Consider the following 230,686-nt stretch of genomic DNA (forward strand, 5'->3'; position numbering starts at 1 on the left):
ATGAGCGGCAATATGTGCCATTAATATTTCAGGTGCTGTACTAGCGAGCCCTCTTGTGCTGTGGTGTTCAGCAAACCAATAACGCTCATATCCAAGCGTTTCCGCAAGCTGAGCCAGCTGCGTTGTGTGAATCAATGTCTCTTGCGCTGTCTGACCTTTAGGAATAGCGACTTGATCTAATATGTGAAGTGATGGCATCATCAACATCCTTTCGATAATACGTTGGATATAAGTATAAAGAAATCCACGGATGGAAGGAAACGAAAGGGTTTATCCTTTGATCTCATGCTTTATCTTTTCTATATCAACATATGAAACCACTTCAATACGCTATTTATCAGCAAGAGCTGTGGACGAGAATTTTCGACAATGTTTCACATGAAACACTTCATTTACGACATGAACCATTTTCAACATGGATCTTTCGTTAAAAAAATATCATCTGTTTGAAACCTATCTTGAACGTAGATCGTATATACTAGTAAATAGAAAAAAGAGTAAGAGGCTCCAATGTCATTTCATGAATTTTGTCGAATTTTCATGTATGATGATTTTAATAGGGTCCATCGCTTAATAAATAGATTTTTATTATGCTGGAGGAGTGATTGATTTGGCGATTACATTAGAAAAAGGTCAACGTATTGATTTAACAAAAGGGAAGGCAGGACTAACGAATATTCTAGTTGGACTTGGCTGGGACCCTGTATCACAAGGCGGCGGATTTTTAGGAAAGCTGTTTGGCGGCGGAGGCGGCGCTGATATTGATTGTGATGCTTCAGTGCTCATGCTGAAAAATGATAAGTTTACGGAAAATAAAGATTTGATTTATTTTGGCAACTTGAAAAGCAAATGCGGCAGTGTCGAGCATACAGGCGACAACCTGACTGGTGAAGGAGACGGAGATGATGAACAAGTCCTCGTCAACTTGAGCAAGGTGCCGGGCAATGTGAATAAATTGGTGTTTGTTGTGAACATCTATGATGCACTAAGAAGAAATCAACACTTTGGTATGATTCAAAATGCGTACATTCGCATCGTTGATCGTTCAAACAATCAAGAATTAGTGAAGTATAATTTAAAAGATGAGTATGAAGGGAAAACATCATTAATCGTCGGAGAGCTTTATCGTCATGAGAATGAGTGGAAGTTTGCGGCTGTTGGGGACGGTACAAATGATGCGAAGCTTGCCGATATTACGAGAAACTACATTTAATTAGAAGGGAGAGGTTCCTAGTGGGAATTTCTTTAGCGAAAGGTCAAAAAATTGATTTAACAAAAACAAATCCAGGTTTAACAAAAGTGGTCGTTGGTCTTGGCTGGGATGTCAATAAGTATGACGGCGGACAAGACTTTGATCTAGACGCAAGTGTATTTCTTTTAGATGCGGCAGGTAAGGCAAGCTCACCATCTGATTTTGTCTTTTACAATCAAACAACTGGCGGTGGCGGCAGTGTCGTTCATACAGGCGATAACCGCACTGGTGAAGGCGACGGAGATGACGAGCAGGTCAACATCGACTTATCAGCTGTACCAGCGAGTATTGAGAAGATTTCATTTGTCATCACGATTCATGATGCAGAAGCGCGCAGTCAAAATTTCGGACAAGTCACGAACGCATATGTGCGCATTTTAAATGCAGCATCAAATGAAGAGCTCATTCGCTATGATTTGGCGGAGGACTTTTCAATTGAAACAGCGATTATTGTAGGTGAATTATACCGTCATGGCGGAGAATGGAAATTCTCGGCTGTTGGATCGGGCTATCAAGGCGGACTTGCCCGCATTGCAACAGACTTCGGTTTAGATATCGGGTAACGACCCGTTTTCATATTTTCAGGAGACAGGAGAGATACGAATATGGCGATTCAGCTTTCAAAAGGACAACGTGTCGATTTAACAAAAACCAACCCAGGACTGACGAAAGTGATGATCGGTCTTGGCTGGGATACGAATAAATATTCTGGCGGAGCCGAATTTGATTTGGACGCTTCGGCATTCTTAGTGGATGCAAACAATCGTTGTCAGCAAGACACAGATTTTGTTTTCTATAATAACCTTCAGCACCCAAGCGGCAGTGTCACTCATACAGGTGATAACCGGACGGGTGAAGGAGATGGAGATGACGAGCAAATTCTCGTTGATTTCTCAAAAATTCCTGCTAACATTGATCGTATCGGAATTACAGTGACGATTCATGATGCAGAGACGCGCAGCCAGAATTTTGGACAAGTCTCAAATGCATTTGTTCGTGTTGTAAATGAAGAGGGCGGGGAAGAATTGATTCGCTTTGATTTAGGGGAAGACTTCTCAATTGAAACGGCTGTCGTAGTGTGTGAATTGTACCGACACGAAAGCGATTGGAAGTTTAACGCGATCGGAAGCGGATTCTCTGGCGGACTTGCAGCTCTTTGTCAAAATTATGGGTTAGAAGTATAAACGAGAGAAACAAAATTCAAGAGGCGCTGCCAATGACTCATATGAGGGCCTTTTCCAAAGTGAGAAAGAAACAGCGATCAAGAATAACAGCAGGCGAAAGCCTGCTGATGCTTCTACACTTATAGGAGGAAAACCAGTTGGACATTTTGAAACATATGTGGGCAGAGGTATTAACAAACCCTGTCTCTTGGGGGCTCATTGGGACCCTTGTTGTGCTTGAAGGATTGTTATCAGCAGATAACGCACTTGTATTAGCTGTCATGGTGAAACATTTACCAGAAAAGCAGCGTAAAAAGGCATTAACCTACGGATTAATTGGCGCTTATTTCTTCCGTTTTCTATTCATTGGCGTGGGGATGCTGCTTATTAAGTTCTGGTGGATTAAGGTTCTCGGAGCTGCATATTTAGCATGGCTTGTCATTAAGCATTTCTGGTTAGGTGACGGCGATGACGAAGCGAAGGAATTGAAAAAAGAAGGCTGGATGATTCGCGTATTTGGCGTGTTCTGGGCAACCGTTATTTCTGTGGAAATTATGGACCTTGCCTTCTCGGTGGACAGTATTCTTGCGGCATTCGCTGTATCTGAGGAAGTATGGATTCTTCTATTAGGCGGAATGCTTGGCATTCTCATGATGCGTACAGTGGCACAGTTATTCCTTGTCCTCATTGACCGTATCCCAGAGCTTGAGAATACCGCGTTTATTCTCATCGGGATTATTGCCATCAAAATGGGCTTAAGTGCTGCACATATTGAAATTCCGCATCTTGCATTCTTTGCGATTATTATTCTAGCGTTTATCGGAACGTTTATTGTTCATAAAATCAATAAGAAGAAACATCAAGATGTGACAAACGAAGCTGCGGCTTCAAAAGAAGAATAGAATAGGACGATCAAAAAGGAATGGAGTTGACTAGCGGCTCCATCTTTTTTGAATCATCAGGTTATTGATTTTCTCTAAACAACAGGAGGTGGCACAGCATGCGGTATTTTCGTTTTTTATCAGAGGCGAGGCAGCACGATCTTTTTTTCAAGCGGCCGGGGGCGATGCATTCACTGACACCGAGGCATGTACTTGCGCATGCATTAGGTGCTACTTTGTATATGCCTGCGACAAGACAAGATATAGCAGATATGCTGCTGTCGCAGAAATATGAAGCGCTTTGCTCTGTTGTATTTTGCTTGGAGGATGCCATCGGTGATCAAGAAGTGGACATGGCTGAACAGAATCTAGTGGCACAACTGGCCAGTCTCAAAGAGAAAGTCACGCATGCGCCTGAAACGGCTGAACATTTGCCTCTTATATTTATTCGCGTTCGTTCGCCGAAACAGCTGCTCAAAATGGCAGACTTGCTCGGTTCCTCTCTTCAATTACTTACCGGTTTTGTGTTCCCGAAGTACTCGGTTCATAATGCGAAGGATTATTTGGACAGTCTGAAACAGGCATCGTCCCAAACGCAGACAACACTTTATGGGATGCCCATTTTGGAAACACCTGATTTACTAGAAAAAGAAACAAGATATACGGTGTTGTCAGAGTTAAAGCAGATCTTGCTGAATGACGAGGAATATATTTTGAATATTCGCATTGGGGCAACAGATCTTTGCGGTTTGTACGGGATTCGCCGTGATCGTGACACGACCATTTATGAAATTAATTTAATTGCTGATCTGATCACAGATATCATCAATTATTTTGGCCGTTCCTTTGTGGTATCAGGTGCTGTGTGGGAGCATTTTGGCCCTGCACGAAAGGAACAAAAGCCATTCATCCGGGCACTTTCTCATAAGAGTGGTGAATCGTCTTCATCTGAATTTGATGACGTACAAGGTTTACTCAAGGAGACAAAACTCGATGTGGCTAACGGCATTCATGGAAAGACGGTCATTCATCCAACACATCTCAAGCCGGTTCAAAGCATGTATGTTGTAACGAAGGAAGAGTATATGGATGCAATAAGCATTCTGGAACATGCAGACGGCACAGTTGGCGTAATGAAGAGTACCTTCTCTAATAAAATGAATGAAACGAAGCCCCATTACAGATGGGCAGAGCACATTTTAATGAAGTCAGATATTTACGGGGTGTTTCATGAAAATAGAAGCTATATCGACATACTCACAGAAGCAGAAGCCGCATACGCTGAGCATCTTGGAACATATGGAAGTTGAACTTGTTCTCAAAGAAGGTGCGCTTCAGCTAGAAAAAGAGCATCTTTTTGACATGGCTGCAAGGGTGAACAAAAAAAGAGCCTTTTTATTCGTTAGTAAGGTGCTCGGTAAGCACATTCCTGTTCATCCAGTAAAACCGCTCCTTGTCTCGGGTCTTTTAGCCATGGCGTATGCCAAAGAGCAAACAGGCAAGACGTCTCCATATCAAGAGCTTTTAGTAGAAGCACTCAAGACGGATGACCACACGGTATTAACTAAAGCCTACGAAGCGCTCAAAAAAGAGAAGCTTTTAATAGGAAAACAGCCGATCGTGATCGGCTTTGCAGAAACAGCCACAGCTCTTGGTCACGGTGTGTATGACGTATTAGAAGGAGCATCTTACATTCATACGACACGTGAACAGCTGCTGGATCTTGATCCTTCATTGGTATTTGAAGAAGAGCATTCGCATGCAACGGATCAGCTTTGTTATGCAGACGAAGCATTACTTCGCACAAACCGTCCCATCGTGCTAGTAGATGATGAAGTCACGACAGGTCGTACGAATATCAATATCATTCAGGACCTTCATGCAAAGCACCCACGGCATTCTTACACGATTCTTTCTATTTTAGACTGGCGGACAGAGGAGCACGAGAAAGCCATGTGTGAGCTTGAAAAGGAGCTTGGTATTCACATCACCTCATTGTCTTTATTAAAAGGGCAAATGGTTTTTCGAGGCAAAACGCTGGATGAACCAGCTTATTCGTATGAGATAGCTGAGCAAAAGGATCTGCCAAGTCTCTCTGTTCACTCCCTTCAATCTTTCTTTCAGCAAGAGCCATATGCACGTTCTCATGCAACCAATTCGGCTGGTCATTCGCCATATATACATGAAACGGGTCGTTTTGGTTTAAACGCAGCAGATACGGCAGTCATCGACCAAGCAGCTGCAGAGGCTGGACTGAAACTGAAGAAGGAACGCAAAGGAAAGCAGACACTTTGTTTAGGAACTGGTGAGCTGATGTATGTGCCGATGAGAGTGGCTGCACATATGGGAGAAGGTGTTCTCTTTCATTCAACGACGAGAAGCCCAATTCATCCCGTTGAAAAGGATGGATACGCTGTTCAAAATGGGTTCACCTTTGTGAGTCCAGAGGATGCTCGAATTCAGCACTACGTGTACAACATACCAAAAGGTCAATACGATGATGTATTTCTCTTCTTTGAGAAAAAGGTCTCTCAGGAGGTATTGCTTCCGCTTGTTCATTTATTTGCCGAGCGGCATGTGAAGCATGTGCATATTGTGACTTTATCAGACGAGGTGAAGGTGAATGGCTAATGTGTATACAAAGATGGGAAGCTATCCAGAGCAGGATGTAACCTTCTTACTCAAAGATTTATCATCCATTGAGATGGAAAAAAGTACAGAGGAGCGGGAGCGTTCGATTCAGAGTGGTGCGCATTATTCAGAAATGCTGCCGATTGAATATAAACCAACGGAATCTTATATGGATTTATTCTATGAATCTCTGAAAGAAAGTAAGGAGAAGGTAGCAGAAGCGGTAGCTGTTGTAGCAGAACAGATTGTGAAAAAGCGAGGCTTCCAAACGGTGCTTTGCAGTTTGGCTAGAGCGGGAACGCCGATCGGGGTACTCATCAAACGATATATTCGAAAGACATATGGTCTTGAACTGCCTCATTACAGCATCTCGATTATTCGTGATCGAGGAATAGATGAGAATGCGCTACATTATATGCTCAAGGAACATCCGGGCTATGAGATTGCCTTTATTGATGGATGGACCGGAAAAGGTGCGATTTCGAGAGAGCTCCAAAAAGCGGTGATTGATTTTGAAAGAAAGTACGGTATCCGTCTTTCTAGTGAACTAGCTGTACTCGCTGATCCTGGCTATTGTACACATGTCTACGGAACGAGAGAGGACTTTCTCATTCCAAGTGCTTGCCTGAATTCGACTGTATCTGGACTTGTTAGTCGTACGGTACTAAACAACCGCTGGATCAATGCCGATGATTTCCATGGGGCAAAATATTATGAAGAGCTGCTTGATGAGGATGTGTCCAATCTGTATGTGGATACAATTGAAGAAGCATTTTCTAGCCTCGAACCAAATGTAGGAGAGAAAGCAGAGACCATCCTCACGCAAGGAATGCCTGCGGATTGGCGGGGAATGGCGTCCATTGAAGCGATCGGTCAGGAGTTTCAAATTGAAAATACCCATTTGATTAAGCCGGGTGTTGGTGAGACGACCCGTGTGCTGCTGAGAAGAATCCCTTGGAAAATCTTGATACAGCCTGGGTCTCAGGAGAAGCTAAAGCATATTTTGCTTTTGGCAGAGGACAGAGGCGTTCCTGTCATTGAATATGCCAATATGTCCTATACGTGCTGTGGACTCATTCGTCCGCTGGAGCAGACGTCATGAAGACAAGTGCGTTTGCCAGCGATTTAGACCGGACACTGATTTACTCACATCGAGTGCTGGATCAGTATGTGTATGAAGGAGATTATGCTTTAGTTGAGATGCTGGATGAACGTCCGCTTTCCTATATGTCGGTTGAAACGAAGAAGTCTTTGCAGACGATTCATCAATTGGGCTGGTTCATTCCAGTGACGACAAGAACGACCGCTCAGTATGAACGGATCACCTTCTTTCAGCAAGAGCTCAAACCGGAGTATGCTATCACGACAAATGGGGGCTGTATCCTTCATCATGGCAAGCCGCTTGAGGATTGGCAGGTCATTGTTGATGAGAGGCTCAAATTGTGTATGTCAGTCAGACAGATGCTAAGAGCCATCTCCGAACTGCCAGTTGCAGCATGGGTGAAGCGTACCCGGACAGCAGAGGGAAGATTTCTTTATTTGATTATGAAAGATGAGTATCTTTCTCGCATTCCACTTGCTGAATTGAAGCAGTGGGGCGAGGAAAGAGGCTGGCAGGTGTCTCTACAAGGGCGGAAGCTTTATTTTATTCCGGCACCGCTCAATAAGTGGGATGCTGTTGCTTTTCTAAAGGAGCGGCTGGAGCTTGAATATGTATATGGTGCGGGTGATTCCCTCTTAGATGCAGGTCTCATTCGTCAGGCAGATATGGGCTTTGCCCCAAGGCATGGAGAAGTGCTCGACTTTGATCCATTGCTTGAGCCGACAGCAGCATCTGGCATGGCAGCAGCAGATGAAATCACCGCTTGTGTCATGAACCAGATGACGACCGCAAAAAAGCCTTCGATTCGATAGCAGAAGTAGAAGGGTGAATGATATGATAGTAGTAGCTTTCGAGAAAATATAGGAGAAAGGAAGGAGCGGCGTGAGTTATAAAGAAATCAATGTTAACCAAACACGGGCGGAGCAGGAAGCCTGGAAAAACGTGCTGAAAAAGCCGCTCCCTGAAAGAGACGGTTATGTAAAGGACGAGCATACATTGTCCTTGCCGCGTCTCGCCGCCCGGGTCCTTGGAACTCCGCATGATGCAACCGATTATTTTATTTATTTACATGAATTATATGAAACAGATGGCGTTCACATTTTAAGTGAAACGCTCAATCGTCATATTGAGCCGGAGCATTTTCAAGCGCTTCAACGCATTCATTTGATTAACCAAGAAGAAAAGGGATTATCTGTGAATCGCTTTGTGGCTTTCTTAGATGGTGAACAGCTGATTGTACGCCATCCAAACCCTGTGATGAACCGGCATATCCGCCTTTCATTGATCAAGGTGTTTGAGCATTTCAAACAGCTGCATGAAGGGGGATTTCAGCATCCCGATTTCCGCCGGGTACTCCTGGATGTAGTGAAGTTTTCAAATAATCATCTAGGTCCATGGCTGAAGGAAGTCAATATAGAAGAAAAAATGCCGGCTGTCATTTGGTATGGAGAGGCGAATAAAAGTCAGCTTTATTTTCTTTACTATGTCATGCTGATTGGCTGTGATGTTGTGCTATTTCATCCAGAGGGCGAGGATTCGTTCCGCGAACTAGATCCAGAAGAAAAGCTGACTTTTATTGATCAGTATCCGGGGACTTCAAAGCTGGAACCGTTCCCTACTGAAAAGCCTGAGAGGAAGTCAACGGTGGCGTACCGCTCGACAAGAGAGCTTGAAGAGGTGCTCCACACGGAAGATTCAATGCTGTATAAGCCTTGGCAATTCAGAGATCATACTCCTCATTCTATTACGCTGAAGACAACGTATGATGAGCTGTTTTTAATTGCAAAGGAACGTTCCTTTATCCGCCCTAATTTTCAAGCAGACCGCGACACGATACAGATTCCGAATCTCTTTGCGAAAATGATGGGAGTCACACGAGACAAGCGTGAATACTGGGATCGTATCCACACGTTAATGGAATGGAAAGAGACGAAGACCATTCGCCATTTTCCTTTTACGAAAGAAGTGTCTTCGAATTATCAATTTCATTATCAGCATGCCCTTTCGTCTGCTGGAGAGATTGATCCTGAATTATTAATGAAAAGCAACGTGTGGCAGTTTTCTCATCTATATGAGGGGACGCAGCGTGCGATAGCAGAGGCGATATCTCGAATCTGTCAGCATCCGAAGCTATTAAAAGAAGGCAATGAGACTGAATTAGATGTCCGTATTTATTTATTCAAACAGGTACTGCATATCGGCCAGGAGCTCATTGAACTCATTCAAACCTTTGATTATGCACAAACCGTACCGAAAGTGATTTTATATCATACGGAATATAATGGTGAGCTGACTCGTTCTGATGCGGCTGCCCTGATTTTTCTAAATGAAATGGGTGTGGATCTCTTCGTGTATCATCCGGCGGGATACCAGTGTATTGAGCGGTATATAGATGACCAATTATTTGATACCCATTGGCTTGATGAGATGGTTATGAACCAGGAGTTTAAAGAGCCGTCCATCGTTAGAAAATTATTTCAATCCATTAAAAACCGATAAGGAGATCAAAGCTTATGACAAATACAAACGGAAATGACATCATTTCAATTGATAAAGAGGAAATCTCCATTGAGAAGGCAGACGATATTCGCGTTCAGCTTCGAAATGAACCAGAAGTGCAAAATATTGCGAGACAGATCGATGCGAAAAATCAGCTGGAGCTGCTTGAATACGGAAAACAGCCGGCCGTTGAAATCTCTAAGTTCTCTGATCGTATTCTTTCGATGATGCGTTCAACTAGTGTCACTGACTCAGGAACGATGCTGACGCAGCTTGGAAAAATTATGGATCGTTTTGATAAAAATGATTTTGACGAGCCAAAGGGTGGTTTACTGTCAAAAATCTTTAAGCGCGGCGGCAGCATGATTGAAAAGATTTTCAGTAAATATCAAACGCTCGGTGCAGAGATTGAAAAAATTAATGTAGAGATCAGTAAATATAAAGACGAAATGACCAAATCGACTGTGACGCTTGAAGAAATGTATGAGCATAACATTCAATACTATATGGAGCTTGAAAAGTATGTCGTTGCAGGTCAAATGAAAATCGAGGAATTAAAGCAATTGGTTCCTTCTTATGAAGAAAAAGCAGCTAGTGGAAACCAGCTCGCACAAATGGAGCTTGATACACTTCGTAACGGCATTCAAGCGTTGGAAGAGCGTGTATATGACCTTGATATGGCACGGATGGTGGCTCTTCAAACAGCACCGCAAATTCGTTTGCTGCAGCGTGGGAATACGAAACTAATCGGTAAAATCAACTCAGCGTTCATTATCACGATTCCGATCTTTAAAAATGGCATCATTCAAGCTGTGACAGCGAAGAGACAAAAGCTTGTGGCTGATTCAATGAGTGAGCTGGATAGAAGAACAAATGAAATGCTGAAACGAAATGCTGAAAACATCTCAAGCCAAAGTGTAGAGATTGCCAAATTGTCTGGACGTCCAAGTATCGACATTGAAACGATCGAATCTTCCTTTAATACGATTGTACAAGGGATGAAAGAGACAAAACAGATCGAAGAAGAAAACAAACGATTACGCGAAGATGGAACAAAGCGTATGCTTGAATTGCAAGATAATATTAAGCGAGCTGCACTAGAGTCCTAAAAAATAAGCTGTCTGTAACTAAAGTTGCAGGCAGTTTATTAATATTTTAATTAAAATTTGAATGAAAAAGGTTTCTATGTGACCATTTTCGGGTAAATCCTGTTCAGGGGAATGGTTCACCCATGTTCGAAAAAGTTCGCTATGGTGAGGATTTGAGTTATTTTTTAGCACAATTAGGAATTTCAAGTAAAATATTGTCTGATGAGAGGAAATACCCCGTAAAATATGTTGTTTATGAAGCATTCTATAGGATTTACGAGTAATACGGCGTATAAACTCTAATCACCAGACCTCTTATATGGAATTCATACATATTGTGCGGAAATAAGCGAATTCTAAAGATTGTTCGCATCATAACGCTTATGTTACGGTTATAAAGATGCTAATTTGGAGGGAAAATATGAATTCTGAAGAGAGAAATATCAAAATCAAGATAAATAATGTATCTAAAATTTTCGGTAAAAATGCTAAAAAAGCAACTCAAATGCTTGAAAAAGGAAAAACAAAAAGAGAGATCCTAAAAGAGACCGGCGCAACAGTTGGTGTCAATCGAGCAAATTTTGATGTGTATGACGGCGAGATATTTGTCATCATGGGGCTATCAGGGAGCGGAAAGTCCACACTTGTGCGGCTGCTAAATAGGTTAATCGAACCAACCTCCGGCGAAATATATATTGATGGGGATATGATAACAAATATGTCAAAGGATCAATTGCGTGAAGTCAGACGGAAAAAGATCAGCATGGTCTTCCAAAACTTCGCATTGTTCCCGCACCGCACCATTCTTGAGAACACAGAGTATGGTCTTGAATTACAAGGTGTAGACAAAGAAGAGCGCCACTCAAAAGCGCTTGAATCTTTAAAGCTTGTTGGACTTGAAGGCTTTGAAGAGCAATATCCAAACCAATTAAGTGGTGGGATGCAGCAGCGTGTTGGATTGGCACGTGCATTAGCAAATGACCCTGACATCTTATTAATGGATGAAGCATTCAGCGCACTCGATCCATTAATTCGTAAAGACATGCAGGATGAATTGCTTGAGCTTCACACATCTGTAGGAAAAACGATCATTTTCATTACCCATGATTTAGATGAGGCGCTTCGGATTGGCGACCGCATTGTGCTCATGAAGGACGGGAATATCGTCCAAATCGGAACACCAGAAGAAATTTTGATGAACCCATCGAATGAATATGTTGAACGTTTCGTTGAAGATGTCGACCTTTCTAAAGTATTAACCGCTGGTCATATTATGAAACGTGCAGAAACAGTCCAGCTCGACAAAGGGGCACGTGTTGCGCTCACGCTCATGAAAAACCTTGGAATTTCGTCAATCTATGCAGTTGATAAGAAAAAGCATTTATTAGGTGTTATTTCTGCACAAGCGGCAAAAAAGGCTGCAGAAATGGGAGCATCGCTTGAAACTGTTCTTGATAAAGAATTCACGACAGTATTGGAATCTACGTATTTGACAGAAATCTTTGATGCAGTGTCTGATGCGGCAAACATTCCAATTGCCGTTGTCGATGAGAAAAACAGAATGAAGGGTATTGTGGTCAGAGGTGCATTAATTGGTGCGTTATCAGGTAATGATGAGTATATCAACATGTCTTCTAACAAGCTTGAGGAAATTAAAACACAAGAGCCTTCTGCACAGGAGGTAGAATAAGATGTTTAGTATGAGTGATTTACCTAGAATTCCGTTCGCGGATTACATCGATCAATTTGTTGACTGGTTAACATTAACGTTTGGCGGTTTCTTTGATGGCATCACAAATGGATTAGCAGGTACAGTAAATGGAATTGTGGCAGTACTTGGTGTGATTCCATCCATTATTTTAACCCTTATTTTTGCCGGCATTGCTTGGTGGATCAGTACAAGAGGAATTGCTCTTTTCACACTTATTGGATTCTTGCTGATTGACTATTTAGGCTACTGGCATCCAATGCTTCAAACCCTTGCGCTCGTTTTGACAGCTGTGGTCATTTCCATCGTAATCGGGGTTCCGATCGGTATTTGGGCATCACAGAAGGAAACTGTGCGTAAAATTGTGACACCGATTTTAGATTTAATGCAGACAATGCCTGCATTCGTTTATCTATTACCAGCCATCTTCTTCTTTAACATTGGCGTTGTGCCTGGAGTTGTGGCGTCGGTTATTTTCTCTATGCCGCCAACGATTCGTATGACGATTCTCGGTATTAAACAAGTACCAGCTGATTTAATTGAAGCAACAGAAGCATTTGGTTCAACGACATTCCAGCGTTTGTTCAAAGTTCAGCTTCCACTTGCAACAAAAACCATCCTAGCTGGTATTAACCAAAGTATCATGCTTGCTCTATCAATGGTCGTCATTGCGGCAATGGTAGGTGCACCAGGACTTGGTTCAGAAGTATATAGTGCGGTAACGCAGCTGAAAACAGGAATTGGATTTGAAGCAGGTATTGCCATTGTCATTGTGGCGATTACACTTGACCGTATTACACAAAACATTAAAACGAAAAAAACCAGGGGGAATGCTTAATGTGGAAAAAGTCTCTCTACATTGGGATGACCGCCCTGCTTGTCTTTTTACTAGCCGCTTGTGGCGCAAAGTCGGACTCAAATGCGAGTGCAGCACAGCAGGTGAATAAAACCATTATCGGTATTGATCCTGGTTCAGGGATTATGGCGCTAACGGATCAAGCGAAAAAGGATTACGGCTTAGAGGATTGGACGGTTGTGTCTGCATCAAGTGCAGCCATGACTGCAACGCTCAAGAAATCTTACGACCGTAAAAAGCCAATCATCATCACTGGCTGGAATCCACACTGGATGTTTTCTCGATATGATTTAAAATATTTAGAGGACCCAAAGAAATCTTACGGTGAAGCGGAAGAGATTCATACGATTTCACGTAAAGGGTTTGCAAAGGATCAGCCGGATGCAGCCAAAATGCTTGGTCAGTTTAAATGGTCTCAAGATGACATGGGCGAAGTCATGATGGATATCCAAGATGGTATCAATCCAAAGGATGCCGCCGTTAAATATGTGAAGAAACATAAAGACCAAGTAGCGAAATGGACAAAAGGCGTGAAAAAGTCGAATGGTGACAAAGTCAATCTTGCCTACGTTGCGTGGGATAGTGAGATTGCAAGTACCAATGTTGCTGCAGAAGTACTGCGTGAGCTCGGATTTAAAGTGACCTTGACTCAGGTGGAAGCAGGTCCAATGTGGACAGCAATTGCAACTGGAAGTGCGGATGCCTCGTTATCTGCTTGGCTGCCAAATACGCATAAAACGTATGCAGCGAAATTTAAAGGGAAATATGATGATCTAGGCACAAGTATGAAAGGTCTTCGCATGGGTCTAGTTGTTCCGACATATATGAAGAACGTCAACTCGATTGAGGATTTGAAAAAATAGCCAATTATGATGAGGTTCCCTTATAATAGAAGGGAGCATATGAAAAAGCAGTCTGCTCAAAAAGCGGCTGCTTTTTTCTTATATATAAGGAAGGTGGACGAGTTGTCGATGATGGTTAAGCCAATCATGATTTTCCTGCATGGCGGAGGAGTAAGTAGCTGGATGTGGCAGGAGCAGATAAAAACATTCAAAGAAGCGTATGAATGCTATACGCCTGATCTCATTGGTCACGGGACTAGAGCAGATGAACAGTCCTTTTCCATGCGAGAAAGTGCTCTTGAAGTCATCTCATGGATCAAGCAGCATGCGCACGGACATAAAGTAATACTCGTTGGCTTCTCTCTAGGTGCACAGGTTGCCGTTGAGGTGTTATCAAAAGAGCCTGACATCGTAGACATAGCCGTCATCAATAGCGCTCTTGTAATGCCGCTGCCATGGCTTTACTTGATGGTGAGACCTCTTTTACCTCTTACGTATCCATTATTAAAGAAAGATTGGTTTATCGAGCTCCAAGCTGAAAAAATGGGGCTTCCAAACGATGTACTCAATCACTATGTGGCGGATTCGAAGAATTTGCAGAAGAAAACCCTTCTGACGATGTTTCAAGAAAATCTCCATTACAAGCTCCCAGACACGTTTCAACAAGCGAAGGCACGAATTCTTGTCACAGTGGGGGAAAAGGAAAAAGGCATCATGAAACGGTCAGCAAAGAAAATAACGAATTCACATCCGCAGGCAGCAGGTGTCGTCGTTCCCGCTATTGGACATACATTTACGTTTGAGAAGAAAGAACTGTTTATGGATATGGTTCAATGCTTTATAGAGGAACGCGCATTACCAGTGGAATTAAAGGAAATCAAGTAACCGAAAGTAAAGACAGGCATAAAAGAGGCAGCCAAATCTTAGAACCTATATGATAGAGGTATAAAACGCTTACAGATGAGCTACTGTCTGACTGAAAGCTCATGAGACGTAGAAGGAGGAGCTATGAGTAAAAACTATATCATATTCGGTGCAAGTCAAGGATTAGGGGATGCTTTTGTTAAAGGTCTTCCTTCAAGCGGAGATACAGTTTGGATTGTGTCTCGAAGTGAACCGAGCAGTTTGAAATTAGATGACGGTGTACATAGAATTTGGCTGAAAATTGATTTATCAAGCCAATCTCATATCCCATACATGATCGAAGCATTGGGGGACAAAACCATTGATGTCCTGATCTATAACGTCGGCTTATGGGAAAAACGAGGCTTTGAAGATGATTATTCATTTGATCACGATCAGCCAGAGGATATCGCTCATTTAATCAATGTGAACGTCACGTCTACGATTACATACATCCAAGCACTGCTTCCAAACGTCAGAAAATCGAAGAATGGAAAAATCATTGTGGTTGGTTCAACGGCGGGACTTGATCATACAAACCTACCGCAAGTTTCTTTTGTTGCATCTAAATTTGGCCTGCGCGGAATTGTGAATGCACTAAGAGAGCATGTGAGAAAAGATAAAATATCTGTCACCTGTATTAATCCAGGAGAGCTGGCGGCAGAGGTACCATATGAAGATGGTGCCGAAAAAGCCATCGCTCTATATGATGAAACGAGAATTCCTGTACAGGATATAGTAGAGCTTGCGAGATGTGTGATTCATTTATCAAGGGTATCCTGTGTAAAAGAAATCAACGTCCCAGCCATGACAGATTTGAATGCGTAAAACAATCAGACCACCCGTTTAAAGAAAAAACGGGTGGTTTTTTGATTTTATGATGAATGCTGCTGAAGGGTTTGATAAACAGCTTCAGTCAAAATCTCAATGCCGGTAAAAATAGCAGAGCGGTCGAATGTCATATATGGATGATGTAGACCGGGCTTTAGATCACAGCCTAAACCAAGCATCGTCGATTTGATATGCGGAAGCTTTGCTGCATAAAAGTGAAAATCCTCTCCACCTGTCGTTACAAGCGGAGGATCGAGCTGCTCTTTGCCTAAAACCTTTTCAATGGCTTGAGACATCATCTGAACGGCTTCCTCATTTAAGGTGGCGGCAGGCAGACGATGATCTGTTGAAAGGGTAATGGAAGCACCAAAGGCATCCGCTACAGCATGTACGGCTCTTTCAATTTCTTTTTCTAGTTCATCCATCACTTCATTTGTTTGTGCTCTGACATCTAATGTAAAAGAAGCTTTGCCAGGGATGATGTTTGAACTGCCTCCGCCAGCATGTAGGTTGGTCATTTTCACAGAATGTGCAACTCTTGGGTCGACATGAATATGCGCGAGTCTTTGAACGAGGGTAGAAGCCACTTCAATGACGTTGACCCCTAGATGCGGGCGTGCACCGTGGGCTTCCTCACCAATAATTGTGCCGATGTAATGATTACTCGATCCATGCAAGATCGCAGGTGCGCAGCGTCCGTTTAATGTTTCTTGAATTGGGCGCACATGTACTCCGTATAAGTAATCAACGTCTGCTAGCACACCTTTTTCAATCATTTTCAGCGCACCGCCGCCTTTTTCCTCAGCAGGCTGAAAAATGAACCGGATGGTGCCGTTTGGGAGCTCCTTTTCTTTTAATGCCATGAAGGTGCCGAGAGCCATTGTCATGTGTGCATCGTGACCACATGAATGATTGGCTTGAAACTCACCATCTACTTCCTGCCAAAGTGCATCAATATCGGCTCTCACAGCGACCACTGGTGAACCTTCTCCCATTTCACCGATCACTCCTGTACAGTCGTCAAATGTTCGAGTTTGACAGCCCATTTTCTTTAATAAGTCCTCAAGATAAGCCGTCGTATTCGTTTCTTCCCAGCTGATTTCAGGGTGGGCGTGAAGGTGATCAAAGATGTCTTTCATTGTTTGCTGCATGTCGTTTGTCAAAGTTGTCATGAATAGCCTCCTTGCTGACAGAAAATCTGTCAAAATATTCTTTTAGTGAAATAATATTGATCTTAAATATCATCAGTGTTTATAATATAACACATCATTTGATTATTCAGAAAATTAAGTGAAATTCCAATCGGGACAAAGGGGTTTTGACACATGAAAACAGCAGCAGTATTACCACCAGAGAAACAAAAAAGAAAACTTCAAATGCCGGATGCGTATGTTCTCTTATTTATCATTGCGCTCATTTGTACCGTTGCAACGTATTTTGTGCCAGCAGGTGAATTTGACCGAAAGACGTCAGGGGAAATTACAACAGCTGTTCCTGGCAGCTATCACCGCATTGATCAATCACCCGTAAGTCCAGTGGGCTTTTTTACAGCCATTCAGGAAGGGATGGTAGGGTCTTCTTCTATTATTTTTCTCATTCTATTTACTGGTGGAACCATAGCCATTTTGGAGAAAACAGGTGCCATTAACGGAATGATTCACCATGTCATCAGCAGATTTCAAACAAAGCAATTGTTGTTTATTTGCATTGTTGGAGGATTATTTTCAGTGCTTGGAACGACCGGAATTGTCGTGAACTCTGTTATAGGATTTATTCCAATCGGGATCATTGTGGCAAGATCCTTGAAATGGGATGCTGTGGCAGGAGCTGCGGTCATTTATATCGGCTGTTATGCCGGGTTTAACGCAACCATATTGTCTCCATCTCCACTGGGGTTATCTCAGACGATTGCAGAGCTGCCGATTTTTTCTGGCATTGGCCTGCGTGTCATTATTTATCTTTGTTTTCTTATATCTAGTATTGTGTACATCTATTTATATACAAGACGCCTAAAGAATAAAGAGAAGGGAAGTCTTCTTGGAGATGAATGGTTTCCTGCGAAGGGACTTGGCGGATCTGATGCAGAATCTGTGGACAAGCCTGCATTTACGGGCAGGCATAAGCTGATTTTAGCAGTGTGTGGATTGTCTCTTGGGGGCTTCTTATATGGCGCGCTTCAGCTTGGCTGGACCGATAAGGAAATGGCAGGAGTCTTCATTTTCATGGCCATTGCTGCTGGATTGCTTGGCGGATTAGCAGCCAATGATATTGCGAAAACGTTTATCATCGGCTGTCAAAGTCTTGTTTACGGCGCACTCATTGTTGGGATGGCACGCTGCATTTCTGTCATTTTGGAAAACGGTAAGCTGCTTGATACTGTGGTTAATGGCTTGGCGAGTATGCTGACAGGATTTAGTCCAATTGCTGGTGCGATCGGGATGTATATTGCGAGTGCACTTCTTCACTTTTTGATTTCATCAGGATCAGGAGAAGCGGTTGTCTTTATTCCAATTCTTGCGCCGCTGGCTGACTTAATGGGCATCACAAGACAGGTCGCTGTAGAAGCGGTGATGCTTGGCGAAGGGGTGGTTAACTGTATCAATCCGACGTCAGGTGTGCTCATGGCTGTGCTTGCTGCAAGTGGTATTCCTTATGTGAAGTGGCTTCGTTTTATGGTGCCGCTTGCGCTCATTTGGTTTGTCATTGGCCTTGTCTTTATTTGCATCGGCGTGATGATCAATTGGGGACCTTATTAACATGTATAAAGCTGCTGACAATGGCTTGGCAGCTTTTTTCTTGTGGAAATATGCATGGAGACAGCGCTTTGAAAGCACAATAAGAGTGTTCACAAATTCGCTACATATTTTTTTTCAGAAACCCCCTTGAAAAAGTTTGTGAAGTGTTGCACAATAAGAATGTGAAATACTTCACATACGAAAAACAACCTAGTTTTACTCAGGAGGATGAGATAAATGACAAACGAAAAAGTAAACAAAGTAGCACTTATTGGAGCAGGTTTTGTAGGTAGCAGTTATGCCTTTACATTAATAAATCAAGTGATCACAGATGAATTGGTTGTCATCGATTTGAATCAAGATAAAGCAATGGGTGACGTCATGGATTTAAACCACGGGAAAGCATTTGCTCCGCATCCGGTGAACACATGGTATGGAGATTATGAGGATTGTAAGGATGCGGACATTGTGTGTATCTGTGCTGGAGCGAACCAAAAGCCAGGTGAAACGAGACTTGACCTTGTTGAAAAAAACTTAAATATATTTAAAGGCATTGTAGACAATGTGATGAAAAGTGGATTCGATGGTATTTTCTTAGTCGCCACAAACCCTGTTGATATTTTAACATATGCGACTTGGAAATTCAGTGGACTGCCAAAAGAACGAGTGATCGGCAGTGGAACTACACTTGATACTGCAAGATTTAGATACATGCTTAGTGAGTACTTTGACGCAGCGGCACACAATGTGCATGCGTACATCATTGGAGAGCATGGGGATACAGAGCTTGCTGTTTGGAGTCATGCGAATATCGGAAGTGTACCGATTACAGAATTAATGAAGAAAAATGATCAATACAAACAAGAAGATTTAGATGAGATGATGGAAAATGTCCGTCATGCCGCTTATCAAATCATTGAGAAAAAAGGCGCTACTTACTACGGCGTAGCGATGAGTTTGGCCCGCATAACAAGAGCGATTCTGCACAATGAAAACAGTATTTTGACTGTCAGCACTTACTTAGATGGAGAGTACGGAGCAGAAGATGTCTACATTGGTGTACCTGCCCTTGTGAATCGAAATGGCGCAACAGAAGTGATAGAGCTTGCACTGAATGATACAGAAAAAGAACAATTCGCGCACAGTGTGAATGTGTTAAAAGAGATTTTGGCTCCTCATTTTTAATCAAAAGCAACCTATCTGAGCAGAAAAGGATGAATCACTATGTGGCAGCAAATATATAATCCGTTTGGTAATGAGTTCGTGAGTGCATTGGTAGCAATGCTTCCAATTTTGTTTTTCCTACTTGCATTAACCGTATTTAAGTTAAAAGGTGTTTTAGCCGCTTGTTTTACCTTAATCGTCAGCTTTGTAACAGCGGTTTTCTTCTTTCACATGCCAATTGAAAAGGCATTATCTGCTGTGCTGCTCGGTATATCTAATGGGCTGTGGCCGATTGGATATATCGTCATCATGGCGGTGTGGCTCTATAAAATTGCTGTGAAATCTGGTAAATTCGATGTTATTCGTTCTAGTATTGCAGGAATCTCTCAAGATCAACGTCTTCAGCTCTTATTAATTGGTTTTAGTTTTAACGCATTTTTAGAGGGAGCCGCTGGGTTTGGTGTACCGATTGCGATTAGTGCCGCTCTCTTAACAGAGCTTGGGTTTAAACCGCTGAAAGCTGCGATGCTCTGCTTAATTGCCAATGCTGCGTCTGGCGCATTTGGTGCTGTGGGTATCCCAGTCATTACAGGGGCGCAAATGGGCAATATGACGCCGCTTGCATTATCTCAAACCCTTGTGTTTACGATTCCGTTTATTTCATTCTGTATTCCGTTCCTACTCATTCTCATTGTGGACGGATTCAAAGGGATTAAAGAAACGCTCCCTGCCTTGCTTGTTGTGAGTGGAAGCTATGCCATTTTGCAAGCTGTCACAATGGTGACAATGGGTCCTGAGCTTGCCAATATTATTTCAGCTTTAGCAAGTATGGGGATTTTGGCTTTATTTCTTCGAAAATGGCAGCCGAAACATATTTATCGTGAAGAAGGGGCACCAGACATTGAACAGAAACAAACGTATCGCGGCGTTGAAGTGCTGAAAGCATGGTCTCCATTCTATATTTTAACTGCCGTGATTACGGTATGGAGTCTGCCAGCATTTAAAGCATTGTTTGCTGTAGGAGGCCCGTTCAACTGGACAACCATTTTAGTAAAAATGCCATTTTTGCATCAGCAAATTGTAAAATTACCACCAATTGCACAAACAGCAACACCTATTGATGCGATCTTTAAAATTGATGTGATCAGTGCAACGGGTACTGCCATTCTGATTGCGGTGATGCTGACAGGTTTGTTTAGCAGACATATTACATTAACAGAAGGCGCTGCCTGCTTAAAAGCATCAGTGAAAGAGCTTTGGGTACCAGTTCTCACTATTTGTTTTGTCATGGGCTTTGCCAACTTGGCGAACTTCGCTGGACTAAGTTCAGCCATTGGGCTTGCACTTGCCAAAACAGGCGATTTGTTCCCGCTTGTCAGCCCAGTGCTTGGCTGGATCGGGGTGTTTATTACAGGATCTGTCGTGAGTAACAACGCCTTATTCGGTAACCTTCAAGCAGTTACTGCTTCTCAAATCGGCTCTCAAGCAGGTTTGTTAATCGGAGCAAATACAACAGGCGGGGTCATGGCGAAATTAATTTCTCCACAATCTATCGCCATTGCTACAGCAGCAGTTGGAGAAACAGGTAAAGAATCTGAGCTCTTCCAAAAGACTGTGAAGTACAGCTTCATCCTGCTCGGCATAGTGTGTGTATGGACATTCATTCTTGCTCAATTTATATAGGTTTAAAAAAAGACTGAGACAGCTCTCAGTCACAGCGTGTAGACAAACCTTCGCATTCTTTGTCAGGCCTGTGCTCCGGTGCTCACGAATGTCAAATTCGCTCCGCTCCGTTGCTCGTCCTTCCTAGACTGCAAAGGTTTTCTATCACGCTGAAAAAAGGAAAACAAAGGGCTAAAATAAAGATCATTTTAGCCCTTTGTCACCAAAAAAGACTGAGACAGCTCTTAGTCTTTTTTGTTTATGTCGATTCCCTTGTCACGAGCCGGGTAGGCAGCTGGATATGTTCACGCTGTAATGGTTTTTGGTCTTGCAGGATCTCGATTATTTGCTGCACAGACCGCTGGCCAAGCTCTACGATCGGGATGTCGATTGTGGTGATCGTTGGAGCTGTCACCTCGCAAATGTCTTGATTGTCATAGCCGATCACCGCTAGATCCTTAGGAATTTGATAACCGTAAGAAATGGCCTGTTTAATGAGCCCTGCTGCGACTTGATCATTACCGGTGAATATGGCATCAGGTGCATTCTTCATGTCATGAATGACATCCATTAAGCGAAAACCGTCTTCAATGGTGAAGGCCTCGCCGAACAGCCAATCGTCATGCAGCGGCAAGCCGTGTGCAGAAAGAGCATCGAGATAGCCCTGTTTCCTTTGTTTCTGTGCTTCACTGCTTTCTGTATCAAAGCAAAACCCGATCGATTTCCGCCCCGACTGAATCAAGTAGTCAACTGCTTTATAGGCAGCTTCCCGCTCATCGTATCCAATAATCGGGATGTCTGCTGTTTGATGATATTCATTCGCCATGACAATAGGGCCGTTCGTTAAAAATGGCTCGATCTTTTCCCACGGATTTTCTAATGCCCCTAATATGACCCCATCTACTTCTCTTCTTTTTAATAATTGAAGCCCTTCAAGCTCTAATGATTCCTGATAAAACGTCTGAAGCACGATGGCTTTATAGCCTTGATCCAGTGCTTCTTTTGAAATTCCTTTAATGAATTGTGCAAAAAAAGGATGGTCCACAGCCGGGACAGACACAGCAATGGTTTTTGTCTGATGTGAACGAAGGGTGCGAGCCGCTGAACTCGGTGTATATTCCATTTCTTTCATCACCTGTAAAATGAGCTGGCGCTTTTCCTCTGACACATATGGATGATGATTCAGCACTCTGGAAACGGTGGTGGTTGAAACCCCGCAGCGTTTGGCAATTTCATAAATTGTACACATATTAACAAATCCTTTACACAAAGTTATTGTTCTGAAATCGATAACATCATTTACAATGTGAAACAAGTTAAATATTAACAAATGGAATTGATTAATTGGAGGGAATGGAATGCAAATATTGACGAAGATATCAGGTAAAAGCAAGGATTATCTTCCTTTGCTGGATATGATCAATCAAGGTGTTCAAGTAAAGTCTGATTCAGTTGAGAAGCACCTAGCAAATGAAAAGCTGGTGACGTTCCTCGAGCAAGATATAGGGCACACAGGATTGGAAAAAATTCTCTTCCATTATAAACAAAATAAGGAAAAAAAGATACCGTTTCTGCCAGTTGATAAACTGATTTCAGAGGATGAAATCGATGATATTATGCAGGTGCTGAAAGAAGTATTGAGTTCTGGCCGTTTTACTTCAGGGCCATATATCCCGGCGTTTGAAAAGCAGCTCGCTGAGTACTTAGGGAAGAAATATGTCATTGCCACGTCAAGTGGAACAGATGCCCTAATGATCAGCCTTATATCAGCAGGTGTCACTCCAGGAGATGAGGTCATTTTGCCAGCGAATAGCTTTGCTGCAACAGAAAATGCAGTGCTTGCGATTGGTGCTGTTCCAGTCTATGCCGATATTGATCCAGATACTTACTGCTTGGCACCGAGTGAAATAGAGAAGCATATCACAGATCAAACGGCATGCATTCTTCCGGTTCATTTATATGGAAAACAAGCGGATATGAAGGCCATTTCGGCGATTGCAAAAAAGCATGGGCTAAAAATCATTGAAGATGGCTGTCAGGCGATCGGGAGCACTGGCCTTGGAGCATATGGAGATGGGCTTGTTCTCAGCTTTAATCCATACAAAAATCTTGGTGTCTGCGGCAAGGCCGGAGCCATCGCGACAAATGATGAAGCCTTAGCGGAAAAATGCATGGAGATCAGCTATCACGGCTTTGAAGTAGGAAAGAAAAATGTCAAACGCAGTGACTATGGCTTTAATTCGAAAATTGATAATTTGCAGGCAGCGATCGGACTCGAACGTATGAAGTATTTAGGATTACAAAACTTTAAACGTTTCTACTTAGCAAAGCGATACATTGACCAGCTACAAACGCTTGAGGAAGAAGGATACTTGAAGCTTCCGAAGCTAACGGATGACCACGTCTGGCATCTGTTCCCGATTAGAGTGATGAAGGGAGAGCGAGATGAGCTTGCAGCAAAATTGCTGAAAATGGGCATAGAAACAGATGTTTATTACCCGATTCTATCGCATCAGCATCAAACAAATCTTGTTTCTCAAAAGTATAAACAAACGACACTTCCACAAACGGAAAAAGCAGCACAGGAATTACTTCACTTGCCGCTGTATCCAGGCATGCCGCTGCAAGATCAGGAGAAGGTCATCGAGGGGGTTCATCATGTTATCAAGTCTTCCATTCAATAAAAAGCTGCTGAATCAGCCGGATAATCCGAAGTGGATCGTCTTCTGTGACTTTGATGAAACCTATTATTCTCACAAAATGACCGATGAGCAGAGAGAGGATGTCAAGCGGCTGGAAGCCTTTGTGGCAGAAAAGAGTGAAGCAGGACAGCTCATGCTTGGCTGGGTCACGGGAAGTAGCCTCGATTCTGTCACAAGTAAAATGGAAACAGGCGGTTTTTATCAATTCCCGCATTTTATTGCGTCGAACTTAGGGACTGAGATTGTGTATACATCGGATGCTCGTTTTGGACAGCCAGATGCGGAGTGGATGAAGCGGCTGGATGCACAGGGCTTCTCAGATGAAAAAATTGAAGACATCCTCGAAACCATACGTGAAAAGGGAATTCATCTCAGACCGCAAACGCAGCTGGGCAGCTCAGGGTATAAGAAGAATTTCTATTATCAGGAGCAGGATGAACGGACAGATCTTCATCATCTATCATTCATCCAAACACTTGCCAAAGAGCGTGGGGTGGCGGTCAACATCAACAAATGCAATCCGCTCGCAGGAGACCCTGCTGACTGCTATGATGTCGATTTTTTACCAGTCGGCACAGGGAAGGATGAAATTGTCCGCTTTATGCTGAACCAATATGATTTATCGAAAGATCAAGGCTTTGCCTTTGGAGATAGTGGGAACGATTTGCGGATGCTTCAATCCGTCACGCATGGTTTTCTCGTCCAAAATGCGACGGCCGAAGCCAAGCGGCACCATCATCAAATTTGTCATCATGGGTATGCAAAAGGAATCTATGAAACACTGAAAACAGTGATGTATAAACATGAGGAGGCACATTCATGAAGAAAATTGGAATTGTTGGAGCAGGGAATATTGCAAAAGCACATGCAAGAGCATTATCAACGATCAAAGGTGCAGAGTTATCCGGTGTCTATGATTTACATGAATCAGTTGCACAGGGATTCATTAAACAGTATGGCGGACGCGTGTATTCAAGTATCGAAACTTTAGCAGATGCATCTGATGGGTTGATCATTGCCTCCCCTAATTTTTGTCACAAAGACCATGCCCTTCAGGCACTAAGAGCAGGACAGCCCATTTTATGTGAAAAGCCGATGGCTGTGTCGCTGAAGGAAGCGGAGGAAATGGTGGAGACAGCCAAACAGTTCCAGGTTCAAGCCAGTATGGGCTTTAACTATCGTTACTTATCCTTTGTGAATATTTTGAAGAACTTGATTGCCAATGGTGAATTAGGCCGCATTTTGACTGTCAGGACTCATTTTAAGAAAAACAGTGCCCTCAGAAGAAAGACATTTTCATGGAGAGACAGCGGTGAGAGTCTGCGCACGAGCGGCGCATTAGGAGATCTTGGTATTCATTTAATTGATATGCTGTGGTACTTATTTGGCAGTGACATGAAGAAAGAATCACTTAATACGAAGATGCTGACACATGTAAAGGAAAAAGAAGAGAAAAAGGTGCAGGTGGATGATCATACCGAAATTTTCGGTCAGATGGAGAATCAAGTGTTCTTTCACTTGGTCACATCCAAAAGCACGCAGCCTGAGGAATGCGGATTTAGTGTTGAAGTCGTTGGTCATGACAAGGTATTCAAATACCATACGAACATGAAAAACGAATACGAGATCAGTGATGGCTTGTGTGTGGAGCGTCATCAAATGCCGCAAACCTTGCTGACAGATCCGCCAAACGAATTTTACGGATGGTCTGATACGTTCCGTGATCAGCTGATGCACTGGGTGAATACAAATCCATATCCATCTCATATGAAAGTCGCTGATTTTGTAGACGGGTATCGCGCGCAAGCTGCGCTTAATACGTGCTTCGAGAGGGAAGAGGCTGTCGAGTCTGCCCAGGCATATTAAAGAGGTGGAGCGGAGGATGTTAAAACTCCGCTCCTTTTTAGAGGAAGTGAAAAGATGAAAAAAGTATTTTATTTTGGCTGTGTCTTTTATTTTTTTATTGGGACCATTCATGTGTTTTTTGGCAGCTTAACTCCTTATTTACTGTCTAGTTACGATAAGGGTCCTGGGGAATTATCTTCTTTAATCTTTTTTCAGTTTATTGGTTTTTTGACAGGGGTTCTGTTATCCCCCATCCTTGTGAGGAAAAAAGGCTACGGCGCTGTTCTGACCATGGGTCTTTTGCTGATGATCGGGTCACTTCTGCTTGGGCTTTTGGTTCCTGGCTGGTCAACACTTGTGCTGGCAGGTTTTTTTCTTGGGAGCGGGGCAGGCAGTCTTGAGACAACAGCCGGAGCGTATGTGATTTCGATGGCAAACAGTGCGAAGCGAATCAGCATCATGGAGGTCTTCTTTGGGTTAGGAGCACTGTTATTTCCACTTGTGATTTTACTAACTGTCAATGAACAGACGTGGCACTATGTGTTTTTATTTCAAGTCGGTGCACTGACATTCTTCCTTATGCTCTGGCTTACCTTCATGAACAAATTGCCTAGTGGACAGATGACTGCTCCTTCCAATGGGGTAAGAAAACCGTCCTTACTTGTTGATCGAAACAATCGAATCATTGTGGTGATCATGATTTGCTTTGCCTTTTTCTACGCAGGGATTGAAACGAACTTTGCGAACTTTTTGCCGTCGATCATGCTGGAGAAGGGAGGAGACAATTGGGGTCTCTTTGCAGTCTCTACCTTTTGGACAGCGATCGTCATTGGCAGAACTGTCATTGCGAGAAAAGCTGATAAGTTGCACCCGCTGCGTTTTTTAAAGCTAAGCGCAGCACTCATGATTCTGCTGCTCGTTGTATTTGCCCTGACAACCCACATCGCCGCGCAGCTGCTTCTCATCTTTTTCATCGGTCTGTGTGCAGCTGGTATGTTCCCAATCGCACTGACTGCATCTGCATTAATGATTGAAAATGCGATCGACGAGGCGACGAGTTACTTTATTGCAGCCGCAAGTTTAGGCGGAGCCTGCTTGTCCTTCTTGATCGGCTTTAGTCTTGAATGGGCAGGAGCAGCAAGTGCCGTCTTTGTTTTCGCCTTCTTAGCTGTTCTTCTGTTTGCAGCTGCGATTCAAATGAAACGTGCTACGAAAAAGGAAACGGTCCTGCCGCAACAATCGGCGCTGAAAGCCGATCGATAAGCAATACCCGATGCTCCCTTGAGTCCGCCTGAAAAGATGACAACGGACTTGTACTAAACCATAGAACGTTTGAATAATATGTACAAGTCAGCATCAAAAGGAGGACGTCTATGTGGCGGTGTTTTTTGGTTATATCTTTTTAGGGTTGTCACTTTCAGCGCCTGTTGGGCCAGTCAATGCAGCTCAAATCGACAGAGGGATTAAAAGTGGATTTTGGCACGCGTGGATTTTTGGTGTGGGGGCAATGGCTGCGGATATTGTCTATATGCTCCTCATCTATTTTGGTGTCGCCCAGCTTTTGACCGCACCTCTTGTGAAAACTTTTTTGTGGCTATTCGGCTTTTTTGTTTTGACCTATACCGGCATTGAGAGCCTACGTAAAATCAATTTGCAGGAGAGCCCGAAAAAGGATGTTGGAAACACTTCGATGGGTCAGTCATTTATGACGGGGTTTTTCATTTCTCTTTCCAATCCGCTCAGTATTTTATTTTGGCTTGGTATCTACGGCAGTATTTTGGCCAATACGATCGAAAAGTATGGGGCATCTCAAATGCTGATGTACAGCTTGGCTATTTTTATCGGCATGTTGATCTGGGATTTCAGCATGGCGCTGCTTGCTAGTTCGTTTAGGCGCTATTTAAGTGAACGTGTCTTACATGGCTTATCCGTGCTTGCAGGCTTATCTTTACTTGGTTTCGGCGCTTATTTCGGGTATCAAGGGATCATGGCGTTGATTGGGTAGAAAAGCAGACTCATGTTAGTCTGCTTTTTTTGTAAGGATTTACAGACATAACACATTCTTGAATAATGGTGAGATATAAAATGGATTCAAGGAGCTTTGCCATGCGTATTTTTCTTCCAGTATTCAACTATTTGTGCATGCTGATCTTATCAGTCATCACAGCAACATTCGTATATACCATGCTATTTATCCCGACTGAATCAGGCTTTGGTTATGTGGAGATGACAAGTCTGCTGATTTTAATCGCTTATGTAGTGTTTGCTGCACCGATTCAGCTTGTTTTACACAGGCATCCTAGAAGGTTTCGAGGCCGTGACTTACTTGTATATTTTCTTGCGGCGTGGGTGATTTGCTCTGCGTTAGCGTTATGGATTGATTATGGACTGGTTGTGTTCATTAGCTACAAAGTCTATCTGTTTAGCTTTTGCTCAGCCCTCATTTATTGGGTGCTCGATTCTGTCTTTTTGATGAAGAACCGATCATAGGGAAGATACAAAAGCGCTCTATTAAAAGAAGCAGCATGGAGTGAAAGACTCACATACATGCTGAATTTGAATGAGAACATCCACCTCTGGAATGCGCAAGGAAAGTCGCTTAGGGACAGTCACCACAGCCTTTTTTTCTCATAGGCTATGGAGAAGACGCTAAAACGAGGTGGAAGGAAATGGCCCAGTTGTATGCAAAAAGTTGCCTTGATCAAAATCTACGATCACTAGAAGAATGGAAGCAGGATGCTTTTACGCTATTTGGAGAGATGGTAGGAGATGAGGCAGATACATTCCCTTGTGTCCCAGGAAGACAGGGATTTTTTCTCGATCATTTACGCTATGGGTTTGTGGGTGATCCGAGAAAAGAGGAAGCTGTTGAGGAATTAGCGCAGCTGCTGAGAGAATATCAAAGCTGTGCGAAAGAAACGGGTCAATATGCTTCATTTATATGCTTTTTTGAAACACCGCAGGATTTAAAGGAAAGTTCGCTTGAAGAGCTTGAGCAGCAGTTTTGGTCATTGCTTCAACGACTGCACCAGAAAGATGAAGTGCCATGGCCTGAGGATATTCCGCTAGATGCTCATCATCATGAGTGGGAGTATTGCTTTCACGGGGAAGCGTATTTTATTTTATGCTCCACACCGGCTCATAAGCTCAGAAAAAGCCGCCACTTTCCTTATGTCTTAATGGCATTTCAGCCTAGATGGGTGTTTGAGAAATTGAATGGATCGACTAAGTTTGGTCAAAAAATGAGCCAGCTCGTTCGCAAGCGGCTCAAAGCGTATGATGAGGTCGGCGTTCATCCATCATTAAAATGGTACGGTGATCCGACCAATCATGAATGGAAGCAATACTTTCTCCCAGATGAAGAGGCGGAGAAACCAGCCTCCGCCAAATGTCCTTTTACTGCATTAAGAAACATGATGAAATTATGATGCGGTCTGATCCTGCTGCTTCCACTTTTTCCTCATAAATAGCACCATGATGGCAATCACTGCAATGATCCCAAGGCTGATAAAAAAGCCAGGTCGTCCGCTTGCCTCTGTTAAAGTGCCTGAAATGGCGGCTCCAATCAGGAGAAGTGCAAGAAACATTTCGCACGTTTGGCGAGTGGATGGCTTTGATAGCTTTTTACTTGAGAACAGAATGAAGACCCACGTGTACAGAAGGGTAAGGCCGGCTGCTGTTGTGAGGTGCTCGTAGATGTGTTTGGACAAAAAGAGCGCAAGCAAAATCGAGACAATTAATCCAGCAGCAGTTAAGATAATCGAAGACCATCTGACATGAGATGGGTCTTTTTGTTTAAAACAAGCAGGTGCATCTTGATGCTCTGACATCGTGCCAAGCAGCGTCGTGACTGCATAGAGAGAGGCAACCAATGTCGAAAAGCCGGCAATAATGAAAATGCCATTAAAGATATGAAGAAAGATCGATAAATGAAATGGCTCTAATGATGTAATAAAGGGACTGCTGTTCTCATTAAAGGCTGTCACTGGGACAAGCAAGAGAGCAAGTCCAATTGAGACGATATAGATGACCGCTAGAATGATCAGCATGACGCGTCCAGACTTTGCTGCATCCTTCGGGTCCTTTAAATGAACCGCCATCAGCCCCATGACTTCAATTCCCCCAAATGCATAAAACGCGTAAATCAATCCATTCCAAAGACCAAGCGGACCGAGCGGCATCCATTCGTGATCTTTGTTTGGGAGGTGAAGGGTTGGTTTATGATCTGTCAGAATCCCGAATAACACAAGCACAGCAAGGATCATAAATAGAAAAATCGCCGCTGTCTTCAGTACCGCAAGGACATTTTCTGTCTTTTGAAAAGAAGAGAGCCCTATGATAATCACGAGCAGGGCAAGAGCGGAATAAATTGCAGAAAACACCCAGAGCGGCACAGATGGAAACCAGTGGCGGGTAAAAAGAGAAATCGCTGTTAACTGACTTCCTGTAATCAGCATTTCTGCGAACCAATACACCCAGCCATTGCTAAACCCTGCCCAGCGTCCATATGCTTTACGAGCATAGGAACAAAATGACCCTTTATCAGGATTATCGGCTGTCATCGCAGCCAAATGTTTAAAGACGAGATAGGTTCCAACCGCAGCAAGTAAAAAAGAAATGCAGACGGAAAAACCGGACTTTGTAATGGCAATGCTGGAACCAAGGAAGAAACCAGTGCCAATCGTACAGCCGACTCCGATGAGAGAAAGCTGCCACCAAGATAAAGTTTGTTCTTCTTTCAATGCATGCGCAACACCTTTCTGTTTCAATGACATTAGCTTGTGACCGCCTCTTTTTTTTATACATGATCAAGAGGACGTTTTGGGCATACTGTCAAGGAAAGGAGTGTATGTGATGAACGGAGAATATGTCATTTTACCAAAGGGCAGACTGGGCTTTCGTTTAGGAAAAGGCCAATGTATGCGGGTGGTTGATGTTGAAGGCCAGCAAGTAGCAGATGTCATGGCCTATCACGAAAAGGATTTTTATGAAAAATTTGACCAAGGCGCGACAATGGACAGCCTATTTTCGTCCAAAGTGAAAAAAGGCGATAAGCTCTATTCTAATTTATACAAACCGATGTTTACGGTCATTGAAGATACAGTCGAGTGCCATGATTTATATATGCCCGCCTGCCGGCAAGAAATGTACCAGCTTTTATACGGACGGACGCATTTAGAGGTCATGCATACATGCTACGATAATTTAAGGACTGCCTTTGAACCATTTGGGATTCCGAAGGAGGATATGTACTATCCTTTTAATGCCTTTATGAATACAGTCATTGATGAAAAAGGAAAGCTGTCTGTGGAGCTGCCAAAATCTCTTCCCGGTGATTACATTCGTCTGCGAGCTGAAATGGATCTCATTGTGGCCGTATCCGCATGCCCTGCTGATATTGGGAAGTGTAATGGCGCAAGCTGTACATCTATACGGGTAGAAATTGATTGAAAAAAAGGCCAGTCCTTATAGACAGGGTCTTTTTCATTTGTGAATGTTTGATCATTGATGAAATAGGGGAACGTCTTACAAAATGTTCTTCTTGAAAACATGGTATAATGAAGATTCAAAAAACGTTGTCAAATCAATGAATTCAGAGTAAAACCTGTTCTCTTCATGTAGAGGATGCTTAGGAGGAAAAGTGTATGAGTTTGCAAAAAAAGATCAGCCAAGAGTTGCATGTGCAGCCCTCAATTGACCCGAAGCAGGAGATTGAAAAACGGGTTGGATTTTTAAAGGACTACTTGAAAAAAACCGGCGCGAAAGGATTCGTTCTCGGCATTAGCGGCGGACAGGATTCAACGCTCGCTGGCCGTCTTGCACAGCTCGCTGCATCTGAACTGCGTCAAGAAGGAAAGGAAGAGGTAGTCTTTATTGCGGTGCGTCTCCCGCATGGCGTGCAGCAGGATGAAGATGATGCCCAGCTCGCTTTATCATTTATTCAGCCGGACAAGTCGTGGAAATATGATATTGCGCCTGCCGTGACGGCATTCAGTGAACAATATCAAAAAGACACAGGCGGACCGTTGTCTGATTTTAATAAAGGGAATGTCAAAGCACGCATGCGAATGATCGCGCAATATGCTGTTGGAGGAGAAGAAGGATTACTTGTCATTGGTACAGATCATGCAGCCGAAGCAGTCACTGGGTTTTTCACGAAATATGGTGACGGCGGTGCAGACGTTCTCCCGCTCACAGGTCTGACGAAACGCCAAGGCCGGACACTGCTAGAAGCGCTGCAAGCACCAGAGCGCCTATACTTAAAGAAACCGACAGCTGATTTGCTTGATGACAAACCTCAGCAAACGGATGAAACAGAACTAGGCATTACGTACAATGAAATTGATGATTACTTAGAAGGTAAGTCCGTGTCAGAACAAGCAGCAGAAGCAATTGAAAAGCGCTATGTTCAATCAGAGCATAAACGCCAAGTACCCGCTTCCATGTTTGATGACTGGTGGAAATAAGAAAGAGGCCTCTCCAGTGAAGGGGAGGTTTCAGGCTGTCGAGAAAATCTCGACAGCTTTATTTTTTTCCTTAAAGTTTCCATCTCCAAATTTTATAATAGAGATAAGTCCACTAAAGGAGGTGTTTTTTCTTATGTTCCACACTAGAAATTCTTCTCAGCACGAAGCCGAATTTGTATTACTAGATCAACTGGTCGAAGAGGATCACCTGCTTCGTAAAATTGATCAGTACATTGATTTTTCATTTATCATAGACAAAGTCAAACCTTATTATAGTGAGAATAAAGGTCGTCCTTCTCTTGATCAACTTATTTTGTTTAAAATGATATTTATCGCATACCTGTAAGGTATCCGTTCCGTATCTTGATCGATTGGATCACCAAATCACCCGATTTGATTTTCAAGTAGAAGCGGTTGCCATTGATTCTGGTTATTTGACAACATCAATCTGTAAAGGATTTATCCGATCGCCGCATTTTTGGTGTCATCGCACATAGATGCTTTCATCGAACAAGAGGAAATTCCAGTATCATTTTGAACATGATCATTACATATGCCCAAATGGTGAAAAGCTATCATATACGACAACTGACCGAAAAGGTTATAGGTACTATAAATCAGACCCTAAAAAATGCGTTTCTTGTCCTTTCCTTGAAAGCTGTACAAGATCGAAAAATCATCAAAAAGTGATCTCAAGACATGTATGGGAGGAACAAAAAGAAAAGATTAGACAAAATCGTCTGTCTATATCTGGAAAAAAGTTATATAAAAAGAGAAAAGAAAAAATAGAGCGAAGCTTTGCAGATTCAAAACAACTGCATGGGCTTCGCTACTGTTGGTTGAGGGGAAAACAGAATGTGAGTGTGCAAGTTCTTCTCACAGCTGCGTGCCAGAACATGAAAAAGATTGCCACAGACCTAGCCAAGCTAGGCTAAGTCTGTGGGAGGCCTTTTTCATTAAATTTCATCCATCATAATTACGTTGAAAATAAAAAAGCAGGCTCCAGTAAGAGCCTGCTTTTTTATTTATTGTTGCTTAACAGTAATTTTTAAGGTATTTTTACAGTATATGCTAAATCAACAAACATAATATTTACGCCTACATCAACTTTCTTATATTTGTTTTTAACTGCCCATGCAACAGCACCAGAAGTTCCAGCAGTAATAGCCGCAGCGGCTCCAGCACCCCATGGTCCAGCAGCAGCAATTCGACTTGTGTACCAACCGATATATCCGGCTGCAAATCCACCTGCTACTATGGCATTCATGCTTCTAACTTTCGGTCCTAATTTGAGGTGTAAACCTACAAAACCTAATGTCTGCATGTCACCTTTTTTCTCATTCTCTTCAAAGCTAAATTCTTCTGATTTCATTGAAGTCATTAGTAGACTGTCGTGTTCTGAAATTCCCATTTCCATAAGGGTTTCTTTATCAGCTGTAAAATGAATATTTCCATCCTTATCTAATTCGAAGTAATTAGATAGTTTCTCTGCTAATTCCAATTGTTTTTTATCTACACTGACTGGGGGGGTCTCATTATTACCTTGACTGGCATGACTAATCATTGGAGAAGAGAAACCAAATGTAATAGTAAGCACACATAACACTACTAGAAATTTTTTAAACATACGTACCACTCCTATTTGTTTTTTGGGGTAACGCATACATGATATTTCCTTCTATTGGGGTGGAATACTTAGAGGTTAAGGAGAGTAATAAAATGTATTTATTCTTATTCACTTTGATTTATTGTGTAATCACACAGATGTTGAGTTTTTCCTTTGAGATGTCTTTTGGTGTGTACTTGATAGGTTTAGCTTTAATCAAAGGACTTTCCAGTGGGGAAATTAAAGACATCTTTAATTTCAAAAAGACAAGGGACGTGTTCAAAGAAAACAGATTTATAGATTCTTTGATGGAATTGTTTTCTTTGGTAATAGTGTTTATTAATGCATACATAATTGATTATGAACCATTCTCTCCCTTTGAGTTTGTTTATACTTTTTTCTTGCTTGTAGTTCTGTACAGGTTCCTATTTTGGGGGATCATAAGAGAGTCTAAAAAATGGTTGCATAAAGAGTCATAAGAGACATGGGCTTATAAAAATCACTCACTTTCTTTGATATATTCCAATGCTACCATTTATTTCTTTATAATTGGTAATATGGTGGGAATTTTATTTTTCAGTTGCGGTATCCGCAATTAAGGTTCTTTTAATTGGGAGGAGAAATTTCGAATAGAGAAGAATTAGATTGTCAATTATCGCTAATGAACAGGCTGGAGAGCCTGTTTTTTTGTTTCTTAATATTATGTTTTTGTTGAAAAATTCCATTTTGCTTGCGGTGTCCGCAAGCATTTTTTTTATTTTTCAGTGCTTCATTTTGACGGATTTTTTTGTGATAAAATCCAGTCACTGCGGAGGTGAATCATGTGATGGTAGAAGTAGGAATAAACCTGTTTGAGATAGGATTACTCATTCTAGGTGTTTCAGTTTTGTTTTTAATCACAGCTAATGAGGAACGAAAACGAAAAAGAAAGAGCTAGGCTGCTTCTTGAAAGGCGCTTGACGGAAATCAAGAGATTTTAACACTCACATAGAGGTTTACTTAAAAATTTCAGTTGAGATCGCTCAGATTTGATTCTGATCGCTTTTTTTGTTTAGGTATTAAAAGTAGGGGTGGTGTGTCAAAAACGCTTATAAGGGCTTTAAATGTGTTTTTTCGTTTTGGCTACTGAAATCAGTTTGAAAATCTGTTTGCGAGATACCGAAAATTTTAAAAATTGGAACTAAAATGGGTTTTGGACGTATTTCATGTGCTAGGATTTAACATAAAACGGCAAAAATTGAGGGGGATGAATAAATGGCAGCTGTATCTTCAGCGAAAATCGGTCAGAAGATTAATGAATGGTATCAGAATATCAAGAGGCTGAATGTAACAGATGCGGAAATGCTTCGGAGTGAGATCAGAAGGGATTTAGACATCATGGAGGAAGATGAGCAAGCTGTTCTTTATTTTCAGCTTATGGAATTCCGCCACGAACAAATGCTTGAATACATGAATCTAGGAGCTCGGAAATTAAACAAAGCGGAGTACCTGCGATCAGTTGAAGGGCAAGGGCGGAAGCTTACTGGAATCCTGGAATACTATTTTAATTTTTTCAAAGGGATGTATGAGTTTTCGCAAGGTGATTACATTACTGCGATTACTTTTTATCGACAGGCAGAAAAACGGTTGGATCGAGTGGCGGATGAAGTTGAAAGAGCAGAGTTTTACTTCAAGATGGCAGAGATTTTCTATCACATGAAGCAAACTCAAATGTCTATGTATTACATCATGCTAGCCCTTGATACATATAAGGCGCACCCGACTTATCTTGTCCGAGAAATTCAGTCTCGTTTTGTTGTTTCAGGAAATTATATTGATCTTAACAGTTCTGAAAAGTCTCTCCCGCATTTAGACAAAGCATTAGAAAAATCACATGCGATTAAGGATGAATTAATGATTGGTATAAGTTTGATGAACTTGGGTCACTGTTATTCTAGTTTGGAAAAATATCAGTTGGCATTAGATCATTTGGAGGAAGCTGAAATTTATTTGAAACGTCATTCTCACATACGAGCAATCCTTTATCAGCAGGCTCTGATCCATTTTAAATTGGGTAACGATGAATTGGCCAAGGAATATTTGCAGCGTGGCATAGATTATCTAAAATCAAACCCTGATCAATTATTCGAATCTTTGTACGATTTTCTTGTAAACCTATATATAAAGCCACTTAATCTTGATGATCTCAAGGATATTTTGAAACGATTTGATAACATTAGGGGTTATCCATATGTAGAAGAACTGGCATTAGAGTCCGCAGAATTTTATACTAAATGTGAGCGTATGGAGGAATCTGTATATTTGTATCAGCAAATGGTGTACGCTCAAAAACAAATTCGAAGGGGCGACTGTTTGTATGAACATTAGAAAAAGCTTTGTTTTAGCTGGTCTTGCGATCATGATGTTGGTTGGTGGTTCATATCTGAATCATACCGAGACTGCTATGGAGTTGGCTATTCGATTAGGTACATGAAGAATGGCAGACCTTTTGGGTCTGTCTATTTGGAAATTCTTCTGGAACAACACCAATGTACTAACAGACACTCAGAAAAAATCCCTTCCAATTGGATAGGGATTTTTTGAATAAGCTGCGATCTAATTCAAAGTTGCATAACCCTAATCAACAACAAACAGTACGGCCGTTCCATCTTCGTATTCATTTAGTTGATGGGACACCCAAGATCCCGCACCTCGATTGTCTGAAGGAGATATTTATTCTATATCGGCTCCTGCACCGCCTTCTTCACACATAGCCATAGGGAATTCATCTCGATCATATCCCCTTTTTGTTGGTATGTTTTTCAATGATTCTTCTCTATTTTTATCGGCACCTTCTTTATCAATCGTGCAGACGGCAGAAGCGCCCTTTTTTATAGCATTTTTTATGTCTCGTGCTGTTTCTGAATACTTATCAGTCGGAAACTTCAATTTCACATCATACTGAGACCTCTCCAGAAGATGGAGAGGTTTTTTTATGTCGAATTTCAAGTGAGTTTGACAAAATAACCAAAAAATCATTAAATTAGTAGAACGATATACTTAAGTACATTTAACTAAATGAAGATTTTTTTGATCAAAAAAAGCAAGCATAATTAGTTCGATTCACTTAATTTCAATACTATTTACAGTATTTTCAGAAAAAATGATTGACGAAGAAAAAGAATGCGCTTACAATGAAACCACATTCCGAAAAGTGAAATTAGATTCCACTGAATGGAATAAAGGGGTGGTTCACCTCCAAATAAGAAGCTAAAGGAATGATTGACACAATGAAAAATCGAAGTGCACTGGAAATCTACAAAGAGGGAGGCGCTTGGTGGGAAACTGAGATTAGTCATATTCAAAAAAATTCAATTGAACTTCGAGGTTATCCGATTGAAGAACTAATTGGCGAACTGTCGTATCCACAAATGCTTTATTTACTGCTTGTTGGTGAATTATTGGATGATTCAAAAGCAGCTCTTTTTGAAAGTGTTCTTGTCGCAGGTGCGGACCATGGACCAAGAGCGCCATCTATTGCAGCAGCCAGAATGGCGGTGACTTGCGGCATTTCGTTTAATTCCTCTGTTGCAACAGGGGTGAATTTATTAGGTGATATTCATGGCGGAGCCGGAGAGAAGGCCATGCGTATGTTATACGAAGCCAAAGCGATCTACGATGATCAAAAGGATATACAGTTTGCGGCCAAGCAAGTATGTCACACATGGTTAACTCGCAAGGAAAAAATCCCGGGGATCGGCCATCAGCTTCATGATGATGATCCGAGGGTTAGACGTCTATATGAGCTAAGTCACACATATGTCCAGCAAGGTCTTATCAGTGGGATATATTTACGGTTAGCCGAAGCGATTAGACATGAGCTTGAACACCTGAAAGGGAAGAAAATCACGATGAATATAGACGGTGTATCTGCTGCAATCCAATGTGAATTAAACATTCCAGCAGAAGCAGCAAAAGGCATTTTTTCCTTATCCAGAGGAATGGGCATCGTGGCGCATGCATATGAGGAGCTGACAAAGGGAGCCCTCGTGAAGGGACCTTGTCCAAACGAAGAAAGATTGGTTCGTTATGCAGGACATGGAACGCGGCACTTGAAGGAGGGAGAGAAAATTTGAGCAGTTTGAAAGCGTTATCATATATAAACGGCGAGTGGATGGATACCGATCGTGTGAAAACAGATATCATCAATCCTTACTCAGGAGAAAGGATCGGTACATCATATCTCGCCTCATCACAAGACATAGAACAGGCACTTTCTATTGCGCAGCATGCTAAAAAACAAATAGCGGGAATATCGGCAATCGAACGCTCAAAGCTTCTAACGAAAGCAGCCACCTTGCTTGAAGAACAAAAAGACCATTTCGCAAAACTGATTTCGTTAGAATTAGGCAAACCGCTTAAAAATACAAGAGATGAAGTCTCACGATCAATCGAGACGCTAGCGCAGTCGGCGGAAGAAGCGAATCGATTAGTAGGTGAGACCATTCCAGGCAATGTATCATCGCGTGGGCAGGGAGCAATGGCCATGACATTTAAAATACCAGTCGGAGTTGTGCTGGCGATTACTCCTTTTAATGCACCGCTCAACTTAATTTGTCACAAAGTTGGTCCAGCTTTTGCGGGAGGGAATGTCATTATTTTGAAGCCTGCACCGCAAACATCAGCTGTTGCTACAGCGTTTGTCAAACTCCTTCTCGAAGCAGGGTTCCCTGAGGCAAGTTTGCAGCTTGTGATTGGCGGGGTCGAGGCTGGGAAACAGTTAGTCACTGATGAAAGAACGAATCTCATCTCTTTTACCGGTGGGGCTGCCGGAGGAGAGCATATTACAACCTCTGCGGGATTAAAAAAAGTATTGCTCGAACTCGGAGGGAATGGCGCGACGATTGTTCATCACGATGCTGATATTGAACAAGCCGCATCCCTTTGTGCCAAGACAGGCTTTAGTAATTCTGGTCAAAGCTGTATTTCTGTTCAAAGAATTTATGTCCACCAGGAAATAATGCCGTCGTTTACTGAGGTATTAAAACAAAAAGTAGAGCAGCTTGTCGTTGGAGATCCGCTGTCCAGTGAGAGTGATATCGGCTGTATGGTCGATGCACAGGCCGCGCAGCGTGTTGAGACATGGATACAAGAGGCAGAGAGTATGGGGGCACAGCTTTTATGTGGGGGAAAAAGAAATGGGGCGAGCATCACACCGGCTATTTTGCTGAACCCTCCGAAACAGGCCAAGGTCGTCTGTGAGGAAGTATTCGGCCCAGTTGTCAGCATTCTCCCTTATGCGGAGCTGGAGAAGGCAATTAAAGAAGCAAATGATAGTCGATATGGTTTGCAGGCAGGGATCTTTACGAATCAGCTGGATGTTGCGTTACACGCAGCAAAAGAGCTTGAAACTGGCGGTGTTGTCATCAATGGGACATCAAATTTTAGACTGGATCATTGGCCTTATGGAGGAATTAAGCGAAGTGGTCTTGGAAGAGAAGGTCCGCGTTTCGCTATTGAGGAGATGACCGAAACCAAAATGATCGTGCTTCCACAGGGTCTGTGAAAGGGGCGTTTGGATGTGAATGCATTTCAGCAAAAGGTAAAAAGTGTGCAGACAGGCGGTCAGCCAATGATTTGTACGCCGCTCATCGGGCAAACAAAGGAAGAATTGTTTCATGAGGTCGAGGTATTAACTGAGAAGAAGCCTGATGTGATAGAGTGGCGGGCGGATTTTTTTCATCACCTTCATGACAAGGAACAAGTCATAGAAACCCTTAAGGGAATGGTAGAAAAGGCAAAGGGCATACCATTTTTATTCACCATCCGCTCTGAAAAGGAGGGCGGCGAAAGTATATCACTCTCAGAAAATGAGAAGGTTTCTCTGCTTGTCGAGCTTTGTTCCACACAGCTTGTGGACGCCGTTGATTATGAATTGATGCATGATGTGACACATTTACAGCAAGTCAGTCAGGCGGCTAAAAGTAATGGGGTCACCTTAATTGTGTCGTATCACGATTTCCAGCGTACCCCTGAGTTGGATCGTCTCGTGCAGCTCTTCGTCAATGCAGAATCAGTCGGCGCCGACATCGCAAAGATTGCAGTGATGCCGCATTCCTATGAGGATGCATTAACACTGCTCTTTGCGACCAGCCATGCGAACAAGCAGCTGTCGATTCCCGTTATTTCGATGGCAATGGGAGAATATGGGGCTTTTACAAGAATGGTTGGTGGACTTTTTGGATCTGTCATGACCTTTGCTGTAGGGAAAGAAAGCTCAGCTCCCGGGCAAGTGGCAATACAGGATTTGAACAGCGTTCTATCTATTGTTTTTAAAAGAATAAGTGAGTAGCAGATTCATAGCTGCACCGTGAGAGGAGAGAAACATGAAGAAGAATATTTCTACACAGGTTATTCAGTATTTAGAGAATCGGGGAGTCGAGCATATTTTTGGTCTCTGCGGTCATACGAATATTGCTTTTTTATCAGCGCTTGAAAAAAGCTCGATTCAATTTGTAAATGTCAGACATGAACAGATAGCGGCACATGCAGCAGATGGTTATGCGCGAGCAAAGAAACAGACAGCTGTTGTTCTCAGTCATCTAGGTCCTGGACTCACCAATGCGGCAACAGGGGTAGCGAATGCAGCACTTGATTCCATTCCAATGGTTGTCATTGCAGGAGATGTCCCGAGTCATTACTACGGAAAGCACCCACATCAAGAGATCAATCTTCATTCCGATGCCTCTCAATACGAAATTTACCGGCCGTTTGTGAAAAGAGCATGGCGAGTCGATATTCCAGAATTATTTCCAGAGATTTTATCAAAAGCATTTCAGTTAGCTGAAAGCGGCCGTCCTGGCCCAGTGCTGATATCTGTTCCAATGGATGTGTTCTCAAAAGACCTAGATGTGTCCTTGTTTGAACAAATCAACCATCATACACAGACCATTGAAAAGCCTTCAATTGATGATCAAACGGCCAATCGGATATTAGATCGATTGCTGCAGGCAGAAAGGCCGCTTTTATATGTAGGGGGAGGCATTTTACTAGCTGACGCAGCTGAAGAATTAAAGGCATTCTCTGATCATCTAAGTATCCCTGTCGCCCATTCTTTGATGGGGAAAGGAGCCATGCCAGATGATCACCCAATGACCCTTGGAATGACAGGATTTTGGGGGACAAAATTTATCAATGATCAGTGCAAAGCGGCGGACTATATATTGGCTTTAGGCACCCGTTTTGCTGAAGCTGATGCGAGTTCGTGGGAATCAGAATATACGTTCCGTTTCCCATCAACCAAGCTCATTCATATTGACATTGATCCGAATGAAATTGGACGTAACTATCCTGTTGACATTGGAGCAGTAGCTGATCTGAAGCAGGCCTTGACTGTACTCAATCGAGTGGCGAGAGAAAGACTGCCAGAAGGGCTGAATCGACCTGAATTGAAAAAGGAAATTGCGGCATATCGTAAGGAGTTTCAGGCGAGCAACCTGACGAACATTCAAGATGAATCCTTCCCAATGAAGCCGCAGCGTATTTTGCAGGAAGTGCGAGAAGTATTACCGCCAGATGCCTTTATTACAACGGATGTTGGCTGGAATAAAAATGGGGTCGGACAGCAATTTCCTGTGCTCACGCCAGGGACCATTCTAACACCAGGCGGCTTTGCAACGATGGGATTTGGAGCACCTGCCGCACTTGGGGCAAAGATTGCCCAGCCTGACCGTGTCGTTGTGTCACTCGTTGGGGACGGCGGATTCGGTCAAAATCCATCCGTTCTCGCAACAGCCGTTGAAGAGAACATTCCTGTTGTGTGGATTGTGATGAATAACAGTGCGTTTGGAACAATAGCTGGCTTGCAAATGGCGCACTATGAAACGACGTACGGTACTGTTTTCAGAAAAGGTGGAGAAAGCTATTCTCCGGATTTTGCTGCCATTGCAAGAGGTTATGGGATGAAGGGGATTAAAATCACCTCTGCTTCTGAATTCAAAGAAGCTTTAGCTGAAGCAATTGCATCTCAAGAGCCTTGCGTCATCGATGTAGCAATGAAAAATGATCCTGTCCCTACGGATGGACATTGGAATATTAATGATATTTATTCACCAAATTCAAAGCGCTCACATGTCAGCGTGAATTAAACATAACGAGGAGGAAGTAACAATGAAAATTAAAGTATTGAATCCGTTTCAAGATGGGAACCCATTATGGTTAGGTTTAGATCATCCAGAGGAGCAAATGATTCGAAAGGTATTTCAAACCATTACACCAGATACTGTTGGGTCCGAGCATATGATGGCAGGTCTCACCATTTTTGAACCGGGAGAAGCAAGTTCAGTGCACAATCACCCAGGTTCAGAGGAATTTGATTATGTGATTAAAGGATCTGGCGAAGTCATTTGTGATGGAGAAAGGCAGTCCTTTAAACAAAATGATTTCATGTTCATTCCAGACGGTGTCTCGCACCAGCATGTAAATACAGGAGATGAACCTTTATGGCTGATTTGGCTTTACACACCGCAAGGGCAGCTTCCGAAGGATTAACAAACTGCTCCGGTAAGCCCTCCTTTTGAATCATCAGGGTCTTCCGGGTCAATCAGAAAGATGACAAGGGCTAAAATAGAAAGTTATTTAGCCCTTCATCACTTGAATGAAAGGGAGTCAAGCAATGAATATGAATACACCGCTCGAAGGAATGAAAATATTAGACGTCTCTACGATGATCGCTGCCCCCTATGGCGCGGTGCTTCTAGGGGATTTTGGTGCAGAGGTCATCAAAGTCGAGATTCCTGGTAAAGGCGATACGCTGCGGCATGTTGGCCCTTTTGCAGAAGGTGAACCACTTAGATGGTCAGGTCTCTCACGGAATAAGAAATCTCTAACACTGGATCTCCACAAAGACGAAGCAAAAGACATTTTTAAAAAGCTTGCAGGTCAGGTCGATGTGTTGATTGAAAATTTTCGCCCTGGAACTCTCGAAAAATGGGGCGTGGGGTACGACGTATTAAAAGAAATCAACCCTCAATTAATTATGATTCGTGTATCGGGTTATGGACAAACGGGTCCGTTTAAGGACAAGGCCGGATTTGGAACACCTGCGACGGCGTTTAGCGGATTTACATATATTCAAGGGTTTCCAGACCGGCATCCAGTCAGTCCTTCCTTTTCTTTAACAGATTATATTGCAGGCATATATGTGGCGTTTGCTACTGTGACAGCGATGTATTACAGAGATACACATTCAGAAGGAACTGGGCAAATGGTGGATTTGGCCCTCTATGAATCTGTGTTTCGTATGTTAGAATTTTTGGTTGCAGAATATGACAAGCTTGGGAAGGTGCGTGAGCGTTCACCGGGGTTAAGCGGTCATTCAAGCCCTGCCGGCACCTATGTGACAAAGGATGGGCATTATTTGGTTCTTGTGACGAGTACGGATTCGACCTTCAATCGATTGGCAGAGGCGATGAATCGCTTAGATTTATTAGAGAATGAAAAATTCGCGGTCAATGCATCTAGGCTGAAGCATAACAAAGAGATGGATGCGATCGTCTCTCAATGGATCGCGTCGAAAACAAGGGATGACGTATTAGAAATTCTAGATACTCATGGCGTTCCTGTGAGCCCAATTTTAAGTATTCAGGATATTTTTGAGCATCCGCAATTTAAAGCACGAGAGAATATCGTCGAGGTACATCACCCCCGTCTTGGAAAAGTAAAGGTGCCCGGGATCATTCCGAAATTTGAAAAAACACCCGGAAGTATCCGGCACATTGCACCTGATTTAGGCGAACATAATTATGAGATTTTAACAAATATGCTTGGTTTAACAGAAGAAGAGTGTAAACAATTGGAAGAAAAAGGGGTTATTTAAGACGCTCAACCGAATCGCACGCTGCGGAAACAAAGGAGGATGGTTATGAAAGTGCATTCAGAACTGAAGGGGAATGAATTGCGGCCCGCTTATATGAAGCCAACGAAAGCCCGTTTTGGCATATTGATTCTGTTGTTTTTTATTACCGCCATTAATTATATTGATCGAGCCAGTGTATCCATTGTTGCACCTGCTATTCAATCTTCATTGCAATTAAATCCTGCCTTATTAGGCCTCATTTTTTCAGCATTTAGCTGGACATATACAGCGATGCAAATACCAGGCGGTTTTATTCTCGATAAATTTGGCTCAAAGGTAACGTATGGGATATCACTCATTACCTGGTCTATTTTCACAGGCCTGCAGGCGTTTGCGAACAGCTTTGCTTTTTTATTCGGCTGTCGTTTGTTTATTGGAATTACAGAATCTCCCGCATTTCCTGCGAATAACCGCATTGTCACCACATGGTTTCCAAGACGGGAACGGGCTTTTGCGACAGGTGTTTATACTGCTGGAGAGTATGTGGGTCTTGCATTTGCGACACCTCTTCTTTTTTGGATCATGACGACTTTCGATTGGAGAACCGTCTTTATTACGGCAGGTGCGCTCGGTATCATATTTGCTTTCTTTTGGTACAAGTATTATCACGAACCGAAAGAGCATCCGAAGATGAATGAAGAGGAGTTAGAATTGATTCGGCAAGGCGATGGACTGACAGTAGCATCACAGGGGAAGCTGAAATGGGCAGACTTTGCCGCCCTTCTAAAATACCGTAAATTGATTGGGCTCTATATTGGCCAATTCTCTGTAGCATCTACACTTTTTTTCTTTTTAACATGGTTTCCGACCTATTTAGCAGAGGCGAAAAATATGGCATTTCTTAAGGTGGGTTTTGCGGCTTCTCTTCCTTATATTGCTGCATTCTTTGGGGTATTGTTTGGAGGTTATGTGTCTGATTGGCTGCTTAAAAAGGGCGTATCCGTTAATGTAGCGAGGAAGCTGCCGGTAGTAGTTGGCTTGCTTCTGACGAGTACGATTGTTTTAGCGAACTTTACAACGAATATTCCGCTTGTGCTGACCATTTTATCCATCGCTTCATTTGCACAAGGACTGTCTAATATCTCTTGGACGTTGCTGTCTGAAGTGGCACCAAGGGAAATGGTTGGGCTGGCTGGCGGTGTATTTAACTTTTTTGCTAATTTAGCTGGGATCATCACTCCGCTTATTATCGGATTCATCGTGTCGGCGACAGGTTCTTACAACGGAGGGATTTTATTCGTCAGTTTAGTCGCATTAGGCGGGGCATTGTCGTACATTTTTATCGTAGGGAAAATTGAACGTATTCAATTAAAACCAGAGTGAGAAAGCAAAAGAGAACTCAAACCAAGTTGAGTTCTCTTTTTTATGAATAAAAGATAATAGTGATGATCGTTGCACATGCGATACCCATGCTGATATAAAAGCTAGCAAACCATATATTCCAGCGAGTGATACGGTAAGGGTTGACCTTCATCAAATCAGCTAACAGGGAGACAGAAACATTAAAAGGACTAAACATGACAGTTGATGTTCCAGCAACGATAAGCATGATGGCAATGGGAAGAGCAGGAAGTTCTTGGATGACAGGTGCCATCATGCTGACTAACAAAGCAAGCGAGACGAGCGGGTGAAAACCGCAAAGAGCGGTGATCAGAAAATATAACCCAATGACACAATAAACCAAAATGGCATCGTCTGATATACTGACAATAAATGCTTGAATCGGCTGCATACTGTTGGTGGCAAGCAGCATATCGACAAAGAAGCCAGCACTTAAAAATAGACACATATAGTTAGAGAGCTGACGGGTTTTTTCTTTCCAATGAGGGACAGAGACGGCTATATATTGTTTTCTTTTTTTGATGACAGAAGAGAATAATAGAGCAAATGGAATAATGGTTAGCACAACAGCGAATAAATAGCCTTTCCCAATCCATGCATCGACAAGTGAGACGGCTGTCATAAAACTCAGCAGCATGAAAGCAAGCTGAAGGGTTTTTCGCTTAATTCGACGAGGATTGGAGTTTGTTTCTGTGGACTGAATGATGTTTGGGTGTCGTTTGCTTTGACGAGAAAAGAGCATCCAATCTGTCGCCAGCACGATGACCATTAAACCAAAAGTAACGGGTGCGATTTGATAATATTTGAGTTCGGTTGCATCAATGGTGACGCTTACGAGCACTTCAACAGGACTCCAGCTTAAACATAATGCATATGACCTTAAAAGGTTGCGTGTATAAAGATGTTGTTTCACTTGTTCTTTTAGAGAATCCAGCGACGGTTTGAGCGATGTATATAGTAAGGGGATCGTTGCGATATTTAAAAACATGCCAAGAATATGAGTGACAAATGAACTCTTGCGATAAAGCTGGTTTGTGCTCGTTGTATGCAGTGTGAGCAGTTTATTTAATTGTGTATCGAAATGTCCAACATGTATGAGAGAATGAATAAAAGGCAGCATGAAAAATAGAGAAAGCAAGCCTAGCATGGAATGAAAGTGAAGAAAAAAAGTGTGCAATGGCTCGTCGGATAAGAAGAATAAGAACAAGCCAATCATGAGAAACATACCACCTGTTTTCAAATAAAGGCCACTTGCTTTCTTAAAAGAAATGATGAGCGAAGTAGCGGCCAGCAGACCAACAAAATAGGAGAGTATGGGAGCGGGAAATAGTTGATGAACAATATATAGGCTAATAAGAAGTGTAAAAACGAGCAAGTACATTCAAATATCTCCTCCATCAAACCTCTCCAATCGTTTTTATTCCGACTGGTGGAATTTGTTTTCTTTTAGTGGAACGTTTAAAATGGATTATAGCAAAATCGATCGTTTATGTCGATAAGAAATCAAAGGGGAAAAGGAGAAACTGAACATGGCTGATAAGAAGTCAAAAGAAGAATCAGGACTGCGCACAGTTCAGCGCGCTTTGGATATTCTTTATTGTTTTAGTGAAGAACGTCAAGAGCTGACGCTAACGGATATTTCAAAAGAGATGAATTTAGCAATGTCTACTACAACGAGACTGCTCAAGGCACTTGAAATGAATCATTTTGTGGAAAAGAATCAAGACACAATGAAATACCGATTGGGTCAAAGACTTTATCTCCTTGGATACATTGCAGGAAAGTCCATTAAATTGAGAGAACTGGCTAAACCACTCATGTACGCACTTCGTGATGAAACAAAAGAAACCGTCAACCTGTATGTACTGGATGCAACAAGCAGGGTTTGTATTGAACAGGCGGAAGGGCTGCAATCGATTCGACATCTTGTCAAGGTTGGTGAGAAGCTGCCGTTATACGCAGGTGCAGGCGGAAAGGTATTATTGGCATTTCAAAGTGAAGAATTTCAACAAAAAGTATTAGCGTCTGAGGCTGATCATGTGATGAGAGATGACTGGCAAAAGGAATGTAAACATATTCTTGACACGTATACTTCTTGCAGCATCGATGAACGAGAGGTAGGATCTGCGGCAGTAGCGGCACCAGTCTTTAACATTCATGGGGAAGTGAAGGCTTGTTTATCCATATCTGGTCCAACCCAACGGTTTACTGAAGAAGTCATTCCCCAGCTGCAGCAAAAAGTGAAAGAACAGGCACAGAGGCTTTCTGAACAGCTCGGCTACGTCGTCAAACACAATTTTTAAGATTGCCTATCTTTTCGCGCTCCATTTATCATATAATAGAAACATTATGTAGCATTCCTTGTCGTAAGGAGGACGTGTCACGATCATGAAAATCAATAGAGAAATCCCTGTAAGACAGCGGAATATTGTTCTCATTGGCTTTATGGGTGTTGGGAAAACAACCATTGGTCAGCTAGTTGCCAAAAAGCTATATCGAGATTTTATTGATGTCGATCAGGAGATTGAGAAAAAATACAACATGACGATTCCAGAGATGTTTCAGCAAAAAGGAGAAGCATTCTTCAGACAGGCTGAAAAGGATTATATCGTCGATTTATGCGAACATACACAACTCAAGATCGTCTCACTTGGAGGCGGTGCATTCAAACAGGAAGAAATCAAACGTGCCTGCTTGAAGCATTGTACGGTTCTTTTCCTTGACCTATCTTGGGAGAATTGGAAGCAGCGGCTTGATATTTTAATTGAAAACCGCCCTGTTCTTCACAACCGGACGCTTGATGAAATGAAAGAGTTGTTTGAAGAACGCCGGGAGATTTATTCTCTTCATAACTCCAGGGTGGAAACAGATCATTTAGAGGCTGAGGAAGTCGCCAATTATATTGTGGACACACTCAAGCTTGGCTGGGATTTATATTCGAAATAAAAAAAGTCTACCGTTTAGGGTAGACTCAGATTGTTGACAAAGGGCTAAAATGATCTTTATTTTAGCCCTTTGTCTTCTTTCTTTTCAGCGTGATAGAAAACCTTTTGATGTTTTGACCATAAAAATTTATTTATCCTTTTTTTGGTATGTTGCCGTTTGGAAAAAGAGGTATATGGTAAACAAAATATATCCCTTATTTTCTTTTTTGCAAAAATAAAATAGTATCTAAAATTCAACAATAGTTTTTTGAATTATTATAATTTTAAAAAAATAATGTTGACACCTCCGGCAATATCATTCTATGATAGTTTACGTAAACGCTTACCGTAAACGTTTACTATAACGAATGGGGAGGAATTTGTTTATGAAAAATAAAGAAAAATGGAGCGGTGTATTCCCGGCTGTCTTAATTCCTTTTAAAGATGACTATTCAATTGATGAACCTGCTTTTCGTAAGCTTGTCCGTTGGGTGGCGGATCACAAAGGGATTAACGGGATCGTTGTCAATGGACATACTGGCGAGATTATGACTTTACTGCCACATGAACGAGCTGAAGCAGTGCGCATTGCAGCCGACGAATTAAAAGGGGAAGTACCTGTCATTTCTGGGGTTTCTGCAGAAGGGACAATTGAAGCGATCCAGCATGCAAAAGCCGTTGAAGAAGCTGGTGGTGAAGGTATACTTCTCATGCCGCCACATTCATGGCTAAGATTCGGTATGCAGCCTGAATCACCTGTCCAATTCTTTAAAGATGTTGCAGAAGCGATTGATATTTCAATCATTGTCCATCAATATCCAACATGGACAAAAACCTCATATACAACCAGTCAATTACTAGAAATGTCGGAAATTGAGAATGTTGTTTCGTTTAAAATTGGTCAAAGAGACATGGCACAATACGAGGTCGATGTACGGGCATTGAAAAAACATGCACCAGATGTATCGTTACTCACATGTCATGATGAATATTTATTGCCAACATTGGTTCAAGGCATTGATGGAGCACTTGTAGGTTTCGGCTGTTTCGTGCCAGATTTGATCGCTGAACTTGTGAAATGTGTGGAAGAAAAAGACCTTGTAGCGGCTAATAAAGTTTACGATAGAATCTTTGAATTAAAGCATGCTGTGTATAAAATGGATGAACCTTCATCTACTTCTCATCTGCGCATGAAGGAAGCGATGTATCAGCGAGGTTTGATCAGTAGCTCGCTTGCTAGGAAGCCGGTATTACCTTTAACTGATGAGGAAAAAGAAGAAATTCGCCAGGGCCTTCAAAGTGTTGGTTTGCTTAAGGAAAACGTCGGTAGATAACAGACCATTGATTTCATGATGAAGGTGAGTCAGGTTATAATAGTGTATAAAACAACAGACTCCCGGAGGTATGAAATGTGTCAGTAAGTATTAAAGATGTCGCATTGAAAGCTGGAGTGTCTATCGCCTCTGTTTCCAGAGTATTAAGTGGTAAACCAGGAGTAGGTGCTCAAACGGCTGAAAGAATCAAACAAGTGATTGATGAGTTAGGCTATCGCCCTAATTTAGGAGCTAGAGGGCTCGTTAAAAGAAAGACTGGCAATATAGCTGTCGTGGTTCCGCGTGGTTCATATATTTTGAATAATCCATTTTTTTCGACGATTTTAGATGGTATTGCGAAGGAATTAGATGAAACTGAATTCAATATGTTGATGTCATTTACATCTATACAGCAGCAGCGATTACTTGAAACACAGGCTGTAGATGGTGCCATTTTATTTTCTCCAAGAAATGAAGAATTGAGTATGGATTGGTTAAAAAGTTTAGCTATTCCCATTATTGTTGTTGGAAGTTACTTAGAGGATTCTCCTTTCCCATGTGTCAGGCCAGATGATGAAGAAGGTGTGTGTCAATCCGTAACGGCCTTATTTGAGAAAGGTCATCGAACCATTGGGCTGGTCAATGGTCCAATGAGTTCGATGCATAGTGTGAGGTACTACAAGGGATATGAGCGCACACTTAAAAATTTAGGGTTAACAATGAACAAAGAACTTGTGTTTGAGTTAGATGAATTTGATGGGGGAAAAGTAGTAGAAGTGGTTTCTCAATTTCTCCAAGGAAACCAGCACATGACTGGAGTTGTTTGCTCTTCAGATTTTTTGGCGATGGGGGTCATGAAAGCTGCAGATCACGCAAATGTGTCCATACCTCATGACTTGTCAGTCGTTGGTGCCGATGATGTGCCCATTGCAAGTTTTCTAACCCCTTCTTTATCTTCAGTTCATGTAGATTTAGTTGGAATGGGGAGAAAAGCTGTTTCTTTATTAACACAGGTATTAGAAGGAGAACAGTTAGAGGCGATGGAACATATCTTCCCTATGTACTACATAGATCGGGGCACCACGGGAACGCCAAAAAAGAAATGATAGATGCTGAAAACTCGTATGAACGCTCTAGAATGTCTCTTGATTTAAAATGTAAGCGACTTCTTTAGCGCTCTTCGGCATGTACTTTTGCATCATTTCCTCTAATAAGGAGGAGATATCATGACGTTAGAAGTCAGCGGAAATTCAAATTCTCATGATGGGCAAGTTGTTGATAGAGCTTCACAACTATTGACGAGAATGGAAAGTGTACCTTTTTCTAGATGGCATTTAAAGCCTCGTATCATTATGGGATCTGCCACCTTTTTTGATGCTTTTGATGCTCTGTCTTTAGCGTTTGTTCTCCCAGTTCTAATCGGCATGTGGAGTTTATCACCTGCTCAAATTGGTCTTCTTATTGGGTCTGGTTATATAGGACAAGCGATTGGTGCCATTTTCTTTGGATGGTTAGCAGAAAGGCGTGGCCGTGTTTTTAGTGCAAAGTGGACTATACTCCTCATGTCCGTCATGAGTATTGCATGTGTGTTTTCAGGTAATTTTATGGCACTGTTTATTTTTCGTTTTATACAAGGAATTGGGGTAGGAGGAGAGGTGCCGGTAGCAGCCTCATATATCAATGAGCTATCCCGGGCTCAAGGGAGAGGCAGATTTTTTATGCTTTATGAGATGATTTTTCCTTTAGGGTTAATGATCTCAGCTCAAATCGGCGCATTTGTTGTACCTAGCTTTGGGTGGAAGTGGATGTTTTTAATTGGAGGCATTGGAGGTCTAATCGTCTTTGTATTCTTTTTTATGTTACGTGAATCTCCGAGATGGCTTATTTCGAAAGGCAGATTAGATGAGGCCGAAAGAATTATTGAAGAAATTGAAGCTAGTACTGACAAACGAATGCCTGTAAAACAAGTATATAATAGTACTGAAAAGGGCGATTGGAAAGAGCTTTTTTCAACTTTTTACCGTAAAAGAACCTTGATCGTATGGGGACTATGGTTTTCTGCCTACTTTGTATCGAATGGTTTAAATAACTGGTTACCAAGTCTTTATAATACGGTTTACAATTTGCCAGTTGGAGATTCATTAAGGGCAGCCTCTCTCACAAATATTTTACAGACCATAGGGGTATTCGCTTGTGCATTTTTAATTGATAAAGTAGGACGAAAGCGCTGGGCAACCATTGCATTTATCGTAACAGGTGCTTTATTAACGGCTTTATGGATCAGCGGAGCGAGTTCTCCAGAAAGTGTGATCTATTTAGGGTCCGCTGCTTACGGAATGATGGGGACAATTACAGTTCTTCTCTATTTATATACACCTGAAATTTATCCAACACGTATGAGGGTGATTGGAACGGCATTTGCTACTGCTTGGCTTAGGCTGGCCTCAGCGATTGCTCCTATTATGATAGGCTTTATTTTAGAGGTGAGCGGTGTTTCAACTATTTTTATTCTTTTCGCAAGTGTGACTGTAGTGGGAGCAATTCTTGCTTTTAAAATGATCGAAACGCGTGAGAAAGTATTAGAGGATATTGCACCGTGATTGACGCACGCAGTGAAGAACTTATTCCAAAGAGGGTAGGTTCTTTTTTTATTCAGAGGATCTACGTACAATTTTTAAAATGCCTAACCTATCTCCGTTCTTTTATCTTATAATAGAAACACGATGTAGCACTCCTTGTTGTGAGGAGGGACGTGTCACGAACATGAAAAGCAATACCTGTGAGACAGTGAAGATGTATATTCGAAATAAAAAAGTCTACCGACGAAGGTAGACTTTTTCTATCAGTTTAATTCTTGATTCCTTGAATGAGTGCAGCTTTTAAGCAGAAGGAAATAGGCTGCTGCTGTGCATCGAATTGAAGCTGAAATAGCTGCTTTGTATCAGGGTCTGCGGCTTGAAGATGGGAAACGATCTCCTGTTGGACATTTTCTGGTGTGCGTCCACGTGTGATCCAGTCCTGATAATCAATTTGCAGATCCCAGTAACGAACCTCTTTTTGAGTCAGTTTGTTGGCAGCGAAAAGCTCTTCCCATTCTGATAATGAGCTTTCTCGCACATGAGAAGGATCTCTAAGTCTATTTAAGTGATTAATGAATGAATCCTGTGCCGCATTCTCAGGTGCATAATGGTCGACGAGTAGAAATGCGCCGCCTTTTTTAAGACCCGGCTGATTTCGGACATGGCTGCGGGAAGGTTTGGAAAGTGGTGAGCGGCAAACCGGCACGTCACGATATCAAATGATTCATCAGCGAATGGCAATGCTTCTGCGGCTGCCCGTTCAAAAGTAATATGTTCCAGCTGGCGTTCTTTTGCAAGTGCTGCTGCAACCTCGATCATTTTTTGCGTGACATCAATGCCGATCCCTTTAGAAATAATGTCTGAAAAGGAAAAAACGGTATGCCCTGCTCCGCAGCCGATATCAAGTAAATGCTCATGACCCTTCGCATTTGCTGTCGCTTTCATCCATTCCAGCTCTTCTCCGGCTGAAAATATAGGTGAATCTCGATAGTTCTCGGCATTTTGTGAGAATTGGTTTTCAGCTTTAGCATATGGATTCATTTCTTCTCCCCCTTTTGTTGTCTCTTTATCGTAAAATTCCTTTTGTTATTTGTCTAAGACATAAAAGATATGACATGAATAGTTAAAACCTATGAGGTGATGTAAGTGGATATACGAATGATGGAATATGTCATGGAAGTGTACCGGCAGAAAAGTTTTACAAAAGCAGCGGACCAGCTTCACATTGCACAGCCTTCTTTAAGCCAACAAATAAAGAAACTGGAAGAGGAATTAGACACCCCCCTATTTATTCGAAAGTATGGACAAGTCACACCCACCCCTCAAGGGAGTCGGTTCATTAAAAGGGCTGAGAACATTTTGAAGGAAAGAGATGATTTGCTGCGTGAAATGGGAGAAGCAGCTTATGAGGTGGGGAAAGAGCTGAACATTGGAGCGCCAGCTGTCACAGGGGGATATGTCTTGCCTGGTTTATTAAAAACCTTTTGTCAAACGTATCCCCATGTTCACGTTCAACTAATAGAAGAATCACCTCGTGAGCTAGAAAAACTTCTATTGGCTGGTCAGCTGGATTTGGCTATTTTATCTATGCCGGTCGAGCATGAATCATTGAAAACGAAACACATGCTGACAGAGCCGCTTCTTCTTGCAGTACCGCCATCTGCTCAACCTTGGTTACAGGCGGAATTGAACGATATCATCAATCAAGCAAATCAGAAAGGGGCTGTTCCGTTTCGCCTTCTGGAAGACGCAGCATTCATTATGCTGAAAGAGGGATACGGCTTTCGGCAAGTGGTCACGGAACTATGTCTTCAACATGGTTTTCAGCCGAAAATTACCTTTGAAACAAGTCATATTCAAACAGCGCAGGCATTGGTCAAAAATGGACTAGGTGTGACAGTTGTGCCGAAAATGGTGGCACAAGAGGACAGGAACGAAGTCACTTATTTGAAAATTGATTCATGCCCAAACCGCACTCTTGTGTTTGCATATGTGGAAGAAAGGTATTTAACGAAAGCCGCTCAAGCCCTAATGGACCTTTACCAGAATCAAGGGAAAGCTTAAACAAACGTTTAATTAAATGAAAAAAGCAGGGGAGCACCCTGCTTTCTAATAGATGTCCAGACGCTGATCTGTCATCACAGGAATCTGCTGTCTCACTTCATCCACTAGCTGAAGGTCAATTTCCGCATAATAAATGTCTTCCTCATGACTTGTTTCAAGCAGAATACGGCCAAGTGGATCAATCACCATGGAGTGTCCAGGGAATTCAGTGTCTCTGCTTGTGCCTGTTCTGTTAACAGCAATCATAAATGACTGATTTTCAATCGCTCTTGCGATAAGCAAGCTGCGCCAATGATCTACTCTTGCTGACGGCCATTGCGCCGTATTGATAAGCACCTTCGCCCCTTTATTGACAAGCGTTCTGGAAAGCTGCGGGAAGCGGAGGTCATAGCAGATCATCGCGCCGATCTTCACATCCTCATCATAGTCAAATAAACCAAGCTGATCACCAGCAGTTAAATAGTTGTGCTCATCCATTAAGCGGAACAAATGAATTTTGTCATAATCGACTAAAAGCTCACCTTGGCGGTTAAATCCATACATCGTGTTGGTGATCCTCTCATCTTCTGTGCGCTTGTTCAATACACTTCCTGCAATGAGAACGACTTGGTGCTTACGGGCAAAGGAAGAGAAAAGCTGTTTTGTTCGTTCACCGTTTACATCTGCCAGCTGATCGGCTTTTTCAAGAGCGTAACCAGTATTCCACATTTCGGGTAAAATGATCAGATCAGGCTGCTCGCGGATCGCTTCTTCTAAAAATGCTTCTGCTTTTTGAAAGTTCACATCAGGTTCTCCAATTTGTACGTCCATCTGGACAAGGGCGATTTTCATACAGGTTCCTCCTTTATTCGATGATTACGAATGTGAAATCCATGAATGGATTTGTTGATTTGTTTTGTCTAAGAATCTCTAGTTTTCAAGCCAGTTTCTTTATCATAAAGGTTTCAATCTTCTTTGCCAATAGAAATGTCAGAAGGTTTTGTCTTTTGTAGTGAAAATGTCTTTCTTCGTCAAGAAAACAGTGATATGATACACACAACTAATAAAACAAAGGGGGATAGTAGGATATGCAATTGTTTGATTTACCGTTAGATGAGCTAAAAAAGTATAAACCGAAGAAAACAGCACGTCCTGATTTCTCAGACTTTTGGAAGGCGTCGCTTGAAGAACTGAACCAAGTGGAGGCAGAGCCAGCACTTGAACCTTATGATTATCCAGTAAAGGGCGTTAAGGTGTACCGCCTGACGTTTCAAAGCTTTGGTCAATCTCAAATTGAAGGCTGGTATGCGGTACCAGATCAAACAGGTCCGCATCCAGCACTCGTTCGTTTTCATGGCTATAATGCAAGCTATGACGGCGACATTCATGACATCGTCAATTGGGCACTGCATGGCTATGCGACATTTGGTATGCTCGTCCGCGGTCAAGGCGGCAGTGAAGATAAGACAGTGACACCAGGCGCGCAGGCTTTGGGGTGGATGACAAAAGGTATTTTATCGAAAGAGACCTACTATTATCGGGGTGTTTATTTAGATGCGGTTCGAGCGCTCGACGTGATTCAGTCCTTCCCAGAAGTGGATGAACACCGAATCGGCGTGGTGGGCGGCAGCCAGGGTGGTGCACTAGCGGTTGCAGCTGCAGCACTTTCAGACATTCCGAAGGTCGTCGTGGCAGATTATCCGTACTTATCAAATTTCGAGCGTGCAGTGGATATGGCATTGGAACATCCTTATTTAGAAATCAATTCATACTTTCGCAGAAACAGTGATCCAGAAGCGGAAGAAAAGGTATTTGAGACGTTAAGCTATTTTGATTTGATCAATTTAGCCGGATGGGTGAAACAGCCCACGTTGATGGCAATCGGTTTGATCGACCAAATCACCCCCCCCATCTACTGTGTTTGCGGTATACAACCATTTAGAAACAGATAAAGATTTAAAGGTGTACCGCTATTTTGGACACGAGTACATCCCGGCTTTTCAAACAGAGAAGCTTGCCTTCTTACAAAAGCATTTAACGAATTAAAAGAAAAGAGGCCACTCTCTAGGAGGGCCTCTTTTTTAATAGCTCGTATTCTGTCTCGTTTTTTCATCAGGCACTAACGCGGTGATAATGAGGGCAAGGGCAGTGATGATATGAAGAATGAATCCGAGAATCGGAATCCAGGCAAGACAGGATGTGACAATTCCGATGATGCTTCCAATCATTGGTCCCTGGTCTCGCTTCGATAAGACGAGTGTGATAATATGCAGAATAAGCATGACCATGAGCGGTGTATAGCCATTACTGATAACGAATAGACCTCCGATCACAGGGATGGCAAGGCAGGCTTCAAAAATCCCAGTGATCCATTTCATAATGCGAGATATAGACATTAGATCCAACTCCTTTTTCATATATGTCTTATTCGTATTTTCCCAAAACGTGAAGAAGTCATGCAGAATTCTATAGAAAGAGTTGATGGACGCTTGAGAGAGAGAATTAAGGAAGAGCTGAAAATCATTGAAAAAACGTATGACGTAAAGATTTGCCTTGCCGTCGAATCAGGCAGCAGGGCATGGGGATTTCCCTCGACTGATAGTGATTATGATGTTCGTTTTTTATATGTTCCCCGGAAAGAATGGTATTGGGCAATGGAAGAGCATCGTGATGTCATTGAACGACCGATTGATGACATGCTTGACATCAGCGGCTGGGAGCTTAGAAAGGCACTTCGCTTATTCAATAAATCAAATCCGTCCATTATGGAATGGCTGTCTTCTGATATCATTTATGCTGAATCTTTCTCTTTGGCAAAGCAGCTAAGAGAATTAAAAGATCGAGCGTTTTACCCTGCGGCTTTGATGTATCATTACCTCAATATGGCAAAGCGGAATGAGAGTCGGCATTTACGAGGAGAGCAGGTGCGAATCAAGAAGTATTTCTATGTGCTTCGTCCGCTGCTTGCCTGTCAGTGGATTGAGCGTTACCGGACAGTTCCACCAATGGACTTTCATGAATTGCTCAAAGAGCTAGTGGAGGAAGGCCCGCTTTTAGCAGAAATTCACGAACTGCTCAAACGTAAAATGGACGGAGAAGAAATGGATGTAGAGAACCGTCTCGCTCATGTCCATCCATTTATTGATCAAGAGCTGGCGCGTTTTGATGAATTGGTGAAAAGCTACAATCAACCGAAAGACAATCTGATGCAAGAATTAAATGAGCTGCTGCAGTCTACCCTTGATGAGGTGTGGGTGTAGGAGGGAAGAGCCAGCCGGATAGCGGCAGGCTCTTTTTTATCTCTTATTGTGATAAAACCACAAAAAAAGTCAGAATTTTTGTCATCTTCAAATATTGTAGCGGACAGCTTATGAGCCTTACAATAAAGACATAGCTTACAAAGAGTGGGAGGTGCCCTTTATGGAGTCGGTCACAAGAAATTTCTTCTTGTTTTTGTCAAAAAGCAGTCTCTTGAACCATATTGCTCGTAATTGGGGAAGTGCTGTTGCATCTAAGAAAATCATCGGTGGGAAAGATTTTGAGAGCGCTATCTCTGTCATTAAACGATTAAATGATCAAGGAATGGCTGTAACAGTCGATCACCTTGGTGAGTTTGTCACAAAGGCAGAGATTGCAAATGAGCGGACGGATGAGTGTATTCAAACCATTCAGCGGATTGCTGAGGCGGGACTCAATTCCCACGTGTCACTCAAAATGACATCACTCGGCCTGGATATTGACGATGACCTTGTGTATCGCAATATGAAACGTATTTTAGATACGGCAGAAAAACACCGTATCATGGTGACAATCGATATGGAGGATGAACAGCGCTGTCAAAAAACGCTGGACATTTTTAAAGAGATGAAATCTCAATATGAGTATGTTAGTACGGTCCTGCAGGCGTATTTGTACAGAACAGAAAAGGATCTTGATGACCTCAATGAGCTGCAACCATTTTTACGACTTGTAAAGGGTGCCTATAAGGAATCCGCCGAAGTGGCGTATCCGAACAAAAAAGACGTTGATCAGAATTACAAGAAACTGATCGAAAAGCAATTACTTACAGGGAACTATACAGCCATTGCGACACATGACGATCAAATGATCGAGTTCACGAAAAATATTGTAAAAAAACACAATATACCGACAAGTCAGTTCGAATTTCAAATGCTGTATGGCATGAGATCAGAAACGCAGCAGGCACTTGTGAAGGAAGGCTATCAAATGAGGGTCTATACCCCGTATGGACGAGAGTGGTATGGCTACTACATGAGACGTCTTGCAGAACGGCCGGCAAACATTGCCTTTGCTTTAAAAGGAATGACGAAAAAATAATTTGAAACGGGAGCGTGACAAAGATGACAACACCTTACAAACATGAACCATTCACGGATTTTAGCCAGGAAGAAAACCGTAAAGCGTTTGAACAAGCATTAGCAAAGGTAACAGAATCACTGGGTCAAACCTATCCGCTCGTGATTAATGGCGAAAGAATCGAAACGAAAGACCAAATTGTCTCGATCAATCCAGCGAAAAAGGATGAAGTTGTTGGAACCGTATCAAAGGCCGGGAAAGAAGAGGCAGAACAAGCGGTTCAGGCTGCGGCCAAAGCATTTGAAACTTGGCGCTATACGTCTCCAGAAGAAAGAGCCAGCGTCATATTCCGTGCTGCGGCAAGCATTCGCCGTAAAAAGCATGAGTATTCAGCCCTTCTTGTCAAAGAAGCAGGTAAGCCTTGGAACGAGGCGGACGCAGATACAGCAGAAGCGATCGACTTCCTTGAATATTATGCTCGTCAAATGCTGGAGCTGGCGAAAGGCAAACCAGTGAACAGCCGCGAAGGGGAACACAATCAATACGTATACACACCAACTGGCGTGACGCTCGTCATTCCGCCGTGGAACTTCTTGTTTGCCATTATGGCAGGAACAACAGTAGCACCAATCGTTACAGGGAACACAGTTGTCTTAAAACCTGCAAGTGCAACTCCTGTCATTGCCGCACGTTTTGTGGAAGAGCTTGAGCAAGCAGGTCTTCCAAAGGGTGTGGTGAACTTTGTACCAGGAAGCGGAGCTGAAGTTGGAGATTACTTAGTCGATCACCCGAAAACAAGCCTGATTACATTCACTGGCTCAAGAGAAGTAGGGACACGTATCTTTGAACGTGCGGCAAAAGTACAGCCAGGTCAGCAGCATTTAAAGCGTGTCATTGCTGAAATGGGCGGTAAAGATACAGTGGTTGTAGATGAGGATGCAGACGTCGAATTAGCGGCTAATGCCATTTTCACATCAGCCTTCGGTTTTTCAGGTCAGAAATGTTCAGCTGGATCTCGGGCAGTCGTCCACGAGAAGCTGTATGACCAAGTGATCGAGCGAGTGAAGGAAATCACAGAAACGAAAACAACAGCGAACCCTCTTTCTGCGGATGTCTACATGGGGCCTGTCATTGATCAAGCGTCCTTTGACAAGATCACGGATTATATCGAGGTTGGCAAACAGGAAGGCCGCTTAGTCACTGGCGGAACGAGTGATAATTCGGAAGGATATTTCATTCATCCAACCATTTTTGCGGATCTTGAGCCAACATCTCGCTTGATGCAAGAAGAAATCTTTGGACCTGTCTTGGCCTTCTCGAAAGTGTCTAGCTTTGATGAGGCACTTGAAGTAGCCAACAACACGGAATATGGTTTGACAGGTGCTGTCATTACCAATAATCGTGATCACATCAACCGTGCGAAGCAGGAGTTCCACGTAGGAAACCTCTACTTTAACCGTAACTGCACAGGAGCCATCGTGGGATACCACCCATTCGGCGGATTCAAAATGTCAGGAACCGATTCAAAAGCAGGTGGTCCAGATTACCTAGCTCTACACATGCAGGCAAAAACGATTAGTGAAATGTTTTAAGTTGGAAAAGCATGAACCTGTACACACGGGTTCATGCTTTTTTTGCTTGTCTACGACTTGTTTCTATGCAAATCTGTCCGGAAAGAAGTATGATAAATGTATTACTTAATCAGGGAGCAATCGGGATGGAAGAGATATTAGAAAAGCTTCATACATTTTTTGATGTCGATAAGTTAATTGCATTTATTAGCGGGTATTTAAAAAAACCAGTCATTTTAGAAAGCACAGAGTGTCAGCTCCTTGCTTATAATTCTTACAGCATTCAGCAGTTTGACCCAGTCAATCAGCAAACGATTTTCTCAAAGGAATGTCCGGGGTCTGTAGTCGATTGGTTAAAGAAAACAGGGGTCATCGAGCGGCTTCACAAGGAGTCAAAGCCTTTTTATGTGAGCGGTCATGACGAGCTCGGGTTTAATCGGCGGGTGGCTGTGAGCGCCAAGCACAAACAAGAGGTTGTAGGCTTTATTTGGGTGCAGGACATTGAGGATTCTCTCACGCAGGAGGAGCTGCAATTTTTGCATGAAGCTTCCTTTCAAGTGGGAAAAGTGATTTATAAGAATAAGAAACAGCTGGAGAAAAAGGAAGGCAAGATTGAAGAATTTTTCAAAAAGGTCATGGATGATCATTTTTATACAGAAGAAGAACTGAAGTGGGAGGCTGAGAATTTAAGCATCCCGCTGCCAGCGGTATTTACTGTCATGGTCGTACACGCTGCCGATAACAAAAGTGAGACGGCAGAAGATGTAAAGGACGTCATTCGGACGTATTTGCAGCTAGAAGACAAGGTGAATCACGTATACTCCGTTCAAGCCGACATTGTCGTGATATTGGGCAGCTTGTCAGACCGGCACTCACCGAAAGCGACTGCGGCTGACGTCATCGCTCACCTGCAATCGAAAGCGCATGCCCATCCTTCTCCATTGTATATTGGAATGGGAAGAGAATATCGAGATGTCATGAAAATGAGCACAAGTCGATTTGAAGCGATAGAGGTCGTGAAGGCTGTGAAAATTGTGGGGGGACAAGAGCTGATTCCATATGATTACGAGAATCTGGGGGTTTTCCGGTTCTTAGACTCAATTTACAGTCATCAAAAAAAGAAAAATGACTTCAATCCAGATTTATTACGTTTGAAAGAAAAAGACCGTGACAGCCAAACCTCATTTTTAAAAACGCTTGAAGTCTACTTATTGAATAACTGCAAGCTAAAGCCAGCCGCGGAGCAGTTGTTTATTCATCAAAATACATTAAATTATCGAATGAAACAAATCTTTGATATGACCTCAATCGATTTAAGTCACTTCAGCCAGCGATGTGAGTTATTTATTGAATTAATGCTGATGAAAAAAGATCAATAGTCATCGAATCCGCAGGTGCCCGGGATCACCTGCGGGTTTTCATGTGAAAATGGCATACAACGGCCGTGTTTCGTTGTATGATAGATAAGGATTTTATGAAAGGGGGGCCACCTTTGGGAGCAGTCACCTTGGCCATTTTGATTTTCATCCTGACCCTCGTCCTTGTCATTTGGCAGCCAGGACGTTTAACCATTGGATGGTCAGCATGTGGAGGCGCCATTCTTGCACTTGCCTTTGGTGTCGTTCATCTGGGCGATGTGTGGGAAGTGACGCAAATAGTATGGAACGCAACATTTGCGTTTATTGGCATCATTATTATTTCGTTAATTTTAGATGAAATCGGCTTTTTCGAATGGGCTGCACTGCATATGGCAAAAGCCGCAAAAGGGAACGGTGTCCGCATGTTTATTTATTTAACATTGCTCGGCGCTGTCGTGGCTGCTTTTTTTGCGAACGATGGAGCGGCACTGATTTTGACCCCGATCGTCTTGTCTGTAGTGAGAGCGTTAAAGCTGGATGAGCGGATGATCCTGCCTTTTGTGATGGCGAGCGGCTTTATTGCAGATACAACATCCTTGCCATTTGTCATTAGTAACTTGGTCAATATCGTATCAGCCGACTATTTTCATATTGGGTTTCTAGAATATACAGCAAACATGTTCGTGCCAAACCTTGTGTCACTTGGAGCAAGCATGTTAGTGCTTTATGTGTTTTACCGAAAGCTTATCCCAAAAACATACGATGTATCACAGGCGAAGGAACCGGCATCAGTGATCCGGGATATCCGCATGTTCCGCTTGTCTTGGTATGTGCTTGGCTGTCTGCTTGTCGGTTATTTTGCAGGGGAACTCATTGGGGTTCCGGTCTCCATCATTGTGGGCGGTATTGCCCTTGTCTTCTTGTGGCTGGCAAGAAGAAGTCCGCAAGTGGCGACAAAACGTGTCGTAAAAGAAGCACCGTGGTCCATTGTCTTTTTCTCAATCGGCATGTATGTCGTCGTATATGGACTGAAGAATGTCGGTCTCACAGAAATATTGGCGGCATGGATCGAACAAGGAGCATCGCATGGCTTGCTTGCGGGAACGATGTTTATGGGCGTGCTTGCCGCAGTGCTGTCCTCTGTCATGAACAATCTGCCTACCGTATTGATTGATGCGATAGCAATCGGTCATACAGATACAGCAGGCGTCATGAGAGACGGATTGATTTATGCCAATGTCATCGGCTCCAACCTTGGTCCGAAAATGACCCCCATCGGCTCATTGGCGACATTACTGTGGCTTCATGTTCTTAAGAAAAAAGGCGTCCATATCTCTTGGGGTGCATACATGAAAGCCGGAATCATCCTGACCATCCCAACCTTGATCCTTACTTTATTGGGGTTATATGCGTGGTTATGGCTCATACATTAAAGCTGAATCTAAAAAAGAGCAGGTCGATTGGATCTGCTCTTTTTTGTTACAGATATTTTGCATAGTGTTTTTCTAAAAAGTCCTGAAGCAATGAGACTACGCTGCAAATGCCCCAGTAAATGAGGGCGACCAAAATATACATGGTCATATAATCGAATTCGCGCCCACCTACGATCTTTGCTTGCTGGAAAAGCTCGGGTACAGTAATCATCGCAGCCAGTGAGGAGGCTTTGATTAAATCGAGCATGACATTGGTCAATGGCGGCAGTGCGATGCGGACGGATTGAGGCAAAATGACACCGCGCATCGTTTGCCAATAGCTGAGACCTAGTGATTTGGCAGCTTCCACCTGTCCACTTGGAACAGATGAGAGGGCCGCCCGATTGATTTCTGCAATATAGGCAGCGCTATTGAAGCTGAATCCAATAATGGCAGCAGTGACCGCTGTAAACTCAATGCCGATATAAGGAAATCCAAAATAAAGAATAAACAAAATTACCAGAATGGGCACGCCACGCATGAATGAGATATACAGCCGTGCAGGCAGCCAAAGCATCCACGTATTCGCCATTCTGGCAAGCGCAATAAAAAAGCCGAGAATGGTGCCAAAAAACATGCTCACAAAGGAAATGAGCAGCGTCAGCCAGATGCCTTTCATGACAAATGGAAATGACGCCTTTGCCAGTGCAGGATTAAATATATATTCTAAATGAATATCTCCCACGCTTGCGGCTCCTTATTTAGAAATGTCGACATCTTCGACATCAGCATCTATTTTCTTTGAGACGTCTGCATGATTAAAGAATTTTTCGGAAATCTTTTTCATGGTTCCGTCTTTTTTCATTTCTTTTAAGACACGATTTAATTCTTTTTGAAGCTCTGTGTTGTCTTTCTTCATCACAAAACCTTGTTCGTTTGGCATGTATTTTAAGTCAGGGTGAATCGTAATATTTAATTTCGGGAATGCAGCTAGAGCTAGTGTCTGCAAGTAATAATCATTTAGAATGACATCTGTACGACCGTTAGCGACATCCTTTAAGTATTGCTCGTTTGTCGCATTATCATAAATGACTTCCTTCGCACCGTACTTGCGAGCGACATCCATGTAAATCGTTGTGGCAGCACCAGCTGCTTTCTTTCCTTTTAAATCTTTTAACGTTTTAATGCCAGACAAATCATCTTTTCTTACGATCGCAGTGCCATAAGAATATTTATAAGGAGTTGAAAAGGCGAACTTATCTTTTCTGTCATCTGTGATGTCAATGTCATTTGCAGCGGCATCCACTTGACCAGAATTAATGGCGCTCAGCATGCCATCATAGCCCATTTCTTTAAATTCTACTTTCACATCAAGGCGTTTAAATGCTTCTTTGACCACTTCCACTTCATAACCAGTCAATTGATCCTTGCCATTAGCTGTATCATGATATGACGTTGGATAAAGGGTGCCTGAAGTAGCAACCACGATTTTCCCTTTCTTTTGAATCTCATCCCACTTTGAATCTCCAGACTGAGAAGAGCCTGATTGACTGCAAGCAGACAAGACAAGTATGAAAGCAGACACAACAAGCATTACCCAGATCGATTTTCTATGATAAAAACGACTCATTTAAGAATCCTCCTCTATTTTTTATACAAAACAAAACATAGCACGCTTTTTCTGTTAGGACAACGTTTTCAGAAGAAAAGCGAAAAAGTAAGAATATTATGTGCAATTTGTGTGATGAAATATGTATAAAAAAGGAAAGTGCGCACAAAATAAATGCGAATAAAGGAGGGAAGAAAATGATGAAAAGAATAAGTGGCTTGATCATATTATCGGTGATGCTGTTGTCTGGTTTTTATATGGAAACAGCTCATGGAGAAACACCCCAAATGGAAAAGCGGCCAGTAACGCATCAAGTAAAACTAACGACAGAACAACAAAAACAAATTGAAACGCTTGAGCAGCAAATTCTTTCTAAACGAAAAGAAGTGATTGAGAAGTACGTCCAATATGGTGTGTTAACAAAGGAACAAGGTACACATATTACGAAACGGATGGATGAGCATTACAATCATTTGAAAAACAACGGATTTGTGCCATTGCTGAAAAAACCACAGCACCATCGACCATAAGGATGAAACCGGCAGCGAGGTGCCGGTTTTTTATTGTTTATCAATCTATTCAGAAGGAGAGACTTTCACCATCGTTAGGGACAAAAATGGCTTGTGCTGCTTGATGCTCCTGAATGTAAGCTTGTAAAGAGGCTCTTGTTAGTAAGCAATGATTCACTGCCTCAAGGTGAGTAGCGACAATTTGTGCAGTTGGGTGAGAACGGTGAACGTCTAAAATGTCTTCCTTCGTCATCGTAATCGGATCGCCTTCTAAAAATTGAGCAGCTCCGCTATTGACCACAATGACATCTGGCTTGCAAGTATTGATAACCTCCTTCGGCTCATCACACCAAATGGTATCACCTGCAATGTAAAGGGTAGGTTCATCAGGGTGAGAGAAAACAAAACCGCTGACCTGTCCCATCCGCTTTGCAATTTCTCCTGTCCCATGCTGTCCACCTGTCCGCTGAATATGAACACCATAAATGTCTATTTCATCTTCAATGCATGTGACATGCTGGAAACCAGCCTCTTCAACTTCTTTTTTGTCATTATCCGATTGCGTATAAATGGGTTGGTCTTGGTCTAATTTTTGTTTCGCCTCGTCATCAAAGTGATCCACGTGCAAATGAGTGAGTAAGACAGCATCTGGGTGTAGCATGTTGTCTATGTCAATGTTTACAGGCAAATCAACAATAGGATTGTTCAAATGTTGATTGGCTGTATGAGGAAACGGTGGATATGTTCCTTTTGCTGCTAAAAAGGGATCAATGAAGAAAGTTGCCTGACCATATTCAAGGTAGAAAGTAGCATTCCGAATGAGTGTGATTTTCATGAAAAGGCCTCCTTTTTTTCTGCTTAAGTTTACAGTATATTAAAAGAGTTCCATGTGACAGAGGGTAATGAAAGTCTTTCATCAGAAGGACTTGATTTTTGAAAGAGGTGAGCCAATGTTAGACCAAACCGATTTGGATATATTAAAAGAGCTCTCAAAAAACAGCCGATTAACTATGAAAGCGCTAGGTGAAAAAGTTCATTTAACGGGTCAAGCTGTTGCAAATCGTGTGTTAAAGCTTGAAGAAGAGGGTGTGATTGAAGCATATACCATTTCGATTGACTGGCGGACGCAAAAGACCATTCAAACATTTATGCAGCTCTATACCCGCAGTCATCATCACGAACCGCTTCTGTCCTTTCTCGACCGACAGGAAGAGATCAAGAATTTATTTAAAATAAGTGGTGAGGGCTGTTATATGGCTGAAGGTCATTTCTCCAGTCATGATGAACTGGATCTGTTTTTAACGGAGCTGACAAATTACGCAAATTATAAACTGTCTATTGCGGTTAAGCGTCTCATTCAGCAGTAAGAAAAGAGACGCAGGAGGATAAGGAAACGATGAAAAAATTAATCCAAAATCAAGCTGAACCGGTGACAAAGGAAAAAATCAAAGCAGACTTGGTTCAACTTGGTGTGAAAAAAGGCATGATTTTATGTGTTCACTCATCTTTATCATCTATTGGATGGGTAAACGGAGGCGCTGTCGCCCTCATACAAGCATTGATGGAAACCTTAACAGAAGAGGGGACACTAATCATGCCGGCACAAACGTTAGAGCTTTCTGAGCCCGCTGATTGGATCGATCCGCCTGTTCCTTTTTCATGGTGGAAATCAATCAAAGACACGATGCCTGCATTTGATCCAGCTTACTCGATGCCAACAGCAATGGGAAAGGTAGCGGAAACGTTTTGGAAATACCCGGGCGTGGCGAGAAGCAATCATCCTCATTTTTCATTCACGGCCTGGGGGAAAAAGAAACATGAGCTTCTGAAACACCACGCACTTTCTTTTGGATTAGGAGAACATTCGCCTCTAGCCCGCATGTATGATGTTCAGGCTCAGGTGCTGCTGATTGGTACGTCTTTTGAAAGTCTGACAGCTTTCCATCTGGCTGAATATCGCATCCCTCAGCAAGACCTCATGACAAGAGGAGCTCCCATCTTAGAAAATGGATGGAGGGTATGGAAAGAATACCAAGATATTATCACAAGAGAAGAACTATTTGAGCAGATCGGCCGTGACTTTCTTCTATCGGGAGGCACTCATCATCACGGTCAAATCGGGCTTGCCAGTTCATATTTATTACCGGTGAGAGAATCGGTAGACTTTGCGGAAAAGTGGCTTGATTTGTACGATCAGTCGTGACCTACACCGTTTGGAAATTCATATGATAAAGGTCTTGATCAGCCTGCTGTGAAGTATAGCATGTGAGCTGATAGTCTCCCTTTGGAATAGGGAAAGACAGCACCTGAGCCATGACGCTTGTGATATAAACTTGATCGCTTGCATGCGTAAAAGGCACTGTGACCGTTCTATCAGCCGAAGCTGGGGGCATATTGCTATTTAAAGTTACGGTAACAGATGCTTTTCCGTTGTTGACCCCTTCAAAGGATACACCGTGATCTCCTATGGCGAAACCTTGAAGAATGTCATCATCTGACCAGTCAATCACAGGTGGTGTTTTGCTTCCGGTGTATACGGTGATTTGGTGATAGGAGATAGATAGGGAATAGGCTTGGTTTAAGTTATTCATTTAAAAAACTCCTTTATACATAGATTTTCGTTGGAATGTGAATGGTTGAAAGAGTGATTCTTGAAGAGAATGTTAGGCAGCAAGACGATTGTCGCCGTCTTGCGCTTCTATATGAGGAATCTAGATGTGAAATTGTGAAACCATTGCTTTTAAATCTCCTGCTAAATGGGCAAGAGCTTCTGATGAAGCAGTTACTTCTTCCATTGCGGCAAATTGTTCTTCTGTTAAACCGGCTACTTGTTGTGAATGTTCACTTGTTAGTTTAACCCCTTCTGTAATAGTGGCAAAGGATCGTTTCGCATCGTTTGTATAAGCTACGATTTTTTGTGATGCACTAGATAAATGCTTGATACCATCTGCCATTTCTCTCATTGACTGCTGAATATCAATAAATGATTCTTCTGTATGAGAAATAAGTACAGTCCCTTGAGCCGCTTCCTCTCTTACTCGTTTAATCGCATTAGTTGAATGAGTCATCTCTTTTTGGATTTCAGAAATGAGATGGGAAATCATATTTGATGATGATTGAGATTCTTCAGCGAGCTTTCTTACTTCGTCTGCGACAACTGCAAATCCTTTCCCATGCTCGCCTGCTCGTGCTGCTTCAATTGCTGCGTTAAGAGCAAGCAGGTTGGTCTGGTTAGCGATGTCTGTAATAACATGGGAAATATGATCAATTTCAGCCGAACGTGTTTCTAATGCTTGAATGGCTGTCCCATTTTCCTCTATTGATTTTGCAATAGATGTCATTTGTGAGTTTACTTCCCCAATATTCTGTACACCTTTTAGGGCGATTTCTTGTGCAAATTGACTTCTTGAAGCCATTTGCCCCGCATTTTCCGTGATGTTTGCCAACTCGTTAGATACTTGAATCATCGTGTGCTCACTTGTTGTCATTTGAGCTGACTGTTCTTCTGATGATTGAGCAACTTCTTGAATACTATGGGTGATTTTTTCGGATGCTGCACTTGTTTCTTCTGCACTAGCTGACAGCTGTTCAGATGAAGTTGCCACTAATTCAGACGTGTTCATCACATTAAGAATGGTGTGATTTAGTTTTTCCCGCATTTTATTGAAATGATCAGCCAGATCAGACAGTTCGTCGCCTGCTGTATCTGTCACATTGATGGTTAAATTTCCTTCACCTGCACTTTTAATGGCAGAAGCCATACGCTTGAGACGGGTTTGAATCCGCTTTGTGAAAATAGAAATAATGATCACAGCAACGATTAGGCTTAACAACAGAACTATGAAAAATTGAATGTAGAATGACTGAAGCATTTGTGAAATCATGCTTTGGTTGGCGCCAGTATAAAAAATACCGATCGTTTCGCCTGCATCATTTTTGATCGGCATATAAGCCGTTTGGTAGTCTTTCCCTGCAACATTTGCTGTGCCGTAATAGTTTTCACCTTTATCTAATACAGTGGCCTTCACTTCTGGTGAAACTTGTGTACCGACAGCTCGTTTTCCGTTTAACATGACATTTGTTGCGACACGGGTATTTCCTTGGAAAATTGTGACGGTATCATCGGTGTATTCTGCTAAATGGTCGACCAATGTATCATGATCATTGATTTGGGTATTCCCTTTGTAAAGCTTTCCATCTTTTATCTGCCACGAGCCTGCTACTTTTTCATCTAGGTAGGCATAGCCTAGCTTTAAATCACCTTTTGCTTTTTCAGTGGCCATGTGCTTGATGTTTTCTGTCATTTCCCGATTCACCACATAACCAACAATTGCTGAAAAGATGATGATGACACTTAAAAAGATCAGCAAAATTTTGGCACCAAGCCTCAGTTTTCCCTTTTTCTTCATGCTTTTTGACTCCTTTAGGTATAAGGTAGGATAAACCTCCTTAAGGATTATCGGCATGAAAAAAATGTTTGAAATACCTGAATGCAGTTACGAGGAAATTTTTTTAGATAGAAAAGGGAAATGGCGTTAATCGATGATAAATTGTATTCTTGTGCCGTCAGGATCATCCGATAATTGATGACCGACCCATGAGCCGGCTCCTCTATTATCTGAAGGACTAATATATTTGACTGAAGCTCCTGTTCCTCCTTCCTTACACATCGCCATCGGCCATTCGTCCCGATCATACCCGCGCTTTGTTGGGATGCCATGAAGTGATTGTTCTCTTTGTTCATCGCTATGTTTACGGTCAATCGTGCATACGGATGAATGCCCTTCATCAATTGCCTCTTCTATGTGCTTCGCGGTTTCAGGGTAACGTTCTGATGGGAAGTGAATGGTCTTGTCATAAGATGAATTCGTCGTCTCTTGTTTACTTTGCTCCAGCTGAATATAGCCTGTTGCTACACCAACGACGATCAGTAAAAGCAAGAGAATGATTTTAAGAAGTTTCATAGATGCTAGCTCTCTTTCTTGTTTGCGTATTTTGTAAACAGAAGTATAGCAGAATTACTTACCAATTTCTCCTGGTTTTGAAAAAACGCCTTTTAAAGTTCGAAAAACGGTTTTTATCCGTTTTCTTGCTTTTCACATTTGTAAAAATTCATAAAAATTTTAATTTTTCAGTTCATAAAAAGATTATGCTTTATCAAAATGGCTTTATCACTGCTTTTTGGGCTAATTTCAAGAATTTAACACACAGAAATTTTAAAAAAATAAAATTGACTAGACCGATATGCTTTAATAATATGGAGTCAAATATCAAAAAATGTCGTAATTTATCAAAATATCGTTCTATTTACATTGTAGGAGGGAAGTACAAATGGCGGATGTCTCTTATCGGCTTGGCATAGACATAGGCGGAACATTTACTGACTTATCGCTGATGAATGAAGCAACAGGGGCGCTAACTGAACTCAAAACACCCACAGTGACTGACGACCCAGCTCAGGGAATTATCAATGGGCTAAAACTTCTAAAAGACAGAGGTGTTGATTTAGCTAAAATCCAATATCTCGTACATGGCATGACAATCGGTCTTAATACATTATTGCAGAGAAAAGGAGCAGATTTGGCCCTTTTTGTGACGGAAGGCTTTCAAGACATATTGTCACTACAGCGTTTACGATTACCCATTCCTTATGACTTCAATTCTCGTTTGCCAGAACCATTGATACCACGAAAGCATGTATATCCAATCTCTGAAAGGTTGATACACGATGGTACGATCAAAAAACCTCTCCATCTGCAGCAATTAGATCAGGCTGTCCAGCAGGTCATGTCTAAAGGGCTAGCAGGTATTGTCATTTCTTTTTTACATAGCTATCAAAATCCAGTTCATGAATTACAGGCAAAAGCCTATATCAAACACCATTATCCGCAATTAGAAGTCCTTACTTCATCTGAATTATGGCCCCAAATGAGAGAATACGAGCGTACTGTGATGTCTGTTGTCAATTTGTATATCCAACCAAAGGTGAAACAGTATTTACAAACATTGAAAAGCCGTTTGAAAGAAGAAGGTGTACCAATTTCTCCATACATTACACAATCAAATGGTGGTTTAATGGATGCAGAAAGTGCAGCAACTTCACCTGTTAAAACACTTTTTTCTGGTCCGGCAGCTGGTGTCATTGGTGCGGCAAGAATTGCAGCCGCTGCAAACGAATCCAATCTGATCACGTTTGATGTGGGGGGGACGAGTGCAGATATCTCCATTATTCAAAATGGACAGCCTACGATGGCTCAGTCAAATCAGCTTTCAGGTTTTCCGATCATTCTTCCATCTGTTGCGATGTATTCAATAGGGGCAGGCGGGGGTTCTGTTGCATGGATTGATCAGGGCGGGCTTCTCAAAGCAGGACCAGAATCAGTTGGCTCACAGCCGGGACCAGCTTCGTATGGAAAGGGAATGAAAGCCGCCTTAACTGACGCGTTCCTCATATGTGGTTATCTCAATCAAGAGCGTTTTGCCGGAGGACATTTACAACTACAGCTGTCCGCGGCGGAAAAGGCCTTTCAGCCAATTGCTGACCAGCTCAACAAAACGGTAGAAGAAGCGGCTGACCAGCTGATTCAAGTAGCTGTCGCCAATATGTACACAGAATTAAGCAATGTCATGGAGCAGCAAGGGTTTGACCCAAGAGATTTTAGTTTACTAGCGTTTGGCGGAGCAGGACCGGTTGTAGCGAATTTCCTTGCGCGAGAAATTCATGCGAAAAACGTGGTCGTTCCTCCAAGTCCAGGAACATTATGTGCATTAGGTGCCCTGAACGCTGACTTTATTCATGATGCGGTACTGTCGAAGAAAATATGTTTAAAAGACTACTCGATAGATCAACTAAAAAAAGATTATGAGATGCTTTCTCGAAAAGCGACTGATTGGTTCAGCCAGCAGAACATTCAGCATATTAAACAGACATCCATACTATTATTGGCAGATGCACGTTATCAAGGACAAGCCTTTGAGATTGAATTACCATTATCAGCTGAATGGCTGAAGCAAGAACAAGATATCCATCAACTCATTGAAGCCTTTCACAAACTACATCAGCGTCAATATGGTCATAGAGATGATCAGGCGAACATCGAGTTTACTCATTTACGAGTTCGAGTCATAGGCGAGACGCCGCCGCTGCCTTTCACAACTGTTCATGAAAGCAGCGGACAATCTTTGAAGCCACATGAATTTAGGCGAATCTTTATGGAAGAAAAAGAATATGAAGCAGCTATTTATTACAGAGATACTTTGTCAGTAGGCTCTGTCATTAATGGACCTGCCATCATTGAGCAGGATGATACGACAACATTGATTCTGCCAAATTGGGCAGGCAGCATTGATCAATCAGGGAACTTGGTGATTTCAAGGGAGGCGGCTTTACATGAGAACTGATCCAGCAAAGCTTGAGATGATGCGTAGTTATTTTAATGCAATTGCATCTGGCATGGGACATGTCATTGAGCGGACGTCTTTTACGACTTTCGTCAAAGAATCAGCTGACTTTGCGACAGCGTTAGCCACGCCTTCTGGAGATTTCTTTGTTTATCCGAAGACAGTGGGTGTCACGATCTTTTTAGGGCTGAGTCTTAAAAAAGCGATTGAAGAGAGCGGACCGATGCAGCCAGGAGATATTATCATCACAAATGACCCTTATACGACAGATGGTTTAGCAACTCACCTGCCAGATGTCCATATCATTAAGCCGATTTTCGTAGATGGTGAAATTGTCAGCTTTGCTTGGTCTTTTGTTCATGTAAGTGATGTGGGCGGACTTGTGCCCTCAAGTATTTCACCGACAGCGACAGATGTTCATCAAGAAGGATTAAGAATACCGCCAGTGAAAATTTATGAAGGCGGAAAAGAGAATCAGGTCGTTCGTACTTTTTTAAGAGCCAACAGCCGAGCCAGTCATTTAAATGATGGGGATATCAATGCAATGATTGCTGCAGTAAATACAGCAGAAATTCGGTTAAAAGAAATGATCGGGAAATTTGGAATAAATGAAGTGAAACAAGGAATGATGGACCTCCTGAAACAATCTGAGGTTCGTGCAGGAAAGGTCATTGAAGCCATTCCGGACGGAACGAGTGAATTCGCTGATTATTTAGATGATGATATGATCTCGGATGTGCCGATCCGGTTGAAAATCAAGTTAACGGTGAAAGGAAAGCGGCTGACACTTGATTTTTCTGAGTGTGACCCACAAGTGAAAACAGCTTTTAACCTTGTCACCAATGGTCAGAAGCATTCCTTCCTATATCAAGGATTGATTAATTACATTATTAGTAAAGATCCCTTTATACCGATTAATGGCGGAATCACATATCCGATTGAAGTGATTTCACCTAAAGGGACGTTAGTGCATCCAGAATACCCGGCTTCTGTTGGTATTCGGCATTCAATTACGATGAGGCTGTACAATGTCGTACTAGGCGCCATTGGTAAGCTGTTACCTGAAGCGGTGCCGGCAGCAGGTGCAGGTCAATCTGCAATTGTTGTTCTCTCCGTTCCTGATAATCAAACAGGTGGCAGGAAAATGTCTGTTGTTGAACCATTAGGCGGAGGCGGCGGTGCTCAAAATGGAACGGATGGAGTAGATGGTATTGATCATTCGTCTGGCTTTTTGAAAAATACACCCATTGAGAGTTTAGAACAGCATATTGATATTCATGTTCACCGATATGAGCTTTTGCCAAACACAGGCGGAGCAGGAGAAAACAGAGGCGGACATGCGATTGGTTTGGAATTTGAAATGATCAAGCCTGAATCCATGGTGACCGCACGAGGGATGGAACGGATGAAGTTTCAGCCTTGGGGGCTAATGGGCGGCCGCGCGGGAGCTATCGGTGAGGTCAAGCTAGTCACAGCAAAAGGTGAAAAACAAGACCAGCCGAAAATAGATGTTCTACGTCTTGAAAAAGGCGAAATTGTGCAATTGATATCACCAAGTGGAGGCGGCTGGGGAAATCCATTTGCAAGAGAGAAAGAAAAAGTCCTTCATGAAGTGGAAGCAGGTTTATTAAGTGAAGAAAGAGCGCTGCAGCAATATGGCGTTAAAGTGTATGTAGACCAAAATGAATGGAAGATTGATGAGGAGCAAACGAATCAGCTTCGTGAAAAGGGCAATCATCCTGCTAATACCATGTGGGATGTCGGAGAACACAGAGAAGCTTATGAGAGAGTATGGACGGATGAAGCTAGCAGCGAGCTTGCTGTGCGGCTGCGTTCCTACCCAGCCAATGAACGTACACATTATAAACATGCAGTTCATCAATATTTCAGTCATAGAAATGAGCCGTTAACAAAGAAAGATATTATTCAAGCACTTCGTCATATGGATGGACAAAAAGGGGGAAATGAATCATGAAAAGAAGATTAATCACTATTTTTGCAGGTGTTTTATCAATGATTCTACTGCTGACAGCTTGCGGTGGGAATGGACAGGATCAAGGTAAACAGCAGCAGACTGTAATCGTTGGCGTATACGGAGGCGATTGGGAAAAGAATATCAAACCGATCCTCGAAAAGTTTGAAAAAGATACGGGAATTAAAGTCCAAACCGTCTCTGGTGCGGATTCTGAATGGTTTACAAAATTAAAAGCGTCAAATGGTAAAAATCCACCGTATGACCTGCTTATTTTACAGCCTGATACGATTCAAAGAGGCATTGCAGCAAACGTTCTTGCGCCTATCGATGAAGATCAAGCACCGAATGTCAAAAAACTTTACCGTTCTGTTCAAAAGAAGCTCACTGTTGATGGAAAACAATATGCAGCAGGCTTTAGTATGGGTCAGCTTGGAATTGCTTATCGAAAAGACCTCGTAAAGCAGGAACCAAACAGCTGGACAGACCTATGGAGCAGTCAGCTAAAAGGGAAGGTAGCGATTTCATCCCCGACTTATTCAGCCGGGCTGCAATTTTTCTCTGCGCTTGTTCATGCTCAAGGGGGGACAGAATCAAATCCTAAGGATATTGATAAAGCCTTTAAAAGCCTTTCGCAATTAAAAGGGCATGTAGCTGCTTTTCCAGACAATCCAGGGTCTATTCAAACCTTGTTAGAACGTGGTGACGTCGCAGCAGTTCCATATTGGGATGGACGAGCATTTGCACTTGAAGAAGAAGGAATGAATATTGGTTTCTCATATCCGAAAGAAGGCGCTGTTGCAGCAGTTGCGAGCTGGGCTTTAACGAAGGGAAGTCAGCATGAAGAAGCGGCTTACAAACTATTAAACTATTTAAGTGGAAAAGAAGCTCAAGAGGCTTTCTCGGCAGTATCTTATTATGGCATGTCGAATTCTGATGTGAAATACGGTGACAAGATTAAGGGGAAGGTCAAGGTTGGAGAGAATTATTATAGCAAGCTGACTTGGGTAGATTACGAAACAGCAACTTCGGAGCTGGGCAATTGGACAAATCGATGGAACGAAGTATTAGGCGGAGGAAAATAGGTGATCGTATGAGTGGAATCCATTTAGAACATATTAGCCAGCATTTCGGCGAGCAGATTGCTCTTAACGATGTCAGTCTTACGGTGAATGAGGGGGAGTTTTTCTCCCTTCTTGGTCCTAGTGGCTGCGGGAAATCAACGTTATTAAACATCATTGGCGGTTTTTTAGAGCCAACAAAAGGTGTCGTCTATATTGGTGATCAGAATGTGACGAATTTACCGCCTTATCAAAGAAAAACGGGTATGGTTTTTCAAAGCTATGCACTCTTTCCGCATCTGACCGTATTTGATAATGTGGCGTATGGGTTAAAGGTTCAAAAGAAAAAGAAGGCAGAAATTAAAGAGAAGGTAATGGAGAGTTTGTCTCTTGTGCAATTAGAAGCGTTTGCGAAACGTATGCCGCATCAATTAAGTGGTGGACAGCAGCAGCGGGTAGCGATTGCAAGGGCGCTTGCGATTCAGCCATCTGTTCTTCTTCTTGATGAACCGCTCAGCAACCTAGATGCAAAACTAAGAAAAAATATGCAGACAGAGCTTCGAAATATTCAAAGGAATGTCGGAATTACCACCATTCTCGTGACCCATGATCAAGAGGAAGCATTAAGTCTTTCTGATCGGGTTGGGATTTTAGGAGAGGGGAAAATCCAGCAGATTGGGACGCCTTTAGAGGTGTACCGCCAGCCGAACAATCGATTTGTTGCTGAATTTATCGGACAAGTGAACCTATTTGAGGCGGTCTATGATGAAGCGAAAGCTGCATTTATCGTTCCTCATTTAATCCAGTCAAACGGGCAGGAAGTTCAATTAAAGGCAGCGGCACACCAAGAGAAGAAGGAGAAGCATTTACTCATGCTCCGTCCGGAAAGAATCAACATATCTTCTGAGCGGGAAGACATTCAGTCCAACCATGTATCAGGTGTGCTGACTGATGTCAGTTATATTGGTCACTCATTACGTTTGGTGGTGGGGCTCGATAGCGGTGAAATGATTGTTCATGCTTCTGATGCAGCATTTCCAGAGCTACCGAAAGCTGGAGAAGCTATTCATATCAATTGGCAGCCTGAAGATATCGTTTTCCTAGATTCGAAGGTGCATACGTGATGCGTATCAAGAAAAAGAATCAGCGATTTCATTGGTTCATGCTGCTGCCGGCGTGTTTGTTTCTTGTTGTATTTCTTCTAGCGCCGCTTGTGATGATGTTCGTGCTCAGTTTTCGTGATGTGGATTCAATGATGAACACATTACAAACGTATAGCTTTTCTCAATATATTCATGTGTTCACGACAGATGCGTATGTGAAGGCGATTGGAAGTACAGTGTGGGTAGCCTTACAGACAACGGTGATTTGTTTATTGATGGCATACCCTGCGGCATACGTGCTCGTCAAGGCACCTCATCCGCGTCTGCGGGCATTTTTCTATATCTTACTTGTCTCGCCGCTTTTGACAAGCGTTGTGATTCGGACATTTGCATGGATTGTCCTTCTTTCACAAAATGGTCTGATCAATGGCATGTTATTAGATTTACATGTGATTGAGAAGCCGCTCTCTATGCTGTGGAATATGAATGCGGTGATTATTGCTTATGTCCAGGTCATGCTGCCTTTTGCAGTGCTGCCTATTGCGACGAGCTTAACTGATATGGATCGTCATTTACGATCGGCTTCTATGAGTCTAGGAGCTGGACGAATTCGAACCTTCTTTCATGTGACCTTTCCATTGACCATTCCAGGGATGGTGACTGGGGCTATTATTGTCTTTTCGCTGGCGGCTGGGAGCTATATCACTCCGCTCTTAGTCGGCGGAAGAATGCAGCCGCTGCTACCGCTGTCTATTTATCAGCAGGTCATGCAGGTGTATAACTTGCCTCTTGCTGCAGCGATGTCCTTTACGTTATTGGTTTGTGTGCTTGTGGTGGTCAGTTTATTAAGCTATCTATTGAAGCGCTGGGAGGCGAGGATGCATGCGTAAAAAATCATTAGGTGATCGCTTGCTTTCCATCCTGATTTGGACTGCTGGGTCATTGGTTTATCTCTTTTTGACCATACCTGTTCTTGTCATTGTCCTATCTGCTTTTAGTCCAAATGCCTTTCCTGAATTTCCGCCGACTTCGTTCTCTGTTCGTTGGTTTCAAGAGGTCGTGTCGAATCCAGAATGGATGGAGTCTCTGCGTATCAGTGTGATTTTGCTATTCATCGTAACGCCTCTCACGGTTCTTTTAGGCACGATGGCTTCGTATGCTTTAGCAAGGCTTTCCTTTAAGGGAAAAGAGGCGATTCAAGCCTTCATTTTGTCACCTCTTATGATTCCTCAAGTAGTGTTAGGGATTGCCATGCTCTATTTGTTTACGGCTATGGGGTTTACGGGATCTTTGTGGGCGCTTGTCATAGGTCATGTCATCATTGGCTTTCCCTATGTGGTTCGAACAGTAGGTGTCAGTGTCTCGAATTTGGATCCGCGGCTTGAGCTAGCTTCAATGAATCTTGGCGCAGGACCCATTCGCACATTCTTTCGAGTGACGCTGCCTTTGATAAAGCCAGGAATTATTGCAGGTGGGGTATTTTCTGCCGTGACGTCATTTGGGGAAATATCGATCAGTTTGTTCGTTTCCTCTCCCCAAACGATTACGATTCCCGTCAGGACGTTTAATTACATTGAGCAAACCTTTGATCCGAGTGTCAATGCGATATCTGTCATATTTATTATCATTTCTATCATTGCGTTGCTCATTATTGAAAAAACAATTGGCCTGTCTAAGGTGATGTAAATATAATGAAGAAACAAGGGAGCTGTCATTTGAAATGGCAGCTCTTTTTGTGTTGTTTTTACGGTAAATATTTTCAATTTTTTAGGGAATATAGTTCTTAAGATTTAAGAAATTGTGGAGGGTGGAAGGAGACCTCTATCCTACATTTTCGGTCATATTTGCAAAATTTAAGGGAAAACATGAAATTTTTGCGGTATTTAGTCGATTCTTTTCGGTTGAACGCAACTATTATTAGTTATTTTCGGTAAATATCGTAAATTATTATGTGATTCATTCGGCATAACGCATGAATCTTTACACCCATTTTTCGGTGAAAAAAACAATAATTTCATATAAAGTGGACGTAATATAGAAAATATTTAAAAAGAAAAGAAGAAAAAGGCAAATCTATGGAAACGTAGAGACGCAAAGCCATGTCCTAAGGTAAATGTTGCTTTTTTACTAAGGTCGCCAGGTTACCGAATCAAAATGGGAGTCCCTCCGTTTTATTCGGGGTGGGCTTCTTTCCGTATTCTGTCTATTTTAATGAAATAGACTTGGTTCTTTTGATATAGAGGGTGCAGGGTTGTCACATTGGTGGAGAAAACATAGAAGAGGCGGAGGATGAAAATGAATACAGTTTATTACCCCTTAACACATGCGCAAAAGCGAGTATTCTACACGGAAAGATTTTATCCAGGTACAAGTATTTCTAATTTGGGTGGATTCGCCAGATTGAGATCGGTATCAGGTTTAGATCCATCTTTGGTCGTTGACGTGCTTCAAGCGTACATTCGCCAAACTGACTCCCTTCGGTTGAGGCTGGTGTATCGACATGAGCAGGAGGAGCCTGTTCAATATATCAAGCCTTATGAAGACAAGCCGATTCGCATGGAGAAGGGCTGGAGTGAAGAAGAAGTGAGGGCTTGGGCGAATGAACAAATCCGTGAGCCGATGCCGTTGATTGACAGCGCCTTGATTGAATTTACGGTCTTTCAAATCAGTGATCAAGAGTGCTGGCTGTTTTGTAAAGCACATCATATTGTGGCGGATGGTATCTCCATTATCTTAATGGGAAATCGCATCATCGACTTATACCAGGACATGTTGCAGGGGGTAGACATCTCACCGGTTGAGGAGATTTCCTTCGTTGACCACATCATGAGTGAGCAAAGCTATGAAACTTCTAAACGATTTCAAAAAGACCAAACTTTTTGGAATGAGCAATTTGCCAATATTCCAGATTTCGCTTCTTTAAAACCGCATAAGGGATACGAGATGAGTTTACATGCGGAGCGATTTTCAGGGGATATTCCAGATTCTTTGAAGGAGAAACTTCGTGCGTTTTGTGAGGAGCAGAAAGTCAGTATGCTCTCGATGTTTATGTCCACTGTTTATGTATATTTACATCGTTTTAGCGGTATGGAGGATGTTGTCCTTGGAACCTTTATGGGCAACCGAACGAATGCCAAAGAAAAAAAGATGATTGGTATGTTTGTTTCCACCATTCCGATGCGTGCATCTGTTCAGGGGTCGCAAACATTTCTTGATTTCGTCAAACAGGTCATGGCGGATCAAATGAAGATCTTGCGTCACCAAAAGTACCCTTACAATCTTCTCATGAATGATTTGCGAGAAAGAGAAGGGTTTACAGGACGCCTTTTTGATATTTCTTTAGAATACCAGGTCATGCAGTGGCAGAAAAAAGAGAATCTGTCTTTCATTACTGAACCGATCTTTAGCGGGAGCGGAATGAATGATATTTCCATTCATGTAAAGGACCGCTGGGATACTGATACATTGACCATTGATTTGGACTACCGTACAGATGTATTCACCGAAGAAGAAATCAGTAAGATGTTTGATCGATTCTTAATCATACTAGAAGCGGCAGTCTCCCAGCCTGACCAGCTGATCGGGAAACTCCCTTTACTTCCACCAGATGAACAAAAGGAACTGCTTCAATTATCTGAGAGAAAACCTTTTGAAAAGCCAGCTGAAAAGCCGGTTCACCATCTGTTTGATGAGACAGCCAATAAGTATGCAAAGCGAACAGCTGTTGTAACAGAAAATGGAGCATTTACTTATGGAGAACTGTTTCAAAAGGCAGAAAAGCTGGCGCGTTTTTTACAAATGAAAGGTGTCTCGCGTGATGTGCCTGTTGCTGTCTTAATGGATCGGAAGGCAGAGGCTATGGTGTCGATCTTCGGCATATTAAAGGCTGGCGGGGCGTATGTACCGATTGATCCGGCATTACCTGAGGAGCGTATTCAATATATTGTGGAGGATTCTGGTGCTTCCATTGTGTTAACAGAGGAATCGTTCGTTTCAACATACCGTGCCCTCTCGGAAAAAATGGTCGTGCAGCAGCAAATCGCATTAGATGATGAACTGCTGCCTCAGCTTGTAGATCAGTCGGTACCAGAGGATTTGGCTTATATGATTTATACATCGGGGACGACTGGAAAGCCGAAGGGCGTCATGATTGAGCATCTTCAGCTGCATCATTTGGTCCATGCCTTGCATCATGAGATTTATGAAGAGGCGAGTGAGCTTCAAATGGCGCTTCTTGCACCATTCCATTTTGATGCATCGGTGAAACAAATCTTTGCTGCGCTATTATTTGGGCATACGCTTCATATCATCCCGCGAGAAACAACGAGAAATGGTGTTCAATTAGCGGCTTATTATAAAAAACATCAAATTGAGGCAGCGGACGGAACACCGGCGCATGTGCAGCTTTTACTTGCAACGGAATTAGATGGGCTGTCCTTGAGGCATATGTTAGTTGGGGGAGAAGCATTGCCTGCGAAAGCAGCATATTCTCTTATCGAAGCGGTTCGGATGAGTGAGCCTGATTTTACTTTGTGGAATGTGTATGGTCCGACTGAGACGTGTGTCGATGCGGCGGTTCATCGCCTAGAACTAAGTGAGCTGCGCGAATCCTCTGAACAGCAGCGTTATGTGTCAATCGGAAAGCCGCTCGGTCATCACCGTCTTTACATTTTAAATGACCATGATCAATTACAGGTACAGGGGGCTGCTGGAGAACTGTACGTTGCAGGGATAGGTGTTGGACGAGGCTATGTGAATCAGCCTGAATTGACGGAGAAAGTATTTACGGCAGATCCATTTTCTCCAGATGAGCGGATGTATCGAACAGGGGATCTAGTCAGATGGCTTCCTGATGGCACAATTGATTATCTTGGCAGAATGGATGATCAAGTGAAAATAAGGGGTTACCGCATAGAAACAGGCGAAATTGAAGCAGTGATGGAGCAGGTAGATGGAGTGGATCAAGCTGTCGTACTTGTTGTCGAAGAAGCGGACGGGGAAAAGGCGTTAAGTGCTTACTATCAAGCTCGTCATGAAAATGTGTCAGTTGACATACTTCAAGCCGCTATCAAACATCAGCTACCAGCTTACATGATGCCGCTCTATTTCAAAGAGCTCGATGCATTTCCACTCACAGTCAGTGGCAAAGTCGATCGTCGTGCACTTGCTGCCCTAAAAGGAGATAAAGCCGTTCAAGCTGTTTATGCTGCGCCTAGAAACAGTCTCGAAACGAAGCTTGTGCGTTTGTGGGAAGAAATTCTTGGTCAAGAGAAGATTGGTATATATGATTCCTTCTTCGAACGAGGGGGGCATTCGCTGAAAGCAATGACTGTACTCACACATGTGCAGCGAGATTTTCAGGTGGAGGTGCCGCTGTCCGTTTTATTTGAACAGCAGACCATTGCCGCTTTGGCTGACTACATTGAGCAAGCGGAAACATCTTCTGAAACGGTGATACCTAAAGCACCTGCTTTAGACCATTATCCATTGTCACCTCCACAGCAGCGCGTTTATATGGTGAGTCAATTAGAGCAAAGCACTGCATACCATATGCCAGCTGTTGTGAGGTTAAAAGGAACACTGCAGCAAGAGAAGCTGACGGAAGCCTTTGAAAAACTCATCATACGTCATGATATGCTGCGTACGTCTTTTCATACGTTGAAAGGTGTTCCGCGTCAACGGGTAGCTCCATCCGTGCCTTTTCAAATAGAGCAGCTAACAGGTGGTACGATGGAAGAAAATATGCAGCAATTTGTCAGACCTTTTGACCTTGGGTGTGCACCACTTCTTCGCATTGGCTTGAAGTCATTACATGATCAGGAGCACTTGCTCTTTTTCGATATGCATCACCTGATTTCAGATGGTCTTTCGATTGATTTGATGCTGCGTGAGCTGTCAGATGCTTACGAGGGATCGGTCAAAGACCCATTGAAGCTTCAATATCAGGACTATGCTGTTTGGCAAGAACAACAAGATTTTCAAAAAGAAGAAGCATTCTGGCTGCAGGAATTTTCGGGTGATCTTCCTGCTTTACAGCTGCTGACCGATTATCAGCGCCCAGCGGTCCAGTCGTTTGCAGGGGATCGTGTGATCAAAGAAATCAATGAAACGTTAAAGCGGCAATTACAGGAGCTAGCGGCAAAACACCATACGACACTGTATACGGTTCTGCTTTCTGCTTACTATACATTGCTTGCGAAGTACACGGGTCAAAAGGAATTCGTGGTTGGAACACCGGCGGCGGGGCGAGTGCATGCAGACTTGGATGACATGATCGGCATGTTTGTCCAGACACTTGCTTTGCGGTCCGAGGTTGATCCGAATGGAACCATGTCGCAGTTGATCGAGCAAGTGAAGGAAAAGACGATGCATGCATTTGAGCATCAGCAATATCCATTTGAACGACTGCTTGAAAAACTGAATGTGCCAAGGGATTTTAGCCGTCATCCATTATTCGATACCGTTTTTACACTCATGCCAGATCATGAATCAGCCCAGCATATAGGAGAAATGCAAGTTGAAATCGAAGAAACCAATTTCCATATTGCAAAGTTCGATTTAACGCTGCAAGCGATGGAGTCAGATCAAGGGTTATCCTTTGTCCTCGATTACAGTACGGCGCTATTTAAACGAAGTACAGCCGAGCAGATGCTTCATCATTATATGTATTTGCTGAAGCAGATGGTTCAAGCGCCGGAGGAGGCAATTCGATCTTATCGATTACTGTCTGAACAAGAAGCAGAAGCTCAACTGAATCTGTGGAATCCGTTACCGACGCCTTATCCGTCAGAAGAAACCATTGTGACGCAGTTTGAAGCACAGGTGCAGGCGCACGGTCATAAGTCTGCCCTCCAATGTGAAGGTGTGATTCTTTCTTACCAAGAACTAAATGACCGTGTGAATCAGCTGGCTCATTATTTACGTGAACATGGGTTTGAAAGAGGGATGAAAGCAGCCTTATTCTTTGAACGGTCTAATGAGATGGTACTCTCTGTTCTAGCTGTACTTAAGGCGGGCGGCGTCTATGTACCAATTGATCCTGATTTCCCTGATGAACGCGTGAAGCACTTTTTAACAGACAGCGGTGCGCAATTCTTACTGACACATCAAGTGCTGCGCCATCGTTCGGTGCTTGCTTCTTTCGAGGGAACCATCATCGAAACAGAAGATCGTGGAATTGTTCAGCAATCAGACAGCAATATAGACATTCGGGTATTGCCAGAGGATTTGGCGAATTTGACCTATACATCTGGTACAACTGGAAAACCTAAAGGAAATATGGTGACACACCGGAACATTTTGAGAACAGTGAAGCAATCAAATTATCTTGCCATTCATCATGAAGACACGGTGATGAGCCTATCAAACTATGTATTTGATGCTTTTATGTTCGATGTGTTTGGTGCTTTATTAAACGGTGCGAAACTGATTGTTCTGCCAAAGGATCATATCTTAAACATGAATGAGCTTTCTGGAGCGATTGAGAAGGAGAAAGTCAGTATTTTAATGATCACGACAGCTCTTTTTCACTTACTTATCGATATGAAAAAAGACAGCCTAAAGAACGTCAGAAAAGTTCTATTTGGCGGAGAACGTGCTTCCGTACCTCATGTCATGACTGCACTTGAAACGGTAGGGGAAGGCAAGCTTGTTCATATGTACGGTCCTTCTGAAAGTACGATTTTCACTACGTATTATCCAGTGAATCACATTGAGGAGCAGGCGTTATCCATTCCAATCGGAAAGCCAGTGAGTCAAACGGCTGTTTATATTGTAGATGAATTTGGACAGCTGCAACCGCCAGGTGTAGCAGGAGAGCTATGTGTCGCTGGTGATGGACTGGTAAAAGGATATTATGGGCAGCCAAAACTCACAAGTGAAAAATTCGTGGAAAATCCTTTCCGCCCTGGTGAGGTCATGTATAAAACGGGTGATCTTGCCCGCTGGCTGTCAAATGGAGAGATTGAATTCATTGGACGAATCGATCATCAAGTGAAGATTCGTGGTCAGCGTATTGAACTTGGAGAAATTGAGCATCAGCTGCTGCGCCATCCGCAATTAAAGGAAGCCGTCGTCATTGCAGCCCCAAATGACACATTATGTGCATATTTTACAGCCGAAGGATCCGTCTCATTAACTGATTTGCGCGAGCAAGCAGGACGTGAACTGCCTGTGTATATGATGCCGTCATTCTTCATGCAATTAGACGAGCTTCCGTTGACGAATAACGGCAAGGTAGATAGGCGAGCGTTGCCGGTGCCTGACCTAAGTGAGCAGGGGATAAATGAGTATTTCCCTCCTCAAACCGAAACAGAGCATCACGTAGCGCGCATTTGGGAGGAAGTTCTTGAAGTGCCGCGAATCGGCAGGAACGATCATTTCTTTGAATGCGGCGGCCATTCGCTACGCGGCATGAAAATGCTGAACAAGCTGTATGAAGAGATGCATGTGGAGCTCACTTTGAAGTCTTTATTTGAATCACCAACATTAGAGGCGTTTGCCTTGGCGGTTGATCAAGCGGATCAAACGGAGATCAAGCGAGTGGAGATCGCAGAAGAAGCGGCCTATTATCCAGTGACATCTGCTCAGAAAAGACTGTTTGTATTGGAGAAAATGACCGATGCGGAGCAAAGCTATCATATGCCGGCTGCTTTAAAGCTAGAAGGTGCTTTTGATGAAAAACGATTTAAAAAAGCGATTGAACAGCTTGTCCATCGTCATGAAGCATTCCGAACGAGCTTTGATTTTGTTCAGAATGAACCTGTTCAACGGATTGAACCAAACATCTCCGTAGACATTGAGACAATCGAAGGGAACGGAAGAGACATACAGGAATTGATGAATGACTTTATCCGTCCATTTAATATAGAAAAGGCGCCTCTACTCAGAGTAGGTCTAGTTTCTGCTTCCGTAAATGTCCATTATTTGCTGATTGATATGCATCATATCATTTCAGATGGTGCATCTGTAGGCATTTTAATTGAGGAGCTTTCAGCCTTGTATCGAGGAGACAAACTAGAGGAATTACCTGTTCAATATAAGGATTATGCGGTTTGGTCAAAAAGCGAGACGTTTGCTGCACAAATAGAAGCTGAAGAGGCGTTTTGGCTGGAGCAATTAGAAGGAGAACTGCCTGTACTGGCACTCCCAGAAGATTTGCCAAGACCAAAAGTGCAAACATTCGCAGGAGATCGTGTCTCATTTACAATCAATGGGCCGCTTAAAGCGAAATTGGATGAGCTGGTCAGAGCACTCAACAGTACGACGTATACAGTCCTGCTCACTTGCTACAGTACCCTTTTAAGCAAGCTATCAAGACAAGAAGATATCATCATCGGTTCGCCGATTGTGGGCAGAACTCATCCGGATATTCAATCTGTCATTGGTATGTTTGTGAACACGCTGGCACTTAGAACAAAGCCAGCAGGACATCTGACAGCCGCAGAATTTGCGTCAAATGTTCATCAGCTTGTGTTAGAGGCAAATGAGCATCAGTTGTACCCATTTGAAGAATTGGTAGACCGAGTACAAGCGGTTCGAGACACTAGCCGTCATCCAATCTTTGATGTGGTGTTCTCGATGGAAAATGCGGATATCCGTGATTTAACGATGGATGGACTTCATATTGTTCCGGAGCCATTCGAAGAGAATATCGCCAAATTTGATTTGACCTTAACTGGAAACGAATCGGCTGATCACATTGAGCTTGTGTTCGATTTTAATACTTCTATCTTTCAACAGTCGTCGATTGAAAAGTGGAAGGAGTTTTTCCTTCATTTATTGGAACAAATGGTATCAGCGCCAGATCAATCGCTAGATCAAATGCAGCTATTATCACCGAAGCAGCAGCAAAAAATGCTCAACGAATGGTCAGGTCCTGTCCTAGACGTTCCGTCAGATCAAACGGTTCATGCACTGATTGAGGCTAAGGCATACCAGACACCTCATCAAAAAGCGGCGACCTTCTGCGGAACGAGCTGGACGTATGAAGAGCTGAACAATCGGGCAAATAGAGTCGCTTTAAGACTCAGATCAAACGGCATAAAACGAGGAGATCGCGTCGGTATTCTCACCCGTCCGTCCCTTGACATGACGGCAGCCGTCTTTGGCGTTCTCAAGGCAGGTGCGGCATTCGTTCCAATTGATGCGGATTATCCGGATCAGCGTATTGCCTACATGCTGGAAGACTGCGGGGCAGAGGTGCTTCTCATGCAAAAAGGACTGACTGCACCATCTTCATTCACAGGTCATGTTCTGCATATAGAAGATGCCGTAGAAGGCGAAGCACAAGAAATTCAGGTTCATGTCAAACCAACAGATCTCGCCTATATGATTTACACGTCTGGAACGACAGGACAGCCGAAAGGTGTCATGGTCGAGCACCATTCTCTTGTGAATCTTGCGTTCTGGCACAATGATGCCTTCCAAGTGACAAACGCGGACCGAACCGCCAAATATGCCGGCTTTGGCTTTGACGCCTCTATTTGGGAAATGTTCCCGACATGGATCGCCGGCGCAGAGCTGCACATCATTGATGAAGCGATTCGTCTCGATATGATCAAGCTCAATGCGTATGTCAATGACGAAAATATCACCATTGCGTTCCTGCCGACCCAGCTATGCGAGCAGTTTATGTCTATGGAGAACCATTCTCTGCGTTACTTATTGACAGGCGGCGACAAGCTGAAACAGGTGAAGCCTGTTCCGTATAAACTCGTGAATAACTACGGTCCGACAGAAAACACCGTCGTGGCGACAAGCGGGATCATCGATCCAGATCAAGGCACGCTTCCGATCGGAACAGCGATTGCCAATACCCGTTTTTACATTATGGGTTCGTTATATGACCTCTCGCCGCCAGGCGTACCGGGTGAGCTTGTGATCGCAGGAAAAGGACTGGCAAGAGGGTACTGGAATCTTCCAGAGGAAACCAACAAACGATTTGTCCCAGATCCATTTTATTTAGGTGAGCGCATGTACCTGACAGGCGATTTAGTGAAATGGACAGAGGATGGCGAGCTGATTTATCTCGGCAGAAAAGATCATCAGGTCAACATCCGCGGCTTCCGAATTGAGCTGTCAGAAATTGAGGCGCAGCTCCTTGCGCTGGCAGAAGTCAAAGAAGCAGTTGTGACAACGGTCAAAGATGCCAGTGAACAGGATGCCCTTGCCGCTTACGTCATCACAGATGAAGAAACGACCGACCTAAAAGAAAGTCTAAAACGAACGTTGCCAGACTATATGGTGCCTTCATGGATCATCAAGCTAGACCAACTGCCGATGACGGCAAATGGCAAGGTCGATCTGAAAGCATTGCCAGCACCAAATATGGAAGCGAACCAAACAGCATACGAAGCCCCAAGAGACGAAGTCGAAACACTACTATGCGGCATTTGGGAAGACGTGCTTGGCGTCAGCCAAGTCGGCATTCACGATCACTTCTTCTTCCTTGGCGGAGACTCGATTAAAGGCATTCAAATGGCAAGCAGACTCACACAAGCAGGCTGGAAGCTCGATATGAAACTACTATTCCAGTACCCAACCATTGCCGAGCTCCGTCCATATATCGAAGAAGCTGATCAACTGTCAGCCGACCAATCACCTGTCGAAGGAGAAGTTATTTTCACACCGATTCAGCGCTGGTTCTTCGAACGAAACTTTACGAGTCAGCACCATTGGAACCAATCAGTTATGCTCCAAGCTCCAAATGGCTTGGATGAAACCATCGTTCAGCAAGTGTTGGAGCAGCTCATGATCCATCATGATGCCTTGCGAATGGTGTATCCGCTTGAAGAAGGACGCGTAATCCAGCGTCATCGAAAAATCGAAGAAAACTTGGTGGCTGTTGATGTGGTAGAAGTACAAGGGGAACTGTCGCAGCAAATCCAGCAGGTAGAAAACCTGGCAAATGAAGTGCAGGCGAGTATATCGCTAGCGGAAGGACCTTTAGTAAAGCCAGCCATTTTCCGAACGGATCAAGGGGATCATTTACTGCTCGCTGTACATCATCTTGTCATCGATGGTGTGTCATGGCGTATTTTCCTTGAAGATTTTATGGCTCTTTATGAACAGTCGAAGCGCGGGGAAATCCTGACACTTCCTGAAAAAACACACTCTTTCCAAGAATATGCCCAGAAGCTGACGGAATACGCGATGTCAGATGAATTGTTATCGGAAAGAGCTTATTGGAAAAAGGTACTTGCGCATTCTGTTACACCGCTTCAAAAGGATCATGTGACGGAGGATCAGCGGATGCTTCATACACAGACCATTCGTTTTACATTGTCTGAGGAGGAAACGCGCAGTCTGCTGACAGATGTACATGAAGCATATCAAACAGACATCAATGATATTTTGCTGACAGCACTCGGATTGTCCATGAAAGAGTGGACTGGTGAAGACAGACACTTTATTCATCTTGAAGGACACGGAAGAGAGAACATCCTCCCTGCGGTCAATGTATCACGGACGATTGGCTGGTTTACAAGTATGTATCCTGTGTTACTGGATATGTCGCATGCAGACGATCTTTCTTATCAGATCAAGCATTTAAAAGAGGAACTCAGGCACATCCCGAACAAGGGAGTCGGCTATGGCATATTAAAATATTTAACCCCTGACAAGATGAAGGACGATATCTCATTTGAGCTCGCGCCAGATATCAGCTTTAACTATCTTGGTCAGTTTGATGAACAGATCAGCGGCGAGTTAAGCCGCTCAACGTGGCATCCAGGACAATCGCTGAGTCCTGAATCAGAGAAACCTCATGCACTTGATATTGTTGGTTTCGTCGAACAAGCCATGCTCCATGTGACGATTTCTTATCATCATCTTGAATTTGAAGAACGTACGATGGAACAAGTCAAGGACCTTCTTGAAAAGAATGTGAAGGCGCTGATCTCACATTGCGTATCACAGGAGGAAACCCAGATGACACCTAGTGATGTAGGGGATGAAGATCTCACGATGGATGAACTTGAAAAGCTAATGGATATATTTTAAGCAAACGAAGAGGTGGACATATGAGCAAGCAGAAGATTCAAAAGGTATATCCTTTAACACCCATGCAGGAGGGCATGCTGTATCATGCCATGCTAGACCCTAATTCCTCCTCTTATTTCACACAGCTTGAGCTTGGAATAAGCGGAGAATTTGATCACGCTCTTTTTGAAAAAAGTCTCAATGAGCTCATACGGACATATGACATTCTCCGTACAGCCTTTGTTTATCAACAATTACAAAAGCCTCGTCAGGTTGTACTTGCTGAACGTCATCTCGATGTGTATCGAGAGGATCTATCACATCTGAATCATCAAGAGCAGCAAAAGGTATTGGATCAATATAAAAAACAAGTGAGAAAGCAAGGATTTCATTTAACAAATGATCTGTTATTGAAGGTCGCTGTTTTTCAACTAAATGAAACAAATTGGCATCTAATTTGGAGCAACCATCACATCATCATGGATGGTTGGTCCATGGGTGTTTTAATGAAAAAACTGTTTCATTACTATGAATCTTTTCGGAACGGTCGAACGCCGGATCGCTCACAGGGTAAGCCTTATGCAGATTATATCCAGTGGCTTGGAAAGCAAAATAAACAAGAAGCGGAAAGCTATTGGCAGGAGCGTCTAGATGGAGCGGTTCAGAATCAAGGGCTGCTGCAGCAAAAAGAAGCGAACGGACAATACGACCATCAGGAATGGACGTTTACATGGGATGCTCAAACGGTACAAGCCATTCAAAATGTAGCAAGACAATGCCAAGTGACAGCCCCGAACCTGTTTCAGGCTGTCTGGTCTGTTCTTTTAAGCACCTATCATGCAGCTGATGACGTCACATTCGGCACCGTTGTATCGGGCAGACCTCCAAGTGTATCTGGAATTGAGCGCATGGCAGGGCTGTTTATCAATACGATACCCGTTCGAGTGACATTGGATCAGAAACAGACGTTTAAACAGCTGTTTCAAAAGGTTCAGCAGCACGCACTGGAAGCGGAAAACTATGATTTTATGCCGCTTTATGACATTCAGCAGAAGACAGCTGCTGGAGGGCAGCTTTTTGATCATTTGGTTGGGTTTGAGAACTATCCTTTAGATCAGGAGCTGTCTGGTGACACCATGTCTGCACGTCTTGGTTTTTCCATTGATGTAAAGGACGGATTTGAACAAACGAATTTTGACCTAAATATCCTTGTGTATCCAGGTGAAACATGGACATTGAAAATCAAATACAACGCCATAGCTTTTGAAGAAAAGATCATTGAAAACATATCGAAACATCTAACCAATCTCATGAAGCAAATCATCCAAAACCCTGAAGTACGCCTTCAGGACGTGACGTGTATCACGGAAGAGGAGAAGCAGCAGATCAAAGCGTGGAATCAGACGGAGCGAGATTATCCGAAGCATCTGTCTATTCCTGAGCTGCTCAATGAACGTGTGAAGGCGCAGCCTGACCATCTGGCATTAGTTGAAGGCGATCAAACATTCACGTACGAGGAGCTCGGACAAGAAATCAGTCGTTTAGCTGGCAGTCTTATTGAGAAAGGCGTACAGCCAGGAGATGCTGTTGCAGTGTATATGAACCGATCAGCTGATGCGGTGATTGCCATTTTAGCAGTTCTGCACGCAGGGGCAGCTTATGTGCCGATTGATCCTTCGCAGCCTGAGGAAAGAATCCGATTTATGCTTGAGGACAGTGGCGCATCCATTTTGCTTCATGCTGATAGTCAGCCGCCAGTTGATGAACAGATCAAGGCTGTACATGTGACGAGTAAGCCTCATCACTCACACATGGATGTATCAGTCAGGACGTCTCCATCTCACTTGGCGTATATCATGTATACATCGGGATCAACTGGACAGCCAAAAGGGGTTCAAATTGAGCATCAGCACATTGTGAGATTGGCTTGTTCTCAGGAGAAATTACGCTTGAATAAGTCGGATCGTATGGCGCATACAGGAGCGGTCAGCTTTGACGCCATTACCTTTGAAATCTTTACCACGCTGCTGGGTGGGGCGACGCTGTATCCTGTTGACCGCGATACTTTATTGGATATTCATCGATTTGAACAATTTATCCAAACACATCAGATCACGACGCTCTTTTTAACGACTGGATTATTTAATCAGCTCGCTCAGCAGCGGCCACAAATGTTCAAAGGATTAACCACATTAATTACAGGCGGTGACGTGATCAATGTGAAGAGTGCGGAGCTTGTGAAACAGCATCATCCAGCACTTGTTTTGCTGAATGCCTATGGTCCAACAGAAAATACAACCATCTCGACCATTTACGAAGTAAGAGGAGATGAAACGGGTCCAATTCCAATTGGCCAGCCGATTAACCATTCGTCGGCTTATATTTTAGATGGTGATCAACGATTGCAGCCAATTGGAGCGCCAGGAGAGCTGTATGTTGGCGGGGATGGTGTCGCAAGAGGATATCTCCATCGTCCAGATTTGACCAATCAAGTATTCATGGCAGATCCTTTTAAGCCGTCAGGCCGTTTGTATCGAACAGGGGATTTGGCTCGGTATGGCGCGGATGGCCAAATCGAATTCCTCGGCCGGACAGATGATCAGGTGAAAATTCGAGGCTTCCGTATTGAGCTTGGTGAAATTGAATCAGTGCTTCAGCAAAAAGCGGGCATAGATGATGCGGTTGTGCTTGTCCATTCGTTTTCATCAGATGAAAAGGAAATCACCGCTTACTTCACAGGGACAATGACAGAAGAAGAAGTGCGAGATTTATTTAATCAAGAGCTGCCAGCTTATATGGTGCCGCACCATGTGATGAAACTGGAGGCTTTTACGCTCACATCGAACGGCAAGGTAGATCGAAAAGCTTTACCAAAGCCGGAAGAAGCGTATCAGGAGAAAAAGGAAATCATTCCGCCTGAGACGGAGACAGAAAAGGCACTCGCTCAAATTTGGGAGGAGCTTCTTGGAAAAACGGTAGGAGTAGATGAACATTTCTTCATGGCTGGCGGGCACTCTCTTAAAGCGATGATGATGTCTGCGAAGATTCAAGAGGTGTTTCAAAAGGAAATGCCGATTCAAGTGATTTTTGAGAAGCCGACGATTCGTTCATTAGCGGCATATATCGATCAGGATGGTCAAGAAGAAATGGGGCATCCGATTTTACCAGCAGAGCAAGCGGCCGAATATCCAGTATCACCAGCTCAGCGCCGTTTATACATTTTGCAGACACTTGAACCAGACAGCACAAATTATCATATTCCAATCGTCTTAACGCTTGAAGGAACACTCGAATATCAGCGGCTCAAATCGGCGTTCGATCAGTTGATCCAAACGCACGAAATCCTAAGAACGAGTTTTCATATGAATGGAGAAGATATTGTTCAAAGAGTGAATGAATGGACGGGATTTGACCTTCCTGTTCATGACATCAAGGAAGAAGAGGCGGAGGCATTTCTTTCTGAACATCAATCACCATTTGATTTAACTGCTACGCCTTTATTACGAGCCCAGTTGTTGAAGATCAGTGAAAACCGTCATCTTCTCGTCTTGGAAGCGCATCATCTCATTACAGATGGCAGCTCCATGAAGACGTTCATACAAGATTTGGCGAAGGCCTATGATGGCGAAGCTCTTGCAGAAAGAACCATTCATTATAAAGATTACGCTGTCTGGCAGTTAAGTGAAGAAGAGACGGAGAAACAGAAGGAGCATGAAGCCTATTGGCTGAAGCAATTCGAAGGAGACTTGCCAGTATTAGAGCTGCCAACGGATTATTCGCGTCCAGCGGAACGTGATTTTTCAGGAGAACGATTCATGTTTGGCTGTGATCAAGCGACGACTCAGCGGATTCATGACCTGCTTCAGAAAACAGATACGACCATGTACATGTTCTTGTTATCTGCTTTTCAGGTGCTGCTTGCCACCTATAGCGGTCAGGAAGATATCATCGTTGGTTCCCCTGTTGCAGGACGGACACATCCTGATATACAGGACATGCCAGGGATGTTTATCAACACCGTTGCGATGCGCGGAAAACCAGAGCAAACGAAAACATTTTTACAGCTGCTTGAAGAAATAAAAGAAACGAGTGTTGATGCTTTTGCTCATCAAAGCTATCCGCTTGAAGAGTTAATTGCACGTCTTCCGTTAGATCGTGATACAACCCGAAGCCCGCTCTTTAGCGTGTCATTTAACATGCAGAACATGGAGGTTCCCGCACTAAAGCTCGGCGACCTGCACATTTCGCCTTATGCCATACAGCATCACTCAGTCAAATTTGATTTGTCTCTAGAAGCATTTGAACGAGAGGGAGCATTAAAGCTGAGCTTTGACTATGCAGCGGCGTTATTTAAAGAAGAGACGGTCCGCAGATTCGGAACGCATCTTCTTGCGATTATTCATGAAGCGGTCCAACACCCGGAGGAACAGATCGGCTTGCTCCCTATTCTTGAACAGCATGAGCAAATAGAGCGGTTGGAGAAAAAAGACGAAGTGCAAACAAATCATCATGAGCCTTTCCACGTCCAATTTTCACGTCAGGCAAAGGAAACACCAGATGCCATTGCGGTGATGGATGATCAACGGAAGCTCACTTACGGCGAGCTGGAAGACATGTCAAATGCGCTTGGCAGTGAACTGAAGATACGTGGCGTCGAGAAAGAAAAGACTGTAGCGCTGATTCTTGATCGCTCTGTCTATGTCATCGTTTCAATGCTTGGTGTGATGAAAGCAGGAGGTGCATTTGTGCCAATTGATCCGGCCTTCCCTGCGGAACGTATCAATTACACGTTAGAAGATTCAGGTGCACAAGTGATCGTAACAAATGAGTCTCTTGCAGGGTCCTATCAACATCACAAGTCGATTCAGGTCGTGCAGGTTGAAAAAGCAGTACTTCAAAGCCGCATGTTAGATTTACCGGAAGCATCAGCCAATCAACTTTCGTATGTGATATACACATCTGGGACAACAGGAAAACCGAAGGGTGTTCAGCTCACGCATCGTAATCTATCACACTACGTTAACTGGCTGACAAATGAGGTGACATTGCAAGAATGCGATCGGACGGCACTTCTTTCTTCTTATGCATATGATCTTGGTTACACAAGCATTTTCCCTGTCTTAAAGGCAGGAGGAACCCTGTATGTGCCTCGTGAAGATGTGTATACAGACCCGGTACGACTCATGCGTTTAATTGATGAACAAGAGCTGACTTATATCAAAATGACACCATCCTTATTTCATATGATGGCAGATTCGAAGGATCATGCATTTAACGCTTTACGCCTTGTCATACTTGGAGGAGAACCGATTGTCTCTGAGGACGTTGAGACATTTATGGAGCAGCATCCATGTGTGGCTGTGATGAACCACTACGGCCCGACAGAGACAACCATTGGAACTGTGACCAAGCTGATCACAAAGCAAGAGCTAGGCACACTCAAGGATCGCTCTGTGATCGGGCAGCCAATTGCTCATACAAGAGCGCTCGTACTCAATCGTCAGCAGCGCCTCGTCCCTTATGGCGCACCTGGAGAGCTTTATATATCAGGGGAAGGCGTATCGAGAGGGTATTTGAATCAGCCTGAATTAACGGCAGAGCGTTTTCTAGAAAATCCGTATTTTTCTGAAGAGCGGATGTATCGTACAGGAGATTTGGTCAGACAGCAGGCAAATGGAGACATTGAATTTCTCGGAAGAATAGATGATCAGGTGAAAATCCGCGGCTATCGTATTGAGAAGCAGGAAATTGAACATGCCGCACGTGCACGATTATCCATTCAAGAGGTGTATGTCAAAGTACTTCATATGTCCCGTTTACCAGAGCTTGCACTTTATTACACGTCGCCTGAACCGATTGGAACACTGACGTTTAGAGAAAAGCTTGCGGAGACACTGCCGGATTATATGATCCCAACGTACTTTGTCAAAGTCGACCACATCCCGCTCACGCAAAACGGAAAGGTAGATGCGAAGTCTCTGCCGCTTCCGCACGAGGTGCATATGAATCGCGCGGTGCATGTAGCACCAAAAACGGCACTTGAGCAGACGCTTTGCGATATTTGGTCAGAAGTACTTGCGGTTGAACAAATAGGTGTGCATGATCACTTCTTTGAATTGGGAGGTCATTCCCTCAAAGGCATGGTGCTCATTTCAAAAATGCAAGCCAAGCTGAACAAGCATGTGCCGCTCAAAGTCCTTTTTGAAAAGCCAACGATACGCGCTATGGCAGCTTATTTAGAAGAAGTGGGTTCCTCGGACATGACATCCATTCAGCCGGCGGAGAAGCAAGATTTCTATCCTGTCTCTTCTGCTCAAAAGCGGATGTATGTGTTGCAGCAGCTGCATCCAGAAGCAGTGACTTACCATATGCCTGCCGTATTGATGATGGAAGGCAGTCTAGATGTAAAGCAGCTAGAAGAAGCGCTGCAAGCCTTGATCGAACGACATGAATCATTGCGGACAGCCTTTGTAGAAATTGACGGCGTACCCGTTCAAAAAGTGTATCGCCGAGTGCCGTTTACGTTAGAGGTTGTTGAAGTAGAGAAAGGTCATGAGCAACCTGTCATAGACGCATTCATCACCCCATTCTCATTACATCAAGCACCATTAATGAGGGCAAAGGTGGCGAAGTTTTCTGAAGAAAAATATGTGTTCATGATGGATATGCACCATATCATCGCAGATGGTGTCACACGCAGTCTGCTCATTCAAGAATTGGCAGAGCTGTATGAGAAAAAGACGTTACCGCCAGTTCAGCTGCACTACAAGGATTATGCGGTGTGGCAGCAGGAAGAAAAGCAGCAAGCGCTGCTCCAGAAACAGCGTCAATATTGGCTGGAGCAATACGCAGAGCCACCTGAAGATTTGGCACTGCCACTTGATTTTCCGCGCCCTCATGTCCAGTCATTTGAAGGAGACCGAGTCGATAGATGGTTATCTCCTGAGAAGGTGCAGACCATTAAAGCACTCATGGCTGAAAAAGGTGTAAGCATGAACATGGTCATGCAAACGGCATTTGCTATTTTCCTTTCCAAATTAACTGGGCAGACAGATATCGTTATAGGCGCTGTCACAGCAGGACGTACACATGCTTCAATCGAACGGGTTCCAGGCATGTTTGTGAATACACTGGCTCTTCGACATGAAGTGCAGCTCGAGGAAACGACAGCACAATTGCTTGAAAAAATGAAAGATCGAAGTCTATCAGCCTATGAACATCAAGAATTTCCGTTTGAGGAATTGGTAGCACAGTTAGATCTTCCGAAAGACACTAGCCGCAACCCATTGTTTAGTGTCATGCTGACAACGGATGACCGTGATATGACGTTACCGAAACTAAATGGACTCAAGCTTTCGCAAAAACAGCAAGAGACAGTTCATGCAAAATTTGATGTAACGCTCGGTATATTCGAAGAAAAGAACAAAGTGGGCTTACGCTTTGAATATGCAACGGCGCTGTTTAAAAAGAAGACCATTCAGCGTTGGAGTCGATATTATGAACAAATCATAGACGAGATGCTGGCGAAGCTAAATGAACCAATTTCATCGCTTTCGATTTTAAATGAAGAGGAAAAACAAGAGCTGATCAATGAATGGTCAGGCCCTGTGCTACATGTATCGTCAGATCAAACGGTTCATGCACTGATTGAGGCTAAGGCATACCAGACACCTCATCAAAAAGCGGCGACCTTCCGCGGAACGAGCTGGACGTATGAGGAACTGAACAATCGGGCAAATACAGTCGCTTCAAGGCTCATCTCAAACGGCATAAAAAGAGGAGACCGCGTCGGCATTCTCACCCGTCCGTCCCTTGACATGACGGCAGCCGTCCTTGGCGTCCTGAAGTCAGGTGCGACATTCGTTCCAATTGATGCGGATTATCCGGATCAGCGTATTGCCTACATGCTGGAAGACTGCGGGGCAGAGGTGCTTCTCATGCAAAAAGGATTAACTGCACCAACTTCCTTTGCAGGTCATGTCCTGTTGATAGAGGATGCGTTAGAAGGCGAAGCGCAAGAAATTCAGGTTCATGTCAAACCAACAGATCTCGCCTATATGATTTACACATCTGGAACGACAGGACAGCCGAAGGGTGTCATGGTTGAGCACCATTCTCTTGTCAATCTTGCGTTCTGGCACAATGATGCCTTCCAAGTGACAAACGCGGACCGAACCGCCAAATATGCCGGCTTTGGCTTTGACGCTTCCATTTGGGAAATGTTCCCGACATGGATCGCCGGCGCAGAGCTGCACATCATTGATGAAGCGATTCGTCTCGATATGATCAAGCTCAATGCGTATTTCAATGACGAAAATATCACCATTGCATTCCTGCCAACTCAGCTATGCGAGCAGTTTATGTCGATGGACAATCACTCCTTGCGTTACTTACTAACAGGAGGAGACAAGCTGAAACAGGTAAAGCCTGTTCCATATCAACTCGTTAATAACTACGGTCCGACAGAAAACACCGTCGTGGCGACAAGCGGGATCATCGATCCAGATCAAGGCACGCTTCCGATTGGAACAGCGATTGCCAATACCCGTTTTTACATTATGGGTTCGTTATATGACCTCTCGCCGCCAGGCGTACCGGGTGAGCTTGTGATCGCAGGAAAAGGACTGGCAAGAGGGTACTGGAATCTTCCAGAGGAAACCAACAAACGATTTGTCCCAGATCCATTTTATTTAGGTGAGCGCATGTACGTGACAGGCGATTTAGTGAAATGGACAGAGGATGGCGAGCTGATTTATCTCGGCAGAAAAGATCATCAGGTCAACATCCGCGGCTTCCGGATTGAGCTGTCAGAAATTGAAGCTCAGCTTCTTGAACTGAATTCAGTCAAAGAAGCAGTCGTGACAACGGTCAAAGATGCCAGCGAACAGGATGCCCTTGCCGCTTACGTCATCACAGATGAAGAAACGACCGACCTAAAAGAAAGTCTAACACGTACGTTGCCAGACTATATGATCCCTTCATGGATCATCAAGCTAGACCAACTGCCAATGACGGCAAATGGCAAAGTCGATCTAAAAGCATTGCCAGCACCAAATATGGAAGCGGGCCAAACAGCATACGAAGCGCCAAGAGACGAAGTCGAAACGCTTCTATGCGGCATTTGGGAAGACGTGCTTGGCGTGAGCCAAGTCGGCATTCACGATCACTTCTTCTTCCTTGGCGGAGATTCGATTAAAGGCATTCAAATGGCAAGCAGGCTCACACAAGCGGGCTGGAAGCTTGATATGAAGCTATTATTCCAGTACCCAACCATTGCCGAGCTGCGCCCATATATCGAAGAAGCTGATCAACTGACAGCCGACCAATCATCGGTTGAAGGGGAAGTCATGTTGACTCCAATTCAACGCTGGTTCTTTGAAAGAACATTCACTGACCAGCATCATTGGAATCTCTCGATGATGCTTCATGCGCCAAATGGATTTGACCTTTTGATGGCAGAACAAGTGATGCAGAAATTACTTTCACATCATGATGCACTGCGCATGGTATACAGGCAAGAGGATGGCGGCATCCTGCAATACAATCAGCGGGAGCTCACTGAACCGATTGCGGTTATTTCTCATGATGTCTCTAAAGAGCACGACGTGAAAAAAGCCATTTCCACCTATGCCAACGAGTATCAGCGTCAGCTGAACCTCGAAACAGGTCCGCTCATGAAAGTGATCTGTTTCCGTGCAAAAGATGGCGATCACTTACTTATCGTGACACACCATCTTGTGATTGATGGTGTCTCATGCCGAATTTTACTAGAGGACTTTATGTCTCTTTATCAACAGGCAGCCCAAGGACAAACGCTCGTCCTACCGCCTAAAACCCACTCCTTTAAAGAATGGGCAGAGGCGATCGAACGATACGCACAGTCCAAGCCGTTAAAAAGCCAAAGTGAGTACTGGAATGAGATTGACAGGACGCCAATGACCACTTTACCTGTTGATCATGAAGTAACGAAAAGAAAAGTGGCTCAAACAAAAGCAGTACAGATGCAGCTTTCAGAGTCTGAAACCGAGCATCTTTTGACCGACATTCATCTACCGTACACAACGGAAATGAACGATATTCTTCTATGTGCGCTCGGTCTTGCCGTTCAGGAGTGGACAGGTGAATCCCATGTACATGTGCAGCTTGAAGGTCATGGAAGAGAGGATATTTTATCAGGGCTGGATGTCTCCCGCACGGTTGGCTGGTTTACGAGTATGTATCCAGTCGTACTGAAAGCAAAGCCGGATCAGACCGTAGCTGAGGCTATTAAAGGAACGAAAGAGATGCTGCGGCGTGTCCCGAATAAAGGGATCGGCTACGGGATTTTAAAATACCTCACAGCCACCGAATCGTCAGGACAGCATGTACAGCCTGAAATCAGCTTGAACTATCTGGGGCAGATTGATCAGGAAGTGACGACTGAACTCTTTGGACCGTCCGCCTATGATATGGGACGACAAGCAAGCCATGATTCAGAAGCTGTCTATAAGCTGAATCTCAGTGGTCTTGTTCAACACAATCGATTCATGTTGTCGTGTTCCTATTGTACAGATGAATATGAAGAACAGACGATACAGCAGTTCATGGCATTGCTAAAAGAAAAAATCCAATCCATCATGACTCATTGTTTAACGCAGCACGAACGAGAATTTACGCCAAGTGATTTCTCTGCTGGTGACCTTGAAATGGATGAAATGGACGATATATTTGACATGCTTGAGGAGAAATTGACCTAACAACATGAGATCAGTCATAAAAACGGGAAGGGAGGATGAAATAGATGAGTTCATTTAAAAGGGATCAAGTTCAAGACATGTATTATCTGTCACCGATGCAAGAAGGCATGCTGTTTCATACCCTCCATCACCAAGAAAAGGGCTTTTATGTAGAGCAAATGGATATGAACGTAAAGGGCACACTGCGTCATGACTTACTTGAGAAAAGCATGAATGTCATCGTGGAGCGGTACGATATTTTTCGTACCGTATTTCTCCACGAAAAAGTGAAGCGCCCTGTCCAAGTTGTGCTGAAGAAACGTCCTTTTACGCTTGATGTGGTGGACATGCAGAATCTTTCTGAAGACGAACAGCTTGTACGTCTTGAGACATTTAAACAACAGGATCGCCTGAGAGGATTTGACCTTTCGAAGGATGCTCTCATGCGGGCAACAGTTTTCCAAACGGGCCCTGCCAGCTATCGCTGGATATGGAGCTATCATCATATCCTTCTTGATGGCTGGTGCTTTGGGCTTGTGGTGCAGGAGTTATTTGCGATTTATCATGCCCTTTTACATGACATCCCTTACAAACTGGAACCGGTTAAACCGTACAAAGAATATATTCAATGGCTTGAAAAACAAGATAAACAAGCATCACTTCAATATTGGCAGCAATCATTAGCCGGGTTTGATGGACAATCTACCTTTAAAGAACAGAGAAAGCAAACGAATGAACATGAATTAGGCGAATTGGAATGGTCGATGAGCAAGGGAGAAACAGCTGCTTTATCAGAGTTAGCGTTCCAGCAAAATGCAACGTTAAGCAGTGTGCTGCAATCGGTCTGGTCAATTCTGCTGAGCAGATATCAGCGGTCAAATGATGTGCTGTTTGGCACGGTTGTGTCGGGACGTCCGGCAGATTTGGCTGGTGTTGACAGAATGGTTGGCTTGTTCATCAATGTCATCCCAAGAAGAATTCAGCTGACAGATGACATGACATTCCGTTCTCTTCTGTCAGAAACGCAGCAGCAGTCTCTTGCAGCCGAGCCGCATCAATATATTCCGATTTATGATATTCAGGCAAAGACAGGTCATCAGCCACTCATTGATCATATTGTCGTGTTTGAAAATGTCCCAGCCGCAAAGAAGGACGAGCAAGAGGCGCGGTTAGGATTTACTGTGGAAAACATGAATGTGTATGAAAAATCGAACTATGATCTCAATTTGCTGGCATCACCAGGAGAACAATTGCAATTGAAGCTGGCCTTTAACAAAAAAGCATTTGATCCTCAATTTGTTCAACGGTTAAAGGAGCAGCTGATTCTATTGATGAGCGAGGCGATCAAGCATCCTGATCAATCGGTTCATACACTTACACTTGTCACGAAACAGGAAAAGCAGCTGATTCTTGAGGAATGGAATGCGCCCGAGCTTGAGCATGACCAGCTATATTTGTCGAAATGGTTTGAGCATAATGTCCGCAAACAGCCGAATGCGGTCGCATTATCAGCAGGTGAGCACACGATGACATATGCGGAGCTGAATGAACAAGCTAACCGATTGGCAAGACATTTGCAAAAAAATGGGGTCACGCATCAAACGGTCATCGCCATTTTAGCGGGCCGCACGCCTGAACTGATTGTCAGTCTACTTGCTGTCTTAAAAGCAGGTGCAATCTATGTGCCAATTGATCCCGATTATCCAGAAAGCCGCATTCAATACATGCTTAAAGACAGCGGGGCAACGCATCTACTGACTCACTCATCCTTTATCGGTCAAGTGAAGGGACTTGCGTTTGATGGAAAGTATCTGTTTGCAGATGATCAAGAAATTTCACTGATGAGCTCAGAGAATCTGCCGCTTGAAGCAGCCTTACACGATACGGCTTACATCATGTATACGTCTGGTACAACAGGTCAGCCAAAAGGCATCATGACGACCCATTCCAATATTGCCCGGGTGGTCAAAAATACAAACTACTTAACCATTTCAGAAACAGATACACTGCTGTCATTATCCAACAGCGTATTTGATGGCTTTACATTTGATGTGTATGGCGCACTTTTAAACGGAGCGAAGCTTGTCTTGCCGAAAAAAGAGACCATTTTAAACATGGGCGAGCTGACGGGATTGATTAAAAGGGAAAACATTTCTGTCATGTTTGTTCCAACGGCATTATTTAATCTCCTTGTTGATGAAGAAACCGACTGGATGCGTAGTGTGCGCAAGGTGCTATTCGGAGGAGAGCGAGCATCGGTACAGCATGTGAGGAAAGCCTTTGCTGTCATGGGGAAAGGCAGACTCATCAATGTCTACGGCCCAACCGAATCAACAGTATTCGCCACTTATTATCCAGTCGATGAGGCCCTGCCGATGGAAGCGCGTTCGATTCCAATCGGAAAGCCGCTCAACCAGACGGGTGCTTATATATTGAGTCAGCACAGGCAGCTTCAGCCGATTGGAATGGTCGGAGAGCTTTGTCTGAGCGGCAAAGGGCTTGCGAAGGGGTATTTGAATCGTCCTGATCTGACAAAACAAGCCTTTATCGCGCATCCATTTGCTGCGGGAGAAAGGCTGTATCGTACAGGAGACTTGGCTTATTTTCGAACGGACGGTTTGATTGAGTATGCAGGCAGAGTGGATGATCAGGTGAAAATTCGCGGTCACCGAATTGAGCTGTCAGAAATTGAAGCCCACCTTCTCATGCATCCAGGTGTAAAACAAGCGGCTCTTATAGCTGATCAGCATAACACGCAGCATACAAGGCTGCTCGCCTATATGACGTGTGAGGAGGAGTGGAAGGATAAACTGGATGTGATCAAATCAGGGCTGAAGGAAAAACTTCCGGCTTACATGCAGCCTCATGACCTGATCAGACTTGAGAAAATACCACTTACGCCAAATGGAAAGGTTGATAAACGTCAGCTGCCAAAGCCAGCGTTGCCTCAAGGAAACCGTCATGTGAAGCTTCCGGTAAATGAGGTAGAACAAAAGCTACTTGTGATGTGGCGGGAAGTGCTTGAACGAGAAGATATCAGCACAGATGACCATTTCTTTGAGCTTGGCGGGCATTCATTAAAAGCGATGTCGCTTTTATCCAAGATGTCGAAGGAATTCGATGTTCAGGTGCCTATTCACTTGCTGTTTGAGACGCCTACCATTGAAGCAATCAGCCGTTATATTCAACAGCAGGATCAGGAAGCAGCCGGCTATCTTGTATTCAATGAATCTCAAACGCCAACAGTCTTTGCTCTACCCCCATTACCAGGCTATGGCTTTATCTATCAGGAAGCCGCAAAAACGCTCGACGGTGTTCGTTTGATCGCCTTTGACTTTATTGAAGCTGATCACCGAATCACGCAATACGTTCAGCATATCCAGCACCTTCAGCCTGAAGGACCGCTGACTTTGATGGGTTACTCTGGCGGGTGCTACCTAGCCTTTGAGCTTGTTCAATCGCTCGAACAAGCAGGGCGGACCGTCGAAAAAGTCATCATGATCGATTCCTATAAGAAAATAGGAGAAAGTGATTTAGAAGGACGATCCATTGATGACGATATTGCAGCGATCGTCCATCAGTCGAAGCAAAGCGAACTTGCCCAAGCGGAGCTCATTCAAGACGCGCTTGCTCAAAAAACGAGGGCTTACTATGAAACTTTTGTTAAGGGGGTGAACCAAGGAGAGATACAAGCAAACATTGACTTTATCCAATCCGAAGAGCACATTGCGATACCAGAATGGATGGAACATTGGGAAACTGCAACGACCGGCGCTTATCGACAATTTCAAGGCTATGGTCAGCACGCCGACATGTTCAAAAACAAAGAATGTGCCGCCCGAAATGCACAGCTAATTAAAGAAATAGTCCATCATAAAAATAGAGAAACAGTCTTGTGAACTTTAGATGAGGCAGGGGTGCACATTGGCAGCCCTGCCTGACAAAAAAGGGAAGGAACTCATATGAAACCATCAACCATTAATCAATCGAATGTACATGAATCAATGGATACGATTTTACAAGATGTACAGAAAACCATTTTACAAACCAACGAAATCGAACGCTTCGCTGTTTTTTCTCGTGAAAAAACCATTCGACCACGGCCATATCACCTCTCTCATTTATTTCTAGACCAACACATGGAGCAGGAGGCCGCAGCTGAATGGATACAAACGCAAATGGCTTCACCTGCTTTAGCGGACATGCCCCCAGCCATTTCCTATGGAGGGGATATAGATGTTCGTGCAGGAGCTCAAACCTTGCAGGACGCTCTAACTGAGGCAGCCAAAACAACAAATGGGCTGACTTATATCATCAATAGTGAAAACGAGCTCACGCAATCCTACGCGCAGTTAAAGGAGGATGCCGAGCGGGTGTTGACGGGTTTAAGGGCACTAGGGCTTGAGCCAGGAGATCCTGTGTTCTTTCAATTTTCATCGAATCATGCGATGGTCACGGCTTTTTGGGCATGTGTGTTAGGCGGATTTGTCCCAACACTTGTGTCGGCAGCCCCGACCTATCGGGAAATGAATGCCTCAGTGAAGAAGCTTCATCACGCTTGGGACCTGCTGGAGCACCCGCTCATTCTCACGGATGACTCGCTGATTGATGAGGTGCAAGGCTTGGCTTTACTGTGGCATACAGATCAATTACGTGTGGCAGCCGTTGAACCAATGCTTACTTTAGATAGAGATCTAGAAGTACACCCAGTCACGCCCGATGATTCCGTCTTTTTTATCTTAACGTCTGGAAGTACGGGGATGCCCAAATGCGTAGAGCATTCTCATAGAAGTGTGCTGGCGAATGTCAAAGGAACAGTGGCAGCCAATGGGTTTACACAAGAGGATGTCTCGTTAGACTGGATGCCATTAGATCATATTGGCGGCATTGTCATGTTCCATCTTGTCAATGTGTACACAGGCTGTGAGCAAATTCGAGCAAGAACAGATGACTTCATCGCTCAGCCGCTGCGCTGGCTTGACTGGATGGACCGTTATCGTGCAACGAAGACATGGGCACCTAACTTCGCATTTGCGATGATCAATGATTATGAGAAAGAAATCTCTTCGGGATCGTGGGATCTTTCTGCTATGACTTGTATGATCAATGGGGCAGAAGCGGTCGTACCGAAGACGATTCACCGGTTTTTACACCTGCTCGCTCCGCACGGCTTAAAAGGAGACGTCATCAGACCAGCTTTCGGCATGTCAGAAATCTCATCAGCCGTTGTCTTCTCTTTTGCGATTGAGCGGGGAGATGAAAACAGCGGGGTACTGACCTTTGAGGAAACATCGCTGACAGAGCAGCTAAGACCAGCAGAGGCACGCGAAACTGGAACCGTCAGCTTTACAGAGCTCGGGAAACCGATTCCGGGTATCACGATTCGTATCGTCAACCATGAGCATGAGCTTCTTCCCGAAGATCATATTGGTAGCGTGCAAATCAAAGGGCCGACGACAATGAAGGGCTATTACAAGAATGACGAAGCGAATCAAGAGGTTTTTCAAACAGAAGGCTGGTTCCACACGGGTGATTTAGGTTTTCTGCATGAAGGAAGACTGACATTAACCGGTAGAGAAAAAGACATGATCATCATCAACGGGAAAAATTATCACAACTATGAAATTGAAGCCATGGCAGAGGAAGTACCCGGCGTAGAAACAAGCTTTGTGGCAGCTTGCTCCGTTCGGATGGAGGCATCTGCATCCGATGAACTGATTCTCTTTTTTACACCGAAGCTGTATGAGCCTGCTTATATCATGAGGGCTAGCCAGCACATTAAAACCCATATTGCGACAAAAATGGGTCTTTATGCATCAAGGATTATTCCTGTCCAGAAGCATGCCTTTCCGAAAACAAGCTCTGGAAAAATAGAAAGGGCACAGCTCAAGACAAGGTGGCAGGAAGGGGAATTCGACGAAATCATCAAGGAACTGGACATCAGACTTGAAAATGAACACACCTTGCCTGATTGGAGTTATCAAAAGAAGTGGACACCCGCTCCGCTTCATGAAACGGAAAAGCAAACAGAAGGGGACATGGTGATCTTTGCAGATGAGTTAGGGCTGGCAGATCAATTGAAATTCCTCTCAAACCAAGAACAAACCTATATCACGGTTGAACCGGGTCAAGCATTCACACAACTCACACCCACTCACTTCATCATCCACCCGAATCGGCCGTCAGACTACGAACAACTCTTTGAGACGCTCCGTTCGTATGGCGTTTCGGTGAAACAAATCATTCACCTTTGGAACTACACAAACAAGAAAGACACATTACAGGCGGAAATAGCGAAGGAAGCACAGAAAGCTGGCAGCATGAGTGCATTGTATGTAACAAAAGCGATCGCCGCCTATGAGGAAGCTGTAGAGATGACCTTTGTCTCCGCTCATGCGATGAATTTGCCAGAAGACAAAGTACATCATGTGGAAAAAGCAACAACAGCGGGATTGATGACAGCTGTTCAGCATGAATGGCCGTTTATCAAGGTGCGATGTCTTGATTTTTCTCTAACAGAATCGGTTGGTCATTCTCATGTATCGGCGATCATGACAGAGCTCATCCATGGCACAAGTCAGCATGTCGCTGCTTATCGTGAAGGTGTTCGTTATATTCCTCTTATAGCGCCGCTTCATCTGGAAAGGGAACAAAAGAGGAAAAAACCGCCATTTGAATCATCGGGGCTTTACGTGATGACAGGCGGGCTTGGCGGAATAGGACGGATGCTAAGTGAACATCTTCTAACATCCTATCACGCGCATCTTGTGCTGCTTGGAAGAAAGGCACGAGAGGCTTTAAGTGCGGAGCAGCAAGACGTATTGACCTCACTTGAGAAACAAGCGGAAAAACGCGGCGGCACTGTTCATTATGAAGAAGTGGACTTGACGGATGCAAAAGCCCTTGAAGCCCTTATCTCGAGACAAGAGGTGGCTCATGGAAAAAGGCTGCATGGTGTGATTCATTTCGCTGGCATCATTCAAGAAGAGCTGCTTGCGGACATGTCGTCTGCGTCCTTACATGCGATGTACGAAGCAAAGGTATATGGCACGATTGCGCTTCATGAAGCAGCTTCTAAACGGCAGAATGTCTTGTTTCTTTCTAGCTCATCAGCACGAACGTTAAAGGGCGGGATGACCGTAGGCGCTTATTGCGCTGCCAATGAGTTCGTTGAACAATTTGCTCATTATCAGAGGCTGACATCTACCGTGAAGCCTTACTGCTTTAGCTTTAGCATGTGGGATGAGATCGGCATGAGCGAGGGTTCGATGATCAAAGGCATGTTAAAAGAAAGAGGCTATCTTCCGATTCCGAAGCGGGCGGGCTTGCAGACGATGCTGGCATGTTTGATGACAGATGCACCTCTCATTTATATGGGATTAGATCGGTCGAAGCAGGACATTCAAGAGATGCTTCATGCGAAGAGCCGAACAGAGAAAGCCGTGTATGTCTTTTTCAAAACCGACAAAACAAAAGCCATTGAAGAACGGCTGTATCAGTCCATTTATACGTCTTTGCAGTCTCATATATCTGGTGAATATTCCGTCCATCTATTTCCTGAGGAATATTGGAAAGAATCAGAGGATGGCATGCCGGATGAACCGTATTTTAAAGCACTCATTGAGGAAAGTGGACAGGAAGCCGAGGACAGAGCGCCTCAAACGGAGACGGAGAAACTTTTGGCAAGCATTTGGTCCGAGCTGCTTGATGTCTCAAATGTCAGCTGTGGTGATCATTTCTTTCTACTCGGGGGTCATTCGCTCAAGGCAACGCAAATGCTGTCTGCGGTGAGACAAAAAATGGGGTTTGATGTGCCTCTCGCTGTTCTTTTTGAGCATACGAGACTTGGGGAATTAGCGGCATGGATCGATTCGCATGCAAAAGTGGATGAAGCGGTACAGGTGCGGAAAATGGCAAAGGGTCAGAAGATTCCGATGTCCTATGCCCAGCAAAGACAGTGGTTTCTCTATCAATTACAGCCTGATCTGCCATTTTACAATAATACAATTTCCTTTCGGGTGAATGGATCTTTAGATGTGAAGGTGCTTCAGCGCAGTCTTCAGCAAATGGTGCAAAGGCATGAGGCGCTTAGAACTTCCTTTACCATGAGCGGCGATGAACCGGTGCAGATCATCCATGAGCATATGACCCTTCCAGAGCTTGAAGTGGTGGATCTATCAGATCTGACGTCACAGGAAGAAAAAGGACAAAAAGCGGCTGAGTGGGCAAAAAGAGAGGCAAGCACAGCTTTCCGCTTAGAGCATGATCCGCTCTTTCGGGTAAAACTGATTCGGTTGTCGGAAACAGATCATTTGCTGCTGATGTCCATTCACCACATTGTGTCAGATGGCTGGTCGGTTGGGATTGCCGCAAGAGAGCTGTCTGAATGGTATACAGCGATGATTGACAAGAGAGAGCCTGATCTTTCGCCGCTGCCAATACAATATGCGGATTACGCCCTATGGCAGAAGGAGTATTTGACTGGAGAGACGCTCCAAAAGCAGGTTTCCTATTGGAAGGAGCAATTTGCTGTCCCTGTAGAAGATTTGGTTTTGCCGTATGACTACCCGCGGCCAGCCGTTCAATCCTACAAGGGAAAAACGAAAAAATACCACCTGTCGAAGTCGCTGTCTGAGCAGCTGGCAGCTCTTTCTAAAAAAACACACAGCACCCTTTATATGACGCTACTGACTGCCTTTTCTACCTTGCTGCACCGTTTGTCTTCACAGGATGAGTTTGTGATTGGATCAGTCATTGCTGGGAGAAATCGGACGGAGATGGAGCAGCTCATCGGATTTTTCGTCAATACGCTGGCACTTCGGATCGATCATAGCGGGAATCCTGCTTTCACTGACCTATTAGAACGGGTGAAAGAAACAACAATGGGCGCTTATGCGCATCAGGATGTGCCGTTTGAGATGGTCGTAGATGAGCTGAATATTGTACGTGAGGCTGGCAAACAGCCGCTGTTTCAGGTCATGTTCGTTTTGCAAAATCTGCCGCTAGAAGCTTCTCCGATGGGGGAGGCGACATCTGTTTTAGCCATTGAAGATAACGATACCGCCAAATTCGATCTATCCCTGTTTGTTTTTGAAGGAGCGGAGGGTCTTCAATTAAAACTGGAGTATGATGTGGACTTATTTTCTGACGATACGATGGACCGGTTCCTTCGGTACTACGAGCAGCTGCTTGAGCGTATTTGTGAAAATCCAGCACAGCCGATTAGACTAATGAATTACCTGCCAGAAAAAGAGAAGCATCAGCTGCTCTATGAATGGAGCGGCAAAACAGATCAGCCTGCAGGCCCGCTTCTCATCACGGAACGGTTTGAAGCGCAGGTGAGAAAGTCACCCGATGCCATCGCTCTCGAATTCGGGGAAGAGCAGTGGACGTATCGTGTGTTACAAGAGAAAGTCGACCGGCTTGCGGCTTCTCTGCAGCAGCGAGGTGTGACGCCGCATGAACCAGTAGGGCTGCTCATCGACAGGTCGCCTGAAATGATTCTTGGGGTGCTGGCGATTGTGAAAGCAGGAGGCGCCTATGTGCCAATTGATCCTGAATATCCAGATGCCCGCATTGATTATATGCTGAGGGATACAGGTATTCAGCTGTTACTGACAAAAAATAAATGGCTGAAAAAGGTGTCCATCAGTCAAACCGAACTCATTTGTCTTGATGAAGGATATGAAGAATTTTTATCAGAAGCAGAACTCATACCTGCTGCCTTAAAACCTGATGGACTCGCTTATATCAATTACACCTCAGGATCAACTGGACAGCCAAAAGGGGTATTGATCCCGCATCAAGCAGTCATCCGGCTTGTCTGTGAAACAGATTATGTCACCCTTGATGAACATACACGTATTTTACAAATTGCCAGCTTCTCCTTTGATGCCTTTACGTATGAAATATGGGGAGCCCTGCTAAACGGGGGAAGACTGATCCTGACCGATCGAAATACGATTTTATCAATGGATACACTGGCTGATACACTGACATCATACAAGATCACAACAGGATTTTTGACGGTGCCGCTGTTCAACCGATTGACAGAGGAACATCCAGAAGCTTTATCTGGATTCGATGCATTATTGGTCGGTGGTGATGCGCTCTCAGCTGCTCATATTCGCAAGGCACTACCGTATTTACCGGAAGGGCTTTTAAACGGCTATGGACCAACTGAGAATACGACGTTCTCCTGTGTGCATCACATTCGTTCATTAGACGAAGGGCAGACGACCGTTCCTATCGGTCAGCCAATTGCTTATTCACAAGCCTATGTATTAGACGACCAGCTGCAGCCGGTTCCGCAGGGTGTCATTGGAGAAATCTACGTTGGCGGAACAGGGCTGGCACTCGGCTACCTTGGAGATGAAGAAAAAACATCGCAATCATTTATCCCGCATCCTTTCCATAAAGGAGAGCGTTTATATAAAACAGGTGATATGGGCCGCTGGCTCCCAAATGGCATCATCGACTGCCTTGGAAGAATGGATCATCAAGTGAAAATACGCGGACATCGCGTCGAATGCGGAGAAATTGAAGCCGCTATGCTGAGTGTTGAAGACATCGTAGAATGTGCGGTTATTCCGCATCAGCACGAGAGTGGTCATAAGCGCCTGATCGGTTACTTTGTCCAAAAAGGTGCATGGACTCAGCAAGACCTTCGACGCAAGTTAAAAGATAGACTGCCAGATTATATGGTACCGAGCCTATTCATAGAGCTCGAGGAACTGCCGCTCACGCCAAACGGCAAGGTAGATCAAAAGCATCTCCCGCCGCCAGTGTGGAGACAGGAAGAAGCAGACAAACCAGCAGATCAGGCACTCAGTGAGGGAGAACGGGTGCTGGAAAAGGTGTGGACTCAGCTTCTTGGCACTCCTTCAATCGGTGTTCATGATAACTACTTTGAGCTTGGCGGAGATTCTATTATTGTCATACAAATGGTGGCACGCCTAGCACAGGAAGGCTACATCATACAGCCGAGAGATGTATTTGAAAAACAGACCATTTCACAGCTGGCACGCGCTATGAAAAAAGCAGATGTATCTGTGTCCTATGATCAATCACCTGTTACAGGAAATGTTCGTCTGCTTCCAATCCAATCTTGGTTCCTTGAACAATCGATGACAAACCAAGATTATTGGAATCTATCAGCGCATATTGAATTCAAGCAATCGATACAACCCGAGCAGTTAACACAAGTTCTTTCAAAGCTTGTCGATCATCACGATATGCTGAGAGCCATTTATACAAAAGCAACAGACGGTACATGGATTCAAACCGTTCGCGCGCCTGGCATCATTCCTTGTGTCACTTTCGTTGATTTGACGGATATTTCTCACGAGGAAGCGCTAGAGCAAATTCGCTTGGAGACAAGCGCTTGTCAAGGAACATTGTCATTAGAGCGGGGAGAAGTGATCAAAGCCATTCTTTTTCAGACAAGTGATTGTACGTCTGAACTCTTTATCGCAGCCCACCATCTTGTGATGGATGGAATATCGTGGCGCATCATACAGGAAGATGTATTAAATGGGTTGAAGCAGGCTGCGGCAGGGCAGGAGATCACGCTTGCAAAGAAAACCGCTTCCTATCAGCAGTGGGCAGAGGCACTCTATGAATATGCACAAACCGATCAATTACAAGAGCAGGTTCCTTTTTGGGAAAAGATCATGAATCAAGAGGAAGAAGGTTCGCCTTTTCAACCACCTGCGCTTTTCAATATAGAAGAACATGCAGAGATCCTGACTATTCAATTGACGAAGGATCAAACAGACATTTTACTAAGGCACGCATCACAAGCGTACCGAACAGAGGTCAACGATTTACTCCTGTCAGCACTTGCGCAAGCTGTTGGAAAGCCACTACTGATTACGTTAGAAGGGCATGGACGCGAGGATTTATTTGAACAGATGGATTTGTCACGGACAGTCGGCTGGTTTACAAGCTCTTATCCTATTTTTATTCCTTTTATTCAAACCGATGTTGAGAGACAAATTAAAGATGTCAAAGAAACCTTAAGAGCTGTGCCGCAAAAGGGGATCGGCTATGGCTTACTTCAATACATGACAGCATCTCGTTTACTTAAAACGGCAGCGCCGCAGGTGAGCTTTAATTACCTTGGACAGTTAGATCAAATAGATGGTGAGGCAAATCTGTATATAGCAGATGAACGAAATGGACATGTACATGACCCAAAAGCAGAAAGACAGCATTTGATCGATGTGTACGGATACGTTGTCAGTGGTCAGCTTCAGATGAATTTTATGATCAATCGTGAACTGCTTCAGGAGGAAGAGGTGCGTCAGTTACCTGAACGATTTAAAGAAAAAATGGAGGGCATTTTGACGCATTGTGTAGAGGCAAAAGGCGGCTTTACGCCATCTGATTTTCCAATGGTCCAGCTGACGCAAAAGCAAATAGATGAGCTTCCAGACAATGTGGTAGATGTGTATCCATTATCTCCGATGCAGCAAGGGATGCTGTTTCATGCACTGTTAGATCAAGCATCACAGGCGTATTTTGGTCAGGTGCATATGACACTCGAAGGCTTAACGGACGGTGAAGCCTATGAAAAAGCATGGAATCTGCTTGTGGAACGTCATTCGATTTTACGGACAAGATTTGCTTGGGAGGGGCTAAAGGAGCCTGTCCAATTGATTCAATCAGAAGGAAGCATTCACCTCACTCAGCACGATGTGCGCCACCTGAGTGAAATGGATCAGAAGAAAACTATTGAGCGTTATTTACAATCCGATCGTTCAAAGGATTTTGATTTGGAAAATTCGGCTGAACCGCTCATTCGTATCGCTTTGTTCCATCGTGACGAGAAAACTTGCACGTTTGTTTTTAGCTTTCATCATATTTTAATTGATGGCTGGAGCCTGTTCGGCTTGATTGAGGAATCCTTTTCAATGTATCGCTCGCTTGTGGATGAACGAGAGATGAACCTTCCTGCTGTGCGTCCATATAAAGATTTTATTGAGTGGTTGCAAAAGCAGGATCAAGAGAAGGCACAAGAGTTCTGGAAACATTATATGTCAGGAGTAGAGGAAGCCACACCACTTCCAGGAAACGGAGAGCAAGCTTCGGATGAAGGAGCAGGTATTGATCAAATTAGTATCAAACTGACGCCTGAAATGCAGCAGAAGCTGGAGAAAATGACAGGGACACAGAAGGTCACGATGAGCACACTGATTCAGGCGGCATGGGGTCTGCTCTTGCACCTTCATTCAGGCTCAGAGGATGTCGTGTTCGGTGTCACAGTATCTGGCCGGCCGGCGGACTTACCAGAGGTTGAAAGCATGACAGGGCTCTTTATTAACACCTTGCCGCTTCGTTTGCCGATCACACCAGACAGGACCATTGCCGAGCTGCTGGCACAGACGCAGGGAACGGTTTTTCACATGCGAGAATTCGAGTATACCGTACTCCCAGATATTCAGCAGATGACCCAAATTCCGAATGGAGAATCATTGTTTAACAGCATTGTCGTGTTTGAAAACTACCCGATTGAATCTGTAGAGCCGTATGGTGTACGGATCTTAGACATAGCTAGTCATGAAGAAACCAACTATGACCTGACCCTTGTGGCTGTCCCGGGAGATACGCTGGAGCTTCGGGTCACATACCGCTTCAATCAATATAAAGAAAAACAAATACAATCGCTGATGCAGCAGCTGGTCCATACACTTGAAGCCATGACAGAACAAGTGGAGACACCACTCTCTTCCTTCACGATCGTGATAAATAAAGAAAAAGAGCGGATGATCACCGATTGGGCGAAAAACGCACAAGTCAGCGTGCTGTACCCAGATCAAGAAGAGGTCTATTCAGTTATTCATGATCCTTCGTGTGAGACGGAAATCTATGTTCTGAGCGAAGAGCATCAGCTCATGCCGGTAGGATTTCCTGGAGATATTTTTATCGGTGCAAAGGATATCAAGGCACTTTGCGGAGAGCTTGCCGATTGGATGGAGACGCATAAAATTCCGCATCCATTCAAACATCAAACAGGCGAATACCTCTATCCGACAGGGGATGTCGGCGTTTGGACTGAAAAAAACAAGATTCAGATTTTGGATTGGGTGTAGGAGGAGAAGAACGATGTTAATGAGTAGAAGAAAAGGACATGCAGCAAATCATATCGTCAGAATCAACGGAAAACGAATCGATCTCAAAGCATTAGAACAGGTCGTGATGCTTCATTTTCCGTTAAAGGAATGTGCATTCATCCCGAAGAAAAATGAAGAAGGCAGCCTCTCGCTTGTGCTATTTGCACAGGCGAAGGACCCTTCGCTAACAAGAGAGGATCTGATGACAGGCGCGCTTCACCCTGATGAAGTGCCAGCCGCTCTCGTCTTATTGCCTTCCTTGCCAAGGACAGAAAGTGGAGCGGTCGATACAGAAGCACTGCTTTCGATTGACATCATTGATGAAGAGAGTTTGAGAAAGATAGAAGATCGTACGAAAGCTATAGATGGAGTAGAGGAAGCGGCTGCTCTCATTGAAAGTCAGACAGAAAAACAAACGCCTTATCACTTAGATGATCTGTTTCCTAATCGGCAGCGTGCGCAAGGGAACGAATCGATCTCGAAGGATGAAGAGGGCGAAACAAAGCAAGCATCCGCTCATGAAAAGCCGCCTGCACTTGTGTATGGCGGGGATGTCATCAAAAAACCAGGCACACCTGTCACACTGACAGAGGTGTTGATTCGATCAGCCTTTATGTCACCTGACCGCGGGGTGACCTATATCAAAGAAGGCGGGCGCACGTTGACCCAATCCTATCCTGAGTTACTCACAAACGCAGAACGGGTTCTGTCTGGTTTAAGGAAAGCAGGCCTGACAAACGGCGATCAAGTGTTACTACAATTGAAAGATCATCAAGATTTCATCACTGCGTTTTGGGGCTGTATTCTCGGTGGTATCATTCCGACTCCGGTTTCTGTACCGCCTGTTTATGATGAAACGAATCAAGCTGTGAACAAGCTGAAAGGCGTGTTTCGGCTGCAAAATGAACCGTTTATTATGACGAATGAAGCAAGTGCTGAGGACATTGCTGGGCTGCGTGAGTCATTTGAGGCAAAAGACATACCTATTTTAACAATCGAAACATTGCTCTCGTGTGAACCTGATGAACAGCATTATGAGCCAGAGCCAGATGAGCCTGTGCTTCAGCTGCTCTCTTCAGGAAGTACGGGTGTGCCAAAGTGTATCCGTCACAACCATCAAAGTATTTTATCTCGAATCATCTCCTTTGAGCAGACAAATGGCTTTACGCATGAGGATATGTCGCTTAACTGGATGCCGCTTGATCATGTAGGAGGCATTGTCATGTTTCATGTGCATGACGTCTACTTTGGCTGCCAGCAGATTAGTCCATCCATCGATCAATTTATCGAGCGGCCGATGGTATGGCTGGATTGGGTAGAAACATACGGCGTCACAAGGACATGGGCACCGAATTTTGCTTTTGCGATGATGAATGAATATGAGGACGACATTCGCAAGGGGAGCTGGGATCTCTCCACACTGACTTATATCATGAATGCAGCCGAAGCGGTTGTGCCAAAAGTAACGCAGCGCTTCATGCATATGATGGGTCAGCACGGATTAAGCCGTCATGCGATGGTGCCGGCGTACGGCATGTCTGAAACATCCTCAGCCATTGTTCAATCAAAGAAATTCATGCGGCATGGTGATCAGGATGGACAGCTGACGATTGATCAGACTTCGTTAACAGGTGACATTCAATGCGTGGCGCAAGATCATCCGCACAAAATGACGTTTACCGAAGTCGGTGCACCGATTCCGTCTGTATGGATTCGGATTGTAGACGAGCATCATCATGTGCTGCCAGAAGATCAGGTCGGGCGCTTGCAGGTGAAGAGTCCGACGATTATGATGGGCTATGATCAAAATGAGGAAGCCAATCAAGAGGTATTTGTGGAAAATGGCTGGTTTCACACGGGGGATTTAGGATTTATCCACGAAGGGCGTCTTGTTCTAACAGGCCGGGAAAAGGATATCATCGTCATCAACGGAGCCAACTATTTGAATTACGAAATTGAAGCAGTTGTGGAAGAGGTGGACGGGGTGGAAGTCACCTTTGCCGCTGCGTACGGCATCTACAATCCCGAATCAAGCAACGACACGCTTGCCGTCTTCTTTGTGACACAAAAGGATTCGCTAGAGGAACAAATCACGATGATTCAGCAGATTAGAGAGGCCATCATTCGTAAAATTGGCATAGAGCCCGATCACATCATTCCAGTGAAAAAAGACCAATTTCCGAAAACAGAAAGTGGAAAGATCCAACGTGCTCAGTTAGGCGCGGCGCTAAAAGAAGGGATATTCCGTGACATTGAAAGGGCACTGGACCTTGCTTCTGAAAATGAACAAACACTGCCAGATTGGTTTTTCAAACGCACTTGGGCAAAGGAGCATATTGTTCCGTCTCAGCCTGCTGCTGATCATGTACTCGTTTTCGAGGATGAAAAAGGGCTTTACCAATCACTTTACGCCCATTTTGAAAAAAGAAATCAGCCCTATGTTTCTGTGAAAAAAGGACATGAATTTTTGCGTCTGTCCAAAGGGATGTACCAGATGAACCCGAGAATCAAGGGGGATTATGTCAGGCTCGCTGCAGCACTTGAAGCAGATGAATTAAAGACAGGGTGCATACTCCATTTGTGGAATGTGACAGACAAAGAAGCCATTGTTGAGCCTGCGCAGTTCACAGAAATGCATGCGAGGTCCAATCAATCGATTTTGTACTTGTATCAAGCATGGAGGCAAGAAAACAAAGAGCCAGTCCGGCTTGTTGTAGTGACAAAGGGTGGTCAATATGTAAGCCCTGAAGACGATCTCCATGTGGAGAAAACGTCGCTCGTTGGTTTATTAAAAACCATCCCGCAAGAATGGGAAGGAGCAGAGGTGTCCCATATTGATATTGAAGCGGAGCAAGTGGAACAGGATGCAAAGCACATTGCTAATGAGCTGTCGGCGATTCATATAAAAGCAGAGGTGGCATACCGAAAAGGGCGCAGGCTCGTACCAAAGCTGGAAAAAATCGATATGATGAAAGCACCTCAAACAGAAGGGTTTTTAGAATATGAAGGTCTTTATTTGCTGACCGGAGGACTCGGCGGTATTGGGTTTGAACTATCTAAGCAGATGCTCCAATTTGGCCTAAAGCTTGTATTGATTGGAAGGACTTCTTTGGAAGACAGCTTGGAAAAGAAAGAAGCGTTCTTACAGCTAAAAAGTCTCGGTGACGTTATCTATGTACAAGCGGATGTGACCGATTTAGCTGACGTGGAGCGGGCGATTTACAAAGCAGAAAAACATTTTGGTCAAACCATCCGGGGTGTGCTGCATTTAGCCGGTGCTGGCAATGTATCAGAGCATTTTCAGCATACAGATAAGTATACATTGGCGCATACGTCAGAAGAGGATTTTACAAAGGAACTGTCAGGGAAAGCAGACGGAGCGTTTGTCCTGCAGGAAGCCTTCAAGCATGATCCGGCAGTACCACTCGTCTTTTTTGGATCAGTAAATGGCTTTTTTGGCGGTACAACATTCGGGGCTTACTCTGCGGCCAACAGCTTTTTAGATGGGCTTGCGCACACGCTCACCTTTCAAGAAGGAAGACGGGCGATCTCTTTAAACTTTAGTATGTGGGATAATCTCGGTTTGTCTAAGGGGCATACCGGCGCAGCCCTTACCGTCCGCAAGGGATTTCAATTGATTGGAAAGAAGCAAGGTCTCCATTCATTATGTCTAGGTGCTCGGCTGAATGAAGCGCATCTATTTATCGGACTAGATGGAGCCAATCCAGAAATCGCAGCGTATCTTCAGCCAGCGCCAATACCGACTTTTGAGAAAAAGCTTTTTTACACAGTTCAGCCTGGCAAAGAAGTGCATGTGGAAGATATCGCAGGCGGAACAAAAGGTGACTGGGATATTCAGCAAGTACAGGAAATACCGAAAAAACTAGATGGCTCTATTGATCATGAAGCCCTTAAGCTGAATCATCACAAAAATGGACAACCCCTTGAAAAACAATTGCCAGAAACGAAAACAGAGCAAATGCTTGCTGCCATATGGGAGGACATTTTAGACGTTGATCGTGTGTACAAAGAGGATCAATTCTTTGACCTTGGCGGACATTCATTAAAGGCGACTCAAACCATTTCTCGGATCAATCATGAGTTTTCAATCAAGGCGCCTTTAAAAATATTATTTGAAAGCAAGCATCTGGCACATTTGGCGCAAACGGTTGATGACATCAAAGAGGCACCGGCTGTTCAGGAAGCCAATATTCCAAAGCTGGAAAAGCGAACAAGCTATGAGCTGTCACATGCTCAGAAGCGTATTTGGTTCTTATCCACATTAGAAAAGAGCCATCATTACAATATATTAGGTGCTTGGAAGCTGACAGGACAATTGCACATTCAAGCGTTAACAAAAGCGATTGGTCTCTTAACGAAACGTCATGAAGCACTACGCGCAACTTTTCAATCGCTTGGCGGCAAGCCGGTTCAACTGATACGTGAAGACCTTCCGCCATCCGTCACTGTTGCGAACTTCTCATTATTTAATGAAAAAACAAGAACGAGAAGACTCGAGCAGCTTATTCAGCAAGAAGCGAACCGCATTTATGATTTAGAAAGAGGGCCTCTTGCGCAGTGGACGATTGTGGATATGGGCAATGAAGAATTTTATCTTCTTTGCGCGCAGCACCATATCATTTCAGATGCATGGTCGCTCAGTCTGCTCATTCAGGAATTAGAAGTGGCATATGACGGACTGCTTGCAGATGAAGCACCGCAGCTCCCAGCGCTAGAAATTGAATGGACAGATTATGTCCATTGGGAAAATGAGCAAGTAACGCATCATCAAGCAGACCAAGCCTATTGGCTCGATCATTTACAAGGTGATCTTCCGGTGTTAGAGCTGCCGTTTGACCGTCCTCGCCCGCCAGTTCAAACATTTAACGGCGCTACAGAGCAAATCGTCTTGGAAGATACGCTTATCCGCCGTTTGCAGGCTTTGTCCAAGCAGCAGGGCACAACGCTGTTCATGACGATGCTGTCAGCGTACTACGTCCTGCTTCACAAGCTGTCAGGACAGACAGATATCATCATTGGTTCGCCGATCGCAGGGCGAGGTGCCAAGCAATCAGAGAAGCTTGTTGGAATGTTTGTGAATACACTCGCGCTGAGACAGGATATCTCCACAGCAGATACGTTTGCTGATGTCATGGAAAACGTGAAGGAGATGACATTAAAAGCCTTCGAGCATCAGCGTTATCCATTTGATAAGCTTGTCGATGATCTTTCATTAGATAGAGATTTAAGTCGATCGCCTATTTTCCAAGTGGCCATGGGTTATGTAACAGATTCGCTCCATGTCAATCTCAAAGGGCTGACAAGTGAACATGTGATGGTTCATCATACAGTGTCTAAATTTGATCTCACCTTACATGTATTTGAACAGGGGGATCAGCTGTCGATCCATGTGGAATACAATACAGATTTATTTGATCAAGAGACCATTCATCGTTATATGAATTATTATCTTCATCTGCTAGATGGTATGACAGCTCAGCCTGAACGTACATTTTCTGATTATTGCTTAATGGACAAAGCGGAACAGGCTGCGATGATCATAGGGAAAAACCAAACGGCTACGCCATATCCAAAGCGCACCATTCAAGAGCTGTTTGAAGAACAGGTGCAGCGTGATCCGCACCGCATTGCCTTGTCTTATTTGGAAGAGCACATGACGTATCAAGAGTTGGATGAGAAGGCAACACAGCTTGCTGCTTACTTGCAATCAAAAGGAGTTGGACCAGGTTCACTTGTACCGATGCTTTTTGATCGTTCCTTTGACATGATTGTCTCAGTGCTAGGCATTGTCAAATCTGGTGCTGCATATGTTCCAATGTCACCAGAATATCCAGATGCGCGAATCCGCCTCATTGTTCGCGATACGCAAAGTGATGTGATCATCACTCAATCTCATTTAATAGAGCGTCTAGTAGACTTTACAGGTACAAAGATTGAGATGGACAAGCCATTACCAGTAACAGATGCAGTGTATCAAAGAGAACAATCAATCATTGGAGAAGACCAGTTAGCCTATGTCAACTACACATCAGGCTCAACAGGTACACCAAAAGGCGTCATGCTCCCCCATGCAGGAGTTGTCCGTCTGGTTCGAAAAACAAACTATATAAAACTAGGTCCAGATGATAAGATGCTTCAGCTCTCAAACTATGCTTTTGATGCCTTTACATTTGAGTTGTGGGGCATGCTGCTGAATGGCGGTCAGCTCATTCTGATTCCGAAATATGCCGCACTGAATATGGATGAATTATCACGGCTGATCAAAGTGCATCAAGTGACAGCCAACTGTCTGCCAACCGCTTTATTCAATCGGCTGGTGGAGCACGATCCAAAAAGTGTAGCAGGCTACCGCACATTACTCGTTGGCGGAGAAGCGATGTCCAGTGAGCATGCACGAAAGGCACTGCCACATATGGAGGGTGTACTCATCAATGCTTACGGCCCAACAGAAAACACGACCTTAGCCACAACACATCAAGTCATGCACATGCCAGAGGGAGCAAGGTCAGTTCCGATTGGTGTCCCAATATCGAATTCAACTGTTGTCATACTAGATGATGCGCTCAACCCAGTGCCAGCAGGCGTCAAAGGAGAAATTTATATCGGCGGCACAGGTCTGGCAAAAGGCTACCTTCATGATCCAGAGCGGACGCATGAACGGTTTATAGACAATCCATTCCCTGAACTAGGGGGAGACAGGCTGTATCGTTCAGGTGATCTAGGTACATGGCGTTCAGATGGCACCATTGAATATCTCGGCCGAAAAGACAATCTCGTGAAAATTAGAGGCTACCGGATTGAATGTGGAGAAATAGAGACAGCTCTCCTCAAGCATCCACAAATAAAAGAATGTACAGTCATCGCCAAAACGTATGGCAGCTCAAAACGGCTGGCGGCCTACCTTGTTACAGACGGAGAGAATCCTGTTTCAGGCTGGAAAGCATTTTTACAGGAAAGCCTGCCAGGCTACATGATTCCAAGTTACTTTATTGTAATGGACGAAATGCCAGTCACAACAAACGGAAAGGTTGATCAAAAAGCACTGCCAGACCCAGCAGAAACGATCTCTCTTTCTCAAGGGGATGACAAACCAGTCACCGAAGCGCAGCAGTTGATTGTCACAGCTTTCAAGGACGTGCTTGGTGTCAAACAAGTAGGCATACATGACTCATTTTTTGATTTAGGCGGCGATTCAATTATGAGTATCCAAGCCGTTGCCAAATTAAAAGAACAGGGGATTCATGTGGATCCAAAATGGATTTTCATGCATCCAGCGGCGGCTCAGCTAGCCGCACATGTGGACGCAATGCCAGAGGCCGGGGAGCACGTAGAAAGGTCTCCAAAGGACTACGTGATTGAGCTGAAAAAAGGCGCTCCAGCCGAGCCGAGGATTTTCTTTGCACCGCCTGCCGGTGGAACGGTAATGGGCTATATCGATGTGGCTAAGCTGATGACACATCAAGGCGCTGTGTACGCCTTGCAGTCTCCTGGCTTATATGAGGATGAAGAACCGCAATTCCTCCATTACACAGAGCTTGTGTCCATATTTGTTGAAGCCATTGAGACCTTCTATCGACCTGGTGTTGACTATCTAGCAGGGCATTCAATGGGCGGGCACCTTGCCTACGGAATGAATCAGCGGCTCTGCCATGCAGGAAAAGCGCCGAAAGGACTCATCATTTTAGATACCGTCCCTGTGTTAAGAGATGAGGCAGATCAGGCGCTCCATGCGGATATGAACGAAGAAGAAGTGAAAATGCTTGCGCTTGTCCTTGGAATGGGGAATCTCGTCGGCATTCAGCCAGAAGCATTACAAGGGCTGAGCTTCCAAGAAGTGAAGCAAAAAATACTCAAAGAGGCAGAAAAGGATGAAGTGGTTCATCAATTTATGAATGATCAGTATTTAGATAAATATTTGCAAATGCAAACGCACAATACAATCATGTCACAAGCCATTGAATTAGAAAAAGAACCATTCGGTGTGCCGTTTTATATTGTACAAAGCAGTGATCACGCCATTGATTTCCAGAAGAAGTTCTCAGACTGGGAGGCTTATACGAAAGGACCGTGCTCGTATTATCACATCAAAGGAGACCATGTCACCATGATGAAAAGGCCGCAGGCGGATGAACTGGCACGAATTCTTCAAACGATGATAAAGGGGTAAGAACGTATGAATCATTTATTTAAAACCTTTGAAAAAAAATCAGATCTTATTCAACTTATTTGTTTTCCTTTTGCAGGCGGTTATTCCGCCTCGTACCGCCCGCTTTTTGAACAGCTAAAAGGCACTGCCGAAGTAACAGCAGCAGAGCCCCCAGGGCATGGAACCAATCTCATGCCGCTCGAAACGAGCATTGACCGATTGGCTGAGCTATACAAAGAAGGGCTCATGGGTAACTTGAACCGCCCATTTATCCTGTTCGGACATTCCATGGGAGGACTTGTTGTGTATAGACTGACGCAGCTGTTAGAAAAGGAAGGAATTGATCCTGCAGCAGTCGTGATCTCGGCTATTCAGCCGCCGCAAACAAAACGACAGATCCTGACCCATTTATCGAATGAAGCATTTGTTCAGCATATTGCCGAAATGGGCGGGATTCCAAAGGAATTATTAGAGAACAAACCAATGATGGATTACTTTACGCCGTCCTTACGTGCAGACTATCAGGCGCTGGAAACCTTCCAGCACAAAGATCAATCCATCATCGAAACACCCGTTTATTTATTCAATGGAACAAAAGATGAAAAATGCATGAAAGATGCAAATGGCTGGCTGCCATGGGCAAAAACCATCGAACGCACCAATTTCGAAGGAGGGCACATGTATATCAACACACACCTCGAGCCCTTCGCAGAACAGATGAGACATGTGATTGACGTTGCAAGCAAACAACAATTAATGAAACTTTAAAAGAAAGCGGTCCTCCTTAAAGGGACCGCTTTTTCTTATGAATTCCGCTTTTTCACCACATTCCCACCAATCACTCCGCCAATGACCAGAACACCTCCGATGAGATGATACCAATCGATTGTTTCATGTAAAATGAGAACCCCAGCGGCAACTGTAATAAACGCAGATAAATTGTTAAAGATGCTGACCTTTGCCGCTTCAAGCTGAGAAAGGGCATAGTTTGATAAATATGCCGTGAGAAGTGATGAAAGAATGCCTAAAAAGAGCATTGACCATACAAAGGATGGTTGTGTAAATGGGCTGAAAAATTGCGGCATTGTCCCGTTTACTGAATGCCGGATGAGCGCAGTGGCATTGAAGAAGACAAATCCAAAGAATGTCATCACGAAGGTGAGTTCAATCACATGGAAGCGCCGTGTAATCACCCGGGCAAATACACTGTATGCACTGGATGATAAGGCAGAAAGCAATATCAGTCCATAGCCGATCATGTGTGAATGCTTCACATCAATTCCCTTCATGACAAAGAGAAGCATCACCCCGCACACAGAAAGAATGGTAAACAGCACTTGGATCCATGTCGCGCGTTCCTTTAAAAACCACGCGGCAAGCACCATTGTCAGAATAGGAATCGTTGCCTGAATAATACCAGCCTCTGACGAAGAGGTATACATCAGCCCCCATACTTGAAAAGCAAAAAACAACACAGGATAAAGCAAGGAAAACGGTACGATGTAGAGAAGATCTCGCCATTGAATGGAGAGGCGGATTTTCTTTCGTAAAAATGGATACAGCAATAGTGCGGCTGCAAAAGAAACTGTAAAGCGGTGTGCCAATAAATCGATCGGGTTTGCTGATTCTAATGCAATTTTGACAAACAAAAATGAAAAACCAATGATCGTGGCGTAGCCTATCGCGGCAGCATACGCTTTCTGTTTTGAAATGTCCACAATTTGACTCCTTATACGAGCATGCATGCTTCGGATGAATTGACCGGTTCTGTTCTTCTATCGTAATCGGATCATCTAAAGTGTACAATAAGAGAACATGATATCTGTACCGGTACAAGGAGGAAGTGGTGTGAGGAAATATGATCAGCTTGTTCTCAGCTTAAAAGAGAAGATGACGTCTGGTGAATACAATGCTGGCATGAAGATCCCCTCCATTCGCCATTTGGCGGCTCAATATGCAGTGAGTAAAAGCACTGTCATCAAAGCACTAGACACATTAGAACGTGAACATCTGCTGTATTCTGTAGAAAGAAGTGGCTATTATGTCGTGAAAACAAAGCAGTCAGCGGGGAAACAGGATAGCACATGGATTGATTTTGCTTCATCTGCACCTGATCCCGTCGTGTTTCCATATGTTGATTTCCAGCACTGCATCAACCAAGCCATCGATTTGTATCAAAATGACTTGTTTATATACGGCACAGCCAACGGATTACCCTCGCTGCTGCCAGTCATTTCTAAGCGATTAATGGATTATCAAGTGTTTGCAAATCCAGAACAGATCGTTATGACTTCTGGTATTCAGCTGGCGTTATCCATTTTAAGCACCATCCCTTTTCCGAATGGCAAACAGACCATATTAGTCGAACAGCCAGGCTATCATCTATACCTTCAATATTTAGAAAAAAATCAACTGCCTGTACGGGGGGTTCAGCGGACGGAAAAGGGAATTGACCTTCAGGAATTGGAGCGCATCTTTCGAGAAGAGGAGATTCGTTTTTTCTATACGATGCCAAGGTTTCAAAACCCGCTTGGAACGAGCTTGTCAAAGCAGGAGAAAAGAGCGATTGCAGCTCTTGCCGAGACATATGACGTCTATATCGTTGAAGATGATTACATAGCCGATTTAGAATTCGACGCAAAAAGAGACCCGATCTATTCGTACGATCAGGCGGGGAAGGTCATTTATTTAAAAAGCTTCTCCAAAATCATCTTTCCAGGACTTCGTACAGGAGCGGTCGTCTTACCTGAGGAACTGATTAAACCTTTTAGCGAACACAAACGGCTCATTGACATCGACAGCTCCATGCTGTCACAGGCAGCCTTAGAAATATATTTAAAAAGCGGGATGTTTGAACGGCATCGAGACAGAATGCGGGCGACCTATCGCAACCGATCCAAACAACTAGTGACATGCCTGAAAAGCGATCAAATCGCTTATCAACTGGGAGAAGAGGAGCCAGCTACTCATACACATGTACGTTTCGATCGGTCAATTCCGATGAACCAGCTCATTCAGCAGCTGAAAAAGGCATCTGTTTCCATTCAGTCAATCGACCGCCATTATCTGTCGACTTATCAAAAAGACCCCATTCTTCAGTTGAACATTTGGCATGTGAAAGAAGAGCAAATCACACGTGGAGTCGATTTGATAAAGACAGCATTTCAGCAAATTGGGCGATATTAAAGACGAGACAGTACATCACTACAAGAGAGTATCTCAACACGTTCAGCCGCAGAAGGCTTTCGTGTACACACCGCCATTTGGTAGGTAGGATCGAGTGAGTATGGTTGAACAAAGCAGGGCGCTTCATGATCAGGTAATGCAAGCGTCGCCTGTCCATCCTCTGACAGGCGGGCTGTAAAGGACGAAAGACCATAAGATAATCCCTTTCCAGTCAGCTTGATAAAGGCCTCCTTCATTGACCATAAATGAAAGAAGTAGGCTTCCTGCCGTTCTGCCGGTTGTGAAAGTAAATCCTCATACTCATCTGCTGAAAAAAATCGTTTAGCAATCGCTAGATCAATCGGTTTGATCTCCTCAATATCAATACCTACAGGTGCATCATCTATTGCGCATACGACCCAATCACCAGAGTGAGAAAGATTAAAATGAAAAGAAGGAATGTGCCGGACGACAGGCTTGCCATTGCCCTCTGTTTCAAAAACGATCTCATCAAAAGGCAGATCGTACATATCATGGATCATCTGACGAACCAGCACCTCACCTAACAAGGTCCTTCTTGCGTCGATTAAAAAACGAAAGCGCTCGGCCGCAGCACGTTTTTCAGCTGAAACAAAGGGTTTCAATTGATCGATTTGTTTTCGTGCATGGATGTCATCTAAATGCTGTAATTGGATAGCGAAAATCTTCATAATGAACCTCTAATTTTTTACATTGATTGTACCATTGGAGAGCGCCGTACAAAAGGGAAACAGACCTCCTTTTCAGCGAAAGCTCAAAATGACAGGAAGTGGAAGGGTTGGGTTGATTTCCTCTTATGAATATAAAAAAAATCTGTTTATTTATTTTGACACAAGAAAAGCCATTCTTTTTGTAGAATGGCTTGTTCTTATCGGATAAGCGTTTGAACAGGTTTCTCTGCTGTTTTTGTAATAAGCAGCTGCAGAAGCCGTGTCGATTGCGGCAAGGAGAATCGAAGGACGAGACCTGTGAAAATAGCCGTCAGAATCGTGCCAACGCCAATCGGCCCGCCGAGCATCCATGCAAATAAAAGCACTGTTAGCTCAATGCCATTTCGCACCCACTGCACGTTCAATCCTGTTTTCGCTGAGATGAGCAGCATTAATGAATCCCTTGGCCCGGCGCCAAGATTCGCTGAGACATAAACGCCAACACCATAACCTGAAACCACAACGCCCGTAATAAACACATATAAAGCGGGTAAATACCCATGTGGTGCAGGTAATACCGCATTAAAGAAATCTATAAACATACCAATCAGCACCATGTTCAGTAATGCGCCGATCTTTGGAAATGATTTCGTGAAAACAGATGTTAGTGTCACAATCAGTGCACCAATAATGATGGACCACTGTCCAATCGTGAGTCCAAAGTGCTGAAACAGTCCGTAGTGGAAAGCGTCCCAAGGACCAATGCCTAGAATCTTTCCTTTCACTGTCAGCGATAGTCCAAAAGCTAGTACGATCAATCCAACAAAATAAAAAAACCAACGTAAAAGATGTTCCCGCTTCAAAAGCTTTCCCTTCTTTCTTAAACACTCGAATTCAATCGTAACATACTCCCACGCCCCTTTAAATGGCTTTGCTCAATTGTAATCGCTTACTTATAAAAAGAATTTTTCGCATCGTAAAAGGTCAAAACAAGAGCAAGACTTTCGACTTGTTTTTTTTAACAAAGTGAACCAATCATTCCCTTTTTTTAAGATAAAATGAAAAAAATTCAATATATACTGACAAAAAATAAGCATCACCCAATTAAAGAATATTTATCTTTAAATAGAAAGGATTGTATGTAATTCACATCATAAGACCTGTTTGGAAAATAGATAGATGAGGAATTTCGGGATGGAAAAAGGTTATTTTATTGGAAAAACATAAGCAAATCAATCATCGGGAGGTATTTAGTTCAAAATGTCTATTTTTGTCGAAAATAGTCATTTAGTCCTGTTGAGGCTTTTGAAATCTTACTGATATTCTTTACCAAAGTGTGGGAGGTGAACTGGTACATACCATTATGATTAAAGCAGGGAAAAGGGGATGTCAAAAAATGAATATATTAAAAAGAACGAGTCAATTATTTCTTATATTGGTGCTGATTGCTGGGAATTTATTAACAGTTTCACCACCTGTTACGAAAGCCGCTGGGACGGTGGTTGTCAATAACGCAGATTCCTACATGATTGGAAATGGGAAGTTAGTTCTTTATCAGCTTGATGGGCAAAATCCAACAAACGTAAAGGCTAGTGTACAGGTGAAGGGAATTAATTCGACTGTAGTGAACGGTGTTGCTGTGAATGATCAAGAAAACACTGTGTATGCAACTACGACAGCAAGTGGAGAGCCAGTTCTTTATAAAATAAATGCGACCACTGGACAAGCAGAGCGTGTAGGTGTTTTAGGCGGAAGAGCGCCAAATGCCGTTGTTTATAACGGTAAATATATTCATTCGTATGCGGTTGGTGGAGAACCCTACCTTGCAACGTACGACTTAGCAACTGGTCAAAAAACGGCCAAGAAAATTGCCGGTTATGACGTTGGCCCTGGCATTGGCGGAGACATTGGCGGAGACCTTGTAGTCGATAAGGATGGCTATCTTTGGTTCGCATCTAATACCAGTGGGTCCATTGCGCAAATGAATCCTGAAACAGCTGAAGTAATTCGAGTGATTCCAATCACAAATGCAGATGGTAAACCTATTGAGGGAGGAGTACGAGGAATTAGCTTTTTGCCAAATGGACAAATGCTATTACAATCAGGAAAAGATGACTCTATCGGTCATTCTACTCTTTTCACACTTGATGCGAAAACATTAAGTACAACATATATGGGCACTGCAGGTGATTCATTATCTTACGACTTAGCTTCAAGGGTGAAGCCCGAATTTGATCCATATCCTCCTAACCTTGAATCAGAAAAATCTGTTGCCTTACAGAAAAAAGCAGAAGGCAACACAGATGAAAAGAATCCAGAAGTAGGCGACACTTTGCTTTATACAATTAGAGCAAAAAATACGGTGCAATACGGTATTCTTAAAAATCTGACCATATCAGATAACCTTCCGAGCAGCTTAGCCTATGTGCCAGGCTCACTTAAGGTAGATGGCGTAAGCGTCACAGATGCAAAAGACCAAGACAAAGGTGATTTTACAAACGGTACTGTTACAGGTCAAATAGGTGATGTGAAAGACACCGATTGGCACACCGTGACATTTGAAGCGAAAGTAGCAAAAGGTCAAGCTGGCAAAGATATTCAAAATACAGCCAATGTCAAAGGGGAAAACACACCGCCAGACAATCCAACTACAAACATAGAGATTTATCCTCGAGATCCGAAGCTTGAATCAGAAAAATCAGCGGTCTTACAGAAAAAAGCAGATGGTAATACAGATGAGAAGCATCCAGAAGTAGGCGACACTTTGCTGTATACCATTCAAGCCCGTAACACTGTTGAAGACAGCTTCATTGAAGATCTTGTGATTTCTGACAAGTTACCTCAAGGGTTATCATATGTACCAAATTCTCTACAGATAGATGGGAATCCAGTCACAGATACAAAAGATGACGACAACGGTGATATGACAGGTGGAACTGTCACTGGAACGTTCGGTGAAGTGAAAGATGCGAAATGGCATACCGTGACATTTGAAGTCACAGTTGAAAAAGGTCAGGCAGGCAAAGACATTCAAAATACAGCGAGTGTCACAACCGGCAACACACCGCCAGACGAGCCGACAACGAATGTAGAAATCTATCCTCGTGACCCGAAGCTGACTTCTGAAAAATCAGCCGTCTTGCAGAAAAAAGCAGATGGTAATACAGATGAGAAGCATCCAGAGGTCGGTGACACACTTCTTTATACGATTAAAACAAAGAATACGATGGAAGACAGTCTCGTTAAAAACTTAGTGATTTCGGATGAACTGCCGGAAGGATTAGCATATGTGCCGAATTCACTTGAGGTAGACGGACAAGCGGTGACAGATGAGCAAGATCAAGACAATGGGGATGTCACAAACAGAACCGTATCAGGACAATTCGGTGACATTAAGGACACCGATTGGCATACCGTGACGTTTGAGGTCACGGTTGAAAAAGGACAGTCTGGTCAAGACATTCAAAATACAGCGAGTGTCACAGGTGAAAATACACCACCAGACGATCCAACAACAAAAACAGAAATCTATCCGCGTGACCCAAAGCTTGAATCAGAAAAATCAGCCGTCCTGCAGAAAAAAGCAGAAGGTAACACAGATGAGAAGCACCCAGAAGTAGGGGACACCCTTCTTTATACAATTAAAACAAAGAACACGATAGAAGATAGTCTTGTTGAAAATCTAGTGATCTCAGATCAATTACCAAAAGGGCTGGAGTATGTCGCTGGTTCTCTTGAGATTGATGGAGAATCTGTCACAGATGTGAAAGATGACGATAGCGGTGACTACACAGATGGAAAGGTCACGGGTTATTTTGGCGATGTGAAGGACACGGACTGGCACACTGTGACGTTTGAAGTGACAGTTGAAAAGGGACAGGCGGGTCAAGACATTCAAAACACAGCCGAAGTAACAGGTGAAAACACGCCGCCAGATGATCCAACAACGAAAACAGAAATTTACCCTCGTGAACCAAAACTATCATCAGAAAAGGCAGCGAGCATTCAGAAAAAAGCAGAAGGAAACACAGATGAAAAGACACCACAGGTAGGCGACACCCTTCTTTATACGATCAAAACAAAGAATCTTGAAGAAGACAGCATCGTCAAAAATTTAGTCATCGCAGATCAACTGCCAGAAGGTCTTGAATATGTCGAAGGATCATTAAAAGTAGATGACCAAGCCGTCACAGATGCAAAAGATGACGACATCGGAGACTACACAAAAGGCACAGTAACTGGCCACTTTGGCGATATCAAAGACACGGACTGGCATACGATTACTTTTGAAGCGAAGGTTGCTAAAGGCCAATCAGGTAAAAGCATTCAAAACACAGCCAAAGTAACAGGCGAAAACACACCGCCAGATGAACCGACAACCGAAACAAAAATTGATCCAAAGGATCCAAAGCTTGAATCAGAAAAAACATCTAAGATTTCTCAAAAAGCAGAAGGGAATAAAGATGAAAAACAAGTTCAAGTAGGCGACACCCTTCTTTATACCATCAAAGCAAAAAATAGTGTAGAAGACAGTGTCATAAAAGATCTAGTCATCGCAGATCAACTGCCAGAAGGTCTTGAATACGTCGAAGGGTCATTAAAAGTAGATGGACAAGCTGTCACAGATGCAAAAGATGACGACAACGGAGACTACACAAAAGGCACAGTAACCGGTCAATTTGGCGATATCAAAGATACGGACTGGCATACGATTACTTTTGAAGCGAAGATCGCTAAAGGATATGAAGGTAAAACCATTCAAAATATCGCAGTTGTGAAGGGTGAGAATGTTGACGAACCAGACAAACCTGAAAACTCCACAACGGTAGAACCGCCGCATGTGCCAGAGGTGCCAGGGAATCCAGAACAGCCTTCTCATTCAGAAACGGATACACCTGGTCATCATCTTCCGAACACTGCAACAGCGATGTACAACCTTTTACTAGCAGGATTTGCACTCGTATTAATAGGTGCTGCCCTTATTGTATGGAAAAGAAGAAAAAGAAACGGGTAATCGTCCATGGTTCAAAAAATCATCTCAGCGACATTGATCACAGCAGGTATTTGTCTTGTGATGATAGGATATATGAGGATCGTTGATGGGCAAAGGCAAGTAGATCAATCTTTCCAGTCTGCACAAGCAGCCATCCAGCAAAAGGGGCAAACAGATTCCCCTTTTGTCCCGAAGGCTGGTGAAACCATTGGGCTCTTGCACATTCCAAAGTTAAATGCTGAGTTACCAATTGTAGAAGGAACAGAAGCGGAGGATTTAGCAAAGGGCGTTGGTCATTATCACGAAAGCTATTTACCTAATGAACAAGGACAAATCGTTTTATCTGGGCATCGTGATACTGTGTTTAGACGAACAGGAGAACTGGTGAAAGGGGATCAACTCGTCATTGAACTTTCATATGGACGATTTACCTATGAAATTGAGAAAACAAAGATTGTGAAAAAAGATGATCAAAGTATTATTACATTGCAACAGGAAAAGGAAGAACTTATCCTCACCACATGTTATCCTTTTTCTTTCATTGGTCCTGCACCAAACAGATATATCATATATGGGAAGCGTGTTTAGCCACTGGATCAGCCTGCAACTTATCCTTTCCCTAACCGATTAGAGCGCTTCATTCCTTGATAAAAAGGGAATCGCCTATATCTATAGAGATGCAGGAGGGGGTCAATTTGTTAAATCAAGACTATGTAAGATATATAGATAACGTCGGAAGAATTGTTCTGCCGACAGATATAAGAAAACGGTTGAAAATTCATCCGCGCGATTTTATGGAGATTTATCGAGAAGAAGACCAAATTGTCATGAAGCCGTATTGGCAGGATAAACCTTGTATCGTCACAGGGGAAGTAACAGGCTCCAACAAAGTGCTATCGGGTGGAGTCGTTATCAGTCCAGAGGGAGCGAGATTGCTCTTGCAAGATTTACTGGCGCTTCGCCTGCAAAAAGAAATATGAAAAAAGGCTGTTCTCATCACGTGAGAACAGCCTTTTTTCATCATACTGGATTCAAAATCCGGTTTAAGAATTGTTTTGTTCGTTCTTCCTTCGGTCGTTTGAAGATTTCTTCTGGAGGACCTTGTTCGACGATGACGCCGCCATCAATAAAAATCACTTCGTCCGCCACTTCTTGGGCAAACTTGATTTCATGTGTGACAACTGCCATGGTCCAGCCTTCTTTCGCTAAATCCTTCATGACCTTTAAGACTTCCCCGACAAGCTCAGGGTCAAGTGCAGAGGTGGGCTCATCAAAAAGCATGAGCTCTGGCTGAATGGCAAGTGCACGGGCAATCCCGACACGCTGTTTTTGACCGCCTGAGAGCTGGAATGGATACAAATCTTTTTTATCCTCAAGTCCTACCTTTTGCAAGAGCTGAATGGCTTCTTTTCGAACCGTTTCCTTTGGACGGCGCTGCACTTGGACAGGACCTTCCATCACATTCTCAAGAACAGTACGATGCGGAAACAGGTGATAATCTTGAAACACCATTCCCGATTTCCGGCGTAGCTTTAGCAGATCAGCTGATTTATTTTTTTTCGAAAAATCAATTGAGAAATCATCGAAGGTAAAGGAGCCGCCATTTGGTGTTTCAAGTGCATTTAAACAGCGAAGCATCGTTGTTTTTCCTGAACCTGATGGGCCAAGAATGGCGACAACCTGCCCTTTGTTGATCGTAAAATCTATTGACTTTAAAATCTCATTTTCACCAAAGGATTTTTTGAGACCTTTGACTGTTAGCATGTCGTTCCCTCCTTACCTTGCGACATATCGATCAAGTCGTTTTTCAATTTGATGCTGAACGAGCGATAGAATGAAGCAGAATACCCAATAGATCAGGGCTGCCTCCATATAAATGAACAAGATCTGATCCAAATTCGCCGCAGCAATTTCCTGAGATTTACGGAAAAGCTCTGCTACGAGGATTTGGGAGGCAAGAGATGTATCCTTCACCAAGCTAATGAATGAATTAGATAGAGGTGGAATCGATACACGCACAGCCTGCGGTAAAATCACGCGGACGAGCGTTTTACGATGCGTCATCCCGATTGAATAACCAGCTTCCCATTGTCCTTTAGGAACAGATAGGACGGATGCACGGATAATTTCCGACGCATACGCACCTACGTTTAATGAAAAAGCAATAATGGCACTTGGATATGGATCCAGTGTGATATTAAATGTCGGAAAGAAATAGAAAATAATAAACAATTGCACAAAAAGCGGCGTTCCACGAACGGCCGACACATAGATGGAAAAAAGCCATCTGAGGGCTTTGATTTTAGACATTCTAGCAAGAGCTGTCACAAGCGCGATAAAAATACCAATAATAAAGGCAATGATGGCGAGGGGGATTGTATAATAAATCCCCTGCATCACCATTGGCCAAAAAGATTGCTGAAGAAGATCCCAAGGAATGACGACTCCTAGGGTATTACTTTGTAACATCTTCACCAAACCATTTCTTAGAAATCTTAGCAAGTGTACCGTCTTTTTTCATTTCTTTTAATGCGCCATTCACTTTGTCAACGACTTCGCCGCTGCCTTTTCTGAATGCAAAGTAAGTTTCTTGAGGATCTCCTGTTTCAAATGCAACTTTTAGGTTTTTGTTCCCGCTTGTTTTCAAGTAATTCAATACAGCCAGCTTGTCATTGAACGTCAGATCAGCACGTCCTTGCTGAATCAATTGAATTGATTGTGCAAGACCTTCAACGCCTTCAATTTTAGCGCCAGCATCTGTAGCTAGTTTATTGTAGTTACTTGTTAATGATTGTGCTGCTTTTTTGCCTTTTACATCAGATAGTTTCTTGATGTCGTTGTTATCTGATTTTGTCACAACAATGGCTTGAGACGTTGTGTATTTATCAGAGAACTCGTATTGATTTTCACGTCCAGTTTTACCAACTTGGTTCGCTACCACGTCAAAACGTTTTGAATTCAGTCCAGCAAACATGCTGTCCCATTGTGTTTCTTTGAATTCGGGTTTTAAGTCAAGACGTTTTGCTACTTCTGTGATGACTTCTACATCGTAGCCAGTTAATTTATCTGTCTTTTTGTCATGGAATGTGAAAGGAGCATAAGTACCCTCTGTTCCGATCGTCAGAACACCTTTATCCTGAATGGATTTCCAAAGGTCACCTGATTCCTTAGACCCAGATTGTTTATTCGCGTTGTCGCTTGCACCAGATCCACATGCCGTGATCAATGCAACACAAGCGCCTAACATAATGGCAAAGAACATTTTTTTCATTTTATTCCCCACTTTTCTTGTTGGTATTTACAACATATGATCTTACAGAGAAGCAACCTAAAAGTAAAGCATTTGAAACTAGCTTGAGCGAATCTCACCAACTTTATGCCCGCAACCCATTTCTTTCAAACCTCTCTCGTCTACAAAGCCTTTCATTTTTTATTTGTGCGAACATTACTAAAATAAAGACTTTGAGACAGTGACCATAGAAGGAAGCATATTTATTATAAAAGATGTATAATTAGTAGGTTGTTTTGAAAATGGAATGAATCACATGGAGACATGTTTTGATAAGTTATCATCTTAGAAGAAGGAGGGCATCATTGTGGATGTTGGACAAAATCAGCCTGAGCAATTGAAAAGGGCGATGACCTCCCGTCATTTATTTATGATTTCACTTGGCGGTGTCATTGGGACAGGCTTTTTCTTAGGAACGGGCTATACGATTGGACAAGCAGGACCAGTCGGAGCCGTTCTTTCTTATATTGTGGGCGGATTGATTATGTATTTAACCATGCTGTGTCTTGGAGAGCTGTCGGTCGCACTTCCTGTGTCTGGGTCGTTTCATACGTATGCGACGAAATTTGTCAGCCCTGCAGCGGGTTTTGCGGTCGGCTGGATTTATTGGCTTGGCTGGGCAGCAACGGTCGCCCTTGAATTTTTATCAGCAGGACAGCTGATGAGGCGCTGGCTCCCGCAAGTGGATGTGTGGATTTGGTGTCTCATATTTGGACTGTGTCTTTTCTTATTAAATGCCCGGTCGGCGAAAGCGTTCGGGGAGTCGGAGTTTTTCTTTTCAACCATTAAGATCATTGCGATTTTACTCTTTATAGGTGTAGGCGGAGCGGCGATGTTTGGTTTTATTGAAACAACGAGCGGTGAACCTGCCCCTTACTTCAGTCATTTTGTGAGTGATGGGCTGTTTCCAAATGGATTGCTCGCCGTTGTGGTCACGATGATTACCGTGAACTTTTCATTCCAAGGAACAGAGCTGATCGGGATTGCGGCAGGAGAAAGTGAAAACCCTGAGAAAACCGTTCCTCGTTCGATACATCAGACTGTTTGGCGTACACTCGTCTTTTTCGTCTTATCTATCTTTGTCTTAGCGGGTATGGTGCCTTGGAAGGAAGCGAGTGTGCTGCAAAGTCCGTTTGTTACTGTATTTGAGAGAACGGGCATTCCTTTTGCGGCAGATATCATGAACTTTGTCATTATCATCGCTTTATTATCTGTTGCCAACTCTGGCTTGTACGCATCGACGAGAATGCTCTATTCCTTATCGAAAGAAGGAATGGCAGGAAAAGCATTTAGACGCGTGAATCAGCGCGGTATTCCGATGAATGCCTTACTGCTCACGTTCCTGTTTACAGGGATTTCGCTATTATCCGGGTTCTTTGCAGAGAAAACAGTTTTTGCCTGGATCGTGTCCATTGCCGGCATGAGTGCCCAGACTGGCTGGATCACCATTACATTATCACAGATGCTTTTCCGCAGAAGATATCTTAAAGCAGGCGGAAAGCTGGAAAACTTAAAATTTAAAACCCCTCTCTATCCGGTTCTGCCGATTATTGCAATTACTCTCAACACCATTGTGTTGATCAGCCTTGCCTTTGATCAGGAGCAGCGCATCGGGTTATATGTCGGCGTCCCTCTCATGATCATTGGGTATGTCGTCTATCACCGCTATGTGAAAAAGCATCAAGCGAAAAGTGAACCGCTTAAGCTGCAAATTCATGGAGATGACGAGATCCGGTTTTAAAATCAAAAAACACTAAATTTAAGATATTTAAAAACACCTCTGATATAAATCTGAAGGTGTTTTTTTCTTGAAGTGATTCTGGAACTGCTCATATCAATAGAAGTACTATTTAACTGAGCTGCAGTTCTCAACTAACAACAAAAGTTAGTTCATATCCTGCTGTTTAAAATCTTGTTGTTCAAAATTTTGGAGCTTATTCTGATATCCTACGTTATTATTACCCCAAAGGTTCTCGTAATCCCATCCTGTTAGCGCTTTCAAAACACTTCTTGTTTCATCATCAGCCTGTTCCATTGAACCATTATTCTTTAACCTATTAATTTCATTAATCATAATGGAATGAGTTTTCTTAGATAATTTAAATTTAAATGAAATAACTAAACTAATACCGACTAGCCCTACAGTTCCGAAAAACAGAATACCTACAATCCCATTTATTGCTGTAGTAGACTGTGTCGTCGCGCTTGCAACAAATCCACTTTCCTGTAAGATAACTCCTACCAAGAATGTGGCTAAAGCTGTAGTACTCTTGCGTGTAAAAGTCATAATACCTGCAAATATTCCTTCTCTTCTTTTACGAGTTACCATTTCATCTACATCAGGAATGAAAGTGTAAATATTCCATGGTATATAATATAATCCACTCTTTCCGATGCCTAAGATAACAGAGAAAGCATATAGCGCTATAATCATATAAGTTGGTTGTGTGAAGTATAAAAATATATAACCGCTTATACATGTAATAATAGCAATATAAGATATTTTCAAAGATGGCGCAGGACCTATTTTAATCACGAGCCAACCAAACAATATTGTACATAACATTTGAAGTAATGAACCAATAGATAATAAATCGGCTGCCAACACTGCATCTTTATTTAAAGAAAACACAATAAAGTAGACAAAGACAGCGTTTAAAATATCCATGGCAGTAAACGAACAAATATACATAGTGATGTGCTGACGGAAACTTCTAATTCTAAAAGTAGATGTTAAGTCAATGATGATTTTTTTTAAGGATTCTATAGCAGGTACTTTTTCTACACCATAAGGTTCTATCATGTCTTCTTCTATTTTACGTTCCCATGTTGTTCTATGTGTAATTAATAATGCAGCCATAAAAATAAAGGTGAAGATCATCCCATTGTAAAGAAAAACTTGAGGTGAATCTTTTCCGAATATTTCGAATAATCTGCCTGGAATAAAGGTAGCTAAAAATGTTCCTAGTCCTGAATAGATTAATCTTATTGTTGAGAGCTTGGTCCGTGCATTAAAATCATTCGTCATTTCAGCTCCAAGTGTTTCAAATGGAATTAATACCATTGCTGCAAGGAATTCTAACAAAATATAAACCGTTAAATAGTACCAGTAATTCATATCAGAAATCCAAAGAAGCGAATAAATAACCATCAAAGGGCTTCCAACTAGTAAAAAGAACCTGCGTCTTCCAAATTTTTTCCCAAGTTTTGTACGACCAAAATGGTCAGTGATATGGCCCATAATTGGGCTAGCTATAGCATCAATAATACGAGCAATTGCAATAATAGATCCTGCTTCAACAGGGGTAAGACCACAGTATGTAATGAAAAAATATAACATCCATGCGCCTATTATAGCGAATGCTCCCCCTCCAAATAAATCCATTGTTCCATAACCAATATAATTTTTGAGTGTTAGTTTCCTGTTCTCAGTCTGCATTCTTATTTCTCCTTTCCAAGCCTACTTATAAATTTAAAAAAATATATAAAATAAAGATGTATGACAAGGAAAAAAATAAAAATATTAAACACCTGAATACGCCATAAAACCTCCATCTACAGGAATTGTCACTCCGGTAACAAATGCTGACATATGATCATCAACAAGCCATAATAGGGTACCAAAAAGATCTTCTGGCGTACCAAACCTTCTCATTGGTGTGTTCGAAATAATCTTATGAGACCTCTCTGTATAATCTCCTTCTTCATTTAAGAGAAGGTTTTTATTTTGTGAGGTTAAAAAGAAGCCCGGTGCAATAGCATTCACTCTAATTCCTGCCTCAGCCATATGAACAGCTAACCATTTGGTGAAATTTTCAATTGCTGCTTTTGCCGCGCTATAAGCAGGCACTTTGGTCATTGGAGAAGGGGCACTCATAGATGACATGTTGATGACAACTGCTCCCTTTTGATGAACCATATTTTTAGTGAAAATTTGTGTAGGAATGAAAGTCCCCATAAAATTTAAATCAAATACATTTTGCACACTATCTGTACTTAAATGAAAAAAAGTACTTATCTTAGGATTAGTAAGGTCTTCTGTTTGAAATATTTCGTTGGTTGTATTTGCACTGGAGTGGTTACCACCAGCTCCATTTATCAATATTGTACACATGCCTAATTCCTCTGTTACAATCTTCTCGGCTTGTTCAACACTCTCTTTATTCAGAACATCACATTTAATCGCAATCGCTTTCCCGCCCATAAGGTTAATTTCTTCGGCTACCTTTTCACCCTTTTCGACTGTTCTATTTAAAATAGCCACAGACACGCCATGTCTAGCAAGTTCCTTTGCCATGGCGCTGCAAAGTACTCCACTTCCTCCTGTTATGGCAGCTACTTTACCAGCTAAATTTTTATTTTCTTGTATGTTTACCATGTAGCTTCCTCCTTTGCTTCTTTTAGTACAGAATGTTTATTTTTTAATGCATCCCAAGCTCCCCACAAATACATAATTCCAAGTGCTCTATCATAAAGACCATATCCAGGCCTACATTGTTCACCCCAAATGTGTCTTCCATGATCGGGTCTACAATAACCTTTGAATCCGCTTTCATAATAAGCATGTATAATGGCTGAAACATCTACTGATCCATCTTTTGATCGATGCGATGTTTCAACAAAGTCCCCGTTATCATATACACGTACATTTCTTATATGAGTAAATGGTATCCTATCAATAAATTCGTGAATCATAGAAACTAAATCATTTTCTAAGTTTGCTCCTAAAGATCCTGTACAGAGCGTTATACAATGATATGGGCTACTATTTAGTTGTAAAATTTTTCTGATGTTTTTTTGGTTAGTTACTATTCGCGGTAGACCAAAGACAGGCCAAGGTGGATCGTCAGGATGAATAGCCATTTTAATATCATGAAGTTCTGCAATTGGAATAACCTGATCTAAAAAATATTTCAAGTTGGCCCATAAATCATTTTCTGTTATATTTTTGTAGGCTTCAAAAAGTTGGTGGAGGTGATTTAACCGCTCTGGTTCCCAACCTGGGATGGTTAAACTGGAGTTCTCACTAATTTTATTTACTAAGTCTTTCGGATCGATATCTTTAATTCGACTATGTTCATAAAATAGAGCTGTAGAGCCATCAGAAAGTGTTTTATTTAAGTCTGTACGGATCCAATCAAATACAGGCATAAAGTTATAACATATGACTTTAACACCCACCTTTGCTAGCTTCTGAATTGTTTTCTTATAATTTTCTATGTATCGATCTCTAGTTGGAAGTCCGAGCTTAATGTCTTCATGAACATTCACGCTTTCAACCACTTCAATATGAAGGTTATGTTTATCAGCTAATTTTTTCATTTCTACAATTCTTTCTATTGGCCACTCTTCTCCTACGGGCACATCATGCAGTGCCCAAACAATTCCTTCCACTCCTGGAATCTGGTTTATTTGTTCCAGTGTTATAGTGTCGTTTCCTTCTCCAAACCATCTAAATGTCATCCTCATCTACCATCACCCCTAAAAATATAAGTAACAACCTATTTTTATTTAAAATAATTTGGATATTCTTTCTTCAATAATTCTTTATCAACAAGTGCAATTTTCAAATGCTCTTCCATGATTTTTTCAGCTTTATCAGCATCTTGATCTTGTATAGCTTTGAAGATATTTACATGTTGAGAAAAAATATTATCCCAATTATAATCTGTTACTAGTCTTAACATGCGACTCCTATTAAAGTGTACATTCATCTGTTGAATAACTAACCATGTTTTTTCTTTTTTACACCGTTTGAAAATAGTTCTATGAAACTCCTCATCTAATTCAAACATTTTTTTATAGTCTTTTTTCTTAACGCAAATTTTTTGCATACTTAAATTCATATCTAAATCAATAATCAACTCTTCAGAAGGTTCCTGGCAGGCTAGTCTAATCACTGCCTTCTCGAGATGTTCTCGCATAAACCGTGCTTCCTCCACAAGGTTCAAATCAATTAAAGAAACAAATGTACCTCGTTGAGGATAGATACTTAATAATCCTTCTTGAGATAATTTTAAAAAGCTTTCTCTTACAGGAGTTCGACTAACATTAAATTGAACGGATATTTCTTTTTCAGAAATAATTGTCCCAGGTGGAAGCTTCAGGCTTAATATTTGATCTTTTAGCATATTGTAAACTTGTTCCCTCGTAGAGAGGTTTTGGTTTTTAAAATCGATATTCATTATTCTAATCTCCTTTCTCTAACATACTACCATACAAGTGCATTAGAATGGTAGACACTAATTTTATTTTTCTGAATATTCGTGCTGTGAGTATTTATAACTCTTGATGATTCCAACTATGTAAGCCATGATCAATCATAAGAGTGCGGGATATTAAAAAGAAAATTCAAAAAACTATACAAAATTCAAAAAGATTGAGTTATAATGTTTTTGATCTACCATACTAGTATAACTAGAATATTAATAAAACGAACGGTACTCTGATCTATCAGTTAGGTGAATCATTAAGTTTTTTGAAAGCGCTATCTCATTATTAGAAGTGAAAATTTATCTTCTTGCAGAAGGGAAAGATTGATATGTCCAACATCGCAATTATAGGAACTGGATCTATTGCAACTGCCCATATTGAGGCTTATCTTGCAATGCCTGAAATCAGTAAAATTGTAGCTTTAGCTGATATTTATCCTGAAAAAGCAATGTCTGTAGCAACAAAATATAACCTAGAAGCACGAGTTGTCGCTAACTACCAAGAGTTATTGAATGATTCTACTATTGATGCCGTTTCCATTTGTACACCTCCTTATATGCACGCAACCATTGCCATCGATTTTCTTAAAGCAGGCAAACATGTCTTAGTAGAAAAACCTATGGCTTCTTCTCTAAAAGAATGTGACGAAATGATAAAAGCATCTATTGAAAGCCAGAAGCTTTTATCCGTTGTTGCTCAAAACAGGTTTATGACTCCCATTATGAGATTAAAACATGTCCTTGATCAAAACCTAATTGGAAAAATCGCTCATACTCAAGTGGATTCTTTTTGGTGGCGTGGTCATAGTTATTATGATTTATGGTGGCGCGGTACATGGGAAAAAGAAGGTGGAGGTTGTACACTTAATCATGCTGTCCATCATATTGATATGTTGCAATGGATGTTAGGATTGCCGACTGACATTTTTGCAGCAACTAGTAATACCCTGCATGATAATGCAGAGGTTGAAGACCTTTCTATTGCTGTACTTCGCTATGGAAATGGTAGCTTAGCACAAGTAACCAGTTCTGTTGTCCATCATGGAGAAGAACAACAACTGATTTTTCAAGGTGAAAAAGCTAGAGTATCTGTCCCGTGGAAAGTAAATGCTCAAATAGCTAAAGAAAATGGGTTTCCTCAAGAGAAAAATGATGAGGATTTAGAAAATCGTATTCAGGAAGCTTTTAATCAATATCCGGAATTACTATTTGAAGGGCATAAAGGACAAATAAATAATTTTTTAATGGCTATCAAGGGTAACCAGAAGCTTCTGATTGATGGAACAGAAGGAAGAAATACACTAGAACTGATTACAGCCATCTATAAATCTGCAAACCTAGGTGTTCATGTGAAGCTTCCTCTTTTAGCAGACGATCCTTTTTACACACGTGAAGGCATGCTCGCGAACGTTAAGCATTTTTATGAAAAACAAAGCAGTGTAGAAAATTTTTCAGACGATACGATAACCGTTGGAGGAAATTACGAGAAACTATGAGTCTAACGTTATTAAATTATTAAAAATAAACTGGAAGCTAGCTAGAGGAGGAACAATCATGCAGAAAAGTGATGGAATGAATTATGCTCCTAAGGGAAAAAGTGCCCCTGTCGTTACAGAAGGACAATTCGTAATAGCAGCTATAGGTCTTGATCATGGACACATCTATGCAATGTGCAATGGATTAACCGAGGCTGGGGCTACATTAAAATGGGTTTATGATCATGATCAGAAAAAAGTACAAGAATTTTGTAAAGCATATCCGGAGGTACAGGTAGCCAAAAGTGAGAAAGAAATTCTCGAAGATCCAGATGTAAGGCTCGTGGCAGGCGCAACCATTACATCTAAACGCTGTGATTTAGGGCTGCGTGTTTTAGATCGTGGTAAGCATTACTTTACGGATAAATCACCATTTACAACGTTAGAACAATTGGAGCTTGCTCGTAAAAAAACAGCTGAAACGGGGCTTAAATGGGCTGTTTATTATAGTGAACGTTTGCACGTGGAGAGTGCCGTATTTGCTGGTCAATTGATTGAACAAGGAGCAATTGGAAAAGTGGTACAAGTTCTTGGAACTGGCCCACATCGTAGTAATGTAGAAAGCAGACCAAGCTGGTTTTTTGAAAAGGAGTATTACGGAGGTATTCTATGTGATATTGGTAGTCACCAAATTGAACAATTCCTTTACTATTCTGGCGCAAAAGATGCAAAAGTTGTACATAGTAAAGTGGGCAATTACAAACATCATCAATATCCAGAATTGGAAGACTTCGGCGATGCTACTTTGATTGCTGATAATGGGGCTACAAACTACTTTAGAGTAGACTGGCTGACTCCTGATGGCCTTAGCACTTGGGGGGATGGGCGCACATTCATTCTTGGAACAGATGGGTATATTGAAATTCGCAAATACGTAGACATAGCAAGGGATAAAATAGGAGACCATTTATACTTAGTAAATCAACATACAGAGCAACATTTTTCTCTAAATGGAGAAGTAGGATTCCCTTACTTTAGTGAACTTATTTTAGATTGTTTAAACGATACTGAAAATGCTATGACTCAAGAACATACTTTTAAAGCCGCAGAACTATGCTTAATTGCACAACGAGACGCAATCTACGTAAATACGGAGTTTGAATTAAGTAAGATCTAAAAAAGTGAGGTGTTATTTTTGTTAATACCACCTTATTTCATTTAATTGAGATTTTCTAAACATAAGTATAGAGGTGACTATATTGTCTACATTCCTAAGCGAAGATATGATGCTTAATCACGAAAGTTCAAAAGTTCTTTATCATGATTACGCGAAAAATATGCCAATCTATGATTTTCATACGCATTTAATGGCTGATGACATTGCTATTAACAAAAAATATGAAAATATGACTGATATTTGGCTTAATGGAGATCACTATAAATGGAGGGCTATGCGATGGTTAGGCGTAGAAGAAAGATTGATCACGGGGAATGCAAGTGACAAGGAAAAATTCTTAGCTTGGGCCCAAACTGTTCCATATACAATAGGAAACCCTCTTTATCATTGGTCACATTTAGAATTAAGTCGTTATTTCAATATAAATGAGTTGTTCTCAGAAAAAAATGCACATAAAATTTGGGATATCTGTAATGAGAGATTAAATGAAAGTAACATGTCCACAAATGGAATTTTAGAAAAATTTAATGTAAAAGTTGTATGTACGACTGATGATCCAATTGATACTTTAGAAATTCATCAAATCATACGTAAAGATGTAGGAATTACAACTAGGGTCCTACCTACATTTAGACCGGATCATGCTTTAAATATTGAACAATCAAATTTTGTGAATTATATAGAAAAATTAGGTGAGTCAATCAACGGCGTTGTTTTAACATATGAAAACTTTATCGCTTCATTACATTCACGAATTGATTATTTTCACGCGAATGGATGCAGAATTTCTGATCATGGTTTTGAAATATTTCCATTTTCACCAGCTACTGAACAAGAAGTGTCTTCTATATTTGTACGTGCGCTGCAAGGAAAAACACTATCCCAAGAGGATATAAATAAATTTAAAACAAACACTCTTATTCACCTGAGTAAAAAATATCATTCTCTTCATTGGACCATGCAATTACACATAGGTGCTTTAAGGAATAATAACACACGAATGTTCAAGTTAACGGGAAAAGATAGTGGGTACGACTCTATGTCTGACTTCCACCTAGCAAGACATTTAAATGGTTTTTTGAATGACTTAGACAAAGATAACCTTTTACCTAAAACCATTATCTATAATTTAAATCCCGTTCATAATGCTATTGTGGCCTCTACTATAGGGAATTTTCAGTCTTCTGATACCAGAGCAAAAATTCAATTTGGATCCGGGTGGTGGTTTAATGATCAAAAAGACGGCATGCTAGATCAAATGAAAACATTATCTAATATAGGTTTGCTTAGCACTTTCGTAGGTATGCTTACAGACTCAAGAAGCTTTTTATCGTTCCCTCGCCATGAATATTTCAGAAGAATTTTATGTAATTTATTTGGGACTTGGATAGAAAATGGAGAGCTTCCAAGGGATTACGAATTTATAGGAAAAATAGTCAAAGATATTTGTTATAACAATGCCGTGAATTATTTTAACATTGAAATAAATGAGAGACAGTACCAATGAAAACGAATTAATAATACAGTAAGATATTACTTTTATTAACAGATTGATTAAGTTCTTTTGTTAAATAGTCATTGATATTCAATGACTTAGAAACGCAATACATTTTTTTAGGTTAAATGAAGACTGATCATAAATAAAGTAAAAAACTGGACATGATGTACTCATGTCCAGTTTTTTATTAATGAACGCCTTTCATCGCTTTCTTAATCACTGGTGTAAGTAATAGCATCACACCGCATAAAACGATGGCAAGCAATCCGATGATACCGAAATAGACGGTTTCTGGCACTTTATCAAACAGTTTGACCACTTGCGCATTGATCGCCTGTGCCATCGCATTTGAAAGGAACCAAAGGCTCATCGTTTGCGCTGAGAAGGCAGCAGGTGCAAGCTTTGTTGTCGCTGACAGCCCAACTGGTGATAAGCAGAGCTCTCCGATCACGACGAGGAAGAAGCTCAGAACGAGCCATAATGGACTCACAAGTGTATTCGGACCAGACATGTAGGCAGGAATGATCATGATGATAAAGGATAATCCTGCAAACAGAAGGCCAAGTGAGAACTTAATCGGGGTAGACGGCTGTTTCTTTCCAAGTCTAATCCACAACCAAGCAAACACAGGAGACAGCAGCACAATAAAGATTGGGTTCAATGATTGAAACCACGAAGAGGCAAGTGTCATCCCAAGGAAATTCAAGTTTGTTCGTTGATCTGCATATGTGGCTAGAATGTTTGAGCCTTGTTCTTGAATCGCCCAGAACATCACCGCAGCAAGGAACAATGGAATATAAGCGAGAACCCTGGATTGCTCCACTGGGCTCGTCTTTTTACTGAAATACATGACGATGAAATACACAATCGGAATGAGCACACCAAGGACACTGACAAACCAAGTGAATAGATTAATCGTAAGAGCGCCAGTTTGAATGCCAATGACGACAAAAACAGCGAGCACAATGGCAATTAATGTTCCGAAAATTTTGAAGTTCTTGCGTTCAGTATCTGATAACGGATTTGTCACATAAGTACCAGCAAGACCAAGATTCGGTTTTTTCGTGATCACAAATGTAATCAGACCAACAAGCATCCCAACGGCAGCAAGTGAGAATCCGAGGTGGAAGTTCACTTTTTGACCGAGTGTTCCGACAATTAATGGGGCAATAAAACCGCCCATGTTGATCCCCATGTAGAAAATACTAAAGCCAGAATCCCTGCGTGGGTCTGTTTTGGAATACAAGTCGCCAACAATGTTTGAAACATTCGGCTTCAGAAGACCTGTCCCAATAATAATCAGCCCCATACTAATAAAGAGCGCTGTTGCACCGCTTGGCAAAGCCAAAATGACATGTCCAAGCATAATGAAAACCCCGCCATAAAAGACCGTACTGGATGAACCGAATACTCGGTCGGCGAGCCATCCGCCAATAATGCCTGACATATAGACAAGCGCACCGTAGACAGACATGATCGAATTGGCTGTCGTCTGATCAAAACCAAGACCGCCCTTTGTCACCTCTGTGTACATATAGTAAATAAGCAGTGCACGCATGCCGTAATAAGAGAAACGCTCCCAAAATTCAGTGAAAAACAGTGTGTAAAGTCCTTTAGGATGTCCAAAAAAACCTTTTTGAGGAACACTTTTAACAATTTTATCGTGGTCAATTGTTGACATGGCATAGATCCTTTCTTAAAAAAAGAGATATGAGAAAAATGATATTCTTGTATAGTTCTTGTGTCAATATAAAACTATTCTAAAACAGGAAAATGTTAGTTAAATAGGCGTAAAGACTCAAAAAACGAAAAATTCTTTCAAGTTAGAATGGTCAGAAAGTTATATTGGAAGAATTTATTTAAAATTTGAAGGATTGTACAAGCAAACCTTTTACATATGCATAGGATGACAAGAGGACATGTGTGAAAAGGAGGGGTTTAGATTGGGGGAATTGAATGAATCTGATCTAAAAAAACCTGTTGTCAATGTTCAAGATTTTGGTGTAGTGGCGGATGGGAAAACGGACTGTACAGCGAGGCTCAATGAATGCTTAGAATGGACGAAAGCACAGGGGTATTCCCATGTCTGGCTGCCGAGCGGCACGTATGTCATCGATGCTGTGTACAGAGGTGATCAATTTTTTCCTTTCCGGGGTGCGGGTATACGTGTGCCAAGTCATATGACCATTGAGATGGCGCCGGATGCCGTAATTAAGGTGAGGCCAAATGATTCGTGGGGGTATGCGGCCTTTTATATAGGAAAGGTTCAGCATGTGACCATCCGGGGCGGGCGTATCGAAGGGGATCGCCATGAGCATGTGTACAAGTCGCTTCCCCCTGAACGAAAAACCCATGAATGGGGCTTTGGGATATGTATTGAAGGGGCCTCTGATGTGGAAGTGAATCGTGTACAAATCAAGAATTGTACGGGAGACGGCATCATTGTCAGTCCCCACGGTTTATTATCACAAGCTGAATCGTACTCGCCTGCTTCATCTATTCACATTTCTGGCTGCCACATCACAGATTCAAGACGAAACAATATCTCGATTACAGGCTGTGATGGAGTCATTGTGGAGGACTGCCTGCTTGAGAGAGCAGGAGTTGACGGAGTCGAGCCGAGAATGGGCATTGATATTGAAGGCTACGGAGAAAATGCGGTTAATATGGAGGAACCACTGAATATTCAAATTCGAAACAACATTGTAAGAGGTGGTGCCGCAAGCTCCATTTATAACTTCAACGGCTATGGTGTCATCATTGAAGGCAATCACACAGACAGCAGTATCTCCTATGGCTTTGCCACCGAAACCATCATTGCCAACAATTTGATCCGTGCAGTAGGAGGAGGCGTCACAAAAGCTGGGATTACGAGCTTAGGAGTCTCTTTTGGTCAAACGGAAAACAATGTGATCATTATTGGCAATATGATTGAGGGATTTGAAAAAGGGATTGATGTGAGGGGCGATAGTGTTCACATTACAGGGAATAAGATCAGTCTATTTGAAGATGCGGCTTTGTCCGTTTATATGGCGAACCGTATTCTAATAGAAGGAAATCATATTGAATCGGGGACGAATATAGGGCAAAGAAGCGCAGCGCTGCGTATCTATCAGTCGGATAGCGTCGTCTTTTCAAACAATACGATTTACTCGGTGATTGATGGAGCGATGGTGAGAGGAACGAATATCCTGATCCAGCACAATCAATTTAAAGATTTCAGCAGAGGGATCTGGGTGCAGGAAGGAGAAGCTGGAGTTAACGGCAATCTCTTTATTCAAGAAGGACACCCAGAGCTAGGGTCTTCGTATACGATCAGTGTCACTGGAAATGCAAAGGCTTTCATTTGGCAAAATCGCTTTAAGCACTACCAAAACTACGCCGTATACAGCAGCACGACTGGTCCATTAGAAATCAAAGACAATTCCTTTGAAGAATCATCTTTATATGTCGTGATGTATATTAAGAACGGTTCACCACAAATCGGAGATAACCGCTTTTATTTAAATCGTTCGATCGGACAGCCGACGGCGATCTTTATCGATCAAGCCGCCTCAGCCCGTGTGCTGCGGAATAACATCATTAATTTATCTCCTCAAAAAGCGATTGCCGTCCGCACCATATCTTCCACTCATTCCGTGATCGCCCATAACATGCTGGAACGCAGCCAATTCATGACACATACTACAGATCGGCTCATTGGAAATATTGAAATCGATACACCGTGATAAACGGGTGAAATCCCTAATTTTGGAGGTTCAGAAGGCGGTTGACAATCCTGTAAAAAGGGCATATAGTAATAATTATTTTTCATTTTTCGCAACATTTGCCCTTTTTTTATTGATAAAACCGATTAATTCAATCAGAAAAATGTATCTTACGAGGACTTCAGTTTGATACAGCAGGATATAGAAAGGATGAAGAACAAGTGTCACAGCCGAAAAGGAAGCTCAAGCTAGGCGTATTCATCGCAGGAACTGGACATCATGTTGCCTCTTGGAGACATCCGAATGCCGTATCAGATGCAGCCATGAACCTGGATTATTTTAAACAATTAGCGAAAAAAGCAGAGGAAGGAAAGCTAGATTTACTCTTTTTAGCCGACAGCTTATCCATTAATCAAACCTCTCATCCGAATGTACTGACGAGATTTGAACCGCTTACCCTGCTTTCGTCCATTGCTGAGTCTACTTCATCAATTGGTTTAGCAGCAACAGCATCCACTACATACAGTGAACCTTTCCATATTGCAAGACAGTTTGCCTCCCTTGATCATTTATCAGGCGGAAGAGCGGCATGGAATGTGGTCACATCTTCTATTGAAGAAACAGCGAAAAACTTTAGCGGCGAAGAGCATTTAGCACACCATAAACGATACGAGCGAGCAGATGAGTTCGTTGAAGTCGTCAAAGGTCTTTGGGATTCTTGGGAGGAAGACGCCCTTGTCAGAAACAAGGAAACGGGAGAATTCTTTGAATCTAGTAAGCTTCATGAGCTTCAGCATAAAGGGGAGTTCTTCTCAGTAAGGGGTCCTCTCAACGTATCACGCACGCCTCAAGGGCAGCCAGTGATCATTCAAGCAGGATCATCCGAAGATGGTCAAAAGCTTGCAGCGAAAACAGCTGAACTCATTTTCACTGCACAAAACGATCTCGAAAAAGCGAAGGAATTTTATCAAAGCTTAAAGGAGAAAGTAGAGGCTGCTGGTCGTGCTAGAGAGGACGTCAGTATCATGCCGGGGATCTTCCCGATTATTGCTGATACAGAGGAAGAAGCCAAAGCGAAATATGAAGAATTACAGGAGCTGATTGTTCCTGAGATTGGGCTGAGCATTTTGCAAAACTACTTAGGTGGTATTGATCTTTCCCAGTATCCATTAGACGGTCCGCTTCCAGAAATTGATCCAAGCACGTCAAATGCGGTAAAAAGCCGTTTTGATCTCGTGATGAATATGGCGAGAAAGGATCACCTGACCATTCGCCAGCTCTATCAATCGGTCGCCGGCTCTCGTGGTCATAATATTTTCATTGGTACACCGCAGCAGCTCGCAGATGTGATGGAAACATGGATCAATGAAGAAGCAGCGGACGGCTTTAACGTCATGCCGCCGCTATTGCCAGAAGGGCTGGATATGTTCGTAGACCGCGTCGTCCCAATCCTTCAGGAAAGAGGCTTATTCAAAACAGAATACACAGGACAAACCTTACGAGAAAATCTAGGATTAACACAGCCAAAAAATCGTTACACGACATAAGGGTGAGGTGACTAACGTTGGGATACACGTTTCGTCTGGCAACAGAGGCAGATATAGAGGCGCTGCTTGAACTGACAACAAGAGCCTATGAGCCAATTCGTGAGCTCGGCATCCAGTTCCAAGCAGCACATGCTGATTTCGCTCTCGTTCAAAAAAATGTACAAAAGAATCTTTGCTATGTGATGGAAGAAAACGGAGAGCTTCTATCTACCTTGTCGCTCCGTATGCCTTGGGGAGAACAGCCAGGCCCGTTCGGCGTCCCTCATATTTGGTGGTTTGCCTCAGAACCATCCGCCAAAAAAGGGACAGGCTCTGTCTTGCTGGAATGGGTGGAAACCGAAGTGTTAAGAGATACCTTGAAGGTGCCATACGTATCTCTTGGTACAGCTGATAAGCATCCGTGGCTCATAGACATGTATGAGCGCAAAGGCTACGTCAGAGCAGGAGAAAAGGATTTAGGCAAGGGGCACATCACGGTTTATTTTAAAAAACAACTAAGATCAGATATCACACAACCATAAAAGGAAAGAAGGGTATACGAACATGAAAAACAAAAAGTGGCTAGTCGTTCTATTTGCAGCAATGCTGGCAGTTTTAGCAGCTTGCGGCGGGGGCAATCAGGGTGAAGGCAAAGATGAAAAAGTATTAAAGGTAGGTGCCACAGGACAAAGCTATCCGTTTGCCTATAAAGACAATGGCAAGCTTGTTGGCTTCGATGTCGAAGTAACTGAAGCCATCGCAAAAAAACTAGGCTACAAACTAGACTGGCAGCTGAGTGAATTCAGCGGACTCATGGGACAGCTGACATCTGGTAAGCTGGATACAGTGTCAAACCAAGTCGCAGTCACAGATGAGCGTAAACAAACGTTTAATTTCACTGATACGTACGCTTATGCAGGAACACAAATCATCGTGAAAAAGGACAACAACGACATCAAAGGTCTTGATGATTTAAAAGGAAAAACAGTGGCGGCGGTTCTTGGCTCTAACCACGCCAAAAACTTAGAAAGCAAAGATCCGGACAAAAAAATCAATATTAAAACATATGAAACGCAAGACGGTGTCTTAAATGAAGTGGCAAATGGCCGCGTAGATGCTTATGTCAACGGACGCAGTGTATTACTTGCTCAAATTGAAAAAACAGGTCTGCCACTCAAAATCGTTGGCAACCCAATTGTGTATGAAGAAGTAGGCTACCCATTTGCCAAAGATAAAAAGCATGACAAGCTAAGAGAAGAATTTAACAAAGCGATCAAAGAATTAAGAGAAGACGGGACACTTAAGAAATTGTCTGAGAAGTATTTCAAAGACGATGTCACAGTGCCAATTAAAAAATAACGACAGCGGCGGTGAAGAGCAGACATGAACAAAATTGATTGGCAGTATATGGTGACCGTTTTTCCGACATTGATCCAATACTTGCCGATAACGATCTTCATGGCGATTGTCTCCATGGTATTTGCCATTATCATTGGTGTGGTATTCGCGCTCATTACGAAAAACCGGATACCTGTTTTATACCAATTTGCCAAGCTGTATATTTCTTTTTTCAGAGCGGTTCCAACCTTGGTTCAGCTCTTTCTCATTTATTTTGGTCTTCCGCAGCTATTCCCTGCGATGACTTCAATGGATGCCCTAACAGCGGTCATTATCGGATTAAGTATTAAAAACTCAGCATACTTAGCAGAAATTTTCAGAGCGGCCCTCAATTCTGTAGATGAAGGGCAGCTAGAGGCATGTCTATCTGTCGGCATGACAAGATGGCAATCTTACGTCAGAATTATTTTCCCGCAGGCAATAAGAAATGCGATTCCAGCGACGGGGAATACGTTTATCGGTCTTTTAAAAGAAACATCTCTTGCCTTTACGATTGGTGTGGCAGAAATGTTTGCACAAGGGAAGATGATTGCATCGGCGAACTATAAATACTTTGAAACCTATTTAGCCGTAGGGATTGTGTATTGGGTGATGACCATCATTTATAGCTTTCTTCAAGACCTATTTGAACGAAAAATCAGCAAACCTTACCGGAATTAAGGAGGTGTGGACATGATCAAGCTCAGCAATTTGAAGAAATCATTCGGCGAACTTGTCGTCTTAGACGGAATCAATCTCGACGTGCAAAAAGGGCAGGTTGTGGCCATTATCGGACCTTCTGGCTCCGGTAAATCCACCTTGCTGCGCTGCTTAAATTTATTAGAAATACCAGATGAAGGCACGATTGAAATTGGCGATGCGAAGCTCGATGCGTCTAAATATACACGAAAAGAAGCCCATCACCTGCGTCAACAAACGGCCATGGTGTTTCAAAACTATAATCTATTTAAAAACAAGACAGCACTGCAAAACATCACAGAATCACTGCTTGTGACGAAAAAAATGACGAAGCAGCAGGCAAATGAGATTGGAATGAAGCTGCTGAAGCAGGTAGGGTTAGAGCAAAAGGCTGACAGCTATCCAGTCACGTTATCTGGCGGACAGCAGCAGCGAATTGGGATTGCCCGCGCATTAGCGGTTGATCCACATGCGATTCTACTCGATGAACCAACGTCAGCACTTGATCCAGAGCTTGTCTCAGGTGTGCTTCAAGTCATTAAATCCATTGCGATTCAAGAAACAACGATGATCATCGTCACACATGAAATGGCGTTTGCAAGAGAAGTGGCAGACCATGTGATTTTCATGGCGGATGGTCATATTATTGAACAGGGCACACCAACTGAGCTATTTGATGAAACGAAGAATGAACGGACAAAACGATTTATCCAAAAAGAAGCAGCGGCTGAAGAAGCATAAGCTGCTTTTTACTCTTTAGAGGGGTGAGTATCAGTGAAATCAATAGGAAATGAAGCATTAAACAAACGTTTAATTAACATTCGCCGAGCGCTTCATGAGCATCCAGAGCTGGCATTTGAAGAACATGAAACGACTAAAAAACTGCGCGGCTGGTTAGAAGAGGAAGGGATCACCGTACTCGATTTTCCAGCTCTTCAAACAGGTGTTGTCTGTGAAATCAAAGGAGAACAAGAGGGACCAACAATTGCCCTGAGAGCTGATATTGATGCACTTCCGATTGAAGAAGCATCTGGCGAACCATTTTCTTCAAAGGTACCGGGCAAAATGCATGCATGCGGACATGATTTCCATACAGCTTCTATCTTTGGAGCGGCTCTTTTATTAAAAGAACGGAAACACGAGATCAAAGGAGCGGTCCGCATTTTGTTCCAGCCGGCTGAGGAAGTCGCGCAAGGAGCGAAACATGTCATAGAGGCAGGCGTTTTAGATGGAGTGGATGCGATTTTTGGTATGCACAACAAACCTGACCTGCCAGTTGGCACTATAGGCATTAGAGAAAAAGCGTTGATGGCAAGTGTAGACCGGTTTGAAATCAATATTAAAGGAACGGGTGGTCATGCAGGTATTCCGAATCATACGGTGGACCCGATTGCCATCAGCGGGCAGATCACAAGTGCTCTTCAGCAAATCGTTAGCCGCCACATCAGCTCATTGCATCATGCAGTCGTCAGTATCACACGCATTCAAGGCGGTACATCATGGAATGTGATTCCTGATCGTGTTGAGATGGAAGGAACCGTTCGGACGTTTGAGCCTGAAGTGAGAGCGATGATTCCAGAGCTTATGAAACAAATCGTGAGTGGGATTGCCGAAGGATTTGGGGCGAAAGGCGAAGTGAGATGGCATCCGTATTTGCCATCTGTGTTAAATGACGATCGTTTGACAAAGGTGGTCGAAGAAGCGGCAGGTGCGCTGGATCTCACAGTCGTTCAGGCAGAGCAGTCACCGGGCGGAGAAGATTTTGCCCTTTATCAAGAACACATTCCAGGCTTTTTCGTATGGATGGGGACAAGCGGTACGGAGGAATGGCATCACCCTGCCTTTACATTAAATGAAGGCGCACTCCCTGTTGCCGCTGCCTTCTTTGCCGAGCTTGCTGTTCGGGCATTGGAGTCACGATCATGGAACTAACAAAACAACTGGCAGAGGCTGTACTGTCTGCTCATCCACTTCAAGATCAGCGGGCGGTAGAAATGGCTCGAAATGGTCTGTTAGACGCTGCGGCAGCAGCGCTTGCTGCGAAAGAGGATGAAGGAATTCAAAAGCTCATGGCACTGGTGGAACAAGAAGGCGGAGCCGCTCAAATTCCTGTCATTGGACAAGGGAAGAAGGTCAGCCGTCAATCAGCAGCGATGCTGAACGGCTACCTGATCCATGCCCTTGATTATGATGATGTGCATTCAGACGTGAGAGGACACCCAAGTGCGGTTATCATTCCAGCATTGCTATCACAGCTATCAGACGGCAAAGGGTTTGGCGATCGATTTTTAGCTGCCTACATCACAGGTGTTGAAGTGATGGCAAGGCTTGGCGAATCCATCGGCAAGGCGCATTATGAAAGGGGCTGGCATAATACTGGAACCCTCGGAGCCATTGCAGCAGTATGTGCCATTGGGTATTTAAAACAAGTCTCGCAGGAAGAGCTGGCGAAGGCAATCGGCTTTGCCGGAGCGCAATCAGCCGGAATGAGAAAGCAGTTTGGCTCTGATATGAAACCATTACAAGCCGGCTTAGCGGCTAAAACAGCTGTCTGGTCTATGGACTTAGCTTGTTCAGGTTTTGGCGGGAATAAATCGGTTCTTGATGGTACGCTTGGTTTCTTTTCTCTCTATGGAGATCAGGAGCGCGCGGAAAGTCGTTTACTAGAGGGATATGGTACAACGTGGCGAATTGTCTCGCCGGGGCTGTGGTTCAAAGTATACCCGTTCTGTTCAGCTGCGCATCATGCAGCCGATGCGATCCTAGCATTAATGAATGAGCGTACTTTCTTACCGGAGCAGGTGAAACAAGTAGATGTCCTATTCCCGCCTGGCGGAGATGCAGCACTTATTGAGCGGACACCTTCAACTGGAGAAGAAGGACGATTCAGTGTCGAATACGTGATCGCACTTGCCGTGTTTGGACAGACGCTAACGCTGGATCACTTTACGAAAAAAATCATTCCATCACACATGCGCACATGGATGAAGCGGGTGAGCAGAGGATATGATCAAACGATAGAACCCCATCCAGACGCTGTCCCAAAAGGACGCTTTACGATTGTGAAGCTTACCTTATCTGACGGCACCATCATCAGCAAACGAGTCGATATTCCGCGGGGAGCACCAGGCCACGCATTATCGAAAGAAGACATTATGCAAAAATTAAACAGTGTCACTGACGATTCGCATGCACAGAAGATTTTACAAGTTATTGAAGACGGAAACGATTCTTCTTATTTGCAGCAGTTGGCATGATTTAAAAAGAAGAAAAAGGGCTAAAATAAACATCATTTTAGCCCTTTTTGTATATATCATTTCTTAATCCATTTTGGTAAACGTCAAGCCAATATGAGCAAGTGCCTGCGGTAAGTCTTTCCGAATGGTGATGTCTTTAAATGAAATATTCGATTGAATCGCACTTAAAGCAAGGTCTTGCTTAATCCCTGTTAAAACAGCCGAAATTCCTAAAAGTCTCAGCGTTTGTGCATAGCTGACCAGATATTGAATGCTCTGTTCATTCAGGCGTTTTGTTCCCGATACATCAATGACCAAATGAGAGAGCGACAGCCTGTAGCTTTCCTGTAAAATGGTTTCTAATATATGCTGAGCACGTGTCTCCTCGATATCACCAAGTAGAGGAAGCACAGCGACACCGTCAACAACTGGGACGATCGGTACAGATAATTGCTGAATCTGCCGGTTGGCACGGTCTAGTTCGAGGACGTAGCTTAATAGAGAAGCCATCGTTTCAAACATATGCACATGCTCTTCTGTGAATTGCTGCGGTCTTAGATCAAGCCCGCAAATCGTTCCGTAGTTCGTACCATCTGTAAAATCAATCGGCACGCCGATGAATGATCCGCCTTGAAGACGTTTCGTAACTTCTAAGTATTTAGAACGATCATCCAATGATATATCAGGGATCACAAGCGTATCCTGATGATCAACCGCCAGCTTGCAAAATGTCTTCTCGTAAGGAATTTCTTCTCCTTCTTCAAGAAGCTGCTCGTCATGATTTAGCACCTTGACAATCTGATTGGTGGTTTGATCGTTTTTAGCAATAAACAGTGTATTCACATCAGTGAATTGACTCATCATATTTAGAATACTCGTAGAAGCATCATGAAAATTGCGAAACTGTTTTAATAGTTGTTGACGAGGCATTGTTTTAGGACTCCTTGTAGCTCCGATCATAGGCCGGAACAATAGTTGATTTGTCTCTATCATACAAAATCAAACGAGAAATAGATATACTTTAATATGTGAATCGGGTGAGAACAAAAAAGACTGCCGATCCTGAGATCTGGCAGCCTGCTGATTAAAGAGAGACAGGGACAGTAGACATAGAGAAAAATTCCTCATACAACGCTTGAACGGCTTCTTTTTCTTGAGCCGCTTTGACGCCAAACATCATGCTGACCTCGGAAGAACCTTGATTGATCATTTCAATATTGACCTTCGCTTTTGACAGCGCCTTTGCTGCTCTTGCTGTGGTGCCAACATTGTGACGCATCGCTTCTCCTACAACCATAATGAGGGAGAGATTCGGCTCTAATACGACCTCATCTGCATCAAGCACAAGCTTTAAGCGATCGAGTAGCTCTTGTTCAATATGCTGCTCCTCCAGTTGATCCTGCCTTAAAATAATGTTCATATCATCAATGCCAGAAGGGACGTGCTCATACGTAAGCCCATATTCCTCTAACGTTTGCAGCACCTTACGCCCAAAACCGACTTCTCGGTTCATCAAATATTTGCTAATATAAATGCTGCAAAATCCGCTATCTGAAGCGATTCCGACAACGGGTCCATTTGTATGATCCCGCTGGTTCACAATTTTTGTGCCTTTTGCCGAGGGATTATTGGTGTTCTTAATCTGTACTGGAATGCCTGCACGGAAGGCCGGAATGAGTGCTTCATCATGGAACACAGAAAAACCAGCATAGGACAGCTCGCGCATTTCCCGGTACGTTAGCTCTGTAATCTCCTTCGGCTCATGAACGATCGTTGGATTGACAGCGTAGACAGCATCCACATCTGTAAAGTTTTCATACACATCTGCCTTCAAACCGTTTGCCAAAATGGAACCGGTAATATCGGAGCCGCTGCGAGAAAAGGTGACAATGTCTCCCGATAGACTAAAGCCAAAAAAGCCAGGGAATATGATGATGCCAGAGCGCTCTCTTAATTTATACAAATGATCATATGACTCCGGAAGGACTTGCGCTTGACCAGGCTCATCGCTCACAAATAAACCAGCTTCCTTTGGATTCACATAGTGAGCTTCGACACCTTGATAGCGGAAATAGGCGGCAATGAGTTTTGCGTTATTGTCTTCACCGCTAGCTTTGATGGCATCAAGATATCGCTCAGGATGAGACGTATCTGCCTGTAAGAGGGTATCTAGATCTTGCCGGATGGTGTCAATCACGTTATGACTTAACCCGAGTTCATCCGCAATCGAGGCATACCGCTTGATGACGGCTTCCTGTAAGTCATGTGCTTCGCCTAAACGTAAATATTGCTCACCACAGCTAATTAATAGATCGGTGACCTTCGTATCCGTTGAATGCCGTTTTCCTGGTGCGGAAACAACGACTGCTTTTCGAGCTGGATCTGCTGTTACAATGTCAAATACCTTTTGCAGCTGCTTGCCAGATGCAAGTGAACTGCCACCAAATTTAACGACCTTCAATGCATACATCTCCTATAGTAAAAATTTTCTCACAAATTGAATAGTTCCTATTATCAACTCTTTTCTTCAAATTATCAAGGTTTTTCTTCACTAGAAATACAAATGTATTTTCAGAGAGGACGGTATAGCGTGAGTATATGAAAAAAGAGCCGGCCATATGCCGACTCTTATTCTTATGAAGAAGATGAGGAGGAAGATAGCTCCTGTTTCATCACTTTATTCTCTCGTTTTTCCTTTAAGAAAAAGGAGAGGACGAGTCCAAGGACCGCAATCAAACCAGACACGATAAATGATGTGTTCATGCCGTGAACGGCTGATTTTAATGGACTGGCCAAATCTGCATTTGCAGCAGAGCTGCTCATGATGGAGACAAGCACTGCCGTCCCAATGGAACCACCCACTTGTCTCATCGTGTTATTCATCGCTGTCCCATGCGGGATCAAATGAGGCGGTAAAGAGTTAATACCTGCTGTTGTCAGCGGCATCATGATCATCCCAACCCCAATTAAGCGCAGTGTGTAAGCGACCGTAATGAGGGCGATGGATGAATCAAGGGTGAGCAGCATAAATGGCAAGGTCGTCACGGTAAGTATCGTAAACCCGCCTAATGCCAGCCCTTTTCCGCCGACTTTATCAAAAATCCGTCCAATAATTGGTGAGAGGAGTCCCATAAAGAGAGCACCTGGCAGTAAGATAAGCCCTGTATCAAGAGCAGACAATCCTCTCACATTCTGCGTATAGAGCGGCAGAATCGTCTCTGTCCCAATCAATAAAGCAAAGACAAGCATCCCAAGGAAGGTCGTTAAGCTAAAGATCGCAAACTTAAAGACACCAAATTCAAGCATCGGTCTTGTCAAATTCGACTGGCGTAGAATAAAGAAGAACAAGCTCACAGCGCCGACAATCAGCGAAATGAGAACAGTGGCACTCGTCCAGCCATATGTGCCAACACTAGAAAATCCGTAAAGCAGCCCGCCGAAACCGAAGGACGACAAGATGACAGATAAAACATCAATACGTGCCTCTCTTTGTTGCGTTACATTTTTCATTAAGAAGAAAGCAAGAATAAGATCAATGATACCGATTGGCAGAACAATATAGAACAAGAACTTCCAGCTGAAGGCATCAACAATCCATCCGCCAAGTGTTGGTCCAAGAGCTGGTGCGAACGAAATGACAAGTCCGACCATGCCCATTGCCTGACCCCGTTTTTCTTTCGGGAAAATGGTTAAAAAGATCGTTTGCATCAGCGGCATTAAAATCCCTGCACCAGCTGCCTGTACGATACGAGCTGCAAGTAACACCGGGAAATTCGGTGCAAAAGAAGCAAGAATTGTACCAGCTGTAAAGATGCTAAGTGCCGTTAAAACTAAAGAACGGCTCGAAAATTTTTCAATTAAGAAAGCCGTAATCGGGATGAGAATCCCGTTTGTCAGCATAAAGGCTGTAGTGAGCCATTGTCCTTTGCTGACATCAATATTGAAATCCTCCATGATATGTGGGATCGCTGGAATAAGAAGCGTTTGGTTTAAAATCGCGACGAATGCCCCAACGAGGAAAATCCCAACAATCACAGGTCGATTGTAAGATGTTGTTGATTGGTTCATGTTATCCCTTCTTTATCTATAAAATGATGCTTTTCAGCTGTGACACGTTTTGTGATAAAACGCTGTTTTTGCCTAAATAATCGAGCAGTGAGCTGATTAAAAAGGTTCTCGGTTGGTCCTTTGATAATTCCTGATTAAGCAGCTCATACGCAGAGAGGAGCTCGTCCTTTTCTTCTCCGTTTGAGAGTGAGTGAAGCTCTTGTTTGATCTTTGTTAAGTACGAGTTGACAAGTTTTTCTTCGTCATATTCGTCCTGTGAGGATAGCAAATAAGAGTTCATCAGCTCGTCTGTTAACACAGGTTCAATGGAACAAGGCTTTTTCGATACACGATCCATCACACCAATGATCATTTCGGCAGCATTTTCTAACTGGATGTTTTTTTGCTCAATCGCCAGCATTAAGATGAATTCTCTCATTAATCCATTGAGAACAATCACGAGATCCCAGACATAAGGAGCGACAGATTCACCATATGTGCTTAAAATAATGTCTTTGTGACGCTGCATGATAATGGTGCGTGTTTCACGTAAATGCTTAATGACAATGGGAGAATGATTAGAAAAAGCTTCAAAGGACAGCATATTCAAAAACTTATGATTCTCTTTAAACTCTTCAAGCTCAAGCTTGATCTTCTTTGTGAATTTTTCCTTTTTGGACAGCGTTGTTTCTGAATGAATGATCTGAGAAATCTCTCTCATTTTGCACTGATTGTATTTAATCAGTTCTAATAGAAGAGCTTCCTTTGAATCAAACAGTTTATAAATAGACGCTTTTGATATTTTACAGGCATCGGCAATTGACTGCATGGAGACACTCATATAGCCTTTTTGAGAGAATAATTTCTTTGAAACTCGCAAAATCTCTTCTTGCTTTTCGTTCATCTTCATAAGTCCTTTCCGAATCGGCAAAACCATATGGTCACAATGGAAACCGAGTGGTCACTTTTGCAATGATAACAAAACCAATGACCTATGACAAGAAAAGAAACTTAAAAAACACCTATCTTATGACAGGTGTTTTATCCTTCTGCATGTGCGGCATATATGATGATCTGTCCGTTAAGTTCAGCGATCAAAAGGTCTTTTCGCTCCTTTACAGAGTAAATCGCTGTCCCTTTTTTCAGCTGGGAAGCTGTGCCGTGATTAAAATGTTTGGCAGCTGTTTTCTGAATCACACCTAATTGCTGATCTTTAGTGACGGTTAGTTGATGGGTCCAATCTACATTTGCTTCATAGACAGTTTTTTCCCATTGAAATAAATCTGCCTGTTCATCGAGAGCTAATAACTCTTCTGCACTAGGTGGTTTAGATTCGGCATACCGGACGGATTGGCATCCACATAAGCAAATGGCGAGTAACATCATACATAAGTAAGTCCATATCTTTCGTGTCAAATGAGGTCCTTCCCTTCAAGAAAGCTTGTATATGGTCATAGTCGTTTGCGAAGGATGTATCGTTACTTTATGAGGCGAGTAAGAAAATTGTATGTTGGCACAAAATACGATACATTTATCGTATGAATAATCCAATCTATCCAACCCAAAAAGACATGAGACTGATTTCTGTGCTGCACGCATTGGCCGATCCTGTCCGTTTAGAAATTGTCCGCTGTTTAGTGGAAACGGGGGAGAGGACATGCGGCACATATGAAATGAACATTGCCAAATCTACGCTTTCCCATCACTTCAAAGTGCTGAGGGAGGCAGGCATCGTGAAAGTGAGAATTGACGGAAAACACCGCTACTATTCTTTAAGAAAAGAAGACATCGAGACCGCTTTTCCTGGACTCGTGTCATCCATTTTAGCCGTAGATAAAGAGCGGTGGTAAGCCAGCTGTCTAGTAAAGCAGCTGGCTGTTTTATTTCCCATAAATCGACTCATACAGTCGTTTTACCGCTGGCTCAATATCCTCTGGCCGCATATGAGAGAAGCCAAGAACGAGTGGAACAAAGCCTTCCTGATGCCCCGGTAATTGCTCATCAAGGGTAAAACGGTCCATCCCATACATTTTCAGCTTTCTTTCTTTGGCACGCTGTAAAATCTCATGCTGCGTGCGGTTTGAGCGGAACTCTGCGATAAAATGAAGTCCAGCATTTTCCCCAATAATCCGTACATTGTCAACAAAAACCGTGTCGAGCTCTTCAATGAGCTGCTTCCGCTTTTCCTCATATAAACCATTCATTCTTTTAATATGCCGCTGATACGCACCATCCTTTATAAAATGAAGAAGGGTGTATTGTGTAAAAAGGTTGGCCGTTTGAATGAAAAAGTGCTGTTCTTCCTTATAGCGTCTTAATAAATGCTGCGGGAGCACCATGTAGCTTAGCCTTAAGCCTGGCAGCAATGATTTTGAAAAGGTCCCCATATAAATGACTTTGTCATATCGATCCAAACTTTGCAGCGCTGGAATGCTGTCAGTCCCATACTTGAATTCACTGTCATAATCATCCTCAATGATATAACGGTCATGCTCATCGGCTGCCCAGTTTAAGAGCTGAATCCGCCGGGAAATTGGCATAATCACCCCTGTTGGGAATTGATGTGAAGGGGTAATGATCAACACATTCGGCTCTTTCTTCTGAATGTCACTCATCCGCACTCCTTTTTGATCAATGCCTATCGTTTCAATTCGGTGATGATTGTTTTTTAGCATTTGATAGAGCCGGCGATAGCCAGGGTTTTCTAACCCGTATACTTGATCGGCTGGAAGAATGCTTGATAACGAATGGATAAGTGACTGCGTGCCTGCACTTAAAATGAGCTGTTCTGGATAGCATTTGACTCCTCTTGCCAGCCCGATTAACCGGGCAATCGTTTCCCGAAGCTCGTACACACCTTGTGGATGCGGAAGCTCGCCAAACGCTTCTTGGTGGAGGCTGATCGCCTTTTGTTCACTTTTCAACCAGCTTTTAAAGGGAAAATGAGTGGTATCGACTGAGATATGTGAAAAGGAATACCAATCGTCCCGTGCAATCGGCTCTTCCTTTAAATCTGCTGGGAGTGTAGAGGATTTCAGCTGACCTGATTCATGAAACGTTTCTAGTGATTCCACGAAAAAACCTTTGCGTTCAACCGAATATAAATATCCCTCGGCAAGCAGCTGCTGATATGCGCCATTCACTGAATTGACGCTGACATTTAAAGTATCGGCTAACTCTCGTTTGGAAGGTAATTGATCATGCGGCTGAAGATTTCGATTTAAAATTTCACCTTTAATTTTCGTGTAAATTTGATGATAAATAAATCCGTTTGCCCCTGTTTGGTCTAGTTGAATTGTCAGCATCTTGTCATTCCTTCCTCTCTGGTACCATGAAAAAAATGATATTGGTACTTTCTATCATACCAAAAAATATTCAGAATAATAAAAAAGACATAAAGGAGATGGATGACAATGAGTCAAACGACAACAAACCGTTTTTCAACAGAGGAATGGCAGGGGAAAAGAGATCAATATGTCGCAAGAGGCGTGAGTAATGGCAACCGTCATCTTGCAGCAAAAGGGAAGGGAGCCGAGCTGTTCGATATCGATGGGAAACGTTTTATCGATTTTGCCGGTGCTATCGGTACGTTAAATGTAGGGCATTCACATCCAAAGGTTGTGGAAGCCGTCAAAGCACAGGCAGACAGTCTGATTCACCCAGGATTCAACGTGATGATGTACGAATCGTATATTGAATTAGCTGAAAAGCTATGCCGCCTTACACCAGGCGATCATGACAAGAAAGCCATTTTCCTTAATTCAGGTGCAGAAGCTGTTGAAAATGCGGTGAAAATTGCACGTAAATATACGAAAAGACAGGCCGTTGTCTCGTTTACAAGAGGCTTCCACGGCAGAACGAATATGACGATGAGCATGACGAGTAAGGTCAAGCCGTATAAATTTGGGTTCGGACCATTTGCGTCAGAGGTGTATCAAGCGCCATACCCGTATTACTATCAGAAGCCAGAAGGGTTAAGCGATGCAGCCTACGATGAGTACATCATTGATCAATTCAATCAATTCTTCGTCGCTGCCGTTGCACCAGAAACCGTTGCGTGTGTGGTCATGGAGCCAGTCCAAGGGGAGGGCGGATTCATTGTACCATCGAAGCGTTTTGTTCAGCATGTAGCTTCATTCTGTCAGCAGCACGGGATTGTCTTTGTAGCAGATGAGATCCAAACAGGCTTTGCGAGAACAGGGAAATATTTTGCGATTGAGCACTTTGATGTGGTGCCTGACTTAATCACTGTGTCAAAATCTCTTGCAGCTGGCCTGCCGCTGAGCGGTGTCGTCGGCAGAAAAGAACTGCTTGATGCGGCAGATCCAGGGGAGCTAGGGGGAACATATGCAGGAAGTCCATTAGGCTGCGTGGCAGCACTAGCGGTTCTTGATATTATTGAATCAGAACAACTGAATCAACGATCTGAGCACATCGGACAAGTCATTGAGGACAAAGCGAATGAGTGGAGAAGTAAGTACTCATTCATCGGGGAAGTCCGGCGATTAGGGGCAATGGCGGCCATTGAAATTGTGGAAGATCAAACAACGCGTACACCAGATAAGAAAACAGCCGCAGCGATTGCAGCCTATGCAAACAAGCACGGACTACTCTTATTAACGGCAGGGATTAATGGGAATATTATTCGCTTTTTAACACCACTTGTCATCACAGATGAGCTGCTTCATGAAGGACTAGGGATCATCGAGGACGCCTTCAAAGCACGCTAAACAACAAAGGGGGATGGTTGTATGCAAAAACAACAAATGGCAAAAACCATGTCGCAGTCTGACGTACTGTTTTTATCCATTGGTGCAATGCTTGGATGGGGCTGGGTTGTACTTTCGGGAGATTGGATTTTAACAGCTGGATTTTTAGGCAGTGTGATTGCCTTCGTTATAGGCGGTATTCTCGTCATTTTTATTGGACTGACGTATGCTGAGCTTTCGTCTGCGATTCCAGAGACAGGCGGAGGGCTCGTCTTTGTCCAGCGGGCATTTGGGATGAAATCAGCGTTCGTCTCAGCATGGGGCGTATTGTTTGGTTATGTGTCCGTCATTACGTTTGAGGCTGTTGCCTTGCCGACAGTTATTGATTATGTGATTCCAACACAGCATGTTGGCTTCCTATGGAATATAGGTGGATGGGACGTTTATTTCACATGGGTATTGATTGGTTCTGGCGGTGCACTGTTTTTAACAGCACTGAATTACATTGGGGCAAAGCCCGCAGCCATTTTTCAGTCTGTGTTCACAGTAGCGATTATTTTGACAGGCTTTCTCCTTTTAGGCGGCGCGACTTTTAATGGAGATTTTGCAAACCTTGAGCCAATGTTTCAAGGCGGGGTTGGCGGGCTTATGGCCGTGTTAGTCATGATTCCTTTTTTATTCGTTGGTTTTGATGTGATTCCGCAAGTAGCAGCAGAGATTAATGCGCCAAAGAAAATCATTGGGAGAATTTTAATTATCTCCATCGTGAGTGCGGTCGTATTTTACCTACTTATTGTCTTTGGGGTAGCTGCGGGGCTATCAAAAGGACAGCTTGAAGCCTCTTCATTGGCGACAGCAGATGCCATGGTGCAGCTTCTCGGTCATCAAGCATTTGGGACAGTGCTTGTCATTGGCGGTGTAGCAGGGATTGTGACGAGCTGGAATGCTTTTATTATCGGTGCAAGCCGTATTCTATACGCGATGGCGGAAAGAGGCATGATTTCCAAATGGTTTGCGTATATTCATCCAAAGTATAAAACGCCGACAAATGCCATTTTATTTCTTGGTGCTTTGGCCTTTTTCGCTCCATTATTAGGGCGCCCTGCTCTCGTATGGATTGTCAATGCGGGCGGTGTCGGGATCATCGTCGGGTACTTAATTGTGTCCATTGCTTTTATGAGACTTCGCAAAGTAGAACCAGAGCTTGAGCGTCCGTACCGCATTAAATATTGGCGAACGACAGGCGCTTTAGCCATCGGGCTAAGTCTCCTTTTTCTTTCATTTTATTTTCCAGGGATGCCGGCCTCCTTATCATGGCCAGCTGAATGGATATTGCTTTTAGGTTGGGCACTCATTGGGTATATACTATATGTAATGAATCCAAGAACGAAGGAGACGGTAGAGCATGACAAACGAACTCAAAGTGTATAATCCTGCAACAGGAGAAGAAATTGCTTCAGTTGCTCAGCATACAAAAGAACAGATCGAAGACGCCATTTCTCGCTCACATCAAGCATTCAAAGTATGGGCAAAAACGTCAGCGCATGAACGTGCCAATATCATTCGCAAGTGGTTTGATCTCATGATTGAACATAAAGAAAGGCTCGCAAAAATCATCACGGAAGAAAACGGGAAGCCGTATCAAGAAGCATTAGGCGAAATCGTTTATGCGGCTGGATATATTGAATGGTACGCAGAGGAAGCCAAACGAATCTACGGCAGAACCATTCCGTCACATACGACGAACAAACGCCTTTTTGTCACAAAGCAGCCAGTTGGACCTGTTGCGGCTATTACACCGTGGAATTTCCCAGCAGCCATGATCACGAGAAAGGCAGCACCAGCACTTGCAGCGGGCTGTACCTTTATTGTGAAGCCTGCCGAAGATACGCCGCTGACGGCTATTGAACTTGTGAAATTAGGCCACGAAGCCGGAATTCCAGAGGATGCCCTGCAATGGGTGGTTGGAGATGGAAAAGAAGTCGGTGAAATATTCACAGATAGTCCATTGATTCGCAAAATCACGTTCACAGGCTCAACGCCAGTCGGAAAGCATTTGATCAAAAACAGTGCAAGTACAGTCAAGCACGTATCAATGGAGCTTGGTGGTCATGCCCCGCTCATCGTAGACAAAGATGCCAACCTTGAACTAGCTGTCAAACAAGCAGCGGCATCTAAATTCCGTAATGCAGGACAAACCTGTGTCTGTGCCAACCGCTTAATTGTGCATGAAGACATTCATGAAGCATTTGCTCAAGTCTTTAGCAAAGAGGTCGAAAAGCTGAAAGTGGGAAATGGCTTTGAAGAGGGCACATCCATCGGCCCAATTATCAACAAGCGTGGCTTTGATAAAATTGTCAGCCAAATTCAAGATGCAGTCGATAAAGGGGCGAAAATCCTTGTCGGCGGAGATACGCATTTCGATGATGACAAGTCGTATTATTTTGTCCAGCCAACGGTTCTCACACATGTGGACCCTTCCATGAACATCATGCATGAAGAAACCTTTGGACCAGTGGCACCGATTACGACGTTCAAAACGCTAGATGAAGCGATTGAATTAGCGAACGATACACCTTTTGGTCTTGCAGCTTATTTTTTTACAGAAAATTATCGAAACGGCCTCTACATCTCAGAGAATCTTGATTACGGGATTATTGGCTGGAATGATGGCGGCCCATCGGCTGTTCAAGCACCATTCGGAGGAATGAAAGAAAGCGGAATTGGCCGTGAAGGCGGCATCGAAGGGATCGAACCTTATTTAGAAACCAAATATGTATCCATTGGTTTAGACGAATAGACGTGAAAAAGACTGTCCGAATAAGGAATCTCGGCAGTCTTTTTTATGTTAAACAGCCGGCGGAAAAAGCTGCTCCACCGTTTCTTTTGTTTCCTTCAGAATGTCGTGGATGTAATCTGCTGGTGCCTGCTCCATGCTGCTGAACAAAAGTCGTTCAACAGGCTCAACACCAATAAAATTGAAGACTTCTGTATCTGATGTCATTCGGTGGGAAGCGGAAACGATCCGGTTAGAGTCAAGAAAGGTCCTTGGAGCATCGTGCGTGTTGATAATGACACCTTTTTTGTGCCGAAGCAGGTTTTCAATAGCCCCATGCTCATTGATTTGATAAGCGAAGCCCTCAGAAAAAACGCGTTCTACATAGCCCTTTAGCATAGCGGGTAAGCCTGTCCACCAAATGGGGAAAATAAACGTTAGGACATCTGCTTGCTGAATCAGCTTCTGCTCTGTTTGAATGGCAATTGGGAGATCACCCCGTTTGATCGCAGCCTTTTCCAAGATGCTTAGTTCTGGTGAAAAACCAAGAGCATAAACATCACGAACAGTCACTTTATGACCATTGTTCAAAAGAGTGCTGACAACAAGATCTAATAAGGTTTGATTTAAGCTTTGCTGGGGATGAGCAAATATAATTAGATGGTTCATCTTATAGCCTCCTAGGTGGTCATGTGTCTCATTATGGCATGCGTCATCATCCTATTCAATCCTATATTGGTAATAATAGGTTGGGAAAATGGAGGTTGATCGTCCAAGCTTGCAGGCAAAGCCTTGCATCTCGTGTTCAGGCAAGGTGGAAAGAAACAAAGCGATCGTTTCCGTGAAAACGATCGCTTACGAATCAATTATTTCTTTCTAAAAGCAAGCACAAGCGCAATCAGTGCTACGACTAGAGCAGCAATGGACAACCCTAGCACAAGTGGTGAAGAAGAATTGGAGGCTGTTTCAGATGCCTTTTCTTCTTTTGGTTTTTCTTGACCATGTGAATCCGTTACCGTATTAGATGCGACAATGTTTGTGATCGAATGCGGCTTATCAGCATCTTGATCGCCAGTCCATTCAACGACCGTTCCATCCTTATAATATTGATACGCATCCCATGCAGCTTCCCCTGCTTTTTCAGGGTTTTTCGCTACAAAAACGAATTGCTGGAACTGTCCGGCAAGCACGCCTTTACCGGTTGCTTCCCAAGTCACTCTTGTCACCTTGCCATCTTTTTCTTCAGTTGACGTTTTCCATCCAGAGACTGGCTCATATTGTTGGAATTCGACGCCTTTAGGTATTGTCAAGACAACCTTAGTCGTTGGGCTGTCACTCTCAGAAGGAACTTTTAACGTATAGGTTTCCCACGCATTTGTCGCAGACGTATCAGGTTTGACTGTGACGTGAGCACTCACAGGAATCGCCAATAAAAATGAAGCGAGAAGCATTGGTAATAAAGCTTTAACGTATTTTTTCATATGGTATGAACTCCTTTTAGTTTCTTCTAATAAATGTGGTATCAATATTTTCAAAAGAACCAGTTAACGCATGGATGTCAATTTTCCAAGTACCTTTTTCATTTAACAAGAGGTTTTCAGCAGAGTAATGACCATTTTTTAATCGTTTGAGCTGAAATTCACTCGGTTTCTCTTCACCGAATAAGGCGACTTTATGGATCTTGGCTGACACAGATTGAATATCAGTAATCGTTTGTCCATCCTTCTTCGTAAATGCGACCTCGAATGTGTTTTTCCCCGGGGCATTCGGGGTAATGCTCATGGACACTATGTCACGATGCTCGACCTGGTTTGCGCCAAAGAACGGCTCAGGTGCAGGCGGAGGAGGGCTTGGAATATTGGTGAATACAGCTGTTAATAACAAGATAGCGATTCCGATGATCCACTCAGCTCGTAACGAAACGTTTTGTTTCTGTTTCTTTTCCCATCTTAGCATCAAGTAATGGACAAGCCCAAGAAGGCCCATCAAGATAAATAAGCCAAGCTTGATTAAAAAGGTTCGTCCGTATGCTGATTCGAAAAGAGCATCAAACGATTGCAAAATAAAGATCGCATTTACAAATCCTGAAAACACAATGAGTCCAACAGAAAGCAGTGCCCAAGGGTGAAACGCTGTTAACGTATTCCGTATGAGCGGCTGATCTTCATTTGGCAGCTTCTTCAACAATAAAAGCACAATGGCTGTTAAACCACCGACCCAGATTGATGCAGAAACGAGATGGATGAAATCAAGTGACGTTGTCAGTATTTTATTATCCGTTGCTGCTGGATGTCCGATTTGTGCCTTCAGCCAGAGAAGTACTGCGAATAGGAGCAGTGGAAACAACCATACCCGAAAAGAAGTGAAATCCCCTTTTTTCATCGCAACTAGGCTCCAAATGGTCAGAAGAACAAATGACACCATGAGCATCATCCACAAACTACCGCCAGAAGTCGACGCAATGGTTTCTTGTAAAAGCGCTGGCTGAAATGCTCCCCAAAAAGACACGTCTGCCGCTGATTTTGTTTGAATCGGCAGCTGGAACACGAGTGCACCGCCCATCATGATCAGTGACAATGTCAAAAGCCGTTTCATTCGTTTCGCTAATACAGGTGAAATGGCTGCTTTAAACCAAAACAGTCCAAACAAAATGGTCCCGAGAAATAAGCTAAACGACGTATAAAGAAAGGCTTTATCAATGGTCGAGGCAACATCGATGGATTCATTCGTTTGACCTTGATCTAATTGGTCAAAACCGCCATCCGCTTTGCCAATACTAAACGGGATCATGCCAGAGACAGAGTGTCCGTCTGCTGATACAGCATTCCATTGAATGGTGTAAATTCCCTTTGGTAAATCCTTTTTTAAAGCAGCTTCCATGATTTTTTGATCTTTGATGACCGTATCACCTTGATCCACACGATCTCCTTTTGCATTTAGCACCTTAATGGCATGAAATCCACTTTCAATTCCTTCACTAAATGTGATAGAGACCGAAGGAGGCTGCTTCTCCAGCTCTTCATTTGCTGCTGGATTCGAGCTGACGACGTATGCATGGGCAAATGCTTCCTTTGGAATGAAAAAAGCAAACGTAACGATAAGGAGCAGAAGCCACTTACTATGTTTCAACAAGTGTATAACCGCCTTTCTACCTATGAAAATGTCTCATGTATCAGAAAGAAAGCGGCAGTAAACTGTGAGTCACAGAAAAAACCGCTCCTCCTATTGTGCCGCTCACTCTAAAAGGTAAACGAAACAAACAGCAAGGTGGTTCACTTTTTCTGTGTCATGTCTGCGCAGACATTTCTTGATTGAATAGGTTTGATCATGTATAAGCCTATTCGATTTAAGAAGAGGAAACAAGAAGTGACGATTTGAAAGTTGTGAAATTCCAATGAATTTTGCGTCAAAACCACGGCACATCAACTTTTTTACTCTATTTGTCCTATGCTCTGACAGAGAATTCACATCATATTTCAATTTTGTCACACACTAAGTGACAAAGTGACATTTAGTTTCAATTGAAGGAGAAGTGAAAGCGTTTTACGATAAGGTTAAGGGCTTCACTGACACTTGTTCTTATATCTTTTGACCTATAAAGCCCTAAATAAAGGGAAAGAAGAAAGGAGTTTTCATAGATGCAGGAAAAAAGCGGATTCCGCGTAAAAGTACAGCGCTTTGGAAGCTATTTAAGCGGCATGATTATGCCGAATATTGGAGCATTTATCGCTTGGGGACTCATTACGGCCTTATTCATTCCGAGTGGCTATTTGCCAAATGAACAATTAGCTTCACTTGTTGGCCCAATGATCAACTACTTACTGCCGCTCTTAATTGGTTACACAGGCGGTAAACTCGTATACGACCATCGAGGCGGGGTACTCGGTGCAACTGCGACGATTGGGGTCATTGTCGGTTCGGACATTCCAATGTTTTTAGGTGCCATGATCATGGGACCACTTGGCGGTTACTTGATTAAGAAAATTGATCAGCTCTTCAAAGATCGAATCAAATCGGGCTTTGAAATGCTTGTGAATAACTTTACGGCAGGGATTTTAGGTGCCATTCTTGTCGCGATTGCCTTCTACGCCATCGGACCAGTGGTACTTGGTCTAAATAAAGCCCTTGCGGCAGGTGTAGATATCATTGTGAATGCACATTTGCTTCCGCTAGCAAGTATTTTCATTGAACCAGCGAAAGTCTTGTTCTTAAACAATGCGATTAATCAAGGGATCTTAGGTCCTTTAGGAGTAGAGCAAGCGGCGAAGACAGGGCAGTCCGTTCTGTTCTTGCTTGAAACAAACCCAGGGCCAGGTTTAGGTGTTCTACTTGCATACATGTTCTTCGGAAGAGGGAATGCAAAGCAGTCTGCACCGGGTGCGATTGTCATTCAATTTTTAGGAGGAATTCATGAGATTTACTTCCCGTACATCTTAATGAAACCAAAGCTCATTTTGGCGGTGATTGCAGGGGGAGCGAGCGGCGTTCTGACCTTTACCCTGTTAAATGCAGGCTTAAAGGCTGTGCCGTCACCAGGAAGTATTATCGCTCTCATGCTGATGTCACCAAAAGGCGGACATCTTGCTGTTCTAGCAGGTGTTGTCGTGGCTACCGTCGTCTCATTCCTTGTCGCTTCTGTGATTTTAAAAGCTTCAAAAGCAGTTGACGAAGACTTAACAGCAGCAACAGAAAAAATGCAGGACATGAAAGGGAAGAAAAGCGCAGCCGCCTCTGCTCTTACAGCACAAAAAGAAGACGCTGAAGCAAATGAGCAAGCAGCATCTCCAAGTGATGTCAATCCAGATGATGTGAACAAAATCATCTTTGCCTGTGATGCAGGAATGGGCTCAAGTGCAATGGGCGCATCCATCTTAAAGAATAAAGTCAAAAAGGCAGAGCTTGATATTGATGTGACAAACACATCCATCAGCAACATTCCAAATGATGCTGATGTGGTCTTCACTCATAAAGATTTAACAGACAGAGCCAAGGCAAAATTGCCAGGCGCTGTGCATATCTCAGTTGATAATTTCTTAAACAGCCCGAAATACGATGAGCTGATTGAGAAATTGAAAAAATAACATGGTGAAACGGGTTGAGTTCAATTTTTCTTCATTGAACTCCCCGTTTTGGTTGTTTTCCTGATTTTCCATTCTAAAAAAAGGTGTGATCATTCATGAAACAAGTACTATCAAAAGACAATATTTTTCTAAACGAACAAGCAGGCTCGAAAGAAGAAGCCATTAAAAAAGCAGGCGAAGTCCTAGTGGCAAATGGCTATGTCACAAGTGATTATGTTGACAAAATGTTTGAAAGAGAAAATATCTCGTCTACATTTATGGGCAACGGGATTGCGATTCCTCATGGAACAGAGGATGCGAAAGCAGCTGTCCTTCATTCTGGGATTTCCATCATTCAAATTCCAGATGGCGTTGAATACGGCGAAGGAAATATCGCCAAAGTCGTCTTTGGCATCGCAGGTAAAAACAACGAACATCTCGATATTCTTTCTCAAATTGCGATTGTCTGTTCAGAAGAGGAAAATGTAGAACGCATCATCCATGCAAAGGATCAGGATGAATTGATCGCCATCTTTAACGAGGTGAACTAACATGAAGGCACTTCATTTTGGAGCAGGGAATATTGGCAGAGGGTTTATCGGTTCTTTGTTAAAAACATCAGGCTTTGAGCTTGTCTTCACTGATGTAAATGAAGCGGTCATCAACGAGCTGAATGCAAGAGGAGAATACACGGTTGAACTCGCAGCACCAGGTCAGAAGCAAGAAGTAGTCGGTCCAGTGACAGCGATCAATTCTGCACAAGACCCAGCGGCATTAACAGAGGCGGTGGCATCAGTCGATTTGATTACAACAGCTGTTGGACCAACCGTTTTGAAGATCATTGCTTCATCGATTGCTGAAGGATTGAAACAGAAAAAGCCTGACCATATCATCAACATCGTGGCATGTGAAAATATGATTGGAGGCAGCTCTCATTTAAAAGAAGCCGTTTTCTCTCATCTAACAGAAGAGGAACAAGAAGCGTTATCAAAAACAGTTGGTTTTCCAAACGCTGCTGTGGACCGCATTGTGCCGATTCAGCACCATGAGGACATTCTAAAAGTATCAGTCGAGCCTTTTTTCGAGTGGGTCATTGATGAGACTGGCTTTATTGGGGACGTTCCTCAAATTGACGGAGCGACCTTTGTACAAGATTTGACGCCGTATATTGAGCGCAAGCTCTTTACTGTCAATACAGGACATGCACTAGCGGCTTATGTCGGGTATCAGCAAGGCGTTCAAACGATTAAAGAAGCCGTCGATACACCAGAGATTCGCAAGGTGGTTGAAGGCGCACTGCACGAAACGGGCAGTTATTTAATCGACACATATGGCTTTGAAAAAGAAGAACATGATGCGTATATTCAAAAAATCATCAAACGATTCGAAAATGCTTTTATCTCCGACGAAGTCACTCGCGTTGCACGCTCTCCTCTTAGAAAGCTAGGAGCAGATGACCGTTTAATCGGTCCGGCGAAAAAGATCAAGCAGCCAGTGTACTTAATCAAAGGCATTGCTGCAGCTCTCGCTTATGACTTCGCCGAAGACGAAGAAGCGGTTCGTTTGCAGGCATTAAGAAAAGAAAAAGGCATTGAAGGTGTGCTGGAAGAAGTATGTGGCCTCACGCCAGCAGATGATCTCTATCAAGCCATTCTTAAAGAAACAGCTCGATAATTAGAAAATCCCTTTCCAACGAGTGAAAGGGATTTTTTGATGACTTTTTAATACTTTACCCCGTTTGTCGATATATGAAGTAAGGGGGAATTTGTATATGAAAAGGAAAATGTTTGCGTCAAGGAGTGTCTTTTTTCAATTAATGTCTGCCATTATCGTCATCACGATCTTAACCGGCGGACTTGTTGGGACAACGGGGTATTTATTAGCGAAACATGTCTTAATTGATGCGGGGAAAGCAGATTTAAAGCACATCGTCAGCGGAGCAATGGCTACACTTGAACAGTTGAATGATCGTGTAGAGAAAAAAGAACTGACGCTCGATCAGGCACAGGAACAAGCCCGCATTTACTTGAGCGGGCCAAAAAATGACAACGGGAAAGGGTACCAATTTCAAAAGTCAGATTTTATCTATAAAAATAAAGGCTATCTTGTCGCATATGGAGCAGATTATTCCTCTCAAGTCCATCCTGTCAATGACATTGGCGTCATTCCAGATAACACGACCAATCGTGAAAAAATGGTCGCTGGAGCCAAATCAGAAGGCGAGGATGCACACTATGTGACCTATTTAGATAAGGACGATGCCACTGGGGAAGAAAAGCAAAAGCTTGCCTATATGAGCCAGTTCACGCCCTGGAATTGGAGTATCGGCATTGCCGTCTTTCAGGATGAATTTTATAAAGAATTAGAGCAGATGAAGCTCTATATCATGCTCATTACAGCAGGTGTCGCTCTTCTCAGTCTTGGCGTCTTTTATTTAGCTGCTCGAAGAAAGGTCAGACTGCTCAAACAAGTCACTGCTGCTTCAAAAGAAATTGCGGAGGGGAATCTTGAACGCACGAGTTTAAAAGAGACAACAGATGAAATTGGACAGCTGGCAAAAGGCTTTAATCATATGTCAGGAGAACTCCGGACACTTGTAAGCGGTCTACAGGAAACGAGCAGTCAACTCGTCGAATCAGCCACAGATTTATCAGCAATATCTGAAGAAACCTCAGCCAGCAGTGAAGAGATTGGCCGAGCGATTGGTGACATATCGACTGGAACACTTCATCAGGCATCGGACCTTGATGTAGCGAATCAACAAATGACCCAGTTCAATCAATCCATTGAGAACGTCAAAGAACAAAGTGACCAAATTAAACGGATCTCTGACCAATCGAGTCAATCATCGAAGCAGGGTCAGCAAATTGTTCAGCAATTAAAACAATCAAATGAACAATCCATTCAAGCATCTCAAGGCATTAGAGCAGGCATTGAGCAATTAAGTACAAAAGTACAGGATATCTCTAAAATTACAGATACGATTGAAAGTATTTCAAATGAGACGAATTTACTTGCGCTGAATGCCAGCATAGAAGCAGCACGCGCAGGAGAGCACGGCAAGGGCTTCTCGGTTGTGGCGAGTGAAGTGCGGAATTTAGCAGAGCAGACAAAACAATCAGCAGTGCAAATTCAGCAAATGGTACAAGGCATTAAAGAAGAAACGACGGCAACAGCCGACATGATGTCAAACACAATGGATCGTTTCGCTGAGTTAGATGACGCGGTACATGCAACAGAACATGAATTCAATGCCATCTCTACGTCGATTTCACAAACCATCGTTGAAACAGACGCAATGGCAAAAGAGCTGAATGCATTACTAGAGCAAAACGACCTCATCACAAAAGCCATGCAAGGCGCAGCCCATATTTCTCAGGAAAATGCCGCTGCGATCGAAGAGATCACCGCATCCACAGACGAACAAGTGACAGCCATCTCTAATGTGGCAAAAGCAGCAGAAAGACTCAATGAACTAAGCATACGATTGAATCACGATATTGCGCGCTATCGTCTATAAACCATTTTGACTGAACGTCTCGTTTCAGGTACTATATAGTTAATCAAAACCTTGCTCACGCAATCAAAAGGGAGTGTTCCGGTCATGAAAAAGAAAATATTGATGTTCTTACCTTGTGGCTATGGATACTCCACTGCTGTTTTCTTTTAGGATAGATAGAAATTGGTGAAGTCTGTCTACATGAAGAGAAATCTAGCAGAAAAATCAAAGTGAGTGAGGGAAATCATATGGAAAAAATCACAAGAAAAAACCCAGAAAGTATGCCGAAGCCCGTTGGCAGCTATAGTCATATCACAAGAGTACCAAAGGGCGCGGCATTATTTGTTACATCGGGTCAAGTCGGAACAGATATCGATGGACAGGTACCATCAAGTTTAAACGACCAGGTAACCAATACGTTTGAAAATATCAAAAAAATCCTTGAATCAGAAGGATTGAATGAAGAGCATGTCATCAAGGTCAATATATGGGCAACAGAAGAAATCGACTGGGATCATCTATATCCTCAGTGGGATACGATCTTCAAAACAGCTTACCCATCAATGACGGTTGCTTATGTATCAGCTTTAGGATGGCCTGAGCTGAAAATTGAAATTGAGCTATGGTGCGCCGATATATGATCAAAAAAAGAACAGTGCAAACTGTTCTTTTTTACTTGAACCGAAACCGCTTTGTCATCCATGCAGCGATCAACGTAAAGACGGTGTAGATGATGACCCAAATGAGAAAGGATTCATCCCCGCCAATGTATGTGTACATGAGAATGACGCTGGCTAACAGGACAATCAAAGTCGGCATCCAAACATTCTTCAAAAGCATTGTGCCAAAAATGCCAATCAGCACAGAAAGAATAGGGAAGCCAAATACAACGAATAAAATAAAAACAGCCATATGACGAACTCCTTTTAACAAGTGTTTACATTAAAAAATAAAAGATCGACACTGCCATGTGCGGAAGTGCAAAGATCATCATGAGAAAGGCCGTATCCAGACGCCACATGCGGTGTTCTTTCGTTTCAGAATGATAGGCGGCTCTTGTTTCATTTCCGCTTGTCCAAGCCCCCATTAGAAGCCCAGACATCATGATCCCGATAATAGAGATTCCACCACTGACCCATCCTATCCACTCATGGTGCTGCAAAATAATAGCGGCACTGCAAATCACAATCATCGAACAAACACCGGCGATAAAGGCATGTTTTTTTCTCATACTGGTTCACTCCTTTAAACAGGATTAGGAGACGGCATCACATATTTCAATGAAATGACCATCAGGATCAGCGACATAAGCGACGGTTTGACCCCATGGTTTTTTTGCAGGTTCTTTGATGATCGAAACCCCTTTTTCCTTCATTGATGCAATGGTTTGTTCCACATCATCCACAACAAATCCAATCTCAAACGTTTGCGAGGATTGATTTGCTTCAGGGACAGGCAATCCAAGTGCATCTTTGACATCCTGACGCGAGTTAATCGATAATGTCACGTCCCCCGTGTCAAACTCAACATAGGATTCAACCCTAAGTTTCATAGGAAAGCCAAGTACATGTTGATAGAAATGAATACTTGCCTCAACATCGTTTACATATAGAATGGTATATTTCATTTTCATGTGAAAAACTCCTCTCTCCATATACGTGTCAAAACCGGAAAGGTTTCCCACTCAGTGTACCATATAGGATATAAAGCATGTTTTATTCCAAAAAAATCAATATATTTAGCTCGATAGTCTTGAAAAACAAAAAGTGGTGACATATGATAAAAATGTAAAAATAGAAAAAATAGGGGGATTCTACATGTTGAAAAAAATCATGGTGGCTGTCTTGTCCTTAGGTCTTTTACTAAGCGTTACACAAGTCGACACCCACACTGCAGATGCAAAAACAGTCAAGTCCTACAAAAACTGCAAAGCGCTGAACAAAGTCTATAAAGGCGGCGTAGCGAAAAGCAAAAACACGAAAAACAAAGGCGGCAAAACAAAGTACAAGCCGTATGTGTCAAAAGCACTTTACCAAAAAAATAAGCGACTTGACCGTGATAAAGACGGGATTGCATGTGAACGCTAAGCCAATGCGAAGAGACCTGTAACAAGGTCTTTTTTCTATGGGATCAAACTCGTCCCTTTGTGCCATCTCCCTCTTTATATTAAAATAAAGATAGTTACAAAAAATGATACAAAGTGGGGTACTCAATTTGTCCATTCAAGCTGATAAGAAAGACATCCGATTGATTGCCATTGATATGGATGGCACGCTGTTAAACAGTGAACACGTCATTCCAGAGGAAAATAAACAAGCCATTAAAGATGCTGAAGCAAAAGGGGTCCATGTGGTGATTAGCACAGGGCGGACGCTGATGACATGCCGAGAGCTGGTTGAGCCGCTTAAACTGTCTTCTTACCTTGTGACAGCAAACGGAAGTGAAATCTGGGATTCAAACTTCCAACTGATCGAACGAGATCTATTGCATCCTGATCATGTCCAAATGATGTGGGATCTAAAAAATAGATATGAAACCGATTACTGGGCTTCCACTGTGGAGAAGGTGTGGAGAGGTGAATTCCCAGAACGAATTCATGACCACGAATGGCTGAAATTCGGCTTTGAAATTCATGACGATGACGTTCGTGAGGAAGTGCTCAATACACTGAAAACAAATGGTCATCTAGAGATTACAAATTCAAGTCCAACCAATATCGAAGTCAACGCAGCTGGCATTAACAAAGCGGCAGCTCTTGCAAAGGTAGCAGAACGCATTGGCTGTACGATGGACAATGTCATGTCACTTGGCGACAGCCTAAATGATATGGCTATGATCCAAGAAGCCGGATTAGGCATTGCGATGGGAAATGCGCAAGAAGTGGTAAAAGAAGCCGCTGATTGGATTACAGCTCCTAACACAGAACACGGTGTAGCAAAAGCCATCCAGCATTGGGTGCTGTCTAAATAAAGAACATGATGAAAAAGCGAGAGGCGATATCCTCTCGCTTTTTTATGTCCTAGTTCTATTGTTATGTTTTCTGACAATGTCATGTGCAATCTATCCAAAATTGATATAATCAATATAAATTCGAATATTCGGACTTTATGTTCCGTTATTCGGAACAACAAGGAGGGATCCTATGTATCAAGTAGATATCAACTGTGATTTGGGAGAAAGCTTTGGTCAATATACTATCGGTTCGGATGAACAAATTTTAGAATATGTCACCTCAGCCAACATCGCTTGTGGTTTTCATGCAGGAGATCCAACAGTCATGAGAAAAACCGTCAGAATGGCACTGGATAAAGGGGTCCGAATTGGCGCGCATCCGGGTCTGCAAGATTTAGTCGGCTTTGGCAGACGTCCAATGGCGATTTCAGCAGAGGAAGCCTATGATCTCGTCGTCTATCAAATTGGCGCTCTATCAGCCTTTCTCAAAGCAGAAGGCGGCACGATGCAGCATGTCAAGCCACACGGCGCCCTGTACAACATGGCGGCTAAAAATACTGAATTATCTGAATCGATTGCGAAGGCTGTGTATCATGTCGATCCAAGTCTTGTATTATACGGGCTTTCAGGCAGTGAACTTGCGATAGCAGGTGAGAGAATGGGTCTTCAAGTGGCGCATGAAGTATTTTCTGATCGGACCTATCAATCAGACGGGACGCTGACATCCCGCCGCGAACCACACGCACTCATTGAAGACGATGAACTGGCCGTTCAGCAGGTCGTTCGTATGGTGAGAGAAGGGAAGGTTCATACCGTTCAAGGGGAAGACATTTCGCTTAAAGCGGATACTGTCTGTATTCATGGAGACGGCATCCATGCGCTCCAATTTGCCAAAACTATTACATCAAAGCTAAAAGAAGCGAGCATTCATCTCAAAGCCTTTCAATAAAAATCGTCATCAAAGGGGGAAACAGCATGAAAAAAGAGGAAGTCAAGCACACGAAGGCACCAAAGGGGAACCGGTCTATGCTGATGGGCGCAGCCTTTTTAATGGCGACGTCCGCCATCGGACCGGGATTTTTAACACAAACGACTGTCTTTACACAGCAGCTGGCGGCTAGCTTTGGGTTTGTCATTCTCATCTCTATTTTGTTAGATATTTTTGCGCAAACCAATGTATGGCGCATCATCGCTGTGTCAGAAAAACGAGGGCAGGATATTGCAAATATGGTTCTGCCGGGTCTCGGCTATGTCCTGGCCGTTTTGATTGTCATTGGGGGACTTGCCTTTAACATCGGAAATATCGCTGGTGCTGGTCTCGGTTTTCAGGTCATTTTCGGAGTCGATCCGCGAATCGGTGCAGGGGTCAGTGCTGCTATTGCTATTCTGATCTTTGTGATCAAAGAGGCTGGAAAAGCGATGGACCGTTTCACACAGATAGCGGGCTTTGTCATGATTGGTCTGATGCTGTATGTGGCGATTTCAACAGCACCGCCAGTTGGAGAAGCGGCAGTGAGAACATTTGTCCCAGAGAAAATTGATATTTTATCCATTGTGACACTTGTAGGCGGAACAGTAGGCGGCTATATCGTCTTCGCTGGCGGACACCGCTTGCTGGATGCAGGTATTAAGGGGAAGGAAGCATTGCCCCAAGTGACGAAAAGCTCTATTTTCGGTGTCCTCATTACGTCCATCATGCGTGTAGCACTCTTTCTTGCTACATTAGGAGTTGTCGCAAAAGGCTTGCAGATTGATCCATCTAACCCGCCTGCCTCTGTATTTCAACTAGCTTCAGGAAATATCGGATATAAAATGTTTGGCATTATTATGTGGGCTGCGGCAATTACGTCCGTCATTGGAGCAGCATATACATCAGTTTCCTTCTTTAAAACCTTCTCGTCAAAAATTGAGCAAAATCAACGTGGCATTATCATCGGCTTTATTGCCCTCTCGACCATTTGTTTTATTACGATCGGAAGACCTGTGAACATATTGATATTAGTTGGGGCAATCAATGCATTGATCTTACCGCTCGCGCTTGGCACCTTGCTGGTAGCGGCTTATAAGAAAGACATTGTCGGGGATTATCGACATCCATTCTTTTTGACAGTATCAGGCGCATTTGTAGTTGTCATCATGGCAATGATGGGCGGATATACCATCATCAATGAAATTCCAAAACTATGGAGCTGAATCGAATGAATATCTATCAAACATATGAGCCTTCACAGATCAGAGAGTTGATTCGTAAAAAAGAAATCACAGGGCCAACGGCAGGCCTAGCAGAGGGATATGCTCAAGCCAACTTAATGATCGTCAAAAAGGAACTTGCCTTTGATTTTCTGTTGTTTTGTCAGCGCAATCCGGCTGCATGCCCCTTGCTTGATGTGCTGGAGCCGGGTGATCCAGTGCCGAGACGGTCTGCACCTCATGCGGATATTCGTACGGACTTTCCTAAATACCGTGTTTACCGAAAAGGGATTCTTCAAGAAGAGGTGTCAGATATCTCTGCTTATTGGGAGGACGATATGGTTGCCTTTCTCATCGGCTGCAGTTTTACGTTTGAGCATGCGCTCATGCTGAATGATATCCCTGTTCGCCATATTGAAAACGGCCATAACGTTCCGATGTATCAAACGAATATCGCTTGTGAAAGGGCGGGGGCATTTCATGGCCCGATGGTCGTCAGCATGAGACCCATTCCGGCGCATCAGATCACAAGAAGTGTACAAGTGACGTCTAGGTTCCCGTCAGTTCATGGTGGCCCCATTCATATAGGTGACCCAGCGATGATCGGAATTGACAATGTGGATCAGCCGGACTTTGGAGAACCATCTGTGATCAAAGAAGGAGAGGTCCCGGTGTTTTGGGCATGTGGTGTGACGCCGCAAGCCATTGTCATGCATACAAAACCAGACATTGCGATTACCCATGCACCTGGGCATATGTTCATCACAGATCAACGAGATCAACAGCTTGGTGTGCTTTAGAAAGAGAGGGGTCCTCAAGTGGCATTTTCAACAATAAAAAATTCTATCACCTTCCACCCGTTAGGAGATGCAGCGATTGTTATTCAAGCAGGAGCAGACATATGTGAAGAAATTCATGAGCGTGTTGTGCAGCTGTTTTCTTGTATTGAACAGCATCCATTTGCCGGATATGTGGAAGCTGTTCAAGCCTTTACAAACGTGACTGTTTTTTACGAGCCGTACACCGTTTATCAATCGGCACCTCTTCAACAACAAGATTTGTCCCCCTATGAATGGGTGAAAAGCTATATTGAAACACTCCTTGAAGAGAAATGGCAGGAAGGGGTTCAGGCTAAGCGCCGCACTATCGACATACCGGTCTGCTACGGGGGAGAGTTGGGCCCTGATTTAGAAGAAGTCGCCCGGATCAATCGTTTAACACCAGAGGAAGTCGTGCGTATTCATACCTCAGGGACGTATCTTGTCTATATGATTGGATTTGCCCCAGGGTTTCCGTTTTTAGGCGGGCTGTCTGAAAAGATCGCAGCCCCGCGCAGAGAAACACCGAGAATGTCCATTCCAAAAGGATCTGTCGGCATTGCGGGAAAGCAGACCGGTGTTTACCCGATTTCCACACCTGGTGGCTGGCAGCTCATTGGACAAACTCCGCTGCCACTCTTTCGTCCAGACGAAAAAGTCCCAAGTCTACTGAGAGCAGGAGACGAAGTCAGATTTGTCCAAATGTCTGAAAAGGAATTTTTCAGCATGAAGGAGGCAGAACGTTGAGTATTCATGTCATCAAGCCAGGAATGTTCACAACCATTCAAGATAAAGGGCGGAAAGGCTATCAAAAGTATGGCGTCTTAACGAGCGGCGGCATGGATGCGCTCTCGCTTAGAATTGCCAACATTCTCACAGGCAACGAGGAAAACGAAGCCGTACTGGAAATCACATTAATGGGGCCGGGTCCTGTGTTGACATGTCACAAGGATGCGCTTATTGCAGTGACTGGCGCTGATGTAGAGATCGACATCGATGGAGAGCCAGCCCCTTTATGGAAGCCGCTTTTTATTCGAGCAGGAAGCACAATCACCTTTGGACCTTGTAAAAGAGGCTGCCGCGCTTACTTTGCTGTGGCAGGCGGATTCGATGTAGAGCCGGTGATGGAGAGCAAAAGCACCTATGTGAGAGCAGGAATCGGTGGACTGAACGGACGTCCGCTTGAAAAAGGAGACGTCCTGTCCATTGGAAAGCCATCACTCGTAGCAAATCGATTGTCTGATAGACTCAAAAGCAATCTGAAACAGGCGGCGTACAGCGCACCCGATTGGACTGTAAGTTATACGCATTTTTTACCGTTGCGGAAATCGCCCGTGATTCGGGTGCTGCCAGGGAGACACCTTTCTTTTTTTCAAGAATCATCTCAAAGCACCTTTTTCGAACAGCCTTTTCAGGTCACGCCTCAATCAGATCGCATGGGCTGCCGTTTGAAGGGGGAGCCGGTTCATTTAAAAGAAAAGCTTGAATTGATTTCTGAGGCGGTTGCCTTTGGTTCTATTCAAATTCCTCCTGACGGTCAGCCGATTATTCTGCTGGCAGATCGGCAAACAACAGGCGGATACCCGCGGATTGGAGAAGTTGCGACGGTCGATCTGCCGCTCATAGCACAAGCGATGCCTGGGGCGAATTTGTATTTTAAGCGAATCGACCATCAGGACGCGGAGCAGGCGCTATTTAAGCAAGAAGCAGAACTGAAGGAGCTTGCTGCTAGAATCAAGCTGGAAGCATTCGTTTAGAAAAGGGGATGGCCATGCAAAATACAAATAAAACCGTCGTGAAATCAATGGAGATTTTGCGGCTGTTTATCGCTCGTGACCAATTAACGTTAAATGAAATGATCGAGCTTTCCAGCATGCCGAAAACGTCTGTGCACCGCATGGCGAGCTCTTTAACCGATATGGGGTTATTAGAAAAGCAAGATTCAGGTGCTTATCGGTTAGGACTGATGTTTCTAGAATACGGTCAGCTTGTGGCGGATCGCCTTGATATTCGGAGACTTGCAAGACCATTTATGGAAGGCTTGCGGGATGAAGTGGGAGAAGCTGTACAGCTCATCGTTCGTGAAGGAGACGAAGCCATTTACGTGGATAAAATTGAAGGGACGCAGCCTGTTCGTCTCTACACCGCCGTCGGCAGGCGCTCTCCCCTGTATGCAGGAGCCTGTGCGAGAAGTATTCTCTCCTTTTTACCAGAGAACGAGAGAATCGCCTATATCGATTCGATTGAGCTAGGGAAAATTGGAATCGGAACCATTACAGATAAAGAGGTTCTTCGAAACATACTGGAAGAATCAAATGAGCGGGGCTATACGTTAAGTTATTCGGAGCTTGAAAACTATACAGCTGCGGTTGGAGCTCCTATATTCAATCACCTTGGAGAAGTCACAGCAGGTATTAGCATTGCAGGTTTGAAGCAGGTTATCAAAAAGAACGTCTTCCATACTTAATTGAACAAGTCAAAAAAGCCGCGAGCGGTATCTCCAGAGAATTAGGCTTTCATCTAGATAAATAAAAAGCCAATGACCGTTAAGATCATTGGCTTTTCGCGTTCAGTTTATTAGAAAGTTTTACCTAAAGCTTTTGCACGTTCGATTGCATCTGCTTTAATTTGCTCTGCTTTCGCAGGTTCAGCATTGTGACCTTCAACGATAAGACCTTCGAAAGAAGGAATTCCGAAGAAGCTCGCAATTGTACCAAGGTAACGGTGGCCTGCTTCAAGTTCAGCAGCAGGACCTTCAGTGTAGTATCCGCCACGTGCTTGGATGTGTAGAGCTTTTTTGTCTGTTAATAATCCAACAGGACCTTGCTCCGTGTATTTGAATGTTTTACCAGCTACAGCAACAGAGTCGATGTATGCTTTAAGAACTGGTGGGAATGAGAAGTTCCAAAGTGGTGAAACAAATACATATTTGTCAGCAGAAACGAATTGATCGCTTAATTCGTTTAGGCGAGCAACCTTCGCTTGCTCTTCAGCTGAAAGTGTATCGAAACCAGCACCTGATTGCAGCTTGCCCCAGCCAGCGAATACATCTGCATCAATGTGAGGGATGTTTTCTTTGTACAAATCGATATGTACAACCTCGTCACTTGGGTTTGCTTCCTTATAAGATTCGATAAATGCTTTAGCAGTAGCCATACTGTAAGAAACTGTTTCATCATGCGGATGTGCAGTGATGTATAAAACTTTTGCCATGTTCATTCAATCCTTTCTGTTTCAGTGATTTTTTTAGCGTATCCCAAAGATACACTGAATATGTGGCATCTTTAATCATAGTGGAATGCTACGAAAAAGATGTAACAAGCACAGTTACATAAAAACTGATATTTTTATTGTAATCACAATGTAGTTTGAAGTCAAGGTATAAAGTCTCGAAATCAAGATAAAAAGTTTGTCAATTTTTCTGGAACGCATGCAGGTGCAAATTTCATGATCTCAACCTATTCTTATTGAACAAAAAATCAGTCGATCTCGCAAGTAAAGAGTTTGTAAAGACGTCTCATGAAAAAAGATGAATGTCTCTAAGTCATCTGCTACAAGCATCTGTTCTCCGATTTCGTATATATAAGAGAAGGCAGGAGAGAGTGAGGGATAAGAGTGGGACGATCCTATGTTGCGATTGGAGATTCCTTAACAGTTGGAGTGGGGGCACGTTTATTTGGTGGAGGCTTCGCAGAGCGGTATCAGTGGATGCTTGAAAAAAAGACACATACGCCAGTCGAGCTGTCTGTATTTGCAAAGTCAGGGTTAACAACAGATCAGATTTTACAGCTGTTCAAACGATCTGATGTGAGGCGTGCTATTGCAGCAGCTGACATCATCACCATCACAGGCTGTGGGAATGACCTTGTTCAAGCGATTCAGCAGTATGAAAAGGGTGAAGATGAAAAGAAATTGCTGCAAGCGACGCTGCATTGCCAAGCAAATTTCAGCAAAATGATTCAAGAAATCGCTCAGATCAAAAGAGGGCAGAAGCAGCCCTATTGCGTGTATCTCATGAATTTATATAATCCTTTTCCGCAAATACCTATAGCCGGGCGGTGGCTTCAGCAATACAATCATCAGCTTCGCTCGCTTGCTGCAAATCCGCATGTAGAGGTTGTGGATGTGTACCGGGCGTTTGAAGGACATGAAAATGAGTACTTATCGATTGATCAATTTCATCCGAACCATAAAGGATATGAAGCAATGGCAAAAGCATTGTTTCAACAATCCTGTAAACAGCTGTAATCCATTGGGATTGCAGTTTTTTTCATCCTTTTAAATGAAGGAGGGTTTCGATATGATAAAAGAAACGAAAGCGAAAGAGGTGTGCAGGCATGGAGGAAATCAGTGCATATTTTCAAGAAATGACAGGAACCGCTTATGAAGTGGGAAAACAGCAGGCTGTCTGGATGAAGAAAAAGCAATGGCTACAGACACAATACATTCGAACAGAACCGCTTGCAAAAGAGGCTGTGAAAGAAACGAAGCAGCTGATGCGCCCTTATCTTCCTCAGTTAGAAGAAGAGATTGCTGGATTTTGTGATGAACTGCAATTAGATGAGCGCTATTTGACCTTTTTCTATTCATCTCATCTACAGCCAGGCTGTTCCCACTGCGTGAGGCAGGGGAATATGGCGGCAGGTCAACAAACGGTCATGCTGCGTAACTATGATTTCTCCCCGATATTTGATGATATGCGTCTTGTGACGACACATGTGAAGGGCTTGGCATATCATACAGGCTCGTCACTGCTCTTGTTTGGCAGATCTGATGGGATGAATGAGTATGGTCTTGCTGTGACTTTCTCTGCTTGTGGTCCGCCGGTTGGAAATGAACCCGGTTTAAAGCCTCCAGCAGTTGCCGGCTTGCAAGTGTATCATGTGATTCGATCTGTTCTGGAAAACTGTAGAACGGTTGAGGAAGCCATTCGCTCTATTCAGGAAATGCCCGTTGCCTCAAATGTTCACCTCATGCTTGCCGATCGAAAAGGAGAGGCGGCTGTGATTGAAATTATTGATGGTCAAAAAAGGGTGAGAAGACCGGAGACAGGTTATATTGCCGCAACGAATCATCCGGTTGCTGATCAAACAGCAAAAGGGATGACCAAACATCATTCTGTTGTCAGATACGATATGTTAATGGAAGCTTTAAAAGAACAACGATCAAGTGATTCTCTTGTGAAACTGTTCCAGACAGAATATCCTGATGGTCTGGCTGTGCACAATTATGAGGAGCTGTTTGGAACAATGCGAACCGTCATCTTCCGTCCGGAAGAAGGAACGATGGATTATTGCTTTGGCTCTCCAATATACAATCCGACGTATTCTTTAAAAGCTGGGGGTTCACTGCCTTTTCATGAACAAAAGGTTCAATTTCATCAAAAGGATTATGGACCGTCATTTTGGAGAAATGTATGATCAGACGTTGTATTTAATTTTGTCACAGCTGATGTGCCAAAGTCAGATCAACTTAAGATTGCATCTTTTGTTGAAAGCGTTTTATATTAGGGTACGACAATAGACCTATTTTTGCAGAAGGAGGCATTTCATGTACATAACGGCACGAGAACAAAAGATCATCAAATACATCATTCAGCAAAATCGTTATGTCACGATTCGTGAGATAGCCGATTCTGTTCAGGTGAGTACAAGAACGATTCATAGAGAACTAAAATCGATTAAACCCATATTAAAGAATTATGATCTTTCACTAGATAAACAGCCGGGGAAAGGCTTGAAGGCAGTCGGTGAACGGGAGGATAAACAGCGGCTTCTTGCTCATATGTCAAATGAGGATCAAATTGAATATAGCTCTGATGAACGGAAGCTCTTAATATTATGTGCGCTGCTTGAAGCAAAGGAACCGGTGAAATTATATACACTCGCTTCCGATTTGCAGGTCACAAATGCGACGATCAGCTATGACTTAGATGAACTGACGGAGTGGATCGCGCCATACGGTTTGCAGCTGATCCGAAAACGCGGGTATGGCATTGAATTAAAAGGACCGGAGGAAGCAAAACGAAAGATTGTCGGCAACCTCATTGTCGACCGGCTCGATATTCAATTATTTTTAGAAACGATTGAAATGAATATCAAGCAACGAACGAAAGCGACGGAAAAAGTGTTTGGCGTTGTCAGCAGAGGGCAGCTGCTCAAGGTAGAAAGACTTCTCTTTCATTTGAAAAATCGACTGTCACTCTCTTTATCTGATAGTGCCTATATTGCGCTTGTCGTTCACTTAACCTATGCTATCGAACGGATTCAGCTTGGCGAAACCATTCGAATGGAAGAGGAAGAGCTGCTTGAACTAAAGCGGACGAAAGAATTTGAATCATCACTGCGAATCGCAAGAGCACTTGAACGCATGTTTAATGTCGAAATCCCTGAAGCAGAGGTTGGATATATGACCATCCATCTGCGCAGTGCAAACCGCAGCTTTGGGGCAGAATACCGTATTGATGAAATCGAGCTGGATATCGCGATTAGAACGAAGAAGCTCATTGATTTTATTTCAAATAAAACTGGCTATCATTTAAATGAGAATGATTCATTGTATGAGGGACTCGTGTCTCATCTTGAACCTGCCATGAACCGTTTAAAGGAAAAGATGAGAATCTACAATCCACTTACACAACAAATTAAAAAGGACTACTTTTTACTTTTCATGGCGATTGAAGAAGGAGTCGAACGTTTCTTTCCAGAGATCGAATTTCCAGAGGATGAAATCGCCTTTATTGTGCTTCACTTTGGCTCAGTGCTTGAGATCAAAAAAGAAGAAACGAACATTCATGCATTGGTCGTGTGCTCAAGCGGGATCGGTTCCTCTAAAATGCTCGCATCTCGGTTAAAAAAAGAATTGCCAGAGATCGCCGAATTCGATCTGTCTTCCTTGATGGAGCTAAAAGAAATCGATGCATCAAGCTATGACATGATTGTCTCGACCGTCCCTATCCCATATGAGCATATCGATTACATCATGGTCAGTCCGCTCTTAAACGAGGATGATGCTATGCGTGTGAAGGCTCATATTAAACGAAAGATCCCTTATATGATTGAGAAAAAAAGGATGAAAGAAGCTGCCAAAGAAGCGGTACAAGAATCCGTTAATATGATGGCGGTTGCAGAGCGGGTGACGAATTACATGTCTGTGATTCGCAGCATCTTGTCCCATTTCACCATCGACAATAGAAAGGCGATGCCGCAGCATGAGGCAACAATCAGTCAGCTGCTTCGTCAGCTTGAAGAGGAAGGATTTATCACACATGCGGATGAGGTAGCAAGTGGTTTACTAGAACGTGAACAGCAAGGTGGTTTAGGGATTCCTGGTACAGAATTTGCTCTTTTTCATTTAAAGCATACGTTCATCAAGGAACCCATCTTTCATATTTATGATCTTGATCAGGCATACGAGGTCAAAAGCATGGACGGCGGGCAGCAGCAGATGTCACGAATGCTCATGATGCTGGCGCCGCTAGAGCTAGGCAAGGAAGGGTCAGAAATGTTTAGTCTGATCAGTTCATCCATCATTGAAAGTGAGGAAAGCATGACGCTTTATGGTCATGGGTTAAAGGAAGACATTGAACAGAAATTGCATCAGCTGTTCTATCAATTTGTCAAAGAGGTAAAGTGGTAAGAAAAAAGCCGAGGGCTTATTCGCTTCTCAGTTCAGATTGTAGACAAAGGGCTAAAATGATTTTTATTTTAGCCCTTTGTCTTCTTTTCAGCGTGATAGAAAACCTTTGCAGTCTAGGAAGGGCGAGCACCGGAGCGGAGCGAATTTGACATTCGTGAGCACCGAAGCGCAGACCTGACAAAGAATGCGAGGGTTTGTCTACACGCTGGGCCGAGAGCTTATTCGCTTCTCGGCTTTTTGGCTGTGACACAGACAGCAAGCGTTGGACGAATTTCCTCATACTCAACAGAAAAATGGTCAAACCCCGCAAACTGTAAATCATTCAATATGTTTTCACCCATCTCTTTTGTCCGGCTCGCATCAGCACCTTTTTCTCTTGGCTGCATCACAATGACGAGTTTTCCGCCGGGTTTCAACGTGTGATAAAGGTTGAGTAGGCCAGTCTTTGGATCATCCCAAATCGTAAAGTTGTTCACAGACAGTACTTTGTCATACTGCTCTCCCGGCAAACGTGTTTTCTCGATTTTTCCTACATACAGCCGGACTTGTTTGTCTTTTGACCGTTTGCTGACGCGGGATTTTGCTTGCTCCTGCATGGTGGAGGAAGCATCTAGTCCATCTATATGGAGACCTTCATAATGCTTAAGCATATGCTTGATGCTGTAGCCGGGACCATAGCCTATTTCTAAAATGTTTTCACCATCTGACAAATCTAAATGCTGGATCGCCGACTGATTCAGTGCTTTATTTTCATTTGCCATAATGAAGCCTGCAATGCTTCCGAGCCAGCCTTTTGGTTTGCTAAAGGTTTTCGAAATGGTTGACAGCATGTGAGAACGCTCCTTTTTAATGATCATGTAACCGATTTTATCCATCTTGAAACATGCCGTTTTTCAAAACGCATCTATGCCACATAAGGATGTTTGAGTGGAAAAATGAGGTGGTAATGAAAGGATACATCAACAAATCAAGGAGGAGCTTACACATGGATTTACGTGAATATTTAACAAATGGCATTCCGCGCCAAACACAGGATCAGCAGCCAGGCAGTGAAAGGGAAATGAATCCTGCGCCGATCTTTGAGGATGAATCATATCAAGGGTCTGGCAAGCTCAAAGGGAAAGTCGCACTGATTACAGGCGGAGATAGTGGAATTGGACGTGCTGTGTCTGTTGCCTATGCAAAAGAAGGGGCACACGTCGCCATTGTGTACTTAAATGAACATGAGGATGCAAAGGATACGCAAAAGCGCGTAGAACAGGAAGGCGTCAAATGTTTAACGATTGCAGGAGATGTCGGTGACGAAGCCTTTTGCGAGAAAGCGGTAGAAAAAACAGTTGAAGCCTTTGGGCAATTAGATATTTTAGTGAATAATGCGGCTGAACAGCATCCGAAAGAACGGATTCAGGATATATCTAGTGAACAGCTTCACCAAACCTTTAGAACCAACTTCTATTCCTATTTTTATTTTACAAAGAAAGCACTGGATTACTTAAAACCAGGAAGTACAATTATTAATACAACATCCATTAACCCATATCGAGGCAACAAAGTGCTGATTGATTATACGGCGACAAAAGGCGCCATCAATGGCTTTACGCGTTCTATGGCTCAGTCGCTTGTGAAGGATGGGATTCGGGTGAACGGAGTAGCGCCAGGTCCAATTTGGACGCCGCTCATTCCATCTACATTTGATGAGGATCGTGTGGAAAGCTTCGGGGCAGAAACCCCAATGGGAAGACCAGGACAGCCTGTAGAACATGTCGGCTGCTATGTGCTGCTTGCTTCTGACGAATCGTCTTATATGACAGGACAAACACTTCACGTCAACGGCGGTTCCTTTATGAATACATGATCAATAGCGCACCGCCCACCTGATTGGGCGGTGTGTTTAGTATTTCTTGCGATTTTTCTGCACAGATGAGACAGACCATACGATAATGCCCACAACAACTGCCGCAATGACAAGTGAACTTAAATGGAACATCGTTTCATGATGCATGTTCAACTTCTCCCTTCATTGAGCCTGTTTTCTATAGCATCAGCCAGAAGATCTCTTTTTATGAAAAACACATTTCTTTGTTTAATGAATGGATTGTCGTGGAAACCTAAGAGTACGGATGAAATTTGAAGGAGTGAAACGATATGTCACAAGAAGAATTAAAACAAAAGGTACTCAATCTATTAGATGAACAAAAGGTCGGAACACTGGCGACCGTTGAACAGGATAAGCCGCATACCCGCTACATGACTTTTTTCCATGAGGGACTGACATTATATACACCAACGAGCAAAGAAACACATAAAGCAGACGAAATTGAAAAAAACCCGAATGTCCATATTCTCATTGGTTATTCAGGTGAAGGATTCGGTGACACGTATGCAGAAATCGCAGGTACCGCCACATTAACCGATGATCCAGAACTGATCGACCGCCTTTGGTCTGAGGAGATGGAGAAATGGTTTAAAGGAAAAGATGATCCGAACCTAGTGATTCTGAAGATTGATCCAACATCTATTCGTTACATGAATGAAGGAAACCGTACTCCAGCTGAATTATCACTTTAACACTTGCATAAGATGGGGGGATGTGTTATAGTTTTATATTAAGTGTTGAAATAAGCAAATAAATAAAGAAAGTAAACTTTCTTTTTTCTATGACATAATGAGAAGCAATAGAGCTTCTACTAGATAAGAACGAGACGCTGTCAAAGCGAACAAACTTATTCTTTTCCTTCTGCACCCGCCCCCTATAAAAGCGGAAGAGTGGAAAAAAGACGTTTTGATTTACAATTCACACTGGCACGGCTTCGGAGCCGTAAGGACGAATGAGAGGTAGGGCTTTCGTTGTCTTGTTATCCAGAACTTCCATGGCGTTTACTTTCAAACGTAGGTTCACTCGGAACACATATGACACACTGATATGATCGAATCTTAATTCATACACTCCGTAACGGAGATCACACATTGATTATTTATTTGCATGAAAAAAGCAAGAAAAAGGCTGCCATCTATTTGGCAGCCTTTTTCATTGGATTCATTTCATGATCACTCACTTCTTCCTTTCTTCTGATAACGCCAAATCTTCTGAATAAAAAAGAACATCACCGCAAACAAAATAGAAAAAATGAACATGTCCAAGAGTGTCACGCCTCTATTTGGGTGCACAATGCCAAACCAAACCAATTGCAGAACAAAAGAGATAGCAAAATAACTAATGGATTCTTTCATGATTTTCCCCCTTTCATTTATTTTTTTGACCTTTTAGCCATAACAGCCAAATGAAGAAGGAACCGATGATACATGATAGTAAAGTGATGGGCGGCAAGGTATGCCAGCTAGTCAGCCCCTTTACAAAACACATATAAAAAAAGAAAATGGAAATGGATACGAGCACCCATTGCTTGAACCAACGGGGAACACGCAGCCAAGCCGCTAGAATGATCGATGATAGCTTACTCATTGTGATAACATCCTTTTTTTCGAATCTAATTGGATTTTATCGCAAACAACCAAGTTTGTAAAATATGGAACTTAAAGGCTGAAAGGGTATTCTTCTAGCATGAAACATTCTCGCTGCACTGACGTATAAGATAAAGGAACCTCATGAAAGGAAGCGATCAAGTGAAAAGAATACCAGTGATTTTCCTCAGATATATTGTCTTCTTTATTCCAGCGATCATTCTTAGTGTCTTGGTGTGGAACCATTACCAAGATGATTTGTCAGCAGGGAAAGTGACGGAATATGACGTCAAACGAATGTTTACATTTGATGAAGGAAAACGAGTGGTGAGTGCTGTATCAAAAGACCAGCAGCTCCATTTTGAAATGTATGATCCTCAATCAGGAAAAAGAATCAGTGAATGGACGACAGCAAGCGATTCGTTTAATGAAATGCTGCCATCCATTCAAGGTAACAATCTCTTACTTGCTTTAAAAAATAAAGACGGGCAGCTGTTGATCGAGAAACTAACGCCAAGCGGAGAAAAGAAAGAGCTCGTTAAGCAAAATCTACAGATACCCTCGTTTTTAAAAACGAATACATATCAATGGAATGGACGGCTTGTGTTTACAGGAGAAATGGAAGGCGCCGCTGCAGTCCTTGGTGAGCTAAAGGATGGTCAGTTTCATGTGCACAATCTAAGCGAGCTAAAGCTGCCAGCAAGGCCAGTCTCTATGGATGTTGTCATGAATTCCTTTAGAGGACAGACGCCTATTCCTATATTTGAATTGACTTTGAAAAATGACCAGAAGGCATATGTCAGCGGAGTCTCAAACGATAAGAATCAGCTTGGGGTCTATGTCTCCAAAAACGCTGAACCGTTTAGCCTCATTGAAGATAAAGTGGAGCAACAGCTGGAAAAAACGATCGGAACATCCCAAAACTTTGCAGTCGCTGTCGAATCTAACTATCCAAAAAGACCAAGGAAAGTGAATGCAGAGGGAAGGCTTGGGGAAGTCGTCCCAACACCAAAACCGATTTATCAAACCCTTATCTACCAGCTTAATGAGGAAGAAGTTCTTCTTGCAGGCTCTACAGCAAAGGACGAAGCAAAAGGCAAGCTGACTGGTTATATTTATAACCACCGCACCAATAAGACAACGTCCGTCAGCAAGCTTTTGCAGTCGTTTTCATATGAAACGTTACAAAGAGAAGGACTCTCTTTCAATAAAAATGTGAAAAGCGATTGGATCTATTATTCAATCGACAATCAATTAACGGGTGCATTTGAGACGAAGAGCAAAGAGCTAAAGGAATTTCCTTTGAAAAAAATGATCTCAATCGAAAACGCCAGTCCTGCTCACCAAACGTCTGTAGACACCTTTATGCAATATGTCATGAAAGGCGGACCACTCATTCTCAACTGGGCGATATGGCTCTTTATCCCACTGCTGTTATTTGTGCTAGCGATCTTCCTGCCACCGATTTTGAGACTGGTGAGAAAGAACAAGATAAAAGACAGTGTCACATTAGAAGCCAATATTGTATCTGTCAAAGAAACGGGTACCTACATCAACGAACAGCCGCTTGTCAAAATGCAGCTGCAATTTCAATATGATGGGGAAAATATCGAGAAGGCAGTTAAAACGGTTGTATCCTACACCCAAATACCGCAGCCGGGTCAGCGTATCGCCATTCTCTACAATCCGAAGAAGAAAAAGGCGATGCTCTTAAAAGAGGGGGACTTCTCACAGACAAGTGAGCCAAAGTTCATCAAAGGCGCTGTTTTAAGAAATATAGAATCATATGGAACCGTAGGACGAGGCACGGTCTTATCGCTTACATTTGAAGCAGATCAGAAAAGGTATACCATTCCGATGATTCAAGCCGCTGGTTTTGAATTTAGAACAGGAGAAAAAGCCGACCTCGTCGACATTAGCGGTCAGTTGAAAATGGCAGCCTATGGCCATGAAGTGCGGAATCGATCGGGGAAAGACGTGACATTAACAGGAACCATCCAGCGGGTGAAGCAATATCCAGTCACGATTCATGGTCAGAAGCCTATCATGCTAGATGTGACGGTTTCTAGCGGAGATCAGTCCATCACAAAAACGGTCAGTCAATTCATCCCTGATCATATGGAGGTCGCGCCAGGAACTCAAATCACGATGCAGACAAAACAAGAAGAGATGGATAAAGAAATCAGTCTCATGCAAGAGAAACAAGGAAGTGCAAAAGTGACCCATGTCGCATTTGCTGGTGTCATCGGCAACCAGCCGCTAGCGATCATTCAGATTGAGCGAGATGGCATGATGTATGAAGTGAAACAGCCAATCGATCCAATCACTAGCGTACTGCCGGGTGATGAATTATGGGTGGCATATCACGAAATGACGCGTCAAGCAGCCATAGTGAAATATGCCTCGATTTAAAAAATACTTCAGTGTGTAGAAAAAGGGCTAAAACGAATTTCGTTTTAGCCCTTTTTGATTAAGCTTTTGTATCATACTGGCGGAGCACCTTATCATAGGCGAAGTTGCCGAAAGGAATGAACGCCGCAAAAAAACCAGCGATCGACCATTTCAAATGCCAGCGAACTTTAAAGGTCACATATGCCAAAATCAGCATATAGATGACAAACAATGCGCCATGAAGAGAGCCTACAATGGTGACTGCCATCGGAATATCCGCAAAATATTTCAGAGGCATGGCAATTAAAAGAAGGGTTAAAAGAGACATACCCTCAATAAAACCCGCCTTTCGAAGACGGCTAATACTTGTATGCATATACAAATCCTCCTGTATAAAAGCTAGTTTCTCATCTTCTAATATAAACGAAAGATCGTCCGGACATGCTAAAATCTACGAAAAATTCAAAATATGTTCATGTAATGCTTAAAAAATGGGAAAAAGGAAAAATCACTTAATCCGTGTTTGTTTCAGAGAGTACTTGCTTTAAGTGCATCACATCATGTAACAAATGATTCGTCATCGCTTGGACGGCTTCTGTGGAGCGGCGCTCTTTCATTTCAGAATAAATGGCAGCATGCTCTGTTTGAATCGTCTCAGCACGCGCCCCGCCGCTAAAATGAAAGATGCGGCAAAAATGAATGAGTGCATTCACATGATTCAATTGTTTACATAAGCGGTGATTGTGACTCGCTAGAATGATTTTTTGATGAAAGGCTTCATGTAACTGGACGATGTCTTTAGATGGCAGCTGCTGTTTGATTGCTTCGTCTGCCTGCGTGAGGACATGCCCAATTTCCTCCAGCTCTCTTTGCGAGGCTTCCTTGCATGCAAGCTCAACAGCAAGCGTTTCTAGGGCGATCCGAATTTGATAAAGCTCCTCGACATCTTTTTCCGTTAACGTATAGACAGAGTAGCCCGACCGATGATCAGCGATCAAGAGCTCATCTTTTTCTAAAAGTCTCATTGCCTCTCTCACTGGTGATCGGCTTACACCAAATTGTTTGGCAAGCTGTGTCTCATTGATGCGTTCCCCCGGCTGAAACTGTCCATCAAATATCATTTGCTTCAGCTGTTCATAAAATTGCATATGGTATGGTGCTGGTCTTTCCATCTCGAATGAATTCATCCTGTCATTCCCTCATTTACACATCATCTTTTGTCTCATGTTATCCAAGTTTTTCCCTCTAGGCAAGCCTGCATCGGAAAAGTCAATATCGTACAATTCAAGAGAAAAAGGGTGTGCTACACTGATGATCAGTTCAGTGAAAGAGGGGATCGACATGAAAACACAAGAGGAACGAACGGTACATTTTGATCAGGACTTGCAAATAGAGGCGTATCGCTTTCATGGCATCATGCAAAAGTTCCCGAATCATTTTCATACATACTATGTGATTGGATTTATTGAGGATGGTCAAAGAAGTTTGATTTGCCAAAATAAAGAATACATCATTGAAAAGGGAGACATTCTTCTTTTCAATCCATATGACAATCATGCATGCGAGCAGATTGATCACAGTACACTAGATTATCGTTGTTTAAATATTGAAGCAGATGTGATAGAGAAGATGTTTCAGCACAAGCCGCATTTTAAAGCTCCTGTGTTTTCACAAAGTGAACTGACAAAGCCGTTATATGATCTTCATCAAATGATGACAGAAGAAGCCCCAGCTTTGAATAAACAGGAAACGTTCTATTTCTTTATGAAGCAGCTGATTGAAGCCTACGCTGATACATCAGAGGAAAAAGCGTCAGTAGTACATGCCGCCGAACAAAAAGTCCAAGACGTACAGCAATATATTGAAACACACCTTACGGAAAATATATCGTTAGACGACTTAGGAGAGCTTGTCTCCATGAATAAATACTCACTTCTGCGTGCTTTTACAAAGTACAGAGGGATCACGCCGTATCGTTATTTACAAACAGTGAGAGTGAATTATGCGAAGGAGCTTCTCGCCAAAGGAGTGAAGCCTGTAGATGCGGCAGTCTCCACCGGTTTTTCTGATCAAAGTCATTTGAGTCATTTCTTTTCAGAATTTATTGGGCTCACACCAGGGCAATATCAGCAAATTTTCACAAAGCAGGTAACAGCAGATGAAAAATAAACAGCTTCTTGGTCATCTAGCGGCCATGTTCACCATTTTTCTATGGGGATCAACCTTTATCTCAACCAAAATATTGTTAACGGCTTTTTCTCCAACAGAAATATTATTTTTTCGCTTTTTTATTGGATATCTCGCTCTGATGATGATCTATCCGGTCACTATGAAGGTGCAGCGTAAAAAGCATGAATTGATGTTTGCGCTCGCAGGTTTATGTGGTGTGGTCTTATACTATTTTTTAGAAAATGTCGCACTCACCTATACGTTTGCTTCGAATGCAGGTGTCATCAGCTCAGTTGTACCATTCTTCTCATTTTTATTGGCTTATTTTTTATTGAAAGATGAGCCTTTGCATCGCCGGTTTTTCATAGGCTTTTTCATCGCGATGACAGGAATTGTCCTGATTAGCTTTAATGGAATGACGACGTTCCAATTGAATCCAATCGGTGATGCGCTAGCATTAACGGCGACCATTGTCTGGGCCTTCTATTCTATTTTATCGAAAATCATCAATCAATATGGATACCATATCATTCAAGTGACGAGACGTGTCTTTTTTTACGGCTTACTCTGGATGCTTCCCCTGATCTGGCACTTTAAAATTCGTATAGACTGGGGGCGATTGACGAACCCGTCGTTTGCCTTTCACTTATTGTTTTTAGGCCTGTTCGCATCAGCTATTTGTTTTCTCACATGGAGTTTTTCAGTGAAAACGCTCGGTGTGGTGAAAGCGAGTGTGTATATTTATGGCGTTCCTATTATTACGATGGTCATTTCAATGATCGTTCTTCATGAGAGATTGACTTTCATGTCTGTACTTGGAACGGCTCTGACCTTAGGCGGACTGCTGCTTTCAGATAAAAAAGGTACGAAGAGGAAGAAGGAGAAACCCTCGATGCTTTTGCAGGATAAACAGGCGCTTTGATCAAAAAAGCGCCTTTATCCATTGAAAGAACATGCACTCTCTAGTAAACTCAAACTTAAACGGTCGACGGTCGACCGACAATAAAGGGGGAGAAATAAATGAAGCATGTTTCAATTGCGGCGATACCAGGTGACGGGGTTGGGAAGGAAGTTGTACCTGAAGCCATACGAGTATTGAAAGCGGTATCAGAAGTGCATGGCAGTCTGTCTTTTACCTTTCAGGATTTTCCGTGGAGCTGTGAATATTATTTAGAGCATGGCGAGATGATGCCAAAGGATGGATTACATCAATTGAAAGCCTTTGACAGCATTTTCTTAGGGGCTGTCGGAGATGCCAATTTAGTGCCGGATCACGTATCACTTTGGGGACTGCTTATTAAGATTAGGCGGGAATTTGAACAGGTGATAAACATCAGACCTGCAAAACAGCTGAGCGGCATTCGCTCACCGCTTGCTCAGCCAAAGGATTTCGATCTTCTAGTTGTCAGAGAAAACGGTGAAGGTGAATATAGTGAAATTGGAGGCCGTATGTATCAAGGGGAAGATCAGCTTGCTGTTCAAAATGCAGTGTTCTCAAGAAAAGGGACAGAGCGTGCGATGCGTTTTGCCTTTCAATTAGCAGAAAAAAGGCGAAAGCATGTGACGAGTGCAACCAAATCGAATGGGATCGTTCATACCATGCCTTTTTGGGATGAAGTGTTTCAAGACGTAGCAAAGGATTATCCAGAGGTGAAAGCAGACTCGCAGCACATTGACGCGCTCTCAGCTTTCTTTGTAACAAGACCAGAAAAATTCGATGTGATTGTGGCCAGTAATTTGTTTGGTGATATTTTGACAGACCTTGGGGCCGCCATTATGGGAAGTATTGGCGTAGCGCCTGCCGCCAACATTAATGTAAATGGTAAATACCCATCCATGTTTGAGCCTGTACACGGATCAGCTCCAGACATTGCGGGAAAAGGAATCGCCAACCCAATCGGTCAAATCTGGACCGCTAAACTCATGCTGGATCATTTCGGAGAGGAAGAACTGGGCACACATCTGCTCGAAACCATCGAATCAGTCACAGCAGATGGCTTTTTAACGGCAGACATCGGTGGCGCCTATCAAACGCAAGAAGTCACAAACGAAATCATCACACGATTGAAGAAATAATCCGTCATTAGAACCGCATCTCCACGTCTGCTATAATAAAAGGATGGATAGAAGAAAGAGATGTGAAATCTAGTGTCAAAAACAGTTGTATTAGCAGAGAAACCTTCAGTCGGACGTGATCTTGCACGTGTGCTGAAGTGTCATAAAAAAGGAAATGGCTTTTTAGAAGGAGATCAATACATTGTGACGTGGGCGCTTGGCCATTTGGTCACACTGGCTGATCCAGAAGGCTACGGAAAAGAATTTCAATCCTGGCGTTTAGAGGATTTACCAATCATTCCCGAACCGCTTAAGCTTGTGGTGATGAAAAAAACAGGCAAACAATTCCAAGCAGTGAAAGCGCAGCTTGCGAGGAAAGATGTCAAAGACATTGTCATCGCAACAGATGCTGGACGTGAAGGGGAGCTTGTCGCTCGATGGATTCTTGAAAAAGCGCATGTGAAAAAGCCTTTGAAACGATTATGGATCTCATCTGTCACGGACAAAGCCATTCAAGAAGGCTTTAAACGATTAAAAGACGGCAAAGAATACGATAACCTGTATCGCTCAGCCGTTGCACGTGCAGAGGCAGACTGGATTGTCGGCATCAACGCAACAAGAGCGCTGACAACGAAGTTCAATGCACAGCTTTCCTGCGGACGGGTGCAAACACCAACGATCGCCATGATCGCCAAACGAGAAGAAGACATTCAGCAATTTCAGCCGAAGCCGTTCTATGGATTGACTGCACAAGTAGATGGACTGACTTTGACATGGCAGGATGCCAAAACAAAGCAAAACCGGACATTCCAAGAGAGTGTGATCAAAGAACGCTTGACAGCCTGCGAAGGAAAACCAGCAGTGGTTGATGCGTTGAAAAAAACAGCGAAAAAAGCTTTCGCGCCGGGACTGTACGATCTGACTGAATTGCAGCGTGATGCACATAAACGCTATGGTTTTTCAGCCAAAGAAACATTATCTACGCTTCAGCGATTGTATGAGCAGCATAAGCTCGTAACATATCCACGTACAGATTCACGATTTATTTCAGCGGATATCGTTCCTACATTGAAAGATCGTTTAAAAGGAATGAACGTCAGACCGTACGCCCAGCATGTGAACCGGATTTTACAATCAGGTGTGAAAGCGCACAAAGGCTTCGTCAATGATGCCAAAGTGTCAGATCACCATGCGATTATTCCAACCGAGGAAGAGCTGTACCCAGGAGTATTAAGCGATAAAGAGCGTAAATTATATGACCTCATTGCCAAACGTTTCCTTGCGGTACTCATGAATCCTTTCGAGTATGAGGAAACAACGGTCATCACCAAAATAGGCAGTGAAACGTTCACAGCAAAAGGGAAAACCGTGCAAGCAGCTGGCTGGAAAGCCGTGTACGATGACTCATATGAAGAAGAGGAATCAGCCGAGGCAGATCAACATTTGCCGCTGCTTTCAGAAGGACAGTCACTAGACGTTCGACAGCTGAAAGAGACAAGAGGAGAAACGAAGCCTCCTGCACGTTTTAATGAAGCGACCCTATTATCTGCTATGGAAAACCCAGCGGCATTTATGCAGAACGAGGAAAAGGACTTAGTGAAAACCCTTGGTGAAACAGGTGGTCTAGGGACAGTAGCAACAAGAGCGGATATTATTGAAAAGCTGTTCAATAGCTTCTTAATTGAGAAAAAGGGCAAAGACATTTTCATCACATCGAAAGGGAAGCAGCTGCTCTCGTTAGTGCCTGAGGACTTAAAGTCCCCTGCGTTAACAGCGGAATGGGAACAAAAGCTTTCTAAAATCGCCAAAGGGCAATTGAAGGCTTCTCAATTCATGAGTGAAATGAAGTCATATGCCAAACAAGCCGTATCTGAAATCAAACAGACGAACCAGACCTTTAAGCATGACAATGTCACTGGCACCCATTGTCCAGACTGCGGTAAACTCATGCTGAAAGTGAATGGAAAACATGGCACGATGCTCGTTTGTCAGGACCGAGAATGCGGCCATCGTAAAAATGTGGCGAAGAAAACAAACGCACGCTGCCCGAACTGTCATAAAAAGCTCGAGCTGCGCGGAGAAGGCGATGGCAAAATCTTTGCTTGTGTATGCGGCCATAGAGAAAAGCTGTCTGTCTTCGAAAAACGCAAATCTCAATCCAATCAAAAGAAAGCCAGTAAGCACGATGTGTCTAAATATATGAAGAAACAAAAGAAAGTGGAAGAACCAATTAATAACGCACTAGCTGAACAATTAAAGAAGTTAAAATTAGATCAATAGTTCTATAAAAACCCGTGCGGAAACGCATGGGTTTTTCAGTATTATTAAGTATATAGACATATTGTTTTTCTGAAAATGGGAATAAATATGCGAAAAGGCTCGTAATTTGGCATAAAATATTCATTTAAATTTAAACAAAAACGCTCTATAATAAATCGTTAGATGCTTAGAGAACGCGGAATTGAAAGGGGACACGAATGCATACACGCATATATCGTACAGCAATTGTTTTACTCATTGTCATTCTACTAGGCGGATGTACCTGGGAACAGCAGAAAGAATCAGCTGATCCAGTATCATCTCAGCCCGTTTTGCCTGGAGAATATTTTATCACTCACCACTTAATGACAGATCAAGGCTTAATTCGCACCTCTTTTGCAGAGCAGCACATCTACTTATCTGAATCACTTGGACTTTGGATGGATTATCTTGTTCGAAAAAAAGATCAAAATTCATTTGACCAACAATTTGATGTTCTGCAAGATCAATTTTTACTAGACCATCATCTTCTCAGCTGGCAAATTGAATCCGATCAAAAAAATAAGGCCAATGCTTTAGTCGATGATTTACGTGTAGTGACGGCACTTCAAAAGGCAAATCATTTGTGGAAGAAGTCAGCGTATCAAACGACAGCAAAAGAAATCGCTCAAGCGTTAAAAGAAAAAAACATGTTCAAAGGCATATTGTCCGATTATTATGATGCATCAACCAATCGAACTTCACATACAATCACACTCTCATATATAGACCCAAAAGCAATCAAAGAATTGGAATCCCTCCAAATATTCACGAAACAAATGACCAGTAACCAATTAGCCATTCTAAAACAAGCACCGAGAAAAAAAGGATTCTTTCCTAAATCCTATGACATAAAGAAAAAAACCTATTCATTCGATCAAGAAATCAATATGATCGATCAACTTTATACAGCTTTACATGCATATCATGCAAAGGTGAATACGTCCGAGATCATGAAATGGCTTAAAACGTCGTTTAAACAAGAAGGCAAACTGTACGGAAGATACAAACTGAGCACATTGAAGCCATCTGTCACATATGAATCGCCTTCGGTATATGCACTCGTCATTTTGTATGCCCTTAAACAAAACGAGCTGAAATTCGCAAAGACTGTCTATCACCGCATGAAAGAATTACAAACTCAAGATCCTCTCAAGCCTTACTACGGAGGATACATGAACGAAAAAGAGACACACTCATTTGATAACTTATTGCCTTTAATTGCAGAAAGGGAGCTTCTAAATGAATCGGTTGTTCAGTAACACGTATCGCTTGTACTATTCTCTGCTCCTCACGTTTGCAGGCCTTATTTTGTTTATGGGCTACCTTAACGTACAAGATGCGGAGAGCTTTATGATCATCGCACTGACATTTGTCGTGTTAGGCTGTGGTATTTTATTTGGTATCCTACCAGCATTAATTTTCACCTTACTGTTTTTGTTCTTTATAGGAAGCGTCATGTTCTTTACAGAGCTTGGTCATGAAAATTCCCTTTTTTCAAATCAAACATTGCAAGATGTAGTAATTTGGGGCGTAGCACTTCTTTTTTTCGCTATTTCAGCGGGAAGCTTGCATGAACGGATCAATACGCTGCGTCACACCATTGAACAACAAAAGCAGGCCATCAAACAATTTGTGGCGATTGACTCGACAACAGGATTTGACAATGCTGAGCGGATGAAGCTCGAATTATCCGAGGAAATGAAACGGGCAGAACGGTACAAACAGCCATTTGTCTTTATCCTTCTTCATATGAATTACGCAGCGGAATTCAAATCGTTATATGGAGAAAAAGAAATGCAGCATCTATTTCAACAATTAAGTCTCAAGATACGCGAAAGCGTAAGAGAAACCGATAAGAAATTTCGGTTATCTGAAGAACGAATGGGCTTGCTGCTAACCCATACACCAGAAGAAAATGTGTCAGTTGTCCTTGATAAGCTAAAGGATAAACTGCAAACGCATGTCCTATTAAACGGTCGTGAAGTGACCTTGACATTTCATGTCTGTCATTTAACAAGCAGCTCGGATTATCGTACGCCAGAGCAGTTTTTAGAAGAACTAGAAAAAGAGATGATGATGAATGAACTTTAATTCTTTGATGAAATGTTGTTTGATGATCACGCTTTTTTCGATTCTTTCGTTTAAACACATGGCTTCAGCCGATGCGCTCGTCACGCAGCCAAATACACTGATCGTTTATTCCACACCATCGGGGGAAGTGACTCCAGCCGTTCATATGCTGGATCTACTCGCCGGTCATTTTTCAAAACAGACGACGATTGTATCTGATGAACATTTGGCTGAAAAGAGGATGAATGAATTTCAGCAAGTCATTTATCTTGGAGAAATAAAGAGAACCCTGTCAAAACAAACCATTCGTGCGACGAACGAATCACAGCAATTCATCGCCATTGGATACAATGCGGAACAGCTTCGCCCATTCTCCAAGCTTACTTTTCACAAACAAGATCATATCAGTCAATTGAAACATACACATGATCAGACATACCGTCAGCTAGAGAGAAGGATCAATGTGTTAACGGTTCGAGGGACAGACTTGGAAAATGAATTTCTAGTGAAGAAACGTCAATCTGATCTGCCATTTGTGACTCAGACAAAAGAAGGTACGGCATATATCGGTATCTTAGATGTCGTGCAACACAACAAGCTTCTTGCAGAAGTGCTAGAAAAATACATGCCATCTTCTGTGCAAATGAAGACAAAATACGTAATGCTCGGGAACATCAGTCCAGCAAGTGACGAGAAGAAGCTACTAGAACTTGGACAATACGTATCCGCACAGCATATTCCTTATCAAATTGCAGTGACCCCTGTTTGGATAGATCGAGCAACAGGTGATGAAGTCACACTGAGCGACCGCCCGAAGCTCGTGAATGTGTTAAAACAATTGCAAGAAAATGGAGCGAGTATCATTCTTCATGGCTTTACCCGTACGTATCGAACGGAGGAATCTGGTCAGGGATTTGAGTTCTGGGATGCAAAATATGATCAGCCCATCACGACAAATGATCCAAAAAATGCAGAGAAGAAACAAAGTAAAAGCCAATTCCCAAATGAAAAAGACTTTCATACGTATACCAAATTGAATCAGCAGCAAGAAGTCGCCTATACAGAAAAGAAACTGACAAAGGGCATTGAGCTTCTTGCTAGGCAAGGCTTATATCCTCTTGCGTTCGAGGTGCCGCATGATGCGATATCACAAAAAGGTTATGAAGTAATTTCAAAGCATGTGTCCAGTCTATTTGGACAGGTGCAGCTGTCAGACCGCACTTGGAAAACAGCCGGTGCATCGCCGCTCGTGACGTCTCCTGCCATGTTACACGGCATGACCTTATATCCTCAGCAGCAAGTTGAGCAAGTGTTTGACAAAGAAGGTTCAAATGTTTTAACTGAACAGACGATTCAATCCGTGCAGCATCTGCAATCAGCCGCAATTGGGCTGTCCTATGACGTGGAGTTAGGGATAGCAGGGTTACAGGATTTGATCACACAGATGGAGGCAATCCCTTCTAGCGAATGGCTGGATGTAAAGAAAACAAAACAGACGGTCCAAACTGCACATGTAAAAATCCAAACATCTGGGAATGGACATATTCAAGTAGAGGAATCCAACATCGCCGAAACAAAAACAGTCAAACGAAGTGGCATGGAAAATATGCTGAGAATTCTCACGGTCGTGGTCATGCTGTTTATTGCGGCATTTGCTTTATACACATTGTATTTAAGACTGACAATGAAAAAACGAATTTTTAAGGAGAGAAAATTAGGTGGCTGATGTCTTATTTTATCTTTCATTAATGCTCATTTGGATCATGCTTCTATACCACATGTTTCTCATGCAGGGCGGCTTTCAGCATTACCTCACCTATGAAAAAGTGCTGCCTAAATGGACAAAACAAGGGAAAGAGCTGCCGACCGTCAGTATCCTGATTCCTGCTCATAATGAAGAGGTCGTCATTCGGCAGACATTAAAAGCGATGGTTCAGCTATCTTATCCTAAACACCTCCTTGAAATCATTGTGATTAATGACAATTCTTCTGATCGCACAGGAGAGATTGTGCAATCATTCAGTGAGCAATATGATCATGTCCATATGATTGAAACGAAGCCGCCATTTGCAGGGAAGGGAAAATCCACTGCACTGAATGAAGGTTTGAAGGCTTCAACAGGAGAAGTGATTTGCGTATACGACGCAGATAACATGCCTGAACCAAAGGCTGTCTATCATTTGGTTCTTGGATTATTAAATGACCCAAAAGCAGGCGCTGTTGTCGGGAAATTCAGGGTGATCAATGCAACCAAAAATTTGCTGACCAAATTTATTAATATTGAGACCATCTGTTTCCAATGGATGGCGCAGGGCGGGAGATGGAAATGGTTTGGTATTGCAACAATACCAGGTACCAACTTCGCCATCCGCCGGCACATTTTAGAAGAGCTCGGCGGCTGGGATGTCCAAGCTTTGGCCGAGGACACCGAATTAACGATCCGTGTGTATAACCTGGGATATGTGATTCGATTTTTTCCAGCTGCGCTCACATGGGAACAAGAGCCTGAGACATGGAAGGTCTGGTGGCGGCAAAGAACGCGCTGGGCTAGAGGGAATCAATATGTTGTCCTTAAATTTTTAAGGCAGTTTATGAAGCTGAAACGAAAACGAATGGTTTTCGATTTGTTTTATTTCTTCTTTACGTATTTCTTATTTTTCTTCGGCGTTCTGCTCTCAAATGGCATCTTTATTGTAAACCTATTTGTTGATCTTCATTTATCTGTAGGGGCTGTCGCACTAATCCTTTGGGGATTAGCCTTCTTCCTCTTTCTAACAGAAGTGATGATTACATTAAGTATTGAGAAAACAGAGCTCACCAAACAAAATATTCTCATTGTGGTCCTCATGTACTTCACCTATTCTCAAGTATGGATTGCGCTTGTCGTGTACTCCTTATGTGTAGAGGTGAAGAGCCGATTATTGAAACAAGAAGTGAAATGGTACAAAACAGAGCGTTACGATCAACAACAAAAGAAAAGCGGGTGACAAATTGAAATCGGTCAAATGGATGTTTTTAATATTAGCGCTATCCCTTGCCATTCAGCCTTTTTTCATGGCAAGTCAAGCAATGGCGCAATCCAATCGAGTACAAGTGAAAGACGATTGGGTTCACTCATCAAAAGGAAATCAAACAGAAACGCAGCATCTATCAGAAGATGTGGTGACATTGTATGGTCAAGAAGACCGCACTGAATTTTCCTATCAAATGGAGAAAGAAAAAGTAGAGTCTAGCACTCTTACATTAAATATAGAGGCTTCACCATTACTAATATCGCCATCATCTTTCACAGTGATGATCGATGGAGAGATTGAAAAAACGATCCCTGTATCAGGGAAAAACCCCAAAAAATCGATTCAAATCAAATTGAACAAAACGCAACTAAAAAAAGGATCTCATCAAATTCAGCTCGCATTTTATGGTGTGTTAAAAGAAGGTGTGTGTATCAACCAAGAGACGCCTGCCAATTGGCTGAAAGTATATCCTGAAAGTGAGCTGGCGTTCAAAGGAGTTCAAACGAAAGACGTGACGTTAGACAGCTTCCCTTCACCATTTATTCCATCAGGTGATCAGGAAGAACAAACAGATATTGTGATTCCAAATAAACCAGAAGCGGCTGAATTAGAAGCGGCTATGAAAGTATATCGTACGTTGAAAAACAAAGACCGCCTAGCAGACCTCAAACTCGTTCAAGAAAAGGACGTCGAGCAAATTGCGCACCCAACTATTGCTGTTGGAGCAAAAGGAAGCTGGAATGGACGAATAAAATCGCTCGAGCAAGCGGCTGGAATTAAAACAGAAGGCGATCAACTTACGTTAGCGGTGAGAACCCTGACAGCAAAGAAAAAAGAACAGCCCATTTTATTTGTCACTGCTAAGCAGCCAAAGACAATTGCTGAAAAAATCAATGTCTTGACTCAGCCAGAACTGACAGGTCAGCTCACTGGAACCGACTTGCTGCTGCAAAAGGTGACAGCTAGTGCTTCTAAGCCATCTCATCATATTTCCTTAATAGATTTTGGCGCAGATGATGTCAAAGTTGGAACCAAAAAGACAGCATCTGATCATTACTATTATCCGAAAGCATTAATGGCTCAACAAAAATCAGGTGCAAAACTAAATCTATCATTTAAAAAATCAGATCCAGCGAACAAAGCAGAGCGTCTAACAGTGATGATCAATAACGAACCGCACGACGTACCGTTAACAAAACTAGGAAACAAAGATGAGAATGGGTTCTACCATGTGTCGATTCCAGTAGATTCACAAGTGCTTCAAGAGAACGAATATGTGGACTTACAGTTTGTCACAACAGGTTTTAAAAACATGGAATCCTGTAGACATACAGATGAAGAAGGCTGGATTTACATTGATAAGAACAGCTCTCTTCAAATACCAGAAGGAACAACTATTGATACACCGGACTTAGCCGCATGGCCGCTTCCTTACACTTCAGAAACGGAGCAAGGAAACACATTGATCATTATGCCAGATCAAATCAATCAAGCCTCAATCAATCAAATGGCTATGCTGACCGAATCATTTAGTCAGCCGGAAGCTGCTCAATATCATTTAATTGAAGCATCGAATGTGACAAATGAACAATTGAAAAAGAACTCTCTCATTTTCATCGGAGGCATCCAGACATTCTCTCTTTTAAAAGAAAAAGCAGATGATCTCATCGTTCCAGTGAAAAAGGGTCAATATGATGTATCCTCATTTGGCATGATCAACGAAACAACAGCTCGTATTGTATGGACGCAGCCATCCGTATGGAATAAAGAACAAACCATGACCGTTTTTTCAGGAATGACGGCAGCTGACGCTGATATATCAAATGAAGTGATTCGATTCCTTCAAACAAATACTGAGACCGCAACAGTTGCAATAGAAAGCAAAAACAAAGATGTGTTCTCTAATCACCAAACAGTCAGCAATGCAAAAAATGATCTTAAAAAAGGTGAAAAGCAAGGCGTCGGTGATTCTTGGATTTACTTTGCATGTATCGCTGTACTGATCATTTTTGTCGTTGTGATGATTGTTTATTTCGTACGAAAAAACCGCAAAAAGACTGATTAATAAACGGTCAAAAGACCTCGAAAAAATCTCTTTACTTTGGTGTCAAACGGGAGTATGATCTCTTTTATAAAAGACCAATCGCTGAATCATTTCGATGAGCGGGGGAACCAATTTTGGTGGTATAAAACACCATGTGGGGTGAATCCTTTTAAGGTAGGGCAAAGTCTCATGCGCCCGAATCCGTCAGCTAACCTCGTAAGCGTTAAAGAGAGCAAAGACCAACCTGTGATCTAAACAATAGACACAGGGGCATTCTATTGCCTCTGTGTCTTTTTGGCGATCCATCTTTTGCAACTTAAATCGTTTGACACTAAAGGAGCGGGCATCACATGTACAGTTTGATGAAGCGTATTTTAATTGGTAAACCATTAAAATCACAGGCAGCAGGAGAACAAAAACTATCAAAAATCAAAGCGTTGGCATTATTGTCATCAGACGCATTATCATCAGTTGCATATGGTACAGAACAAATCTTAATTGTTCTTTCTGTCGTTAGTGCAGCAGCATTTTGGTACTCACTCCCGATTGCAGGTTGTGTATTAATTCTTTTAATGGCGTTAATTCTGTCTTACCGCCAGATCATTTATGCTTATCCAGAAGGCGGCGGGGCATATGTCGTCTCTAGCAGAAACCTAGGTGAAAAACCGGGATTGATCGCTGGCGGATCATTGCTTGTAGACTATATTTTGACTGTAGCAGTGAGCATTTCAGCGGGGACCGATGCCGTCACATCGGCTTTTCCAACACTATATCCATATCATGTCTTGATCTCAATTGTATTGGTCATCGTGATTATGGTGCTCAACCTCCGTGGATTAACAGAATCGGCATCTATTCTGGCTTATCCTGTATACTTGTTTGTATTTTCACTCCTTATATTAATTGGAGTAGGCGGTTTCAAATTATTAACAGGCGGCGTACCGCCAGCACCTGAACATACAGCGGTAGGCACACACGTACAAGGCATTACATTATTTTTGTTATTAAAAGCTTTTTCATCTGGCTGTTCTGCTCTGACTGGAGTAGAAGCCATTTCAAATACGATTCCATCCTTTAAAAAACCAGCTGCACAAAACGCAGCGAGAACATTGTTGATGATGGGTGGATTGCTAGCTGTTTTATTTGTGGGAGTCACATTGCTTGCATTTGGTTTCGGCATCTCGCCAAAGCCAGAAGAAACGGTTGTATCACAAATTGCGTCAGACACTTTTGGACGTACGTTTTTCTATTACGTGATTCAGGCAGTCACAGCGCTAATTCTAATATTAGCGGCAAATACCGGCTTTTCAGCCTTTCCGTTATTGGCTGTCAATTTAGCAAAGGATAAATATATGCCGCGTATGTTTACTGTAAGAGGAGACCGGCTTGGTTACTCTAATGGCATTATCTTTCTAGGCGTAGCCTCTATGCTGCTCATCTGGTTGTTTGATGGAAAAACAGAACATCTTATACCGCTATATGCTGTCGGTGTGTTTATTCCATTTACCCTGTCGCAGACCGGCATGTGTGTGAAGTGGATTCGTGAAAAACCGCAGGGCTGGAAAACGAAAATGCCAATCAATATCGTCGGAGCACTGATTTCTTTTACAGTTTTTATGATTCTCATTTTGACCAAGTTCCATCTCGTATGGCCAATATTTGTTTTCCTGCCTATTGTTTTATTTATCTTTCATTCCATTAAAAAGCATTATTTGTCTGTTGGAGAACAACTGCGTTTATTGAATGAAACAGAGCCTGTTGAGATTAAAGGAAATGTGGTCATCGTACCTATAGCGGGTGTCACGCGTGTTGTCGAACAATCTGTTCAATATGCAAAGTCTTTGTCAGAGCAAGTCATAGCGGTTCATGTATCCTTTGATAAAGAAAAGGATAAGAAAATTGAAGAAGATTGGGAAAAACTCAATAGCGGTGTACGGCTTGTGATGCTGCATTCATCCTATCGAAGCCTCATTCACCCGCTAGATAAATTTCTTGAGACAGTTGAAACAAAAGCAAATGCCCATCAATATAAAGTGATGGTGCTTGTGCCACAATTTATACCGAAAAAAAGATGGCACACCATTTTGCATAATCAATCTGCCTTTTTATTAAGATTCCGCCTATTATGGAAGCGGGATATTGTGGTGGCAACCCTGCCCTATCATTTTAAAAAGTAGCAGAAGCAAGTTGAAACGTTTGATCAAAAGGATGCGGTGGTATGGAGTAAGAAAAAAGGAGTTTTCTCACATGCCGCAAAGAACCGCAGGAAAAGAAGTAACAGCGCTACTGGAAGAGTGGGGCGTGAAACATATTTATGGAATGCCCGGCGATAGTATAAACGAATTGATTGAAGAACTTAGGCATGAATCAAGCCAAATAAAATTTATCCAAACGAGACATGAAGAAGTGGCAGCACTATCAGCGGCGGCTGATGCCAAACTAACAGGTAAACTTGGTGTCTGCTTATCAATCGCTGGGCCGGGTGCTGTCCACTTATTAAATGGACTGTATGATGCAAAAGCAGATGGTGCACCAGTTTTAGCAATTGCAGGGCAGGTTGCTTCGGCCGAAGTAGGCAGAGATGCATTCCAAGAAATCAAATTGGAGCGAATGTTTGACGATGTCGCTGTCTTTAATCAGCAGGTACAGACAGCAGAGGCGCTGCCTGACTTATTGAATCAAGCCATCAAAGCAGCTTATACCCATAAAGGTGTGGCAGTTCTCACCGTATCGGATGACTTATTTTCTCAAAAAATAAAGCGTAAACCCGTCTATACATCTCCTCTTTATGTTGAGGGAGAAGTACGGGCAAAGAAAGATCAATTGCTAAAGGCAGCTCAGCTGATTAACAATGCGAAGAAACCAGTCATCTTAGCAGGTAAAGGATTAAGACATGCAAAAGAAGAGCTTCTTTCATTTGCAGAAAAGGCAGCTGCTCCTATCGTCATCACGCTCCCTGCAAAAGGTATTGTGCCAGACAGGCATCCATACTTTTTAGGTAACTTAGGTCAAATTGGAACGAAGCCGGCATATGAAGCGATGGAAGAATGTGATCTCTTAATTATGCTTGGCACCTCCTTTCCATATAGAGACTACTTACCAGAGGACACGCCAGCCATTCAACTAGATATTAAACCAGATCAAATCGGCAAAAGGTATCCGGTAGATGTGGGAATTGTGAGCGACAGCAAGAGTGGTTTGCATGAACTAACTTCCTACATTGAATATAAAGAACAGCGTGGCTTTCTTGAAGCTTGTACAGAACATATGATGAAGTGGCGAGAAGAAATGGATAAAGAAAAATCTGTTGCTACTTCACCAATTAAACCACAGCAAGTCATTGCTAGACTAGAAGAAGCAGTCGAGGACAATGCCATTCTTTCAGTTGATGTTGGTAATGTCACGGTATGGATGGCACGTCATTTTGAAATGAAACAGCAGGATTTCATTATCTCCAGCTGGCTTGCCACAATGGGCTGCGGTTTACCTGGTGCGATTTCAGCTAAATTGAATGAACCGAACAGACAAGCCATTGCCGTCTGTGGTGATGGAGGCTTCACAATGGTCATGCAAGACTTTGTGACAGCTGTAAAGTATAAGCTGCCGATCGTTGTCGTAATCTTAAACAACAACAATTTAGGGATGATTGAATATGAACAACAGGTAAAAGGAAACATAAATTATGGTATAGAGCTGGAGGATATTGATTTTGTTAAGTTTGCAGAGGCGTGTGGCGGCAAAGGATTCTCTGTGTCATCACATGAAGAATTAGCTCCAGCCTTTGATACAGCCCTTCAATCCGATAAACCAGTCATTATTGATGTCGCTGTCGCCAATGAACCTCCGTTACCTGGGAAAATCACTTACACCCAAGCAGCAGGCTTCAGTAAATATTTATTGAAAAAATTCTTTGAAAAAGGTGAGCTGGATATCCCTCCACTCAAGAAAAGCCTCAAACGCTTTTTCTAAACACAAAGTAGTCGGTCTTCTGAAAAGAGGGCTGACTTTTTTTGTGATGATTAGGAAAAACATTTCAATTGTCACTTGCCTTCATTTCTATTAAAATATTTGGAAATTATTTTTGTAACTTAAAGCCTATTTTTCCAATTCGCTGAGAAAGGTAAAATAGACTTTATGATCAATAATGGAGGGAGTGACTTCTTCTGGGCAAGATACTTGATGCAAAAGCACTAACAAGTGCCATGGATGCAAGGGCAAAACACTACCAGGAACTCCGTGAACAAATGGTAGATTTAAAAAAGGCACTTCAAGGCGTGGCTAACCTCGGTGATGATTTCACTGGAAAAGGTGCCGATAACATTAAAAGCTTTTATAAAGAACTGGCTGGAAATGTAGATATGTTTATCAGCTTCATTGATAAGCAAAAAGCCTTTCATGAAGGTGTTTCTGGGACACTAGATGATACAAACTTTGGCGGCGACACCTTTGTAGAAGAACACTTTTTAGACAACGCTGTACATATGGGCATCAAAAATGCCAAAAGCATTGTAAAGGATCAAAAAAAGGCCCTTAAAACGATTTTTCAAGACATCGACGACCTCATTTCTCTAGAGGTATTTGATAGTCAAACCTTTGATGAAAAAATTGCAGATGCGGAAGACGAGCGAAAAAAGACAGTGAAAGACCTAAGAGAGCTTGATCAAAATGTAAAAGATGAATATGCTTTGTCAGAAACGGAGCAGCAAGCTACAATGGCATTGTACGTAGAAATGATCAATGCTACAAATGACGGAAAAGCCATTTCGCCTATGAATTTTGACAAGAAAGCGTATCAAAATAGTGAAATCTACAAGGCAAAAAGCGATATTGAGAAGCAAACTTCTGAATATCTGAAAATCAAAAAAGAACAAGAAGAGGCCCGCGAGATCGCAAAGGAACAAGAAGCGCTCGCCAACCGTCCTTGGTATGAAAAAGCACTCGATTATGGCGGGAATATTGTCAATGAATTGACAGGCGTGAACGATGCAAAACGTGCCGCAACAGGTGTCGATCCGATCACAGGCGAAGAACTTACTGCAGGACAGCGCGTCGCCGCAGGCGGCATGGCAGCTGCAGGATATATCCCAATCGTCGGCTGGGCAGGACGCATTTTCAAAGGTGGTAAAGCCGTCTATAAAACAACTCAAGCCACATCAGCCGCAGTCAGAGCAGTCGACATTTACAAGACATCGCAAAAGTCTTTTGACGCCTTAAAAACATCTCAAAAAGGCTTATATGGTCTTACCGCCACCAACGGCTTCAGCGAAGCGATTACAGGGCGTGATATGTTTGGGAATAAGGTCTCGAAAGAACAGCAGGAAGCGAGTATGAATGCGGCGCTGGGAATGCTTTTGCCGTTTGGGGCGAAGGGGTTCAATGGGAAGATGGGGATTAAAGGTGGTACTGTTAAAAATGTGGATAATGGTACAGTGTGGAAGGATATAAAAGTTACTCAACCACTTTATGAAGGTACAAAAATCCCAAAATCTTTTGAATTAGCAACAGTTGATGGAAAGTTCTGGGTGCACCCTAATGGGACAAAACATATGGTTGAGTATATAACTAGAGATGCAACGACACATGGTATGCCGATAAATAGTCAAACTTTATTGTCGAGTTTCCAAAGCTCTGTTAACAATGCTGCCAAGCAAGGAATTAAATATGAAGAAATTATGAAGGTAGGTAATTGGGAATTAATATTTAGTAAACCTCGCGGAGACGGATTGCTACCAGTAATAAAGCATGCTGTGTATATGCCTTAAAAGGAGAAATGATGATGTTAAAAGTAATAGAATATAAAGACAGTCAACCTATCAACATTGAATATGATCTTTATACACCGATTAATATAGAATTTGGTAGTTGGAATATATCAAAAGAGCCAACGATATATTGGAGAACTGGAGATTTCAAGAAATCTTTAATTGAAATAGGTTTAGGGAAATATACGGGTAATATTCGTTCAATTACACTAACGTTAAGTGAAAATGTACACAAAATGGAAAGTTTGAAATTAGATATGGAAGATATAATTATGGTTAAAGGTGTACCGAGTTTTCAGATAGAAGAATCTAATAATAATACCTATATAGACGAAAAAGGTAAATTAGACGTGTATATAGGTAGGGATAAGGTATTCATTTCATTCTCAGAAAATGATGCAGTATCTATTTTACAAAGTGATACAGTAGGATTTGCTTTGGATAAAGAAGAAGTAGTATGTGGTATTATCATAAGTGGTATGTTAGAACATGAAAAGAAAACATTAGAAGATGCATTGAATTAGAGTATTATGAAATACAAAAACCTTGATGACTAAATGTCTTAAAAGGTTTTTTGTGTTGATCGGAGTTTAGAAAATTATTTGATAGTGATGAATATGGTGAAGGAATTTTTCATTATCAAGAAAGTGCTAGAAGCCACCTCATGAGCAAGTGAAAACGGATTATATAATTTTTTACAGCTGTTTTTTGTTTTGTTCAAACATAGAAACGGAAAGGGTTTTTAAATATTGAATGATATATTGACAAAGAAGTTAGTTGTAGAAAGTGGTATTGAGTTTGAAAAGTCTCTAGAGTATGGGGGACCCTATGAACTAGCGATTGTAGAATATACTCAAGGAGGGAAAGAAAAACTATTTACGGGACTAGCCTATGATATGTACGAAAACGGACATGTTGAAAGTTATTTCTATGTAGAGAAAGGTATTAAACAGGGGAAGTACGTGGAGTTTTACCCAAATGGCAGTTTGAAAAAAAATAGGGTATATGAGGAAGAACACTACAGAGGGATATCAAGTGGAGTTTTTTGAGAATGGAAATAAAAAGTATGAGTGTGAATGTATTGCTGGCCGAGAGATGACTTACATAAAATATGATAAAGATGGTCATGTGAAAGAGTATAAGGAAGAACCTAATGAATCAGATTTAATATATGCTGAAAAATTCAATGAATGATCAATGGTCAAATGAATTATCAGTTAAAAAAGCTTAAAATGAGAAGAAATCAAATAGAAGTCATTACAAATTGAAAAGGGGAATAACAACCATGCTATGGATCCTCACACAAAACCAACAAACTCTGATTCATGTCCAAGAAGTCTCAGTAAGCGGCAAAAAAATTGAAGGGATGATTTTGGGGAGTACTTCCTGGGCAAAGATGCTCGGCAAGTATGACTCAAATGATCGCGCAGCCGAGATCCTTCAAGACATGATGAAGACGATTGAAGAACATCCAAATGCCACAATGACATACCGAATGCCTCTTCAATAAAAAGAAACCACCTTTCCATCGTGAAAAGGTGGTTTTTGTTTAGGATGGTGTTTTTCCAAAGGCTAAGAATAAGGGAATGCCTGTGCCAACAAGGGTGGTGGCAAATAGGAACATACCGCAAATAAATAGAAAATGGCTGGCTGAAAAGACGAGTGCCAGAATGAGAAAAACGATGCTGAGTCCTATCATGCTATAGGATGGGACAAAGCGGCGTTTGTAGGTGGCTTTCTTTGTTAGGAAGGAGAAGAAAATACCAAATAACAAAGGGACAATCCATAAGTAAAATAAAATAATAAGAGACATACATCATACCTCGATTTTTCCTTCTATTTTATCAGATGCCGATCACAACGGATACTACAAAGCTTCACTTTGTAAAATAATTCATGCAATCGACACAATTAAGTGGGCTGATTCATCGAATGCGTTTTTTGTTTTATATATTCAGGCTGTAAAAGGGCGTACACACAATGATCGGTAAAGCGATTGCCCAGCCATTCACATTGTCTTAAAATTCCCTCAAGCGAAAAGGATAATCGCTCTGGGATGCGTCTGCTTTTCTGGTTATCGACAGCAGCCCTAATCTCAATACGATGCAGCCCGCACTCTTCAAATAAATAGCGAATGACTGCTTGGCATGCTTTTGTCATGATGCCTTTTCCTTGATGGCCTTCTCCGAGCCAATAGCCGACTGAAACGGTTCTATTGATCCAATGAATTTGATGGGTGCCAATGATGCCGACAAGTTCTCCATGTGACCAAATGCCCGCTTGAAAACCGTTGTTCTGCATCGCTTGCTGCATCGCACCTTGGATAAACGCCATACTGTCTTCCTCTGTCTGTGTTGAATCCACCCAAAGCATCCATTCACGTAAATGCTCTCTCGACCGCTGGATGAGCAAATACAGACTTCTTGCGTCTCTTGGCTCAAGCAGCCGCATGGATATCTCTTGATCCTGATAAACAAACATGTACCCACATCCTCTCAGGGGAATTCTACCATAACCAAATGGAAAGAAAAAGACAGCTCAACACTGTCTTTTACATAAACGTATCTACAATTAAGAAGAGATTAAGTGCTACAACAAGAGCTGCTATCACCCAAGATATTCCTGTCACCCAGCGGGCATTCGTTAATTCACCCATAATTCGTTTTTTACTTGTAAATAAAATGAGCGGAATTAAAGCAAAAGCAATCCCAAACGATAAGACGACCTGACTCATCACAAGCGCAGAGGTCGGATTCACTCCAGATGCAATAATCGCAATCGGAGGAATGATGGTAATCAGCCGGCGAACATACAGCGGGATCCGGTATTGAATAAAGCCCTGCATAATGATATCGCCTGACAATGTACCGACAGAAGAGCTGGATAGTCCGGCTACAAGCAGACCTACACCAAATAAGATGGCTGATACAGGCCCTGCGAGTGTACCAAAATGCTGAAACGCAACATCCAAATCTTCAACAAAGAGACCATTTTTATAAAATAAAGCGGCTGCCACAATCAACATGCTGGCATTGATGGCCCCGGCGACGATCATCGCAATGAGGATATCTAAAAACTCAAAGCGAAAAATCTGCTTTTTCTCCTTTTCCGTTCTGCCGACGACTCTTCTTTGGGTTAAAGCTGAATGTAAGTAGATTGCGTGAGGCATCACAGTGGCACCTAAAATTCCAGCTGCAAGCAGCACGCTGTCTGCGCCATCAAATTTTGGAATGAACAGTCCACCAGCGACACTTGCGATATCTGGTTTGGCGACAAAGGTTTGTACAGCGAAAGCGATCACGACAACGAACAACATGCCTGTGATACCTGCTTCTAATGCTCGATATCCTCGTCTTTGCAGCTCCAATATCGCAAATGAACCGATAGCCGCGATAATGGATGCTTCAAGCAGCGGGATTCGAAAGAGCAAGTATAAACCAAGTGCCGCCCCGATAAACTCAGCTAAATCCGTGGCAATAATGACGAGCTCTCCCTGAATCCATAAACCGATCGAAACGGGCTTTGGAAACTCTTCACGTGCGATTTCAGGTAAGTTTTTGCCTGTCGCAATTCCAAGCTTTGCGGATAAAGACTGGATGAGCAAAGCCATGAGATTTGATATGAGAATGACCCATAAAAGGAGATATCCATATTTGGAGCCAGCCGCAATGTTGGTGGCGAAATTTCCTGGATCAATATAAGCAATGGCTGCGATAAAAGCAGGACCGAGAAAAGGAAGGAGTCTTCTAAATCCCTTGACTTTTCCTTCAAGTGCACGCTCAGCTGCCTCTGACATGTGTGCCTGTGCCTCGATGTATTTGTTTGTCATATGTCATCACCTAGATTCTACAAAGTTTTGCTTGGGCACAAAATGTTTCCTTGATGCAATTTTTAATCATCATATGCCCATCTTCATGAAAAGTCAACTATCTGAACTAATAGGTTTGTTTATCATATGTAAGTGAAAAAAATAGATACCTTGTCAATCCAACACATAAAAAACACCGCCTTTATAGACGGTGTCCCTACTGCTTCCTCTGTTATTTGTTTTTTTAAGATACCCTTGATCCCACACTACGGAAGATCAGGCTTAAGATGATGACAAAGATCGCTGCACCTAAGATTGCTGGAATGATCGCAAAGCCTGCCAAACTAGGACCCCACGTTCCAAGTAATCCATGACCAATCCAAGCACCTGCAAGTCCTGCAATCATTGAACCGATCCATCCTCCTGGTACACTACCTCCAGCGAGTGCACTGCCAATAAGGCCGATGACAATCGCCACAACTAATGAAATCAGAAATCCTAACATGTTGATCACTCCTCTTTTTGTTTGTGTATTAAGCAATAACCGTTTTGAAAAAGTTTCAAACCTTTCGAAACCGATTCAATGTTCTATACGTATGATGGAAAAGGATTGTGTATAATAACAAACAAATACTTCAGCAGCATCTAAGGAGGAAAAAGGCATGGAGGAAAGAGAGTGGCTAAAAGCACAATTAAAGCAGATTGAACAGTGGGAGAAAGATCAGCAAAAGGTATGGTTTTGGGAGAAACTCAGCCGCCTGCCATTTCAAATGCTGGACAAGCTGACGCCTGCCTTTATCCAGAAAAAAATCGGTGTGCTGCTAGATGAAATGGGGCATTACATTCAATCAGGCGGTGCCTATTTGACATCAGAAAAAGGCATCATCCATCAATTTCAAAAGAAATGTGCCGACGAATCGATTCAGCGTATAGAAGATATAGAAAAAGCTCCAATTGAAATCATGGATGCCATTAGTGAACATATGGGGAAAAATAGGACGAATCTCGCCACGGTACAAGGGGCGACAACGGGTGTCGGTGGTATGTTTACACTGGCTGCAGATATTCCTGCGGTACTTGGTCTCTCCCTTAAAACATTACAGGATATTGCCGTCACCTATGGCTATGATCCTAAAAACAAGGAAGAGCGGGTCTTCATCATAAAATGCTTACAGTTGACCTCTGCTGATGTGGTTGGGAAGAAATCGATATTAAAAGAACTCAGGAGCTATCATGCTTCCGAAGGGAAACACGAAAACATGTTCTCACAAATCCAAGGATGGCGTGAGGTAGTCTATAATTACCGAGATTCATTTGGCTGGAAGAAACTGTTTCAGCTTGTTCCAGTAGCAGGGATTTTATTTGGCGCAGTTTCCAACCGCTCACAACTAAAAAGTATTGCCGAAACAGGCATGATGCAATACCGAAAGCGAAGAATTGTCTCAAGATTAGAAGAGCTCACGCAGCAAGGACAGAGTGAATCTGGTGCATAAAAAATCCCTTTCTCAAAGGGATTTTTTATTTGGTCTGATCCTCTTCTTGAAAAGCATGGATCGGAGAATGTTCATAACGCGCACGCAGCTCACGAATCTGTTTGATTAGGGTAGAACCAATAGTTTTTTCGGCTTCCTCATACAAAGGATCGAGGGCTTTCATCCATTTTTGTCTTTCTGCTGGCGTCAATTCATGAATGGCAATCTGCGATTCCCGTTTAATGTCCTCCAGCTGATCTTTGTTCATCTGTTCTGCATGTTTTTCATTCCAAGCTGTTGTTTCTTCCATCGCTTCAAGTAAAATTCGTTTCGTTTCAGGTGTCTGGCGATCAAAGAAGGATTGATCTGTTAAGACCACATAGCCTAAATACCCGTGATTACTGATCGTCATATAGTCTTGTATATGATAGAATTTTTTTGAATAAATATTTGAAATGGTATTTTCTTCACCATCTACTTTTTTTGTTTCTAATAGCTGAAACGTCGAATTAAACGATTCCTGATAGGGCTTTGCGCCAAGAAGTTTGAATTGTTTTTCAATCATGTCGCTTTGCATAATGCGGAGAGATTGGTTTTTTAAATCACTAGGCTGTTTGATTGGACCTTTATTAGAGGTGATTTGCTTAAAGTCATTTGTCCAATACGCCATTCCCTTTAGCCCGTCTTTTTGCAGGGTGCCAAACAATCTTTGTCCAATTGCACCGTGCAAGCCTTCCTGAACCGCATCATAATTAGAAAAAGCAAAAGGAAGGTCAAGTGCCAGCCACTCAGAGGATAGCATGCCGAGCTTCGAGGTAGATGGTGCGATAAATTGAACTTGATTCTCTTTGAGTGCATTAATTTCTTCTATATCAGAATAAAGACTTCCGTTGGAGAAAATTTGAATGGTGATCTTCCCATCGGATTTTTCGTGCACAAGCTCAGCAAATTTCTTTGCGGCAAGTCCTTTTGGTGTATTATCTGCCACGACATGGCTAAATTTGAACACAAGCTGATCCTTCAGCCCTGTCTGTTCATCGTCAAAGGTCGTCGCTGCTTTTGGCATCATATGATAGAAACCAAAGTATAAAGCGGTTACAAAACCGATCAAGAGCAATAGTGTATAGGCGAGTAAATTCTTCATGCGTCCGATCCCCCTTATGTCAAGCATACTTGACCGAGGAAGAATTCGTAAAGATACAGGTGAAAAAAATGATGAGAAATCGATTGAAATTACAACAATTATCTATTAGATGGAAGCTCACCATCCTCACATATTTCGTTGTCATTTTCGCCCTTTTAATCGGAGGAATTGTCCTTGTTGGGGGAATCCAGCAAACAGAGGAACGAGAGCTTCGAAAAAGGCTCATGAACACAGCGAGAACAGTTGCGGAGATGAATGAGGTAAAGCAGGCGTTAGCTGATCAAACAAAGAAACGTGACCGATTACAGCATGCCATCGAAGAGATTCGGATTATTCAAGACGCTGACTACATTGTCGTCATGGATATGGAGCATGTGAGATTAACGCATCCAGTGAAAGCAAGGATTGGCCAGCGTTCGGAGGGGACAGATGAAGAGCCTGCTTTTGCCGAGCATATTTATTTCTCAGAAGCAGAGGGAGAGCTTGGGACCGCCATCAGAGCCTTTTATCCAGTGAAGGATGATCAATTTAATCAAACAGGGGTCGTCCTTGTAGGGAGAACGCTGCCAAGTATGATCGATATATTAGGAGAAATGAAGAGGGATATCCTCATGATCCTTTTGCTGACGCTCAGCTTTGGGCTTGTAGGTTCATTTTTACTCGCTCGTCATATTAAACAGCAAATGTTTAAGCTGGAGCCGCATGAGATTGTCAGAATGCTAGAGGAGCGCACCGCAACCTTTCACTCTATTAATGAAGGGGTCATCGCCATTGATAATCAGCACATGATCACCATTTTTAATGAAAAGGCGAAGCAAATCTTTGGCGTGACAGGGGATGTCGTAGGCCGGAATATTTGGGATGTGCTGTCTGACACAAGACTTCCAGAGATCATTGATCGTGCTGAGCCTGTCTATAATGAAGAAATTCATATGAGCGGAAAGCGGATTATGAGCAGCCGGATTCCGATTGTCATGAAAAAGAAAATTATTGGAGCGGTCGCCATTTTTCAGGACCGGACAGAAGCGGCAAAATTAGCAGAGGAGTTAACTGGAGTCAAAAACTTTGTTGATGGTCTACGGGTGCAAAATCATGAGCATATGAATAAGCTTCATACGATTGCCGGGCTGATTCAGCTTGGTAAAGCCGATCAGGCACTCGATCTAGCCTTTCAAACGACGGAAGAACAGGAACATGTGCTGGACTTTCTTCACCGTGTCATACAGCATGATGCCGTTGCGGGATTATTGATGAGCAAAATCAGAAGGGGCAAGGAGCTAGGCATAAAGGTCGAAGTAGACGAACATAGCTGTCTGTGTGATTTCCCTGAGCGTCTAGATCAACATGATATGACGAAGCTGCTTGGCAACCTGATCGAGAACGCCTTTGCTTCGTATGATACTGTAGAAAGAGACACAAAATGCATTTCGATTAGTATTGATCAAACCGAGGATGTCCTCGCGATTTTAATTGAAGACAATGGCTCCGGGATTGAAGAGGAAATGATTCCTTATATTTTCGATAAAGGCTTCACACACGGCAAAGAAGGCGGAACAGGCTATGGCCTGTATATTGTAAAAACGATTATCGACAAAGGGGTGGGAAATGTAGAAGTCACATCAAGCATCGGCATTGGTACCACCTTCTCAATCGAATTCCCAATGATCATAGAGGAGAGAGACAGATGACTCAGATTAAGGTGCTATTAATTGAAGATGATCCGATGGTGCAAGAAGTGAATAAGGAGTTCATTAAGAGTGTTCCTGGCTTTCAAGTGGCGGCAATCGCAGGTAATGGGGAGCAGGGCATCCAGCTCATCAAAGAAATTCGTCCAGACCTTGTTGTCCTCGATGTATATATGCCAAAAAAAGATGGCGTAAAGACGCTTCAAGACATTAGAAAGCAAAAGATACAGGTGGACGTGATCGTTATTTCTGCGGCAAAGGACAAAGAGACGATTGGCACCATGCTTCAAAATGGTGCACGAGATTATATCATCAAGCCATTTAAGTTCGAACGTATGAAAGAATCACTTGAAAGCTATAAAGCGTTTAAATCTAAAATTCGCACAGCAGCAGAATTTTCTCAGGAGATGCTGGATGATATCATACGAAAGCCTGCTGTTAAGCAGGAAGATACTTGGCTCCCTAAGGGGCTGAATGTGCATACGATGAATGAAATTAAAGCCTATATGGGCATGCAGGAAGGTCCGCAGTCTGCAGAGGAAGTTGCCAATGCACTCGGCATTGCACGTGTCACGGCACGCCGGTATTTAGACTTCTTAGTGAAAGAAGGCGAGCTGAAATTAGATATGCAATATGGCGGGGTAGGCCGGCCTGTCAATAAATATATCGTACATTCTGACTAAGAGACCAAAAAGACCAAAATGTACGATATGTTCATAAGCTTCACAGCCTTTGATGAAATCGCTATCATTTAGCTACAGATAACAGTTAAGCGTTTACATCAAAGGGTGAGGGAGTTGATTTTTTATGAAGAGGCTTTTGAAGAACCTGACATTTCAGGTGATTGCAGCTGTCATTATCGGGATCATTGTCGGGATGGTTTGGCCAAACGTCGGAAAAGAAATGAAGCCGCTTGGTGACACCTTTATCAATGCCGTTAAAATGGTCATCGCACCAATTATTTTCTTAACCATTGTTCTTGGTATTGCCAAGATGGGGGATATGAAAAAGGTTGGAAAAGTTGGGGGAAAAGCATTTATTTATTTTGAAGTCGTCACGACGCTTGCTTTGGTCATCGGTCTTTTTGTCGTCAATATCATGAAGCCAGGTGCAGGTCTGGACTATAGCAAGCTTGAAAAAGGGGATGTTTCACAGTATACCCAAAACGGGGGACAGGGTATCGACTGGATGGAATTTGTCACACACATTGTGCCATCTAACATGGTAGATGCTTTTGCAAAGGGTGATATTTTACAGGTCTTATTCTTCTCTATTTTATTCGGTGTTGCGCTTGCTGCACTTGGCGAGAAGGGGAAAGGAATCATTGAGTGGCTTGATAAGCTGTCACTTGTTTTCTTTAAAATCATTGGATATATCATGCGTGCTGCGCCGCTTGGTGCATTTGGGGCAATGGCCTATACAATCGGTCACTTTGGTTTGGCATCGATTAAACCGCTCGCAAGTCTGATGCTCTCCGTTTATTTGACTATGTTCCTGTTCATCTTCGTTGTGCTGAATATCATTTGTAAAATGTATGGCTTCAGCCTGTTTGGTTACCTGCGATTTATCAAGGATGAAATTTTAATTGTTCTTGGCACAAGCTCATCAGAATCCGTGCTGCCAAGAATGATGGATAAAATGGAACGCTACGGGTGCTCTAAGTCTGTTGTGGGTCTTGTCATCCCAACAGGGTATTCCTTTAACTTAGATGGAACCTCGATCTACTTATCGATGGCTGTGGTCTTCTTAGCGCAAGTGTTTGGTGTAGACTTGTCTATCGGCCAGCAAATTACCATTATCCTTGTTCTAATGCTCACATCAAAGGGAGCGGCTGGGGTGACAGGAAGCGGATTTATCGTGCTGGCTTCTACACTCGCTGCACTACAGGTCATTCCGCTAGAGGGGCTTGCACTTCTGCTTGGTGTAGATCGATTCATGAGCGAAGGAAGAGCCATCACAAACCTCATTGGAAATGGAATCGCGACAATTGTTGTGGCGAAAAGTGAAGGTGAATTTGACGAAGCGAAGAGCAAAACAGCCCTTCAAGAAATGCGCAATATAAAGCAAGCTGTATAGTATAAAAACAACCCAAAACCGAAACCTTATGTCTACATGGGGTTCGGTTTTTTCTTGTGTAAAAAAAGAAAAAACATGAAAGCTTGATAAATTTAGTGCGAATCGTAAGACCTCATTGACCTTTTGTTATATAATTTACAGAAAGATCCGATATAATGTATATCAGATCCAATGAAAAATAGACTTTAGTCCTGGCAGGTGTATAACGAAATGGCAGCATTTTTAAAATTGTTCGAAAAACCCGGTGTTAAGCGGTTTTCTGTATTTGTAGTATTAGCCACAGCCTTATATTTATTAAGAGGAATGATGAATTTAATTCTCTTGACCTTCATATTCACCTTTTTGATGAATCGGTTAGAAGAGGTCATTAGAGGCTTTTTAAGTCGCTTCCTTAAAATAGGGCAGAAATCGGTTATTACCATTTTGTATATTCTTTTGGCTGGTGGATTGACGGTTGGCGGATTCGTGTTTGTGCCAATCATCGCCAAACAGGTGGAGCAGCTATTTCATTTAGGAAAGAAAATTGCAGATCATCCACAAGATTTACCCTTCATTGATGTCATCACGAACGTATTCGGAGATTTTAAAATATCAGCTTACTTTGAGAAAGGGTTTAATTTCCTCTATACATACTTAACTGATTTCAGTACGTTCAGTATCCAGGTCATTATGTCCTTAATATTAAGCATGTTCTTCCTGTTCGAAAAGGAACGCCTCATTCAATTCATGAACAAGTTCAAAACGAGTAAAATCTCTGTGTTCTATAACGAAATCGCCTTCTTTGGACGTAAATTTTCCAGAACGTTCGGAAAGGTACTCGAAGCACAGTTTATTATTGCAACTGTTAACTGTGTTTTAACAACCATTGCGCTAGGTATTATGGGATTCCCGCAATTATTTGGATTAGCGGTCATGGTCTTTTTGCTAGGCTTAATCCCTGTGGCAGGTGTGGTTATCTCACTTATTCCACTCAGCATCATTGCGTATACGCTTGGAGGCGGCATGTATGTCCTGTATATCGTGCTTGTGATCGTCATCATCCATGCCATTGAAGCCTATTTCCTAAACCCGAAGCTCATGTCAGCAAAAACAGAACTCCCTATCTTCTTCACATTTGTTGTGCTGATCTTCTCTGAACACTACATCGGCATTTGGGGACTGATTATTGGTATCCCGATCTTTGTGTTCATTTTAGATATTTTGGAGGTCACGAATAAGGAAGAAAGTAATTAAAAAGTTCATATGAACCTGTTTACAATTTTCCGAAAATAAGGTATAAATAGTATGAAAATATCATATTACCACACGCTTAATCCTTCTAAAGGAATGGGGGACCCATGTTTTTGGGGTGAATTTTTCTCTGTGAGAAAAAAGGACATCTCTTCGTCCTAACCCGTCAGCTAACCTCATCGGCGTGAAGAGAGTAAACAGTGGTACGTGTATGGAAACAAAGACCCACGAGAAAACTCTCTTGTGGGTCTTTTTTGATGAGGAAGGGGAGATTTTATTGAAGCTAGCGACGAAAATTATTATTGCCTTGTTTGTAGGTGCAATCACAGGACTATTGCTTAACATTTTTGCTCCAAATGTATTCAAAGTGTTAGACCCTTATCTATTTACGCCTCTAGGTCAAATCTTCTTAAACCTGATTAAAATGTTAGTGGTGCCGATCGTATTCTTTTCCATCACACTAGGTGTAGCAGGTCTAGGTGATCCGAAAAAGCTTGGCAGAATCGGCGTAAAAACCATTACTTATTTCCTGCTTACTACTACTTTTGCCATCATCATTGGCATTTCATTAGCCTTATTAATCAAGCCGGGAGCATTCGGTCATTTTGATACGAAAGCAGCTGATTATTCCGCAGAGGAAGCCCCATCAATGGCAGAAACACTACTCAACATCATCCCAACCAATCCAGTCCAATCTTTAGTTGAAGGAAACATGCTTCAAATCATCGTCTTTTGTGTATTTTTAGGTCTTGGCATTGCCATGCTTGGGAAGAAGACGGAAGGTTTGCTAAAGCTGTTTGAACAAGGAAATGAATTAATGATGTACCTTGTCGGCATAGTGATGAAGTTCGCACCGTACGGAACATTCGGTTTGATCGCAACTGCCATTGGCAGTCAGGGATTTGATGCGATGAAAGCGATGGGCCTTTATTTCTCGGTCGTGTTAGTTGCGCTCGTGCTGCATTTCTTCCTAACTTATGGGTCAACTGTCGCCATTTTAGCGAAGCGAAATCCGATGGCATTTTTCAAAGGATTTTCTCCAGCAATGGTTGTCGCATTTAGTACGTCAAGTAGTAACGCAGTCCTCCCAGTCTCGATGGAAACAGCCCAGAAACGTTTGAAGGTGCCGGAGCCGATTTCAAGCTTTGTACAGCCGCTTGGTGCAACCATTAATATGGATGGCACAGCGATTATGCAAGGGGTCGCGACTATTTTTATCGCGCAAGTGTATGGAGTTGAACTGACGCTTGTCCAAATGCTGACGGTTGTCTTAACGGCTGTCTTAGCAAGTATCGGTACAGCGGGTGTGCCAGGAGTTGGGCTCATTATGCTCGCTATGGTACTGAACTCTGTGAATCTGCCGGTTGAAGGCATTGCGCTCATCCTTGGCATAGACCGCTTATTAGATATGGCAAGAACCGTTGTCAATATTACAGGTGACGCCGCATGTGCGGTGATTGTGACAGAAACGGAGAAAAAACACGAGACAGACGCAGCATCACCGAACCTATCCATGTAATGTAAAAGAAGGGCTGACTCGATCAGCCCTTTTTTTCATGGAGTCCCTTGTCTTGCGTGATATACTTTTAACAGAATGAGCGGTCTTATTTGCCGCTTTAGGTTTTACATCAGAAGGAGGAACCACGTTGGAATCTGCTGTTCTAAAAGTAGAGAAAGTCGATAAACGAATTGGCCGGAAAATGATCTTACAAGATATATCTATAGAAATAGGGAAAGGGGAAATCGTCGGCTTACTAGGACCAAATGGGTCTGGAAAAACAACCTTGATTCGTTTGATCGTTGGCTTGATGAAAAAAAACAATGGCCGAATCATGATCAATGGATATTCACAGGATGAGGATTTCCTACAAGCGATGTCATCTGTTGGTGCAATCATAGAAAATCCCGAATTTTATTCTTATTTAACAGGCTTCGAAAACCTTGAACTGTATGCGGCGATGCACGATGGAGTGACAGAGGAACGAATGCAGGAAGTGGTGAAAAGAGTTCGTCTGGAGCACGCCATTCATCAGAAGGTGAAGACATATTCACTGGGGATGAAACAAAGGCTTGGGATTGCACAAGCCATATTACATCAGCCGAACCTGCTCATTTTAGACGAACCGACAAATGGACTTGATCCTGCAGGTATGAAGGAATTCAGGGAGCACTTGCAAACGCTAGTAAGAGAAGAAGGAACATCCGTATTATTCGCCACACATTTATTGCATGAGGTTGAAGAGCTATGTGACCGCATGATCATCATTCAAAAAGGACAGATCAAAGCCAGTGCCATGCTTCGAGACATAGAGGGGAAAGAACAGATGCTCATGAATATTCAGCCAGTGGAAAAGGCGGCTGCGTGGCTTGATACACATGCCTATACATATGAACGAAACGGAGCGCATGTATTACTTCAATTGAACAAAGACCAAGTGCCTGAGCTGAACAAACAGCTTGTTCTGGCTGGGTTTGCTGTACTTGAAATGACGCCTCAAAAGCCATCAATTGAAGAGGCATTTATGAAATGGACGGAAGGCGGGACGGCAGATGCTTCAACTCATCAAGAATGAGCATAAGAAAATTACGAGGAAAAAGATCACGTTCATTGCACTTGGATTGATTGTTGTGTTTCAATTGGCGATGGCTCTAGCGTTGAAACGAGTCATCTCCAGCTTTGGTGGACAAGACACTGTCGCCAACTATTTTGCTTATTCCACAAACGTCGTGTTTATTTTACAGGTGCTCGCGGTTGTCATTGGCGCGACCTTGATCTCAACAGAATTTCAAAAAAGAACGATCAAGTTTTTATTGATACGGCCCAAAACAAGGCTGCAAATTTTCCTGTCAAAATACATCACTCTTGTGCTTATGGTCATTTATTTGTTTGTTTTTTATTATGTCATTGCTTTCCTATTTGGCTTTATTTTCTTTGGTACTGCATTTGACGAAAGTACGGGACGATTATTTCAGCATACATTTGCTGTGATCGGATCTCAGTGGGTGGAAGTGTTGATGATGGCAAGCTTCGCTTTTATGTGTTCCAGCTTGTTTAGGAACAGCCTCGTTGCGCTTGTGACCTCGTTTTTTGTTTTATATGCAGCTAAATCACTTGTGCCTATTATGTCTCTTTTAGAAAATCAGTGGGGGAAAATCCTGCTTTTTGCTAATACAGACTTTACTCAGTACAGCTTTCAAGGACCACCGCCCTTCCAAGGCATGAGCCCTTTGTTTTCTCTATTTATGGTAGGGGCGCATTTTGTTTTCTTTGTTGGCACGGCTTGGGTTCTTTTTTGGAAGCGTGATGTAAATGTGTAAAAATTGTGTCAAATAACAAGAAAAATTCGTGACATCTTTGTGAAAACGAGTCTGCATTTCACGATAACCGGCTGATTTTGTCTTATAATAAGAGGGAGTCTTGGAGGTGGCACTATCGTGAAAAATTTCATTACGGCTTTACCCATTTTGTTGCTGCTGTCGTTTTCGTTTGTGTCTTTTGCCTTCCAGTTTGATCATCTTATTTATTTCAGACTAGCGCTGGGGATCTTTTCGTTAGCGGGTCTTTTCTTTCTGTATACACTTAAAAGAAACATGAAATGGTTCATGGTTTATTTATATGCGAGCTGGATCATACTTGCAGCTGTCACAACATTTGAGGAGCCTGTCTTTTCTCAGTTCTTCTTCGGTGGTTTAACAATGACTATGGGTTATCTCACATATATGCTCATTTATTTAGGAATGAAGCAGGACCGCGTAGCGAAATCACATTAAAACAAAAGCCGATAAAATCACAGCATAGATTTTATCGGCTTTTTTTGTTGAAAAAGGCAAAAGAGAGGAGCAGCCAGCTTTGACTGCTCCCCTTTATGTTTATGATTCACGTCCAGCAGCTGCAAGCTGCTTCTGATGCTTTTTGTCGATGGTTTCGTATATACTTTCCATCATTTTAGGATCGCGCATGATGGCTTTCTTGTTTTCTTCAATCAATTGCTGATACGTTTTGATTTTCTTCTTAGACATGTGACTCATCGCTCCTTTATAAGAATAGACGTCTATAGGATTCCACATAGATGAAATTGATAATCATTTTCAATTAGCACCTCTATTATACAAAGCACAATGCCGGAAGTAAAGATTATATTCAGAAAATTCACGTAATCGACAAATTCGAAGCCTAGTCGACGCTCATTCTTTCCCAGGAAATAATTTCTGTCATTTCTTGTCGTAAGAGAAGCATCTATATAAAACATTCTTTCGCTCATTGAAACGTTTTGACTGAACAATTCGTCTTATGAAGAGATTTGATGTAAGAGGTGGAGAAAAAAAGACACCAGCAAGTGTTTGCTGATGTCCTTCGTTTCACGATTTAAGAAACGTGCCCTTGAAGAAACTCTGTCACTTCTTCAGGAGATTTTGCGTTTGCACTGTGTAAATGACCTGTTTTTTCGCCATTTTTGAAAATTAACAGGCTTGGAATACCCATGACCTGATACGCTTCTGCTAATTCAGGGAAATCATCTTTGTTTATTTCAAACCATTCATGGTGAGCATACGCCTCTAAGATGTCTGGAATGAACATGTCCATTCTTGTACAGTCAGGACACCATGTTGCAAAGAATTTAACGATGACTTCTTTGTCAGATTGAATGATTTCATTGAATTGTTCAGTACTTGTGATTTTTTTCAATTTGTCACAACTCCTTTTCAATGTCATTTTAATATAAAATAAAAGCGAATGACATACAAATGCTCGGGAGGCGCTTACAACTTTACAAATCATTTCAATTCCGTAACAACAAAAATTAATTAGAGCATTTTTGCTTGAAAGTGATAAGATAGTAAAGATGAATTTTAGTGGGGGGAGTATCCATTGAAAATAAGTTTAGGATTGATTTACGGCGGAAAGTCAGCCGAACATAATGTATCACTGCAAACAGCCCTTGCAGTTA

At 42.9% G+C, this 230,686-nt stretch carries 174 protein-coding genes, 6 pseudogenes and 3 riboswitches (2 of these 183 cut by a window edge); of the genes and pseudogenes, 128 read left to right on the forward strand and 52 right to left on the reverse strand.

What is annotated here, in order from left to right; genetic code table 11:
- Positions 1-198: the beginning of an LLM class flavin-dependent oxidoreductase gene (locus tag CKW02_RS01610; protein WP_003217206.1), read on the reverse strand. The gene continues 795 nt to the left of window position 1, outside the view; only the first 198 of its 993 coding nucleotides appear in the window; it begins with the start codon at positions 196-198; its stop codon lies off the left edge, out of view.
- Between the two features lie 412 nt (positions 199-610).
- Here CKW02_RS01610 and CKW02_RS01615 point away from each other — a divergent pair, with 412 nt between their 5' ends.
- The 15 genes from CKW02_RS01615 (at position 611) to CKW02_RS01685 (ending at position 15,753) form a co-directional block, all read left to right on the forward strand.
- Positions 611-1,213: a TerD family protein gene (locus CKW02_RS01615; protein WP_003217266.1), complete on the forward strand. Its 603-nt coding sequence runs from the start codon at positions 611-613 to the stop codon at positions 1,211-1,213.
- 20 nt (positions 1,214-1,233) lie between these two features.
- Entirely contained in the window at positions 1,234-1,815 is a 582-nt protein-coding gene (locus CKW02_RS01620; protein WP_003217119.1) for a TerD family protein, read from the forward strand.
- 42 nt (positions 1,816-1,857) lie between these two features.
- Positions 1,858-2,436: a TerD family protein gene (locus CKW02_RS01625; RefSeq protein ID WP_003216935.1), complete on the forward strand. Its 579-nt coding sequence runs from the start codon at positions 1,858-1,860 to the stop codon at positions 2,434-2,436.
- 155 nt (positions 2,437-2,591) lie between these two features.
- On the forward strand, positions 2,592-3,317 hold the full coding sequence (locus CKW02_RS01630; protein WP_034620781.1) for a TerC family protein: 726 nt from the start codon (positions 2,592-2,594) through the stop codon (positions 3,315-3,317).
- 98 nt (positions 3,318-3,415) lie between these two features.
- A complete protein-coding gene (locus tag CKW02_RS01635; RefSeq protein WP_003217235.1) occupies positions 3,416-4,606 on the forward strand; it encodes an HpcH/HpaI aldolase/citrate lyase family protein in 1,191 nt (396 codons plus the stop codon).
- Positions 4,596-5,927, forward strand: coding sequence for a phosphoribosyltransferase family protein (locus CKW02_RS01640; protein ID WP_003216940.1), 1,332 nt, complete (start codon positions 4,596-4,598; stop codon positions 5,925-5,927). Before CKW02_RS01635 ends, CKW02_RS01640 begins: the two co-directional genes overlap by 11 nt.
- Positions 5,920-7,029, forward strand: coding sequence for a cysteine protease StiP family protein (locus tag CKW02_RS01645; protein ID WP_034620706.1), 1,110 nt, complete (start codon positions 5,920-5,922; stop codon positions 7,027-7,029). The genes CKW02_RS01640 and CKW02_RS01645 overlap by 8 nt, the downstream gene beginning before the upstream one ends.
- Positions 7,026-7,841 carry an HAD family hydrolase gene (locus CKW02_RS01650; protein ID WP_095117738.1) on the forward strand — a complete coding sequence of 272 codons (816 nt, stop codon included), beginning with the start codon at positions 7,026-7,028 and terminating at the stop codon, positions 7,839-7,841. The genes CKW02_RS01645 and CKW02_RS01650 overlap by 4 nt, the downstream gene beginning before the upstream one ends.
- Positions 7,842-7,911: 70 nt before the next feature.
- Entirely contained in the window at positions 7,912-9,528 is a 1,617-nt protein-coding gene (locus CKW02_RS01655) for a YceG family protein (protein ID WP_003217097.1), read from the forward strand.
- Positions 9,529-9,542: 14 nt separating this feature from the next.
- Positions 9,543-10,637: a toxic anion resistance protein gene (locus tag CKW02_RS01660; RefSeq protein WP_003217200.1), complete on the forward strand. Its 1,095-nt coding sequence runs from the start codon at positions 9,543-9,545 to the stop codon at positions 10,635-10,637.
- A 400-nt stretch (positions 10,638-11,037) separates the two neighbouring features.
- The gene (gene opuAA, locus CKW02_RS01665; RefSeq protein WP_003216978.1) at positions 11,038-12,306 is read left to right on the forward strand and encodes a glycine/proline betaine ABC transporter ATP-binding protein OpuAA; all 1,269 of its coding nucleotides are present in this window, start codon (positions 11,038-11,040) and stop codon (positions 12,304-12,306) included.
- A 10-nt stretch (positions 12,307-12,316) separates the two neighbouring features.
- A complete protein-coding gene (gene opuAB, locus CKW02_RS01670) occupies positions 12,317-13,162 on the forward strand; it encodes a glycine/proline betaine ABC transporter permease subunit OpuAB (RefSeq protein ID WP_034620780.1) in 846 nt (281 codons plus the stop codon).
- Entirely contained in the window at positions 13,162-14,043 is an 882-nt protein-coding gene (locus CKW02_RS01675; protein WP_003217117.1) for a glycine betaine ABC transporter substrate-binding protein, read from the forward strand. Before opuAB ends, CKW02_RS01675 begins: the two co-directional genes overlap by 1 nt.
- Before the next feature lie 39 nt (positions 14,044-14,082).
- Positions 14,083-14,907, forward strand: coding sequence for an alpha/beta fold hydrolase (locus CKW02_RS01680; protein ID WP_003217161.1), 825 nt, complete (start codon positions 14,083-14,085; stop codon positions 14,905-14,907).
- A gap of 123 nt (positions 14,908-15,030) precedes the next feature.
- Entirely contained in the window at positions 15,031-15,753 is a 723-nt protein-coding gene (locus CKW02_RS01685; RefSeq protein ID WP_003216911.1) for an SDR family NAD(P)-dependent oxidoreductase, read from the forward strand.
- Between the two features lie 47 nt (positions 15,754-15,800).
- Here the strand turns inward: CKW02_RS01685 and CKW02_RS01690 are convergent, their stop codons facing one another.
- Positions 15,801-16,928 (reverse strand): M20 peptidase aminoacylase family protein, encoded by a 1,128-nt coding sequence (locus CKW02_RS01690; protein ID WP_003217037.1) that lies wholly within the window; start codon positions 16,926-16,928, stop codon positions 15,801-15,803.
- Positions 16,929-17,081: 153 nt separating this feature from the next.
- Here CKW02_RS01690 and CKW02_RS01695 point away from each other — a divergent pair, with 153 nt between their 5' ends.
- The 3 genes from CKW02_RS01695 to CKW02_RS01705 all read left to right on the forward strand — a co-directional run bounded on the left by CKW02_RS01695 (position 17,082) and on the right by CKW02_RS01705 (position 21,338).
- Positions 17,082-18,512, forward strand: a complete 1,431-nt coding sequence (locus CKW02_RS01695; protein ID WP_003217247.1) for a YfcC family protein — start codon at positions 17,082-17,084, stop codon at positions 18,510-18,512.
- Between the two features lie 216 nt (positions 18,513-18,728).
- Positions 18,729-19,676, forward strand: a complete 948-nt coding sequence (locus CKW02_RS01700; RefSeq protein ID WP_003217251.1) for an L-lactate dehydrogenase — start codon at positions 18,729-18,731, stop codon at positions 19,674-19,676.
- 39 nt (positions 19,677-19,715) lie between these two features.
- Entirely contained in the window at positions 19,716-21,338 is a 1,623-nt protein-coding gene (locus CKW02_RS01705; RefSeq protein ID WP_003216990.1) for an L-lactate permease, read from the forward strand.
- A gap of 238 nt (positions 21,339-21,576) precedes the next feature.
- Here the strand turns inward: CKW02_RS01705 and CKW02_RS01710 are convergent, their stop codons facing one another.
- Entirely contained in the window at positions 21,577-22,566 is a 990-nt protein-coding gene (locus tag CKW02_RS01710; RefSeq protein WP_003217004.1) for a LacI family DNA-binding transcriptional regulator, read from the reverse strand.
- A gap of 109 nt (positions 22,567-22,675) precedes the next feature.
- Here CKW02_RS01710 and CKW02_RS01715 point away from each other — a divergent pair, with 109 nt between their 5' ends.
- From CKW02_RS01715 to CKW02_RS01745, 7 genes are all read left to right on the forward strand, one after another.
- The gene (locus tag CKW02_RS01715; RefSeq protein WP_003217022.1) at positions 22,676-24,001 is read left to right on the forward strand and encodes a DegT/DnrJ/EryC1/StrS family aminotransferase; all 1,326 of its coding nucleotides are present in this window, start codon (positions 22,676-22,678) and stop codon (positions 23,999-24,001) included.
- Positions 23,976-24,842 carry an HAD-IIB family hydrolase gene (locus CKW02_RS01720; RefSeq protein WP_003217257.1) on the forward strand — a complete coding sequence of 289 codons (867 nt, stop codon included), beginning with the start codon at positions 23,976-23,978 and terminating at the stop codon, positions 24,840-24,842. The genes CKW02_RS01715 and CKW02_RS01720 overlap by 26 nt, the downstream gene beginning before the upstream one ends.
- Positions 24,839-25,885, forward strand: a complete 1,047-nt coding sequence (locus CKW02_RS01725; protein ID WP_003216957.1) for a Gfo/Idh/MocA family protein — start codon at positions 24,839-24,841, stop codon at positions 25,883-25,885. The genes CKW02_RS01720 and CKW02_RS01725 overlap by 4 nt, the downstream gene beginning before the upstream one ends.
- Positions 25,886-25,939: 54 nt before the next feature.
- Positions 25,940-27,127 (forward strand): MFS transporter, encoded by a 1,188-nt coding sequence (locus CKW02_RS01730; protein ID WP_003216903.1) that lies wholly within the window; start codon positions 25,940-25,942, stop codon positions 27,125-27,127.
- Positions 27,128-27,239: 112 nt separating this feature from the next.
- Positions 27,240-27,869, forward strand: coding sequence for a LysE family translocator (locus tag CKW02_RS01735; RefSeq protein WP_003217164.1), 630 nt, complete (start codon positions 27,240-27,242; stop codon positions 27,867-27,869).
- A 101-nt stretch (positions 27,870-27,970) separates the two neighbouring features.
- On the forward strand, positions 27,971-28,354 hold the full coding sequence (locus CKW02_RS01740; RefSeq protein WP_003216904.1) for a UPF0715 family protein: 384 nt from the start codon (positions 27,971-27,973) through the stop codon (positions 28,352-28,354).
- 179 nt (positions 28,355-28,533) lie between these two features.
- Positions 28,534-29,292, forward strand: a complete 759-nt coding sequence (locus tag CKW02_RS01745; protein ID WP_003216950.1) for a YqcI/YcgG family protein — start codon at positions 28,534-28,536, stop codon at positions 29,290-29,292.
- Here the strand turns inward: CKW02_RS01745 and CKW02_RS01750 are convergent.
- Complete coding sequence (locus CKW02_RS01750) at positions 29,287-30,639, reverse strand: amino acid permease (RefSeq protein WP_003217176.1); 1,353 nt, start codon at positions 30,637-30,639, stop codon at positions 29,287-29,289. The two genes, CKW02_RS01745 and CKW02_RS01750, sit on opposite strands and share 6 nt — an antisense overlap.
- A 79-nt stretch (positions 30,640-30,718) precedes the next feature.
- On the opposite strand from CKW02_RS01750, the gene CKW02_RS01755 reads away from it, so the two are divergent.
- The 4 genes and pseudogenes from CKW02_RS01755 to CKW02_RS01765 form a co-directional block, all read left to right on the forward strand.
- Positions 30,719-31,315 (forward strand): DUF1989 domain-containing protein, encoded by a 597-nt coding sequence (locus CKW02_RS01755; protein WP_003217259.1) that lies wholly within the window; start codon positions 30,719-30,721, stop codon positions 31,313-31,315.
- A gap of 194 nt (positions 31,316-31,509) precedes the next feature.
- A complete protein-coding gene (gene nadE, locus CKW02_RS01760; protein ID WP_003217095.1) occupies positions 31,510-32,331 on the forward strand; it encodes an NAD(+) synthase in 822 nt (273 codons plus the stop codon).
- Between the two features lie 133 nt (positions 32,332-32,464).
- Positions 32,465-32,677, forward strand: coding sequence for a transposase (locus CKW02_RS20780; protein WP_429681839.1), 213 nt, complete (start codon positions 32,465-32,467; stop codon positions 32,675-32,677).
- A gap of 4 nt (positions 32,678-32,681) precedes the next feature.
- Positions 32,682-33,266, forward strand: a pseudogene (locus tag CKW02_RS01765) (transposase); the annotation flags it as partial.
- A 113-nt stretch (positions 33,267-33,379) separates the two neighbouring features.
- Here CKW02_RS01765 and CKW02_RS01770 read toward each other — a convergent pair.
- Positions 33,380-33,958: a hypothetical protein gene (locus CKW02_RS01770; protein WP_003217212.1), complete on the reverse strand. Its 579-nt coding sequence runs from the start codon at positions 33,956-33,958 to the stop codon at positions 33,380-33,382.
- Between the two features lie 1,233 nt (positions 33,959-35,191).
- Between CKW02_RS01770 and CKW02_RS01780 the strand changes: the two genes are divergently transcribed.
- On the forward strand, positions 35,192-36,304 hold the full coding sequence (locus CKW02_RS01780) for a Rap family tetratricopeptide repeat protein (RefSeq protein ID WP_003216974.1): 1,113 nt from the start codon (positions 35,192-35,194) through the stop codon (positions 36,302-36,304).
- A gap of 249 nt (positions 36,305-36,553) precedes the next feature.
- Here CKW02_RS01780 and CKW02_RS01785 read toward each other — a convergent pair.
- Positions 36,554-36,955, reverse strand: a pseudogene (locus tag CKW02_RS01785) (NucA/NucB deoxyribonuclease domain-containing protein).
- Positions 36,956-37,194: 239 nt separating this feature from the next.
- Between CKW02_RS01785 and CKW02_RS01790 the strand changes: the two are divergent.
- The 7 genes from CKW02_RS01790 (at position 37,195) to CKW02_RS01820 (ending at position 45,155) form a co-directional block, all read left to right on the forward strand.
- The gene (locus CKW02_RS01790; RefSeq protein WP_003217217.1) at positions 37,195-38,052 is read left to right on the forward strand and encodes a citryl-CoA lyase; all 858 of its coding nucleotides are present in this window, start codon (positions 37,195-37,197) and stop codon (positions 38,050-38,052) included.
- Positions 38,049-39,482, forward strand: a complete 1,434-nt coding sequence (locus CKW02_RS01795) for an aldehyde dehydrogenase family protein (RefSeq protein ID WP_003217168.1) — start codon at positions 38,049-38,051, stop codon at positions 39,480-39,482. Before CKW02_RS01790 ends, CKW02_RS01795 begins: the two co-directional genes overlap by 4 nt.
- 9 nt (positions 39,483-39,491) lie before the next feature.
- The gene (gene aroD / locus CKW02_RS01800; RefSeq protein ID WP_034620696.1) at positions 39,492-40,268 is read left to right on the forward strand and encodes a type I 3-dehydroquinate dehydratase; all 777 of its coding nucleotides are present in this window, start codon (positions 39,492-39,494) and stop codon (positions 40,266-40,268) included.
- Between the two features lie 34 nt (positions 40,269-40,302).
- On the forward strand, positions 40,303-42,063 hold the full coding sequence (locus CKW02_RS01805; protein ID WP_003217143.1) for a thiamine pyrophosphate-binding protein: 1,761 nt from the start codon (positions 40,303-40,305) through the stop codon (positions 42,061-42,063).
- A gap of 22 nt (positions 42,064-42,085) precedes the next feature.
- Positions 42,086-42,466: a cupin domain-containing protein gene (locus CKW02_RS01810; RefSeq protein ID WP_003216877.1), complete on the forward strand. Its 381-nt coding sequence runs from the start codon at positions 42,086-42,088 to the stop codon at positions 42,464-42,466.
- Positions 42,467-42,590: 124 nt separating this feature from the next.
- A complete protein-coding gene (locus CKW02_RS01815; RefSeq protein WP_080984713.1) occupies positions 42,591-43,793 on the forward strand; it encodes a CaiB/BaiF CoA transferase family protein in 1,203 nt (400 codons plus the stop codon).
- Positions 43,794-43,838: 45 nt separating this feature from the next.
- Positions 43,839-45,155, forward strand: coding sequence for an MFS transporter (locus tag CKW02_RS01820; protein WP_003214439.1), 1,317 nt, complete (start codon positions 43,839-43,841; stop codon positions 45,153-45,155).
- Between the two features lie 40 nt (positions 45,156-45,195).
- On the opposite strand, the gene CKW02_RS01825 is transcribed toward CKW02_RS01820, so the two are convergent.
- Positions 45,196-46,554 (reverse strand): hypothetical protein, encoded by a 1,359-nt coding sequence (locus CKW02_RS01825; RefSeq protein WP_003214025.1) that lies wholly within the window; start codon positions 46,552-46,554, stop codon positions 45,196-45,198.
- A gap of 148 nt (positions 46,555-46,702) precedes the next feature.
- Between CKW02_RS01825 and CKW02_RS01830 the strand changes: the two genes are divergently transcribed.
- The 5 genes from CKW02_RS01830 (at position 46,703) to CKW02_RS01850 (ending at position 52,010) form a co-directional block, all read left to right on the forward strand.
- On the forward strand, positions 46,703-47,476 hold the full coding sequence (locus CKW02_RS01830; RefSeq protein WP_003213953.1) for an IclR family transcriptional regulator: 774 nt from the start codon (positions 46,703-46,705) through the stop codon (positions 47,474-47,476).
- A gap of 85 nt (positions 47,477-47,561) precedes the next feature.
- Positions 47,562-48,119, forward strand: coding sequence for a shikimate kinase (locus CKW02_RS01835; protein ID WP_003214270.1), 558 nt, complete (start codon positions 47,562-47,564; stop codon positions 48,117-48,119).
- 364 nt (positions 48,120-48,483) lie between these two features.
- Entirely contained in the window at positions 48,484-49,431 is a 948-nt protein-coding gene (locus tag CKW02_RS01840; protein ID WP_003213849.1) for a dihydrodipicolinate synthase family protein, read from the forward strand.
- Between the two features lie 77 nt (positions 49,432-49,508).
- A complete protein-coding gene (locus CKW02_RS01845; RefSeq protein WP_003213988.1) occupies positions 49,509-50,516 on the forward strand; it encodes a LacI family DNA-binding transcriptional regulator in 1,008 nt (335 codons plus the stop codon).
- A gap of 120 nt (positions 50,517-50,636) precedes the next feature.
- On the forward strand, positions 50,637-52,010 hold the full coding sequence (locus CKW02_RS01850; RefSeq protein WP_003214203.1) for an MFS transporter: 1,374 nt from the start codon (positions 50,637-50,639) through the stop codon (positions 52,008-52,010).
- 247 nt (positions 52,011-52,257) lie between these two features.
- On the opposite strand, the pseudogene CKW02_RS01855 reads toward CKW02_RS01850, so the two are convergent.
- A pseudogene (locus CKW02_RS01855) lies at positions 52,258-53,030 on the reverse strand (class I SAM-dependent methyltransferase).
- Between the two features lie 117 nt (positions 53,031-53,147).
- Here CKW02_RS01855 and CKW02_RS01860 point away from each other — a divergent pair.
- Positions 53,148-54,053, forward strand: coding sequence for a LysR family transcriptional regulator (locus CKW02_RS01860; RefSeq protein WP_034620230.1), 906 nt, complete (start codon positions 53,148-53,150; stop codon positions 54,051-54,053).
- Between the two features lie 45 nt (positions 54,054-54,098).
- Here the strand turns inward: CKW02_RS01860 and CKW02_RS01865 are convergent, their stop codons facing one another.
- The gene (locus tag CKW02_RS01865) at positions 54,099-54,884 is read right to left on the reverse strand and encodes a carbon-nitrogen family hydrolase (RefSeq protein ID WP_003214317.1); all 786 of its coding nucleotides are present in this window, start codon (positions 54,882-54,884) and stop codon (positions 54,099-54,101) included.
- Positions 54,885-55,120: 236 nt separating this feature from the next.
- Between CKW02_RS01865 and CKW02_RS01870 the strand changes: the two are divergent.
- Positions 55,121-56,078, forward strand: a pseudogene (locus CKW02_RS01870) (acetylxylan esterase).
- Between the two features lie 35 nt (positions 56,079-56,113).
- On the opposite strand, the gene CKW02_RS01875 reads toward CKW02_RS01870, so the two are convergent.
- Positions 56,114-56,428 (reverse strand): hypothetical protein, encoded by a 315-nt coding sequence (locus CKW02_RS01875; protein ID WP_003213913.1) that lies wholly within the window; start codon positions 56,426-56,428, stop codon positions 56,114-56,116.
- Positions 56,429-56,488: 60 nt separating this feature from the next.
- Here CKW02_RS01875 and CKW02_RS01880 point away from each other — a divergent pair, with 60 nt between their 5' ends.
- The 5 genes from CKW02_RS01880 to CKW02_RS01900 all read left to right on the forward strand — a co-directional run bounded on the left by CKW02_RS01880 (position 56,489) and on the right by CKW02_RS01900 (position 62,711).
- The gene (locus CKW02_RS01880) at positions 56,489-57,292 is read left to right on the forward strand and encodes a nucleotidyltransferase domain-containing protein (protein ID WP_095117740.1); all 804 of its coding nucleotides are present in this window, start codon (positions 56,489-56,491) and stop codon (positions 57,290-57,292) included.
- Positions 57,293-57,452: 160 nt separating this feature from the next.
- Complete coding sequence (locus CKW02_RS01885; RefSeq protein WP_003214449.1) at positions 57,453-58,370, forward strand: proline dehydrogenase family protein; 918 nt, start codon at positions 57,453-57,455, stop codon at positions 58,368-58,370.
- 23 nt (positions 58,371-58,393) lie between these two features.
- On the forward strand, positions 58,394-59,941 hold the full coding sequence (gene pruA, locus CKW02_RS01890) for an L-glutamate gamma-semialdehyde dehydrogenase (protein ID WP_003214333.1): 1,548 nt from the start codon (positions 58,394-58,396) through the stop codon (positions 59,939-59,941).
- 125 nt (positions 59,942-60,066) lie between these two features.
- Positions 60,067-61,299 (forward strand): PucR family transcriptional regulator, encoded by a 1,233-nt coding sequence (locus CKW02_RS01895; protein ID WP_003214110.1) that lies wholly within the window; start codon positions 60,067-60,069, stop codon positions 61,297-61,299.
- Positions 61,300-61,412: 113 nt separating this feature from the next.
- Positions 61,413-62,711, forward strand: a complete 1,299-nt coding sequence (locus CKW02_RS01900; RefSeq protein ID WP_003214227.1) for an arsenic transporter — start codon at positions 61,413-61,415, stop codon at positions 62,709-62,711.
- Positions 62,712-62,757: 46 nt separating this feature from the next.
- Here the strand turns inward: CKW02_RS01900 and CKW02_RS01905 are convergent, their stop codons facing one another.
- A complete protein-coding gene (locus CKW02_RS01905) occupies positions 62,758-63,435 on the reverse strand; it encodes an amino acid ABC transporter permease (RefSeq protein WP_003214368.1) in 678 nt (225 codons plus the stop codon).
- Positions 63,436-63,447: 12 nt separating this feature from the next.
- Complete coding sequence (locus CKW02_RS01910) at positions 63,448-64,320, reverse strand: transporter substrate-binding domain-containing protein (protein ID WP_003214277.1); 873 nt, start codon at positions 64,318-64,320, stop codon at positions 63,448-63,450.
- A 179-nt stretch (positions 64,321-64,499) separates the two neighbouring features.
- Here CKW02_RS01910 and CKW02_RS01915 point away from each other — a divergent pair, with 179 nt between their 5' ends.
- Positions 64,500-64,829, forward strand: coding sequence for a YckD family protein (locus CKW02_RS01915; RefSeq protein ID WP_034620249.1), 330 nt, complete (start codon positions 64,500-64,502; stop codon positions 64,827-64,829).
- A 49-nt stretch (positions 64,830-64,878) separates the two neighbouring features.
- Here CKW02_RS01915 and CKW02_RS01920 read toward each other — a convergent pair whose 3' ends face one another.
- Positions 64,879-65,643 carry an MBL fold metallo-hydrolase gene (locus CKW02_RS01920; protein ID WP_003213935.1) on the reverse strand — a complete coding sequence of 255 codons (765 nt, stop codon included), beginning with the start codon at positions 65,641-65,643 and terminating at the stop codon, positions 64,879-64,881.
- Between the two features lie 115 nt (positions 65,644-65,758).
- On the opposite strand from CKW02_RS01920, the gene CKW02_RS01925 reads away from it, so the two are divergent.
- Complete coding sequence (locus CKW02_RS01925) at positions 65,759-66,175, forward strand: Lrp/AsnC family transcriptional regulator (protein ID WP_003214483.1); 417 nt, start codon at positions 65,759-65,761, stop codon at positions 66,173-66,175.
- A gap of 29 nt (positions 66,176-66,204) precedes the next feature.
- Positions 66,205-67,011: an AAC(3) family N-acetyltransferase gene (locus tag CKW02_RS01930; RefSeq protein WP_003214338.1), complete on the forward strand. Its 807-nt coding sequence runs from the start codon at positions 66,205-66,207 to the stop codon at positions 67,009-67,011.
- 1 nt (position 67,012) lies between these two features.
- Here CKW02_RS01930 and CKW02_RS01935 read toward each other — a convergent pair whose 3' ends face one another.
- From CKW02_RS01935 to CKW02_RS01945, 3 genes are all read right to left on the reverse strand, one after another.
- Positions 67,013-67,399 carry a competence protein ComJ gene (locus CKW02_RS01935; protein WP_003213827.1) on the reverse strand — a complete coding sequence of 129 codons (387 nt, stop codon included), beginning with the start codon at positions 67,397-67,399 and terminating at the stop codon, positions 67,013-67,015.
- A gap of 120 nt (positions 67,400-67,519) precedes the next feature.
- Positions 67,520-69,217: a methyl-accepting chemotaxis protein gene (locus tag CKW02_RS01940; RefSeq protein ID WP_003214067.1), complete on the reverse strand. Its 1,698-nt coding sequence runs from the start codon at positions 69,215-69,217 to the stop codon at positions 67,520-67,522.
- 126 nt (positions 69,218-69,343) lie between these two features.
- Positions 69,344-69,772, reverse strand: a complete 429-nt coding sequence (locus tag CKW02_RS01945; RefSeq protein WP_003214307.1) for a NucA/NucB deoxyribonuclease domain-containing protein — start codon at positions 69,770-69,772, stop codon at positions 69,344-69,346.
- Between the two features lie 367 nt (positions 69,773-70,139).
- Here CKW02_RS01945 and CKW02_RS01955 point away from each other — a divergent pair, with 367 nt between their 5' ends.
- From CKW02_RS01955 to CKW02_RS02010, 12 genes are all read left to right on the forward strand, one after another.
- Complete coding sequence (locus tag CKW02_RS01955) at positions 70,140-72,209, forward strand: hydantoinase/oxoprolinase family protein (protein WP_003214320.1); 2,070 nt, start codon at positions 70,140-70,142, stop codon at positions 72,207-72,209.
- A complete protein-coding gene (locus CKW02_RS01960; RefSeq protein ID WP_003213841.1) occupies positions 72,199-74,184 on the forward strand; it encodes a hydantoinase B/oxoprolinase family protein in 1,986 nt (661 codons plus the stop codon). The genes CKW02_RS01955 and CKW02_RS01960 overlap by 11 nt, the downstream gene beginning before the upstream one ends.
- On the forward strand, positions 74,181-75,266 hold the full coding sequence (locus CKW02_RS01965; protein ID WP_003214282.1) for an ABC transporter substrate-binding protein: 1,086 nt from the start codon (positions 74,181-74,183) through the stop codon (positions 75,264-75,266). The genes CKW02_RS01960 and CKW02_RS01965 overlap by 4 nt, the downstream gene beginning before the upstream one ends.
- A gap of 8 nt (positions 75,267-75,274) precedes the next feature.
- Positions 75,275-76,366 carry an ABC transporter ATP-binding protein gene (locus tag CKW02_RS01970; protein WP_003213858.1) on the forward strand — a complete coding sequence of 364 codons (1,092 nt, stop codon included), beginning with the start codon at positions 75,275-75,277 and terminating at the stop codon, positions 76,364-76,366.
- A complete protein-coding gene (locus CKW02_RS01975; protein ID WP_003214329.1) occupies positions 76,366-77,235 on the forward strand; it encodes an ABC transporter permease in 870 nt (289 codons plus the stop codon). Before CKW02_RS01970 ends, CKW02_RS01975 begins: the two co-directional genes overlap by 1 nt.
- Positions 77,228-78,031, forward strand: a complete 804-nt coding sequence (locus CKW02_RS01980) for an ABC transporter permease (protein WP_003214190.1) — start codon at positions 77,228-77,230, stop codon at positions 78,029-78,031. The genes CKW02_RS01975 and CKW02_RS01980 overlap by 8 nt, the downstream gene beginning before the upstream one ends.
- 370 nt (positions 78,032-78,401) lie before the next feature.
- Positions 78,402-78,494, forward strand: a riboswitch (cyclic di-GMP riboswitch).
- A gap of 146 nt (positions 78,495-78,640) precedes the next feature.
- Entirely contained in the window at positions 78,641-89,347 is a 10,707-nt protein-coding gene (locus CKW02_RS01985; RefSeq protein WP_034620248.1) for a non-ribosomal peptide synthetase, read from the forward strand.
- Positions 89,348-89,367: 20 nt separating this feature from the next.
- A complete protein-coding gene (locus CKW02_RS01990) occupies positions 89,368-100,062 on the forward strand; it encodes a non-ribosomal peptide synthetase (protein WP_003214173.1) in 10,695 nt (3,564 codons plus the stop codon).
- Positions 100,063-100,106: 44 nt separating this feature from the next.
- A complete protein-coding gene (locus tag CKW02_RS01995) occupies positions 100,107-103,940 on the forward strand; it encodes a non-ribosomal peptide synthetase (protein ID WP_003214012.1) in 3,834 nt (1,277 codons plus the stop codon).
- Between the two features lie 63 nt (positions 103,941-104,003).
- Entirely contained in the window at positions 104,004-114,134 is a 10,131-nt protein-coding gene (locus tag CKW02_RS02000) for a non-ribosomal peptide synthetase (protein ID WP_003214194.1), read from the forward strand.
- Positions 114,135-114,147: 13 nt separating this feature from the next.
- On the forward strand, positions 114,148-122,343 hold the full coding sequence (locus tag CKW02_RS02005) for a non-ribosomal peptide synthetase (RefSeq protein WP_003214490.1): 8,196 nt from the start codon (positions 114,148-114,150) through the stop codon (positions 122,341-122,343).
- A 6-nt stretch (positions 122,344-122,349) separates the two neighbouring features.
- Entirely contained in the window at positions 122,350-123,090 is a 741-nt protein-coding gene (locus CKW02_RS02010) for a thioesterase II family protein (RefSeq protein WP_003213915.1), read from the forward strand.
- Positions 123,091-123,125: 35 nt separating this feature from the next.
- On the opposite strand, the gene CKW02_RS02015 is transcribed toward CKW02_RS02010, so the two are convergent.
- Positions 123,126-124,043 (reverse strand): DMT family transporter, encoded by a 918-nt coding sequence (locus CKW02_RS02015; protein ID WP_372706119.1) that lies wholly within the window; start codon positions 124,041-124,043, stop codon positions 123,126-123,128.
- Positions 124,044-124,170: 127 nt separating this feature from the next.
- Between CKW02_RS02015 and CKW02_RS02020 the strand changes: the two genes are divergently transcribed.
- Positions 124,171-125,508 (forward strand): aminotransferase-like domain-containing protein, encoded by a 1,338-nt coding sequence (locus tag CKW02_RS02020; RefSeq protein WP_003214064.1) that lies wholly within the window; start codon positions 124,171-124,173, stop codon positions 125,506-125,508.
- On the opposite strand, the gene CKW02_RS02025 is transcribed toward CKW02_RS02020, so the two are convergent.
- Positions 125,505-126,197, reverse strand: a complete 693-nt coding sequence (locus CKW02_RS02025) for a 4'-phosphopantetheinyl transferase family protein (protein WP_003214200.1) — start codon at positions 126,195-126,197, stop codon at positions 125,505-125,507. The genes CKW02_RS02020 and CKW02_RS02025 overlap by 4 nt on opposite strands.
- A gap of 197 nt (positions 126,198-126,394) precedes the next feature.
- A complete protein-coding gene (locus CKW02_RS02030; protein ID WP_003214121.1) occupies positions 126,395-127,039 on the reverse strand; it encodes a YczE/YyaS/YitT family protein in 645 nt (214 codons plus the stop codon).
- 533 nt (positions 127,040-127,572) lie between these two features.
- Here CKW02_RS02030 and CKW02_RS02035 point away from each other — a divergent pair.
- The 3 genes from CKW02_RS02035 (at position 127,573) to CKW02_RS02045 (ending at position 132,149) form a co-directional block, all read left to right on the forward strand.
- Positions 127,573-131,190, forward strand: a complete 3,618-nt coding sequence (locus CKW02_RS02035; protein ID WP_003214478.1) for an isopeptide-forming domain-containing fimbrial protein — start codon at positions 127,573-127,575, stop codon at positions 131,188-131,190.
- Between the two features lie 6 nt (positions 131,191-131,196).
- Positions 131,197-131,757, forward strand: a complete 561-nt coding sequence (locus tag CKW02_RS02040) for a class D sortase (protein WP_003214376.1) — start codon at positions 131,197-131,199, stop codon at positions 131,755-131,757.
- Positions 131,758-131,864: 107 nt separating this feature from the next.
- Positions 131,865-132,149 (forward strand): AbrB/MazE/SpoVT family DNA-binding domain-containing protein, encoded by a 285-nt coding sequence (locus CKW02_RS02045; RefSeq protein ID WP_003214268.1) that lies wholly within the window; start codon positions 131,865-131,867, stop codon positions 132,147-132,149.
- Between the two features lie 40 nt (positions 132,150-132,189).
- Here CKW02_RS02045 and CKW02_RS02050 read toward each other — a convergent pair whose 3' ends face one another.
- Genes CKW02_RS02050 through tcyA form a run of 3 tightly spaced genes read right to left on the reverse strand, consistent with a single transcriptional unit; the run spans position 132,190 to position 134,440 of the window.
- Positions 132,190-132,933 (reverse strand): amino acid ABC transporter ATP-binding protein, encoded by a 744-nt coding sequence (locus tag CKW02_RS02050; protein WP_003214030.1) that lies wholly within the window; start codon positions 132,931-132,933, stop codon positions 132,190-132,192.
- Positions 132,934-132,945: 12 nt separating this feature from the next.
- Positions 132,946-133,638, reverse strand: coding sequence for an amino acid ABC transporter permease (locus tag CKW02_RS02055; RefSeq protein ID WP_003213873.1), 693 nt, complete (start codon positions 133,636-133,638; stop codon positions 132,946-132,948).
- Positions 133,625-134,440, reverse strand: coding sequence for a cystine ABC transporter substrate-binding lipoprotein TcyA (tcyA, locus tag CKW02_RS02060; RefSeq protein WP_003213831.1), 816 nt, complete (start codon positions 134,438-134,440; stop codon positions 133,625-133,627). Before tcyA ends, CKW02_RS02055 begins: the two co-directional genes overlap by 14 nt.
- A 325-nt stretch (positions 134,441-134,765) precedes the next feature.
- On the opposite strand from tcyA, the gene CKW02_RS02065 reads away from it, so the two are divergent.
- Positions 134,766-136,199, forward strand: a complete 1,434-nt coding sequence (locus CKW02_RS02065; protein WP_003214392.1) for an amino acid permease — start codon at positions 134,766-134,768, stop codon at positions 136,197-136,199.
- Positions 136,200-136,343: 144 nt separating this feature from the next.
- Here the strand turns inward: CKW02_RS02065 and CKW02_RS02070 are convergent, their stop codons facing one another.
- The 4 genes from CKW02_RS02070 to CKW02_RS02085 form a co-directional block, all read right to left on the reverse strand.
- A complete protein-coding gene (locus CKW02_RS02070; protein WP_003214469.1) occupies positions 136,344-137,897 on the reverse strand; it encodes an MFS transporter in 1,554 nt (517 codons plus the stop codon).
- A gap of 84 nt (positions 137,898-137,981) precedes the next feature.
- Positions 137,982-138,836 carry an SDR family oxidoreductase gene (locus CKW02_RS02075; RefSeq protein ID WP_003214106.1) on the reverse strand — a complete coding sequence of 285 codons (855 nt, stop codon included), beginning with the start codon at positions 138,834-138,836 and terminating at the stop codon, positions 137,982-137,984.
- The gene (gene uxuA, locus CKW02_RS02080; protein ID WP_003213843.1) at positions 138,830-139,927 is read right to left on the reverse strand and encodes a mannonate dehydratase; all 1,098 of its coding nucleotides are present in this window, start codon (positions 139,925-139,927) and stop codon (positions 138,830-138,832) included. Before uxuA ends, CKW02_RS02075 begins: the two co-directional genes overlap by 7 nt.
- A 38-nt stretch (positions 139,928-139,965) precedes the next feature.
- Complete coding sequence (locus CKW02_RS02085; RefSeq protein ID WP_003214342.1) at positions 139,966-140,643, reverse strand: GntR family transcriptional regulator; 678 nt, start codon at positions 140,641-140,643, stop codon at positions 139,966-139,968.
- Between the two features lie 356 nt (positions 140,644-140,999).
- Between CKW02_RS02085 and CKW02_RS02090 the strand changes: the two genes are divergently transcribed.
- The 3 genes from CKW02_RS02090 (at position 141,000) to uxaC (ending at position 144,829) form a co-directional block, all read left to right on the forward strand.
- Positions 141,000-142,166 (forward strand): Gfo/Idh/MocA family protein, encoded by a 1,167-nt coding sequence (locus CKW02_RS02090; RefSeq protein WP_003214442.1) that lies wholly within the window; start codon positions 141,000-141,002, stop codon positions 142,164-142,166.
- A gap of 58 nt (positions 142,167-142,224) precedes the next feature.
- The gene (locus CKW02_RS02095) at positions 142,225-143,322 is read left to right on the forward strand and encodes a Gfo/Idh/MocA family protein (protein WP_003214043.1); all 1,098 of its coding nucleotides are present in this window, start codon (positions 142,225-142,227) and stop codon (positions 143,320-143,322) included.
- Between the two features lie 82 nt (positions 143,323-143,404).
- On the forward strand, positions 143,405-144,829 hold the full coding sequence (gene uxaC, locus CKW02_RS02100; protein ID WP_003214218.1) for a glucuronate isomerase: 1,425 nt from the start codon (positions 143,405-143,407) through the stop codon (positions 144,827-144,829).
- A 178-nt stretch (positions 144,830-145,007) separates the two neighbouring features.
- Here the strand turns inward: uxaC and CKW02_RS02105 are convergent, their stop codons facing one another.
- Positions 145,008-146,501 carry a peptide MFS transporter gene (locus tag CKW02_RS02105; RefSeq protein WP_003214321.1) on the reverse strand — a complete coding sequence of 498 codons (1,494 nt, stop codon included), beginning with the start codon at positions 146,499-146,501 and terminating at the stop codon, positions 145,008-145,010.
- A 262-nt stretch (positions 146,502-146,763) separates the two neighbouring features.
- Here CKW02_RS02105 and CKW02_RS02110 point away from each other — a divergent pair, with 262 nt between their 5' ends.
- The 8 genes from CKW02_RS02110 (at position 146,764) to CKW02_RS02145 (ending at position 155,386) form a co-directional block, all read left to right on the forward strand.
- Positions 146,764-148,548 carry a right-handed parallel beta-helix repeat-containing protein gene (locus tag CKW02_RS02110; protein ID WP_003213955.1) on the forward strand — a complete coding sequence of 595 codons (1,785 nt, stop codon included), beginning with the start codon at positions 146,764-146,766 and terminating at the stop codon, positions 148,546-148,548.
- A gap of 200 nt (positions 148,549-148,748) precedes the next feature.
- On the forward strand, positions 148,749-150,074 hold the full coding sequence (locus CKW02_RS02115; RefSeq protein WP_095117741.1) for an LLM class flavin-dependent oxidoreductase: 1,326 nt from the start codon (positions 148,749-148,751) through the stop codon (positions 150,072-150,074).
- A 17-nt stretch (positions 150,075-150,091) separates the two neighbouring features.
- Complete coding sequence (locus CKW02_RS02120; RefSeq protein WP_003214146.1) at positions 150,092-150,595, forward strand: GNAT family N-acetyltransferase; 504 nt, start codon at positions 150,092-150,094, stop codon at positions 150,593-150,595.
- Positions 150,596-150,617: 22 nt separating this feature from the next.
- A complete protein-coding gene (locus CKW02_RS02125) occupies positions 150,618-151,412 on the forward strand; it encodes an amino acid ABC transporter substrate-binding protein (RefSeq protein ID WP_003213947.1) in 795 nt (264 codons plus the stop codon).
- 24 nt (positions 151,413-151,436) lie between these two features.
- Entirely contained in the window at positions 151,437-152,111 is a 675-nt protein-coding gene (locus CKW02_RS02130) for an amino acid ABC transporter permease (protein WP_003214174.1), read from the forward strand.
- Positions 152,112-152,123: 12 nt separating this feature from the next.
- Complete coding sequence (locus CKW02_RS02135) at positions 152,124-152,870, forward strand: amino acid ABC transporter ATP-binding protein (RefSeq protein ID WP_003214010.1); 747 nt, start codon at positions 152,124-152,126, stop codon at positions 152,868-152,870.
- A 33-nt stretch (positions 152,871-152,903) separates the two neighbouring features.
- Positions 152,904-154,061: an amidohydrolase gene (locus tag CKW02_RS02140; protein ID WP_003214406.1), complete on the forward strand. Its 1,158-nt coding sequence runs from the start codon at positions 152,904-152,906 to the stop codon at positions 154,059-154,061.
- Positions 154,052-155,386 (forward strand): MmgE/PrpD family protein, encoded by a 1,335-nt coding sequence (locus CKW02_RS02145; RefSeq protein WP_003213980.1) that lies wholly within the window; start codon positions 154,052-154,054, stop codon positions 155,384-155,386. Before CKW02_RS02140 ends, CKW02_RS02145 begins: the two co-directional genes overlap by 10 nt.
- A 63-nt stretch (positions 155,387-155,449) precedes the next feature.
- Here the strand turns inward: CKW02_RS02145 and CKW02_RS02150 are convergent, their stop codons facing one another.
- The 5 genes from CKW02_RS02150 to CKW02_RS02170 all read right to left on the reverse strand — a co-directional run bounded on the left by CKW02_RS02150 (position 155,450) and on the right by CKW02_RS02170 (position 160,828).
- On the reverse strand, positions 155,450-156,295 hold the full coding sequence (locus CKW02_RS02150; protein WP_003213998.1) for a GAF domain-containing protein: 846 nt from the start codon (positions 156,293-156,295) through the stop codon (positions 155,450-155,452).
- Between the two features lie 154 nt (positions 156,296-156,449).
- On the reverse strand, positions 156,450-157,826 hold the full coding sequence (locus tag CKW02_RS02155; RefSeq protein ID WP_003214494.1) for an aspartate kinase: 1,377 nt from the start codon (positions 157,824-157,826) through the stop codon (positions 156,450-156,452).
- A gap of 173 nt (positions 157,827-157,999) precedes the next feature.
- Positions 158,000-159,433 carry an MDR family MFS transporter gene (locus CKW02_RS02160; RefSeq protein WP_003214272.1) on the reverse strand — a complete coding sequence of 478 codons (1,434 nt, stop codon included), beginning with the start codon at positions 159,431-159,433 and terminating at the stop codon, positions 158,000-158,002.
- Positions 159,434-159,449: 16 nt separating this feature from the next.
- The gene (locus tag CKW02_RS02165; RefSeq protein ID WP_003214177.1) at positions 159,450-160,316 is read right to left on the reverse strand and encodes a TetR/AcrR family transcriptional regulator; all 867 of its coding nucleotides are present in this window, start codon (positions 160,314-160,316) and stop codon (positions 159,450-159,452) included.
- A 137-nt stretch (positions 160,317-160,453) separates the two neighbouring features.
- On the reverse strand, positions 160,454-160,828 hold the full coding sequence (locus CKW02_RS02170; RefSeq protein WP_034620224.1) for a hypothetical protein: 375 nt from the start codon (positions 160,826-160,828) through the stop codon (positions 160,454-160,456).
- 122 nt (positions 160,829-160,950) lie between these two features.
- Here CKW02_RS02170 and CKW02_RS02175 point away from each other — a divergent pair, with 122 nt between their 5' ends.
- Positions 160,951-161,262, forward strand: coding sequence for an ArsR/SmtB family transcription factor (locus tag CKW02_RS02175; RefSeq protein WP_034620223.1), 312 nt, complete (start codon positions 160,951-160,953; stop codon positions 161,260-161,262).
- A 30-nt stretch (positions 161,263-161,292) separates the two neighbouring features.
- Here CKW02_RS02175 and gabR read toward each other — a convergent pair whose 3' ends face one another.
- Positions 161,293-162,717, reverse strand: a complete 1,425-nt coding sequence (gene gabR / locus CKW02_RS02180) for a MocR-like transcriptional regulator GabR (protein ID WP_003214112.1) — start codon at positions 162,715-162,717, stop codon at positions 161,293-161,295.
- A 108-nt stretch (positions 162,718-162,825) separates the two neighbouring features.
- Here gabR and gabT point away from each other — a divergent pair, with 108 nt between their 5' ends.
- From gabT to CKW02_RS02195, 3 genes are read left to right on the forward strand one after another with little or no spacing between them, the layout of a single operon-like run.
- On the forward strand, positions 162,826-164,142 hold the full coding sequence (gene gabT, locus CKW02_RS02185; RefSeq protein ID WP_003214114.1) for a 4-aminobutyrate--2-oxoglutarate transaminase: 1,317 nt from the start codon (positions 162,826-162,828) through the stop codon (positions 164,140-164,142).
- Positions 164,143-164,163: 21 nt separating this feature from the next.
- On the forward strand, positions 164,164-165,552 hold the full coding sequence (locus CKW02_RS02190) for an APC family permease (protein ID WP_003214129.1): 1,389 nt from the start codon (positions 164,164-164,166) through the stop codon (positions 165,550-165,552).
- Complete coding sequence (locus tag CKW02_RS02195; RefSeq protein WP_003214039.1) at positions 165,527-166,921, forward strand: NAD-dependent succinate-semialdehyde dehydrogenase; 1,395 nt, start codon at positions 165,527-165,529, stop codon at positions 166,919-166,921. The genes CKW02_RS02190 and CKW02_RS02195 overlap by 26 nt, the downstream gene beginning before the upstream one ends.
- Positions 166,922-166,969: 48 nt before the next feature.
- On the opposite strand, the gene CKW02_RS02200 is transcribed toward CKW02_RS02195, so the two are convergent.
- From CKW02_RS02200 to CKW02_RS02210, 3 genes are all read right to left on the reverse strand, one after another.
- Positions 166,970-167,566 (reverse strand): NAD(P)H-dependent oxidoreductase, encoded by a 597-nt coding sequence (locus tag CKW02_RS02200; RefSeq protein ID WP_003213835.1) that lies wholly within the window; start codon positions 167,564-167,566, stop codon positions 166,970-166,972.
- Positions 167,567-167,763: 197 nt separating this feature from the next.
- The gene (locus CKW02_RS02205; RefSeq protein ID WP_003214390.1) at positions 167,764-168,378 is read right to left on the reverse strand and encodes a YcnI family copper-binding membrane protein; all 615 of its coding nucleotides are present in this window, start codon (positions 168,376-168,378) and stop codon (positions 167,764-167,766) included.
- A 16-nt stretch (positions 168,379-168,394) separates the two neighbouring features.
- Positions 168,395-170,029: a copper resistance CopC/CopD family protein gene (locus tag CKW02_RS02210; protein ID WP_003214082.1), complete on the reverse strand. Its 1,635-nt coding sequence runs from the start codon at positions 170,027-170,029 to the stop codon at positions 168,395-168,397.
- 506 nt (positions 170,030-170,535) lie between these two features.
- Between CKW02_RS02210 and CKW02_RS02215 the strand changes: the two genes are divergently transcribed.
- From CKW02_RS02215 to CKW02_RS02235, 5 genes are all read left to right on the forward strand, one after another.
- Positions 170,536-171,978 (forward strand): PTS mannitol transporter subunit IIBC, encoded by a 1,443-nt coding sequence (locus tag CKW02_RS02215; RefSeq protein WP_003213904.1) that lies wholly within the window; start codon positions 170,536-170,538, stop codon positions 171,976-171,978.
- A gap of 95 nt (positions 171,979-172,073) precedes the next feature.
- On the forward strand, positions 172,074-172,508 hold the full coding sequence (locus tag CKW02_RS02220; RefSeq protein ID WP_012008933.1) for a PTS mannitol transporter subunit IIA: 435 nt from the start codon (positions 172,074-172,076) through the stop codon (positions 172,506-172,508).
- 1 nt (position 172,509) lies between these two features.
- Positions 172,510-173,631, forward strand: a complete 1,122-nt coding sequence (locus CKW02_RS02225) for a mannitol-1-phosphate 5-dehydrogenase (RefSeq protein ID WP_003213945.1) — start codon at positions 172,510-172,512, stop codon at positions 173,629-173,631.
- Between the two features lie 97 nt (positions 173,632-173,728).
- Positions 173,729-175,477, forward strand: a complete 1,749-nt coding sequence (locus CKW02_RS02230) for a methyl-accepting chemotaxis protein (RefSeq protein WP_003214436.1) — start codon at positions 173,729-173,731, stop codon at positions 175,475-175,477.
- A gap of 227 nt (positions 175,478-175,704) precedes the next feature.
- Positions 175,705-176,097: a RidA family protein gene (locus tag CKW02_RS02235; RefSeq protein WP_003214208.1), complete on the forward strand. Its 393-nt coding sequence runs from the start codon at positions 175,705-175,707 to the stop codon at positions 176,095-176,097.
- A 31-nt stretch (positions 176,098-176,128) separates the two neighbouring features.
- Here the strand turns inward: CKW02_RS02235 and CKW02_RS02240 are convergent, their stop codons facing one another.
- From CKW02_RS02240 to CKW02_RS02250, 3 genes are read right to left on the reverse strand one after another with little or no spacing between them, the layout of a single operon-like run.
- Positions 176,129-176,368 (reverse strand): DUF2651 family protein, encoded by a 240-nt coding sequence (locus CKW02_RS02240; protein WP_003214096.1) that lies wholly within the window; start codon positions 176,366-176,368, stop codon positions 176,129-176,131.
- Between the two features lie 25 nt (positions 176,369-176,393).
- Positions 176,394-176,687 (reverse strand): DUF5316 family protein, encoded by a 294-nt coding sequence (locus tag CKW02_RS02245; RefSeq protein ID WP_003214359.1) that lies wholly within the window; start codon positions 176,685-176,687, stop codon positions 176,394-176,396.
- A 24-nt stretch (positions 176,688-176,711) separates the two neighbouring features.
- Positions 176,712-177,089, reverse strand: a complete 378-nt coding sequence (locus CKW02_RS02250; protein ID WP_003214168.1) for a VOC family protein — start codon at positions 177,087-177,089, stop codon at positions 176,712-176,714.
- A gap of 184 nt (positions 177,090-177,273) precedes the next feature.
- Between CKW02_RS02250 and CKW02_RS02255 the strand changes: the two genes are divergently transcribed.
- The 8 genes and pseudogenes from CKW02_RS02255 to CKW02_RS02290 all read left to right on the forward strand — a co-directional run bounded on the left by CKW02_RS02255 (position 177,274) and on the right by CKW02_RS02290 (position 183,948).
- Positions 177,274-177,543, forward strand: coding sequence for an excalibur calcium-binding domain-containing protein (locus CKW02_RS02255; RefSeq protein WP_003214076.1), 270 nt, complete (start codon positions 177,274-177,276; stop codon positions 177,541-177,543).
- A gap of 103 nt (positions 177,544-177,646) precedes the next feature.
- Positions 177,647-178,426: a Cof-type HAD-IIB family hydrolase gene (locus CKW02_RS02260; RefSeq protein ID WP_372706118.1), complete on the forward strand. Its 780-nt coding sequence runs from the start codon at positions 177,647-177,649 to the stop codon at positions 178,424-178,426.
- 172 nt (positions 178,427-178,598) lie between these two features.
- Complete coding sequence (locus CKW02_RS02265) at positions 178,599-179,357, forward strand: LamB/YcsF family protein (protein WP_003214363.1); 759 nt, start codon at positions 178,599-178,601, stop codon at positions 179,355-179,357.
- A 26-nt stretch (positions 179,358-179,383) separates the two neighbouring features.
- Positions 179,384-180,601 carry an NRAMP family divalent metal transporter gene (locus CKW02_RS02270; RefSeq protein WP_003213863.1) on the forward strand — a complete coding sequence of 406 codons (1,218 nt, stop codon included), beginning with the start codon at positions 179,384-179,386 and terminating at the stop codon, positions 180,599-180,601.
- 5 nt (positions 180,602-180,606) lie between these two features.
- On the forward strand, positions 180,607-181,398 hold the full coding sequence (locus CKW02_RS02275) for a putative hydro-lyase (protein WP_003214139.1): 792 nt from the start codon (positions 180,607-180,609) through the stop codon (positions 181,396-181,398).
- Positions 181,399-181,416: 18 nt separating this feature from the next.
- Positions 181,417-182,163 carry a 5-oxoprolinase subunit PxpB gene (gene pxpB / locus CKW02_RS02280; RefSeq protein WP_003214037.1) on the forward strand — a complete coding sequence of 249 codons (747 nt, stop codon included), beginning with the start codon at positions 181,417-181,419 and terminating at the stop codon, positions 182,161-182,163.
- Entirely contained in the window at positions 182,160-183,173 is a 1,014-nt protein-coding gene (locus CKW02_RS02285; protein WP_003214387.1) for a 5-oxoprolinase subunit C family protein, read from the forward strand. Before pxpB ends, CKW02_RS02285 begins: the two co-directional genes overlap by 4 nt.
- Before the next feature lie 14 nt (positions 183,174-183,187).
- A pseudogene (locus CKW02_RS02290) lies at positions 183,188-183,948 on the forward strand (IclR family transcriptional regulator).
- Positions 183,949-183,993: 45 nt separating this feature from the next.
- Here CKW02_RS02290 and CKW02_RS02295 read toward each other — a convergent pair.
- Positions 183,994-184,629, reverse strand: coding sequence for an FMN-dependent NADH-azoreductase (locus tag CKW02_RS02295; protein ID WP_003214444.1), 636 nt, complete (start codon positions 184,627-184,629; stop codon positions 183,994-183,996).
- A 402-nt stretch (positions 184,630-185,031) separates the two neighbouring features.
- Between CKW02_RS02295 and CKW02_RS02300 the strand changes: the two genes are divergently transcribed.
- From CKW02_RS02300 to CKW02_RS02310, 3 genes are all read left to right on the forward strand, one after another.
- Positions 185,032-185,664, forward strand: a complete 633-nt coding sequence (locus CKW02_RS02300) for a GDSL-type esterase/lipase family protein (protein ID WP_003214300.1) — start codon at positions 185,032-185,034, stop codon at positions 185,662-185,664.
- Positions 185,665-185,753: 89 nt separating this feature from the next.
- The gene (locus CKW02_RS02305) at positions 185,754-186,836 is read left to right on the forward strand and encodes a C45 family autoproteolytic acyltransferase/hydrolase (RefSeq protein ID WP_003213900.1); all 1,083 of its coding nucleotides are present in this window, start codon (positions 185,754-185,756) and stop codon (positions 186,834-186,836) included.
- 130 nt (positions 186,837-186,966) lie between these two features.
- Complete coding sequence (locus tag CKW02_RS02310; RefSeq protein WP_003214441.1) at positions 186,967-189,054, forward strand: BglG family transcription antiterminator; 2,088 nt, start codon at positions 186,967-186,969, stop codon at positions 189,052-189,054.
- 218 nt (positions 189,055-189,272) lie between these two features.
- Here CKW02_RS02310 and CKW02_RS02320 read toward each other — a convergent pair whose 3' ends face one another.
- The gene (locus tag CKW02_RS02320) at positions 189,273-189,884 is read right to left on the reverse strand and encodes a class I SAM-dependent methyltransferase (RefSeq protein WP_034620222.1); all 612 of its coding nucleotides are present in this window, start codon (positions 189,882-189,884) and stop codon (positions 189,273-189,275) included.
- A gap of 155 nt (positions 189,885-190,039) precedes the next feature.
- Here CKW02_RS02320 and CKW02_RS02325 point away from each other — a divergent pair, with 155 nt between their 5' ends.
- Both CKW02_RS02325 and CKW02_RS02330 read left to right on the forward strand, forming a co-directional pair.
- The gene (locus CKW02_RS02325) at positions 190,040-190,909 is read left to right on the forward strand and encodes an SDR family oxidoreductase (RefSeq protein WP_003214206.1); all 870 of its coding nucleotides are present in this window, start codon (positions 190,040-190,042) and stop codon (positions 190,907-190,909) included.
- 290 nt (positions 190,910-191,199) lie between these two features.
- Positions 191,200-191,622: a pyridoxamine 5'-phosphate oxidase family protein gene (locus tag CKW02_RS02330; RefSeq protein WP_003213986.1), complete on the forward strand. Its 423-nt coding sequence runs from the start codon at positions 191,200-191,202 to the stop codon at positions 191,620-191,622.
- Between the two features lie 480 nt (positions 191,623-192,102).
- On the opposite strand, the gene CKW02_RS02335 is transcribed toward CKW02_RS02330, so the two are convergent.
- Positions 192,103-192,285 carry a hypothetical protein gene (locus CKW02_RS02335; protein WP_003214089.1) on the reverse strand — a complete coding sequence of 61 codons (183 nt, stop codon included), beginning with the start codon at positions 192,283-192,285 and terminating at the stop codon, positions 192,103-192,105.
- Positions 192,286-192,298: 13 nt separating this feature from the next.
- On the reverse strand, positions 192,299-192,517 hold the full coding sequence (locus CKW02_RS02340) for a hypothetical protein (protein WP_003214476.1): 219 nt from the start codon (positions 192,515-192,517) through the stop codon (positions 192,299-192,301).
- A gap of 161 nt (positions 192,518-192,678) precedes the next feature.
- Between CKW02_RS02340 and CKW02_RS02345 the strand changes: the two genes are divergently transcribed.
- Positions 192,679-194,928: a hypothetical protein gene (locus tag CKW02_RS02345; protein WP_231953216.1), complete on the forward strand. Its 2,250-nt coding sequence runs from the start codon at positions 192,679-192,681 to the stop codon at positions 194,926-194,928.
- Positions 194,929-194,986: 58 nt separating this feature from the next.
- Here CKW02_RS02345 and CKW02_RS02350 read toward each other — a convergent pair whose 3' ends face one another.
- A complete protein-coding gene (locus tag CKW02_RS02350) occupies positions 194,987-195,283 on the reverse strand; it encodes a DUF3817 domain-containing protein (RefSeq protein ID WP_003214125.1) in 297 nt (98 codons plus the stop codon).
- 136 nt (positions 195,284-195,419) lie between these two features.
- A complete protein-coding gene (locus CKW02_RS02355; protein WP_003214154.1) occupies positions 195,420-196,094 on the reverse strand; it encodes a GntR family transcriptional regulator in 675 nt (224 codons plus the stop codon).
- Between the two features lie 154 nt (positions 196,095-196,248).
- On the opposite strand from CKW02_RS02355, the gene CKW02_RS02360 reads away from it, so the two are divergent.
- The 15 genes and pseudogenes from CKW02_RS02360 (at position 196,249) to CKW02_RS02430 (ending at position 215,832) form a co-directional block, all read left to right on the forward strand.
- A complete protein-coding gene (locus CKW02_RS02360; RefSeq protein ID WP_034620221.1) occupies positions 196,249-197,076 on the forward strand; it encodes a helix-turn-helix domain-containing protein in 828 nt (275 codons plus the stop codon).
- The gene (locus CKW02_RS02365; protein ID WP_003214411.1) at positions 197,066-197,998 is read left to right on the forward strand and encodes a DMT family transporter; all 933 of its coding nucleotides are present in this window, start codon (positions 197,066-197,068) and stop codon (positions 197,996-197,998) included. Before CKW02_RS02360 ends, CKW02_RS02365 begins: the two co-directional genes overlap by 11 nt.
- A gap of 98 nt (positions 197,999-198,096) precedes the next feature.
- On the forward strand, positions 198,097-199,152 hold the full coding sequence (locus tag CKW02_RS02370) for a tartrate dehydrogenase (RefSeq protein ID WP_003214340.1): 1,056 nt from the start codon (positions 198,097-198,099) through the stop codon (positions 199,150-199,152).
- A 72-nt stretch (positions 199,153-199,224) separates the two neighbouring features.
- On the forward strand, positions 199,225-201,411 hold the full coding sequence (locus tag CKW02_RS02375) for a DNA topoisomerase III (RefSeq protein ID WP_003214040.1): 2,187 nt from the start codon (positions 199,225-199,227) through the stop codon (positions 201,409-201,411).
- Between the two features lie 197 nt (positions 201,412-201,608).
- On the forward strand, positions 201,609-202,691 hold the full coding sequence (locus CKW02_RS02380) for a glycosyl hydrolase family 8 (protein WP_003214245.1): 1,083 nt from the start codon (positions 201,609-201,611) through the stop codon (positions 202,689-202,691).
- Positions 202,672-203,523, forward strand: coding sequence for a GGDEF domain-containing protein (locus CKW02_RS02385; protein ID WP_034620220.1), 852 nt, complete (start codon positions 202,672-202,674; stop codon positions 203,521-203,523). The genes CKW02_RS02380 and CKW02_RS02385 overlap by 20 nt, the downstream gene beginning before the upstream one ends.
- The gene (locus CKW02_RS02390; RefSeq protein WP_003213951.1) at positions 203,513-205,228 is read left to right on the forward strand and encodes a DUF2334 domain-containing protein; all 1,716 of its coding nucleotides are present in this window, start codon (positions 203,513-203,515) and stop codon (positions 205,226-205,228) included. Before CKW02_RS02385 ends, CKW02_RS02390 begins: the two co-directional genes overlap by 11 nt.
- Positions 205,229-205,250: 22 nt before the next feature.
- Positions 205,251-206,489, forward strand: a complete 1,239-nt coding sequence (locus CKW02_RS02395; protein WP_372706120.1) for a glycosyltransferase family 2 protein — start codon at positions 205,251-205,253, stop codon at positions 206,487-206,489.
- A gap of 4 nt (positions 206,490-206,493) precedes the next feature.
- The gene (locus CKW02_RS02400) at positions 206,494-208,581 is read left to right on the forward strand and encodes a cellulose biosynthesis cyclic di-GMP-binding regulatory protein BcsB (RefSeq protein ID WP_003213845.1); all 2,088 of its coding nucleotides are present in this window, start codon (positions 206,494-206,496) and stop codon (positions 208,579-208,581) included.
- A gap of 69 nt (positions 208,582-208,650) precedes the next feature.
- Positions 208,651-208,798: riboswitch (cyclic di-AMP (ydaO/yuaA leader) on the forward strand.
- A 112-nt stretch (positions 208,799-208,910) separates the two neighbouring features.
- Entirely contained in the window at positions 208,911-210,737 is a 1,827-nt protein-coding gene (locus CKW02_RS02405) for an APC family permease (RefSeq protein WP_003213937.1), read from the forward strand.
- Between the two features lie 70 nt (positions 210,738-210,807).
- Positions 210,808-212,529, forward strand: a complete 1,722-nt coding sequence (locus CKW02_RS02410; protein ID WP_095117743.1) for a pyruvate oxidase — start codon at positions 210,808-210,810, stop codon at positions 212,527-212,529.
- 233 nt (positions 212,530-212,762) lie between these two features.
- Positions 212,763-214,322, forward strand: coding sequence for a ribonuclease YeeF family protein (locus tag CKW02_RS02415; RefSeq protein WP_003214309.1), 1,560 nt, complete (start codon positions 212,763-212,765; stop codon positions 214,320-214,322).
- 14 nt (positions 214,323-214,336) lie between these two features.
- On the forward strand, positions 214,337-214,846 hold the full coding sequence (locus CKW02_RS02420) for a hypothetical protein (RefSeq protein WP_003213814.1): 510 nt from the start codon (positions 214,337-214,339) through the stop codon (positions 214,844-214,846).
- A gap of 222 nt (positions 214,847-215,068) precedes the next feature.
- Positions 215,069-215,516 (forward strand): annotated as a pseudogene (locus tag CKW02_RS02425) (toxin-antitoxin system YwqK family antitoxin).
- Between the two features lie 91 nt (positions 215,517-215,607).
- On the forward strand, positions 215,608-215,832 hold the full coding sequence (locus CKW02_RS02430; protein ID WP_003214145.1) for a hypothetical protein: 225 nt from the start codon (positions 215,608-215,610) through the stop codon (positions 215,830-215,832).
- A 39-nt stretch (positions 215,833-215,871) separates the two neighbouring features.
- Here CKW02_RS02430 and CKW02_RS02435 read toward each other — a convergent pair whose 3' ends face one another.
- From CKW02_RS02435 to CKW02_RS02450, 4 genes are all read right to left on the reverse strand, one after another.
- The gene (locus CKW02_RS02435; protein WP_003214365.1) at positions 215,872-216,135 is read right to left on the reverse strand and encodes a hypothetical protein; all 264 of its coding nucleotides are present in this window, start codon (positions 216,133-216,135) and stop codon (positions 215,872-215,874) included.
- A gap of 98 nt (positions 216,136-216,233) precedes the next feature.
- A complete protein-coding gene (locus tag CKW02_RS02440; RefSeq protein ID WP_003213957.1) occupies positions 216,234-216,803 on the reverse strand; it encodes a GNAT family N-acetyltransferase in 570 nt (189 codons plus the stop codon).
- 70 nt (positions 216,804-216,873) lie between these two features.
- On the reverse strand, positions 216,874-218,151 hold the full coding sequence (locus CKW02_RS02445; RefSeq protein WP_003214137.1) for an Nramp family divalent metal transporter: 1,278 nt from the start codon (positions 218,149-218,151) through the stop codon (positions 216,874-216,876).
- Positions 218,152-218,374: 223 nt separating this feature from the next.
- Positions 218,375-218,635: a GlsB/YeaQ/YmgE family stress response membrane protein gene (locus CKW02_RS02450; protein WP_003214275.1), complete on the reverse strand. Its 261-nt coding sequence runs from the start codon at positions 218,633-218,635 to the stop codon at positions 218,375-218,377.
- Positions 218,636-218,792: 157 nt separating this feature from the next.
- Here CKW02_RS02450 and CKW02_RS02455 point away from each other — a divergent pair, with 157 nt between their 5' ends.
- Positions 218,793-219,623 carry an EcsC family protein gene (locus CKW02_RS02455; protein ID WP_003214224.1) on the forward strand — a complete coding sequence of 277 codons (831 nt, stop codon included), beginning with the start codon at positions 218,793-218,795 and terminating at the stop codon, positions 219,621-219,623.
- A gap of 25 nt (positions 219,624-219,648) precedes the next feature.
- Here the strand turns inward: CKW02_RS02455 and CKW02_RS02460 are convergent, their stop codons facing one another.
- Positions 219,649-220,746 carry a DctP family TRAP transporter solute-binding subunit gene (locus tag CKW02_RS02460; protein ID WP_095117744.1) on the reverse strand — a complete coding sequence of 366 codons (1,098 nt, stop codon included), beginning with the start codon at positions 220,744-220,746 and terminating at the stop codon, positions 219,649-219,651.
- A gap of 68 nt (positions 220,747-220,814) precedes the next feature.
- On the opposite strand from CKW02_RS02460, the gene CKW02_RS02465 reads away from it, so the two are divergent.
- The 8 genes from CKW02_RS02465 to CKW02_RS02500 all read left to right on the forward strand — a co-directional run bounded on the left by CKW02_RS02465 (position 220,815) and on the right by CKW02_RS02500 (position 229,508).
- The gene (locus CKW02_RS02465) at positions 220,815-222,434 is read left to right on the forward strand and encodes an ATP-binding protein (RefSeq protein ID WP_003214425.1); all 1,620 of its coding nucleotides are present in this window, start codon (positions 220,815-220,817) and stop codon (positions 222,432-222,434) included.
- Complete coding sequence (locus CKW02_RS02470) at positions 222,431-223,114, forward strand: response regulator (protein ID WP_003214207.1); 684 nt, start codon at positions 222,431-222,433, stop codon at positions 223,112-223,114. The genes CKW02_RS02465 and CKW02_RS02470 overlap by 4 nt, the downstream gene beginning before the upstream one ends.
- A 124-nt stretch (positions 223,115-223,238) precedes the next feature.
- Entirely contained in the window at positions 223,239-224,507 is a 1,269-nt protein-coding gene (gene dctP, locus CKW02_RS02475; RefSeq protein ID WP_003214472.1) for a C4-dicarboxylate transporter DctP, read from the forward strand.
- A gap of 210 nt (positions 224,508-224,717) precedes the next feature.
- Entirely contained in the window at positions 224,718-225,740 is a 1,023-nt protein-coding gene (locus CKW02_RS02480; RefSeq protein ID WP_050945541.1) for an AI-2E family transporter, read from the forward strand.
- 63 nt (positions 225,741-225,803) lie between these two features.
- Positions 225,804-225,936, forward strand: a riboswitch (cyclic di-AMP (ydaO/yuaA leader).
- 78 nt (positions 225,937-226,014) lie between these two features.
- On the forward strand, positions 226,015-227,256 hold the full coding sequence (locus CKW02_RS02485; protein ID WP_034620244.1) for a dicarboxylate/amino acid:cation symporter: 1,242 nt from the start codon (positions 226,015-226,017) through the stop codon (positions 227,254-227,256).
- Positions 227,257-227,383: 127 nt separating this feature from the next.
- Positions 227,384-228,310 carry an ABC transporter ATP-binding protein gene (locus CKW02_RS02490; protein ID WP_003214395.1) on the forward strand — a complete coding sequence of 309 codons (927 nt, stop codon included), beginning with the start codon at positions 227,384-227,386 and terminating at the stop codon, positions 228,308-228,310.
- Positions 228,288-229,055, forward strand: a complete 768-nt coding sequence (locus CKW02_RS02495) for an ABC transporter permease (protein ID WP_003214257.1) — start codon at positions 228,288-228,290, stop codon at positions 229,053-229,055. The genes CKW02_RS02490 and CKW02_RS02495 overlap by 23 nt, the downstream gene beginning before the upstream one ends.
- Positions 229,056-229,172: 117 nt before the next feature.
- Entirely contained in the window at positions 229,173-229,508 is a 336-nt protein-coding gene (locus tag CKW02_RS02500; RefSeq protein ID WP_003214381.1) for a hypothetical protein, read from the forward strand.
- A 99-nt stretch (positions 229,509-229,607) separates the two neighbouring features.
- Here the strand turns inward: CKW02_RS02500 and fbpB are convergent, their stop codons facing one another.
- Together fbpB and CKW02_RS02510 are read right to left on the reverse strand one after the other, a co-directional pair.
- The gene (gene fbpB, locus CKW02_RS02505) at positions 229,608-229,757 is read right to left on the reverse strand and encodes a Fur-regulated basic protein FbpB (RefSeq protein ID WP_003214266.1); all 150 of its coding nucleotides are present in this window, start codon (positions 229,755-229,757) and stop codon (positions 229,608-229,610) included.
- 346 nt (positions 229,758-230,103) lie between these two features.
- The gene (locus CKW02_RS02510) at positions 230,104-230,424 is read right to left on the reverse strand and encodes a thioredoxin family protein (RefSeq protein WP_003214131.1); all 321 of its coding nucleotides are present in this window, start codon (positions 230,422-230,424) and stop codon (positions 230,104-230,106) included.
- Positions 230,425-230,607: 183 nt separating this feature from the next.
- Between CKW02_RS02510 and CKW02_RS02515 the strand changes: the two genes are divergently transcribed.
- Positions 230,608-230,686: the 5' end (the start) of a D-alanine--D-alanine ligase gene (locus CKW02_RS02515; protein ID WP_003214019.1), read on the forward strand. 1,004 nt of this gene lie beyond the right edge of the window; 79 of the gene's 1,083 nt are visible here — the first part of the coding sequence; the start codon lies at positions 230,608-230,610; its stop codon lies off the right edge, out of view.

Origin of the sequence: Bacillus pumilus (assembly GCF_900186955.1) — a bacterium.
In the GTDB taxonomy this organism is placed as follows: Bacteria; Bacillota; Bacilli; order Bacillales; family Bacillaceae; genus Bacillus; species Bacillus pumilus.

What these genes read in the sequence shown, in the direction of transcription:
- CKW02_RS01625 (WP_003216935.1), top strand. Translation starts at nt 1,858, where the DNA reads ATGGCGATTCAGCTTTCAAAAGGACAACGTGTCGATTTAACAAAAACC.
- CKW02_RS01630 (WP_034620781.1), top strand. Translation starts at nt 2,592, where the DNA reads ATGTGGGCAGAGGTATTAACAAACCCTGTCTCTTGGGGGCTCATTGGG.
- CKW02_RS01635 (WP_003217235.1), top strand. Translation starts at nt 3,416, where the DNA reads ATGCGGTATTTTCGTTTTTTATCAGAGGCGAGGCAGCACGATCTTTTT.
- CKW02_RS01640 (WP_003216940.1), top strand. Translation starts at nt 4,596, where the DNA reads ATGGAAGTTGAACTTGTTCTCAAAGAAGGTGCGCTTCAGCTAGAAAAA.
- CKW02_RS01645 (WP_034620706.1), top strand. Translation starts at nt 5,920, where the DNA reads ATGGCTAATGTGTATACAAAGATGGGAAGCTATCCAGAGCAGGATGTA.
- CKW02_RS01650 (WP_095117738.1), top strand. Translation starts at nt 7,026, where the DNA reads ATGAAGACAAGTGCGTTTGCCAGCGATTTAGACCGGACACTGATTTAC.
- CKW02_RS01660 (WP_003217200.1), top strand. Translation starts at nt 9,543, where the DNA reads ATGACAAATACAAACGGAAATGACATCATTTCAATTGATAAAGAGGAA.
- opuAA (WP_003216978.1), top strand. Translation starts at nt 11,038, where the DNA reads ATGAATTCTGAAGAGAGAAATATCAAAATCAAGATAAATAATGTATCT.
- opuAB (WP_034620780.1), top strand. Translation starts at nt 12,317, where the DNA reads ATGAGTGATTTACCTAGAATTCCGTTCGCGGATTACATCGATCAATTT.
- CKW02_RS01675 (WP_003217117.1), top strand. Translation starts at nt 13,162, where the DNA reads ATGTGGAAAAAGTCTCTCTACATTGGGATGACCGCCCTGCTTGTCTTT.
- CKW02_RS01680 (WP_003217161.1), top strand. Translation starts at nt 14,083, where the DNA reads ATGAAAAAGCAGTCTGCTCAAAAAGCGGCTGCTTTTTTCTTATATATA.
- CKW02_RS01685 (WP_003216911.1), top strand. Translation starts at nt 15,031, where the DNA reads ATGAGTAAAAACTATATCATATTCGGTGCAAGTCAAGGATTAGGGGAT.
- CKW02_RS01690 (WP_003217037.1), bottom strand. Translation starts at nt 16,928, where the DNA reads ATGACAACTTTGACAAACGACATGCAGCAAACAATGAAAGACATCTTT.
- CKW02_RS01695 (WP_003217247.1), top strand. Translation starts at nt 17,082, where the DNA reads ATGAAAACAGCAGCAGTATTACCACCAGAGAAACAAAAAAGAAAACTT.
- CKW02_RS01700 (WP_003217251.1), top strand. Translation starts at nt 18,729, where the DNA reads ATGACAAACGAAAAAGTAAACAAAGTAGCACTTATTGGAGCAGGTTTT.
- CKW02_RS01705 (WP_003216990.1), top strand. Translation starts at nt 19,716, where the DNA reads ATGTGGCAGCAAATATATAATCCGTTTGGTAATGAGTTCGTGAGTGCA.
- CKW02_RS01710 (WP_003217004.1), bottom strand. Translation starts at nt 22,566, where the DNA reads ATGTGTACAATTTATGAAATTGCCAAACGCTGCGGGGTTTCAACCACC.
- CKW02_RS01715 (WP_003217022.1), top strand. Translation starts at nt 22,676, where the DNA reads ATGCAAATATTGACGAAGATATCAGGTAAAAGCAAGGATTATCTTCCT.
- CKW02_RS01720 (WP_003217257.1), top strand. Translation starts at nt 23,976, where the DNA reads ATGTTATCAAGTCTTCCATTCAATAAAAAGCTGCTGAATCAGCCGGAT.
- CKW02_RS01725 (WP_003216957.1), top strand. Translation starts at nt 24,839, where the DNA reads ATGAAGAAAATTGGAATTGTTGGAGCAGGGAATATTGCAAAAGCACAT.
- CKW02_RS01730 (WP_003216903.1), top strand. Translation starts at nt 25,940, where the DNA reads ATGAAAAAAGTATTTTATTTTGGCTGTGTCTTTTATTTTTTTATTGGG.
- CKW02_RS01740 (WP_003216904.1), top strand. Translation starts at nt 27,971, where the DNA reads ATGCGTATTTTTCTTCCAGTATTCAACTATTTGTGCATGCTGATCTTA.
- CKW02_RS01745 (WP_003216950.1), top strand. Translation starts at nt 28,534, where the DNA reads ATGGCCCAGTTGTATGCAAAAAGTTGCCTTGATCAAAATCTACGATCA.
- CKW02_RS01750 (WP_003217176.1), bottom strand. Translation starts at nt 30,639, where the DNA reads ATGTCATTGAAACAGAAAGGTGTTGCGCATGCATTGAAAGAAGAACAA.
- CKW02_RS01755 (WP_003217259.1), top strand. Translation starts at nt 30,719, where the DNA reads ATGAACGGAGAATATGTCATTTTACCAAAGGGCAGACTGGGCTTTCGT.
- nadE (WP_003217095.1), top strand. Translation starts at nt 31,510, where the DNA reads ATGAGTTTGCAAAAAAAGATCAGCCAAGAGTTGCATGTGCAGCCCTCA.
- CKW02_RS20780 (WP_429681839.1), top strand. Translation starts at nt 32,465, where the DNA reads ATGTTCCACACTAGAAATTCTTCTCAGCACGAAGCCGAATTTGTATTA.
- CKW02_RS01770 (WP_003217212.1), bottom strand. Translation starts at nt 33,958, where the DNA reads ATGTTTAAAAAATTTCTAGTAGTGTTATGTGTGCTTACTATTACATTT.
- CKW02_RS01780 (WP_003216974.1), top strand. Translation starts at nt 35,192, where the DNA reads ATGGCAGCTGTATCTTCAGCGAAAATCGGTCAGAAGATTAATGAATGG.
- CKW02_RS01790 (WP_003217217.1), top strand. Translation starts at nt 37,195, where the DNA reads ATGATTGACACAATGAAAAATCGAAGTGCACTGGAAATCTACAAAGAG.
- CKW02_RS01805 (WP_003217143.1), top strand. Translation starts at nt 40,303, where the DNA reads ATGAAGAAGAATATTTCTACACAGGTTATTCAGTATTTAGAGAATCGG.
- CKW02_RS01810 (WP_003216877.1), top strand. Translation starts at nt 42,086, where the DNA reads ATGAAAATTAAAGTATTGAATCCGTTTCAAGATGGGAACCCATTATGG.
- CKW02_RS01815 (WP_080984713.1), top strand. Translation starts at nt 42,591, where the DNA reads ATGAATATGAATACACCGCTCGAAGGAATGAAAATATTAGACGTCTCT.
- CKW02_RS01820 (WP_003214439.1), top strand. Translation starts at nt 43,839, where the DNA reads ATGAAAGTGCATTCAGAACTGAAGGGGAATGAATTGCGGCCCGCTTAT.
- CKW02_RS01825 (WP_003214025.1), bottom strand. Translation starts at nt 46,554, where the DNA reads ATGTACTTGCTCGTTTTTACACTTCTTATTAGCCTATATATTGTTCAT.
- CKW02_RS01830 (WP_003213953.1), top strand. Translation starts at nt 46,703, where the DNA reads ATGGCTGATAAGAAGTCAAAAGAAGAATCAGGACTGCGCACAGTTCAG.
- CKW02_RS01835 (WP_003214270.1), top strand. Translation starts at nt 47,562, where the DNA reads ATGAAAATCAATAGAGAAATCCCTGTAAGACAGCGGAATATTGTTCTC.
- CKW02_RS01840 (WP_003213849.1), top strand. Translation starts at nt 48,484, where the DNA reads ATGAAAAATAAAGAAAAATGGAGCGGTGTATTCCCGGCTGTCTTAATT.
- CKW02_RS01850 (WP_003214203.1), top strand. Translation starts at nt 50,637, where the DNA reads ATGACGTTAGAAGTCAGCGGAAATTCAAATTCTCATGATGGGCAAGTT.
- CKW02_RS01860 (WP_034620230.1), top strand. Translation starts at nt 53,148, where the DNA reads ATGATGGAATATGTCATGGAAGTGTACCGGCAGAAAAGTTTTACAAAA.
- CKW02_RS01865 (WP_003214317.1), bottom strand. Translation starts at nt 54,884, where the DNA reads ATGAAAATCGCCCTTGTCCAGATGGACGTACAAATTGGAGAACCTGAT.
- CKW02_RS01875 (WP_003213913.1), bottom strand. Translation starts at nt 56,428, where the DNA reads ATGTCTATATCTCGCATTATGAAATGGATCACTGGGATTTTTGAAGCC.
- CKW02_RS01880 (WP_095117740.1), top strand. Translation starts at nt 56,489, where the DNA reads ATGCAGAATTCTATAGAAAGAGTTGATGGACGCTTGAGAGAGAGAATT.
- CKW02_RS01885 (WP_003214449.1), top strand. Translation starts at nt 57,453, where the DNA reads ATGGAGTCGGTCACAAGAAATTTCTTCTTGTTTTTGTCAAAAAGCAGT.
- pruA (WP_003214333.1), top strand. Translation starts at nt 58,394, where the DNA reads ATGACAACACCTTACAAACATGAACCATTCACGGATTTTAGCCAGGAA.
- CKW02_RS01895 (WP_003214110.1), top strand. Translation starts at nt 60,067, where the DNA reads ATGGAAGAGATATTAGAAAAGCTTCATACATTTTTTGATGTCGATAAG.
- CKW02_RS01910 (WP_003214277.1), bottom strand. Translation starts at nt 64,320, where the DNA reads ATGAGTCGTTTTTATCATAGAAAATCGATCTGGGTAATGCTTGTTGTG.
- CKW02_RS01915 (WP_034620249.1), top strand. Translation starts at nt 64,500, where the DNA reads ATGAAAAGAATAAGTGGCTTGATCATATTATCGGTGATGCTGTTGTCT.
- CKW02_RS01920 (WP_003213935.1), bottom strand. Translation starts at nt 65,643, where the DNA reads ATGAAAATCACACTCATTCGGAATGCTACTTTCTACCTTGAATATGGT.
- CKW02_RS01925 (WP_003214483.1), top strand. Translation starts at nt 65,759, where the DNA reads ATGTTAGACCAAACCGATTTGGATATATTAAAAGAGCTCTCAAAAAAC.
- CKW02_RS01930 (WP_003214338.1), top strand. Translation starts at nt 66,205, where the DNA reads ATGAAAAAATTAATCCAAAATCAAGCTGAACCGGTGACAAAGGAAAAA.
- CKW02_RS01935 (WP_003213827.1), bottom strand. Translation starts at nt 67,399, where the DNA reads ATGAATAACTTAAACCAAGCCTATTCCCTATCTATCTCCTATCACCAA.
- CKW02_RS01940 (WP_003214067.1), bottom strand. Translation starts at nt 69,217, where the DNA reads ATGAAGAAAAAGGGAAAACTGAGGCTTGGTGCCAAAATTTTGCTGATC.
- CKW02_RS01945 (WP_003214307.1), bottom strand. Translation starts at nt 69,772, where the DNA reads ATGAAACTTCTTAAAATCATTCTCTTGCTTTTACTGATCGTCGTTGGT.
- CKW02_RS01955 (WP_003214320.1), top strand. Translation starts at nt 70,140, where the DNA reads ATGGCGGATGTCTCTTATCGGCTTGGCATAGACATAGGCGGAACATTT.
- CKW02_RS01960 (WP_003213841.1), top strand. Translation starts at nt 72,199, where the DNA reads ATGAGAACTGATCCAGCAAAGCTTGAGATGATGCGTAGTTATTTTAAT.
- CKW02_RS01965 (WP_003214282.1), top strand. Translation starts at nt 74,181, where the DNA reads ATGAAAAGAAGATTAATCACTATTTTTGCAGGTGTTTTATCAATGATT.
- CKW02_RS01970 (WP_003213858.1), top strand. Translation starts at nt 75,275, where the DNA reads ATGAGTGGAATCCATTTAGAACATATTAGCCAGCATTTCGGCGAGCAG.
- CKW02_RS01975 (WP_003214329.1), top strand. Translation starts at nt 76,366, where the DNA reads ATGCGTATCAAGAAAAAGAATCAGCGATTTCATTGGTTCATGCTGCTG.
- CKW02_RS01980 (WP_003214190.1), top strand. Translation starts at nt 77,228, where the DNA reads ATGCGTAAAAAATCATTAGGTGATCGCTTGCTTTCCATCCTGATTTGG.
- CKW02_RS01985 (WP_034620248.1), top strand. Translation starts at nt 78,641, where the DNA reads ATGAATACAGTTTATTACCCCTTAACACATGCGCAAAAGCGAGTATTC.
- CKW02_RS01990 (WP_003214173.1), top strand. Translation starts at nt 89,368, where the DNA reads ATGAGCAAGCAGAAGATTCAAAAGGTATATCCTTTAACACCCATGCAG.
- CKW02_RS01995 (WP_003214012.1), top strand. Translation starts at nt 100,107, where the DNA reads ATGAGTTCATTTAAAAGGGATCAAGTTCAAGACATGTATTATCTGTCA.
- CKW02_RS02000 (WP_003214194.1), top strand. Translation starts at nt 104,004, where the DNA reads ATGAAACCATCAACCATTAATCAATCGAATGTACATGAATCAATGGAT.
- CKW02_RS02005 (WP_003214490.1), top strand. Translation starts at nt 114,148, where the DNA reads ATGTTAATGAGTAGAAGAAAAGGACATGCAGCAAATCATATCGTCAGA.
- CKW02_RS02010 (WP_003213915.1), top strand. Translation starts at nt 122,350, where the DNA reads ATGAATCATTTATTTAAAACCTTTGAAAAAAAATCAGATCTTATTCAA.
- CKW02_RS02025 (WP_003214200.1), bottom strand. Translation starts at nt 126,197, where the DNA reads ATGAAGATTTTCGCTATCCAATTACAGCATTTAGATGACATCCATGCA.
- CKW02_RS02035 (WP_003214478.1), top strand. Translation starts at nt 127,573, where the DNA reads ATGAATATATTAAAAAGAACGAGTCAATTATTTCTTATATTGGTGCTG.
- CKW02_RS02040 (WP_003214376.1), top strand. Translation starts at nt 131,197, where the DNA reads ATGGTTCAAAAAATCATCTCAGCGACATTGATCACAGCAGGTATTTGT.
- CKW02_RS02050 (WP_003214030.1), bottom strand. Translation starts at nt 132,933, where the DNA reads ATGCTAACAGTCAAAGGTCTCAAAAAATCCTTTGGTGAAAATGAGATT.
- CKW02_RS02055 (WP_003213873.1), bottom strand. Translation starts at nt 133,638, where the DNA reads ATGTTACAAAGTAATACCCTAGGAGTCGTCATTCCTTGGGATCTTCTT.
- tcyA (WP_003213831.1), bottom strand. Translation starts at nt 134,440, where the DNA reads ATGAAAAAAATGTTCTTTGCCATTATGTTAGGCGCTTGTGTTGCATTG.
- CKW02_RS02070 (WP_003214469.1), bottom strand. Translation starts at nt 137,897, where the DNA reads ATGCAGACTGAGAACAGGAAACTAACACTCAAAAATTATATTGGTTAT.
- CKW02_RS02075 (WP_003214106.1), bottom strand. Translation starts at nt 138,836, where the DNA reads ATGGTAAACATACAAGAAAATAAAAATTTAGCTGGTAAAGTAGCTGCC.
- uxuA (WP_003213843.1), bottom strand. Translation starts at nt 139,927, where the DNA reads ATGAGGATGACATTTAGATGGTTTGGAGAAGGAAACGACACTATAACA.
- CKW02_RS02085 (WP_003214342.1), bottom strand. Translation starts at nt 140,643, where the DNA reads ATGAATATCGATTTTAAAAACCAAAACCTCTCTACGAGGGAACAAGTT.
- CKW02_RS02090 (WP_003214442.1), top strand. Translation starts at nt 141,000, where the DNA reads ATGTCCAACATCGCAATTATAGGAACTGGATCTATTGCAACTGCCCAT.
- CKW02_RS02095 (WP_003214043.1), top strand. Translation starts at nt 142,225, where the DNA reads ATGCAGAAAAGTGATGGAATGAATTATGCTCCTAAGGGAAAAAGTGCC.
- CKW02_RS02105 (WP_003214321.1), bottom strand. Translation starts at nt 146,501, where the DNA reads ATGTCAACAATTGACCACGATAAAATTGTTAAAAGTGTTCCTCAAAAA.
- CKW02_RS02125 (WP_003213947.1), top strand. Translation starts at nt 150,618, where the DNA reads ATGAAAAACAAAAAGTGGCTAGTCGTTCTATTTGCAGCAATGCTGGCA.
- CKW02_RS02130 (WP_003214174.1), top strand. Translation starts at nt 151,437, where the DNA reads ATGAACAAAATTGATTGGCAGTATATGGTGACCGTTTTTCCGACATTG.
- CKW02_RS02135 (WP_003214010.1), top strand. Translation starts at nt 152,124, where the DNA reads ATGATCAAGCTCAGCAATTTGAAGAAATCATTCGGCGAACTTGTCGTC.
- CKW02_RS02145 (WP_003213980.1), top strand. Translation starts at nt 154,052, where the DNA reads ATGGAACTAACAAAACAACTGGCAGAGGCTGTACTGTCTGCTCATCCA.
- CKW02_RS02150 (WP_003213998.1), bottom strand. Translation starts at nt 156,295, where the DNA reads ATGCCTCGTCAACAACTATTAAAACAGTTTCGCAATTTTCATGATGCT.
- CKW02_RS02160 (WP_003214272.1), bottom strand. Translation starts at nt 159,433, where the DNA reads ATGAACCAATCAACAACATCTTACAATCGACCTGTGATTGTTGGGATT.
- CKW02_RS02165 (WP_003214177.1), bottom strand. Translation starts at nt 160,316, where the DNA reads ATGAACGAAAAGCAAGAAGAGATTTTGCGAGTTTCAAAGAAATTATTC.
- CKW02_RS02175 (WP_034620223.1), top strand. Translation starts at nt 160,951, where the DNA reads ATGAATAATCCAATCTATCCAACCCAAAAAGACATGAGACTGATTTCT.
- gabR (WP_003214112.1), bottom strand. Translation starts at nt 162,717, where the DNA reads ATGCTGACAATTCAACTAGACCAAACAGGGGCAAACGGATTTATTTAT.
- gabT (WP_003214114.1), top strand. Translation starts at nt 162,826, where the DNA reads ATGAGTCAAACGACAACAAACCGTTTTTCAACAGAGGAATGGCAGGGG.
- CKW02_RS02190 (WP_003214129.1), top strand. Translation starts at nt 164,164, where the DNA reads ATGCAAAAACAACAAATGGCAAAAACCATGTCGCAGTCTGACGTACTG.
- CKW02_RS02195 (WP_003214039.1), top strand. Translation starts at nt 165,527, where the DNA reads ATGACAAACGAACTCAAAGTGTATAATCCTGCAACAGGAGAAGAAATT.
- CKW02_RS02200 (WP_003213835.1), bottom strand. Translation starts at nt 167,566, where the DNA reads ATGAACCATCTAATTATATTTGCTCATCCCCAGCAAAGCTTAAATCAA.
- CKW02_RS02205 (WP_003214390.1), bottom strand. Translation starts at nt 168,378, where the DNA reads ATGAAAAAATACGTTAAAGCTTTATTACCAATGCTTCTCGCTTCATTT.
- CKW02_RS02215 (WP_003213904.1), top strand. Translation starts at nt 170,536, where the DNA reads ATGCAGGAAAAAAGCGGATTCCGCGTAAAAGTACAGCGCTTTGGAAGC.
- CKW02_RS02220 (WP_012008933.1), top strand. Translation starts at nt 172,074, where the DNA reads ATGAAACAAGTACTATCAAAAGACAATATTTTTCTAAACGAACAAGCA.
- CKW02_RS02225 (WP_003213945.1), top strand. Translation starts at nt 172,510, where the DNA reads ATGAAGGCACTTCATTTTGGAGCAGGGAATATTGGCAGAGGGTTTATC.
- CKW02_RS02230 (WP_003214436.1), top strand. Translation starts at nt 173,729, where the DNA reads ATGAAAAGGAAAATGTTTGCGTCAAGGAGTGTCTTTTTTCAATTAATG.
- CKW02_RS02235 (WP_003214208.1), top strand. Translation starts at nt 175,705, where the DNA reads ATGGAAAAAATCACAAGAAAAAACCCAGAAAGTATGCCGAAGCCCGTT.
- CKW02_RS02240 (WP_003214096.1), bottom strand. Translation starts at nt 176,368, where the DNA reads ATGGCTGTTTTTATTTTATTCGTTGTATTTGGCTTCCCTATTCTTTCT.
- CKW02_RS02245 (WP_003214359.1), bottom strand. Translation starts at nt 176,687, where the DNA reads ATGAGAAAAAAACATGCCTTTATCGCCGGTGTTTGTTCGATGATTGTG.
- CKW02_RS02250 (WP_003214168.1), bottom strand. Translation starts at nt 177,089, where the DNA reads ATGAAAATGAAATATACCATTCTATATGTAAACGATGTTGAGGCAAGT.
- CKW02_RS02255 (WP_003214076.1), top strand. Translation starts at nt 177,274, where the DNA reads ATGTTGAAAAAAATCATGGTGGCTGTCTTGTCCTTAGGTCTTTTACTA.
- CKW02_RS02260 (WP_372706118.1), top strand. Translation starts at nt 177,647, where the DNA reads ATGATACAAAGTGGGGTACTCAATTTGTCCATTCAAGCTGATAAGAAA.
- CKW02_RS02265 (WP_003214363.1), top strand. Translation starts at nt 178,599, where the DNA reads ATGTATCAAGTAGATATCAACTGTGATTTGGGAGAAAGCTTTGGTCAA.
- CKW02_RS02270 (WP_003213863.1), top strand. Translation starts at nt 179,384, where the DNA reads ATGAAAAAAGAGGAAGTCAAGCACACGAAGGCACCAAAGGGGAACCGG.
- CKW02_RS02275 (WP_003214139.1), top strand. Translation starts at nt 180,607, where the DNA reads ATGAATATCTATCAAACATATGAGCCTTCACAGATCAGAGAGTTGATT.
- CKW02_RS02295 (WP_003214444.1), bottom strand. Translation starts at nt 184,629, where the DNA reads ATGGCAAAAGTTTTATACATCACTGCACATCCGCATGATGAAACAGTT.
- CKW02_RS02305 (WP_003213900.1), top strand. Translation starts at nt 185,754, where the DNA reads ATGGAGGAAATCAGTGCATATTTTCAAGAAATGACAGGAACCGCTTAT.
- CKW02_RS02310 (WP_003214441.1), top strand. Translation starts at nt 186,967, where the DNA reads ATGTACATAACGGCACGAGAACAAAAGATCATCAAATACATCATTCAG.
- CKW02_RS02320 (WP_034620222.1), bottom strand. Translation starts at nt 189,884, where the DNA reads ATGCTGTCAACCATTTCGAAAACCTTTAGCAAACCAAAAGGCTGGCTC.
- CKW02_RS02325 (WP_003214206.1), top strand. Translation starts at nt 190,040, where the DNA reads ATGGATTTACGTGAATATTTAACAAATGGCATTCCGCGCCAAACACAG.
- CKW02_RS02330 (WP_003213986.1), top strand. Translation starts at nt 191,200, where the DNA reads ATGTCACAAGAAGAATTAAAACAAAAGGTACTCAATCTATTAGATGAA.
- CKW02_RS02335 (WP_003214089.1), bottom strand. Translation starts at nt 192,285, where the DNA reads ATGAAAGAATCCATTAGTTATTTTGCTATCTCTTTTGTTCTGCAATTG.
- CKW02_RS02340 (WP_003214476.1), bottom strand. Translation starts at nt 192,517, where the DNA reads ATGAGTAAGCTATCATCGATCATTCTAGCGGCTTGGCTGCGTGTTCCC.
- CKW02_RS02350 (WP_003214125.1), bottom strand. Translation starts at nt 195,283, where the DNA reads ATGCATACAAGTATTAGCCGTCTTCGAAAGGCGGGTTTTATTGAGGGT.
- CKW02_RS02355 (WP_003214154.1), bottom strand. Translation starts at nt 196,094, where the DNA reads ATGAATTCATTCGAGATGGAAAGACCAGCACCATACCATATGCAATTT.
- CKW02_RS02360 (WP_034620221.1), top strand. Translation starts at nt 196,249, where the DNA reads ATGAAAACACAAGAGGAACGAACGGTACATTTTGATCAGGACTTGCAA.
- CKW02_RS02365 (WP_003214411.1), top strand. Translation starts at nt 197,066, where the DNA reads ATGAAAAATAAACAGCTTCTTGGTCATCTAGCGGCCATGTTCACCATT.
- CKW02_RS02370 (WP_003214340.1), top strand. Translation starts at nt 198,097, where the DNA reads ATGAAGCATGTTTCAATTGCGGCGATACCAGGTGACGGGGTTGGGAAG.
- CKW02_RS02380 (WP_003214245.1), top strand. Translation starts at nt 201,609, where the DNA reads ATGCATACACGCATATATCGTACAGCAATTGTTTTACTCATTGTCATT.
- CKW02_RS02385 (WP_034620220.1), top strand. Translation starts at nt 202,672, where the DNA reads ATGAATCGGTTGTTCAGTAACACGTATCGCTTGTACTATTCTCTGCTC.
- CKW02_RS02390 (WP_003213951.1), top strand. Translation starts at nt 203,513, where the DNA reads ATGAACTTTAATTCTTTGATGAAATGTTGTTTGATGATCACGCTTTTT.
- CKW02_RS02395 (WP_372706120.1), top strand. Translation starts at nt 205,251, where the DNA reads ATGCTCATTTGGATCATGCTTCTATACCACATGTTTCTCATGCAGGGC.
- CKW02_RS02405 (WP_003213937.1), top strand. Translation starts at nt 208,911, where the DNA reads ATGTACAGTTTGATGAAGCGTATTTTAATTGGTAAACCATTAAAATCA.
- CKW02_RS02410 (WP_095117743.1), top strand. Translation starts at nt 210,808, where the DNA reads ATGCCGCAAAGAACCGCAGGAAAAGAAGTAACAGCGCTACTGGAAGAG.
- CKW02_RS02415 (WP_003214309.1), top strand. Translation starts at nt 212,763, where the DNA reads ATGGATGCAAGGGCAAAACACTACCAGGAACTCCGTGAACAAATGGTA.
- CKW02_RS02420 (WP_003213814.1), top strand. Translation starts at nt 214,337, where the DNA reads ATGTTAAAAGTAATAGAATATAAAGACAGTCAACCTATCAACATTGAA.
- CKW02_RS02430 (WP_003214145.1), top strand. Translation starts at nt 215,608, where the DNA reads ATGCTATGGATCCTCACACAAAACCAACAAACTCTGATTCATGTCCAA.
- CKW02_RS02435 (WP_003214365.1), bottom strand. Translation starts at nt 216,135, where the DNA reads ATGTCTCTTATTATTTTATTTTACTTATGGATTGTCCCTTTGTTATTT.
- CKW02_RS02440 (WP_003213957.1), bottom strand. Translation starts at nt 216,803, where the DNA reads ATGTTTGTTTATCAGGATCAAGAGATATCCATGCGGCTGCTTGAGCCA.
- CKW02_RS02445 (WP_003214137.1), bottom strand. Translation starts at nt 218,151, where the DNA reads ATGACAAACAAATACATCGAGGCACAGGCACACATGTCAGAGGCAGCT.
- CKW02_RS02450 (WP_003214275.1), bottom strand. Translation starts at nt 218,635, where the DNA reads ATGTTAGGATTTCTGATTTCATTAGTTGTGGCGATTGTCATCGGCCTT.
- CKW02_RS02455 (WP_003214224.1), top strand. Translation starts at nt 218,793, where the DNA reads ATGGAGGAAAGAGAGTGGCTAAAAGCACAATTAAAGCAGATTGAACAG.
- CKW02_RS02460 (WP_095117744.1), bottom strand. Translation starts at nt 220,746, where the DNA reads ATGAAGAATTTACTCGCCTATACACTATTGCTCTTGATCGGTTTTGTA.
- CKW02_RS02465 (WP_003214425.1), top strand. Translation starts at nt 220,815, where the DNA reads ATGATGAGAAATCGATTGAAATTACAACAATTATCTATTAGATGGAAG.
- CKW02_RS02470 (WP_003214207.1), top strand. Translation starts at nt 222,431, where the DNA reads ATGACTCAGATTAAGGTGCTATTAATTGAAGATGATCCGATGGTGCAA.
- dctP (WP_003214472.1), top strand. Translation starts at nt 223,239, where the DNA reads ATGAAGAGGCTTTTGAAGAACCTGACATTTCAGGTGATTGCAGCTGTC.
- CKW02_RS02480 (WP_050945541.1), top strand. Translation starts at nt 224,718, where the DNA reads ATGGCAGCATTTTTAAAATTGTTCGAAAAACCCGGTGTTAAGCGGTTT.
- CKW02_RS02495 (WP_003214257.1), top strand. Translation starts at nt 228,288, where the DNA reads ATGCTTCAACTCATCAAGAATGAGCATAAGAAAATTACGAGGAAAAAG.
- fbpB (WP_003214266.1), bottom strand. Translation starts at nt 229,757, where the DNA reads ATGTCTAAGAAGAAAATCAAAACGTATCAGCAATTGATTGAAGAAAAC.